At 41.9% G+C, this 230686-nt stretch carries 189 protein-coding genes, 1 tRNA gene and 1 CRISPR repeat array (2 of these 191 cut by a window edge); of the genes, 98 read left to right on the top strand and 92 right to left on the bottom strand.

Annotation, left to right across the window (positions count from 1 at the left end):
* Nucleotides 1-7, bottom strand: the beginning of a protein-coding gene (locus AB0756_RS15640; RefSeq protein WP_063779533.1) for a hypothetical protein. Its footprint begins 1169 nt before the window's first position; 7 of the gene's 1176 nt are visible here — the first part of the coding sequence; the start codon lies at nt 5-7; its stop codon lies beyond the left edge, outside the window.
* A 246-nt stretch (nt 8-253) separates the two neighbouring features.
* Between AB0756_RS15640 and AB0756_RS15635 the strand changes: the two genes are divergently transcribed.
* From AB0756_RS15635 to AB0756_RS15590, 10 genes are all read left to right on the top strand, one after another.
* Entirely contained in the window at nt 254-565 is a 312-nt protein-coding gene (locus tag AB0756_RS15635) for a helix-turn-helix domain-containing protein (RefSeq protein ID WP_082051777.1), read from the top strand.
* A 72-nt stretch (nt 566-637) separates the two neighbouring features.
* Nucleotides 638-835 (top strand): 50S ribosomal protein L35, encoded by a 198-nt coding sequence (gene rpmI, locus AB0756_RS15630; protein ID WP_038077166.1) that lies wholly within the window; start codon nt 638-640, stop codon nt 833-835.
* Between the two features lie 21 nt (nt 836-856).
* Entirely contained in the window at nt 857-1213 is a 357-nt protein-coding gene (rplT, locus tag AB0756_RS15625) for a 50S ribosomal protein L20 (RefSeq protein WP_038077164.1), read from the top strand.
* 12 nt (nt 1214-1225) lie between these two features.
* Nucleotides 1226-2077 (top strand): transporter substrate-binding domain-containing protein, encoded by an 852-nt coding sequence (locus AB0756_RS15620; protein ID WP_038077163.1) that lies wholly within the window; start codon nt 1226-1228, stop codon nt 2075-2077.
* A gap of 387 nt (nt 2078-2464) precedes the next feature.
* Entirely contained in the window at nt 2465-3631 is a 1167-nt protein-coding gene (locus AB0756_RS15615; RefSeq protein WP_038077161.1) for a prenyltransferase/squalene oxidase repeat-containing protein, read from the top strand.
* Between the two features lie 23 nt (nt 3632-3654).
* Entirely contained in the window at nt 3655-4482 is an 828-nt protein-coding gene (locus AB0756_RS15610) for a WecB/TagA/CpsF family glycosyltransferase (RefSeq protein WP_237266100.1), read from the top strand.
* Nucleotides 4483-4691: 209 nt separating this feature from the next.
* Nucleotides 4692-5216, top strand: coding sequence for a tetratricopeptide repeat protein (locus tag AB0756_RS15605; RefSeq protein ID WP_038077158.1), 525 nt, complete (start codon nt 4692-4694; stop codon nt 5214-5216).
* Between the two features lie 356 nt (nt 5217-5572).
* The gene (bchB, locus tag AB0756_RS15600; protein WP_038077156.1) at nt 5573-7099 is read left to right on the top strand and encodes a ferredoxin:protochlorophyllide reductase (ATP-dependent) subunit B; all 1527 of its coding nucleotides are present in this window, start codon (nt 5573-5575) and stop codon (nt 7097-7099) included.
* 340 nt (nt 7100-7439) lie between these two features.
* Complete coding sequence (locus tag AB0756_RS15595) at nt 7440-10610, top strand: plasmid replication protein, CyRepA1 family (protein ID WP_038077154.1); 3171 nt, start codon at nt 7440-7442, stop codon at nt 10608-10610.
* 423 nt (nt 10611-11033) lie between these two features.
* Nucleotides 11034-12050, top strand: coding sequence for a 2-hydroxyacid dehydrogenase (locus AB0756_RS15590; protein WP_038077152.1), 1017 nt, complete (start codon nt 11034-11036; stop codon nt 12048-12050).
* Between the two features lie 119 nt (nt 12051-12169).
* Here the strand turns inward: AB0756_RS15590 and AB0756_RS15585 are convergent, their stop codons facing one another.
* The 6 genes from AB0756_RS15585 to AB0756_RS15560 form a co-directional block, all read right to left on the bottom strand.
* Nucleotides 12170-12913, bottom strand: a complete 744-nt coding sequence (locus AB0756_RS15585; RefSeq protein WP_038077150.1) for a M50 family metallopeptidase — start codon at nt 12911-12913, stop codon at nt 12170-12172.
* 144 nt (nt 12914-13057) lie between these two features.
* Complete coding sequence (locus tag AB0756_RS15580; protein ID WP_038077148.1) at nt 13058-13363, bottom strand: FHA domain-containing protein; 306 nt, start codon at nt 13361-13363, stop codon at nt 13058-13060.
* A 34-nt stretch (nt 13364-13397) separates the two neighbouring features.
* Nucleotides 13398-14282 (bottom strand): FHA domain-containing protein, encoded by an 885-nt coding sequence (locus AB0756_RS15575; protein ID WP_038077144.1) that lies wholly within the window; start codon nt 14280-14282, stop codon nt 13398-13400.
* Nucleotides 14283-14471: 189 nt separating this feature from the next.
* Nucleotides 14472-15197, bottom strand: a complete 726-nt coding sequence (pgl, locus tag AB0756_RS15570; protein WP_038077142.1) for a 6-phosphogluconolactonase — start codon at nt 15195-15197, stop codon at nt 14472-14474.
* 134 nt (nt 15198-15331) lie between these two features.
* Nucleotides 15332-16081: a ribonuclease PH gene (rph, locus tag AB0756_RS15565; protein WP_038077140.1), complete on the bottom strand. Its 750-nt coding sequence runs from the start codon at nt 16079-16081 to the stop codon at nt 15332-15334.
* A 139-nt stretch (nt 16082-16220) separates the two neighbouring features.
* On the bottom strand, nt 16221-16778 hold the full coding sequence (locus AB0756_RS15560) for an adenylate kinase family protein (protein WP_038077209.1): 558 nt from the start codon (nt 16776-16778) through the stop codon (nt 16221-16223).
* Between the two features lie 485 nt (nt 16779-17263).
* On the opposite strand from AB0756_RS15560, the gene AB0756_RS15555 reads away from it, so the two are divergent.
* Together AB0756_RS15555 and dcd are read left to right on the top strand one after the other, a co-directional pair.
* A complete protein-coding gene (locus AB0756_RS15555; protein ID WP_038077135.1) occupies nt 17264-17800 on the top strand; it encodes a P-loop NTPase family protein in 537 nt (178 codons plus the stop codon).
* Between the two features lie 197 nt (nt 17801-17997).
* The gene (gene dcd, locus AB0756_RS15550) at nt 17998-18582 is read left to right on the top strand and encodes a dCTP deaminase (protein ID WP_038077132.1); all 585 of its coding nucleotides are present in this window, start codon (nt 17998-18000) and stop codon (nt 18580-18582) included.
* A 3-nt stretch (nt 18583-18585) separates the two neighbouring features.
* On the opposite strand, the gene AB0756_RS15545 is transcribed toward dcd, so the two are convergent.
* Nucleotides 18586-20106, bottom strand: coding sequence for a thymidylate synthase (locus AB0756_RS15545; protein WP_038077130.1), 1521 nt, complete (start codon nt 20104-20106; stop codon nt 18586-18588).
* A gap of 353 nt (nt 20107-20459) precedes the next feature.
* On the opposite strand from AB0756_RS15545, the gene AB0756_RS15540 reads away from it, so the two are divergent.
* The 3 genes from AB0756_RS15540 (at nt 20460) to AB0756_RS15530 (ending at nt 21937) form a co-directional block, all read left to right on the top strand.
* Nucleotides 20460-20675, top strand: a complete 216-nt coding sequence (locus tag AB0756_RS15540) for a chlorophyll a/b-binding protein (protein WP_038077127.1) — start codon at nt 20460-20462, stop codon at nt 20673-20675.
* A gap of 139 nt (nt 20676-20814) precedes the next feature.
* A complete protein-coding gene (locus tag AB0756_RS15535; protein ID WP_038077124.1) occupies nt 20815-21255 on the top strand; it encodes a YidH family protein in 441 nt (146 codons plus the stop codon).
* Between the two features lie 100 nt (nt 21256-21355).
* On the top strand, nt 21356-21937 hold the full coding sequence (locus tag AB0756_RS15530; protein WP_038077121.1) for a thioredoxin family protein: 582 nt from the start codon (nt 21356-21358) through the stop codon (nt 21935-21937).
* A 107-nt stretch (nt 21938-22044) separates the two neighbouring features.
* On the opposite strand, the gene AB0756_RS15525 is transcribed toward AB0756_RS15530, so the two are convergent.
* Complete coding sequence (locus AB0756_RS15525) at nt 22045-22554, bottom strand: hypothetical protein (RefSeq protein ID WP_038077118.1); 510 nt, start codon at nt 22552-22554, stop codon at nt 22045-22047.
* A gap of 116 nt (nt 22555-22670) precedes the next feature.
* Here AB0756_RS15525 and aroA point away from each other — a divergent pair, with 116 nt between their 5' ends.
* A complete protein-coding gene (aroA, locus tag AB0756_RS15520) occupies nt 22671-24023 on the top strand; it encodes a 3-phosphoshikimate 1-carboxyvinyltransferase (protein ID WP_038077115.1) in 1353 nt (450 codons plus the stop codon).
* Between the two features lie 76 nt (nt 24024-24099).
* Here aroA and AB0756_RS15515 read toward each other — a convergent pair whose 3' ends face one another.
* The 4 genes from AB0756_RS15515 to AB0756_RS15500 form a co-directional block, all read right to left on the bottom strand.
* The gene (locus AB0756_RS15515) at nt 24100-25074 is read right to left on the bottom strand and encodes a glutathione S-transferase family protein (protein ID WP_038077110.1); all 975 of its coding nucleotides are present in this window, start codon (nt 25072-25074) and stop codon (nt 24100-24102) included.
* Nucleotides 25075-25270: 196 nt separating this feature from the next.
* Nucleotides 25271-25564, bottom strand: a complete 294-nt coding sequence (gatC, locus tag AB0756_RS15510) for an Asp-tRNA(Asn)/Glu-tRNA(Gln) amidotransferase subunit GatC (protein WP_038077107.1) — start codon at nt 25562-25564, stop codon at nt 25271-25273.
* Between the two features lie 32 nt (nt 25565-25596).
* Nucleotides 25597-26118: a photosystem I assembly protein Ycf3 gene (locus tag AB0756_RS15505; protein ID WP_038077104.1), complete on the bottom strand. Its 522-nt coding sequence runs from the start codon at nt 26116-26118 to the stop codon at nt 25597-25599.
* A 122-nt stretch (nt 26119-26240) separates the two neighbouring features.
* Nucleotides 26241-26918 carry an SOS response-associated peptidase gene (locus AB0756_RS15500; RefSeq protein WP_038077101.1) on the bottom strand — a complete coding sequence of 226 codons (678 nt, stop codon included), beginning with the start codon at nt 26916-26918 and terminating at the stop codon, nt 26241-26243.
* 205 nt (nt 26919-27123) lie between these two features.
* On the opposite strand from AB0756_RS15500, the gene AB0756_RS15495 reads away from it, so the two are divergent.
* Nucleotides 27124-27762 carry a glutathione S-transferase family protein gene (locus AB0756_RS15495; RefSeq protein WP_038077097.1) on the top strand — a complete coding sequence of 213 codons (639 nt, stop codon included), beginning with the start codon at nt 27124-27126 and terminating at the stop codon, nt 27760-27762.
* Between the two features lie 150 nt (nt 27763-27912).
* Here AB0756_RS15495 and AB0756_RS15490 read toward each other — a convergent pair whose 3' ends face one another.
* From AB0756_RS15490 to AB0756_RS15475, 4 genes are all read right to left on the bottom strand, one after another.
* Nucleotides 27913-28140 (bottom strand): DUF167 domain-containing protein, encoded by a 228-nt coding sequence (locus AB0756_RS15490; RefSeq protein ID WP_038077094.1) that lies wholly within the window; start codon nt 28138-28140, stop codon nt 27913-27915.
* A gap of 133 nt (nt 28141-28273) precedes the next feature.
* The gene (locus AB0756_RS15485; RefSeq protein ID WP_202048750.1) at nt 28274-28690 is read right to left on the bottom strand and encodes a ribosomal maturation YjgA family protein; all 417 of its coding nucleotides are present in this window, start codon (nt 28688-28690) and stop codon (nt 28274-28276) included.
* A gap of 84 nt (nt 28691-28774) precedes the next feature.
* A complete protein-coding gene (locus AB0756_RS15480; RefSeq protein ID WP_038077090.1) occupies nt 28775-29320 on the bottom strand; it encodes a DUF2231 domain-containing protein in 546 nt (181 codons plus the stop codon).
* A gap of 104 nt (nt 29321-29424) precedes the next feature.
* Complete coding sequence (locus tag AB0756_RS15475; RefSeq protein WP_038077088.1) at nt 29425-30165, bottom strand: LmeA family phospholipid-binding protein; 741 nt, start codon at nt 30163-30165, stop codon at nt 29425-29427.
* Nucleotides 30166-30424: 259 nt separating this feature from the next.
* Here AB0756_RS15475 and AB0756_RS15470 point away from each other — a divergent pair, with 259 nt between their 5' ends.
* The 3 genes from AB0756_RS15470 to AB0756_RS15460 all read left to right on the top strand — a co-directional run bounded on the left by AB0756_RS15470 (nt 30425) and on the right by AB0756_RS15460 (nt 35125).
* The gene (locus tag AB0756_RS15470; protein ID WP_038077204.1) at nt 30425-31474 is read left to right on the top strand and encodes a hemerythrin domain-containing protein; all 1050 of its coding nucleotides are present in this window, start codon (nt 30425-30427) and stop codon (nt 31472-31474) included.
* 175 nt (nt 31475-31649) lie between these two features.
* The gene (locus AB0756_RS15465) at nt 31650-33812 is read left to right on the top strand and encodes a PAS domain-containing hybrid sensor histidine kinase/response regulator (protein WP_082051778.1); all 2163 of its coding nucleotides are present in this window, start codon (nt 31650-31652) and stop codon (nt 33810-33812) included.
* 5 nt (nt 33813-33817) lie between these two features.
* Nucleotides 33818-35125, top strand: coding sequence for a hybrid sensor histidine kinase/response regulator (locus AB0756_RS15460; protein ID WP_038077085.1), 1308 nt, complete (start codon nt 33818-33820; stop codon nt 35123-35125).
* A gap of 166 nt (nt 35126-35291) precedes the next feature.
* Here the strand turns inward: AB0756_RS15460 and AB0756_RS15455 are convergent, their stop codons facing one another.
* From AB0756_RS15455 to AB0756_RS15410, 10 genes are all read right to left on the bottom strand, one after another.
* The gene (locus tag AB0756_RS15455) at nt 35292-35573 is read right to left on the bottom strand and encodes a type II toxin-antitoxin system RelE/ParE family toxin (protein ID WP_038077198.1); all 282 of its coding nucleotides are present in this window, start codon (nt 35571-35573) and stop codon (nt 35292-35294) included.
* Complete coding sequence (locus AB0756_RS15450) at nt 35554-35781, bottom strand: hypothetical protein (RefSeq protein WP_038077082.1); 228 nt, start codon at nt 35779-35781, stop codon at nt 35554-35556. Before AB0756_RS15450 ends, AB0756_RS15455 begins: the two co-directional genes overlap by 20 nt.
* Before the next feature lie 488 nt (nt 35782-36269).
* Complete coding sequence (locus AB0756_RS15445) at nt 36270-37451, bottom strand: M20 family metallopeptidase (RefSeq protein WP_038077080.1); 1182 nt, start codon at nt 37449-37451, stop codon at nt 36270-36272.
* A 179-nt stretch (nt 37452-37630) separates the two neighbouring features.
* Nucleotides 37631-38194, bottom strand: coding sequence for a pentapeptide repeat-containing protein (locus AB0756_RS15440; protein ID WP_038077077.1), 564 nt, complete (start codon nt 38192-38194; stop codon nt 37631-37633).
* A 333-nt stretch (nt 38195-38527) separates the two neighbouring features.
* Entirely contained in the window at nt 38528-40285 is a 1758-nt protein-coding gene (locus tag AB0756_RS15435; protein ID WP_038077074.1) for a serine/threonine protein kinase, read from the bottom strand.
* 114 nt (nt 40286-40399) lie between these two features.
* Nucleotides 40400-41989, bottom strand: a complete 1590-nt coding sequence (locus AB0756_RS15430) for a peptide ligase PGM1-related protein (protein ID WP_038077069.1) — start codon at nt 41987-41989, stop codon at nt 40400-40402.
* 1140 nt (nt 41990-43129) lie between these two features.
* Complete coding sequence (locus tag AB0756_RS15425) at nt 43130-43468, bottom strand: DUF1493 family protein (RefSeq protein ID WP_038077066.1); 339 nt, start codon at nt 43466-43468, stop codon at nt 43130-43132.
* 76 nt (nt 43469-43544) lie between these two features.
* Nucleotides 43545-43973, bottom strand: coding sequence for an NUDIX hydrolase (locus tag AB0756_RS15420; RefSeq protein WP_038077196.1), 429 nt, complete (start codon nt 43971-43973; stop codon nt 43545-43547).
* An 8-nt stretch (nt 43974-43981) separates the two neighbouring features.
* A complete protein-coding gene (locus tag AB0756_RS15415) occupies nt 43982-44434 on the bottom strand; it encodes a DUF3531 family protein (protein WP_038077061.1) in 453 nt (150 codons plus the stop codon).
* Between the two features lie 275 nt (nt 44435-44709).
* Nucleotides 44710-45648 (bottom strand): Sll0314/Alr1548 family TPR repeat-containing protein, encoded by a 939-nt coding sequence (locus AB0756_RS15410; RefSeq protein WP_038077058.1) that lies wholly within the window; start codon nt 45646-45648, stop codon nt 44710-44712.
* A 378-nt stretch (nt 45649-46026) separates the two neighbouring features.
* On the opposite strand from AB0756_RS15410, the gene AB0756_RS15405 reads away from it, so the two are divergent.
* A complete protein-coding gene (locus AB0756_RS15405; protein ID WP_038077056.1) occupies nt 46027-46695 on the top strand; it encodes an ABC transporter ATP-binding protein in 669 nt (222 codons plus the stop codon).
* A gap of 47 nt (nt 46696-46742) precedes the next feature.
* Here the strand turns inward: AB0756_RS15405 and AB0756_RS15400 are convergent, their stop codons facing one another.
* Entirely contained in the window at nt 46743-46949 is a 207-nt protein-coding gene (locus AB0756_RS15400; RefSeq protein WP_050046187.1) for a hypothetical protein, read from the bottom strand.
* A 403-nt stretch (nt 46950-47352) separates the two neighbouring features.
* Between AB0756_RS15400 and AB0756_RS15395 the strand changes: the two genes are divergently transcribed.
* The 4 genes from AB0756_RS15395 to AB0756_RS15380 all read left to right on the top strand — a co-directional run bounded on the left by AB0756_RS15395 (nt 47353) and on the right by AB0756_RS15380 (nt 52350).
* Entirely contained in the window at nt 47353-48090 is a 738-nt protein-coding gene (locus AB0756_RS15395; RefSeq protein ID WP_038077053.1) for a phycocyanobilin:ferredoxin oxidoreductase, read from the top strand.
* A gap of 660 nt (nt 48091-48750) precedes the next feature.
* Nucleotides 48751-50175: an HlyD family efflux transporter periplasmic adaptor subunit gene (locus AB0756_RS15390; RefSeq protein WP_038077192.1), complete on the top strand. Its 1425-nt coding sequence runs from the start codon at nt 48751-48753 to the stop codon at nt 50173-50175.
* A 206-nt stretch (nt 50176-50381) separates the two neighbouring features.
* Entirely contained in the window at nt 50382-51545 is a 1164-nt protein-coding gene (devC, locus tag AB0756_RS15385) for an ABC transporter permease DevC (RefSeq protein WP_038114274.1), read from the top strand.
* A 97-nt stretch (nt 51546-51642) separates the two neighbouring features.
* Entirely contained in the window at nt 51643-52350 is a 708-nt protein-coding gene (locus AB0756_RS15380) for a DevA family ABC transporter ATP-binding protein (protein WP_038080863.1), read from the top strand.
* A 51-nt stretch (nt 52351-52401) separates the two neighbouring features.
* Here the strand turns inward: AB0756_RS15380 and AB0756_RS15375 are convergent, their stop codons facing one another.
* Nucleotides 52402-53295 (bottom strand): hypothetical protein, encoded by an 894-nt coding sequence (locus tag AB0756_RS15375; protein WP_038080861.1) that lies wholly within the window; start codon nt 53293-53295, stop codon nt 52402-52404.
* Nucleotides 53296-53399: 104 nt separating this feature from the next.
* On the opposite strand from AB0756_RS15375, the gene AB0756_RS15370 reads away from it, so the two are divergent.
* The gene (locus AB0756_RS15370) at nt 53400-54185 is read left to right on the top strand and encodes an HAD family hydrolase (RefSeq protein WP_038080889.1); all 786 of its coding nucleotides are present in this window, start codon (nt 53400-53402) and stop codon (nt 54183-54185) included.
* 183 nt (nt 54186-54368) lie between these two features.
* Here AB0756_RS15370 and AB0756_RS15365 read toward each other — a convergent pair whose 3' ends face one another.
* Nucleotides 54369-55700, bottom strand: coding sequence for a hemolysin family protein (locus tag AB0756_RS15365; RefSeq protein ID WP_038080858.1), 1332 nt, complete (start codon nt 55698-55700; stop codon nt 54369-54371).
* Nucleotides 55701-56050: 350 nt separating this feature from the next.
* On the opposite strand from AB0756_RS15365, the gene mfd reads away from it, so the two are divergent.
* The 3 genes from mfd (at nt 56051) to AB0756_RS15350 (ending at nt 60068) form a co-directional block, all read left to right on the top strand.
* Nucleotides 56051-59599, top strand: coding sequence for a transcription-repair coupling factor (mfd, locus tag AB0756_RS15360; protein ID WP_038080856.1), 3549 nt, complete (start codon nt 56051-56053; stop codon nt 59597-59599).
* A 74-nt stretch (nt 59600-59673) separates the two neighbouring features.
* Nucleotides 59674-59850, top strand: coding sequence for an element excision factor XisH family protein (locus AB0756_RS15355; RefSeq protein WP_237266101.1), 177 nt, complete (start codon nt 59674-59676; stop codon nt 59848-59850).
* A complete protein-coding gene (locus tag AB0756_RS15350; RefSeq protein ID WP_082051779.1) occupies nt 59838-60068 on the top strand; it encodes an element excision factor XisI family protein in 231 nt (76 codons plus the stop codon). Before AB0756_RS15355 ends, AB0756_RS15350 begins: the two co-directional genes overlap by 13 nt.
* Here the strand turns inward: AB0756_RS15350 and AB0756_RS15345 are convergent.
* Nucleotides 60063-61169, bottom strand: coding sequence for an SUMF1/EgtB/PvdO family nonheme iron enzyme (locus AB0756_RS15345; protein WP_038080853.1), 1107 nt, complete (start codon nt 61167-61169; stop codon nt 60063-60065). The two genes, AB0756_RS15350 and AB0756_RS15345, sit on opposite strands and share 6 nt — an antisense overlap.
* A 515-nt stretch (nt 61170-61684) precedes the next feature.
* Here AB0756_RS15345 and AB0756_RS15340 point away from each other — a divergent pair.
* The gene (locus tag AB0756_RS15340; protein WP_038080851.1) at nt 61685-62188 is read left to right on the top strand and encodes a DUF4365 domain-containing protein; all 504 of its coding nucleotides are present in this window, start codon (nt 61685-61687) and stop codon (nt 62186-62188) included.
* Nucleotides 62185-62715, top strand: a complete 531-nt coding sequence (locus AB0756_RS15335) for a hypothetical protein (protein ID WP_038080849.1) — start codon at nt 62185-62187, stop codon at nt 62713-62715. Before AB0756_RS15340 ends, AB0756_RS15335 begins: the two co-directional genes overlap by 4 nt.
* A gap of 274 nt (nt 62716-62989) precedes the next feature.
* Here the strand turns inward: AB0756_RS15335 and AB0756_RS15330 are convergent, their stop codons facing one another.
* The 6 genes from AB0756_RS15330 to AB0756_RS15305 are packed head-to-tail and all read right to left on the bottom strand — an operon-like array spanning nt 62990 to nt 69863.
* On the bottom strand, nt 62990-64981 hold the full coding sequence (locus AB0756_RS15330; RefSeq protein ID WP_038080848.1) for a hybrid sensor histidine kinase/response regulator: 1992 nt from the start codon (nt 64979-64981) through the stop codon (nt 62990-62992).
* Nucleotides 64974-67124: an ATP-binding protein gene (locus AB0756_RS15325; RefSeq protein WP_038080847.1), complete on the bottom strand. Its 2151-nt coding sequence runs from the start codon at nt 67122-67124 to the stop codon at nt 64974-64976. Before AB0756_RS15325 ends, AB0756_RS15330 begins: the two co-directional genes overlap by 8 nt.
* Nucleotides 67121-68125 carry an ATP-binding SpoIIE family protein phosphatase gene (locus AB0756_RS15320; protein WP_038080846.1) on the bottom strand — a complete coding sequence of 335 codons (1005 nt, stop codon included), beginning with the start codon at nt 68123-68125 and terminating at the stop codon, nt 67121-67123. The genes AB0756_RS15325 and AB0756_RS15320 overlap by 4 nt, the downstream gene beginning before the upstream one ends.
* A gap of 1 nt (nt 68126) precedes the next feature.
* The gene (locus AB0756_RS15315) at nt 68127-68525 is read right to left on the bottom strand and encodes an anti-sigma regulatory factor (protein ID WP_038080845.1); all 399 of its coding nucleotides are present in this window, start codon (nt 68523-68525) and stop codon (nt 68127-68129) included.
* Nucleotides 68512-68925, bottom strand: a complete 414-nt coding sequence (locus tag AB0756_RS15310) for an STAS domain-containing protein (RefSeq protein ID WP_038080843.1) — start codon at nt 68923-68925, stop codon at nt 68512-68514. The genes AB0756_RS15315 and AB0756_RS15310 overlap by 14 nt, the downstream gene beginning before the upstream one ends.
* Nucleotides 68926-68942: 17 nt before the next feature.
* Nucleotides 68943-69863, bottom strand: a complete 921-nt coding sequence (locus AB0756_RS15305; RefSeq protein WP_408035299.1) for an STAS domain-containing protein — start codon at nt 69861-69863, stop codon at nt 68943-68945.
* Between the two features lie 695 nt (nt 69864-70558).
* Between AB0756_RS15305 and AB0756_RS15300 the strand changes: the two genes are divergently transcribed.
* The 3 genes from AB0756_RS15300 (at nt 70559) to AB0756_RS15290 (ending at nt 73590) form a co-directional block, all read left to right on the top strand.
* Entirely contained in the window at nt 70559-71461 is a 903-nt protein-coding gene (locus AB0756_RS15300) for a Tll0287-like domain-containing protein (RefSeq protein ID WP_038080841.1), read from the top strand.
* Nucleotides 71462-71818: 357 nt separating this feature from the next.
* Nucleotides 71819-72358: a hypothetical protein gene (locus tag AB0756_RS15295; RefSeq protein WP_038080839.1), complete on the top strand. Its 540-nt coding sequence runs from the start codon at nt 71819-71821 to the stop codon at nt 72356-72358.
* Between the two features lie 632 nt (nt 72359-72990).
* Nucleotides 72991-73590, top strand: a complete 600-nt coding sequence (locus tag AB0756_RS15290; RefSeq protein WP_050046188.1) for a hypothetical protein — start codon at nt 72991-72993, stop codon at nt 73588-73590.
* A gap of 63 nt (nt 73591-73653) precedes the next feature.
* On the opposite strand, the gene AB0756_RS15285 is transcribed toward AB0756_RS15290, so the two are convergent.
* The gene (locus AB0756_RS15285) at nt 73654-74601 is read right to left on the bottom strand and encodes a diguanylate cyclase (protein ID WP_038080838.1); all 948 of its coding nucleotides are present in this window, start codon (nt 74599-74601) and stop codon (nt 73654-73656) included.
* 180 nt (nt 74602-74781) lie between these two features.
* Between AB0756_RS15285 and AB0756_RS40025 the strand changes: the two genes are divergently transcribed.
* The gene (locus AB0756_RS40025) at nt 74782-74919 is read left to right on the top strand and encodes a DUF7219 family protein (RefSeq protein ID WP_456320638.1); all 138 of its coding nucleotides are present in this window, start codon (nt 74782-74784) and stop codon (nt 74917-74919) included.
* Between the two features lie 731 nt (nt 74920-75650).
* On the opposite strand, the gene AB0756_RS15280 is transcribed toward AB0756_RS40025, so the two are convergent.
* Both AB0756_RS15280 and AB0756_RS15275 read right to left on the bottom strand, forming a co-directional pair.
* Complete coding sequence (locus AB0756_RS15280; protein ID WP_038080836.1) at nt 75651-82280, bottom strand: cadherin domain-containing protein; 6630 nt, start codon at nt 82278-82280, stop codon at nt 75651-75653.
* A gap of 719 nt (nt 82281-82999) precedes the next feature.
* The gene (locus tag AB0756_RS15275; RefSeq protein ID WP_272900283.1) at nt 83000-83131 is read right to left on the bottom strand and encodes a hypothetical protein; all 132 of its coding nucleotides are present in this window, start codon (nt 83129-83131) and stop codon (nt 83000-83002) included.
* Nucleotides 83132-83916: 785 nt separating this feature from the next.
* Here AB0756_RS15275 and AB0756_RS15270 point away from each other — a divergent pair.
* The gene (locus tag AB0756_RS15270; RefSeq protein ID WP_038080834.1) at nt 83917-84276 is read left to right on the top strand and encodes a Mo-dependent nitrogenase C-terminal domain-containing protein; all 360 of its coding nucleotides are present in this window, start codon (nt 83917-83919) and stop codon (nt 84274-84276) included.
* Between the two features lie 159 nt (nt 84277-84435).
* Here the strand turns inward: AB0756_RS15270 and AB0756_RS15265 are convergent, their stop codons facing one another.
* The 6 genes from AB0756_RS15265 to AB0756_RS15240 form a co-directional block, all read right to left on the bottom strand.
* A complete protein-coding gene (locus AB0756_RS15265; RefSeq protein ID WP_408019884.1) occupies nt 84436-85623 on the bottom strand; it encodes a proton extrusion protein PcxA in 1188 nt (395 codons plus the stop codon).
* 258 nt (nt 85624-85881) lie between these two features.
* On the bottom strand, nt 85882-86556 hold the full coding sequence (locus AB0756_RS15260; RefSeq protein WP_038080831.1) for a carbonic anhydrase: 675 nt from the start codon (nt 86554-86556) through the stop codon (nt 85882-85884).
* Nucleotides 86557-86631: 75 nt separating this feature from the next.
* Nucleotides 86632-87255: a P-II family nitrogen regulator gene (locus AB0756_RS15255; protein ID WP_202048751.1), complete on the bottom strand. Its 624-nt coding sequence runs from the start codon at nt 87253-87255 to the stop codon at nt 86632-86634.
* A gap of 110 nt (nt 87256-87365) precedes the next feature.
* Nucleotides 87366-88346 carry a sodium-dependent bicarbonate transport family permease gene (locus tag AB0756_RS15250; protein ID WP_038080829.1) on the bottom strand — a complete coding sequence of 327 codons (981 nt, stop codon included), beginning with the start codon at nt 88344-88346 and terminating at the stop codon, nt 87366-87368.
* Between the two features lie 117 nt (nt 88347-88463).
* Nucleotides 88464-89852 carry a sensor histidine kinase gene (locus AB0756_RS15245; RefSeq protein ID WP_038080828.1) on the bottom strand — a complete coding sequence of 463 codons (1389 nt, stop codon included), beginning with the start codon at nt 89850-89852 and terminating at the stop codon, nt 88464-88466.
* Between the two features lie 5 nt (nt 89853-89857).
* A complete protein-coding gene (locus AB0756_RS15240; RefSeq protein ID WP_038080827.1) occupies nt 89858-90538 on the bottom strand; it encodes a response regulator in 681 nt (226 codons plus the stop codon).
* Nucleotides 90539-90765: 227 nt separating this feature from the next.
* Here AB0756_RS15240 and AB0756_RS15235 point away from each other — a divergent pair, with 227 nt between their 5' ends.
* Together AB0756_RS15235 and AB0756_RS15230 are read left to right on the top strand one after the other, a co-directional pair.
* Nucleotides 90766-91038 (top strand): cupin domain-containing protein, encoded by a 273-nt coding sequence (locus tag AB0756_RS15235; protein WP_038080826.1) that lies wholly within the window; start codon nt 90766-90768, stop codon nt 91036-91038.
* Between the two features lie 5 nt (nt 91039-91043).
* Nucleotides 91044-91787: a creatininase family protein gene (locus AB0756_RS15230; protein ID WP_038080825.1), complete on the top strand. Its 744-nt coding sequence runs from the start codon at nt 91044-91046 to the stop codon at nt 91785-91787.
* Between the two features lie 104 nt (nt 91788-91891).
* Here AB0756_RS15230 and AB0756_RS15225 read toward each other — a convergent pair whose 3' ends face one another.
* From AB0756_RS15225 to AB0756_RS15205, 6 genes are all read right to left on the bottom strand, one after another.
* Entirely contained in the window at nt 91892-94288 is a 2397-nt protein-coding gene (locus tag AB0756_RS15225; RefSeq protein WP_038080824.1) for an EF-hand domain-containing protein, read from the bottom strand.
* Between the two features lie 368 nt (nt 94289-94656).
* The gene (locus tag AB0756_RS15220; RefSeq protein WP_038080822.1) at nt 94657-95670 is read right to left on the bottom strand and encodes a histone deacetylase family protein; all 1014 of its coding nucleotides are present in this window, start codon (nt 95668-95670) and stop codon (nt 94657-94659) included.
* 103 nt (nt 95671-95773) lie between these two features.
* Nucleotides 95774-96811, bottom strand: a complete 1038-nt coding sequence (locus tag AB0756_RS40020; RefSeq protein ID WP_336604413.1) for a leucine-rich repeat domain-containing protein — start codon at nt 96809-96811, stop codon at nt 95774-95776.
* A 9-nt stretch (nt 96812-96820) separates the two neighbouring features.
* A complete protein-coding gene (locus tag AB0756_RS40015) occupies nt 96821-97804 on the bottom strand; it encodes a leucine-rich repeat domain-containing protein (RefSeq protein WP_050046192.1) in 984 nt (327 codons plus the stop codon).
* Between the two features lie 417 nt (nt 97805-98221).
* On the bottom strand, nt 98222-99613 hold the full coding sequence (locus AB0756_RS15210) for a malic enzyme-like NAD(P)-binding protein (RefSeq protein ID WP_038080820.1): 1392 nt from the start codon (nt 99611-99613) through the stop codon (nt 98222-98224).
* A gap of 173 nt (nt 99614-99786) precedes the next feature.
* Complete coding sequence (locus AB0756_RS15205) at nt 99787-100050, bottom strand: DUF5615 family PIN-like protein (RefSeq protein ID WP_050046193.1); 264 nt, start codon at nt 100048-100050, stop codon at nt 99787-99789.
* A gap of 466 nt (nt 100051-100516) precedes the next feature.
* Here AB0756_RS15205 and AB0756_RS15200 point away from each other — a divergent pair, with 466 nt between their 5' ends.
* A complete protein-coding gene (locus AB0756_RS15200; RefSeq protein WP_038080818.1) occupies nt 100517-102103 on the top strand; it encodes an alkaline phosphatase D family protein in 1587 nt (528 codons plus the stop codon).
* A 31-nt stretch (nt 102104-102134) separates the two neighbouring features.
* On the opposite strand, the gene AB0756_RS15195 is transcribed toward AB0756_RS15200, so the two are convergent.
* Together AB0756_RS15195 and AB0756_RS15190 are read right to left on the bottom strand one after the other, a co-directional pair.
* On the bottom strand, nt 102135-102698 hold the full coding sequence (locus AB0756_RS15195; RefSeq protein ID WP_038080816.1) for a Uma2 family endonuclease: 564 nt from the start codon (nt 102696-102698) through the stop codon (nt 102135-102137).
* Between the two features lie 144 nt (nt 102699-102842).
* Nucleotides 102843-104426, bottom strand: coding sequence for an alkaline phosphatase D family protein (locus AB0756_RS15190; protein WP_038080814.1), 1584 nt, complete (start codon nt 104424-104426; stop codon nt 102843-102845).
* Nucleotides 104427-104749: 323 nt separating this feature from the next.
* Here AB0756_RS15190 and AB0756_RS15185 point away from each other — a divergent pair, with 323 nt between their 5' ends.
* Nucleotides 104750-105001, top strand: a complete 252-nt coding sequence (locus AB0756_RS15185) for a hypothetical protein (protein ID WP_237266104.1) — start codon at nt 104750-104752, stop codon at nt 104999-105001.
* 295 nt (nt 105002-105296) lie between these two features.
* Here AB0756_RS15185 and AB0756_RS15180 read toward each other — a convergent pair whose 3' ends face one another.
* The 4 genes from AB0756_RS15180 to AB0756_RS15165 form a co-directional block, all read right to left on the bottom strand.
* Nucleotides 105297-106871 (bottom strand): mechanosensitive ion channel family protein, encoded by a 1575-nt coding sequence (locus tag AB0756_RS15180; RefSeq protein WP_038080809.1) that lies wholly within the window; start codon nt 106869-106871, stop codon nt 105297-105299.
* Nucleotides 106872-107265: 394 nt separating this feature from the next.
* Nucleotides 107266-108309, bottom strand: coding sequence for an aldo/keto reductase (locus tag AB0756_RS15175; RefSeq protein WP_038080806.1), 1044 nt, complete (start codon nt 108307-108309; stop codon nt 107266-107268).
* 181 nt (nt 108310-108490) lie between these two features.
* Nucleotides 108491-110389, bottom strand: coding sequence for a serine/threonine-protein kinase (locus AB0756_RS15170; protein ID WP_038080803.1), 1899 nt, complete (start codon nt 110387-110389; stop codon nt 108491-108493).
* 85 nt (nt 110390-110474) lie between these two features.
* On the bottom strand, nt 110475-112043 hold the full coding sequence (locus AB0756_RS15165; RefSeq protein ID WP_038080799.1) for a serine/threonine-protein kinase: 1569 nt from the start codon (nt 112041-112043) through the stop codon (nt 110475-110477).
* A 230-nt stretch (nt 112044-112273) separates the two neighbouring features.
* Between AB0756_RS15165 and AB0756_RS15160 the strand changes: the two genes are divergently transcribed.
* The 3 genes from AB0756_RS15160 to AB0756_RS15150 all read left to right on the top strand — a co-directional run bounded on the left by AB0756_RS15160 (nt 112274) and on the right by AB0756_RS15150 (nt 117120).
* Complete coding sequence (locus tag AB0756_RS15160) at nt 112274-113476, top strand: alpha/beta hydrolase (RefSeq protein WP_038080797.1); 1203 nt, start codon at nt 112274-112276, stop codon at nt 113474-113476.
* Between the two features lie 260 nt (nt 113477-113736).
* Nucleotides 113737-116037 (top strand): SF1B family DNA helicase RecD2, encoded by a 2301-nt coding sequence (gene recD2, locus AB0756_RS15155; protein WP_038080795.1) that lies wholly within the window; start codon nt 113737-113739, stop codon nt 116035-116037.
* A gap of 297 nt (nt 116038-116334) precedes the next feature.
* A complete protein-coding gene (locus AB0756_RS15150; RefSeq protein WP_038080793.1) occupies nt 116335-117120 on the top strand; it encodes an SAM hydrolase/SAM-dependent halogenase family protein in 786 nt (261 codons plus the stop codon).
* 222 nt (nt 117121-117342) lie between these two features.
* On the opposite strand, the gene AB0756_RS15145 is transcribed toward AB0756_RS15150, so the two are convergent.
* From AB0756_RS15145 to AB0756_RS15120, 6 genes are all read right to left on the bottom strand, one after another.
* Nucleotides 117343-123333 carry a trifunctional serine/threonine-protein kinase/ATP-binding protein/sensor histidine kinase gene (locus AB0756_RS15145; RefSeq protein ID WP_408019889.1) on the bottom strand — a complete coding sequence of 1997 codons (5991 nt, stop codon included), beginning with the start codon at nt 123331-123333 and terminating at the stop codon, nt 117343-117345.
* 47 nt (nt 123334-123380) lie between these two features.
* Nucleotides 123381-123590, bottom strand: a complete 210-nt coding sequence (locus AB0756_RS15140) for a hypothetical protein (protein WP_137986441.1) — start codon at nt 123588-123590, stop codon at nt 123381-123383.
* A 62-nt stretch (nt 123591-123652) separates the two neighbouring features.
* Complete coding sequence (locus tag AB0756_RS15135; RefSeq protein WP_038080881.1) at nt 123653-124195, bottom strand: HPP family protein; 543 nt, start codon at nt 124193-124195, stop codon at nt 123653-123655.
* A 914-nt stretch (nt 124196-125109) separates the two neighbouring features.
* Entirely contained in the window at nt 125110-125655 is a 546-nt protein-coding gene (locus tag AB0756_RS15130; RefSeq protein ID WP_038080789.1) for a pentapeptide repeat-containing protein, read from the bottom strand.
* A gap of 222 nt (nt 125656-125877) precedes the next feature.
* Nucleotides 125878-128160, bottom strand: coding sequence for a WD40 repeat domain-containing protein (locus tag AB0756_RS15125; RefSeq protein ID WP_038080788.1), 2283 nt, complete (start codon nt 128158-128160; stop codon nt 125878-125880).
* 30 nt (nt 128161-128190) lie between these two features.
* The gene (locus tag AB0756_RS15120; protein WP_038080787.1) at nt 128191-130383 is read right to left on the bottom strand and encodes a variant leucine-rich repeat-containing protein; all 2193 of its coding nucleotides are present in this window, start codon (nt 130381-130383) and stop codon (nt 128191-128193) included.
* 448 nt (nt 130384-130831) lie between these two features.
* Here AB0756_RS15120 and AB0756_RS15115 point away from each other — a divergent pair, with 448 nt between their 5' ends.
* Nucleotides 130832-131569, top strand: coding sequence for a histidine phosphatase family protein (locus AB0756_RS15115; protein WP_050046198.1), 738 nt, complete (start codon nt 130832-130834; stop codon nt 131567-131569).
* A gap of 132 nt (nt 131570-131701) precedes the next feature.
* Here AB0756_RS15115 and AB0756_RS15110 read toward each other — a convergent pair whose 3' ends face one another.
* Nucleotides 131702-133525, bottom strand: a complete 1824-nt coding sequence (locus tag AB0756_RS15110; protein ID WP_038080784.1) for a protein kinase domain-containing protein — start codon at nt 133523-133525, stop codon at nt 131702-131704.
* Between the two features lie 116 nt (nt 133526-133641).
* Here AB0756_RS15110 and AB0756_RS15105 point away from each other — a divergent pair, with 116 nt between their 5' ends.
* Both AB0756_RS15105 and AB0756_RS15100 read left to right on the top strand, forming a co-directional pair.
* Entirely contained in the window at nt 133642-134094 is a 453-nt protein-coding gene (locus tag AB0756_RS15105; RefSeq protein WP_038080783.1) for a nitrate reductase associated protein, read from the top strand.
* Nucleotides 134095-134183: 89 nt separating this feature from the next.
* Nucleotides 134184-134393, top strand: a complete 210-nt coding sequence (locus AB0756_RS15100) for a TOBE domain-containing protein (RefSeq protein ID WP_038080782.1) — start codon at nt 134184-134186, stop codon at nt 134391-134393.
* A gap of 325 nt (nt 134394-134718) precedes the next feature.
* On the opposite strand, the gene AB0756_RS15095 is transcribed toward AB0756_RS15100, so the two are convergent.
* The 5 genes from AB0756_RS15095 to AB0756_RS15075 all read right to left on the bottom strand — a co-directional run bounded on the left by AB0756_RS15095 (nt 134719) and on the right by AB0756_RS15075 (nt 138477).
* Nucleotides 134719-135330, bottom strand: a complete 612-nt coding sequence (locus tag AB0756_RS15095) for a pyridoxamine 5'-phosphate oxidase family protein (RefSeq protein WP_038080779.1) — start codon at nt 135328-135330, stop codon at nt 134719-134721.
* 166 nt (nt 135331-135496) lie between these two features.
* Complete coding sequence (locus AB0756_RS15090; RefSeq protein WP_038080777.1) at nt 135497-137431, bottom strand: M48 family metallopeptidase; 1935 nt, start codon at nt 137429-137431, stop codon at nt 135497-135499.
* Nucleotides 137432-137437: 6 nt separating this feature from the next.
* The gene (locus tag AB0756_RS15085) at nt 137438-138076 is read right to left on the bottom strand and encodes a LemA family protein (protein WP_237266105.1); all 639 of its coding nucleotides are present in this window, start codon (nt 138074-138076) and stop codon (nt 137438-137440) included.
* A 100-nt stretch (nt 138077-138176) separates the two neighbouring features.
* A complete protein-coding gene (locus tag AB0756_RS15080) occupies nt 138177-138386 on the bottom strand; it encodes a DUF433 domain-containing protein (protein WP_237266106.1) in 210 nt (69 codons plus the stop codon).
* Complete coding sequence (locus AB0756_RS15075; RefSeq protein ID WP_408019882.1) at nt 138307-138477, bottom strand: DUF433 domain-containing protein; 171 nt, start codon at nt 138475-138477, stop codon at nt 138307-138309. Before AB0756_RS15075 ends, AB0756_RS15080 begins: the two co-directional genes overlap by 80 nt.
* Nucleotides 138478-138662: 185 nt before the next feature.
* Between AB0756_RS15075 and AB0756_RS15070 the strand changes: the two genes are divergently transcribed.
* The 4 genes from AB0756_RS15070 to AB0756_RS15055 are packed head-to-tail and all read left to right on the top strand — an operon-like array spanning nt 138663 to nt 141540.
* A complete protein-coding gene (locus AB0756_RS15070; protein WP_038080776.1) occupies nt 138663-138926 on the top strand; it encodes a UPF0175 family protein in 264 nt (87 codons plus the stop codon).
* A complete protein-coding gene (locus tag AB0756_RS15065) occupies nt 138926-139318 on the top strand; it encodes a DUF3368 domain-containing protein (RefSeq protein WP_202048753.1) in 393 nt (130 codons plus the stop codon). Before AB0756_RS15070 ends, AB0756_RS15065 begins: the two co-directional genes overlap by 1 nt.
* A gap of 33 nt (nt 139319-139351) precedes the next feature.
* Nucleotides 139352-140704 (top strand): AAA family ATPase, encoded by a 1353-nt coding sequence (locus AB0756_RS15060; RefSeq protein ID WP_038080775.1) that lies wholly within the window; start codon nt 139352-139354, stop codon nt 140702-140704.
* Complete coding sequence (locus tag AB0756_RS15055; RefSeq protein WP_063779535.1) at nt 140701-141540, top strand: HNH endonuclease family protein; 840 nt, start codon at nt 140701-140703, stop codon at nt 141538-141540. The genes AB0756_RS15060 and AB0756_RS15055 overlap by 4 nt, the downstream gene beginning before the upstream one ends.
* Before the next feature lie 109 nt (nt 141541-141649).
* On the opposite strand, the gene AB0756_RS15050 is transcribed toward AB0756_RS15055, so the two are convergent.
* Entirely contained in the window at nt 141650-142918 is a 1269-nt protein-coding gene (locus tag AB0756_RS15050) for a hypothetical protein (RefSeq protein ID WP_038080774.1), read from the bottom strand.
* An 85-nt stretch (nt 142919-143003) separates the two neighbouring features.
* Between AB0756_RS15050 and AB0756_RS15045 the strand changes: the two genes are divergently transcribed.
* Complete coding sequence (locus tag AB0756_RS15045; protein ID WP_038080773.1) at nt 143004-144044, top strand: hypothetical protein; 1041 nt, start codon at nt 143004-143006, stop codon at nt 144042-144044.
* A gap of 175 nt (nt 144045-144219) precedes the next feature.
* Here the strand turns inward: AB0756_RS15045 and AB0756_RS15040 are convergent, their stop codons facing one another.
* The gene (locus AB0756_RS15040) at nt 144220-144687 is read right to left on the bottom strand and encodes a hypothetical protein (RefSeq protein WP_038080771.1); all 468 of its coding nucleotides are present in this window, start codon (nt 144685-144687) and stop codon (nt 144220-144222) included.
* Nucleotides 144688-144983: 296 nt separating this feature from the next.
* On the opposite strand from AB0756_RS15040, the gene AB0756_RS15035 reads away from it, so the two are divergent.
* The 5 genes from AB0756_RS15035 to AB0756_RS15015 all read left to right on the top strand — a co-directional run bounded on the left by AB0756_RS15035 (nt 144984) and on the right by AB0756_RS15015 (nt 150983).
* Entirely contained in the window at nt 144984-146201 is a 1218-nt protein-coding gene (locus tag AB0756_RS15035; RefSeq protein ID WP_038080769.1) for a zinc-dependent alcohol dehydrogenase, read from the top strand.
* Nucleotides 146202-146343: 142 nt separating this feature from the next.
* Complete coding sequence (locus AB0756_RS15030) at nt 146344-148107, top strand: thiamine pyrophosphate-dependent enzyme (protein WP_038080767.1); 1764 nt, start codon at nt 146344-146346, stop codon at nt 148105-148107.
* A gap of 398 nt (nt 148108-148505) precedes the next feature.
* A complete protein-coding gene (locus tag AB0756_RS15025) occupies nt 148506-149717 on the top strand; it encodes an RNA-guided endonuclease InsQ/TnpB family protein (RefSeq protein WP_038080764.1) in 1212 nt (403 codons plus the stop codon).
* Nucleotides 149718-150321: 604 nt separating this feature from the next.
* Complete coding sequence (locus AB0756_RS15020) at nt 150322-150570, top strand: DUF2281 domain-containing protein (RefSeq protein ID WP_050046200.1); 249 nt, start codon at nt 150322-150324, stop codon at nt 150568-150570.
* A complete protein-coding gene (locus AB0756_RS15015; RefSeq protein ID WP_038076274.1) occupies nt 150570-150983 on the top strand; it encodes a PIN domain-containing protein in 414 nt (137 codons plus the stop codon). The genes AB0756_RS15020 and AB0756_RS15015 overlap by 1 nt, the downstream gene beginning before the upstream one ends.
* Nucleotides 150984-151300: 317 nt before the next feature.
* Here the strand turns inward: AB0756_RS15015 and AB0756_RS15010 are convergent.
* The 4 genes from AB0756_RS15010 to yidD form a co-directional block, all read right to left on the bottom strand.
* A tRNA-Cys gene (locus AB0756_RS15010) sits at nt 151301-151372 on the bottom strand.
* A 295-nt stretch (nt 151373-151667) separates the two neighbouring features.
* Entirely contained in the window at nt 151668-152081 is a 414-nt protein-coding gene (locus AB0756_RS15005; protein WP_038076273.1) for a hypothetical protein, read from the bottom strand.
* Between the two features lie 52 nt (nt 152082-152133).
* Nucleotides 152134-153150, bottom strand: coding sequence for a sulfate/molybdate ABC transporter ATP-binding protein (locus AB0756_RS15000; RefSeq protein WP_038076272.1), 1017 nt, complete (start codon nt 153148-153150; stop codon nt 152134-152136).
* 111 nt (nt 153151-153261) lie between these two features.
* Nucleotides 153262-153756 (bottom strand): membrane protein insertion efficiency factor YidD, encoded by a 495-nt coding sequence (yidD, locus tag AB0756_RS14995; protein WP_038076271.1) that lies wholly within the window; start codon nt 153754-153756, stop codon nt 153262-153264.
* Nucleotides 153757-153911: 155 nt separating this feature from the next.
* Here yidD and chlP point away from each other — a divergent pair, with 155 nt between their 5' ends.
* Nucleotides 153912-155168, top strand: a complete 1257-nt coding sequence (gene chlP / locus AB0756_RS14990) for a geranylgeranyl reductase (protein ID WP_082051782.1) — start codon at nt 153912-153914, stop codon at nt 155166-155168.
* 378 nt (nt 155169-155546) lie between these two features.
* Nucleotides 155547-156302: a choice-of-anchor K domain-containing protein gene (locus tag AB0756_RS14985; protein ID WP_038076270.1), complete on the top strand. Its 756-nt coding sequence runs from the start codon at nt 155547-155549 to the stop codon at nt 156300-156302.
* A 218-nt stretch (nt 156303-156520) separates the two neighbouring features.
* Here the strand turns inward: AB0756_RS14985 and AB0756_RS14980 are convergent, their stop codons facing one another.
* A complete protein-coding gene (locus tag AB0756_RS14980; protein WP_038076269.1) occupies nt 156521-157267 on the bottom strand; it encodes a response regulator transcription factor in 747 nt (248 codons plus the stop codon).
* A gap of 157 nt (nt 157268-157424) precedes the next feature.
* Here AB0756_RS14980 and AB0756_RS14975 point away from each other — a divergent pair, with 157 nt between their 5' ends.
* Nucleotides 157425-158504, top strand: a complete 1080-nt coding sequence (locus AB0756_RS14975) for a YheT family hydrolase (RefSeq protein ID WP_038076268.1) — start codon at nt 157425-157427, stop codon at nt 158502-158504.
* A gap of 3 nt (nt 158505-158507) precedes the next feature.
* Here the strand turns inward: AB0756_RS14975 and AB0756_RS14970 are convergent, their stop codons facing one another.
* The 3 genes from AB0756_RS14970 to AB0756_RS14960 are packed head-to-tail and all read right to left on the bottom strand — an operon-like array spanning nt 158508 to nt 159580.
* Nucleotides 158508-158780 (bottom strand): hypothetical protein, encoded by a 273-nt coding sequence (locus AB0756_RS14970; protein ID WP_137986442.1) that lies wholly within the window; start codon nt 158778-158780, stop codon nt 158508-158510.
* Nucleotides 158777-159055 carry a pentapeptide repeat-containing protein gene (locus AB0756_RS14965; protein WP_038076266.1) on the bottom strand — a complete coding sequence of 93 codons (279 nt, stop codon included), beginning with the start codon at nt 159053-159055 and terminating at the stop codon, nt 158777-158779. The genes AB0756_RS14970 and AB0756_RS14965 overlap by 4 nt, the downstream gene beginning before the upstream one ends.
* A gap of 6 nt (nt 159056-159061) precedes the next feature.
* Nucleotides 159062-159580, bottom strand: coding sequence for an alpha-ketoglutarate-dependent dioxygenase AlkB (locus AB0756_RS14960; protein ID WP_038076265.1), 519 nt, complete (start codon nt 159578-159580; stop codon nt 159062-159064).
* Between the two features lie 1976 nt (nt 159581-161556).
* Here AB0756_RS14960 and AB0756_RS14955 point away from each other — a divergent pair.
* Both AB0756_RS14955 and AB0756_RS14950 read left to right on the top strand, forming a co-directional pair.
* Nucleotides 161557-162279 (top strand): hypothetical protein, encoded by a 723-nt coding sequence (locus AB0756_RS14955; RefSeq protein WP_038076264.1) that lies wholly within the window; start codon nt 161557-161559, stop codon nt 162277-162279.
* Between the two features lie 110 nt (nt 162280-162389).
* Complete coding sequence (locus AB0756_RS14950) at nt 162390-163148, top strand: hypothetical protein (protein ID WP_038076263.1); 759 nt, start codon at nt 162390-162392, stop codon at nt 163146-163148.
* A 221-nt stretch (nt 163149-163369) separates the two neighbouring features.
* On the opposite strand, the gene AB0756_RS14945 is transcribed toward AB0756_RS14950, so the two are convergent.
* Nucleotides 163370-164317, bottom strand: a complete 948-nt coding sequence (locus AB0756_RS14945; RefSeq protein ID WP_038076276.1) for an NAD-dependent epimerase/dehydratase family protein — start codon at nt 164315-164317, stop codon at nt 163370-163372.
* A gap of 713 nt (nt 164318-165030) precedes the next feature.
* On the opposite strand from AB0756_RS14945, the gene purD reads away from it, so the two are divergent.
* The 3 genes from purD to AB0756_RS14930 all read left to right on the top strand — a co-directional run bounded on the left by purD (nt 165031) and on the right by AB0756_RS14930 (nt 170759).
* Nucleotides 165031-166305 (top strand): phosphoribosylamine--glycine ligase, encoded by a 1275-nt coding sequence (gene purD / locus AB0756_RS14940; RefSeq protein WP_038076261.1) that lies wholly within the window; start codon nt 165031-165033, stop codon nt 166303-166305.
* A gap of 472 nt (nt 166306-166777) precedes the next feature.
* Entirely contained in the window at nt 166778-168709 is a 1932-nt protein-coding gene (gene nblS, locus AB0756_RS14935) for a two-component system sensor histidine kinase NblS (RefSeq protein WP_038083039.1), read from the top strand.
* A gap of 208 nt (nt 168710-168917) precedes the next feature.
* Complete coding sequence (locus tag AB0756_RS14930; RefSeq protein WP_038083038.1) at nt 168918-170759, top strand: NAD(P)H-quinone oxidoreductase subunit F; 1842 nt, start codon at nt 168918-168920, stop codon at nt 170757-170759.
* Nucleotides 170760-170762: 3 nt separating this feature from the next.
* Here AB0756_RS14930 and AB0756_RS14925 read toward each other — a convergent pair whose 3' ends face one another.
* Entirely contained in the window at nt 170763-170888 is a 126-nt protein-coding gene (locus tag AB0756_RS14925) for a hypothetical protein (RefSeq protein ID WP_272900284.1), read from the bottom strand.
* 58 nt (nt 170889-170946) lie between these two features.
* On the opposite strand from AB0756_RS14925, the gene AB0756_RS14920 reads away from it, so the two are divergent.
* The 3 genes from AB0756_RS14920 to AB0756_RS14910 all read left to right on the top strand — a co-directional run bounded on the left by AB0756_RS14920 (nt 170947) and on the right by AB0756_RS14910 (nt 174870).
* The gene (locus tag AB0756_RS14920; RefSeq protein ID WP_038083037.1) at nt 170947-172443 is read left to right on the top strand and encodes an NADH-quinone oxidoreductase subunit M; all 1497 of its coding nucleotides are present in this window, start codon (nt 170947-170949) and stop codon (nt 172441-172443) included.
* Nucleotides 172444-172739: 296 nt separating this feature from the next.
* Complete coding sequence (locus AB0756_RS14915) at nt 172740-173870, top strand: CO2 hydration protein (RefSeq protein ID WP_038083041.1); 1131 nt, start codon at nt 172740-172742, stop codon at nt 173868-173870.
* A 304-nt stretch (nt 173871-174174) separates the two neighbouring features.
* Entirely contained in the window at nt 174175-174870 is a 696-nt protein-coding gene (locus tag AB0756_RS14910; RefSeq protein ID WP_336604415.1) for an RpnC/YadD family protein, read from the top strand.
* A 67-nt stretch (nt 174871-174937) separates the two neighbouring features.
* Here AB0756_RS14910 and AB0756_RS14905 read toward each other — a convergent pair whose 3' ends face one another.
* A complete protein-coding gene (locus AB0756_RS14905) occupies nt 174938-177619 on the bottom strand; it encodes a two-partner secretion domain-containing protein (RefSeq protein ID WP_082051783.1) in 2682 nt (893 codons plus the stop codon).
* Nucleotides 177620-177709: 90 nt separating this feature from the next.
* Nucleotides 177710-178330: a hypothetical protein gene (locus AB0756_RS14900; RefSeq protein ID WP_038083035.1), complete on the bottom strand. Its 621-nt coding sequence runs from the start codon at nt 178328-178330 to the stop codon at nt 177710-177712.
* Between the two features lie 392 nt (nt 178331-178722).
* Between AB0756_RS14900 and bchI the strand changes: the two genes are divergently transcribed.
* The 17 genes from bchI to AB0756_RS14815 all read left to right on the top strand — a co-directional run bounded on the left by bchI (nt 178723) and on the right by AB0756_RS14815 (nt 201936).
* Nucleotides 178723-179838 (top strand): magnesium chelatase ATPase subunit I, encoded by a 1116-nt coding sequence (gene bchI, locus AB0756_RS14895; RefSeq protein ID WP_038083034.1) that lies wholly within the window; start codon nt 178723-178725, stop codon nt 179836-179838.
* Nucleotides 179839-179915: 77 nt separating this feature from the next.
* Nucleotides 179916-180212 carry a hypothetical protein gene (locus AB0756_RS14890; RefSeq protein ID WP_050046203.1) on the top strand — a complete coding sequence of 99 codons (297 nt, stop codon included), beginning with the start codon at nt 179916-179918 and terminating at the stop codon, nt 180210-180212.
* A 245-nt stretch (nt 180213-180457) separates the two neighbouring features.
* Entirely contained in the window at nt 180458-181069 is a 612-nt protein-coding gene (locus tag AB0756_RS14885) for a Uma2 family endonuclease (RefSeq protein WP_038083032.1), read from the top strand.
* Nucleotides 181070-181363: 294 nt separating this feature from the next.
* A CRISPR array of direct repeats spans nt 181364-183565; the repeat unit is 37 nt; unit sequence GTGGCAATTTATACGAATCCCTATCAGGGATTGAAAC.
* A 219-nt stretch (nt 183566-183784) separates the two neighbouring features.
* Nucleotides 183785-184246 carry a cupin domain-containing protein gene (locus tag AB0756_RS14880; RefSeq protein ID WP_038090246.1) on the top strand — a complete coding sequence of 154 codons (462 nt, stop codon included), beginning with the start codon at nt 183785-183787 and terminating at the stop codon, nt 184244-184246.
* Nucleotides 184247-184831: 585 nt separating this feature from the next.
* Nucleotides 184832-185248, top strand: coding sequence for a globin family protein (locus tag AB0756_RS14875; RefSeq protein ID WP_038090244.1), 417 nt, complete (start codon nt 184832-184834; stop codon nt 185246-185248).
* A gap of 362 nt (nt 185249-185610) precedes the next feature.
* A complete protein-coding gene (locus AB0756_RS14870; protein ID WP_038090242.1) occupies nt 185611-185856 on the top strand; it encodes a metallophosphoesterase in 246 nt (81 codons plus the stop codon).
* A gap of 322 nt (nt 185857-186178) precedes the next feature.
* On the top strand, nt 186179-188179 hold the full coding sequence (locus AB0756_RS14865; RefSeq protein WP_038090240.1) for a histidine phosphatase family protein: 2001 nt from the start codon (nt 186179-186181) through the stop codon (nt 188177-188179).
* 57 nt (nt 188180-188236) lie between these two features.
* A complete protein-coding gene (locus AB0756_RS14860; RefSeq protein ID WP_038090237.1) occupies nt 188237-190039 on the top strand; it encodes a globin domain-containing protein in 1803 nt (600 codons plus the stop codon).
* A 419-nt stretch (nt 190040-190458) separates the two neighbouring features.
* Entirely contained in the window at nt 190459-191646 is a 1188-nt protein-coding gene (locus AB0756_RS14855; protein ID WP_063779536.1) for a glycosyltransferase, read from the top strand.
* A gap of 204 nt (nt 191647-191850) precedes the next feature.
* Entirely contained in the window at nt 191851-192060 is a 210-nt protein-coding gene (locus AB0756_RS14850; protein ID WP_050046206.1) for a hypothetical protein, read from the top strand.
* Nucleotides 192041-192523, top strand: coding sequence for a chemotaxis protein CheW (locus AB0756_RS14845; protein ID WP_038090234.1), 483 nt, complete (start codon nt 192041-192043; stop codon nt 192521-192523). The genes AB0756_RS14850 and AB0756_RS14845 overlap by 20 nt, the downstream gene beginning before the upstream one ends.
* The gene (locus AB0756_RS14840) at nt 192504-193784 is read left to right on the top strand and encodes a CheR family methyltransferase (RefSeq protein WP_038090233.1); all 1281 of its coding nucleotides are present in this window, start codon (nt 192504-192506) and stop codon (nt 193782-193784) included. Before AB0756_RS14845 ends, AB0756_RS14840 begins: the two co-directional genes overlap by 20 nt.
* Nucleotides 193785-193984: 200 nt before the next feature.
* A complete protein-coding gene (locus AB0756_RS14835) occupies nt 193985-195742 on the top strand; it encodes a HAMP domain-containing methyl-accepting chemotaxis protein (RefSeq protein ID WP_038090230.1) in 1758 nt (585 codons plus the stop codon).
* An 8-nt stretch (nt 195743-195750) separates the two neighbouring features.
* Entirely contained in the window at nt 195751-196422 is a 672-nt protein-coding gene (locus tag AB0756_RS14830; protein ID WP_038090228.1) for a chemotaxis protein CheW, read from the top strand.
* 54 nt (nt 196423-196476) lie between these two features.
* Complete coding sequence (locus AB0756_RS14825) at nt 196477-199353, top strand: hybrid sensor histidine kinase/response regulator (protein WP_038090227.1); 2877 nt, start codon at nt 196477-196479, stop codon at nt 199351-199353.
* 4 nt (nt 199354-199357) lie between these two features.
* Nucleotides 199358-200392 carry a chemotaxis response regulator protein-glutamate methylesterase gene (gene cheB / locus AB0756_RS14820; protein ID WP_038090226.1) on the top strand — a complete coding sequence of 345 codons (1035 nt, stop codon included), beginning with the start codon at nt 199358-199360 and terminating at the stop codon, nt 200390-200392.
* 32 nt (nt 200393-200424) lie between these two features.
* On the top strand, nt 200425-201936 hold the full coding sequence (locus AB0756_RS14815; protein ID WP_038090221.1) for a response regulator: 1512 nt from the start codon (nt 200425-200427) through the stop codon (nt 201934-201936).
* A 47-nt stretch (nt 201937-201983) separates the two neighbouring features.
* Here the strand turns inward: AB0756_RS14815 and AB0756_RS14810 are convergent, their stop codons facing one another.
* Complete coding sequence (locus AB0756_RS14810) at nt 201984-202193, bottom strand: RNA-binding S4 domain-containing protein (protein WP_038090214.1); 210 nt, start codon at nt 202191-202193, stop codon at nt 201984-201986.
* Nucleotides 202194-202313: 120 nt separating this feature from the next.
* Nucleotides 202314-203735 (bottom strand): hypothetical protein, encoded by a 1422-nt coding sequence (locus AB0756_RS14805; RefSeq protein WP_202048755.1) that lies wholly within the window; start codon nt 203733-203735, stop codon nt 202314-202316.
* A 346-nt stretch (nt 203736-204081) separates the two neighbouring features.
* Between AB0756_RS14805 and psb34 the strand changes: the two genes are divergently transcribed.
* From psb34 to vapC, 7 genes are all read left to right on the top strand, one after another.
* Nucleotides 204082-204252, top strand: a complete 171-nt coding sequence (gene psb34 / locus AB0756_RS14800) for a photosystem II assembly protein Psb34 (protein ID WP_038090212.1) — start codon at nt 204082-204084, stop codon at nt 204250-204252.
* A 313-nt stretch (nt 204253-204565) separates the two neighbouring features.
* Nucleotides 204566-204922, top strand: a complete 357-nt coding sequence (locus tag AB0756_RS14795) for a beta/gamma crystallin-related protein (RefSeq protein WP_038090211.1) — start codon at nt 204566-204568, stop codon at nt 204920-204922.
* Nucleotides 204923-205676: 754 nt separating this feature from the next.
* Nucleotides 205677-205907, top strand: coding sequence for a hypothetical protein (locus AB0756_RS14790; RefSeq protein WP_167844884.1), 231 nt, complete (start codon nt 205677-205679; stop codon nt 205905-205907).
* A 34-nt stretch (nt 205908-205941) separates the two neighbouring features.
* Nucleotides 205942-207180, top strand: a complete 1239-nt coding sequence (locus tag AB0756_RS14785; RefSeq protein ID WP_050045131.1) for an RNA-guided endonuclease InsQ/TnpB family protein — start codon at nt 205942-205944, stop codon at nt 207178-207180.
* 39 nt (nt 207181-207219) lie between these two features.
* Nucleotides 207220-207597 carry a hypothetical protein gene (locus tag AB0756_RS14780; protein WP_050046207.1) on the top strand — a complete coding sequence of 126 codons (378 nt, stop codon included), beginning with the start codon at nt 207220-207222 and terminating at the stop codon, nt 207595-207597.
* Nucleotides 207598-207930: 333 nt separating this feature from the next.
* Nucleotides 207931-208182 carry a hypothetical protein gene (locus AB0756_RS14775; RefSeq protein WP_038090165.1) on the top strand — a complete coding sequence of 84 codons (252 nt, stop codon included), beginning with the start codon at nt 207931-207933 and terminating at the stop codon, nt 208180-208182.
* Nucleotides 208183-208593, top strand: coding sequence for a type II toxin-antitoxin system tRNA(fMet)-specific endonuclease VapC (vapC, locus tag AB0756_RS14770; RefSeq protein ID WP_038090137.1), 411 nt, complete (start codon nt 208183-208185; stop codon nt 208591-208593).
* 250 nt (nt 208594-208843) lie between these two features.
* Here the strand turns inward: vapC and AB0756_RS14765 are convergent, their stop codons facing one another.
* Entirely contained in the window at nt 208844-209017 is a 174-nt protein-coding gene (locus AB0756_RS14765) for a hypothetical protein (protein ID WP_153021510.1), read from the bottom strand.
* 178 nt (nt 209018-209195) lie between these two features.
* Here AB0756_RS14765 and AB0756_RS14760 point away from each other — a divergent pair, with 178 nt between their 5' ends.
* Complete coding sequence (locus AB0756_RS14760) at nt 209196-209678, top strand: cupin domain-containing protein (protein ID WP_038090131.1); 483 nt, start codon at nt 209196-209198, stop codon at nt 209676-209678.
* A gap of 114 nt (nt 209679-209792) precedes the next feature.
* A complete protein-coding gene (locus AB0756_RS14755; protein ID WP_237266108.1) occupies nt 209793-210824 on the top strand; it encodes a diacylglycerol/lipid kinase family protein in 1032 nt (343 codons plus the stop codon).
* Between the two features lie 102 nt (nt 210825-210926).
* Here AB0756_RS14755 and AB0756_RS14750 read toward each other — a convergent pair whose 3' ends face one another.
* From AB0756_RS14750 to AB0756_RS14740, 3 genes are all read right to left on the bottom strand, one after another.
* Nucleotides 210927-212570, bottom strand: coding sequence for a peroxidase family protein (locus AB0756_RS14750; RefSeq protein WP_050046210.1), 1644 nt, complete (start codon nt 212568-212570; stop codon nt 210927-210929).
* Nucleotides 212571-213054: 484 nt separating this feature from the next.
* Nucleotides 213055-214401, bottom strand: coding sequence for a pyridoxal phosphate-dependent decarboxylase family protein (locus AB0756_RS14745; RefSeq protein ID WP_038090124.1), 1347 nt, complete (start codon nt 214399-214401; stop codon nt 213055-213057).
* A 70-nt stretch (nt 214402-214471) separates the two neighbouring features.
* Nucleotides 214472-215671 carry an FAD-dependent monooxygenase gene (locus tag AB0756_RS14740; protein ID WP_038090121.1) on the bottom strand — a complete coding sequence of 400 codons (1200 nt, stop codon included), beginning with the start codon at nt 215669-215671 and terminating at the stop codon, nt 214472-214474.
* 121 nt (nt 215672-215792) lie between these two features.
* Here AB0756_RS14740 and bla point away from each other — a divergent pair, with 121 nt between their 5' ends.
* On the top strand, nt 215793-216830 hold the full coding sequence (gene bla / locus AB0756_RS14735) for a class A beta-lactamase (protein ID WP_038090118.1): 1038 nt from the start codon (nt 215793-215795) through the stop codon (nt 216828-216830).
* 209 nt (nt 216831-217039) lie between these two features.
* Here the strand turns inward: bla and AB0756_RS14730 are convergent, their stop codons facing one another.
* Nucleotides 217040-217954 (bottom strand): mannose-binding lectin, encoded by a 915-nt coding sequence (locus AB0756_RS14730; protein WP_082051784.1) that lies wholly within the window; start codon nt 217952-217954, stop codon nt 217040-217042.
* A gap of 753 nt (nt 217955-218707) precedes the next feature.
* Here AB0756_RS14730 and AB0756_RS14725 point away from each other — a divergent pair.
* From AB0756_RS14725 to AB0756_RS14710, 4 genes are all read left to right on the top strand, one after another.
* Nucleotides 218708-220516 (top strand): diguanylate cyclase domain-containing protein, encoded by a 1809-nt coding sequence (locus AB0756_RS14725; RefSeq protein WP_038090116.1) that lies wholly within the window; start codon nt 218708-218710, stop codon nt 220514-220516.
* A gap of 273 nt (nt 220517-220789) precedes the next feature.
* Nucleotides 220790-226249 (top strand): ATP-binding sensor histidine kinase, encoded by a 5460-nt coding sequence (locus AB0756_RS14720; protein ID WP_038090157.1) that lies wholly within the window; start codon nt 220790-220792, stop codon nt 226247-226249.
* A 498-nt stretch (nt 226250-226747) separates the two neighbouring features.
* Nucleotides 226748-226996 (top strand): peptidoglycan-binding domain-containing protein, encoded by a 249-nt coding sequence (locus tag AB0756_RS14715; protein WP_050046211.1) that lies wholly within the window; start codon nt 226748-226750, stop codon nt 226994-226996.
* Between the two features lie 330 nt (nt 226997-227326).
* Nucleotides 227327-229621, top strand: coding sequence for a tetratricopeptide repeat protein (locus AB0756_RS14710; RefSeq protein ID WP_063779538.1), 2295 nt, complete (start codon nt 227327-227329; stop codon nt 229619-229621).
* A gap of 128 nt (nt 229622-229749) precedes the next feature.
* On the opposite strand, the gene AB0756_RS14705 is transcribed toward AB0756_RS14710, so the two are convergent.
* Nucleotides 229750-230686, bottom strand: the 3' portion of a protein-coding gene (locus tag AB0756_RS14705; RefSeq protein ID WP_038090112.1) for an AAA-like domain-containing protein. Its footprint extends 482 nt past the window's final position; only the last 937 of its 1419 coding nucleotides appear in the window; its start codon lies off the right edge, out of view; the stop codon is at nt 229750-229752.

Raw genomic sequence — 230686 nt, 5'->3', positions numbered from 1 at the left:
GTGGCATAATAGGTATTAATTGAATTAATTTAAAGATGTAAAAGGCGATCCCACCTTGACTTAGGTCAGAGGGATCGTCTTTTTTACTGTTTATTAGTATATAGCTTATACGCTACGTAAATTTACATTTAAATATAAAATTTTCTTATCAGCTATGGAAAATGGAAAATAAATAGTCAAAACGCAGCCTGACTATAAACTAAGATTTGGAGGAAACTATGTAAAGTAGATAAAAAAGGAAGATTCTCAAAAAATGATTCGTTGGCGGCTTAGGATGCTAATGGCAGAGAAAAAAATCAGCAACAAAGAACTTGCCGAGCTTTCCGGCGTTCATCCCACTTCCATTTCAAAGCTAAAAAACGTGGATGAGATCGAGCAGATTAGCGGTAGGGTTCTCAACAACTTGTGTAATGGCTTAACAAAGGCTTATCGTGGCAGAAGAGAAAACCGAATTATTACTCCTACCGATTTACTTGAATACACCTACGATGGCGATGATTGTTATCCAACCGGATCTGAGGTCAAACCGTTGGGGCAAAAAGCTAGCCCCATACCCAATAGCTAATCCCCACTCTCCTATTCCCTAACCTCTATTCATAGTTTATAATTGGGGATTGTGTCGAATTAACGCCAATCCATGCCCAAACTAAAAACGCGTAAAGCTGCGGCGAAAAGGTTTCGCGCCACTGGTAGTGGTAAAATCATGCGCCGTAAAGCTTTTAAAAATCACCTCTTAGAGCACAAAAGTTCTAATAAAAAGCGCCAACTGTCCAAAATGGCAGTTGTCAACGAGCGCGATGAAGAAAATGTACGCGGAATGCTTCCTTATTTGTAATTAATTGGTGGAATTGAAAAGATGACAAGGGTAAAACGCGGTAACGTTGCTCGCAAACGCCGCAAAAAAATTCTCAAACTTGCTAAAGGTTTTCGCGGTTCTCACTCAACTCTGTTTAGAACGGCCAATCAGCGAGTCATGAAGGCGCTTCGGAATGCCTATCGCGATCGCAAAAAGCGCAAACGCGATTTCCGTCGCCTGTGGATTACTCGCATTAACGCAGCAGCACGGTTGCATGGTTTGAGCTACAGCCAGTTAATGGGCAATCTCAAAAAAGCGGACGTGCAACTCAATCGCAAAATGTTGGCGCAATTAGCAGTTCTCGATCCGGCTAGCTTCAGCAAAGTTGCTGAATTGGCAACTCAAGCAAAAGGATAAAGGGAGCAGGTGATGGGTAACGGATGTAACAGATGGAAGACTATCGATCGGTTATATCCTCTGTTATCTGCTGCCATTTTTGTGCTTCTAGCTTTCTGCTTTGTTTTTGCAGATGCAAGATTGTCCGCATCTGCTGCCCAATTATCAGAGATTCAACGAAGAGGCTACATCAAGATTGCTGTCAAAGATAACTTGCGTCCATTGGCATTTAGAGATGCAAGCGGTCAACTGCAAGGTTTGGAAATTGATTTAGCAAAAGCATTGACAGTAGACTTACTAGGTAAAGAAGATTTGGTTCGCCTGCAGCCCGTAATAAATCAAGATCGTTTGTCAGCAGTCTTGGAAGATAAAGTTGACATTGGCATTGCTAGAGTCACAGCAACGTCTTCACGTGCTCGTTTGGTGAGTTTTAGCGTTCCTTACTACTTTGATGGATCTGTCCTGCTGACAAAAGATAATACGGTGCAGCAGTTAAGCCATCTAACAAAACGGAAAATAGCTGTTCTCGATCGCTCAAGCACAATTGCCGCAGTACGGTACTATTTGCCGAGTGCTGAGTTAGTCGGAGTAGATTCTTATCAAGCAGCAATTGCTCTATTGGAAAAAGATGCAGTTGCTGCTTTTGCTGCAGATGGAAGTGTTCTAAGTGGTTTCGTTCAACAGTACCCACAGTATCGAATCTTACTAACGAAACTGTCTACAGAGCCACTGTCTGTAGTGATGCCCAAAGGTTTGCAGTATGATGAATTGCGAAGACGGGTGAATGTAGCGATCGCTCGCTACATAGATTCTGGTTGGCTCTCTGAACGTCTAAAGTACTGGGGCTTACCAAATCAATTTACTGATTTCAAACAAAATTTCTAAAAGAGATTGAACGCTGGACACCAAACTCAAGAAATTTGATAGCAAACCGAAGCCCCTACCCTATTTTGAACAACTCTTCTCCAAGCCCCTAAAATATCAAGTTTCACTATCACTACTTAAAGAATTCAAGGGTTTTTCGTGAAAAAGACGTAAAGATAGTAGACAGAAGATCTCTAATATCAGTACTTTTACAGAAGCACCAAAAATTCAAAAAGTTCCAGTCAATAGCCTAATAAAGTAAATGGCTAGGGTTAGGATTTTCTATACAAGCAGAAAATGCTTGACAGATTGCCTAAAAGCAGCTACCAAACTACACATTCAGGTACGTACAAGGGTGTTTTCTATCTGGTGCGTAGTAGCTAAAGCAGTATTGCCTCACAAAATGATATGCAAGGCGAAAAAAAGGTAGAGACATTTGGCAATTCCAAGCAACCAGGAACGCTGGTAAGACTTTGGGATTTTTCCAATATATCAATCAACGATCTCTTTAGAGAACGCAAAACGGTATTTGAGCCTCGAAAGCATTTAGACGCGGCTATTCAATGGCTCAAACGTGCTCAAGATTGCAGCCCCGATGACGGAATTAGTTGGGGTTACTCCCTTAAAGGAGGATGGAGGCTTTCTTACCGCGAAACTACGGGATACATTGCTGACACATTTTTTGATTTGGCTTATGAAATTCAAGATGATGACGCTTGGAATCGAGCTGTCAGTGCATGCAAATGGTTAGTCAGAATACAGAACGATGATGGTTCAATTTCTGACCCTCGCTACGGTTCAAAAGGTATTGTCTTTGATACAGGTCAAGTCCTGCAAGGTCTGCTTCGAGCTTATGAAGAGACGCAAGATTTGTATTTTTTACAAGCAGCTGAAGCTGCTGGTAATTGGCTTGTGAAAGTAGCTGATGAAACAGGACGATGGACTCAAAACACTCATTTGAATGTTCCTCACGTCTATAACACTCGTGTTGCTTGGCCTTTGTTAAAACTACACGTTATAAGTCCCCACCCAGATAGAGAGAGAGTTGCTAGAGCTAACTTGGATTGGGCTGTTAGCCAGCAACAAGCTGGTTGGTTTGACCAATGTGCTTTTCAACCAGGTGTTCCTCCTTTCACTCACAACATCGCATACGCCAATCGCGGTCTTTTAGAAGCAGGTTATTTGCTTAACGAGCCAAAGTATATAGACGCTGCGATCGCAGGAGCCAGAGCAGTGTTAAAGCACGTTCGTGCGAATGGATTTATTCCCGGACAAATAGACCTTCAGGGAAAGCCTCACGGAAATTACTGCTGCTTAACCGGTAACTGTCAAATGGCAATTATTTGGCTCAAGCTTTTCCAACAAACAGGACAACAAGAATACTATCAAGCAGCATTCAACAGTTTGCAATACGTCATGTCCTGCCAAGATATTCAAACCTCCAACCCAAACATTCGAGGGGGGATTAAAGGTTCCGAGCCAATTTGGGGGACATACACTCGCTTATCCTATCCAAACTGGGCAGCGAAGTTTTTCGTAGATGCATTGCTTTTATTAATTACCCTCAAGCAATAAAGGACAGATGTGAGGATACAGTCATGGAAACCATGAAATTTTTCAATAGCAACCCTAAGAGCTTGCCGATTAAGCATTTCCAAGAAGAGGATCGGGCCAAACAAAGAGTGCAAATTTTAAATAGCAGTTTTGACCCCGTGACAATCCAAGAAACAGTTAACTGGGCAATTCGTTTCATCCAAGAGGAAAAAAGAGGATATATTTGCACCGTTAATGTAGCCATCCTCATGATGATGGAAAACAATAAACGATTGGCAAAAATTATTAATAAGGCTGTTTTAATTGTGGCAGACGGTCAGCCAATTATCTGGACTTCACGATGGCTGTCTGCGCCCTTACCAAGTCGTGTTGCAGGAATTGACTTGATTTATGAACTCGCAGCCGTGGCGGAACAACGACAACTGGGTATTTACTTGCTAGGAGGAACAACAGATGTGATTGCAGACGCCGCCGCAAAACTACAGTCCAAGCATCCACGACTCAAAATTAGTTTTGATAACGGTTACTTCAGTTCACAACAGGCTGCCGGTCGGGCTGAAGCTATTCGTCAAAGTGGCGCGAGCATTCTTTTTGTAGGTATGGGAGTCCCCCGACAAGAATACTTTCTTGAAGAGCATTGGGAAAATTTGGGCGTAAACCTAGCGATTGGGGTAGGTGGTAGCTTTGATGTCATTGCAGGTAGAAAAAAACGTGCTCCTCTGTGGGTGCAGGAAGTGGGGCTCGAATGGCTTTACCGCCTGCTTCAAGAACCCAGAAGATTGTGGAGACGCTATTTATTTACCAATTTACAGTTTATCTACACCCTCCTACAGGCTTTTATCCATAAAAGCCAGAAGAAGCAAGCTGCCTAAAAACAGCAGAAATACTCAAAAGCTTATAACTTTTATGGGAGACATGGGTTGATTGAATAACTGCTGGTAAAATACTCTTCTTTGAAAAGATTCCCTATGACTCGGTAAACTTGACAAGTCATGTCTGGTGATTCGATCTGCGGCATAGAAGCTACAATTGTTATCTGAGCCATTAGTCATGTTTTAAGAAAAGGTTTGTATTTTTGGCAATGGATAACAATCTAGCAATTATTTATCTCTCCGTTTTAGTAGGTCTGCTGGCATTTACAGTTGTCATCATTTTTCGCCAAATCTTTAAAACTCGCAAGCGTGAAGGTTCTCTCTCTCGCCTGCGAAAGAAGCTAGCCCAAGAAAAGGGTACGGCTCAGGAATATTACGAATTAGCAAGTATCTATTCGGAAAAAAAGGTCTTTTCTCAGGCGATCGCCTTGTTTCAAAAAGCACTCAAAGCTGCTGAGGAAGAAGGCGAAGAAAATATTGCTTATATTTACAACGGGTTAGGTTATGCCTACTTTGCCCAAGAACAGTATGACTTAGCGATTCGGCAGTACAAGGAAGCCCTGAGAGTTAAACCTGACTATGTGACAGCGTTTAACAATTTAGGTCATTCATACGAACGTAAAAAATTAAACTCCCAAGCACTGGAAGCTTACGAAAACGCACTAAAAATTAATCCCAACAATGCGACAGCAAAACGCCGTGCTGATTCTTTGCGCCGTTTGGTAGCTGCATAGGAAGATCTGGGGTTGGGAGTTAGGAATTTTTCGTTACGGAGGCTGAGCCTGGAAATGCAGAGTGTGAGGCTCCGCCTCCAGAAAAAACAATTAAGAAATTTCCCCAAACATTACAATTTATTTCACTTAAACAACCTTTTGTTGTTTAAGTTAGAAGCTGAATTACAGTCAGGAACGAAGTTTGAGCGATCGCAAATCCCCAAAACCCTTGTACTTCCCACTTCATCAACAAGGTCAAATTTTGAGAGAATCAAAAGCACTTTCAAAAAGCAACAAACGGATAAAATGGGGCATTGGGCACGATCTTTTTGTCTCCCTTGTCTCCTCTTCCCTAACTCCAAAGGAGAACATCACTCATGAAATTGGCTTACTGGATGTATGCAGGTCCCGCTCACATAGGCACTTTGCGAATCGCCAGTTCCTTCAAAAACGTTCATGCCATTATGCACGCTCCACTGGGCGATGATTACTTCAACGTCATGCGCTCCATGCTCGAACGGGAGAGGAATTTTACCCCGGTGACAGCCAGTATCGTAGACCGTAACGTTTTGGCACGCGGTTCACAAGAAAAAGTGGTGGACAACATCACCCGTAAAGATGCAGAAGAACACCCAGACTTGATCGTGTTGACTCCTACCTGTACTTCTAGCATTTTACAAGAAGATTTACAAAACTTTGTAGAGCGGGCAACGCTGGAAACAAAATCTGACGTGTTGCTAGCAGATGTCAATCACTATCGGGTTAACGAAATCCAGGCTGCCGATCGCACCCTACACCAAATCGTTCAATTCTATATTGAGAAAGCTCGCAAGAAGGGCGAACTCCCACAAGGGAAAACGGAAAAACCCTCTGTCAACATTATTGGTATTTCTACTCTTGGTTTCCACAACCAACATGACTCCACCGAACTGAAGCGGCTGATGGCTGACTTGGGAATTGAGGTGAATGTTGTGATACCAGATGGAGCTTCCGTTCACGAGTTGAAAAATTTGCCTCGCGCCTGGTTTAACCTCGTAGTGTACCGGGAACTAGGTATTCTGGCAGCTCGTTACCTAGAAGAAGAATTTGGGATGCCCTATGTAGATATCACGCCTATGGGGGTTGTAGAAACGGCTCGTTGCATCCGCAAGATTCAACAGGTGATTAACGCTCAAGGTGCCGGTGTTGATTACGAAGAGTATATCAACAACCAAACCCTGTATGTGTCTCAAGCAGCATGGTTCTCTCGTTCTATTGACTGTCAGAACTTAACTGGGAAAAAGGCTGTGGTATTCGGTGACAATACTCATGCAGCAGCCATAACCAAGATTTTGGCACGGGAAATGGGCATTCATGTCGTTTGGGCTGGAACATACTGCAAGTACGATGCTGATTGGTTCCGCGAACAAGTTAGCGAGTACTGTGATGAAGTGATTATTACAGATGACCATACAGAGATAGGAAATGCGATCGCTCGTGTTGAACCCTCTGCAATTTTCGGTACTCAAATGGAGCGCCACGTTGGTAAGCGATTGGATATTCCCTGCGGTGTTATTGCTGCACCCATCCACATCCAGAACTTCCCCATTGGCTACAAACCCTTTGTAGGTTACGAGGGGACAAATCAAATTGCAGATTTGGTATACAATTCCTTCACTTTAGGAATGGAAGACCACTTGTTAGAAATCTTTGGTGGACACGATACCAAAGAAGTTATTACAAAGGGTATTTCTGCTGATTCTGACTTAGCTTGGACTAAGGAAGCTCAGGCAGAATTAAACAAAGTCCCTGGTTTTGTACGCGGGAAAGTGAAGCGCAATACAGAAAAATTTGCTCGCGAACGCAATTTCAATCAAATTACTGTGGAAGTTATGTACGCTGCTAAGGAAGCTGTTGGGGCATAAGTTCCAGTCTCGTTCCCAGGCTTTACCTGGGAATTCCATTAATGTTTTTATTTGCTAGAGAAAGGCAGAGGGTAGCTACTCTCTAAGCGTTCAAGCTATTGTTTCGGTGAACTATGCGGTTTTTACTGAGTTGTATTTTTTTTATAGATACGAATATTACGATACAGACTTATTAGTTTACTTATACAGAAGACAAAAGAAACCTCTCCCTCGTTAACCGATGTATTTTAGACTGCCCTGAGTACAAAAGTGTCACTCAACCTTTACATTTCCTACCTATAAAAATCAGAAGATGCGTGTTAAGGTTTTTAATTCATCGTCCTATGTTACTACCTGACCAATGTACTCGCACGACTTACACAACCAACACCTTGAAGAATTAGTCAATGGTAGTGGTATAAACTTAGACATTAGTAAACTCAATTTTAAATCTCTTCAAGGCAATACTGCTTATCAATATTTGTTAATTTCCGAACATTTACCCCGCACGAACACCGGGATGGTTAGGAGTAGCTGGTTGCAACGTTACGAACACATTGCAGACGGCGGTTGGTGGTGTTCGGGTCTCGATCCATTGAATCATTGGAAGGCTATGGAGTGGGGATGCTTTAAGCCAAACCAACCCCGCATGAATGAAAATTGCAAGTCTATCAAGTACGAGCATCCCCCGAGTACTCCAACACGAGTCTTTTGTCTGCGAGTCCCACTTTGTGTTTGGCAGCAAGTTTCTCAGCGTTACAACGTGGCTATGCCCGAGCGTATCAACCTCAATCCTAATGGTGAAGCAGAAGGTTTTTGGTCTTGGGTGATGGAACGCAATGTACCCGTGATTATTTGTGAAGGGGTCAAGAAAGCAGCAGCACTGTTAACTCAAGGATATGCAGCAATAGGCATTCCCGGAATTACAAACGGTTATCGCGTTGTTAGAGATGAATTTGGAAAAGTCGTCAGTCGCCAACTTATTCCGGATCTAGGCGCATTCACCATCACCAAGCGGACATTTTATATTTGCTTTGATTTTGAAACTCAACCAAAGAAAATCGTAACTGTAAACAACGCTATTTCTCAATTAGGATTTTTATTTCAAAAAAGAAATTGTCCCGTTCAAGTCGTTGAACTTCCTGGAATGGAGAAAGGCGTAGATGACTTGATCGTTGCTAAAGGTGCAAGTGCTTTTGAATCCATTTATCGCAACAGCATTGATTTAGAAGTCTACCTTGCTCATACCAAACCTCATACTGAATTGACTATTCCAGCTGCACTCACTATCAACCGTCCTTATTTGGGAGAAATACCTTTTCCCACTTCTGGGTTAGTTGGAGTGAAATCAGCAAAAGGAACGGGGAAAACCACAGCACTCCAATCTGTTGTAAATCGAGCAAAAAGTCAAAATCAACCTGTTTTATTAATGACTCATAGGATTCAACTCGGACGATTTTTATGTGAAAAAATTGGTATTCCGTGGGGATTGGGGAAAGGAGACAAGGGAGACAAGGGGGACAAGGGAGACAAGGTGGACAAGGGGGACAAGATAGAGCTATTTTCTGTTATGTCTTCATCTCATATCTCTTCATCTCACCAGTCCCTCATTCCCAACCGCCAATCTCTCGGTCTGTGTATCGATTCCATTTGGAGACTGAATCCTGAAGAATGGCAAGGTGCAATCTTTATTTTGGATGAAGTCGAACAGTCATTATGGCATCTACTCAATAGCAGTACTTGTAAGGATAAACGAGTCAAAATTTTAAAAATATTTCAGGAATTAATTTCAACTGTATTAAAAACAGGGGGTTTGGTTATAGCGCAAGACGCTGACTTATCAGACGTTTCTTTAGAATATTTACAGGGATTGGCAGGAATTAAGGTAGTTCCTTGGATTGCAATTAATCAATGGAAACCACATCAAGGTTGGGATACCACTTTTTATGATTCTCCCAATCCAACTCCTTTGATTCATCAACTAGAATTAGATTTAATGACAGGATACAAATGTTATGTAACAACTGATAGTCGTTCCGGGCGTTATAGTTGTGAAACCATTGAACGTTACTTGAGAGAGCGTTTGGCGAGATTGCAGCATAAATTTCCCAATACTCTCGTTGTTAGCAGCCATACAACTAACACACCCGGTCATGCAGCTGTTGATTTTGTAGCATCTATCAATCAAAAAGTTGCTGCGTATGACACCATTTTTGTCACTCCTAGTTTGGGTACGGGAATTAGTATTGACGTGCGGCATTTTGATAGAGTTTATGGTATTTTTCAAGGAGTGGTTCCTGATTTTGATGCACGACAAGCATTAGCAAGAGTCCGCGATAATATACCCCGTTTTATTTGGTGTGCTAAGCGAGGAATTGGGTTGATTGGAAGTGGTAGCACAAATTATCGATCGCTTTCCTGTTGGTATCAGGACAATCAAAAAGAAAACTTAGCTTTGCTAAGTCCATTACATAAAATTGATGTAGATTTACCTTTAGTTTACGATCCCATTCATCTACGTACTTGGTCAAAGTTAGCAGCAAGAGTGAATGCGTCTATCACCTTTTACCGCCAATCCATGAAGGAAGGCTTGATTGCGGATGGACACCCGGTTTCCATGCGAAGTAATGATACGCAAAAGAATATTATTAGAGATTTACGTTTTGCCTTTTTAGCAACCGATCGCAACGATATAACAACTCGGAAAAGATTAATTTTAGAAATTGTAAAAGTACAGAAGGATTGGTCGCAAAGTCGGAAGAATACACAAGAAATCGACCGGAAAATTAGAGAAATCAAGCGACAAAACCAATTGACATTGGCAACGGCTGTAGCTAATGCACAAGATATTAATGACTTAGCATACGCACAACTTCTGACCAAACACTCTTTAACGAATGAGGAACGTCACAAAATTAGCAAGTATGTTCTCAAACAAAAGTACGGGATTGAAGTGACTCCAGAATTGAAGCTAAGGGACGATAAAGGATATTACTGTCAATTACTTTCTCACTACTACCTCACCCATGAAAGCAATTACTTTCATCTGAAAGACAAGCAAGAGTTCCATCAGCAGTTATCTTGGGGTGATGGTAAAGTTTTTTTACCAGATTTAAAAACTTACACTCTTAAAATAGAAGCATTAAGAGCTTTAGGAATGCTGAAATTTTTGGAACCAGAAAGAAAATTTACTGAAAATGATGCAGATTTAATATTGCTCAAAAATATTTCACTTCAATGTAGCAAACACATTCGCAGAACGCTGGGAATTAATATTGAGACGGGTACAAAGAGTGTTTCAGCCGTAAGAATACTGGAGAGGTTATTGAATTTATTGGGCTTAAAGCTTAAGCGAATTGATATTGAGGCGTATCAAATTAATAGAGAAACGCTTTATGATGAGCGGCAAAAAATATTTGCTGTCTGGCATCAGCGAGATGAGTTGATGTTGTTAAATATCAGTGGTGTAAAAGAGGAAAAAACTCATACGTTTTTGAATGAAAAGTTGGAGCTTATAAAATTGTCTTTTTGAACCGCAGAGAACGCAGAGGACACAGAGAAGACAATGAGTTTGTAGTAGTGTTGGGAGCATCCCAAAGAGCGCAAATTGCCCTCAGAATAAATTCTGGAGCTATACAAACAAAGCCAGCCTACGCAGGCTTTAAATAAAGTCTGCACGGGCGGACTCGATCTGTCTGTATAGGCGTGATTTCAATCATAAGCGTGTTTTTTCCAAATCGGGATGCTCCTGTATTGTTATTGGTAAAACTTATTAGTTTTATATAGCAATCCTACTTGAGTTACAAACACCTCTCCCTTGTCTCCCTTATCTCCCTTGTCTCCCTCGTTCAGATCTCAAATAGAATTGCTAGATTTCTCTAGTATTTGTGAGCCTTCTAAGCAATTGAGTTATCATATACGGAAAAGCAACGCAGCATAAAGCTTGAAGTTTTTTATGAAAGTAGCAGTCTTCAGTACAAAAGCTTACGATCGCCAGTTTTTAGAAGCTGCAAATGAGCAAAATAAACACGAACTGGTTTTCTTTGAACCGCGTCTCGATCGAGATACAGCAATCTTAGCAGCTGGATTTCCTGCGGTTTGCGTATTTGTACACGATCGCGCTGACGCCCCAACTTTAGAACTTCTTGCTTCACAAGGAACTCGCCTGATTGCACTCCGTTGTGCGGGTTTTAATAACGTGGACTTGAAAGCCGCCGCCGAGTTGGGTATGACTGTTGTGCGTGTTCCTGCCTACTCGCCCTATGCAGTAGCAGAACACACTGTTGGATTGATATTAAGCCTCAATCGTAAGATTCATCGCGCTTATAGCCGTGTTAGGGAAGGAAATTTCTCAATTGAAGGGCTTTTGGGATTTGACCTAAACGGGCGTACTGTGGGAATTATTGGGACTGGGAAAATAGGTCAAATTGTGGGACAAATCATGAAAGGGTTTGGCTGTCACCTTCAGGCTTATGACGTTTATCGCAATCCAGAAGTTGAAAACTTAGGAGCTAAATATGTAGAACTATCAGAGTTATTTGCTAATTCCGATATTATTACCTTGCACTGTCCTTTGACACCTCAGACCCATCATTTGATTGATACTCAATCGATACAACAGATGAAGCCGGGGATCATGCTGATCAACACGAGCCGGGGAGCTTTGATTGATACGACAGCAGCGATCGAAGGATTGAAGTCTGGTAAAATTAAGTATCTTGGTATTGATGTTTACGAGCAGGAATCAGACTTATTTTTTGAGGATTTGTCTGATGAAATTATTCACGATGACGTTTTTCAGCGTTTAATAACCTTTCCAAACGTCCTGATTACCGGGCATCAAGCTTTCTTTACAGAAGAAGCAGTCCGTAATATCTCGGAGACCACCATTGCTAATATAACTGATTTTGAACAAGGTCGTCCCTGTCAAAATGAAATAGCTGCTCAACAAAAAGTTGCAACCAAGGTTTAGAGGGCAGTTTTTTACCCTTCCTAGAGCGTGTTTTCAAACGGCTCGTTTAGCCTCTTAATGTTCTAGATCCCCCGATAAATTGGGGGACTTTTGCTTGTAGGTTGGGGTAGCTGACTTGCTTAGCTTGAACGATAAGCCAAACGAAGACTTTGTACCAAAATAACCAGAGATGCGATCGCCATCAAACCGCCCCAAAACCAATAGGGTAAAAGCAACTGCTGCTGTATTTGTGCTGAATCAGAAAGCAAACCGGGACCAGCAGAAGCACTTAATAAATAATTGAGTTGGTGGTACGTACTTACACACGCTTGTACGCCAAGAAATTGAATGACAAATCCTTGTACCCAATGAGGAGCTTTTAGGGCAATACCAAGGATAATTAAACCTAAAAGGGGAATTGCTACAATTCCAAACAGCGATCGCACCCATATAACTGTTGAGAGGAGCAAGAAACCCCCTAAAATCTTTAAACTGAGATTTGCAGTTTTAAAACTGCGGGAAGCAAGAATTAGGGCTGCACCTGCGATTGGAGGTCCCATCGGTCCTGCGGCTGCAACCAAAGCGCGACCAATTGGTCCTAAGTATAACGCACCACTATGATATGCGACACCAGAGCCATCAGGAAAAACCTTTAACTGCTGAAAATTGCCTCCCAAAAGAAGCGCCACGATCCCGTGAGCCATTTCATGGAACCAAGTTGCCAGGATAGAAAATGGGTATAAAATGTAATCTCCTCCGGGAACCTGCCACAGCACAATAGTGGCTGCAGCAGCTGCAATTAACCAAGTAAATCCCATGCGGTCAATTGCTTGTGGGGCTTCTCGGGCTAGCAGGGGTTCAAAATCTTTCCCAAAGTTGCTCATGGGTTCGTCTTCCTAATCGTATGACCAAATTCATGCATTTGGTCGCAGTTGCACATCCATCCTAACTGTTGTTTGTGCTCGACCGCACTACCACAATTCATAATTCATAATTCATAAATTTTATGACAAATTACGAATCATGAATTACGAATTATTAAGGCGGATTTGGATTTGAGGACCGGAACGAGCAAGGCGAAAGATGACTCCATCGCTAACCGCTACTTGGTCGATGCGTTCTCCATCCACATAAGTTCCATTTGCACCTACGCTGACAATTTCCCAGCCCTTATTTACCCGTCTTACCTCAACGTGATGGCGGGAAACCACGGCACTGTAGAGAACAACATGATTATCCGTCGCCCGTCCGATGCGGATGATGGGTTCATCTTCAAAAGTCCAACTTTGAGCCGGGAGAGATTGCAATGAATGTAACAGGATGAGTTTAATCACGCAAGCACACGTGTCATATCAGAAATAGAATTGGCTAAGAGATTTGGAACAGGAATGTCACTAAATCTCCCTTACCTAAACTTATACGATCGCCAGGTCGCAAGCGGTGGCGGTTTCCGGGTAACAGGGGTAAGTTATTAACGTAAGTGCCGTTGGAACTGCCGACATCTTCTATATAATAAGCATCTCCCTCAATCCGAATATCAGCATGAATTCGCGAGACAATCTCAGAATTGGGAAATCCCGATACATCTATATCCGGTGGAATGCGATCGTTCGGCTTGCCTATGTGTACAACAGAGAGATTCAGCGGTAACTCAACATCTCTATCGCTTTGGACGTGGATGAGGCGTGCGGTCACTTGCTGTAATTGAGTCCTTGAAGCAGGTGGTACCGCAGCTGGAGCAGGAGGTGGCGGTACGGGTGCCGGTGCCACTGGTGGAGGTGGTGCTGGTTGCGCTGCGGAAGTCACTGGCTCGGGTTCTGGTGCTGCTACTGGCTCTGGAGTAACAGGAGGCGGTGGTGCAGCAACGGTTGGTGGCTCGCTGCTTTGGGATTCCGTAAATTCTGGGGCTACTGAAACCGCTGTTGGTGGTAACGGTGAGGAGTTAGGGGCATTATTGTTAGCAGAACCATTTACAGTCACCGGCTGTGGCTGTACTAGCGGATCGGGTACAACCAACGGGGGTGGTTCTGAAATGTCAGGAGCGACGGTAACTGCAACGGCGGTAGGAGCAGTGGCAGCAGGGGCAGCAGCAGCTCGCAGGTTATAGCCACATTGACCGCAGAAAGACGCGTCTGCCTGCACGGTTGCCCCACAGCTAGGACAGTTAGTGGTAGCTGGTAAAGGGGTGTAGCAAGCTTCACACTGGACAGCGCCGTCTGGGTTTGGGTGATTGCAATTTGGGCAGACGATCATGGAGTTAAGCCTTTAGTTGAAGTTCAATCGTAAAATATAGTGCCGACAAGCAGAGGGGCTACTCTAGCTTCCGATTTTAACAAGTGCCTTCTTAAAGTATGAAGTGTGGACTCTAAAGATGAAGTATGAAGTATAAAGTATGAAATTTTATCCTTCATCCTTCATTCTTTATCCCTCATCCTTTATACTTCATCCTTTGTTAAGGTCACTACCTGCGGCTGTATCTAACAACCACAAAAGTTCTCCTTGAGGTTGAATTAGGCGAGATGGGTAGGCAAAGTCATCTGCAGTGGGTGCAAAGACTTGAGCCAGGGCTGGTTTTTTATTAGCACCAGTAGCTAAAAACATAACGCAACGAGCAGCGTTAATGAAGGGGTAAGTAAAGGTGAGACGTTGGTTATCGTCTTTGTTACCTACGGTAATCAGCTTGTCCTTTACTTTTAATGCTGCCGTATGGGGAAACAAAGAAGCAGTGTGTGCATCATCTCCCATTCCCAATAAAACCACATCCAAAGAAGGAAACTCTCCGGGTGAAGAGTGAAAGAATTCTTGCAGATGCTTTTCGTACTTGGCTGCTGCCACTGCGGGATCGGCTTCATCTGTTGGCATGGGGTGAATGTTAGCTGCCGGAATCTCGACGCGATCTAACCAAGCACGACGTGCCATGAGTTGATTGCTATCTGGATGATCGGGCGGAACGTAACGTTCATCTCCCCAAAACACGTGAATTTTATCCCAAGGCAGGTTTCGTGACGCAATTGCCTCATACAGTGGTTTGGGTGTACTACCTCCCGCCAGGGCAATAGTAAACCGTCCCTGCTCTGCAATGGCAGTTTCTATCTTGGATATTATCAATTCTAGCGCTTGCGAAACTAGGGCAGCTCGATCTGTTAGAACTTCAACTTTTTTGCTCATCGCTCTCTCATAAAACTAGCGACTTCCAGCATTACAATAGCGAAATTCTGACAATTTCCCTTTCTCCCTTTTGAAACTTTTAACATCATGGGCTTGGGGATTGGGTGTTGGGGGGATAAGGGAGAGGTGCTTCCCTAACTTGTAGCTCCTCGATAGATGTCCTTCCAATCAGCGATCGCTTCCTGTTGCAAAATTAACAATTGTTGAATTCCTTTTTCGGCAAAATTTAGAAGTTCCCCAAGTTGCTGGCGACTGAAACTGCCCTCTTCAGCAGTTCCTTGGATTTCAATAATTCCCAAGTTTTGATTCATCACTACGTTAAAATCGACTCCAGCCGCAACATCTTCTGTATAATCTAAATCCAAAAATGGTTCTTCTTCTAGCAATCCTACTGACACTGCTGCTACCTGTCCGATTAAAGGCGATCGCTCTATAACTCCCTGCTGCAATAACTTGGAAATTGCATTTGCTAGAGCCACAAATCCCCCCGTGACAGCTGTTGTTCTCGTGCCTGCATCTGCCTGCAATACATCTGCATCCACTGTTAGCGTTCGTTCTCCTAGGGCTTCTAAATCCAAGGCAGCTCGCAAGCTACGTCCAATCAATCTTTGGATTTCTTGTGTCCTTCCAGACAATTTCATAAATTCCCGTTCTTGTCGCTGATGGGTTGCTGATGGTAGCATTCGATACTCAGCAGTTAACCAACCTTTACCTGTGCCTTCTAGAAATCTCGGAACTCCTTTAGTAACGCTGACTGTACACAGTACGTGAGTTTCCCCAAATTTTGTCAGCACGGAGCCGGATGCATAACGGGTAAAACCTTGCTGGAAGCTAATAGGACGTAGTTGGTGGGGTTGCCGACCGTCTGGACGCTGCCAAGCCATTGGGATTGCCTCGAAATTTTTATATACAATACAGCCTACTAAAATTTCAACGTCATGCTTTAAGTATTTTTAAAGATAATTAGTACAATTTTGCATTGCCAAACTCTTGCACTTGAAGAGTGACCGCATACCCCAATTTTTACGAGGGCTTACACAAAAGCGAAACAATGCTGTGCTGTACCATTTCTGGTAACTGGTCGCCGTTAATGGTTAACAATCGACGGCGGCGATCGTAGTATTCTAAGATAGGAACGGTGCGATCGTAGAACAACTCCACACGGCGCTGTACAATTTCTGGTAAATCATCGGGAAGAGAACGTTCTACCGAACGAGTTACCATGACTGCCTGCGACACTTGGAGATAAATCGCCCAGTCTAATTTTTGCCCCAAACCTTCTAGTAAAAAATCCAGTTCTTCTGCTTGAAAAGCTGTACGGGGGTAACCTTCCAATACCCAACCACAGTCTACATCATGTTTTGTCAGTTGCTTGCTTATAAATTCAATCATTATTTCATCTGGAACAAGCTCCCCCATGTCAACATAGGGCTGAGCGAAACGACCTAAATCTGTTAGGTTGGCGATCGCAGAGCGTAAAATCTCACCTACAGAGACTAAAGGAACCTCAAAATATTTACTCAGCCTGTGTGCTTGAGTACTTTTTCCCGATCCCGAGCCTCCTAGTATAACTAATCTCACAACTGTTAGCTCCTTTTCCATGTCATATTTGTAACGTTTATTACTTAAAGCCTCCCAAGAGACAGCAAATAGCAGTAGATCTTTAGAAATTCAACGATTTTTCAAAAAATTACAAATACAGTCTACTAAGTTCACTTGTTTTTCTAGTTATAAGTTTTATTTTTTACCGCTTTAACCTAAAAAAAGCCAAGGAGTTCAATATTTATCGATTCTAAGGCATTTATTTTCCTTATCTTGACCGAGAGTAAGAGGGAGCAGGTGGGAGTGCAGGGGAAGCTTTGGCTAATTTTCCCACAGTCTTAGAATATGCAAATTATATGGGCAGCAGCTTACTCTTGACTAAACCCCAAACCTAGTGGTTGACTAAGAATGCAACTAGCTAGAAACATTGCGTACTGTAGAAAATGGCTAAATTATATAGGTAGACTTGCAAAAAACGAATTCAGTAAAAATATTTATTTTTTGTAAATTATTACACAAAATTTATGATTGCTCAGCTAGAAACTTCCAGTGAAAATTCAACTCTTGACTTGCCGTATTCCATGAAAGGGTTAGTACAAGTTTTTACAAGTCCTCACCGTAGCTTTTTTACCAGTGTTATGGCTCAATCACTGAGGATAGCAGGTCAGGGTACACCCGTGCTAGTTGTACAATTTCTTAAGGGTGGCATTCATCAGGGACACGATCGCCCAATGCGGTTGGGACAAAAATTAGATTGGATACGTTGCGATTTACCTCGATGCATTGATACACCACAGGTGGACGAAACCGAAGCGCAATCTTTACAAAAGTTATGGCAATACACGCAAAAAGTTATCTTCGAGGATAAGTATTCTCTCGTTGTCTTGGATGAACTTAGCCTAGCCATTCACTTTGGCTTAATTCCTGAAACAGAAGTTTTGGCATTTTTGGCAAATCGTCCGTCACACATTGATATTATTTTTACGGGCCCAGAAATGCCCCAGTCTATTCTAGATATAGCAGATCAGATTTCAGAAATTCGTCGCAGCCATCAGCCTTAGTAAGAAGTAGCTTGGAACCGCACCAATGACGCAAATCGACCTGGATGAGGAGAAATTACTGTTTTTAATCGTGAACCTTTGACACGTTGTATGCAAGGTACAAGCTAAGTGGCGATCGCCAATGCGAACACAAACAAGAAGGCGTTCGCGTTAAGCTATCCTAGTATTTCAGTTTATTTAGTTACAAGATTGGAACAATGATTAAGAATGATAAATGGATTATTGAGCAAGCAGAAAAGGGAATGATTGTTCCTTTTGAAAAGTCTTTGATTCGACAACTTGAGAATCGAAAAGTCATAAGTTTTGGTCTTAGTTCTTATGGTTATGACTTATCCTTAAGTGAATTGGATTTTCGCGTGTTTCGCCACATTCCGGGTACAATTGTAGACCCCAAACGCTTCAATCCTAAAAATTTAGAAACAGCTGTTCTTCAGGAAGATGAAGATGGTTCAAAGTACTTTGTCATACCAGCCAACGCCTACGGACTTGGAGTGAGTCGTGAAAAAGTCTCAATGCCTAAAAATGTGACAGCAATTTGCGTAGGCAAATCTACCCTTGCGAGATGCGGGATAATTGCTAACATAACTCCTATTGAAGCTGGTTGGGAAGGATACATTACTCTAGAATTCAGTAATGCTTCTAGTGCAGACTGTCGCATTTATGCAAATGAAGGGGTTGTTCAGCTACTCTTCTTTGAAGGAGATCCTTGTGCTACTTCATACGCAGATCGTAATGGGAAATACCAAAATCAACAAGCTATGGTTACTCTTGCTAAAATCTGATGTTCAGTTAATAGTAACAAATTTCTTTAACGGTCGGTCTTGCTCGTATATCAACTCTCCTGTACTTGACAAAGCAAGCTCTGCTTTCTGCAACTCTCTTCCCAAATACATGGCGTGTTCGACTTGCAAGGCAGGACAATCTGCTGCGATCCAGGTTAAAATTTGTTTGGCAGATTTTCCCGAATAACAATTAACAACTTCTCCCGAACCGGGCGTCATGTGTTCGACAACAATTTCCTCATTTTGTACTACAATCGTAAAACTACCTGAGGGATCGCTATAGTCACGTTGTTGGCAAATTTTAGGGTAGTAAGTTTTTATAACTTTTTCAGCGTTCTCAAAACAATCATCATATATGTGAGCGCTTTGACTAACAGTAACAAGCGGACCCAGTTTCAAATTATATGCCGCACTTTTATTAATTTTATCTCTAATGTGCATTTGCAATGCTCTCAAACCCATAGCATTTGCACACCATGCTGAGAACATATCATTACTGCGGAAAGTTGCTGTGAGAGATAGCTCGCTATCAACGACTCTCACCCAAATATGGTTAAGACAAGGTGGGCTATCATTGGCATCATTCCCCACATCCCACAAAGACATCACGACTCTTGCTGAATTGATATCCTTGACAAGTTTGTCAATACACAACTGAATTTGATCCCGCCCAAAATGAGAACGCAATCTCTGCCCGTAAGTATATTTAACACCTTCATGTTGGGGAGCATCATCTAAAATTTGAGAAACATATTCTTGCAGAAAGCTTCGGTCAATTGGTAAATAATTGGGTTCTGGAAAATAAAAATTTTCTGGTTCTGAGGTAACAATTGCCATCAGATCGATCAATTCTTGCCATTGTCCATCATATGCAGTTGGTCGAAGAGTCCCCGTTGTCTTAATGAGATGAATAATTTTTACCCATGTTTCAGCAATGGTTTTTCCCTCAATTCTATGTCCGTACCGTTCCCCTGGTAAAATCGCAGACTCAACACCAGACAGATCAAATTCTAAAGGCGATCCCCAAGGTTCCATGGCTCCTTGTTGAGCATAGGACTTCACAGAAGATACCGCTTCAGCAATGGATTTGGCTTCACGATACTCCACTGACTGTCGCAGGTTCTGTAATGCGATCGCATCAACCTCAATATCGATGTATCCAGAATACGAAGACTTCACAACCCAGCACTGTCGCCCAGTATCACTGACACCTTTTTCAAAACCATTGCGGAAGAAGTCTAGCAAGCATTCACACGCACCTGCATTCTTGTCTTCCTTCGTCGCATTCAATATCACCAAGTAACGAACGTGGGGGTTAAGAAGCAAATTGCGAATCAGTAAGTTCAGTCCTCGTGTAGGAGAGTACAACTGTCCAATAACTGCATACTCTTCTGGTAGCAAGTGCTTTTGCACTGTACTCTTTACCGTCCATCCTGTCACGATCACTGTTTGTCCCTGCCCGTAAATTAACTGATTGGGCTTGTACAGTGCTTTATATTTAAACTGAAATGCGCTTACGGTCATAGCGCTGCCAAATCCCCGACTTCTTTAAGTAACTTAATGTGTTTCCAGATCCCGACTTTTAAGAAATCGGGGAGCTAGAACTATACACAGACTCTTAATACTACACCAAAAGCTTCTTCCAATTTTGTTGGCTGACAATGAGCCTCCTGTCTTAAATCGGCTCAACGAGCCGGAGGCTGGTAACGAGAAATGACTGCTCGCCAAATCTGTACATTTTTTCATCATGACCTTCGCATAACCAGGTTAAAAGCTTCACAGCCAGTACCCACAACAAAACTTATAGCGCTTTACATTCCTTAACTTATTTGTTACATTTATTTACATAAAGCAATTATTTCATTCAGGACATTTTTATGCAGTATAGAGGTGCCATAGTTGACGAAGCAGGTAAAATGAACAATTTTGCCATCGAGCCTAAAGTCTACGTAGACGAGCAAGGCGATCGCACTGGTTTTACTCCTTACGCCGAACTTACCAACGGTCGTTTGGCGATGATTGGCTTTGTGTCTCTAATAGCGTTAGAAGTGTTTACAGGTCATGGAATCTTTGGTTTACTACAAAACCTGTAAAAATAATTTTTACTTCTGGTAGCAAAGAGACGTGAGCCCATCGCGTCTTTTTGTTTTAAAAGCTGTCCGAAGGAAAGAGTGTTCAAAGGTACAAAATGCGGTATGTTCTTTTGGGTCAGAGAGAACACAACTGCTAACTATGAATAAAACGCCCAATATAGATCGTCAAAGGGAGCACCAAGCTAATGAACGCACATTTCTAGCTTGGCTACGCACTTCAATAGCGCTGATAGGCTTTGGTTTTGCTCTGGCTCGCTTTGGTTTGTTTTTACGCCAGCTGAACTTTACTCTGACTCAACAAGAACCCGTACCGCATCCAGTGTTTAACTCAGAGAATTTGGGCATAACTTTAGTCATCTTTGGTATTGTGACTATTGCCTTAGCAGCATGGCAGTACAATCAAGTTTTCCAGCAGATCGAACAGGGAAATTATCAACCCAAACGCTTCACTGTTTGGCTAATGACCGGATTTGTTATATTTTTTGGATTCCTGAGTTTACCAATGCTCCTCGTTCGAGAGAGATTGTTTACCCATCCTTCAAAACTTCCCATACAGCCCCAGTCACGCAATTGGCGTTAACGCCAACTCCCATACGGACGTAATGCTTGACGCCCCTACCAACTACCAACCATTTTTTCCTACAATGATAATTGTTAACTAATAACTGATTCGGTGAATCATGGCTTTAACTGCTTCAACGATGTTACCGCTAGGTACTCAAGCACCGGATTTTGAGTTACCGGATGTCAGAACTGGGGAAACAATTTCGCTTTCTAGCTTCACGGGGAAGAAAGCGCTATTGATTATGTTTATCTGTCAGCATTGCCCGTTTGTAAAGCATGTAAAACAAGAACTGGCACAATTGGGTAAAGATTATCTCAGTAAAGATTTGGCAATTGTTGCTATCAGTGCTAACGATGCTAAAAACTACCCAGATGATTCACCTGAGTCATTAAAGAAAATGGCTGTAGAGCTAGATTTTAACTTTCCCCTTTGTTACGACGACAGCCAAGAAACAGCAAAAGCGTACACCGCCGCTTGCACTCCCGATTTCTTCTTATTTGATGCCGATCGCAGGTTAGCTTATAGGGGACAATTAGATGATAGCCGTCCGAGTAATGGGAAACCCGTAACAGGTGCAGATTTACGTGCTGCTATAGAAGCTGTATTAGCAGAGCGATCGCTCTTAAGCGAGCAAAAGCCAAGTGTCGGTTGCAATATCAAATGGAAACCTGGTAACGCACCAAGTTATTTTGGCTAATAGCTAATAGCTAATAGCTAATTGTAGAAATTTCCAGTCTGACCTTAGCTATTAACCGTTAGCCATCAGCCATTAACCATTAGCCATTAACCATTAGCCATTAGCCATCAATGTTTAATATCTAATTGAAGGATGTAATTTCCCAATTGCACATCTCCCGTCCACAATTCGTATTCCACTCGCAAATGCTTGGGAAAAGGATGTCCGTCCAATTTTAAATTGCGAGTAAAGTTCCGCAGACGTATAGGTTCGTTTTGTTGTATGGGTTCGCTAGGTAACCAGTAACGAGTAATTCCATAAACCCCTTGTTCCCAAAAATGACGGTAACTGAGCTGATTGTTACCTTGCATGGTCATAATGACTCGGTAAGGGGAGATCTCCAACCAAAGGACTCTGGGGCTATTGGGGATAGCGCTGCTTGGTTCTTCCAATAAATTCTTTTGTTCGTTATGGGGTCTTTCTGTTTTACAATTCTTTACAGGTGGTGTCGTTAAAAGTAAGTGGAATCGATCGCAATCTTTCTGATAAAGAGTTGCAGCAGTTTCAACAACAGACCAAACTGGTAGATCTGTAGAAACCAGTGATAAGCACACGGGCTTGCGATGGTGAGTAAGCATGGGAGCGAAAAGGGTTAAAAGCCAATAAACGTTTCAGAAATTAACAAATATCGGTAGCTCTGACGGTACTGAGAAAGCGATAGGATACTAGCGCAGTCACACGTCAATTCATCCTAATGTCAGCTTCTGTTATAACTGTAGAAATCGGGGACAATACTTCTCAAAACTTAATCATTAAACGACCAACGACTGGATTATCTTTACAAGGTCGTATCCGAGTTCCTGGGGACAAATCCATTTCCCACAGAGCTTTAATGTTGGGTGCTCTAGCATCTGGGGAAACCACAATTAAAGGTTTGCTTTTGGGGGAAGATCCTTGCAGCACAGCGAGTTGTTTCCAAGCCATGGGCGCAGAAATTTCCGAATTAAATACGGAACTCGTGAAGGTGAAAGGTATTGGTTTGGGAAACTTACAAGAACCCATTGATGTCCTCAATGCGGGAAACTCTGGAACAACAATCCGTCTCATGCTGGGGCTTCTCGCATCTCATCCAGGACGTTTCTTTACTGTCACGGGAGATAATTCACTGCGATCGCGTCCCATGTCTCGTGTTGTTAAACCTTTACAAGAAATGGGAGCACAAATTTGGGGGCGGAAGGGAAATTCCCTAGCTCCTCTGGCTGTTCAAGGAACAGCTCTCAAGCCCATCCACTTTAATTCTCCCATTGCTTCAGCACAAGTCAAATCCTGCATTCTGCTTGCAGGTTTATTAACAGAGGGAAAAACAACAGTTACCGAACCAGCCCTTTCCCGCGATCACAGCGAGCGAATGTTAAAGGCTTTTGGAGCAGAATTAACTGTAGACCCGGAAACCAACAGCGTCACTGTCACCGGACCATCTCAACTTCACGGACAAACAGTGATTGTACCGGGAGATATCAGTTCTGCTGCTTTTTGGTTGGTCGCAGGAGCGATCGTACCAAATTCGGAATTGACCATTGAAAATGTTGGCGTTAATCCCACCCGTACTGGCATTTTAGAAGCGTTGGAAATGATGGGTGCTGATATCCAGCAAGTGCAGGAGCGCACGGTAGCAGGAGAACCAGTAGCAGATTTACGGGTACGTTCCAGTCGTTTGAAGAGTTGCACCATTGCAGGCGACATAATACCCAGGTTGATTGATGAGATTCCTATTTTGGCAGTTGCAGCAGCTTTTGCAGAAGGAACAACAGTGATTCGAGATGCTGAAGAATTGCGAGTCAAGGAAAGCGATCGCATTGCTGTGATGGCTCATCAACTTAATAAAATGGGAGCAAAAGTGACAGAGTTACCCGATGGGATGGAAATTACTGGAGGTACTCCTCTTTCAGGTGCTGAAGTCGATAGTTATACCGATCACCGAATTGCAATGAGTTTGGCGATCGCAGCCCTCAATGCTTCTGGAGCCACTCACATCCAGCGTGCGGAAGCGGCTGCTGTTTCTTACCCAGAATTTGTTGCTACCTTACAACAAGTTTGTCGCAGCTAAATGGGTTTGTAGTTGTACTTCTTTTTGGTCTTTCTCGTTCCCAGGCTTCGCCTGGAAACGAGAGTGTCTGAACCAGTCACCGACGCTCGGTCAGTGTTAGGCGATCGTGAGGAGCATCAAAATCAATAATCGGTCCTTTGGGAACAATCCGAGTGGGATTGACTTTGGGATGACTTTTGTAATAGTGCCGTTTAATATGGTCGAGATTACAAGTTTCTTTAACTCCTGGCTGTTGATAGAGATCTTTAAGATAATTCCAGAGATTGTGAAACTCAGTAATCCGGCGTAAATTGCACTTAAAATGCACGTAGTAAACTGCGTCAAAGCGAAACAGAGTTGTAAACAGACACCAATCTGCTTCAGTGATTTGATCTCCACACAAATAGCGTTGTTTTCCTAAAAGTTTCTCCCAACGATCGAGAGCTGCAAATAATTCAGTCACTGCTTCATCATAGGCTGACTGAGTTGTAGCGAATCCAGCCCGGTACACGCCATTATTGATAGGTTGGTAAATGGCATCAATGGTCTCATCTACAGATTTCTGCAAGTCTTTTGGATAAAAATTGACATCGTGCTTGGCAAAAGCATCAAACTCGGTGTCCAACATCCGTATAATTTCTCGGGATTCATTATTGACTATTGTGCCATTTTGTGCATCCCATAAAACGGGAACCGTGACTCGTCCGGTATAATTGGGGTCGGCTTTGAGATAAAGTTGCCATAAATACTGAGTGCTGTTAATTGTATCGGGAATGCATCCCGGTTCATCAGAAAATTCCCAACCGTTGTCCCGCATTTCTGGTGCAACTACCGAAAGACCAATGACATCTTGCAGTCCTTTCAATTCGCGGAGAATGGCAGTGCGGTTTGCCCAAGGACAAGCCCAAGAGATGTACAAATGGTAGCGTCCCGGTTCAGCTTTGAACCCACTAGAACCGTCAGCTGTAATTTTGTTGCGAAAGGTTGTTGAGGGACGGATAAATTTTCCTTGTGAGTCCTCTTGCTCCCGTTGCGATACCCACTGACCATCTTTCAGGATTCCCAAGCTCATTGTTTTAGTTCTTAGTTGTTGGTGATTAGTGGTTAGTGTGTAGCACAGGCGTCTCGCCTGTTATTGTTGGTGGTTGCCGATCTTCTGGTATTAGTTATAGCTGATTGCTAGTAACTAAATTTACCTCTGAGGGTAGAACCTAATAATTATTGACACCATTAAAGGTTAATACTATCTACCACTAACCACTAACCACTTACTCTTCAGGATTGAGTATTTTGGGAACCTTGAAAAACTCACCTTCTTGCTCGGGTGCGCTCTGAAGAATGGCTTCGCGATCGCTGTAGGGTTGCAGCCGATCGGGTCGTGTTACATTACTGACATCAATAGCCCGTGTTGTGGGTGGTACATCAGTCACATCTAATGCATTCAGTTGCTGCACGTAGTCAAGAATATCTCCGAGCTGTGTGGTGAATTTCTCTTCCTCTTCTGGTGTTAACTCTAACCGAGCTAAAAGAGCGACTTTGCGGACTTGTTCGCGGTCAATCATGATTTATCTGGTCACTGGTCACTGGTCACTGACTAAAAGAATACGTCAATTTGAGAGCGTCCGGTTGTCTTCAGCCAGTTTTGGGCTTCAATGTAGTTATTGGGAGCTAAGCGGATTGCTCTAATCCAATAATCTGCAGCTTGGTCAAACAGCGATTCTCCAAGGTCTTCGTTTCCTGCTTCTTTTGCCTTTTCTCCTTGATAGTGGTAAATAACGGCAATGTTATTTAAGGCTTGGGGTAGGCGGGGATTGCATTCTAAAGCTTGATGATACAATTCCAATGCTTTGTCGTGCTCGCCATTGCTGGCGTGAATTAATCCCATGTTGTAGAGAATGTAGCTGCGATCGTTGGTATCTTCTTCCAATTCGAGAGCTTCTTGATAGTTTTCTAGAGCTTCAGCGTATTCTCCTTCTGACTGCGCCGACATTCCATCTCGGTAGTAAACAAAGGCTTCTTTAGCTCTCTTATTAGCTGGCAGAATCTTAAGGATTAGATCTGCCATAACTGTAAAGGTTTTGTCAATGAAATTGTCGTTCTTCTGAGTTCTTGGCATATTGAGTTTGTTATGATGTCGGTGCCAATATAATTGCGGTTTGCAAGGTGCCTGGTAGGCAGTTGAGTACTCAGTACTCACCACTAACCAACTGCTCAATAGCTAATCTAACTGATTTGCAGCTACATTTTCGCGCTTAATGCTTGAATACAATCTGGGCTATCGTGCTTGGGATTGTTTACTGCAGTGCTTACAGGATAGGCAGTCATTGCTTCAGATGGGTAGGGTTGCATTAGTTGTTGTACCATCTCTGGCGTTTGCACCTGCGGAGCCAACCACAAATCGTAATCTTTCCGAGCGAGAATCACTGGCATGCGATCGTGTACTGGTTCGAGTAATTCGTTTGCCTTTGTTGTCAAAATTGTACAGGATGATACGGTTTGGTCTGCGGGCGATTGCCATTCCTCCCACAATCCTGCAAACCCAAAAGCTTCCCCATTTTGTAGGCGAAAATAGAACGGCTGTTTTTTCCCGTCACGTTGCTGCCATTCGTAAAAACCGTCTGCCACTATTAAACAACGTCGCCGTTTAAACGCCGAACGGAAAGCAGGTTTCTCTGCTACTGTTTCTGCTCTTGCATTAATCAGTTTTGCTCCCATTCCTGGCTCTTTTGCCCATGAAGGAATCAAACCCCATCGTAACTGCTGTAATTTACGCTTTTCACTGGTTTGGTCGTACAAGACTGCCCATACCATTTGCGTAGGTGCAATGTTATATTTCGGCTCCAAGTCAGAAATTTCCACATGGAAGCTTTGTGCTAAAGCTGTTGCTGACTGGCTCAAAGTAAATCTTCCACACATACTTTTTCCTTAACTAATGATTAATATTAAACATCTAAAGTCCGGCATTAAATATTACTTTTATTTTTTATTTTTGAGAGAATTCTTTTTTCTACTAAAATGTTTTCTTGTCTATATATTTTATCATATTTATTTGTCTTTTCCGAAGATATGCTGTATTTTTACAACATGACCTGTCAACCAATTCATCCCAATTTTTTTTGGCATGGAAACCCTGCGTTTGTATGATTTTTTACCCTCAGGCAATGGCTACAAGATACGTCTTTTATTGACACAAATTGGCATCCCATTTGAGAGGGTAGAGGTTAATATTACCAATGGTGAAACCCGAACAGCAGAATTTTTAAGTAAAAATCCAAACGGTAAAATTCCTGTTTTGGAAATTCAACCAGGGAAATACTTAACAGAATCAAATGCCATTCTGGTGTATCTTAGTGAAGGAACGGAGTTCTTACCCTACGATCCCTATTCACGAGCAAAAGTACTACAGTGGTTGTTTTTTGAGCAGTACAGCCACGAACCTTACATTGCTACACCAAGATTTTGGATTTCCATACTAGGTAAAGCTGAAGAGTACACTACAGCTATAGAGCAAAAACGCGAACAAGGTTACGCAGCTCTTAAAGTCATGGAAAACCATTTATCAAATCACCATTTTTTTGTAGGAGACCGATACACAATTGCTGATATTGGTTTATTTGCTTACACTCATGTAGCTGAGGAAGGAGGATTTAACCTATCGCCCTTTCCTAAAATACAAGCTTGGATAGAACGAGTGAAAGCACAACCAGGACATATCAGTATCACGGAAGAAATTAAAACATTTCAAACTGTCGAGTTGTGAGTTATTACTCAATACACACAAGATACATTACCTACGCAGAGACACGCAGATAGAACAAGCTATTCCCGCATTCATCTGCGTTCATCTGTTGCTCCAAGCTCCTATTTTTTTAATATGAAGAGCAAAGGGTGAGTGCTTCGCGATCGCCGCTCACTGATGAGTATCAATTTCAACTAACTTTTGCCGTGACGATAAACCCAACTTAATCCTAATACAGGATTTTGGCACGTCAAATTTTGCTGCGAGCAATCGAATTAACTCTTCATTCGCCTTACCATCTACAGGTGGAGATTTTAGATGCACTGTAAGACTTCCATCAGCTTCTTCTTCTATTTTGGCAACTTTTGAATTGGGTTTAACTTTGACTTTTTTTTGCATCATGTTATAAAGACAGCTATGGACGCCTACGAATGAAGATGTTGGGGTAAATAGCCACGTCCATTATAAGTCGTATAAAACCGCCCCGCTGTCTTGATAGCTAGTGGGGTGCTTCTGCCTTATAAATCAAGTATCAAACATTACCTTTTACCTTGCTGCCTTTATATGGTAATTTTTGCAACCACAACCACCCCAAAACACAGCCCAACAAGTAATGGGGAAAATCCCACCAAGTAAAAGTCGTACCAAGCAACCACTGACCTATCAAGGTAGCGCGGAATTGCTCTAATAGAGGTGGATGCCATAATTGTAAAAATTCCAGCATACAAGTGATAAGAAAAACCCATAAGGGAATTTGCCAGATAGCTGCTTGACCTTTAAAAAATATAAATGCAAATAAGCACCAAAAAATTTCGTAAAAAACAGCAGATCCATAATTGTTTAACCATCCATCGCCAGGACCGACATAATACTTAAAGAAAAAACCCATCGCGGTAACGATGAGCAAAGATAAGAGGATGTGAAAGTTTGGTGTTTGTCTGGACAGCATTGTTTTAGAATTGGGGCTGGGGAAAAGAAGTTAAACTACATTTATACACCATTCTCCAGCCAAGAAACCCGTAAAGAGATCGCCCTACGGGTAATTTGGGTTACCATTGCCAATGACTGAAATTTTATGGCGATAAATTAATTCGCCACCATACCAACCAGAGACACCAAGAAGAGTAGCAACAAGAACTGAAATAACAAGTCCCCAAGGCAATACAGCCGATATAGGGTTATTCCAACGGACTGCAAGATTAATAACAGTCAGTAAAAGAGCTGCAATATTGAGAAACATATGCGCCCAACCTGCAGTACGCTTGCGGACTCTAGGTATTCTGAGAAAATCCAAAATACCAGTCAAAGCTGCTACAAGACCCCCTACTAATCCACCAACAATTAACCAAAAAGAAGCTTTTGCCCAAAAAACATCTCCAGTGAACCAGAAGACTGCATCAGTTAACAGTGCTCCTACAAGGAAAGCGATCGGGAATTGAACGAGAATTGGGTGAATGGGGTGTCCTACCACTGAAACCGTACTCGGGATACCAGTGTCTCTAAATTCTCTGTTATCACTTTCTAGAAAAGCAGGAATATTTGGATAGGGTGTTGTGTTTCTTTCTTGAGTTTCCGTCATTTCTCTTCCTTGACTATTGTATAAAATGAACTGGGGTTTGGGGAATAGAAACAAATCTCCCACAAGAAGGCAAGTTTGTTTCTAGTTCCAGGCTTCTTTATCGACTAGCCTGTAGGAATTTGCTCCACAAAAGCTTCTGCTTGGATAATGAGTTTGCCTTGTTCAGCTTCTAGTTGTTTAATTCGGAGGGTCATTCCTTCTAAATCGAAATTACTCAAATTTAAAATTTTACTAGTTGCATTTACCAAAGCTTTTGTGAGTTCGGGAGATACTTCTTGAGTCTCGGCATATTCCACATTTTCCAAACTCACTGTTTGCCCGTTTCCGCTAACTTTAGGTACTGCGGAAAAGGCTACTTTGTGATTTTCATTAGTTTCTTTTAAAATCACGTTAGCGCTTAACGTAACTTTGTTATTACCGGGTAACCGAAAATCAACTTGTTGAGTAACAATTGTTCTAGATTGCCCGTTGATATGAATTTTTTGCTCTTGCAATTGAGAGCGAACATAGTCAGAGTTAAAGGCACGGTTAATATCTTCTTGAGTTAAAACAACCCTGGCAGTTCCTTTTGCTGGTTTGGTAAGTTCTATCTTTCCAAAAGCAGCACTTAGGGGATTGATAGCTACGCTACCCGTATGCATTTCCATTTCCTGCATGCGAAGGTCTTTTTGCATAACCAAACCTTCGCCTTCAATAGTCACTGAATCCACTTCACCCTGAATGAGTTTGAAGGGATCGGTTTGAATATTTACATCCAAATTTTCTACTTCATCTAATTGGCTGGATAGACCTATTTCTGCGGCTTTGTTTAGTGCATGCTCGCCAAGTCCCGGATTATCGGGCATTGTGTTTTTATCTCCTATTTGATCTTCCTTGCGCCAATCTAGAAAATTGGCGCAGACAATTAATCTATCTTGTGGGGTAATCGAAAGAACTCTCTTATCTATCAAATAGCTGAGATTTCCTTTAATTGAGGTGAATTTTCTTTTTTCTACCCGAAGTTTTGTGAGCTATCGGTCAAAAGAAAGATGGAATGTAATTGATAATTGTGCAACTTTTGAAATTGAAATCACTACAAAAAATTTTCCAGAGGGGAACCAGAAAATGGTTGCAACTTTAGATGATACCAAGCGTTCTGCCCTTGCTATTAAACTGGCAGATATGAAGGCAATTCAAAAGCTGATCGTTGAAAACGAGCAAAAGTTGCTCAGCCAAATTAGCGATTCCGAAGTTGCCGATCGCTTCCGGAAGATGCTTGATGATGATAACAAGAACATAGGCGTTCTGGAAACTGTAATCGGTCAGTATGGCATTCAAGCCGAACCAGAAAACACAGTTACACAAATGATTGACAAGGTTCGTCAATTGCAGCAAGGATCTGAATTGAGCTTGTATGAAAAAGTGTTCCAGCACGAATTGCTGAAGCACCAGCAAGTGATGACTGGTTTGACCATTCACAAAGCAGCACAAAAAGTTGGTGCTGACGTATTGTTGGCTATTGGACCTTTAAACACTGTTAACTTTGAGAACCGCGCTCATCAAGAGCAACTCAAGGGTGTTCTAGAGATTCTGGGTGTTCGCGAACTCACCGGTCAAGACGCCGATCAAGGTATCTGGGGACGCGTTCAAGACGCTATGGCTGCATTAAGCGGTGTATTTGGTAGCGCAGTTACCCAAACCTCTGATAAGAACGATTTGAACGTTCAGGATGTTATCCGTCTGGATCACAACAAGGTTAACACCCTGTTCACCGAACTTTTAGCTAGCAACAATCCTCAAAAGATCCAAGAGTACTTCGGTCAGATCTTCAAGGATCTCACTGCTCACGCTGAAGCTGAAGAGCAAGTTGTCTATCCTGCAGTGCGTCCCTTCTACGGTCAGAACGACACTCAAGAACTGTACGACGAGCAAGCTGAAATGAAGCGGTTGTTAAAAGAAATTCAATCTATCAACCCTTCTAACATGGAGCAGTTCAAAGATAGAATTAAAAACTTGATGGATATTGTTGGCGACCACATTCGTCAAGAAGAAAGCACAATGTTTGCTGCTATCCGCAACAACTTAAGCTCCGATCAAAGCGAGCAATTGGCAACTCAATTCAAAGCAGCTAAGGTTGAAATTCAGAAGAAGCTTGGCGTAGTTGGCGCTAGATAGTCTAGAGATTTAGAGACGCAAAGCTTCGCGTCTCTAGATCGGTTTCAGGTGAAAGATGATAACTCCCACACCAAGTGTTGGGAGTTTTTGTTTGTTGATGAGATCTGTTATTTTTCTATGCTTTTAGGGAATACTTAATTTAAGATACTCAACGCTGGAAAGCCCTACATAACAAATGTCAGTCACGCCTTTATATGAACGTGCAACCTACTTACCGCAAGCAATTGAATATGCTCCTGTTGGGATAGTGCTGTTCGATCGCGAAATGCGCTATTTAATGGTGAATTCAAAATGGCTCGAGGACTATAACTTGACCGATGACATTATCGGGCGCTCTCACTACGAGATCTTTCCGGATCAGCCTGAAGAATGGAAGCAAATTCACCAACAATGTTTGACAGGTGCGATCGCACAAAGTGATGAAGACGCCTATCTAAGACAAGATGGATCGCTTCTGTGGATGCGCTGGTCACTTCGCCCTTGGTACACCACGAGTGGTGAAATTGGCGGCTCGATCATGTACAACGAAAACATGACTCAGCGCAAACAAGCAGAGATAGCGCTTCAACATAGCGAAGAACGATTTCGCTTGTTGATTGAAGCAACATCTCAAATTATCTGGGATACTAACGGAAAGGGCGAGTTTGTCACAGAACAACCTCAATGGCATGCCTTTACCGGACAATCTTTTGATGAATTTCAAGGATGGGGCTGGTTGAATGCGATTCATCCTGAAGATAGAGCATATACTGCTGAAATGTGGTTAAATGCACTTGATAAGAAGATATATTACGAAATTGAGCATCGTTTGTGCCGTTATGATGGCGAGTATCGCTACATGAGTGTACGAGGTGTTCCCATATTGAACGCAGATGGAAGCCTTCGAGAATGGATTGGAATACATAGCGATATCACCGCTCGCAAAGAAGCTGAACTAGCGCTTGCTAAAGCGAAAGAAGCCGCAGAAGCAGCAAGTTATGCAAAAAGTGAATTTCTTGCTAACATGAGCCACGAGTTGCGAACTCCATTGAATGGCATACTGGGGTATGCTCAAATCCTGCAACGTTCAAAACACTTGACTGAAGAAGAGCGATCGCAAATTAATGTGATTTACCAGTGTGGTTCGCATTTGCTCACTCTAATCAATGATATTCTCGATTTATCAAAGATTGAAGCTCAAAAATTAGAACTTCTACCTACTGACTTCCACTTGCCTGCATTTCTGCAAGGTGTAGCGGAAATGTGCCGCATCCGCGCCGAACTCAAAGGCATTGAGTTTCACTACCACTTGACATCAGACCTACCAATTGGTATCCAAGCTGATGAAAAACGCTTGCGACAAGTGCTGATTAACCTTCTTAGCAATGCTATCAAATTTACCGATACAGGCAGCGTTATTTTCACGAGCGGCTATGTTTCAGAAAGCACAATTCGCTTTGAAGTTTGCGATACTGGTATCGGTATCGCCCAAGAACAACTCCAAGCCATTTTTCAGCCCTTTGAGCAGGTGGGAGACCGACAACGACAGACGGAAGGTACGGGGCTTGGATTGGCAATTAGCCAAAAAATCGTGGAATTAATGGGGAGTTCCATTCAAGTTCGGAGCGAGCTGGGTGTTGGCAGTATTTTTTGGTTTGATGTCAACTTACCTGTTGCTGATGAGTGGGCGAAAACATCCCAAACAGACGCTCGCGGACAGATTAATGGTATAAAATATTGCCAACCTAAAATTCTGATTGTTGATGACAAATGGGCAAATCGCTCTGTTATTGTCAATTTACTCAGTCCGATTGGTTTTGATGTCCTTGAAGCAAGTGATGGGGAAGAGGGCTGGCAAAAAGTGGAGGAATTTCAGCCAGATTTAGTCATCACCGATTTGCTGATGCCAAAACTGGAAGGGTTTGGTCTCATTGAGCGTATTCGCCAGTCTGAAGCATTTAAGGACATCATTATTATTGTGTCATCTGCAAGTGTCTTTGAAAGCGATCGCCAGCGCAGTTTAGAAGCAGGAGGAAATGATTTTCTTCCCAAGCCAGTAGAGGCTATTGAGTTGCTCGAGAAATTGAAACAACATCTCCATTTGGAGTGGATTTATGAAGAGCCAGAAACTGCAAGCAATCAAGAGCAAGATCGTGGGAGTCTAGTTGCTCCACCTACAGCACAAATGGAAATTTTGTACGAATTAGTGATGAAAGGCAACTTTAAGGGAATTATTAAACAAGCAGCCCTACTCGAACAAATGGATGAGAAATACATTCCCTTTGCGAAAAGACTGCATCAATTAGCAAAAGAGTTTAAAGACCAAGAAATTCTAGAACTCATTCAATTGTATAAGTAAGTGATATGAATCTTGCAGCCGAGCAAAATCCGACAGTTCTCATTGTTGATGACAACCCTGCTAATTTAAGTGTTTTATCCGATGCTCTCGACCAAGCGGGTTTAGAAGTTTGGGTTGCAAAATCCGGAAAAGTAGCTTTAGAACGAGTGAAATATGCTCTACCCAATTTAATTTTATTAGATGTGATGATGCCAGAAATGGATGGATTTGAAACTTGCCGTCAATTAAAAGCATCTCCACAAACCAAAGATATTCCTATCATTTTTATGACAGCACTTTCCGAGACTGCTAGTAAAGTTGAAGGTTTTCAAGTTGGTGCTGTAGACTATATCACGAAACCTTTTCAGCAAGAAGAAGTTTTATCTCGAGTTAAATTACACTTAAAACTACACGACTTAGCTGAAAAACTAGAACTAAAAAATGCTTTGTTAGAGCAAAAAGTGGCAGAAGTTACCCAAGCTTACGATGAATTGGAAAAAATGCAAATTAAACTGATTCAAAATGAGAAATTGAGCAGTTTAGGACAAATGATTGCGGGAATTTCTCATGAGATTAACAACCCCATGAATTTTATTTACGGTAATATTATTTATGCAGGTGAGTACACCCAAGATATACTCAATCTTCTGCATCTTTACCAAGAAGATTACCCACAGCCAACTTCTCGCATTCAAGCAATCATAGAAACAATCGATATCGATTTTGTTCAAAACGATCTCTTAAAGCTGTTTGATTCGATTGCGTCAGGCGCACAACGCATTCAATCGATTGTTAAATCAATGCGTAACTTCTCCCGGATAGATGAAGCCAATTTAAAAGCAGTGAATATCCATGAGGGACTTGACAGTGCGATCGCTCTTTTAAATTATCGCTTAAAGGCTACACACAAGCGTCCCAGTATTGAAGTTGTTAAAAAGTATGGAGAATTACCACTTGTTGAATGTTGGGCGGGACAACTCAATCAAGTCTTTATGAATATTCTTAACAATGCCATTGATGCATTAGAGGAGCACAACCAATATCGTTCATTTGAGGAGATCGAGCAGCAACCAAGCCGCATTGAAATTCACACAACGTTGAATGGAGATGATAAAGTAGCTATTCATATTACAGATAACGGTTTGGGAATCGATGAAGAAACAAAAGCAAAATTGTTCGATCCTTTCTTTACGACAAAATCTGTTGGAAGAAGTGGATTGGGATTATCTATCAGTCGTGAAATTGTTGTGAAAAAACACGCTGGCAATCTCTACTGTCAATCTACCTTAGGACAAGGTACAGAATTCATAGTACAGATTCCAATTAAACAGTAATTTTTCTTATTCAAGTAATTAGTGATAATAAACGGCTCCTAAAGCTGTAAGAGTAGCTTTCTGGGATGCGCTCAAGCCCAAGATAGCAGTGATATTCATATCTTCATAAGGACGAGGCGATCGCAGCATATGACCAATCTCAAAGCTTCAGCCTCTATCTAACTTTTTAATAAACTTCATCATGACTACCAATATCAATCAATAAAATCACCATTTCTAACAAATTGTCATCTTCAGAGAATTTAAAGATAATTCTACAATCGTAAGCAACAGAACAAGACCACAATCCCTCTAAATCTCCTATTAACTTATGAGACTTTAAAGATGGTGTAAATGGATCGTCTGCCAAAAGCCTTAATACCGTAACAATTTGATTCTTTAATTGGGGATTTTTCTTTGTAATCTTCCTAAAAGACCGCTTAAATCCATTACTCCAGACAACTTCCATCATCATCTCCTAGTAAATCAGCGATCAAATCATCAACGCTTCCCCTCTTGGCTGTCCCATCCTTAAAAGCCTGCATTACTTCCTGGGCGTTGGTCAAAATTTCAACCCGCCGTTTCTCAATTCGTTGTTGTCGAAGAAACTGAAATAAATACTCTCGTTCTTCTACGGGCAAACTTTCAATAGAATTAATAATTTCTTGTAAAGTCATTAAAAAAGCTCCCAATCAAGTAAACTCTGCCTTTGCTAATTCTATTTTAATCTCTAACTCTAAAACTTCAGCTTCTTATATCCTATTTTTGTAAAATATGGTAATAGATTACACTATTTAAGTGTAAATGATTTTGTCGCGATTGGGATCGCAGTTTTAAACAACACAAAACAACAGCACAAATCATTGTCATTGTTACAGTTTCTTGCAATACGATCGCACTCCAGAGCATTGCAAATAGGGGAATGAAATAAGCCACTGTTAAAGCTTTTGTCTAGCCAATATTTTGAATTAATCTGAAGTGTCTAATCGCAAGTCTCTATTGACAATCGCCCGAGCGATCGCAATAATCGATGTTGCTCCAGTTTAGTAAAATAAATCCCCAGGCTTCAAACTGGGGTCGCTTGACTTTATTAAGAATAAGCGTGGGAAAAACTAACGTAAATTCGCTAGTTTGGTAAGATTCAACTTCTAACACTGGTCAGCGATTAAACTTCTTGCCAGTATTTATATGCAGAATATGCCAAGGTAACGACTCCAGTAATAATGGCAGATTCATCAACATCAAAAAGGGGATGGTGCAATGGGTAATTTAGAATTCTATCTTTGAAGCCAACACCCAATCGAAACATGGAACCAGGAGCGTGTTCTAAATAGACAGAAAAATCTTCAGCACCAAGGGATGATTCGGGAAGTACTTGGACGCGATCGCTACCCCAAGCTTCTTCAGCAGCTGATTGCAGAAGTTGCGTCAAAAAGTAATCGTTTTGTACTCCCGGTACGCCTTGACGGTAATTTACTTGATATTTTGCGCCGTAAGAATGACAAACACTCTTTACGATTTTTTCAATCCACTCTGGAAGATTGGCGCGGGTTTCGGGATGCAGAGAACGCACGGTTCCCAGTAACTGTACTTTATCAGAAATGATATTTGGCGCTCTACCACCCTCAATCTTTCCAATCGTGACAACTACAGGACGTAAGGGATTTTGTGTCCGGCTGATGGCTTGTTGCAGGGAGGTTATCACTTGTGAAGCGATCCAAATAGCATCAACCGCCTCATGAGGTCGAGCACCATGTCCTGATTCCCCAATAATGATAATTTCTAAATCATCCGCTGCTGCAGTGAGTGCGCCATACCGGACACCAATAGAACCTGCAGGTATGGATGGAAAAACATGAACGCTCAGTATACCCGAAACATCTTTCATGGCTCCATCAGCTACCATCCAGTTAGCCCCTTGAGCAATTTCCTCAGCGGATTGAAATAAGAACCTGACTTTACCAGGTAATTCCTCAGCTATCTGAGACAGTACCATTGCGGTTCCCAAACCAACAGTTGTATGAACATCATGACCGCAGGCGTGCATGATACCCGGAGTGCGAGAAGCGTAATCTAAAGCAGTTTGTTCGCAAATTGGCAAAGCATCCATATCAGCACGTATTGCCAATAATCGCTCTGAATTGCCAGTTCCTCTGAGTTCTCCAACAACACCAGTTTTGCCAACGCCTTCTTTGACGGAAAGACCACTCGAAGATAAAACTCCAGCAACAAAGGCAGCTGTTTGTGACTCCTGAGCGCTCAGTTCTGGATGAGCATGGATGTGACGGCGAATTTCAATTAAACGAGGTGCGAGTGTGCTCGCTAAATCCTTGATGCGAGTAAGCATTTGTCAGCCAGTTTACACTTTTTCTTTATAATAGGATTGATGGCAGCAAACAATGTGTTCCTTAAGACAGTAACTAACTCTGATTTTAAAGCACTAATTATATCCCCGACTTCTTTGAAAGTCGGGAATACGAACAACTTCACACCCTATAGTTGGTATGGTAAACTACGATTCTGCAATTACTCAGTGTAGCAGGTTGTACCAGTAGCGCGTTCCAATTTAAAAGCGTTACAGTCTTTAGGGCTTTCGCGCTGTAATGACCATCCATAAGGTTTGTCAGAAGTGACATTACCTGTGGGCATAGTTGTTAAGCGGAAGTGTGCTCCTCTAAAATTCGTGAACTGTGTTTTCGCGTCTTTAAGATTAGCAGCTTCTAAATTAGCACTCATAAAACCCACGTAGCTGAGATTAGCATTTTCTAGAGAAGCTGATTTAAGATTCGCACCGATTAATGAAGCACCCGTAAGATTGGCAGAACTTAACACAGCACCTTGCAAATTAGCACCTGTTAAATCCGCATTTGCAAGATTGACTCCGGTTAAATTAGCACCTTGTAGGTTAGCGTCTCTCAAACTGGCTCTACTGAGATTGAATTGAGTGAGATCTGCATTAGTGAGATCGCAACGCGGACAGGTATTTGTTGCCTTTAACTGTTCCACATCTTGCGGATTTTGAGCCAAGGCTTGTGCTGCTAAGCCAAAACAAGTTAACAACGCAGTCGTAACAGCTATTTTTACGTTCATAGTTTCTTTCAAATAAATCCTTTGTTGAAGAATTTGGCGTACTGCTATACTTACATATAGAAGTTATTATGCATATGTTAAGAGTAAAGGAACAGTAAAGAAAACGTGAATATACCGTAAAATCTTGTGAACAGGCTACTCAAAAATAAGTCCGCAGAATAGAATGATGACATCAGCGAAATATACAGAAACTCTATAGCCTACGAATTATGATTCCCCCCAGCCTGGTATAAGAAATGGCTGGGGGGAAAATTTTTTGGGAATGTCGGATTTTGGATTCGGGTAATAGTTCTTCCCCCTTGTCTCCCTTATCTCCCTTGTCCCCCTCGTTCCTCACTTCCATCCCAAAAAGCGCAACCCAGGAACAATTAAGTAATGGCTGATTCCCAACCAGAAACTTAGCACAACACCCATAAAACTAAAAAAGATAACTGGTAGCAATATCTCCGTTAGACTGGGCGAGTTAAAGAAGTTAAAAATATTTGTGGGGAACCCTAACATCACTAAGAATGCGAAGACGATCGCAGTACCAAACGCAGCAATAAAAGCGTACACGATGTGATGGCTGCGAAGCCCCAAACCCAAACTCAGCAGGGAAACAGTGCCTAAAACTAATCCCACTAATCCCTCTGGTATGCTTTGAGGAGTCATCAGTTGTAGAATTAACCAACCAAAACCGTAGCTAATAACGCTCATAACCGACGCTACGACAAATCTTCGTCGCTGACCAAACCCACCGGCGATGGTTAATCCCCATGCAGTTCCCAATCCAGCACCTATAAATAAAAGAATCTCCGAGCCAAAAATTATTTGAGAAATTCCCGTTGCTTCAAATAACCGTTCGGATAAAAATTGGGCTAAGTAGTCGTCTAGAGTAATTTGAGATGCTAAGAGAAATCCTGCGATCGCACCCAAGCTAGCACCAACTCCAGTTAAAATCATTGTCCACAGTGTATCCAGACAGGCTAGTATAACCGAAACAATCGTTTTAACTAGAAAAAAAGTCGTTTTGCCTGCAGCTTGAGTAGAACGACTGAGGGCTTTTCCCAGAGAATCCTCAACTTGAGACAGCAAACTTCCTGCTTGACCCAAGCCTTGGTGAACAGATTTTCCAATTTGAGACAAAACACTAGGTTGGGGTAATTGGGAAATCTTTGACAGTCGCTTTTTCACAATTGCCGCATTTGCCGGACGCGATCGCACATCCTCCTGAATCATATCATCCAGCAAATCTGCAAGTTGCGGGCTAACATTAACTCCACTGCGCCAAAACAGTTCTCCCGTTGCTGGATTTGCCAATTCTGTAAGAGATTTACCTGTCAGCATCTCAATCATGGTTCGACCAAGGGCATAAAAATCTGCAGGTGCGCCAACAACACCCCCAGCAATTTGCTCTGGAGGACTGTAGCCTGTAGAATACAGTCTAGTAGAAGAAGACTGATTGCGAAATAGATTGTAACTTACCTGTTTGGCTCCACCAAAATCAATCAGCACCAATCGATCTGCCTTAGTTCCCCCTTTATTGTGGGAAGACCTCAGCATTAAATTAGAAGGCTTAATATCGCGATGAATAATCTTGCGGCTGTGCAACTCCTGTAAAATGTCCACAGCTTGAGCCAGCCAATTTAACACCAAATCCTGCGGACACCCATGAGAATGCTGCTGAAACAATTCCTCCAGCGTTTGACCGGAAATTTTTTCCATTACCAAACAATGGAGTCGGCTCGGTTTTGATTGCGGAGAAGTTGTCTGCAAAGTCTCGATATGGAAAAAACCATCAGCCTCAACTTTTGGCACACCGGGATGTCTCAACCGGGCTAAAACTGCTGCTTCTTGAGAGAACAATTCTAGCGCCTTTGGTGAAGATTCTATCAAAACCTTCAACACCTTTTCTGTTTGAGTTTTGCAGTCCCAAACAGTATAAATCTGGGCAAAGCCACCAGAGCCCAAAGGCTGTAAAGGAATATAGCGGTCTAACAGCTGTAGCGGTGCGCCACAGCTATTGCAGAACTTGTTTCCCCAAAGCTGGGGATAAGGGCGAGGACATTCAGGGTTAATGCAATGAATTGCATTTTGATTTAGGTGGGACACAAGCGCTTAAAGACACAGCCTGACACGATTGTACACAATTAGCGCTTGGTTGGTTGTTAGTGTTAATAGCTATTAGCCATTAGCCATTAGCCGTTAGCCATTAGCCATTAGCTATTACCAAAAAGCTATCTCTGGTAAATTCAGGAAACTATCCCAGTTCTGACGCCCACTTTCTTCGTCTAAGACTTTGGCAACTTTGTTATAAATGTCTTCCGCCTGTTGCGGTGAATCTCCAATACTTGTTAACCCTAATTTTCCAAACTGCGAAAGACATCCCATCAAATGAAAAACCGTTCCTGTTTCGGTTCCCGTGTCAAAATGCAATCTGTGATGGGCGACAATATCCATTAGATCGTTTGGCATTAGACCCTGATAGCGATCTTTCTGTAGGTTGTCTGTCGCAACGTAGTATTTGGGACGCCCTTGCTGACTGTAAAACAATCCAGTTGAAAGATCGTACCGTCCGTTGGTTAGCAATTTTAAAGTCATAAACGGATGGGTTGTACCGCCTTTCCGCAGGTTAATTTCGATCGCTTGCATATCCCATTTTCCATCACCTCGGTCAATGGCAATAAAATCTACCCCAAATCTTTCCAACGCTCCTTTTTCTGCCAAACTTTTACCAATTTTTAACCCTATCTGCTGCAATTGCAGTCTGTAAGCTTCATCTGCGGGAAACCGACAGCCTAAGTATATTTGTCCGTCCGAGCCTCCTAAAATTTGATCGTGGGTTGAAAGAATTTCTACGTCTCCACTGGGAGTAATGCGTCCCTGGACGCTGGGAGAACGCTTGATTTCACCTTCCACAAAAGCTTCTACTATGGCTCCCAATTCAGGGATTCTTCCTGAAAAATTCTCCCAGGTTTCATTTTTCGCTTGAAAGCGCAGGGTCTCAAAGCTTTTTCCTAAGGCTTCGACTCGTTGAGCATAGTTCGCATCGGGGGGCGCTAAATGTTGAATAGGTCTTAAATCTAAAAGCGCATTTCCTTCCCCTGAAAATCCTTCATTTAACTTAACGACCATCCGTTTTAATGTCGGTTGGCGTTCCCACAAATCGGCTGCAGCTTCTGCTAAATCTGTCGAATTCCAAACTCTCTGACTTCCATCGGGATGGGGAATTTCACATTCTGCAAAAATTTGCCGACTACCACTTTTTGTTCCCCAAATTTGTAAATCCGGTGCAGCTGCGTAAAGCGGTACACCTAATTTTAGTGACAGATCTGCTTCGATTTCTGTCGCGTTGTAGCATACCATAAATGCTTTATCATGTCTTAAAGCTTGACGTATTCTTTCTATCAAACGGGGGCGATCTAGAATTTTTTGAGTTAAAGGTTTGACAGAAGCATCGTAAGTGGAAAGTAATAGCAAGCGATTGCGAGCATGAGAAAAGGGAATTCCGGGCAATAATTGCAAATAATAGTCAATAACGCTTGGATGCAGTGGTAGGGATGTGACGTAGATTAACCGAGTGCGAGGATTCCGCAAACGAATTAGCGAGAATAACAATCTTTCTTCATAATGTTCGCAACCATCAATTTTTCTCAATTCTCGTTGATCGATGCTAATAGAAGGAACGATCAAAATATCTGCATCACTGCTATCAAATAACTCTACCGTTTGCCAGCGATCGCGTAAAGTTTGTTGAAGGTCTCGAAATCGATCGGGTTGTTCTAAATACGAAGAAATACGATTGATTGTTTGCATAGTAGTAATTTGACTTGGTTCCATCCAAGCATTGCTAATTCTGGTATATCCTACAGAACCAATAGATGCGGAGACTGTGTACACTTCTTCATTCTTACGCTTTTTCCTCTCATGATTTATACTATCTAAAGAAGCAAGATTTAACACTCATATCTCAGCCGAAATGAAGAGTAGCGATCGTGACAGAGATAGGAAAGTACCAATAACAACTAACAAATAATAACTGATAACTAACAACACACCCTATGTATAAATTGAATTATGTCTTAAGATTGAGAATTTTTGAGTTTATTTACATCTAAAGTACAATTCACAACAAAGATACAATTGTTTATGTTGAAACACATGAGAGATATAAATCTTTCGGCGCGGAAGAGTGGTGTAGTTATATTCCATTGTCAGGCGAGGAAACTGTATCGTGTGTGAGGGTGATTCAGGTCGTCGTCACCTGCGATTGATATATCAATTTGTAGGGCAGACGAAAACAAAGAGGAAACGTTTAAGCTGGCAAATGGCAATAAGGCACAAACACAAGAAATAAACCTTGGATCGACAATTCCATCCAAGGTTTATTTTTTGTGTCGCTGTTATCCTGGCGTTCTGCTCTAATTTATTTGATAATTTCCATAAAATCTATACTGCTTGTGACGACTTACTTATCAATGCTGCTATAGCAATCCTAAATCATTCATGAAAAATTTTTAGTACTGTAGATGGCATCCGCTTGCGGAATTGAAACATCATTTATTCTACGCTAAAATAACTTGTCCCAATCGCTTCATAATTTGCAATACCTCTCCCAACTCATGACGGCGAGGAAATAATGAAAAAGCCTGTATAATTCCTCTTCACGCTCGGTTTTCACTAGCTGTAAAGCTATGTTCACACAAATTGCATTTACCCCCCTTGGAAAGGCTGCAGTGTACACACAAGTCTTCTAAAGTGCATTAAAAGCGGTTTCGATCCCCCCTAACCCCCCTTAAAAAAGGGGGGAACTTCATTCCAATTCTCCCTTTTCACGATGTTTCATCTCTTTTCTAGAGATCTGTACACCACCGTAGCAATGGATTGGGGGGAGATCGGATTTTTAGTTCCCTCTCCAATCCATCGAGGAGGGTTAGGGTGGGGTAAAACTAATCTTCAAATACTTCTACTAGAGAGTGAAGGTTCAAACCAAACTCCATGCTCAATAACTAACATCAAATGACTGACAGTAATTGTTTTCAGAATGCCATGGCGTAAGCGATAGTACCAATTAAAAAGTAGGGAAAATAAATGTGGTTCTTCATGGAAGTAGCGATAAAAAACAAAGCCATGCCAATCTATCTTCCAGTTTTCAGTAATTTTAGAAAAAAGTACATGAACATCATCACCATCTATTTTCAGGTCTTCTCTCAGTCGTGCATGAAGAGTAATATCTTGTCGCCGCACACCAATTTCATTAGAAAGAATGACTGCTAGTTGGTTAAACGTGTCCATTAATAATATGAATAGTTTGGTTTTTTCTGCAAACTTATTTCTACCTTCATACTTCTGCCCTTTGCCCTCTATCTTTTTACAAATAATTTATAAATTGCTCTGGGACTAACTGTAATTCTCCAGACTTAAAGCGGTTAATCTCTACCCACAACGCAATCTTTTGACGATCGCCTTCATTAAATTCTAGCTGCTCAAGCTTATAGAACTTGAGGTCAACAAAGTCACATTTGTAAAGCTGAATGATTTCGTGACCGTGCTGACCGTTGTATGTAAAAATATTTTCTAAACAGCCCAAGTATTGAATATTTGTTAATTCTGCTTGAATTTCTTCTTGAAATTCCCGTTGGAGGGCTACCAAACTTGTTTCGCCAAAGTCAACACCTCCGCCCATAGCACGATAAAAAGTTTGTTGCTCCTTTTGGTCATAGCCTTGAGACATGAAGATGCGTTCTCCATTTTGAATCAGTCCCAAAGCTAAAATGCGAATTTCCCCTGGTTTATGTATTGCCATGGCTAATTATCGAAAACAAACGAGTTAAGATTGTCACTATTTTCAACGGGCCAGTCTTCATTTTCTCCGCCAATGTACAATTGCTCAATGGTGACATATTCGGCACTGAGTTGCTTGAGAGCATTGATGAGAATATCAAGAGCGATCGCATCTGCTGTTCCCAAATCAAACCAGCAACGCGCCCATGTTCCTTCATATTCCACCTCACCCATGTTATGCATCAGCGCTAGCATGCTTTTGTCATAACCTTCTGAGTCATAATCCATATAACTGAGATTTACCCCAGTTTCTTGTACTTGGAGATTTTCAGCATTAAATCCCCCCAGCTTACCCAAGTAAAACCAGGAATCAAAAACTTCTTCTATATACTGTCTTTCTTGTCTTGATGGGACTGTGCTAAATTTGAGCCAAATCCATACATTAAAAGGGTCAATTTCTCGAAACTGTATTTCCATGGCTACTTTGTCTTCAAAAGATTTACACCTAATTGTAGAAGATTCTTAGCTGAATCAATTACATAAATACAGAAGGCTCCGCCTCCGAGTAAAGCATTCTAGGGCGGAGCCACCGAAACAAGGCGGGTAAAGCAGGAAGACGCTACCAACAGGACAAGCAAAAGCCAATTCCCTGGCGGGGAGCCACTAGAGGCGAGGTGAGGAGCTTGTATGATTTACCAACAACTTCTGCAGAAGTTGTTGGCGCTCTGACAGTCGCAAGCAAGATTGCGTGTTTATCTACTAGCTGAAGCGATTTCTTTTACAGCCTTACCTCGTTCGCGTTCAATTTGTTTAACCACGCTTGCTGGGAGAAACCCTTTCTTACTCAAGGCTTTGTCAAAGTGATCGACAGCTTCCTGAATGAGTTTTGTATTTTTATCTTTCTTACCCTGTTCTCTAAGAATTTGAGCTTTGAGATAATACAGTTCTGGATTGTCTGAGGTCACCTTTAGCGCACGGTTAGTATAATCTAGGGCTTGGGAGTACTGTTTCATATCTCGATAAGCAAGAGCAATTCCGCGATCGACTAAATACTGAGGCGCAGCATTTTTTTCAAATTTTTCGATCGCTTGTTCTGGATTGGAAAAAGGCAAGTTCACCGCTAGCATTAAATCCATATAGCCTTTAACCAAATTTAATTCAGGATCGGTTGCAGAAACAGCTTCCGCTAAATCTAAAAACTTATAAACTTCTCGCAATCGGCTCAGGGCTTTAGGCGCACCACTGAGTGTCCCTTCACGCTGTAGAATCACAGCCCCTTCTAAAAAATGCCCGACAGCACTATATAAATTGCCACGTAGAGGGTCGCTAGAAACAAGTTTTTGTGCGACTTCTAAAGTTTTTTTGCTGTACGTCTCTAGAGCATTCCAATCTTGATTCGTATATGCTAAAGATGCTTTCATCGCATAAGCTAAAGGTTCATCGGCTTCTTTTGTAAGTGCTTCTTGCACTTGATTTTCAGCTGCTTGATAATTCCCCTGCTCGAAAATTGCTTTAAAAGCTGCTTCAGTTTTGTCACCAATGTTGCGAGGTTCTTTAGCCCGAAATGGATCTGCAGCTAAAGAGGAATTGATACAGATATTCAGTATGAGAGTAGCTGCAAAAGCGACTTTAGCTAAGCGAGAAAGTTGAGTCGTCACAATTTTTGGCAGCACGGGCAATTGTTCAGTCATGGTTATCCTCAGGGAAATTGCTATTGTATATGTTTTCTTTGTTACTTATAATATAAAAATGACTTGTTCTAGGCCGTGTCTGTTGTTGTCAAAAGTTTCTATACTGGTTGACTTCGGCAATTTTTTCGAGTTCCCATAATTGTTGTAACTATTTTTTCCAAAAGAATTTGCGAAAATGGAAATAATTAGCCAAAACAGCCGTCGGCGCATCTCTCACAGGGAGAGACTTGTAACTTCAATCGGGAAGCAAGAGAGCTTTTGCTGCTAGAGGTCACAGTTCGCGAGGCAGATAATGCGCTATAAATTTTCCAGGGAACAAGTGTTCTTTACCGTGTAATCAATAAGTAAGTTGCTGACTCTCTCTATTATTCTTAACAAATGCTCTATCTCAGAAGTATAATTTATCATCCAACTGCCTGCCCAACTGCAATCCTTAAATCAATTAATCTGGAATTAGCACCCCAACAACTTGGTCTTATCATTGGACCAAGCGGGTCTGGTAAAACTACGTTACTTGAAATTTTGTCTGGACTTGCTGAACCTACCTCAGGATCTATCTTTTGGCGAGAACAAGAACTGCTTGCAGAACAGATGCAACAGTTGGCTGGTTTAGTTTTTCAGTTTCCCGAACGACATTTTTGTGGCGGTACTATTTTAGAAGAATTGCGCTTGGGACATCCAGAGTTGGGAACAGAGCGAGTTAAGCAAGCACTGACTGAAGTAGGATTGGAGCATTTGTCTTTAAGTACATCGCCCCATGCTTTAAGTGGAGGTCAGCAACGGCGTTTGGCTCTAGCCGTACAACTGATTCGTCAGCCCCATTTACTGTTGCTTGATGAACCTACCGCAGGATTGGATTGGTCCATGCGGCGACAATTGGTCAGTTTGCTGGCAAAGTTGAAAAAGGATTGGACTCTACTGATTGTGACTCATGATGCGGGTGATTTGTTAGCGATCGCAGACTGTTGCTGGACTCTCAAGCATGGTGAACTGCAATCAGCCGACCCGATGACACTGGTGTCGAAGGAGAGGTTGGTGGTTAGTTAGTGGTTAGTTGTTAGTAGAGGCGCAAGGCTCTGCGCTTTCTACAACAACTAACAAAATTGGTTGCTATTGAGCACTGCTTCTCCATGGTCTGGAATCCAAGCTAACCACTCATCTTGTGAAATCTGACACAAAAGCAAAGCTTCATGAAAACTGTAAGGACTGGGTAGTTCTGTCAATGTTACCCAGTTATTGGACTCAAGAGAGCATGAAGGATAAAGGATAAAGGATGAAGGTATAAGTTCTTGAGGATTCATACTCTGTCTGCTGTCTGGGGAAGTTATAAGCAAGTTTTTACTTGAGAGTTCATACTTCATACTTCATCCTTGGCTGCGTTCAAGCCTTATCTCATGGGCTAATCAAAAATTATTTCTGTAACTAAGACTACAAAATAAACAAGAATTTTGGAAAGAAAATGTTTTATAACTTTACGCTTTGCCAACACATCCTTCACGGGTGCTTGTAAAGGTACAGGGCGAGCATCCCAGATAAATCGGTAGTTTTAGAACACTGTAAGGTTGTGCTTATCCCGAATTCGTTACCCCCTAAAAGTGTTGAGTTGTGTTGCGAGTCAGTTCTTTTGCGTCTTAATGGGCGCTAGGCTGAAAAATAGGTAGGTCAACACAATTAATCCCTGGTAGGGATGGGTATAAATTAAACATGACAACAACTTCTTTCCCATCACTGCGCGAGCAACAGCATCCTTTAATTCGTCAATTAGCAGATTGTATCGAACAGACTTGGCAAAAATACCTTGATTTGTCGCCCTATGATTTGCCAGCGGAATTTGGTTATGTAGAAGGTCGGCTTGAAGGAGAAAAACTGACCATCGAAAATCGCTGCTATCAAACACCCCAGTTCCGAAAAATGCATTTAGAACTGGCAAAGGTGGGAAATATGCTAGATATTTTGCACTGTGTGATGTTTCCCCGCCCAGAATACAACATACCGATGTTTGGGTGCGATTTAGTGGGAGGAAGAGGTCAAATTAGTGCGGCGATCGCAGACCTTTCTCCAGTTGATGTGGAATATAGATTACCCCAATCCTATACTTCTGAACTTGGGGTATTGCCTAACCTCAACTTTTCACAACCCCGTGAATTACCGGAGTGGGGACATATATTTTCAGAATTTTGTCTCTTTGTTCGTCCTAATTCAACTGAAGAAGAAAGTATGTTTCTCACCCGCGTACAAGAGTTTTTAAACATTCATTGTACGCAAGCGCTGATATCTAAGCCAGTTTCACCAGAACACAGGTTAAACATTCTTAGCGGACAAAGAAATTACTGCACCCAACAACAACAAAATGACAAAACCCGCCGCGTACTGGAAAAAGCTTTTGGTGCAGATTGGGCAGAATGTTATATGACTACAGTTTTATTTGATATGCCTGATTAGTTAGTGGTTAGTTGTTAGTGGTTAGTTGTTACTAGCCATTAACTATTAGCTATTAGCTATTAGCCATTAGCTATCAGCCATTCTGTAGATTTCGTTACGTTTTCCAGCAACTTCTAAATGTAGAATTCAATTAACAAGAGAAGATGAAGCCATACAACTTATAGCTGTATGGCATTACCTTTATCAAGAAATAGTTTGTTTATGAACTTATTGATTAACTCAAGATTTGCCAATATTAATATTCAGGCAAATAATTTCTCGTATTGACTTGTATGTAGTGCATCTTAAAACCGTAATGATTTCAGTACCATAATAGCAATCCTAATTGGGTAGGTATTGCCCACCCTTCGTGAATGCCACAAATCAAATAGGATTGATATAGATAATACCAATTGGAAAAAAGAATGAGACAGATTGTTGGATGAAATTAAGTCCAAGCAAGGCTGTGTCAGTCTAAAATCCAAAATGGTGTAAGTTTTTGCTCGCAATAATATGCTTTATAGAAAAGAGATTTTTTTAAAGCATTAATCGTAGGTTGGGTTGGTAAAAAAACCCAACATACTCCCATATTTGTTAGGTTGCGCCACGATTAACCCAACCTACGCCCAAGCGTGCTTTTTATCCAAAGAGGGGAAAATGCAATCCAACGAACAACCACCTATATCCAGGTTCAATGAGAAATCAAATTTAAGGGAACAGCTCTTTTTTGAGGATGAAAAATCAAAAGTTTGGTGGTTAATTGCTGTCTCCTTACCAGTAGTGGTTTCCTTTGGTGCTCTTACTATAGCTAAAGTCGAGCAAATCAAACAAGCAAATACACCCGTACCGAGTGCGCCAGTTCCTACCAGTATTAATGCTGTGGGTCGTTTGGAACCGCGAGGGGAAGTGCTTAAATTATCTGCACCTGCGGGGGTTGAAGGTTCATCGCGGGTTGAGCAAGTGTATGTGAAAGAGGGAGAACGGGTTCAAAGAGGTCAAGTCATTGCTATTTTGGATAACTTCAGCAGTTCTCAAGCATCTGTGGAAGAAGCCAGAGCTAAACTGCAAGAAGCCCGTGCTAATTTAGCTAATGTCAAAGCTGGTTCGCCAAGAGACATTCAAGCGCAAAAAGCAGTTATTGGTCGTTTGCAAGCTCAGTTAGCTGGGGAAAAGGATGCTCAGCAAGCAACAATTGCTCGTATAACAGCACAGTTAAATGGGGAAAGAATTGCTTTGCAAGCAACAATTAATCGCATTCAAGCTGAAATAGAAGGGCAAAAAGATGCTTTAATAGCATCGGTTGCGCGTGTCAGAGCCGAACAACGTAACGCTCAAGTTGACGCCCAAAGATATGAAATGTTGTATAGAGAAGGTGCAATTTCCCAACAAGAACGAGACAAACGGCGGTTAAGTTTGGAAACTAGCAATTCTTCACTTGCTGAAATCAAGGCTAACCAGAAGAAAGCGATCGCAACTTTAAGACAGGAGCTTGCTGAAGCCAGAGCTAACCAGCTAAAAACCGTAGCAACTTTGCAACAGCAACTTATTGAAGCTAGAGTCACGCGGGACAAAACTGTAGCAACTTTGCAAAGACAAATTGATGAAGAAAGAGCGAGATTTAATAGAATTCAAGAAGTTCGTCCCATTGATGTACAGATAGCACAGGCGCAAGTTGGTAATGCGATCGCATCTCTAAGGAGAGCAGAAGCACAATTAGGTTTGAGCTACATTAAAGCACCAATTGCTGGAGAAATTCTCAAAATCCATACTAAAGCTGGAGAAAGCATGAGCCAATACGGTATTGCTGAAATGGGACGAACCGATCAAATGATTGTTGTTGCGGAAGTTCCAGAAGACAGTATTGGTAAAGTGCGTCTCGGTCAACAAGTTATGGTCACCAGTGATAATGGAGCTTTTGATGGAGAATTACAAGGAACAGTCTCCGAAATCGGTAGGAAAATTGGCAAAAAAGATGTGTTGAATACCGATCCCGCAGCTGATATTGATGCCAGAGTAGTAGAAGTAAAAATTACTCTCTCTCCACAAGATACCAAACGAGTTGCTAACCTCACCAACGCTAAAGTTGTTGTGGAAATAGGTATATAGCTAATGGCTAATGGTTAATGGCTAATGGTTAATGGCTAATGGCTAATGGTTAATGGCTAATGGCTAATGGCTAATGGCTAATGGCTAATGGTTAATGGCTAATGGCTAATGGCTAATGGTTAATGGCTAATGGCTAATGGTTAATGGCTAATGGCTAATGGCTAATGGCTGGTAATAACTAATAACTAACAACTAAAAACTAATCAATGAAACAATTACTTAACAAAATTCCTTTAGCTTGGTTGCAGCTAAAGCGGGAAAAAACGCGTCTTGCTGTGGCGCTTGCAGGAATTGCTTTTGCTGATATTCTTATGTTTATGCAGCTTGGCTTCCGGGATTCTTTGTACTACAGTAACGTTCGTCTCCACATGAGTTTGCAAGGAGATATTGTTTTAATTAACAATCAATCTAATGCTGTACTGTCATTAAAACCTTTTTCTCAACGGCGTCTCTATAAATCTTTAGATTTTCCGGCGGTTGAATCTGTTCATCCTATTTACTTGGATTATGCTCCTTGGAAAAATCCCGTGACGGGTCGATTCCGCAATCTTTTGATTCTTGGTATTAATCCTGAGTTTAATGTGCTGAATTTACCTGGAGTTGAGGAAAATATAGATAAAATTAAATTATCTGATGTTGTTTTGTACGATCGCTCTTCCCGACAAGAATATGGTCCAATTGTTGCTGAGTTTGAACAAAATAAAACTGTGACAGCAGAAGTGAGAAATCGGAAGATTAAGGTAGGTGGATTATTTACATTAGGTGCATCCTTTGGAGCAGATGGTAATTTAGTTACGAGCGATCTGAATTTTCTCCGTATCTTTCCCCATCGCAGTGCGGGATTGATTGATATAGGTTTGATTAAATTAAAGCCTGGTGCAGATGCAATTGCTGTTGCTCAAAATTTGAAGAATTATTTGCCCAAAGATATCAAGGTTTTTACCAAGCAGGAATTTGTTGATTTTGAGAGAAATTATTGGGCGAGTAGTACAGCAATTGGTTTCATTTTTTCTTTAGGAACGGTCATGGGGTTCATTGTTGGAACTGTGATTGTCTATCAAATTCTGTATACTGAAGTAACAGACCATTTATCTGAATATGCTACTCTAAAAGCAATTGGTTATACACAAAATTATTTATTATCTGTTATTTTACAAGAAGCTTTAATTTTAGCAATTTTAGGATATATGCCTGGAATAGCTGTCACTCTTTTCTTATATGACAGGGCTAGGGCTGCTACTCTTCTCCCAATTTTCATGAGTGGAGAAAGAGCAATTATGGTAATGATTTTGACGATTCTAATGTGTTTTATCTCTGGCGCGATCGCTGTTAGAAAATTAAGTTCTGCCGATCCAGCAGACATATTTTAAATTATGAATTATGAATTATGAATTATGAAAAAGTAAAAATTTATAATTCATAATTCATAATTCATAATTCACAGTCCTTTATTTTTGAAGAAATCTTATGTATTCAGGACCTGTAATTTCTATCAATAAGTTAAACCATTACTATGGAAGAGGCTCTTTAAAAAGACAAATTTTATTTGATATAAACCTAGAAATTTTTCCGGGTGAAATTGTTATTATGACTGGACCCTCGGGTTCGGGAAAAACAACATTGCTAAGTTTGATTGGGGGTTTGCGTTCTGTACAAGAAGGAAGTTTGAAATTTTTAGATGTAGAACTTTTTAGAGCGAGTCAAAACAAATTAGTCAATATTCGGCGTAAGATTGGCTATATTTTCCAAGCACATAATTTGCTAGAATTTCTAACTGCAAGGCAAAACGTGCAAATGGCTGTGGAGTTAAATCAGCACGTTTCTCCCCAAAACGCCATTACTAAATCAGAAGCAATGTTGAGAGCAGTCGGTTTGGGAGAACGGATTAATTACTATCCGGAACATCTTTCCGGAGGACAAAAACAAAGGATTGCGATCGCCCGCGCATTGGTCAACAATCCATCGCTGGTGCTAGCCGACGAACCGACAGCAGCATTGGATAAACAGTCAGGACGAGATGTCGTGGAGTTGATGCAGCGCCTAGCAAAAGATCAGGGAACGTCGATATTATTAGTGACCCACGACAACCGTATTTTAGACATAGCAGACCGTATTGTAGAAATGGAAGATGGTCTTTTAGCCCGCGATTCTCAAGGAAAAGTGAGGAATAATTGATCTAAAGACGTGCCAACACGCTGAAGTACAAATAATGCAAACGGGGTGTCTCTAAACCTTTTCACTTTTTGCCGATTTTTTCTTTCCTGGGGGACTGGGTGGATTTGGCTGACTGGGTAGATCTGGCTGTCCGGGCTGTTGTCCTGGAGTGCTACCATTGGGCTGACGGCTGGTTCGGAAAGACACATTCACACCTTCATTTGATTGTTCCAAAACTAGCATAGGTGTGGGTTTCGCTTTTTGATCCCAATGCATGTAAGCAATGCGTCCTTGAATGGTTGGTTGCCAAGTATCATTGTCCTCTGCTGGGCTGAGGAAATTTTCAACGCAGTCAATGATTTGGCTGATAGTCGCAGAAGTTGGTTGAGTGGGTAATTTCATCATCCGGATTTGGATGCGGAAGAGAACTCGCTTGACGATGTTTGGCGCATTACCAGTTTCATACTCTACGTCAAACATTTCATCCACTTGTCGTCCGTTACTGCTCGCTATACCTACAACACCCTGGTTCCCTTGTCCCGGACGGAGCGCTTGAGAAATTTTTTCTTTAACTTGGATTTTGATTTGATTGACGATCGCAAAATGGAATACTTCTTCCGACATCCGCATCCGCAGATAATCCAGGTTAAACTCCCGCGAGTTAATCAAATCGGGATTCGTTTCCATTTTACGAATAGTTTCTAAAGCAAGCTTAAACTTTTTGTCCAGTTCTCGAGTGCGGAACTGTTCAAACTTAATTTTTTTCTCCAGTTTTTTGATCTGGATTTTGCCGTATACAATCAAAGCAACAACAACCAACGCCAGTCCTACCGAAGCGATCCCCAAGATTGGGGTAAGTATTTGAATATCATTACTTTGAACTTCTTGAGAAGCTTTGGTTGGTACGGGCTTTGTTGTTACAGGTTTTGGCTTGGCGGATTGGGCAACACTCACTGGGGTGGACATGGTTCACAAACACAGAAATAGATTCCTTATGCATAGGATGCCCAAATCGTCTATCCTAAATTGCGGTGTTGTTAATGTTTTTTGTAGCTTTTTTTCTACCGCATATGCCAAGACTCCTCCCCCTAACCGATGCTTTATCCAATAAAGCTTTTACCAACATTCGCCTGGTGGCTACTGATATGGATGGTACCCTAACAAAGGGAGGAAAATTTACCAGTGCTTTGTTGCAAGGGTTGCAGGATTTAGCAGTTGCGGGCATTCAAGTTGTTATTGTTACTGGCAGAAGTGCGGGCTGGGTGAGTGGATTGGCTTACTACTTGCCAATTGTTGGTGCGATCGCAGAAAATGGTGGTTTGTTTTACCCAAACGGGAGCGATCGACCGTTGGCTTTAGTACCCACAGACGACCTCATCACCCACCGTCAACAACTGGCTGATGCTTTTGGGCAGTTAAAAACTCAACTCCCCCTCCTAAAAGAATCTACGGATAATCGCTTTCGGATAACTGACTGGACTTTTGATGTCAAAGGCTTAAGTACAAATGAACTGCAAACTTTAAGCCAACTTTGCCAGGGGATGGGTTGGGGATTTACCTACAGCAACGTGCAGTGCCATATCAAGCCAAAGCAGCAAGATAAAGCACCCGGATTGTTAAAAGTACTGCGAGAGTACTTTCCCAAGTACAGCCCGGAACAAGTTGTTACCGTTGGTGACAGCCCGAACGATGAAAGTTTATTTGACGAGCGTTATTTTCCTATCTCTGTCGGTGTGGCAAATGTGCTTGAGTATACAAATGAACTCAAGCATCAACCCACTTACATAACCTCTGCTACTGAGGGTGAAGGTTTTTGTGAATTAGTGTCTGGGTTGAAAATAGCGACTGGAAACTAGTAGTCTGTCCCATTAATTTTGATCGGCTCTCACCTCGATCCGGTGGCTTCGCCTGGGAATGCCTTACCGGAGGCTCCGCCTCCCGAATGCGAGGCGGAGCCTCGCCGACTACATTCTGTGGTAGAACCACCGGAACGAGAGAGGAAAAAGCGTTTTACCTAGCAAAATTAATGGGACAGACTACTAGTTAGTCCTGTTATTATTCTCCTCATTTGATTCATCTACTGGTGGCATTACTAGCACCTTGTCAACGCGATTTCCATCCATGTCTACAACCTCAAGCCGCATACCTTGCCATTCAAAATGATCGGCTGCTGTGGGAATGCGACCTAAATGGGACATCACAAAACCGCCTAAGGTTTGATAACTACCCCGATCTTCAGGGGGTAAATGCTCGATTTCAAAAAGATCGAAAAATTCTTCTACCGATAACATCCCATCCAACAGCCAAGAGCCATCCTCTCTTCGTACAATTTGCGGGTCTTCTTGATCGTCAATGGAAGGAACATCGCCAACAATTTCTATCATAACGTCGTTAAGAGTTACAAGTCCTTGAATTACACCATATTCATCAACTACAAGTGCCATGTGAGTCACTGTTTGCTTGAATAATTCCAAAACTTTTAAACCGCGAGTGCTTTCTGGCACATACGTTGGCTGTAGCAAACCTACTGTTAAATCTAACTGTTCGCCGCAAAAACTCCGGGCTAACAAGTCAGTGACTCGTATAATACCCAGTACATTGTCAAGCCCTCCCTGACAAACTGGATACCGCGAATAACCACTGTCAATAATTTTTTTACGGTTTTCTTGGGCGGTATCTTCCAAGTCCAACCAAATAATGTCCGGACGGGGGGTCATGAAGGAACTCGCAGGGCGATCGCCCAAACGAAATACCCGTTCGACCATATCTTGCTCTGCTTCCTCAAAGGTTCCTTCCTCGGTTCCTTGCTCGATGAGAACTCTAATTTCTTCTTCTGTCACTTGCGGTTCTGTGGATGGTCTAATACCCAAGATTCGCAGTACTGTTTCAGTAGAAAGACTGAGTAAAGAGACAATGGGTGCGCCAGATGTAGCTAACATCCGCATGGGGATAGATACAGCCGAGGCTATGGATTCCGGATTGTTTAAAGCTAGCCGTTTTGGGACTAGTTCTCCAAGAATCAGTGTTAAATAGGTAATAATTAGAATGGCTATGCCTTGAGCTAGCTGTCCCTTGTAATTGTCTGGAAAAGGTATAAGACTTAAAATAGGCAAAAGTCTTTTAGCGATGGTTTCTTCGCCAAAAGCACCAGACAGAATCGTGAGGAGTGTAATTCCAATCTGAACTGTTCCCAGGAATTGATTGGGAGAAGACGCCAGTTCTAAAGCAATCCGCGCTTTAGCATCACCTTGGTTAGCCAGTTGTTGCAAGCGTGCTTTTCGAGACGAGACGATCGCCAGTTCAGACATGACAAACAAACCATTGGCGAGAATTAGAAGAAGAATTAATAGAATTTCGATTGTTGGAGACATTTGAATAATGCCGATACCATCGGCTACCTCTGCTTAACCTTAACCTCTTAGTATCTAGTATCCAAGGAGATATCATGAAATACTCTAAATCCAGAAAAAGCAATTCATTGAGAACTATAGGTAAGTCATAAGTCAGTTAAAATAAGTCACGCCGAACCGTATATTCGCGATTGGTCAGTGGTTATTGTACTAGTTTTTTATTGCTTCTACATAAATATAAGCAAGATTGCGATCGCAATTGTCATGTCGCAAGGCGTACTACATTAATCTCTTCCATTGTTGGGACTTTTAAAATAGTGGAGGTAGGTGTATTGTACTAACCTACCTTGAAAAATCATATATTTAAACTTATGGCATTTTCTTCCATTGTGCGTGCTTTGGGGCGATCTTCGCTCACCACTGAACTTTTATCCAAGCTCAATCGGCAACAAGAATTGTTGTTAAGTGGCATTCCTCGCTTGCCTAAGGGCTTGGTAGCATCGGCATTAGCTCAAACTGAGGGACGGAATTTGTTCGTGGTTTGTGCGACTCTGGAGGAAGCCGGACGTTGGACAACACAACTTGAAGCAATGGGGTGGCAAACAGTACACTTTTACCCCACATCTGAAGCGTCCCCATACGAACCCTTCGATCCGGAAACGGAAATGACTTGGGGACAGATGCAGGTATTGGCGGATTTAGTCAGTAGCAATTCCCCATCGGGGATCGGGAATTCTTCGTCTCCAATATCCAATATCCAATCCCCGACCCCCAACATGGCAATTGTCGCCACTGTCGCAGCGCTACAACCGCATTTGCCACCAGCAGAAGCTTTTATTCCTTTCTGTATCACTCTCAAGCGGGGTATGGAATTTGACTTGGATGATTTCAGTGAAGAAATTACCAAGCTGGGGTATGAACGAGTACCAATGGTGGAAACAGAGGGTCAGTGGAGCCGACGGGGGGATATTGTTGACGTTTTTCCCGTATCTTCTGAATTACCAGTACGACTCGAATGGTTCGGGGATGAAATTGAGCAACTCCGAGAATTTGACCCAGCCACTCAACGCTCAACAACTCTTGACAAAATAGACCAGATCGTGCTTACCCCCACAAGCTTTGCTCCAATTGTGATGGAAGCACTCAAAGATAGTACTGAATTTCAAAGGCTGAGTGCTCAGTTAGAAGAGAATTCAGAATTTACCACTCAGGATTCAGAAATTTTGGAAGGTAGCCGTCGTTTTTTGGGCTTAGCTTTTGACAAACCCGCTTCCCTACTCGATTATTTGCCTGCAAATACTTTAATCACTATTGATGAACCAGAACAGTGTCACGCTCATAGCGATCGCTGGGTAGAAAATGCTGAAGAACAATGGGAAGGTCACGAGCAATCCTCAGCCTCGAGTCCCCCCATACCCAAAATCCATCGTTGGTTTGATGAATGTCTGGCTGACCTAGCAAGATTTCATAAATTATCCTTATCGGAATTGGTAGAAGAAGGGTCTGGAATTATCAATCTTGCCAGTCGCAGAGTACCAGTGACGCCACACCAATTTGCCAAAATTGCGGAGACACTGCGACAAGAACGCGAACGCAAGTTCTCCATTTGGCTGCTTTCCGCCCAGCCGTCGCGTTCGGTCTCCCTATTACAAGAACATGACTGTCCCGCACAGTTTATTCCCAATCCCCGCGACTACCAAGCCATTGAAAAGTTGCAGATCAATCACACACCAGTGGCGCTTAAGTATTCAGGATTGGCTGAACTAGAAGGTTTTATTCTTCCGACTTTTCGCATAGTTGTTATTACCGACCGCGAATTTTACGGTCAACACACTCTAGCGACTCCCAGTTATGTTCGCAAGCGGCGAAAAGCTGCTTCAAAACAAGTCGATCCCAACAAACTGCGTCCGGGAGATTTTGTTGTTCATAAAAACCACGGTGTTGGTAAATTCCTCAAATTAGAGAGTCTGACACTGAATGAGGAAACACGCGAGTATTTGGTAGTGCAGTATGCTGACGGTTTATTAAGAGTCGCAGCCGACCAAGTGGGTGTTTTATCACGGTTGCGTACAACAAACGATAAGCCACCAGAACTGAATAAAATGACTGGTAAGGCTTGGGAAAATACGAAGAACAAAGTCCGCAAAGCTATCAAAAAATTGGCAGTGGACTTGCTGAAATTGTATGCAGCGCGATCGCAGCAGACAGGATATGCCTATCCCTTAGATACACCTTGGCAGGAGGAAATGGAAGACTCTTTTCCCTACCAACCCACTACCGACCAGCTTAAAGCGACACAAGATGTCAAACGGGATATGGAAAGCGAACGACCAATGGATCGATTGGTCTGTGGGGATGTTGGTTTTGGAAAAACAGAAGTGGCAATTCGGGCAATTTTTAAAGCCGTGACCGCTGCAGGAAAACAAGTGGCACTGCTTGCACCCACTACCATCCTCACTCAACAGCACTACCATACCTTAAAAGAACGCTTTGCACCTTATCCTATTAACGTGGGTTTACTGAACCGTTTCCGCACGGCTGAAGAACGTCGCGATATTTTGAAACGATTGTCAACAGGTGAATTAGACGTGGTTGTTGGAACGCACCAACTTTTAGGAAAAGGGGTTGCTTTCCGCGATTTGGGACTGTTAGTAGTAGATGAAGAACAGCGCTTTGGGGTGAACCAAAAGGAGAAAATCAAATCACTCAAAACACAGGTTGACGTGTTAACCCTCTCTGCAACACCCATTCCCCGCACGCTGTATATGTCCCTATCGGGAATTCGGGAAATGAGCTTGATTACAACGCCTCCTCCATCCCGGCGACCGATTAAAACTCACCTTTCTCCCATGAACCCAGAAAGTGTTCGCAGTGCAATTCGCCAAGAACTCGATAGAGGCGGACAGGTGTTTTATGTGGTTCCACGAGTTGAGGGAATTGAGGAAACAGCAGGAAGTTTGCGCGAGATGATACCGGGCGCTAGAATTGCCATTGCCCACGGTCAAATGGACGAAAGTGAGTTGGAATCAACCATGCTTTCTTTTAGCAATGCTGAAGCGGATATTCTGGTTTGTACGACCATTATTGAATCGGGTTTGGATATCCCGCGAGTGAATACTATCTTGATTGAAGATGCTCATCGCTTTGGCTTATCACAGCTTTACCAATTACGGGGTCGTGTTGGTCGTGCGGGTATTCAAGCTCATGCATGGTTGTTTTATCCAAGACAGAGGACGTTATCGGATGCAGCCCGCCAGAGATTGCGGGCTATACAGGAATTTGCTCAATTGGGTTCTGGTTATCAACTAGCAATGCGCGATATGGAAATTCGCGGTGTAGGTAACTTGCTAGGTGCAGAACAATCGGGACAAATGGAAGCAATTGGTTTTGATTTGTATATGGAAATGCTAGAAGAAGCAATCCGTGAAATTAGAGGTCAAGAAATTCCTAAAGTTGACGATACCCAAATTGACCTTAATCTCACTGCGTTTATCCCTGCGGATTACATAACAGATTTAGACCAAAAGATGAGCGCCTACCGCGCTGTTGCATCGGCAAAAAATAAAGAAGAGTTGATGCAAATTGCTGCTGAATGGAGCGATCGATTTGGGGCAGTTCCCTCTCCAGCAACTCAGCTATTGCGAGTAGTCGAATTGAAACAGTTGGCCAAAAATTTAGGGTTTAGCCGCATTAAACCGGAGAACAAACAGCATATTGTTTTAGAAACACAAATGGAAGAACCGGGTTGGAATTTATTAGCTGAGAATTTGCCGGAACACTTGAGGACAAGGTTTGTATTTTCTCCTGGAAAAGTCACAGTGCGCGGATTGGCAGTTGTTAAAGCAGATCAACAATTGCAAATGTTGATAGATGCTTTGAATAAAATGCAAGGAGCAGTTCCAGAGGTGGCTGTTGTTTAAATTGACACTCCCACACCTAGAAAGTGTGGGATTCTTGAAGACTAAGCCAAGTCTCCAATATCCCATAAACTCAAGTGAAAGCTTTGAAAAAGCAGCTACTTGAGTGGACAGTTTATGTAGTAATTCCAGTCGATATTTACAACAGCTTTTTCTTGAGATTTGACTTTATTCGGGAAATGGTTGAGGAGTACGATTTGAAACTGATTGTTTTTCACCCTAGTACTAAGGAGATTATTTTATGGAGAAACTAAATTATTGCGACTTAGTTGAAAAAAGACTTAAACAATATGCAACTATTACGATGGGTGAAGGTACGGAAATTGAGTTCATTACCAAGCGCTCGAACGGGCATTATCTAGTTATGTTTATTGGTTGGCGGGATGAAGTTCAGGTGTATGGGAGTTTGATTCATATCGATACGCTTACGCCGATCCAATACAGTCAGACAGATCCCCCTACAAATTTATAAAGGAAGAACGACCCGAAAACCGTAGTAGAGGCTAGGGCAACCGCGCTGACACGCACCCCGATCCGCAGACCGACAGTTTAAAGCAAAGCTGCACCAGCAACCGCCACGAATTATTTTAGTATGATTACCGCTTTGACTGAACCAAGCACTACCATTTATTGGTGCGTCTGTATAATTCTCATGCCAGTCATCTTCACACCATTCCCACACATTCCCGTGCATATCGTACAAACCAAAAGCGTTAGGGGGAAAAGAACCTACATCTGTGGTTTGGGCTCGAAATTTTCCCTTCGGTGCAGCACTGTAGGGATAACCACTGTGGTAATTGACTAAATCTGGAGTAATAGTTTCACCAAAATAAAAAGGTGTATTTGTCCCCGCTCGACAAGCATACTCCCATTCAGCTTCTGTTGGCAATCTATAGTTTTTTCCTGTTCTTTGACTTAATTTTTGACAGAAAGTTACAGCATTATCCCAACTGACATTTTCAACGGGGCGATTATCGCCTTTAAAATTAGAAGGATTACTTTCCATAACCGCTTGATATTGTGCCTGTGTCAATTGATATTTTCCCATACAGAAACTAGTCACAGAAACTTGATGCGGGGGACTTTCATTCAAATACAGCACTTCCTGCTCCGGGGACCCCATCAGAAAACTTCCTCCAGGAATTGCAGCCATTTCTAAAGTCACACCATTGCCTAAATCTTCTAGAAAATATCTGGCTGTGCGTTGCTGACGCTGTATATTTTCCCCAAATTCGTTGAGGGTAACTATTTCAATAGGTTCTAGTTTAAACCCCAATCTATGAGGCTCTTGTAATACTTGCTTAATTCTAGGTTCTGTTCTAGAATTTAATATGAAATAAGCGGCATTTTGTACAGCCCAGGATTTATCTTTTAAAGCTGCAATAACTAAATCTAAACCAGGCTCTCCATAGTTCGTAGCTTGCTCAAGTGCAGCAATTTGCACCTTGGCATCTGAATTGCTTAGCTGCAATTTTATCCCTTCAATACCACCTAACACGGCTGCATTCTCAGGTAATGAACTATTACCACCAAACACAGCATCGTATTCTCGCGGTTGTTGTGGATTATTCACGAGCGTTTAATACGTAGGTTTAACTTATAATGTATTAAAAATAGCATAATTAGTTAATTTTTCTATCGATTATAGGCAACAGCCAAGGCGGTTTAAAGATTTGAGTCTTTGTAAGCTCTCAGCAGTCAACTATCAGCTTATGCCGCATTGGCGGTCAAGCCCTAAAATGCCGTAGAGCAATGCGATTTTGATGCGAATAATTAGTATTTACTTTCAATAGCATCACGGAATGATGCGGTTTCCCCTCAAAGTGGATGCGGCATAGCATTTTTGCGTACACTTCGCACGAGATCTGCACGTGCGGGCACTCTCGAAGAGTCAATAAAAAAAGTTTCAAGATTTCAAGTTTTTCCTTAACATACAAAAATTGTCTTTTGGTACAGTCCCGCCGTGAGCTACTGACAATTTTGCAATTATTTTTCTTCTACAGACATCAATATCTGCTTAACTTAGTGGTTGTTAATGTCAAATTATACTTTGGAATATTGTCTTTAATATTCCCCCGAGCACAGATAATGAGCCTCAACACTCAAAAAGAAGATTTCAGTTATGCTTATGTATATGCCGTTACAGCATCTGCTGGCTATTCCCTACAAGCAGCCACACGTAGATTGGATTTGAGCGGCATTGATGCCACGATTACCGTACCGGGAAAACTCAACTCCAAACGACTGCCGAGGTTTGACATACAAATTAAATCCACATCCCTTGATGTGGCTAAGGAAACATCTATCAAATACCCACTCAGCATCAAAAACTACGATGAACTCCGCGAAGTTGACCCCTTCGTACCGCAACTCTTAATCCTGGTTCTTATTCCAGACGATGTTAACGACTGGCTATCTCAGTCGGAAGAATCCCTATGCTTGAAACGGTGCGGTTACTGGCTATCGCTGCGCGGACAACCACCAGTTGATAACCTCTCAACCACCACCGTTGATATTAAGCGTCAAAATATATTTAGCACGAATGCACTTCGTATGATAATGAAACGCATTGCCGATGGAGAGAAACTATGATAGCTATCAACTCGGATGTTGAAAAATTCAAATATATCGACCCCCAACAAGTGGAGATTTATCTGCGATCGCATGGTTGGTATCAACAGCAACCTAGGGGTGATAAAGCCGACCTTTGGACTCTAAACGATTTTGAAATTCTACTTCCCCTCAAACCAGAAATTGTTGACTTTAAGAGACGGATGGCGGAAGTCTTAGAAACCCTTGCATTAGCAGAAAATCGCTCTCAAATTGAGATTTTTAGCTCACTCATTACCAATGCACCCAACATCACCATTCAAGGATTGGTCACGCACATTGAAACACCATTTGCTGACAAAATGATTGGAGAAATTACATTATTTGGCGTGGTTGTCGATAGACTGCGTCCAATCAAAACAGAATTAGCTGACCGCGATTATATAATAGCTATCAAGGCATATCAAGAGCGGTTACCAGTCCTTTGTACGGGCGATTTAATCAAAGAAAACGATATATTTCTTCTCAAAAATTCCCGCAATCTTCAACTGGATAATAGCTCTCAGTAAAATTCCTTCACCTCACCGCTTATATCAGCACGGTGGGGACGCGGAACATCTGGATCGACGGGGACAGCGATATCGCGCACAGACTCGCTCCTTTGAGATGGGGAACCGCACCATCGCACTCCAAACCCAAAAACCCAAGCTTATCACTTAAATATATAGTGTGTTTGAACTCACACATCTAGCAGCGCTTACGCGATCTGACGAAGGCAGTAGCGAAGCTATCGCATAACTAACAGCTTGGGTTATTATCTAATTGAGTCGCGTGTTGTTACTGCTATACCCTTACTAAAGTTAAAATAGTCTGTATTAGTACCTCTAGCTCAATTGGTTTGGAAATATGCTGTTGAAATCCGGCTGCTAGTGCAAGCTGTCGATCGATTTCTCCTGCATAAGCAGTGAGGGCGATCGCCGGAATTTCTCCACTCTGCTCGGGCGACTGCTTTCTAATCTGACGAACTAGTGTATAGCCATCCATATCGGGCATACCAATATCACTGATTAACAAATCAAATTTTGCTTGCCCCAAACTGCTCAGAGCATCATGTGCCGATTGGGCTTGAGTCACTTGCGCCCGGTACTGTTCTAGCAGAAAGGCAATGAACTCCCGCGAATCTCTATCATCATCGACAAGCAGCACTTGCAATCCATTCAGATTGAAGTCTGAGCGATTGTGAAACGCAGTCTCATCTTGATTCAGTTTTGCCGCAACTATCATGGGAAACTTGACTGTAAACGTTGCTCCTTGCCCAACTCCTGGGCTTGCTGCCTGAATGGTTCCTCCATGCAGTTCAACCAAATGACGCACGATCGCTAACCCTAACCCCAATCCTCCAAATCTTCGTGTCGTTGTCCCATCAGCTTGGCGGAAGTAGTCAAAGACATATGGAAGAAAGTCACTAGAGATACCCATACCAGTGTCGCTGACAGTGATTTGAGTATATTCTGTAGCATGAGTAGCTACTTCACTCATCTGCTCATCTTCATTTTTTATCCTTACCAACCGTACCTCTACTTGACCACCCTGGGGGGTAAATTTAATCGCGTTAGAAAGCAGGTTCCAAATAATTTGTTGCAGGCGACTAGAATCACCCAACACTTGCCCAACATTCGGTTCAAATATTGTTTTAATCTGAATGGATTTAGCTTCAGCCGCGAGCCGCACGGTTTCTAGGGCAGCTTTGATGATAAAAGTGAGACCGACTGGAACTTTATTCAGACTTAACTTGCCTTGGAGAATGCGCGACACATCAAGCAGATCTTCGATGAGTTGCGCTTGTAATTTAGCGTTGCGCTCGATAGTTGCGAGTGCATACTGAGTTTTGGCTACGTCCTGTTGGCTCGTTTGCAAAATTTTTGCCCATCCCAAAATAGGATTCAGAGGCGATCGCAATTCATGAGACAGCACTGCCAGAAACTCATCTTTGATTCGGTTGGCTTGTTGTGCTTGTTCAGTTTGTTGCTGCAAAGAGACCATTAGCCGATTGAGGCGATCGTTCTGCTCTTGCAGCAAGACTTCTACTTGTTTGCGCTTGGTGATATCTGATAGGATGACAACGGCACCTGTGAGAGTCCCCCGATCGTCAAATACCAGGTCGATGGTTTTGGAAAACCACCGACTTGTGGATTGAAATTCTAGAACTTGCCGTTGGCGAGTTTCTTTAGCACGGCGAAAGCAAATGCCATCATCAATTCCTAATTGTGTACTCATTAACTCATGGTGAACACAACCTACGATTTCGTGGGAGAGCTTGCCAAAAAGCTCCATCATCGCTCGGTTGCAGCGGCGAATTATACCTTCTGTGTCTACCAGACATACGCCGTCCTCGATCGAGTCAAAGGTGATTTGCCACTCTCTCGCTGAAGACAAAGCCGCTTCCTCCGCTCGGCGAATTCGCAGCAGCGAGCGCACCGTAGCCAGCAGTTCAATGGGTTCAACGGGTTGCACCAGATAAGCATCGGCACCACTGTCTAGGCCTTCTGCTTTATCCTGGCTTTGGACAAAAGTTGCAGAAAGGTGGAGCACGGGAATAAAAGCCGTTTCACTATTTGCCTTTATTTGGCGACAGACTTCAAAGCCTCCTAAATCCGGTAATTTGACATCCAAAATTACTAGAGCAGGTTGATGTTCAACAACTGCCTTTAATCCTGCTGCTCCAGTTGCTGCTTCCACAACGGTAAAGCCCGCATTTTGCAAAATCCGGTTCACAACATAACGATTGGCTTCGTTATCGTCAACATGGAGGATGAGAATCCGTGGCTCAGACATAATTTTGCTCGCAAGCATCTAAAACAAATCCGGCTTTAAGCAGCGTATCTTGAAGTTGGGCAATCGCTGCTGTTTGAGAACCTGTTTCTTTGGAAAGAATGGCGATGCTTTGTTTTGCTAATTGACTCTGCACTTCTGTATCGAGTTGTGCAGATGAGTGGATAATTACAGGAATCGACTGAGTGACGGAATTACTTTTAAGCTGCTTGAGGACATCAAACCCCCTTAACTCTGGCATCTCCAAGTCAAGTACGATCGCGCTTGGTTGCTCGCGTTGTGCCAAATTTAATCCTTCCCGTCCGTTCATGGCTTCTAAAATACTTAACTGTGTATTTACCAACAACTGTTTTACTAAGTACCGGTAGGCGGGGTCATCATCAATTAACAAGAGTTTTTGAGGCTTGTTCTGATTAATTAGCCTATTAAGTTTTTTTAATAGAGGCAATCTGTCTACTGGCTTAATTAGAAAACCGTCGGCTCCTAGAGCCAGTGCTTGCTTTTCATTATCAATGATGGTGATGACGATTATAGGAATGCTGCGAGTTGTTTCATCTCCTTTAAGTTCTCCTAAGAACGTCCAGCCATTTTGCCTTTCGAGCATAATATCTAGCATAATTGCCGCCGGTCGAACTTGTTGTAAGGCAAGCCTGGCTTGAGCTAAAGTGCGGGTGGCAATTAATTGATAGATTGACTCCTGAAGGTGCTTTTCATAAATAAATAGCGTTTCTGGATGATCTTCTACCGCCAGAATGGGCAGGCGATTTAGCTCAAGTGATGCGATCGGTTGCAGTAGGGTGGGAAATTCAGTTGCATGTGGGTAGACCATCGGAATCGATGCTGTAAATGTGGAACCTTCGCCCAGCTTACTTTCAACTGAAATACTGCCGCCGAGTAGCTCCGTTAGCTTGCGCGATAACGGCAATCCTAACCCGGTTCCCTTCACCTGCTTTTGCAGAGAAGACTCAATTTGGACAAAATCTTCAAAAATGCGCTCTCGATCGGCGGGCGCAATGCCGATGCCTGTATCGGACACGGAGAAGGTTACGGTACGATCCCTTTGCATAGCGCTTACACGCACTTCTCCCTTCTCGGTAAATTTAAGCGCATTCGAGACAAAGTTTCTCAGAATTTGCGCGACTTTGCCCTCATCACTGTATATCTGCCCAATGCCCTCAGGTTCCTCGATAATCAGCGCCACAGAGGAGCCTTGAATTAATAATGGACGCAGCATTCCTCGCAGCGTGGCAAACAAGTCGCTGACTTCAAAACGACTGGGACGCACTTCAATTTTTCCAGCTTCCACCTTTGCTAAATCCAGCAAGTCGTTGACCAGTTCTGATAATCCGTTCGCCGCCTTTTGGATGAATATCACCTGCTTTTCTTGCTCGGCGGTCAAATCGCCATCCATCCGTACCAGCAGCATCCGAGATAGGGACACAATAGAGTTGAGCGGTGTGCGAAACTCATGGCTCATGTTCGAGAGAAAGCGGGTTTTTAGATCGTTTGCCTTTTGCAAAGAGTCTGCCTTCTCATCCAGTTCTGCGTAGAGAGCAACCACACCGCGATTGGTATCTTCCAGTTCCCGGTTGAGTTGGGTTAGTTCTTCTTCGCGCTTGCGTAGCTCTGCCATTGCCCGCAGTAATTCCTGGTTTTGGCGCTGGATTTCTTCATAGGGATTCTGAGGCGATCGCTTAATTACGGTTTCTCGAATCTGCTGCAATTGCGAATCGGTGAGAGTAGGTGTGCTCTTCGACAACTTTTTACTCATAACCACTGTTGTTCCCTCTCCCGGCAGCGATTCGATCTCAAAGAAATCCATCAGCTTGCGACTGCCCGCAATACCTAACCCCAATCCTGTAACAGAGGTAAAGCGTCCTGCCAAAACATCTGCTAGATGAGCAATGCCCTCACCTCGATCCTGAATCCGAATTATAAACGCCTGAGGCTCTCCTGCCACAGAAAATTCAACTGTTCCACCCCCAGCATACTGAAAGGCGTTTCGGGCAATTTCTGAAACTGCCGTTGCCAATCGTGCTCGATCTTGAGTATCAAAACCCAGTTGCTCGGCGATCTCGCGAGTTCGTTGTCGAGCTTGGACAACATCCTGTTCGTATTGGATTTCCAGCGTGAAAACGATTGTCATCTGCCCATTCCTTTTGCCACTAACACCGTCACATCGTCCCGCTCTCGGTTAAAGTCTCGATATAGCACGCCTGCAATCAGGCTGGGATGTTTTTGACTCAAGCCGGGATAGCGATTGAGGTGCCACTTAGTATCTAATCCATCAGAATGCATAATTAAAAGCCCGTTGGCAGACCAAGGATAGCTAAACTCTTGAATCTTGCGGATTTCATGTCCTACTATACCGTTGTGAGACACCAGATGGTAGCGGTCAGTTAACGAGAAAATGCTGGCGGCGATGTTGCCAATTCCGGCAAAGCGGACAAACTGTTGTTCAAAGTCGATTTCGGCAATGGCGAGTGCCGCTCCTCGCGTACTTCGCAAGGCGGCGTGGGCAGCTTGGACGATCTCGCCAGGAGAGCGATACTGTTCTTGAAAAATTCTTACAGCTTTTGCAGCCGCAGTGGCAGCCGCAGGGCCATGCCCTAAGCCATCGGCTACTAGCAACAGGCTGCGGCAACCATCCACTTGATACGCCCAGGCATCCCCAGAAACGTCCTCTCCTCTTTTGGGCAAACAGATAACCCCAATTTCTAGGGTCTTTTCAGGCGGATGGGGTGTCGAATCTGACCAGAGGTGGGCGAGGAGCACCGTCCCTTCGTTGGGAATCGAGTAAATTTCAAATAAACCCGAGAGGCGACGAATTGCGCCCAGTCCATTGCCCAAAGTTCCGGCTGTGGAAAAGCCATCTTGCAAACACTCATCTATATCTACCATTCCCCGTCCTTTATCTAGCGACAAGACTTCAATACCGATGGCTGAATTGTGTTCGATTGATTTTAGCAGCAATATCCCACCCTGACCGTGCTGGATCAGATTCCTTGCAATTTCTGTCACCACAATGCCTACTCTGCCCTTTTCTGTTTCCTGAAAGCCGAGCCGAGTTGCTAAAGCGATCGCTACCCGCCGGGCTTCGCCGATCTGGCTAGATTCAGTAATCGAAATAGCGACAGATTCTTGCATTTTATTTCCATCGTACAATTGTTACGCGCGTTCCTTCTCCCACCACAGACTGAATCTCAAACTCGCTGGCAAGTCGTTTGGCACCGCCGAGTCCCATACCTAACCCGCTGCCCGTGGTGAACCCATCCTTCAGCGCCAGATCGATATCGGCAATTCCCGGTCCCCGATCTTCAAAGGTCAGCCTCAGTCCTCGTCGTCTTCCTTCCTGAAGCGTTTCTAACTTTACTGTGCCACCTCCCCCATATTCTAGGGTATTGCGGGCTAACTCACTTGCGGCAGTCACAAATTTAGTTTGGTCTACTAAGCTAAAGCCAATTTCCACGCTCATTTGGCGCACGGCTTGCCGAACTAAGACTATATCTGTAGAAGATTGAATTTCGATCGTTTCAGTCTTCTCCATCGTCATCTGCACTGCATTTGGTGGCAGTGAACTGATTTGTGGTTTCATTGACTGACGATCGCAACATTGCCATTCCCTTTTCTACGTTGAGGGCAGTCCGAATGCCAGTCAGCGATAGCCCCAATTCCACCAGGGTAATTGCCACAGCAGGCTGCATCCCAACAACCACTGTTTGAGCATCCAGCACTTGTGACATTCTAGCAATAGTACCTAAAATTTTCCCAATGAAGGAATCAACAATCTCTAATGCCGAAATATCGATCAAGACACCGCGAGCGCGAGTTTGAGCAATAAGGTTGGTCAAGTCATCCTGTAGGGTCATCGCCAAGCGATCGTGCATATCCACTTGGATCGTCACAAGCAGGAAATTGCCCATTTTGAGTATGGGAATGCGTTCCATGAGTTTCTCCTGTCCACCTATTTGGGTTGAGAGCGGGTGATGGTCACTCCCAAACGTTTTAGCGCCGTGAGAAAGGCATCGGCTAGGGTTGCTTTCGTAATGACATCAGTCAAATCAATGCCGAGATAAACAATTGTTTGAGCAATTTGAGGACGAATACCACTGATCATACAATCAGCTCCCATGAGCCGTGCGGCAGTAACGGTCTTAAGCAGATGTTGAGCGGTGAGGGTATCGACGGTGGGAACCCCGGTAATGTCAATAATCGCAACTTCTGACCCAGTTTCGACAATCTTCTGCAATAGAGATTCCATCATCATTTGAGTGCGGGCACTATCCAGGACACCGATAATGGGTAATGCCAAAATTCCCTCCCAGAGTTTAACCACTGGAGTAGACAACTCCATCAACTCTTCCTGCTGCCGCAAAATCACCTCTTCCCGCGTCTTTTGATACACTTCCATTGTCAGCAATCCCAGTTGATCCAGTAAGCTTGTGGCTAGCCAAATCTCTTCACCCAACTCAAGAGGGTCTTTCAATTGCTGACGCATTCGGTTGAAGAGGGGTTGCTTGAACGAAAAGACGAATGTAGCTGTTTCCGACGGTGTAAAGCCTTTTTGCGATCGCGATCGAGAAATGCTGGTCAGTATCTCCCGCACATCCTGCCATTCCTCTGCTTGAATATTAGTCAACTTTCCCTGCTGAACGGCAATCCGAAACAAGCTCAGGAATTCTCGGCACTCCTCCTTTAGCTCAGCTTCTTTAATCAAGCCTTTGCGAATGTTGACAGTAGCTAACTCCTGAGTCCACTCCGACAGCAGGTCTGCCTCGAAGATTTCCAGGATTTCTGGTATTTTACTTTCGCTCATCGTTAGTATAAAGGCAACGGCTTTCATTAGTCCAAAATCAGTGTATGCTGATTTTAGACCATTGGTCACAACTTTCAAATCAATGAAACCCGCTTGCGGGATTGAAACTAGTCATCATTAATCGCAAACCAACCACGGTCAAACTTTCAAATACATGAAACCCGCTTGCGGGATTGAAACACCAAGCGTATTTATTTTTCAATCACTTTATCGACTTTCAAACAAATGAAACCCGCTTGCGGGATTGAAACTCCGACAGATACATCTGCAAGGGCTCTCGAATTTTTGTACGTTGGACAAACCCAACAAATACCTGTAAATGTTGGGTTTCGTTCCTCAACCCAACCTACGTGGGCTTTGTTTGTATAGACGCGATTACGAACATCGCAAAGGTATTTTTTCCAACTTGGGATGCTCCCACCTGAATTTACCTGAATTTACCTGAATTCTCAATGTCCTGAATTTAACTCAACTATTTTCTTCAAGCATCCAACATACTATAAATAGCAAATAATTATACCGATGAAGATAAAACCAATCGAAAAAACTATCAATTTAAATATTATATTGAAAGACTCAAGCCGTCTAATCATTGGTCTAAAAGTCTCTTAATCGCGCTATGGAAAATGGAGAACGGTAAATTGGTTTGTCAATGGATGGCTGAGTGAAGTATTCATAAATTGAAATATTTAATTTTTTCTATAGCAATTCTGCCTTATAGATAAGACTAAATTTGTACCGTTATTTCCACTTAGCTCAAAAATATGTTAAAATACTTAAAATTAAGACAAAAATTTACAGTTTTGCTACTCTTAATTCTTGTAGTAGGTTTGAGTGTAAGTGGGCTGGCTCTTTCTACATTACTGAGGCAAAATGCAACAAATGAAATAGCCTCAAGAGCTTTAACACTCATTGATACAATGACTTCTATACGTGAGTACACACTGACCCAAATCTATCCAGAACTCTCTTTGAAACTGGAAGAAAAGTTTCTGCCCCAAGTGGTATCGGCATACTCAGCACGAGAAGTTTTTGAAATTCTCCGCAAAAAACCAGAGTATTTGGACTTCTTTTATAAAGAAGCAGCAACAAATCCTACAAATCTCCGGGATAAAGCTGATAGTTTTGAAGCCAATATTTTAGAACGTTTTAGAAAAGAAAAAGATTTAAAACAAGTAAGTGGATTTCGCTCACTTCCTGGTGGCGATATATTTTACATTTCCCGTCCGCTATCAATTAGCCAACAAGCTTGTCTTCAGTGTCACAGTACTCCTGAGGCTGCTCCGAAAACTATGATTGACCGTTTTGGAGAAGCTAATGGATTTGGTTGGCACTTAAATGAAATTGTAGCGGCTCAATTTGTATCTCTACCAGCCAGTAAGGTCATTGAAAAAGCTCATCAATCTTCTTTATTAATAGTAGGATTTGTCTGTGCTGTTTTTCTAGTCGTTATCTTTTTGGTGAATATCTTTTTGAACCAACAAGTTATTCTTCCTCTGAAGCGTATAACTCGTATTGCTGAAGAAGTGAGTACGGGACATTTGGAAGTTGACTTCGAGCAAGTTTCCTATGATGAAATTGGGAATCTTGTTAAAGCTTTTATAAGAATGAAATTAAGTTTAGAAATGGCAATGAAAAGAATTAGGCGTACTCATGGTTTCGAGTAACTTTCTTATGTGTCATCAAAAATACATGACTATGCACGGGGTAATACTACTAATACTTGGTTTTTAATGTAAAAAATATTTTTATTAGGTCATCAGCTTACTAAGGGTTTTGATGAGAACAAAGTCATGGAAAGAAAAATGCTGTTACCAAAGCCCGATCGATATGAAATAGACAGTATTTGGCAAAAATATATGGAGGAAGTAGAGTAATTTTCGATTTCAAGTTATAAGCGATCGCCTCGCATGATGTCGTTTTGTAAACATTAGTGACATTTTTTATTTAGAAAAATAAAATAGTATTGCTGACTCTGGAGAGGTAGCAAAAAATACTAATATTGCTTCCCTGGTTTAAATCTGATGAAATGTACTTTATTAATTCCTTTTGCTTTAGCTACCTTTCTTGTAAGCTGTAATAGTTCTTCATCAAAATCAGCAAGCAATCACCAGTATAAATACGTTGCTACAGATAAAAGTTATACTGCTGAATTTCCTGCTAAACCCACAGAACATCCTCGCTCTACTCAAACGCAATTAGGTAAAATCAATTATGTAATGGTTTCTTATCAGGATAACATTAACCATCGAATTTATAGTACCTTCAATATGAAATTTCCTGTTAATCCAAATCATTTTGATGTGGAACAAGGCTTAAAAAATGGTCTCGAAGCAGCAACAAAAATTAGTAATTCTACTATTACGAGTGAAAATAAAATTACCTATAAAAGTTATCCTGGCAGAGAAGTTACCATACATTTTAAAGGTAGTATTACTGGTAAAGCTAGATTGTTTATAGATCCTAAAGGACCGACCTTGTATCAAGCATTCGCGATCGCAAAAGATGGGAATGTCAATTCTCCAGAAATAGAAAATTTTCTAAATTCTTTAAATATTAAATAAAAGCTTTTCTATGTCCAAATACTGTTTAAGTCATGACCATGGTAACAAATAAGCGTGCAATTAACAGCTCAAATTTGGAAGCATCCAAGTAATGGATGACTTTCAAATCAATGAAACACGCTTGCGGGATTGAAACATAACCTGTCGTGTCGAGTAAATAAATTGTCCTATCTTTTCAAAGTAAAGGTATAAGATTCGTTGGTTTCCTCGCAATTGATAAACTTAGAAATTACTATTTTAAGAGTAGCAAGACCCGTTACAGACTTAATCAAATCCTGTACGTTCTTACGATTCAGAAAAATATTAATCTTTTGGTACTTTTGGTTGTTTGAAGTTAACATTATTCTAGGTTTGTAATAGTTATAATTCGATTGTATTCGATAAAAAGCCCTGTAATTGGTTGTTACATGGCTTTTTAGTCTCTATTCAAATTATTGACTATCTAACAACATACTCTAAACATCATATTAAATTCATTCAACTTTCAGGAGTTAAGCTGGTATGACTCTACTACGCACTGGTGTTTGAATTTTAATATTTTTTTTAGACTTGAAAAAATAAAAAAATATTTTTTGATGTAAAATTTTAACTTGAGAAGAATTTAATGACTTAATAAATTAACAATATAGGAAATGCAAAAGTCATCTGTCCGTGAACATTTGATAGCGGGAATTGCTTTTTGTTGTGGTGTCGTAGCAACAAGTATCATATCCGTTTCTCTACCACAAGCTGTCGCACAAAGAACATCAAGAGAAACATTAGTAGCTCAATCAGTAGTTAATGAAGAAAACGATTTGAAGTTTGAATCACGCGGTTGTCAAAGGACAAAACCCACACAAGTGAGTTGTGATGTTTTAATTACCAATATAGGTAAGGAACGTCAAACTCTGAGATTTGCTGTTAGCCCTAATTATGACCCAATTAGAACAAATGCTATCGATACTTCTGGTACTGTGTACACCGCCCAAACAATACAATCTGGCTCAGGTCTTACTGGGGGGTCTAAAGGTACGGAGTATTTTAATATCAACTTAGCTGTTAATATCCCCACAAAAGTCACATCCACCTTTGAAATTCCACAAGAAATTACTAATTTAGCTGCTTTAGATGTAGGTTATATGAATAACGGTGGTAGCTCTACAAAAACGGCTATTCCCAATATCGGTAAGATAGCGTCTAATTCAGCATCTACGAAAAATCCATGTCCACCCAGTTCCACCCGCACCCAATAAAGGTAACAACATTAATCAACTCACAAGAGCGATCGCTTTGATTGCTACTTATTTCACTAAATTTTAAGTATCTGCAACCACCTGGTTACGCCCAAAGTTTTTAGCTTGATAAAGTGCCTTATCAGCGCGTTGGATAATAACATTAACGGTTTCATCCTCTAATTTGTGTGTAGCCACTCCAATACTCACTGTTATGAATATCTGTTGTTCTTGCGTCAAAATACCCGTCGTTTCAACGTTCTCTCGTATACGCTCAGCCACCAGAACTGCTGCATCACTATCTGTTTCTGGCAGAAGTACCATAAATTCTTCACCACCTATTCTGCCAAAAAAATCTACACTTCGCAGACAATTCAAAACAGTTTGTGCCATGACGATAAGCACTTCATCTCCAATCATGTGACCATATGTATCGTTAATTTTCTTGAAATAGTCAATATCTATCATTATGACAGTAAAAGGATGATGATAGCGACGAGAGCGGTTGAATTCTTGCTCTACTAAAGTGAATAAATAACGACGGTTCCACACTCCAGTCAACGAATCGGTGTGAGCTAATCTTTCTAACTCTTGAATCAATTCCTTTTGCTGGTGCAGTAATTTTTTCAATTCCTCTCGCGCAGATTTCAACTCTATATGTGTCCGTACACGGGCAAGAAGTTCTAGACCTTCAAACGGTTTAGTGATGTAATCAACCGCTCCTTTTTCAAAGGCTTGTACTAGATGCTCTTGCTCATTACTAGCGGTGAGAAAAATAATTGGAATCTCAGCTAAATCTGGAGCGGTTTTGACTTTAGAGCATACTTCCAAGCCATTCATCTGTGGCATCATCAAGTCCAACAGAATTAAATCGGGCTTTACTACTTGAAGAAGCTTTAAAGCTTCGAGTCCGTTAGAGGCTAGGGTAACTTTGTAACCAACTTGCTCTAAGTGCGTTGCAATAAGTTGTAAATTGTCATAGAAGTCATCAACAACTAAAATTAAGTGATTTTTTGGCTTGAACAGTCTCATAAAAATTAGGCTAACAATTCATTTATAGAATCCTATCAACCAAGATTGATGATGGGTATATGATAATTTTCAAAAGACTATTTTAGTTGTAGGCTTTAAATATATTTAAGAAAATTGGGTTCCGATTGTATCTAAAGACTTAAATAGTCAGATTAAAAAACCTGTCAGAAGTAGTTTGACATTTCTTCTGAAAAAGTCTATCAGCAAATAAAAGCACTTTGGAAACAGTTAAAAAGGAGTAAAAAAGAACTTGTATTGGCAACGACCATCCAAATAAACCAGATTTGCCAGATTGAATCTAAAGTATTTCGTCATTGACTACTTGAGATAGCGAAATGTAGTACGCTACTATCTCCTGGTGTGCGTTTTTTATTAGCCTGATGTCGTCAAACTCTTAAATCTTCTATCAAAAGCTTTTATATTTCCAAATACTGTTTGACCAAGCGTGAGCGATCGCGGTAACAAATAAGCTACAATTGACAGCAGTTTTCATCTAAATAAACCATACCCTTTGTAAGGGAGCAAGCAAGACCGCTGATTTGGTACGCAAGACAATTACTAAAGTCTTCGAGGAACCGCGATGGCAACAAATAAGGATCTGTAATGCTAGAATGAAACCCGTTCACGGGATTGAAACATCGCCTACAAGAGAGAATCAGAAATGCACCCCGACTTTCAAATAAATGAAACCCGTTCACGGGATTGAAACGTCGATGGTTCCCAAGGAACGTACTCCTTGGATTTTATCTTTCAAATAAATGAAACCCGTTCACGGGTCTTGCCTCTTACTGGCTTGTGTTTAAGCTGAATTTTAGGAAACTGACAAATTTGTTTGACCTTACAGCGATACGATAGTTTCACCCGTTTGGTTTCCCGGATGACGGGGGCGAAGCAGCATCGACCATAATATATGAAATTTCCTATAAATTCAAGTCAGCACAATAGCACGAAATGTCACCTGTGCAATGACTCTTACTTTTAATAACAGAAAGCCGTTAGAAAACACAGTTTACATATACTTAATGATGGCAAACTAAGTTCCGGTATTCCTAAGTTAAGTTGATAAAATCATTGGCGCTGATTAAACTAGAGTTAACATTGCTTAAAGTGACCAAGACCTCATTTGTAGAAGTTATCCGAATGGAAGTACCATTACTGCTGTTAGTCACAGTCAAAGCCTCATAAGTTAATCCCAGGGATAAACCTAACTTGTCAATACCATCTTCAAAGCCATAGATAATATCAGTACCCCGACTCGGAGCGAGAACATAAGTATCTGCACCGCCTCCACCATAGAGATCGTCGTTACCTGCACCCCCATTGAGAACGTCATTACCCATACCACCGTGCAGGCTATCGCTACCACTACCACCTTTAAGGATATCGTTACCTTGTGCGCCCCCATAAAGAGAGACGCTACCCAGAGTGAATGCTGAAGCATCAATGGTGTTGTTACTGTCGCCACCAATCAGTGTTGCCGTTTCAATGTTTTTGAGGATATCAGTTCCACGACCAATGAGTTGTGTGTTCGTTAGAACAAAGTTAACATCAGCAACTTCTTGGATTCGATCGATACCATCACCACCGTCGAGAGTATCATTGCCCGTACCACCACATAAAAAGTCATTGCCAGCACCACCGTTAAGGACATCGTTACCATCGTTCACAGACAGATAGTCATTGCTTGCACCACCGTAGAGTTGGTCATCGCCGGCTCCACCGTTGAGGGTATCATTTCCGTCCTGCCCAAATAGGGAGTCATTGCGACTACCACCAGTTAGGGTATCGTTACCAGCACCACCATCAAGAGAGACTCTACCTAAAGTGAATGTCGCAGTATTTATGATATTGTCACTACTACCACCACTGAGTCTTACTTCTTCAATATTTATAAGTACGTCTGTACCAGCCCCAAAAAGTTGCGTGTTTGTGAGGGTAAAGTTAACATCTGCTGATTCGTTAACATAATCAAAGCCGTCACCACCGTCCAAGATATCATTACCCGCACCACCAAACAGAGAGTCATCGCTAGCGCCACCGTTGAGGATGTCATTTCCATCTTGCCCGTATAGATGGTCATAGTTTGCATCACCGTTCAGGGTATCATTACCAGCAGCACCGTAGAGGTAATCATATCCTTCATAGCCATAAATAACGTCATCACCTAGACTTCCGGTAATATTGTCGTTACCTGAGTTACCATATAGGATATTTACGGTGCCATTACGGATAACCGTAACGGTTTGCGTAGCACTGGCGGTCTTTTGAGTGAATGTCATGGCAACAGCATTTTCATAGTTGCTTTGTGGAGCCCTGAAAACGCCATTAGCTGGAGTGTAGCTGTAATAATCGCTCTGACCAAGATAGTTACCGCGATCGCTATCTATGGTGAGAGATGTAGTAGCAGCAGCAGTAACGAGCGAGGTATTTTCAGACACCAGATAATGGTAAGTGACATTGTTGTTGCTAGAATCGGTTCTGGGGGTAAACAAGTAGTTTAAGTTAATATTGCCAGTACGAGCTTGAAATCCATCTACGGCAATCTGATAAGTAGTTCCAGCTGTCGCTGCAAAGTTCACGCGACTGGCAACATTTCCGTTACCAATATCATCGTTAGCAATTATACGGGTCAGACCGTTGACGGTAACACCTGTGTACGCAGAAAGGAAAGTGTCAAAAGAACTACCAATAGTATCAAATACTACGTTACCAGAAGATGGTGCTGTCCAACTCCACCAAACAGAGTTGGTTGTTCCCGATTGCACTGGCTCGCCAAATTCGCCTGAGCTTCCCACATTACTGCCAGTACTGCTGCCCGAAGTTCCAGAAAGCACAATCCGGTTTTCAAAGTTGTCATTCCCGGTATTTTCGCTAACATCGTTGAGGTTAACGGTCACAGCTTGTGCGCTGCTTCTAATGGTGCCATCGCTGACAGTAACTTGTAATTGAAAACTGGGGCTGCTCTCAAAGTCGATATCGTTGCTGTCGTTGACTGTAATTTGTCCGGTGTTGGGATTGATGCTGAAAGCAGCTTGACCATCGCGATCGCGGTCTAAATTACCTGCTGTAATTATCCAGTTGGAGAAGGTGGTGCTATCTGGGTCAGTAGCAACGACAGTGCCCACAACCGTTCCCATAATAGCGTTTTCATTCACTCTAAAACTTTGATTGGCTGTAATAATTGGAGCATCGTTAACAGGATTAACGATAATTGATGCTGTATCAGTAGCAGTACTGAAGGCCGTGGTACCACCGTTAGTATTTGTGTTAGCAGTACCGCCGTTAGTGCCACTGGTTCGATCCCAAGCGCGGAAAGTTATAGCGTTAGTGATGGTGCCGTGATAGTTGGGGTTGGGTTGGAAATAAATACGGGTATTGGGATCTCCTGCTAAGAGCCGAGCGCTGCTGTCAGACACATTACCCAAGCTGTACCAGTTTGCTCCATTGTCAGTGCTGTAGTGCCAAGTACCATTAGTCGTGTTGGTATTGGTGAGGGCGATACCAGTTAATGCTTCACGATTTGCGTCAGTCACGTTTCTCCCCAAACTGACGATCGAGGAAACTAACGTTCCAACTGCTCCGGAAGGGGTGTTAGCATCTTCATTCACAGACCCTAGGGTGACGGTGGTGTCAGTTAGGGTGGGTGCTGCGTTAATACTGGGAGGGGTAGGGATAAAAGAATAGTTTAAAGTAATATTGCCTGTACTGCGTTGATATCCATCGACGCTGATATGGTAGGCTGTTCCGGCTGTCACGGCAAAGGTCACCCGACTGGCAGTACTTCCACTGATATCATCGTTAGCAGCAACAAGGGCCAAACTATTGATGGAATTCCCCCTGTAAACAGAAAGGTAAGTGTCAAAAGAACTACCAACAGTCTGGAATGTGACATTACCAGAGGATGGAGCAATCCAACTCCACCAAACAGAGTTAGTTGTCCCTGATTGGACTGGTTCTCCTAATTCACCTGTAGCTGCTAAATTGTTGCTAGTACTGGTACCCGAGTTGCCAGAAAGTACAATTCGGTTCTCAAAGCTGTCATTTGTCGTAGTTTCCGTGAGGTCGTTAAGATTAACCGTGACATTCGACACGTTGCTCGCAGCCACGCCATCGCTGACAGTGACTTGCAACTGAAAACTGGGGTTGCTCTCAAAGTCGAGTTCATCGCGATCGCTCACCGAAATTTGTCCGCTACTAGAGTTAATGCTGAAGGCTGTTTGACCATCACCATCGCGGTCTAAATTACCTCCTGTAATTTTCCAGTTAGAGAGGGTGGTGCTATCTGGGTCAGTAGCAACAACTGTGCCTGCGACTGTTCCTACAGGAGCATTTTCATTGACTCTGAAAGTTTGATTGGGCGCGATGACAGGGGCATCATTGATGGCAGTCACATTAACAATTTTAGTTACGGCAGTACTGGTACCGCCATCACCATCAGTTAAGACAAAACTTACGCTACGTGGAGTTGTGGAGGGATTGTCTGAAACATTGGCGAAGGTGATGTTGTTAATTAAAGCTTGTACGGCTGTTGCGGTAGCGTTATCATTAAAAGCGATCGTCAGAGGAATTGTGCCCGTACCACCACTAAAAGTACCAATTTCAATTGCATTGTAAAGAACAGTATTTCCGACAATCCTGATGAGATTCGATCCTGTTCCTTGATGGCGAATGGCTAGGCGATCGTCTGCAGTACCTCCAATACTGAAACTAACAGTTAGCGTACCTGTATCAAAATTTGGTGAGTCTGTGTCTGTGACAGTCGCGCGATCGGCAATGTTGATGGGAGAGATATTTTCTATGTATGAGGAGGGGATTGTTCCCAAGTTGATGTTAGGTGCTTGATTCTCAACTCTTAAGGTGACTGTCGCAATATTAGAATTAGCGATGCTATCAGTCGCACGGTAAGTAAAAGTATCAATGCCAGTAAAACCAGAGTTGGGAGTGTAATCAAAGGAACCATCACGGTTGAATATTAAGCGACCGTGTAAAGGACCGGAGACAAGAATTGCTTGTAATTGTTGGCTGTCTCGATCGGTGTCATTACTAAGTACACCACGAGGTAGATAATCGTTGTATGTAACCTGACCGTGTAAAACACCTATATCACCAGGGCTTTTTTGCTCAAAGGTGGCATCAAGAAGCTTTACAGTGTCATCAGCACCATAGAGAATTCGGTTGATAGTAAATTGCCCGGTCAGAGTATTGTTACCGCGCCCGTCTCCACTTATTGATAAACCGGGCTGATTGTTATCTTGGAATGGAAAACGGACTGCGTTTGTATACGTTGTTCCTGCTGTTAGTGGAGCGTTAAATGGAGCCGCAAATCCCAGATCCCAGGAATGACCACCGGGTCTCTGTTCGCTATAACTTATTCGTATAGCATTGTTGCTTGAGGGATTTGTTGGATAAGCACGCCTAGCTAAAAAATTCCCACCAGTACGAGTGAAGTTGTAGTAATTGCCTTGACCAACAAAAGTTCCGCCTGCTCGATCGTCTATGATTAAGGCTGTAACACTAGCAGCAGTGGAAAATGACGTGTTTGCTGCCAAAGTATAGGTGTCATTTGTTGCGACAGGTGCTCGATTGGTTGCTGTCACCGTAATTGTTGCAGTGTCTGTCGCAGTACTAAAGGCAGTCATCCCACCATTGGTTGTAGTGTCAGATGTTCTACCGTTGCTACCACTGGTTCTATCCCAAGCACGGAAAGCGATCGCATTGTTAATATTGCCGTTAAAGTTAGCGTTAGGCTGGAAGTAGATGCGCGTGTTTGCATCTGCGGCTAGTAAGCGAGCATTGCTGTTAGAAACTGCACCTAAAAGATTCCAGTTTGTACCGTTATTTGTGCTGTAGTACCAAGTGCCGTTAGTGGTACTGGCTGTGGTAATTGCGATCCCCGTAACTGCATTGCTATCGCGATCGCTAACGTTTGTTCCCAAATTTACCAGAGATGACACCAAAGTCCCAACTGTTCCAGAAGGAACGCCAGCGTTTTCATTAACTGAATTGAGGGTAACAAGAGTATCGCTAAGAGTTGGAGCCGTGTTATAGGTTTGGTTGGAACTTGTCCCTAAGTATCGTACTAGGGCAAAGTCACCGTAACTACCGCCTGCAACAACAATATTACCATCGGGTTGAATAACAACACTTTTACCTCCATCATCGCTCCAGTTACCACCAATGGGTGTGCTAACCCAACCACTACTACCAAAGCTATTATCTAAAGTGCCATTTACGTTGTAACGTGCTACCGCAAAGTTCTTCTGGTTACCATCCCAAGTGTATCCAGCAACAACAATTTTACCATCCGGTTGAATGGTAGCAGATTCTACACCAGCGCCATTCGTGCTACTGCCAATTCGTGTGAGAACTTTACCGCCACTACCAAAAGTGTTATCCAATGTGCCGTTGGCGTTGTATCGTGCTATGCCAAAACCAAAGTTAGCACTTCCTGCTACTACAATCTTGCCATCAGGCTGAATGGCAACACTATGACCGTAGTCATAGTTGTTATCAAAGTCTGTGACAACTTTACCCCCATTACCAAAATTAGTATCTAGACTGCCATTAGTGTTGTAACGTATAAGAGCAAAGTTAGCGTCATTGATATTAGAGCCTGTATTGCTGTTGAGGGTTGCGCCTGTGACTAGTATCTTGCCGTCTAATTGAATAGCAAGACTAGAAGACAAATCGTGGAAATTACCTAATGGTGTAATAACTTTGCCACCAGTACCAAAGCTGGTGTCCAGACTGCCATCAATGTTATAACGTGTTAGAGCAAAGTCATATTTACTACCATTGTGACTGGACCCCGTAACGACAATCTTACCGTCTGATTGAAGAGCGACACCCATACCCTCATCGTCTAGAGTTCTGACAAGAGTTTTGACTGTGCCACCATTACCAAAGCTGGTGTCTATAGTACCATTACTGTTGTAACGTGTTAGGGCAAAGCAGTCGTTGCTGCCATTTGAAGCGCTTCCAGCTACGACTATTTTACCATCTGACTGGATAACAACACTGCGACCGGAAATACCAGCACTGTTGGCGTTTGGAATGGCTTTACCACCGTTGCCAAAAGTCGTGTCCAACGTCCCATTGGAGTTATAGCGTGCTAAGACGAAGTACGCACCGTTGGTATAATCGTCAGTTCTTCCTGCCACAACAATCTTGCCATCTGGCTGAAGAGCAACGCTATAGCTGAAGTCATTGTGGCTGCCAAAGTCGGTGATAACCTTACCACCATAGCCAAAACTAAGATCTAAATCACCCGCCTTACTAGTAACAGTGTTAGGTGTGAAAGAATAATTTAAAGTAACATTACCCGTGCTACTTTGATATCCATCAACAGCAATATGGTAAGTTGTTCCCGCTGCCACTGCAAAGCTAACTCGACTTGCCGTAATTCCATTACCAATATCATCGTTTTGAGCAACACGAGTCAAATTATTGACTGTAGTACCTGTATAGACTGAAAGATAAGTATCAAAGTTACTAGAAAGCGTATCCAGTGAAATATTTCCAGAAGATGGAGCAATCCAGCTCCACCACACGGAGTTAGTCGTCCCTGATTGAATGGCCTCACCTGCTTCACTTGTAGCTCCTACGTTGTTACTAGTGCTACTGCCTGAAGTACCAGAAAGTAAAATGCGATTTGCAAATGTGTCGTTATTGCTGCTCATATAATGGAAAAATTGCGTGTAAAAATTGACCAGCTAATTCCTGTTTCTCTGGTCGAATTCCATGATGCGTAAAAACGCATTACAACGTGAGTTCTTGGGGTGAGGTCTGCTTTGAATTGGCCGAACTCACGTCAATTTAGAGTCATAACTATTGGAAATTTTAGTATCAAGACACGTGCTAAGTAAGTAAGTCAGCGTTAAAAAATCAAACTATGTAACGACATATAAAATCAACAAAGAGCCTATGAATACGTCGTTCTAAGGTTTTTACAAAACTCAACATACATTGGTTTTATCGCGCCGACTTACTTAGTAACTGTGGGAAGACAAAAATAGTTTTGTTTGGCAGCCTCCAATTTATAAAAAAAACTTTAGTTTTCCAAAATTATATTGACGGATTCCGATTCATTCTTGCCTGAAGGAAAACGCTGAAATCTTGTCACTATTTTTTGAAGATTGCTTTATAAAAAAGACGGCAACGTAGTTAACTCAAAGCTGTTATTGTGATTATAATTATCAGTATTCCCAGATTGCTTTGTAAAGTTTAGGTAAAAATTACCCTTGATTTTAAGAATCTGCCGAGAGGGTGTCAGAGGTACAGGTTGTTGTAAGGGTGTAAGTTTTGCGGAGCGACTTCGCCAACGTGTAGTATGCCGATGCTCTTAGATATGCCGTTCACCTCTACCTGTGTACTTCGTTTACCTGAAAGATGCTGTAAGTCAAATGGTTTTAGGTGTCGCACCGTATTGTATGCGATCGCGCAAATTTTCTGAGGTGGGAGCGCTGTCGCTGTTTGCATGGAAACTGGCATCAAAACGAATAAATTTACGTACTAAGACGGGTGAGGACACTTCACAGCCGCCTCAATAGGGGACTTGAGGGTTCCCCTCTGGGGATGAAGTTCCTCACGGTGCTGCTCTTGGTACTACAAGAGTTGGGTTGACTGATACCAAGTTGCGTTCATACATCGTACTTTCTCCCGTGTCTCCCGTGTCCCATCAATAAGTGGTATTTTTGAATGCGACTCCGTATGAAGCTGTGCAAGTTCAAGAATTATTAGCTGAGTGCGCCTTGAATCTTCTAGCACTAAAGGGAGTGAAGTCTCAATAGAAAAGAGAATTATTTATCCTTAACCCTCGCTCCTTCTGACTTTTTAGATATATCTACTTATCTAATTTATTTATACATTTACATTTTGTAACATAGCTTACAATTTTCCAATCAAGGAACAGCCTAAAATCGGTTGTCCTGATACTAAATCATGGTTAAATCTAGCTTAAGTATGAGCAAAATAACAATTTTGTTGAATAAGTTACAACTCAAGATACTGTTTGATTTAAGCAGAAGTCATTTACCTTTTAAGTATACAACCGTTGTATTGGATATGAGCATTTCGTAATCGAAAACACAATGCTTTAGATTCTTTTAAGAATTTTGTATTAAGCTGGACAGTTTTTCACATCCCAGTCAGTTTTAATAACATTGTTCGCGTTATTTGCTCGGTGAATATCGATGTAAATACGCCAGCAATATGGTGCCATGCTGCTAGTTGCAAGCATATATTTAAATCCTGCAATTGATAGTGTGGTTGATAACAAAGCAGAAAATAATCCCTAAATGGAGCCTGACGAAACCTATGCTTGAAACTAACAATCAAAACATCTACTTCCCTGCTTTTGTAAACCCTGATGTTGAAAACGAGCAAATTGTCAATCGCAACCATTTGGCTAAGACCAGACTGGATATATTGCAACCATTGCGTGGTTGGCTTGATTCATTAGATATTCAGAATCAAAAATTTGCAAGATTTATTGCTCAAACGATCCCCGCCCAATGTCCGTTTGAAAGAGACATAGTTTTGTTTGGTCGTAAAATTGCTCATATTCCCCCCCTGTGCAAACTCAATCCGCTTTATGACCAATTTGTTGGTCTGCGTTTCCGTGCTTTATGTTACTTGGCGGATGTGTGCGGTGAAGATATCCGCTCGTATTGTTAGAATGCATTCTCATACAACGGAAGTTAAACAAAGAGCTTGGCGATCGCCTAAACTACAAGAACAGGGGACATAGAAAAAGGCGAACACAATCAATGAGAAAGCGCTACGCATCTAAAGATTGTATTCACCTACAAGGCGAAACTCAACTTTTAAAATTCTTTACTCATTCATATTTTTGAGTGTTGCCACAGCTGAAGGTGATATCTGATTCAAATAGCGGAAAACCCAATACTTGAATATGGTATCCAAAATTACAGGGAATGTAGCAATGAAAAGGAAAATCGCGTTTCTATCTGCAGGAATACCTAAATGAGTTGCTATACTTTCCAGGATAACTTCCCATCCATGTGGTGAATGGAATCCCACAAAAATATCTGTGAATAAAATAATGATGAATGCTTTAGCGCTATCACTCAAACCATAGACAATCTCATTTAGAAGAGTTTTAACCGCTGCTACCCCTCTTTTATTTGTCAAGACAACGCCTGCAAAAGCAACTAAACCCAGTAAGTCTGCAAAAACGTTTGCAACGGCACTATTGCTTTTACGTTTGAACTCTTCAGCTATCTCCATTACCTTCACTGATACTTTTTCTTCAATAGCTTCGGAAGAAATTTGAGGAGAATGTTTTAGCAATCTCTCAAATTTTAATTCTTCTTCAAAAGACTGCAATTGTTTGAAAGCTTCTTCTTTCATTTCCCAATTTAGAAAAATGGATGTACTTTCACCACTGCGAAAATGCTCTACAGCAGGAAGTATTAAAAAATGCTTTGAAACTTCTTGAGTCAATAGAGGGATCAAAATTAATAATCCTAAAAAGTTGATAGCTAGCCTGGTTGTTTTACGGGATGCTTGAAAGGTCCTGACTACTTCTTCTTCAGAATTCCGACTTATATCATTTGTAATTTTCCGAATTGTTTTCCCAATCGATCTAGGAAGGATACCAGTTTTCTGGGTAACAGGTTCAATACCGCTCGAACTGAGTTGAGATGAACTTTTTAGGAGTGGTTGTGAATATTCTAACTTTGAGAGAATAGATTTTTGAGGAGAATCCTCAGATGCAGATCTAGATATTTCTACCTCCCGCTCGTTGTATCTTGTAAGAACCTCATCAATTAATTTTAGTTTTTCTAAAAAAGCATAATTAGAGTTTTTTAAAAAAAAGCGACTTATCTTAAATTCAGCAATTCTAATTTTAATGGTATTTAAATATTTTTCAACGTCTGTTTGAAAACAGTCCAAGACATTTTGGCTGTACTCTCCCCCTTGAGTAGATACTTTGTCACCTCCAAAATGTTCCAACTCAATATTTTTAATTTTTAAGGCAATTTGATAAGCCTGCTCCAACGCTCTTTCTGAAGTGTTAAAGAACCACTGATTGCTTTCATGAAGAAAATGATTTATTTTGTTAAGGAACTTATCTGACTTCGAGGGCGTGATGTAATTTTTCATGTCTCTGGTAGATATTTGATTTTATAAAAAAGTAGGTAGATAAAATTTTAATGAAGATACAAATAGAAAATAAAGTTAGAACAATGTTTGTATTAACTGTAGCTCTATTTATCTACCTAAAAATTTAAAAAAACATCTAACTTTTTTAGAAGCTTAGCCAGTTTGCAAACAAGCTAAAGGATCGGGAACGGGAAAAGCGTCGGAACAAAGAGGAACAAACTTACGATTATTGGCATCATAGGCAACTATTTGTCCTGTTTCTATTTCATAAACCCAAGCATGAAGAGATAACTTACCAGCGTGCAATTTAGAACGAATTACGGGATAAGTTTCTAAATTTTCAATCTGAGTCAGTACATTCTCTTCCACAGCTATTTTTAGAAGTGCTTCTCCATCATAATCCTTGTAATTTTCTCGTAAAAGACGACGAGTAGACTCTGCGTGTTGCTTTAACCAGCTGTAAACTAAAGGCATTTCATCGGATAAAGTATTTAACTGTAGGAGAGCTTTCATACTACCACAGTGAGAATGACCGCAAACAATAACGTGCTTAATATTTAAGGCGGAAACCGCATATTCTATCCCCGCACCTTCGCTATTATTATAACTTCCGTGTGTTGGAATGATATTACCCAAATTCCGGATGATAAAAAGCTCTCCTGGTTTTGTTTGAGTTAATAAATTTGGGTCGATGCGGGAGTCGGAACACGTTATGAAGAGAATTTCAGGAGTTTGTCCTTGAGACAACTGACGAAACATTTCCTGATGAATAGTGAAATAATTCGTCTGAAATTCGTTAAGTCCTTTGATAATTCGTTTAATTGGCATTGTGGAATTCATGTTCTTTTCATTTTACTTGTATTGTTTATTGAGTAGTAGCACCTTTGTAAGGTTAACCTAAAGTTAGTGATTGACCCATTTTGCATCAGTCACCAGACACATACCTCCTATTTTCTTTAAAATAGGAGTTATTTTTTGTACTAAGCTGTCCAATTGTTTCTCATTTGTACAGACTGTCATAATATAACTACTACTAAATAAACAGTCTATATCCGGACAAGATAAACCTCGATCGCCTTTACCTGAAGTGTCTTTAATAATTGTATAACCTGACACTGAGACAGTTTCTAAAATTTTTAGAGTTTCTTCAATGTAAGAGTTGTCCATGATAATTTCTACCTTTTTGACTTCTTGCATAACAGCGATCGCTAAATCTATATTTTGGGGAACTCGTTCTGATGAAACTGATTTAGTTTCAGTTACCAAACAGACACCGCCGATTCGTTTTAAGATAGGTAAAATGTCACTTACAAGGTAATTTAATTGCTTGTAATCTGTGCAAACAGTTGAAATATAACTATTGCTGAACTCTCGACCTAAATCGTTGTAGCAAACACCCCGTTCGCCTTTACCTGAAGTATTTTCTATCAATGTATATCCAGAAAGTCTAACTGAATCCAAGATATCTATGACTTCTCTAAGTTCTAAGGTGCTAACAATAATTTCTACTCGATTAACGAGTTGCATAGCTGGTACCAATTTTGGATTTTAGATGTTTGGTTGCTAAATTGTGTACTTGAACCATTTTAAACTACACAAACAAGACTATTAACAAGACTATTCATGCTAAATGGGAGTTATACACCAATCATTTTCAGAATCTGTAAGTAGAGGGGAATACCTACAATAATATTGAAGGGGAATGTTAAAGCAAGAGCCATAGAAACATAAAGGCTGGGATTGGCTTCAGGAACTGTTAATCTCATAGCTGCAGGAACAGCAATATAAGAAGCGCTAGCACATAAAACGGCAAATAAAAGCCCATTTCCTTCCCCCATTCCCAGAAGTTTTGAGATTAAAATTCCAAAAATGGCATTTGCAACGGGAATAAAGACGGAAAATGCTATCAAGAAAGAGCCTGTTTTGCTTAAGTCTTTAATTCTTCTGGCTGCGACTAATCCCATATCCAGTAAAAAGAACGTTAGCGCACCATAGAAAATCCCTTGAGTGAATGGTTGCAGCTTTTCCCAACCTTTTTCTCCTGTAAGGACTCCAACTATTAAACTACCCACAAGTAGAAAAACAGAGCCGTTTAAAAAAGCCTCTTGCAGTACTTTACCCCACGAGAATTCACCGTCAGCTTCACCTTCTGTCTTATTAGCAAAGACTCTAACAAGAACCAATCCGACAATAATAGCTGGAGACTCCATCAAGGCTAATGCTGCAACCATATGTCCCCCATATGCAATGTGCAATTTCTCCAGGAAAGAGCTAGCTGTAATAAAAGTGACTGCACTAATAGAACCGTAAGTAGCCGCGATCGCAGCTGCGTTATAGAAATCCAGCTTAAGTCTCAAGATAAAGAAGGTATATACTGGGACGATTGAAGCCATGACAATCGCAGCGACGAGAGTGGCTGCTATTTGTAAGTTAATCCCACTGTCTGCGAGTTCGTGTCCTCCCTTAAACCCAATTGCTAAAAGTAAATAAAGAGAAAATAATTTGGGTAAGGGTTGAGGAATTTCTAAGTCCGATTTCAAAAAAACAGCCAGCATTCCCATAAAAAAGAATAAAACTGGCGGATTTAAAATGTTAAATAGGATTAAACTGCCATCCATTGATTTTTTCTTTCCTAAGCATTACAAATCTTAATGAACTGATATACAAATTAGTTCATGTATCTTAAGAAAATAGTGAGAATGGCTTAAGAATGTTCTTAGGGTTACGTTTGCATTTTAAAATGGCAATTGTACGGTGAAAGTCGTTAGTCGCTCGGGCTGACTTGTGACATGAAGAGTACCGCGATGCAAGCGAACAATTTCATGGGCGATCGCCAGCCCCAATCCCGATCCACCCGTACTGCGGGAACGATCGCTCTCAGCACGATAGAAACGCTCAAACAAATGGGGTAAGTGTTCTGCTTCGATTCCCTTACCCGTATTAGTCACTGTCACTGTAGCCTGTCCCCTATCTTGAAATGCTCTTACCGTTACTTGACCTTCATAAGGAGTGTACTTAATGGCATTATCCAATAAATTTAAAAACAGGCTCGTTAAGTGGTCGGAGTTACCAGCAATGTGAAGTGAGGAGTTTATAGCAACACTTATTGTAATATTCTTAATTTCCGCTAAAGGCTGAATTTGTTCTATCAGGACTTCTAATAGGTCGCTCAAATCAATATTTGTCCAACTCAATTGGTATTCAGATTCGCTTTGATCCAAACGAGTCAGAAAAAGCAATCCATTAGCAAGCCGAATCAAGCGATCGACTTCCCGTTGTAATTCTCGCAAGGTACTCTCATATTCTTCAACAGTCCGCGATCGACTCAAAGTCACACCAAGTCGTCCTTTAATCACTGTTAGAGGCGTGCGTAACTCGTGGGATGCATCAGCGGTAAATCGTCTTTCATGCTCAAAAGCCGCTTGCAAGCGATCTAACATCTTATCTATGGTGATAGCTAATCGTCCGACTTCATCCATGGAACCTCGATAACCAATCCGTTGGGTAAAATCACCAGGACCGATGGCTTGTGCGGTGCGGATAATGCGATCGATAGGACGTAACGCCCGTTCAGCCAAAAATAATCCTCCAAATGCAGCCACTAAGAGAATTAAAGGACAACTAAAAACCATCAAAGTCAGCAGATGTTCTGATGCTTTAGAAATTGGTTCAAGAGATTGAGCAACTTGCAACCAACCAGATGTTGGGGATAAAGGTAATGGTTTAGTGTAAACTCGCCAAATTCTATTATGTTCGGTTACGTTAGTGTACCCTGCTTTTATATGCCTGGTTGATGGTACAACTTGATAGCTACCAATGCCATCCCATACGTCACCCTTAGGTGAAATTAACCGCACGGCAAAGCCAGCATTCGCTAGCTGATGGGTAATTGTTTCTGAGTGGTTTGTTATCTTAAAAGCAGGATGACCGCTCATTTCGATAACTTCAGCAAAGGTTTCAGAAGCAGCAACCTGCAAAGCTGTATCTAGTTGACCGAGTAAACTACTTTCTAATTGAATATATAGGTAAGTGCTAAAAAGTACCAGCGTACAGCCCAAAAGTACTATGTACCACGCTGTTAGACGTGTCCTAATCGTACTTTTACTAAATCGTAAAAAAAACATAAAAATTAACTAACGGAACAAGACTTCAGGCAATATCCTACTCCTCTGACTGTATGGAGTAATGGCTGGTCAAAACCTTTGTCTATTTTCCGTCTGAGATAACCGACATACACATCAACAACATTGGAATCGCTGTAGAAATCAAAATCCCAGACGTGTTCTCCTATTTGGGTTCGGGTCACTACGGAATTAGAGTTACGCAATAAATATTCTAAAAGTTTAAATTCTAAGGGGCTGAGTTCGATCGCTCGCCCCCCACGCTGAACTTCTCTTTTCACGACATCCATAGTTAAATCCCCTATCTGCAACATGGTATTAAATTGTAGTGGAGGGCGACGTTGTAAAGCCCGCAAACGTGCTAGGAGTTCTGAAAATGCAAAAGGTTTAACCAAGTAGTCATCCGCACCCCGATCTAATCCTTTAACCCGGTCTTCTACAGTATCCCGTGCAGTTAGCAGTAACACTGGCGTTTGAATTTTTTGGCTCCGGAATTCGCTCAGTAGCTTCAACCCATCAATATTAGGTAGCATGATGTCTAATATGATAATATCGTACTCCACAGAGGAGACATATTCCCGACCCTCTTCACCATCGGAAGCAACATCTACAGCGTACCCCGTTTCTCTGAGACCTTGACTGATGAATTCGGCAATACCTGGTTCATCTTCAACTAGCAAAATTCGCATATTTGTACAGTTTACATGAGTTAGATGTTTGTTGACTGGTCATAAAAATAACAAAATTTTAAGAGGTTTACCACAATATTTGCTGGACTTAGATAAGTTGACTCAGTGACCTTTGCTCTGGAAATAACTTGCCCTTGCAGTTGCATTATGCTGTAATTCAACAACACTAACTTTTTTAAAAAATATCGAAGAGTCTTTTTGAATATCATTCTTAGGAGAGATGAAATATGGACATCAAGATAGAACGTCAGCCGATCCAAGAACGCCTTAAAGAGTTAGATGTCTTTCAATGGCCAATTTGGACTAAGGAAGCCTCGAAGTTTCCATGGACTTACCAGGAGCAAGAAACTTGTTACTTTTTAGAAGGAGATGTGCTTGTGACTCCTGATGGCGGTCAACCAGTGCAAATGGGCAAAGGAGATTTAGTCACATTTCCGGCTGGAATGTCCTGCACCTGGGACATTAGAAGCGATGTCAAAAAACATTATTGTTTTGAGTAGAAAAAATGCTGTTACATTTGAGTACTTGGCAAGAAGTAGAAGTTTATCTCCAGCAGTCTCAAGGTATCATTTTACCTATAGGCTCTACGGAGCAACACGGGCCCACGGGATTGATTGGCACAGATGCAATTTGTGCAGACGCGATCGCTCGTGGCGTGGGAGAGGCGACTCATGCAATTGTTGGTCCAACAATAAATGTTGGTATGGCGTTGCATCATACAGGATTTCCCGGCACGATCAGTTTGCGTCCGAGTACGATGATTCAACTCGTGCGGGACTACACTACCTCTCTGGCAAAAGCTGGTTTTACCAAGTTTTATTTTATTAACGGGCATGGGGGTAACATTGCGACCCTCAAGGCAGCTTTTTCTGAAACATACGCCCACTTGGAAGATTTACAAATTCCCAATGCCCATAAAGTGCAATGTCAAATTGCTAACTGGTTTATGTGTAGTTCGGTTTACAAGCTAGCAAAAGAATTATACGGCGACCAAGAAGGTTCTCATGCAACACCCAGTGAAGTAGCCGTAACCCAGTATGTTTATCCAGAAGCAATCAAACAAGCGACTCTTTCTTCAGAAGTTGGTAGCGGACATAAAATTTATGGTGCAACTGACTTTCGCCAAAAATATCCAGATGGCAGGATGGGTTCAAATCCTGCCTTAGCAACACCCGAACACGGTCAGCAGTTCTATGAATTAGCCGTCAAAGAACTGAGTCAGGGGTATCTGGAGTTTTTGAACAATTGAATTACCTACACACTCCACTTAGACTACGTGCGAGGTTTCTGACGTTTCACCTGCTGAACTTTCATAAAACCTCCGCAATTGTGTGGGGTCGAAGATGGAGGTATTTAAATCACTTCTACAAATACGCCGCTGCGGGCATACTCCTCCTCTTCAGGCGTAAAGTAAGGAGTTCGATCGATAATTGTTGGGTCAAAGCGGTAGGTTTCCTGAAGAAATTGTCCGGCGATCGCAGCTGCTTCCAATTCTTTAATATAATCTTCAGCTAGGACGCAAGCTTCCTTGATGCCTGACTCATCGCCTTTCTCCAGTAGCTTTTGCAGCGTTGCTCTTACCCCAGCCAGCCGCGATGCTGGTTTGATAATCCCATAGAGGCGGTGTAATCGATCGACGGAGATGCTGAGATGTTTGAGTGCTTTGCTTCGTGCCAATTCGGAGTCGAGACTGGGCCAATAGCGGGTAGTATAAAAAGCTTTCTCATCCTTATGATACCACTCTTCGGAGCGAGCAATTGATGAGGAGACGGTGTTGTGTAGTTTCCAGAAAAATAAGCGCAAGGCGGGGCCATCTACAACTGTAGACAGTTTTGCCTCCATCGATACCTCAAAATTATTGAGTTGCGGGTCGCGCCCGAGTAATAGATATTCTACTGGGTACATATCGACTTCTTTGTTCTGTACCACATACATATTGAGGTGGTGGCGACAGTAAGGACAGGGGTACATCGTGGCAAATAGTTTAAAAAAGTCTTGGAATACTGCTACCAGCGTTTTTTGCTCTGCATCTGGCTTGGCACAGACAATTTCCGCTGTGGTGTGGAAGAAACGCCACACGGCAGGGCCAATGTAATAAGGAAAGCTGACCCGCATCTGGGAATCCTTAACATCACTTCTTGCCAAATAAACATCAATAAATGCTACATACTGGGATAGCGCCCCTGACTCGCGACCAAACTCTTGACGTTCACGCCGTTTTTGCACGCCATTGAGATAGTGATGTGTCAAACGCCATGCCTGCTTCACAGCTAGCTTTTGTTTGGGAGTACATTGAGAAAAGTTCTGTACTACATCCGCTCCATAGCGGTCAAATTCTCCAGATGCTTTGGTAGCTTCATACCATTGAGTTAAAGCCGCTTCATCAGGTACGGTGTTGCTTTGGATATCTGTAGCAGTGTTGACACTGAAGGCGGCTAGCAGTTTTGGCATGAAATCTTCATACCAGTAAGCCACTGGCATCATTGCACCGGATATTTCTTCTGACGCATCTGAGAGGATGACGCGGTGCCATTGCTGGAGGTAATCTTTGGGATCGCCTGCTGATTTGGGGGGTGGTGGAGCAAGTTCTGCATTTAGTTCCATCTGTCTGAGGCGGTTGAGTTCGTTGATGGCAAGGACACCTGTAGCAATATCGCGAAAGCTGAATTGCTTTTTCTTCACGGTAATTGCGAACTCGACTCCCGCAGCAAACTTCTCTCTGACGGAAATTGATTTACGGCGTGCTTCCTGCATCGCTTGCTCCTCAACCAGCATCTGGGGTGTTTTTGCGATGGTGTTCCAGTTTTTGATACGGTCTTGGAGTCGGGCGTATTCTGCTTCGATGGATTCAACAACTGCATCTAACAGGGGGTAACAAGCTTTTTCTACAACATCTAACCCTTTATACAATGCGATTGCTTTCTCCACAAACTGCACAAAGTCGTTAATTTTGTAGGGCAAGTTTCTCACGCGCAGGTGCGTTTCATGGTTGGCGGAGAAGCTTTCACGGAAGCTGCGGTAGGCGGCTCCTTGAATCAAGCGGAATAACCCAATTTGCATTTGCAGGCGAGAAGTGGCGCGTTCTTTTTGGTCTTGTGGGTGTTGGGCGAGCAGTTCTTTGAGTCGCGCTACTTCTTTGTCGTCGCTCTTGATTTGCTGTCCGGAAGATGTGATGGTTAATAAGGTAGGTGCTTGCGTAGTAGCCGCAGCTATATCTGAGGTGACGGTGGGTGGATTATTTGCAGGGTAACTCGTCAAAAAAATGGGTGAATCTTTATAGCCACTCGTAATTTCTGACTCTTGTGGAACCAGTTTCATGAACTCTTGAAAGTCAATTGAGGCATCGCCATCGCCATCGACCTCTTTAATCATCTCATCAAGTTCTTTATCCGTCAGCCCAAACTGACTCATGATGCTGTGTAGTTCGTTTGTTGTAATCTGACCGCTACCGTCTTCATCAAACACACTGAATGCTAGCTTAAGACGGCTTTTGCGATCGCCTTGCATTGACACCATCAGGGTTTTGAATTCCTCAAAATCAATACTACCTGATAAGTCTACGTCTACTTCTTTGATCATATCTCGCAAATCGGTGTCATTTGGACTTTGCCCCAGCGATCGCATGACTTGCCCTAATTCATTTGCTGAGATGGCACCGCTACCGTCAGCATCAAATACTTTGAATGCTTCCCACAGCTTTGTCACTTCTTCTTCAGTCATCACCTTTTTTTCTAGTTCTACAGTTGCCATCAATATCATTCCTCCCTTTTTTGAGTATGGTAAAAACATTAGAATGCTTTGAATCTCACGTCAAGCAAGTAACAGTTTTATTGGAATGTTGAGTTAACAACAAAAGCTATCGGAAATTAATAATAATTAAAAAGAATAAGGGACTCTAGAGAAAAAGATATAGGTTTATTGCAACGATTCATAAAAAATCGTCATATTGCTTTTACAAAAACTTACAAGGAGTTTAAAACTGATTATTTCCTCAAGATTGCGCCACTAAGTCTTTTCAGTTTGGAAGGCGGTTATGAATTAGACAGTCTTTCTCTATTTGTGTTTGAGACAGTCAAACAATGTTTAAAAAAATTTGTTGTATATGCCTAAAAAATTGTTTAACTGCTGGCTAAAATCTCTACATGGCTTAAGGCAGCCGATACAGTTACAGGTAATTTATACCCGCCTCCATGAGTAGATATGACTGGAATTAATGATTCTTTAGCTAACTCTAACACTTTTAAAGTTAATAATTTAAATTCTTGATTGGTCCAATCTGTAATTCCTTTTCCACAATCATCTTGATGTGAGTCATAGCCAGAAAATATTAAAATTAAATCAGGTGTCCAAGGTATCTGTAATAGTGCTTCTTGAAAAGCATTTAAACTTTCATGGCTTGTATAAAATTTTCCATCTATCCCCAATTTAGTTAAAACTTCCACTGCAAAGTTTTGTGGAATTAGAGGGATATTGCAGTGTCCGACTGCAAGTCCAACGGTAGTTGTACCTGCTTTTAAGTCAGAAGCTTTAGCCATATAAAGGTCAGTACCATTATGTATACTTATACAGTAAACATTTCGATCGTTAACAAAAATAGATTGCGTTCCATCACCATGATGAATATCCCAATCAACAATTAATATTTTTTGAAACCCCTGTATTTGAGCATATTTAGCTGCTGCTGCTAAAGGATTGAGTAAACAATACCCATGCCCCCAATCTGTATGTGCATGATGTCCTGGTAGACTAAAACAGTAAGCACGCTCTAATACTCCCTTTTTCATGCGATCTATTGCTTCGAGTAATCCTCCCAAGCTGTACAAATAACTAGGTAGACAATATTCTAATCCTTCACATTCACCACCATTTCTTGGCAATGAATTATCAATTTTATCATGTTGACTTAAAGCTTTAAAAACTAGATTTTTCAGATAAATATCTTTATGAACTTGCAGATAATCAGTTAACTGAGCTTTTCGTATTGGTAGTATTGGATAATTAGTTAATTGTTTGGCTAATTCAAGTCTGACTTGACTGTAGTATGGGAATGAATAACCTATCCAAGAAATCGTATGACTTGGTTTAGATGTGTAACAAGTATGTGGATGTAGGTAAACAGCAAATTTTGTCATAACTATTTTTTATAGTTTCATAGCAATATTTAATTCCCATATTCTCGCTTTTAAAGTTTCAAATTCATTCTATAAAAAATTAAAAGGCTGTATATGAATTTCTCTAAGTATCTTTTCTACGTAAAAAATCAGGTAAAATAGGGACTAGATTACCATGAAGCTCCAGTTCTTTCAGATTTGGTAATTGTGCAATTTCTTTTGGAAGTTTGCTCAGTTGATTGCTGTCCAGGTAGAGACATTCTAAATCAGTTAGTTGTCCAATTTCTTTTGGTAGACTGCTCAATTGATTGCTCTCCAAGTTGAGCGAAGACAAGTTAGTAAGTTGTCCAATTTCTTTTGGCAAACGTCTCAATTGATTGTTCCCCAAGTTAAGCAAATACAAGTTAGTGAGTTGTCCAATTTCTTTTGGCAGACTGCTCAATTGATTGTTGCTGAGGTCGAGCCAGTCCAAGTTAGTAAGTTTTCCAATTTCTTTTGGCAGACTGGTCAGTTGATTACTGTCTAGATCGAGCCATTTCAAGTTGATAAGTTGTCCAATTTCTTTTGGTAGACTGCTCAATTGATTGTTGCTGAGGTCGAGCCAGTCCAAGTTAGTAAGTTGTCCAATTTCTTTTGGCAGACTGGTCAGTTGATTACTGTCTAGATCGAGCCATTTCAAGTTAGTAAGTTGTCCAATTTCTTTTGGTAGACTGCTCAATTCATTGTCGATGAGATCAAGCGACCGCAAGTTGATAAGTTGTCCGATTTCTCCTGGCAGACTGCTCAATTGATTGTCGCTGAGGTTAAGCGTTTGCAAGTTGATGAGTTGTCCGATTTCTCCTGGCAGACTGCTCAATTGATTATTGCTCAAGTCGAGGGTGTACAAGTTAGTGAGTTGTCCAATTTGTTTTGGTAAACTACTCAGTTTATTCTTGCCCAAGTCGAGGGTTTGCAAGTTAGTGAGTTGTCCAATTTCTCCTGGCAGACTGCTCAATTGATTATTGCTCAAGTCGAGGATGTGCAAGTTAGTGAGTTGTCCAATTTCTCCTGGCAGACTGCTCAATTGATTATTGCTCAAGTCGAGGGTGTGCAAGTTGGAGAGTTGTATAATTTCTCTTGGCAAACTGCTAAATTGATTATTGTTCAAGTCGAGGATGTGCAAGTTGATAAGTTATCCAATTTCTCCTGGCAGACTACTCAGTTGATTACTCTGTAAAACAAGCGCTTGCAAGTTGATAAGTTCTCCAATTTCTCCTGGCAGACTGCTCAGCTGATTACAGCCCAAGTCGAGCCATTCCAAGTTGGTGAGTTGTGCAAATTCTCTTGGTATACTACTTAGTTGATTAACGCTCAACTTGAGCGATCGCAAGTTGGAGAGTTGTATAATTTCTCTTGGCAGACTGCTCAGTTGATTACTGCTCAAGTCGAGCAATTCCAAGTTAGTGAGTTGTGCAATTTCTCCTAGCAGACTACTCAGTTGATTACTCTGTAAAACAAGCGCTTGCAAGTTGGTAAGTTGTGCAATTTCTCCTGGCAGACTGCTCAGCTGATTACAGCCCAAGTCGAGCCATTCCAAGTTCGAGAGTTGTGCAATTTCTCCTGGCAAACTGCTCAATTGATTGCAGTGGAGACCGAGAGATCGCAGATTGGTAAGCTGTCCAATTTCCTTCGGCAAAGCGCTTAGTTGATTATTGTTTAGGTTGAGCGATCGCAGGTTGGTAAGTTGTCCGATTTCTCCTGGCAGACTACTCAGTTGATTACTCCATAGGTTAAGCTTTTGCAAGTTGGTGAGTTGTCTAATTTCTTCTGGCAGACTGCTCAGTTGATTATTACTTAGGTTGAGGATTTGCAAGCTGATGAGTTGTCCAATTTCTGGCGGTACGCTAGTTAAGCTATCATTGCCAATCACCTGAAGTTCTTCAAGATGATTGAGAAATCCAATTACAGGAGGTAAAGCACTTAGGTTGTTCCCAATAATACCGACAATATTGCCCTGTTCATCATATTTATACTTGCCAAGAATTAGCTTTTTAAGTTGAGTCAGTTTGCCAATTTCAGGGGGTAAAGCTGTCAATTCTTTGCCAGAGAGGTCTAGTTCTGTTATACCTTCTGATGCTGCTTGTTCAATTATACGTAATAATTCTTTATCGATCATCACCCAATACTGCCCGGTTAAAGAAAATAGAGAGGAAAAAGTGTCAACAAGTGTTGGCGTTTTGTCTACGCGAACAAACGGGAGAATTGAACTTACTTTTTCTCTTTCAGGCTCTCGTATAAATCTACCCAGTTTTACCTCAAAAACTCGAACTCTTCAAGCTGAATTTCCCACCCTATTTTCCCTTAACCGAGCAGTATTGGACCTCGCCGATTTCTGTGTGTTTCAATGTCCGAAAAGGCGTCTCAGATTGGCAAGAACGGTTAAGAGAGTATGTAGACACTCTCATTGCAGAAATCCCCAACAAGGGTAGTAATGGGTAAATATGGGTAGATATTAAGTTACAGCTACTTACCCTTGCTTTCATCCCCCAGTTCCGCAAGCTACACTAGGGGACTTCCCGCGAGGAGGGTTAGATTAACTTCTGGCAATACCTTCTTGACGTGCTGCACGTTGTACAGCTCCTGCAACAGCTGTCACGACACGTTCATCAAACACGGAAGGAATGATGTGCTCTTTGTCAAGGTCAGAAGGGTTTACTAAAGATGCGATCGCAGTTGCCGCTTCTAAGTACATATTAATAGTAATTGTTGCTGCCCTACAATCCAAAGCACCCCGGAAAACACCAGGAAAAGCCAAAACATTATTGATTTGATTTGGGTAGTCACTGCGACCTGTTGCCATAACAGCAACATCGTCTTTGACCAATTCTGGTTGAATTTCGGGAATTGGATTTGCCATTGCAAATACAATCGGATCTTTTGCCATAGAACGCACCATTTCTGGTGTTAGGACTCCCGGTACGCTAACGCCGATAAAGACATCAGCCCCTTGCAATGCACCAGCTAAAGTCCCTTGGGCTTTAACAGCAAATTCGCGCTTTTCTTCTGTAAGGTCTGTACGATTGACAGAAAGAATCCCTTTGGAATCGCACATCCAAATTTTTTCTGCTCCTGCTTTGCGGAGCAATCGAGCACAAGCGACTCCCGCTGCTCCTGCACCATTAATAACGATGCGAACGTCTGCGATAGATTTATGGACTAGCTTCAAGGCATTTAACAACGCAGCTAATGTGACGATAGCCGTACCGTGCTGGTCATCGTGAAAAACAGGAATATCTAGTTCCTGTCTCAGTCTGGCTTCAATTTCAAAACAACGAGGAGCGGCAATATCTTCTAAGTTCACTCCCCCAAAGACTGGTGCAATATTTTTAACAGCTTCGACAATTTTGTCAGTGTCTTGAGTCGCCAAGCAAATGGGAAAAGCATCAAGTCCTGCAAATTCCTTGAATAGCATGGCTTTGCCCTCCATAACTGGCAAAGCCGCCGCCGGACCGAGATTTCCCAATCCCAAGACTGCGCTACCATCAGTAACAATAGCTACAGTATTTTGTTTAATTGTTAAATTGTAAACTTCTTCAGGATTTTGAGCGATGGCATTGCATATGCGCCCTACTCCCGGCGTATAAGCCATTGCTAAATCGGAGACACTCTTAAGAGGTATTCTACTGGCAATGCTAATTTTTCCACCACGATGCAAATTAAAAGTGCGGTCATAGACATTCAAGACCTTTATATCTGGTAAGGCTTTAACCGCTTGTACAATTGTCTCTGCATGCTCGGTGCTAGCAGCATCGACGGTGATATCGCGAATCGAAACAGCTCTTGTCTGTTCTATAAGGTCAATTTGGCCAAAGTTACCACCACCAGTTGCGATCGCTTTGGTCACAGTCGCCAACATTCCAATGCGGTTGGGGATTTCTACCCGGATTGTCACGCTAAAACTAGAATTAGGAGTCAGGTCTGCCATTCTTTGTTGATTCTTTCTGGATGTGAGAGTGAGATGCTCACTATACGTTAAACCTTAAAACCAGATTTTTTACTGTCAGAAGTAAAAATTGAGTAACACTTCAGTATACATAGTAACAATTCAGTATACAAGATATTCCTATTCCGCCAGTAAAATCGCCTCACGAAAATCGCCTAACTAGCTGGACGTACCACACGGATTAGTTTTCCCTGTAAAGTTCCCTCTGCTGTTACAGCCTCATTTATCCGTGCTGCAAATTGTTCCCAGTTACGATTGTTAGTACAAACTACAATACCGAAGTGTTTGGAATTACGACGATGCAAACGGATAAAATCGTCTCTGTTGATAGTCAAAATCGAGCGTTCTTGGCTGATGGCAAATGCCAGCACGTCCTCATCAGGTATACCTTGCTCTGCATTCCCAGCATCCTGAACTATTTACAATCTTGTATGTGTCAGAAAATTAGTTATGTGCATTGATTTGAAGAGATTATGTTTTGTTGATTAATTTCAGCTTTTGAGCTTAGTGTCACTTAAAATATAAAGTTTTGTATCAGCATTCAACATTTCTGCTCTAGAACCGTCAAGACAGTAGTCAAAATCGAGGAGAAAAAACTAAGTTTTTTGTTCAGATGCTTCCAACAGCGCGTCTCTGTAAGAAACAGCTAACGTAAACCTTACTACTGGACATCCTTGAATTATTTTTCTCCTAATCCCTCATTAACTTAGCTTTAACCACAAATTGGCTGTTACTTGACAGGCTGTTAACGTTTACTTGATAAGGTTTTTACTTAACATATCTCGGGATAACTCAGGCTTAAGTGAGATTAACAACACTCTAGAAACTCCACGAAATCGCTCCTCTCAATGCCCCTGGGTTTCCCAAACTCTGAAGGAGGTATCCGTGCGCCGTTCAAATTTTGAGAATTATTTGTCAACAAAAATCAAAAGGAGAAACCTGTTAATTGGTGCTGGTGGGTTTTTAGGTTTTACAATTGCCAGCCAATGGTCACGTAGAGTACTAGCCCAGCCAAAGTTTTCTGCCTATCCTTTCACTCTTGGTGTTGCATCTGGAGATCCATTACCAAATGGAGTGGTTTTGTGGACGCGTTTAGCGCCCGATCCACTGAATGGTGGTGGTGTACCACAGGAAAATATTCTTGTACGGTGGCAATTAGCAGCCGATGCAAGTATGACAAAAGTGGTGCAGAAGGGCTTTGCTGTAGCAACTCCAGAACTAGGTCACTCCATACACGTTGACGTTCAAGGCTTAGAACCCGATAGGGTTTATTGGTATCAATTTAAGGTCGGAAATGAACTTAGCCCGATCGGACGTACTCGTACTGCACCCGCTTTAGGAACATCCATTAGTCAACTCAATTTTGCCTTTGCTTCTTGTCAGGAATACCAAAGCGGTTTTTACACAGCCTACAAATTCATGGCTGAAGAAGACTTAAACTTTGTTGTCCACTTGGGCGATTACCTTTACGAAGGTGGAATTAGCACCAGCCCCACAAGGGTGCGGGAGCACAATAGTCCGGAAATCATTACTTTGAAGGACTACCGCAACCGCTATGCCCTGTACAAGAGCGACCCAGATTTACAAGCATCTCATGCAGCTTTTCCTTGGATTGTGACTTGGGATGACCATGAGGTAGATAATAACTGGGCGGGTTTTATCCCAGAAGACCCAGATAGACAGTCGCCCGAACAATTTCGCCAGCGTCGTAGAGCCGCTTTCCAAGCATACTACGAGCATATGCCCTTACGCTTGAGATCGTTTCCAACGGGTGACGATCTCAAACTTTATCGGCGGTTTGCATTTGGCGATCTGGCTTATTTCCACGTGCTTGATACTCGTCAATATCGTTCAGATCAAGTCTGCTTGCAAACTTTTCCCTCTGCACCAGATTGCCCGGAGAGACTCGATTCTTCTCTCACTTTGACTGGTAAAGAACAAGAGGAATGGCTGTTTAAAGGATTGGAGCGATCGCCAGCCCAATGGAATGTTTTAGCTCAACAAATCTGGTTTGGACAAATTGACTATCAACCAGGAGCGGAAAAAGCATTCAATATGGATCAATGGGATGGTTATCCTGCTGCAAGGCAAAGAATTCTAGACTTTATAGAAAACCGTCGCCCATCCAATCCCGTGATTATCACAGGTGATTGGCACTCTTTCTGCGTTCAAGATATCAAGAAAAATTTTGACGATCCAAGTTCCGAAACCCTAGCTACTGAATTTGCTGGTACATCAATTAGTTCTCTTTGTTCTTGGGCTCCAAACGTCCAAGCAAACTTATCTGAAAACCCCCACGTCAAGTTTTTTAACGGTGATGTGCGAGGCTATATCAGCTGTCAAATTACACGCAATACTTGGCGGAGCGATTATCGAGCCGTTTCAACGACTGCTAACCGAGATGCTGCTACTATTAGCAACATTGCTTCGTTTATCGTTACTAGCGGACAACCGGGCGCTCAGAAGATTTAGTTCAATGGTTAAAGGTTGACCAATCTACTAACTAACTGCCCATCTTTAACCAACCGAAAACTTGTTCGGCAGTTAATTCAATTTCAATTTCTGGCAACACAGGTACAGAGCCTTTTCCCTGGATTAGCAATGGCTGTCGCTCTGGTAAAAACACTAAGATACTGAGGTCATCAGGATCGAGAAACCATCCAAGGCGACTGCCATACTCCAGACAGTGGAGAATGTTGCCAATCACTTTATTGGGTTTTTGTTCTGGCGAGAGAATCTCAATTGTCCAGTCTGGAGGGATTTCAAAGTTATCGGGAACTTCATTATCGATTGTAAATGAGATGCGTCTCCACTGAAATACAGCCACATCGGGTACGATTGAGCGATCTCCAAAGCTACACCGTAATTCAGGAAACCCATAGGCAATCTTTTTGTCTTCTGCAACTTGATTAATTACAGCACAAAGTTTGCATTGCAGGCGGCTGTGTCTCCCTTTCGGCATTGGCTTTTGAACAATCTCACCGTTGATGTACTCGCTTGCAGGATTGGTTTCTGGAAGCTTGAGAAATTCTTGTAGGCTGAGCGGTTTGGTAATTGTGTCACTCATGGCTCCAAAAATCCTGCATAACGAGCTGTTTCTTAGTCTAGCAAAGTATAGTAGGTTCAATCGCTGTTCTGCCAAACCTTTTCGACTAGCACAAGCGCGATACGGCTTTAGCTGTTAAGTGCGATTCGTTCACATATTTGCTACTTACTTTACAGTTCCCCCATTTGGAAGCTCAAAGGATGCAGCCGTGGTAATTGGTGCATTAGGATCGGGAACATTTGCTCCGGTAGGTGGAGACTGTGGTAGCAATCTATAATCACTTCTCCAACGTTCGTGAGTCAAGTCGCAACGAACATAACCGCGTTGCCGTCCGTTAAAATACTTTATCCAGGGGCTTTCGGGTAAAGCTGCTTCAATTCTGTCACTAGCGCTGAAACCGGAGGTAATAGAAGTACCCACAAACTCAGTCCCCACTACAGGAGAATTGGGGTTGTTAAAGTCTGCTAAAAGGTCACTAACCCAACTTGAGTGAGTGTCACCGCTGATAACAACTGGGTTAGAGGGTCTGCGTTGATTGAAGAAATCAAGGATGCGTTGACGCGCAGCTACATAACCATCCCAAGCATCAACGTTAAAAGCAGACTCTTCTCCCGCAGTCCAATCATGTTGGGTAAAGACTATTTGTTGGGCAAGAACGTTCCAACGAGCCTTGGAACGGTCAAGATTATTAAACAGCCATTTCTCCTGTTTGGCACCAGTCAAAGTAGCAGATGGGTCAAAAGCCTGTTCACAACGGGGTTTGATTCCGTCATCACAAGGCTGATCGGTACGATATTGACGGGTATCCAACACGTTAAATTCTATTAGGTCACCAAATGTGAGACGTCGATAAAGTTGCAGATCGATGCCTTCTGGTTTTGAGAAAGGACGCAGTGGCATATGTTCGTAATAGGCTTGGAAAGCAGCAGCACGACGAGCAAGAAATTGCTCTCGGGTCTGTAATTCTGGGTCTTGAGGAATTTCATCCGCCCAGTTGTTGTCTACTTCATGGTCGTCCCAAGTCACAACCCAAGGGAAAGCAGCATGAACGGCTTGTAAATCTTCGTCAGTTTTGTAAAGGGCATGGCGGTTGCGATATTCTTCAAGCGTAACGGGTTCCGGTCCGTTGTGCTGTCTGATACGAGCGGGATTTGCCGCTCCTTCGTATATGTAATCACCAAGATGCACAACGAGATCGAGTTCCTCTTTTGCCATATGCTTATATGCTGCATAGTAGCCATCTTCCCAATTCTGACAAGAAGCAAATGCAAAGCGGAACTGTTCGATTTTTTGTCCAACAACAGGAGCAGTACGAGTGCGTCCAATAGGGCTGATTTCGTTGCCTGCTTTAAACTGATACCAGTACCATCGCGCCGGTTGCAATCCCTCTACAACAACGTGTACTGAGTGTCCTAATTCGGGAATCGCATAGGTTGTTCCACTCCGCACAACCTTCGTCATTTTTTCATCAGTAGCAACTTGCCATTGTACGGGGACATTTTCTGATGGCATTCCACCTCCATTCAATGGATTGGGAGCCAATCGCGTCCAAATGACAACACTTCTGGGATAGGGCTCTCCTGATGCGACACCAAGACTGAATGGGTAGTTGGAGAATTGAGGTTGAGCATTAACTTTACTTGTCCACTGGGTTGTCAGCGCTAAACCTGTTAAGAATCCACCACCAATTAAAAGATTGCGACGCTTCAACGGGGTTGATAGCAATCGCTCGATGTGCAAATGCTCCATGACCAATATTGCCTCTTAAGTATTAGCAGGGCTTTTTTCTAAACCCTGAAATAAATTTCTTGTCACAATTGACTTTGTTCAGATACCCGACTTCTCAAAGAAGTTGGGTATCTGGTTAGTTCTGACTTTTTACAATACGCACCCAAAGATTAACAATTTAGAATCCAATGTATAGTTAAGGGACTGTTAAATATTGCTTAATATTATCTTGAATATTTGCGTTTATTTAGAATTAATATAAATAATGAGCTATAAATTTTATCAATATGAGTATACTAAAACATCTTTCTTTGGTAGTAATACTTACGCTCTCTTTTTCAATAATGCTTCCTGCCCATGCATCTTTTTGCCATAATGACAACGGGCATCAGATTTGTATTATTGATATCAAACGGAGTGCCAAAAATTATTGGGAATACAGGGCTGTTATGAGTGTTGATGGGGTGAAAAAACCTGTTGAGGTTTACAATTGTCGCGATCGCCTTAAAATTCAAAAAGACGGAACTGCTTTGCCTTTTACAAAAAACGATCCGGGAGAACTAATATGTAAGTTCTTCAGGAAAAAGTACAATTGATAAATCGCCTGTATCACTGGACTTACCGCCTATGCAGGCTAATTAGATGCATCTTTATGTGCGAACCACAAATTATTTCTTACTTCTCTTAACTGTCCTTGTGTTTTTGCTCTATTACTGAGAATATTTCAGCATAGTTTCACGCTGGAATTCCTAAAATTAGCTATTCTCGATCTTACTTCTAAGTAGAGAGGCGCAAAAAAACCGAATTATATAACGAAGCCTAAAAATCTCTTCCCTTCTGCCATCTTCCTTGTCATGACGACAATTTTGAAGACCGACCTACTTATGTATCTTAATTCTTAGAAAAACCGCAAATTTCAATTTCTTCTTGGCTAAAAGTATCTTTTAAGATCCTGCGAAGAACACGCTGAATATGAAGGTGTTTTCCTGGCTTAACTTTTGTCAGTGTCAGCAGCAATAGATTCTTTTCACCAAAGTGCTCTAGTCCGGCAACTCTTGTAGGTTCTAAAACATCCTGTTCATCCAGTTTTAACTGCTGCCCTATTTTGTCAACTACTCTATATACACGATCTAAATTAGAGTCATAGGAAACGCTAACTTCTACCCTTGCATATATATATTGCTTGGAGTAATTAATAATTGAGCCAATATCCCCATTCCGAATAATCTGCAATTGACCATCGGGATGACGGAGATGGGTGGTTCGCAATTCAATTGCCTCGACAATCCCTTCAACATTTCTCTCTTCTAGTTTTCCAGCTTCAACATAATCACCTACTAAGTAATAGTTTTCAAACAAAATTAAAAATCCACAAATGATATCATTAATTAGATTTTGTGCCCCCAGACCAACTGCTATACCCACAATTCCTGCACCTGCTAAAATAGGCGCTGGATCGATTCCCACAAGCTTAAGTATAGTTACTCCAGCAGTAAAATAGACAAAATATTTAGCAAAACTCCGTATTAAGGGAATTAACGTCAGTCGTTTCTGTTGCTGAGATTCATTAATATCTTGAATTTTAAGGTAGAATTCATCCAAAATAAAGTAAGCAACTTCAATTAAAACATTGCTCAGACAGTAAACTCCAATAATTTGCACAATTCTAGGGGTATAAGAACCAATCCAAGCTATAGGTTGTATTTCTGGAGTGACGAGATTGACGATGCCAACATACAAGACATATTCTAAACATTTTTTGAAGAGAGGTATGAGATGACGTAAACGCTCGTATAGACGTAGTAAGTTATTAGAATTAGAGTATTTCAGACGCAGGGCATCGAGAGTATCGACAATAGTAGAAACAGCTTTGATAATAAGTAGACCAACTGAAATGATAACGTATATTTTTAAAACGATATAAATATATTTAGAAATTACTTCTGGCAGATAGAGAAATTTAGCACATAAAATAGCGGTATATATCCATATAATATGAGTAACAATTTTCTTGAATACCTTAAAAAAAGCCTCAACACTCTCATCATTAGCTTTAATGCGATCGACTCTTTTAGCATAGTTACAAACTAAGTCTATACCACGATGTAAGGGTGGAATACTAAATTTAACTAATAGGAGCAAACTCACAGTTTTCAAACTTGCTGTCAAGAGATTTGTCCAAAATTGAGTAGGAAGACTGCGAATCAGATTAAGTTGAAATTCCTGAATGTTCCCACCTCGATAAATTACCATCCCGTTTATACCGATTAGCGCCAGACATAGCACTGCAGAAGCCAGAATTAAAATCTTACTGATACCCCGGCGCAGGAAGGTGATATTTGCAGTTCTTCCTTGAAGCCAAGAAACTGTGGCAATCTGCTTGAGGATTATGCCAATTAGCCAGTTAAGCAGCCAGCAAATAATTATTAAAGAAACGACTTCAACCAGGATAATTAGTATATTCATATTTTAATTACAAAGTCTTTCAAAAAAGATGGCTATATCTTTGGCTGATTTAAAAATTTAGATTTTGCTAACTCATAAACTTAATGAAACAGACTACTAGGTGAAATTTGAATATTCTCAGTATAACAGAGAGAATACAAGGACAGTTAAGGCATTTAAGCAAATTTTTGAGACAGTTAAGAAAAGTTTTCAAGGTAGAAAGCTATTATCATAACTATTAAAAAATCTTTGCAATACACTGATTATCTATAGATTTACAAAGATATGTATTTTCACTTTTTTTAAAGTGGCATCGGAAAGCTCACAAGGTGTATGCAGACACTTGTAGAGAGCAGCGCATGACGAGTAATACCAAATCCGCGTCTTGCACCCCCTTTATAATCTAGTCCTTATTTTACGCCCATTCCCGGAAAAAACTGCTATCCTGCCAAGCAGAAGCAGTACGTTGTTCGATCGCCTGTAATTCCCGAGATGAAAGTGACTGAAAAGCGCTAGCGACTCTTACATTTTGCTCCAGTAAGTTTATATCCTCTGCAGCAATAATACAACAGTGAACGCCCGGTTGAGAGAGAGCATATCCCATCGCTTGCTGCATTCCGTCCAAAATACCGGGTTTAAACAGACGACCGTAAGCAGGAACTTTCATCGCAATGATACCAGTGTTATTTTTTTGTGCCACGGGTAGCACACCTGTAATAAACGGGCTCGGAGTATGTTTGTCAGCAGCATTGATGGGGATAAGAGCAGTATCAAATGGATAGCGGCGAAGTGCTTGGGCGATAATTGCGGGGTTATTGTGTCCCGTAATACCAACAAAGCGCACTATTTTTTGCTCTTTTGCTTCCCGTGCTGCTCTAATTGCACCATGTTTGGAATTGAAAATAGCATCCAAATTCCAGTCAAAGGAAACAGAGTGAAACTGCCATAAGTCAAGATAATCAGTTTTTAAACGTTTGAGAGATTGCTCCAATTCTTGCCATGCGCGATCGCGATCTCTCGCATTGCTCTTACTTGCCAAAAATATTTCTTTGCGATGGGGTGGTAAAACTTTCCCCAAACGTTCTTCACTTGGTCCGTAATTAGACGCCGTATCAAAGTAACGAATTCCCAGTTCATATGCTCGTTCAATAATTGCTATGGAGTTAGCTTCTTCCTCTTCTTGGGGACGAGACAGAGGCGATGCAGATCCTCCCAAACCAAGGATGGGTACTGTTACACCTGTGCGACCCAAAACTCTTTGCGGCATTTTTTCTAAAGGCGCATGAGAGACCGAGGTAGATGCACCCTGAGAGTTCAGATCTGGCGTAGAAGTGGAATTTGCCGACGGTTCCACCGTGGAAGTGGTCAGTTGCTGACATGCTGAATTGCCCACAATTCCACCAGCAACAGCCACGCTAGTTTTCAGAAAATTGCGCCTAGTTGTCTTGGTGTTTATCATAGTGTCATCTATATTTTGGATTTTGGATTAACAAGGGTTTACTTAGACTTCATTTCATCCAACTACCAGTTGCATCCTTGTTTGAATTGCTGACACTATTTTCTATGTCACTTGTCAATCAAAAAATCTATCCTCCGATACTATCTTAAAAAGTTTAACAATTTGAATCTTAAATCCAAAATCATTTCCGCAAATCTGCATCCCAAACACCGATATAAATTTGGTCTTGATTGTTGCGTTCTATCACTCCTTTTATGCTGCCAAGATTAAAAGAATACCGATTCTTTTGACGATCGTAAACTTTTTGTAACCCTTGCTTAATTTCACTAGAAGCACTTCCTCCCAGCATTCCTTGTAATGTATTTTTCATTACATCCGGCTCAACAGCTTGAGCAAAAGCTACCTCTGTTTGGCGCAGAACTCCCGTTCTACGATCGAATAAATAGCCAAGGTCAATGCGGTTTGGTTCTAAGTTGTAAAGATAAGCACGAGTATTCCACAAACCCCTGGAACGCTTTCTAGGTTCTCCTAAAGTCGATCGCACGGAATCTTCAGGAGTACCAACAGGGAATGCAGGAACATTGCTACTGCTTGTGTTAGCAGTAGCAACTTTTTGCTTTTCTTCCTCTTGTTGTTGTTTTTCCTCTTTTGGAGGTTCCGGATCCGAAGGTTGTTCGGATGTGGGAGTTTCGGATCGCTCTTCTTGTTGTGGTGCGGATGCAACAGGTGCTTGAGATTCTTCTGCTTGTGGAGTTTGCTCTGGAGCTGGTTGAGATGTGGATGCTTCCTCTTGTTCTTGAGGTGCAGGATCTTCTGTAGGTTGAGAAGGTGTAGAATTTTCTACTGGCTGTGTCGGGGGATCGTTAACGACTGGGTTGGCTGCAACTGGTGCTGGAGGCGGGACAACAACTCTAGGACGCCTGTTAGATTCAGTTGGGGTAGCCACTGATGTTGGTGAAGGCGTTGGAGTTGTAATATTTGCTTCTGGAGCTTGTCTGGTGACAGGTGATGTTGCAACAGAATCTTCCGGCTCTGGTTGGCGGTTTATGCTGGCGATCGCCATCGCTCCAATCAAGCTACCTACAACCAAACTCCCTGCAATCCAGGCTGGTTTCTGCCAATTAGGAGAAGAGATCGTTGGATGTTTGATATGATTTGGATGGAGTTGGGTATTTTGGGCAGAAGCCGCAGCACCTGTAGATAAGGGAATTGTAGCTTGTCCCGTCACCGATTGTGGGGTAATGGTTGGCGGAACGGTTACAGATTGCAAGGCGTGTAACATTTTGCTAGCAGTTGTGTAGCGATCGCCTGCATTCTGCTTGATAGCGCGATCGATAATTTCTGCCAAACTTAAGGACACTCCAGGAGCGTACTGACGCCAAATAATTGCACCTGTTTGAGGATGGGTTTCCAATTCGTAAGGACGTTTTCCAGTCAGTAAATAGATCGCTGTTATTCCCAAACTGTATATGTCGGTAGCATAAACCGGGCGTCCAATAGCTTGTTCGCTAGACATATACCCCGGAGTCCCAATGATAATCGATTGCGTTAGGTTTCCAGAAGTCGTCGCGACGGAACGTATTGTTTCTTTAACCGCACCAAAATCGATGAGAACTGGTTTGCTATTTAAAGAGCGAAGAATAATATTTTCAGGTTTAATATCTCGGTGGATAATACCTTTACTGTGGACATAATCTAAAACAGATAGCAGACTCAATAAAATCGCTCTAACTTCTATTTCGCTCAACGCTCCCTTAGCGTTGACAACATCTGTCAAAGTGTCACCTTGAATCCACTCTTGAACCAAGTAAAACTGCCCTTGTTCTAAAAAATAGGCGTATAGCTTGGGAATTTGCTCGCTTCCTTCACCCAAAAATTCTAAGGTAGCTGCTTCTCGCTCAAACCGCTGTTGAATCATTTGGTAAGTTTTCGGGTCTTTTGTTACCGGTTTGAGTTGCTTGATTACGCAGCGACGGCGAGAAGGCATATGGACATCCTCAGCCAAAAAGGTGTCACCAAATCCTCCAGATCCCAGCACCTGGATAACTTGATACCGATTGTTCAGCAGCTTTGTTGTCATACTGAAATTAAAGCCCTCACCCAACTTAGACTAGGATAACGCACGCTGCCAATGTAGCTTAAACTGTTAAACAAGGCAAAACATTTTATCTTGCATCAGCTATAATCCATTTGCTGTTTTGAGCATCCCACAAAAGGAAAAACCGCACGGAACCGGGAACGGCTTTTCCCGTTTTCATAAAGTATCTTAATTGAGCGCTCACTGTTGCTGTTTCCGTACCTGCTTCCACTAAATTGACTTGTTCGAGTTCGACACTTTGAACTTGTCCCCCCCACCAATCAATGTAGGAAAGGTAGCCATTTGGGTGAAGCCGTTTGTTGTTTTGGTAAGTAGGAGACAGTTGATTCCATGAAGTTTGATACTCACCTCGATTAATTGTTGAGTAATAATTTTGAATTGCCTGTTCTGGTGATGGTTTATCAGCTGAAGGTGATGGTGGATCGCTAACTTGAGATGGTATTGTTTCAGGAACTTGCCTTTGTTGGGTTGCTACTGTTTCTTGAGGTTCCTCGGAAGGTTCTGCTGAGGGTTGAATGGATGATTGGGTTTGCTGTACCGATGGTTGTTGTACTTGTTGCAGAGATTTTTGCCAATTAAACACTACAAAAACAGCAGTCCCAATAGCAACAGTCACACCGATAGCAGCCAACAAACTACCGACAAAAGTGCCATCGAACCACCCAGATGGTCTGCTACTTTGAGAGGAAGGTTGTGAGGATTGCGCCGGACTCACAGAAACGGTTTGTTGGGGTGTAGGGTTAGGTGGTGTGGTGGGAACTTGCGGGTGGATGTAAGGAACAGTGGGTGCAACTCCCGGAACTGTGGGTGCAACTGGTACTGTTCCAGTCTGCAAAGCTTGTAGCATTTCTCTAGCGCTGGCAAAGCGATCGCGCGTACTAAATTGAATTGCCTTTTCCAGAACTGCTGCAAAACTCGGCGTCACACTCAAAGCATATTGTCTCCACAAAACAGCACCTGTGGCGGGATCGGTGCCTAACTCTTGAGGAGATTTGCCTGTCAGCAAATAAATAGCTGTCAGTCCCAAACTGTAGATATCGCTAGCGAACATGGGACGACCAACCGATTGCTCGCTGGGCATATATCCGGGCGTTCCAATCACAATTGATTTGGTGGAATTGCCAGAAGGTGTCATGACTGTTCCTACAGTTTCTTTAACGGCACCAAAATCAATTAAAATTGGTTGCCCATCCCGATGACGAATCAGAATATTTTCTGGCTTGATGTCGCGATGAACAATACCTTTATTGTGAACAAATTCCAGTACTGGCAAAATACTGGTTAAAATTTCTTTCACAGAACTCTCACTCAGCAGACCTTGTTGTTGCACCTTTGCTGTCAGTGTTTGTCCTTCAATATACTCTTGGACTAAGTAGAATTGACCGTCTTCTGAGAAGTAAGCGTACAAGCAGGGAATTTGGCTGCTACCATCTCCAAGGTCTTCTAGAATTGCTGCTTCGCGTTGGAATCGCTGCTGTACTAGCTCGTAGACTTGAGGATTATCCTGAATTGGCTTCAATTGTTTGATAACACAGCGGCGCTGTGAGGGCATTTGGGTATCTTCTGCCAAGAATGTTTCACCAAATCCTCCACTCCCCAAAGTGCGAAGAACTCGATAGCGATTGTTAAGCAGCATAACAGTGAACAGGGATCGGTGACCGATAATCGGTGGTCGAGAAAAGGGTATATTGTTTGATATTTTACTCGTTTTTTTGATATTTGATGTCTGTTTGAGTTTTAAAATATACGCAGTAGGGCGGGGATTGTCCACCAAAAGCCTTATATGGTAGGCAATGCTCGCACTACAGTACTTCAAACTTTTTATAAATCATTTATGATTCCTATATTGCCAGTCAATTCAGTGGAATGACTAAAATTAGCAAAGCCTTTTTATCAACGCTAGCACTTCTTTTGAGTGGTATCGGTCTTTTTTTAAGTGCTTGGATTTTCCTTCCTGCACCGACTATGCTTTTACTGACTTTAGCTGTAGGCGCACCAGAAGTCTGTCCTTGGTTATTCGTATTCAACGCGATCGCTTTTTTGCTTGCTTGGTTGTGGATTTACCAACCTCGCCTTAAGTCCCTAGCTTGTATTGTGAGTTTCCTGGGATTGCTGATTTGTGGATTGGAGTTGGCGACAATACCACACACTCAAACGCAGATGGGAGATGCGATCGCATTGGGTTTGGGGACAAATTATCTCGAAAAGGTTCCCGTAGAAATCGGGGCAAAAATGCGATCGCAGCCCTTTAATCTGACAGATTCCTTTGTGGGGATTCATCGCAATCGCACGCGTCATCAAACAGGTATCCGCTTTGCCAATTCCAATGGCGTCCCGCTCAGTATGGAAGTTTACCAACCTTTACAAGTGGGGAAATATCCAGCACTGGTTGTCATTTACGGTGGTGCGTGGCAAAGGGGTAGCCCAAGTGCAAATCCCGAATTCAATCAATACATGGCATCTCGTGGATATACGGTATTTGCAATTGATTACCGCCATGCACCCCAATACCGCTTTCCCGCCCAATTAGAAGATGTGCGTGCAGCCCTCAATTTTATCCGCACCCACGCAATAGAGTATGAAGCGGATGTAGAAAGGATGGTGTTGTTGGGGCGATCGTCTGGCGCACACTTGGCAATGCTAGCTGCTTATCAACCTGATGCACCGCCACTCCGCGCTGTTATTAACTATTACGGACCAGTGAACCTTGCTGAAGGATACAAAGATCCGCCTTCACCCGATCCTATTAATGTTCGTCGGGTTTTGGAAGCATTTTTAGGTGGTACGCCCCAAGAACTTCCCAAACAGTATGAGATTGCTTCACCAGTTCATTACGTAACACGCCCGTTACCGCCAACACTCTTAGTTTATGGCGATCGCGACCACATAGTGCAGGCAAAATTTGGACGGCGGATGTATCAACGCTTGCTGAAGTCCAACACTACGGCTGTGTACTTAGAAATTCCTCGGGCAGAACACGCTTTTGATGCGGTTTTCAATGGTGTGAGCAATCAATTGGCACTATACTATACTGAAAGATTTTTAGCGTGGGCATTTTTTAGCCAATAATTACAGAGATCTCAAAATGAGAACTTATGTACTATAAATGCTTTTACAAAGAATCTCTTGGAGGTTTGTTTTAGAGAGTACATTGACTATTTGCTATATTAAAAAACAGAGAATTTTTAAGTAAAGACATGACTAAATAATTTGTAATTCGTAATAAAAATGAGAATTACGAATTGAGTTCGCGATCGTGACTTAGCGTGTGGCTCGTCTATAGCGTGGGCGGAGCCCGTATTACGAATTACGAATTGGAGCAAAGCAACATGACTGCTTTTTCCCAGGTTAATCAACTCCCGATCTTGACTGAAGCAGAAATGCTGCAATACCTATCGAGTGGAATTTTTAGGGGAATAGGCAAAAAAACAGCTTTAAAACTCGTAGAACACTTTGGGAGTCATACCTTACTGATTTTAGACCGAGAACCCGAGAAACTTCATGAGGTTCCAGGGCTTAATAATTATAGGATTCAAAATATTATCCAAGCATGGTCTGAAAGCAAATCCGATCCCAACTTAGGGGTCGTAGCTAAACTTTTGGGAGTTGGAGCATCGCTTAACTTAACTTTAAAAATTTGCGAACATTACGGTCAGAAAACCGAGTCAGTCTTGAGAGAAAATCCATATCGGTTAATTGATGATATTGATGGGATTGGGTTCAAAACTGCTGACGAATTGGCATTATTGCTGGGAACACCAGAAACAAGTGAAAAGCGATATGAAAAAGGGCTCATACAAGCCTTAAAAGATGCGCTGCTTGAAGGTCACTGCTTTTTACCTGAATTTCAAATTATTAAGAAAGCTATATTTCTATTAAAACGTCCCACACACGAACCCGAACCTGAATCTCTAAAAAGAGTGTTAAACGGGCTAATTGAGAATAAGGTATTGGTACAAGGTATTATACCAAATAGCATTTATCTAAAAGCTGCTTATCGAGCCGAAGTCTCAGTAGCATTCCAAATTAAAGCTTTACTCAATCAGAAAAAAAACTCAACCGAACACTTAGAACAATGGCTGACAGAGGATCAAAATGAGGATCATCGTGAGTTATCGCGTTTAAGTCAAGAGCAAATTAATGCTTTATACATGGCAGAACGCAACCCTATTAGCATCCTTACGGGTGGTCCCGGTCGTGGGAAAACTCACGTTCTAAAAACGTTGGTAGATTGGCTTCGTTTTAAGAAAGCTTTGTTTGCGCTTGTTGCTCCTACAGGGAAAGCTGCCAATCGGATGCAAACTGCAACTGATGCGGAGGCACTGACAATCCACAGACTGTTACAGTGGCGGGGGAAGGAGCAATCTTTTCTGTACAACGAGCAAAATCTATTGAATATAGATTGGTTAATTGTTGATGAATTTTCAATGGTGGATTTATTCCTATTCAATTCTTTATTAAAAGCATTACCTCTCACCACAAAAATTCTGCTTGTTGGTGATTCCGACCAATTGCCTAGCGTTGGTGCTGGGATGGTATTAAGAGATTTGATAAATTCGGAATTAATTCCAACAACACGCCTGGAAACTATATTCCGACAGAAACATGAAAGTGCAATTATCTATGCAGCTAGCGATGTTAATCTAGGAAAGGTTCCGGCACTTCACAACTTTACTCGCGTATCCCAATGGATGGATATAGGGGACTGCGCGATTTTAAAAACAGAATCAGCACAAGAAACTGCCAGTACCATTGTGGAATTAGTCAAATCAATGGCAGCAGAAAACGTTAATTTAAAGCAACAAGTTATGGTACTTGCTCCTCAAAAAGAAGGTGCAGCTGGAGTTTATAATCTCAATAAACTTTTACAACCTGTTTTTAACCCTCAACAACCCAATCAACCCGAGGTAGTGGTTGGTTCTGTTACTTATAGAGTGGGCGATAGGATAATACAACTAAAAAATAGATACGACACATCGCCAGCCGTTATGAATGGTGAAAGTGGAGAAGTCATTGGCGTAGATCCAGAAAAAAAGATTGTTAAAGTTTTTTTTGATGGAGGTGCCCTTGTTGATTATTCTGCTGGTAAGTTTGAGGAGATAATCCATGCCTTTACCATAACCTGTCATAAAAGTCAGGGTAGTGAATTCCAATACGTGATTTTTCCGTTACTAAAATCAAACTATCTCATGCTGACTCGTCAGCTGCTATATACAACAATGACTCGCGCTCAAGGCACGTTCATTGCAGTTGGGCAAGAAGAAGCCTTGAGAATTGCTGTAACTACGGATAGACCAGCGCGACGGCTTACAGGATTAATTAATTTCCTAATATCTCCTTTTGAGGAGCTTAACCAAACTTTTTCTGAGATAAAAAGTAGCAAAAATACTGCAACTCGTGCAAATTTAATCACCATTGCTAGTAGATTACAAGAAATGGGACTTGAAGCAACTCAAGGGCAAATGACCGCTATAGGAACTCTCGTACTAAAACTGTATGAAGACAGATACGGGCATCGACCTTGCAAACAGCTAGAACAAGTGGGTAAATTTAAATTTAAAACTTATCACTATGAATTACACGCACTTGACTTAATTAACTCTGCTATCGATCTCGTTTTTAAGAATTGAAGGAGGCAGAGGGCAGAGGGCAGAAGGTAGGCAAACACTTTATGTCATCAGATATATGTAGCGAACGACAGTAGCGATTAACTTAAGCATTAGGAAAATGTGCTCTTGGATCTTGCAAAGTCTCAAAGGCTCACCAACCTGTTGTGCTGTCATCTTTAGGCAAAAGTCTAAACCCGGACATTAGGGCAACACGAGAGCGCGAAGTTGACAAGCGAATGAGGCATTCGGAAGATCTCGTCGAGCTAATTGTCTGAAAAATAGCAAAAGGGATAGTGTCAGTATGGGAGATAGGGCTTTATGCTAGTTCACATCATTGCTGATTACGGTTTTGGCGACCTCGCTTTTGCAGAAGTCGTGCAGCGCCTCAAACTCTATCTGCCGGATGCTGAACCGATACTTACACCCGTACCGGCTTTTGCCACCCTAGCGGCAGGATTTTGTATCGCCCAGTTGGGCTTGAATAAAGCTCCCGCCGGGACAATCATTTACCACAATGTTGCGCCTCGTGAAGATGATGAACAAGCGCGTGCAGGGAATGCGGGTGAACGTCTTGCTTACGCACGCCTGCCAACGGGTGTGCGGGTTATAGGCGTCAATGCTGGTTATGCCTTTTCATTCGTGCGAGATTTGGCAGTTGAGTTGCGATGGGCGGCGGTAGCAGCTTCTGGTTCGCAGTTTCGGTCTCGTGACCTGTTTCCAGAGGCAGCTGGGGCGATCGCGCTCGGTCAACCGGATGCTTTAGGTGAAGAGATTTCCTGTTTTGATATACCGGAGATACCGCTCAACTGTATTGCCTATATTGACGGCTATGGCAATTTGAAAACCACTATGAGACATGATACTACCAAGGGAAACTGCGGTCATAAGGTTCGTTTGCGAATTGGTGAGAGGGAACGGGAAGCGACAAAGAGCGATGGAACCTTTGCCGTAGAATCCGGACAGTTAGCTTTTGCCCCAGGTAGCAGTGGCTGGAGCGATGCAGGAGGCAAACATACACGTTGGATGGAAGTTTTCCTGCGTGGTGGTAATGCATGGGAATCATTTAATTGTCCATCAATCGGCACGCAAATACAAATCAGTTAAAAGATTTTCAGAGCAAGAAACCTTGATGAAGTTATCATTTCTCTGAAAAATAAAGCAAAGCTTAGCCCAGTTTTATTAATTCAAAGGCGAAATATCGGTGCTTTTCGTCTGTGTGAAGCTGGTCTTTCTGAAGGTATGCTAGCCGCGCCAGTAGAACATGACAAGGATAGATGTTCGTGAACTACCAGGTATGCCAGCGATTTTGCTTGAGCCGTTAAGGTCTTAATACTGAAGTGGAAGCTGTATCAAGAACTCAGTTCCCCAACCTAACTCAGATTGCACGTTTAAAGTGCCACCATGTTTTTCCACCACAATTTGTCGGGCGATCGCCAATCCCAATCCTGTACCTTTTCCTACACCTTTAGTCGTAAATAAATGGTCAAAAATTCTCGCTTTCACATCTTCGGTCATACCCTTACCATTATCGCGAATACAAATTTGAACTTGGTTCTCAACCATGGCTGTTTGAATTGTAATTTGTTGAGAATGAGCGGCTATTTCCAAAAAAGATTGAGTTTTTGCTATCTCATCAAACATATCGATTGCATTAGCTAGAATATTCATAAAGACCTGATTTAATTGTCCGGGAAAACACTCGATAAGTGGTAACTCACCGTAGTCTTGAATGACTTGAATAGCAGGGCGAAATTCATTAGCTTTGAGACGATATTTGAGGATCAGCAATGTGCTATCAATTCCGTCATGGAGATTAGCGCTTACCTTGTGTTCGGTATCGGCGCGGGAAAAGGTCCGCAAACTGGTGCTGATGCTTTTGATGCGATCGGTTGCTCCTTGCATTGAATCCAGTAACTTAGGTAAGTCCTCGCTAAGAAATTTCAGATCGATATCTTGGGCATGGTCTTGAATTGGTATGACTGGGCTGGGATAATGTTGCTGATAAAATGCCAAATGCTCAACTAAATCCCGCACATAATCTTTAGCATTGTTAATGCTGCCATTAAGGAAGCTGATAGGGTTGTTGATTTCGTGAGCAACGCCTGCTACTAAGTTGCCTAAAGATGCCATTTTTTCATTCTGAATAATTTGGAGTTGGGATTGTTCAAGTTGTTGAACGGCATATTCAAGCTGTTGTGCTTTGTGTCGGAGTTCTATCTCTGAGTGTCGCAAGGCTTGCTCGACTTGCTTGTGTCTAATTCCTGAGGCAATTTCATCAGCAACTAACTTCAGCATATCCAAAAGATCGTCTGCTAAAGCCTGACGTGCGAATAGGGCTAGCACTCCCATGAGCCGATCTTCACACAGCAGTGGATAACCAGCAAAAGCAATCATTCCTTCCTGCTTTGCCCATTCTTTATTTCCAACCCGTGGATCGTTCAACACGTCATTGGTCAAATGGGGACGAAGTTCTTGAGCAATCAGCCCAATTTTGAATGCTCCCACCGGAACGCGACTGTGGGGACCGTCAATATGAGTGTATTGTCCGGCGCTCGCTTGGAGTTCTAAAACATTTTCATCCGCGTTTAACGTCCAGATGCGTGCAAAAGCTGCATTCAAATGTTGAACAACTGCTTCCGTACAAGATTGTAGCATTTGTTTCAGACAGTTGCTACTGGTTAAGGCAGCATCCACATCTGCGCGAAAGCTTAATTTGCAGTTCTTTAATTGGAGCGCTTCCAGAGTTTGCGCTAATTGTTCTGTTTTTTCGCGTTCGTTGCTTTCCGATCGTTGCAGGTTCTGGTAGAGTTTGGCATTTTCCAGAGAAATCGCCGCTTGAGTACAGAGGAAGTTGAGAATTAGGATGCGATCGCTGGTAAACACTCCAGTAGTTGTACGGTTCTGCAAATATAGAATCCCAATTAACTGACCCTGATTGAGAATTGGCAAACCCAAAACACTCTTTGGTTGGTGCTGAATTAAATAATCATCAATAACAGGCAGATCGGTTTTGATCTCCTCAATTATCACCAGTTCTTGGGTGTTTTTGACGTACTGAATCAGTTTTACAGGGAAGTTTTTATGACCTTCTAGCGGTTCGTAACACAGTTCCACAGTACTTGGTGTAGTAACAGCTACAATTTGCCACTCAAAAGCTTGGTTGGGCATAATTAAGACACAGCCATCGCCCCCTGAGTGTTGCAAAAGAATCTGAGTGATTTGATGGATGAGTTCATCAAGTTGAATTGTACTCGAAAGGCTTTGAGACGCTTTGAGAATAGTGACGAAATCGAGAACGTTGTTGATGCTTGTACTGGAAGAGCGGCTGGTTTTCGTCGAGGTCATTGGTATATTGGAAATCGAAGCCAGCGTTTCCAGGGAATTTAAGTTCTGGACGGCGGGTTGGAGAATGGGACCCAGTAAGTTGGGGTAGCACTGTTCTAAATCATCCGTTTTAGCTTTAGCTCCCCAACGGGCGTAACAGTAATATGCTTCCTGCATGTAGCCGGAAGCCACCTTCTCTTTCCCCCAGTTCAAGTAAAACTTAGCAGCAAGTTCGTTAGCTAAGCCTTCTTCTTGGATATAACCGTTTTCCTTCGCAGCCGCAATGGCGCGATCGTAGTATTCTATTGCTTCGGGTTGATTGCCTAAAACTCGATTTTTTTCAGCTTCTACTAAATAAAATTGATGTAAAGCATTCATTGGGCAGTGGTTTGCCCATAGTTGCATTTTTTCTTGATTCTCTATAACGCGATTGAGAATCTGTGTTTGTATGTCTTGATTGACATTTAAAAAGATACCCAGTCGTGCCAGCGATGTGTAAAAATAACATTGTCGAAAAATAATTAGCCCCAGCCCACCAGCTAAATACTGTTCTGTTTGTATAACATATTCCTGTGCCAGATCGTACTTGCCAAACAGATAACTGAGTTGAAGTTTAGAAAAATAAAATTCTAGCAATGCAACCATATCATTGTTTGCCAGATTGATGGGAAGCATGACATCTTCATCGTAGGCTTCACCCTTTAAACAACATACATCATCAACATATCCTAATAAATTTAATATCCTTTGTCTCTGAATTTGATTGTAGTTAGCTAAACCTTGTTGCTTAATTTTCTGGAGAGCATTGGTATGGGTTTGCATTTCTTTTTCCAATGTACTCAGATCTTGACCGAGGAAATACAAATGAGCGCTATAGTAACGGATGGCAAGCCCTGCAAATTCCAAATCTCCTGTTTCTAAACCAAGGGAATAAGCCTCCCAGAGAGATGGTAATGTTTCTTTAATATGTTCTTTCCAATGCCTGACGAGACAATTGAATGTATGAATAGTTTTTGCAGTTACTTCTTTGGTATCAAATTGACTTAAAAGTTTGACAGATAATTGACCGAATCGATAACCAGATTCAATGTCTTTAACTAATGAACAAAGAATAATACCATAGACAACATATCCAAAAGCTGACTGAGGGGAATTCCCATATTGATAAGAGAGACTAACTTGCTTTAATGGTAAAAGAAGAAATAAGTTTGGATCGACTTGATACGCAAAGCTCGTAATATTGGATAAAATTCTCATGACTGCCAAATATGTTTTATCCGCCATATGCGGCAGTTCAATTAAATCTTCAATAAGCCGATCTGCAAGTAGAGAAATGGTATGACTGATTTCAGCCTGTACGTCAGAATTGCTAAAATTTTCTGGGAATTTAATTCCTAATAACTTTAACACTTCTTTTCCCAGACCAACTGCTTCTAGTGATTGATTTTGTGCGCCATAAGCTTGGATTTGAACTTCATACACTTTGACTCGATCCAAGGGATTTTGAACACAATCTAAAACTATTTGAATAAATTCTGCCATCAGTTCAAAGTTGCCAGCCAAATAAGCAGCTTCTGCTCCTAGGTTCTGCAATTCTAATGCCAACTGATACTGGCTCTGCCAACAGTCTGCTTTTAATAACTTAATCCCACAGGCTGCATATTCGGTTGCAGCAGTGTAAGCAGTGGAGACTCTCGCTTTAGAACCAGCAGATAAATTTAACCAAGCCAGTTCTTCTCGTTCGGTAATTTCCGTAATGAGTTGAACACCATAATTTAATTGGTTAACAATATCAAAGATTCTTTTATCTCGCTCTGTTGCAGTTAGATTTTTAAGTAAGAGTTGACCGATTTTCAGATGGGTTGCCTGTTTTTGGCTTTCGGAAATTAACGAGTAAGCTGCTTGTTGGACGCGATCGTGCAAGAATTTATAAGGAACAACAATCTCTTCACGGCGATCGCTGTCCTCAGAATCATGAAATTGGAAAAACTTGTAGGTTTCACTAATCGGGAGAATCAGCCCTTCCTGTAATGCTTTCCAAAGGTGGGCTGCGGTGTCAATGAGGGATTGTTCCGAAACGATCGCCAGAGTATTCAAATCAAATTGGTTACCAATACAAGCCGCCAATTTCAAAACCGCTTGAGTCTGTGTTGGTAGTTTCTGCAACTGCAATGCCATGAACTCCACTACATCATCTGTCAATGCCAACTGTCGCACCGCCGCCATGTCGCATTGCCAATAACCCAGCTCTGACTGGAACTGAATCCAACCATCCTCGTACAAAGCTTTGAGAAACTGCGTTGTAAAAAACGGATTTCCTTTAGTTTTTTGATACACCAATCTTGTCAGAGTTTGAGCTAATTCCTCGGTACAACTTAAGGTATCTGCCACTAACTGATTCACCGTTAATTCCCCCAAAGGTGACAGGGTAATGGTATTGACAATTGCTCGTGCTTTCTGAATCAGTTCCAGTGTTAGCATCAAGGGATGAGCCGGAAATACTTCATTGTCTCGATAGGCTCCCAAAATGAGTAAATATCCCGAACTGACATCACTCATCAATAATTGCAGCAAGTTTAGGGAAGCTGAATCTGCCCATTGCAAATCATCCAAGAAAATCACTAGGGGATGTTCTTTTGTGGTAAAAACCTGGATGAATTTTTGAAATAGTAAGTTAAAGCGATTTTGGGCTGCACTCCCGGAGAGTTCCGGGACAGGTGGTTGTTCGCCAACAATCCTTTCTAATTCAGGAATCATCTCCACAATCACCCGCCCGTTTTCGCCCACAGCAGCGAGAATTTTGGCTTTCCATGTTACCAATTGGACATCGCTTTCACTCAGCAATTGTCCCATCAAGTCACGAAAAGCTTGCACAAAGGCTGATAGGGGAATATTGCGATTAAACTGATCGAATTTGCCTTTGATGAAATATCCTTGCTGACGGGTAATTGGTTTGTGGACTTCATTGATTACCGCCGTTTTCCCAATCCCAGAAAATCCTGCTACCAGCATCATTTCTGAACGACCATTGCTGACACGCTCGAAAGCTTCCAGCAAGGTTGTAACTTCTGTTTCCCGCCCATACAGTTTTTCAGGAATGAGAAAACGATCGCACACATCCCTCTGGGCAATTTCAAAACTTTCAATTTTACCTGTTTCTTGGAGCTGATACAAACAATTTTCTAAGTCATGCCTCAAACCCAAAGCACTCTGATATCTATCTTCAGCATTTTTCGCTATCAATTTCATCACAATATTGGAAAGCACCTGTGGAACTTCTTTCCTGTTCCCCAATGGTGCAGGCATTTTAGCAATATGACAATACACCAATTGCGTGAGGTCGTCGGATATAAATGGTAATTCTCCTATTAATAATTCATAAAATGTCACCCCAAGAGAATAAAAATCGCTGCGGTAGTCTATCCCTCGATTCATTCTACCTGTTTGCTCGGGGGAAATATAAGCGAGAGTTCCTTCTAAAATATTAGGGCTTTTAATTTCTTGAGTTTCTTTGGGTAACAGAGAGGAGATACTAAAATCTATCAGTCTAACTTGTTTTGTTGGAGGATGAATTAGAATATTTGCGGGTTTAATGTCTTTATGAATGATGCGGTTTTGGTGTAAATCGTGTAGAATTTTGGTTAGTTGAATAGCGATCGCCAAAAATTCGACAAGTGAGAGTGTAATGGTTTTAACGTATTCTCGTAAAGAAATTTCCCCCCCATCTTCCATCACTAAAATATAACCATTTCGGTAAGTTTCTAATGATAAAGGACGAAGGATACCGGGAATGTTGAGATTTTTGCTAATGGTATACTGGTGGCGAAATTGGAGTAATTCGTTGAAGCTGGGATATTCAGATGTCAGAAGTTTAATGACGACTGGAAGTGTTTCTTGCTCTCTAATAGCTCGATAGACTCTAGTTCTGGAGCCTGCATAGAGTTGGGAGTAGATTTTATATCCGGGAATTACAGGAGCAGAGCGTGCAGTCATCATTTATACTAACCTCATGATAGAAGTTGGTTTTTGGCTTCATAAAGTTAGTATTCCCAAGAGCTTCTCAGTTTTTGCAAAACGGCAAAAAAGAAAAAAGGGAGAACATCATACAGAGCGATCGTTTGTATCTCCATCAATTGCCGGACTACCAGCAGAAAGCAGATAGATATGAGCTTTGCTAATGCAGTGACTGCTGCTTCCGTCTCTACCAACCTATTAAGAGAAAGTGCAATATTACCTTCAACCTTCAACAAAATACCGAGTTAACTTTAGTCAATCCTCGATTTTGGTTAGTTCACGAAGGTGGTGAGACCAGTTAGAACCAATACTTCGGATATGTTCGCTCGCGTGCGAGATTGTTGAATACCACAGCACAGAGTATCAAAATGATGGAACCTTCTAACGCAGGAGTTAAAAGAAATTGCCAGGGTGCTTTCGTCATCATCACAACTAATGCAACTGCGCCCGAAGGAGGGTGTAAAGTTGCAGTCAGTTGCATCATACCAATGGCTGTAGCTACTGCCATTCCCATTGCCCAAGGTTCTGAACCAAAAAGATGTAGAATAGTCAAGCTAACTAATGCCGCTACAAAATTACCACCAATGACATTCCGGGGTTGGGCTAAAGGACTGTCAGGAATACCAAAGATTAATACGCTAGTAGCACCAAAGGGAGCCATCAGCAAAGGAGAATTAGTTGTTACAGAAAGGTAAGCCGTTGCTGCTATTCCAATAAAACTACCGCACCAACTCCAAAATATATGTATGTGGTGAGGTCTATCTAAGCAAGATGAACGTCTAGTTCCACGTATTTTCAAGCAATAATTTTTCCATTTTTCCCGAACATTTTGATAATTCAACCTCGTTAGATAGCTTGAATAAAACCGCCTTTTGGGTAAATAACTTTTCATAGTTTTCCAGAGCAACTGCAACCAACAACACAACAACCAACAACACAAAAAGATTAAGTGTATTTCTTGCCTTAGCTAATCTTTGTGGATCGATAAGTTACAAGATTCCCCAACTCTGTCAATAGAGGGAACTTTTAATCAGAGTTATTGGCTAAAATCCAGATTCCGATGGACAGACCCTTCAACCACAAACCAGCATTTTTATCAAAAAAATTCAAATTCATGAATTAAAAAAGTTGAGTAGCAAGATAATGTCATGGAACTATGACATATGAGTTCTAGAATATCGTTTGAACTCGAACAAGGAAATATAAAATTCATATAAATAAGTAATATTACTTATAAGTTTGATTTATATTAACAGGAAACAAACCAAACTTTGGTATTATCTGGCAACACTCTGCATAGTTCACAGGATGTTTACAAACAAATAGCTGATAGATGTAGTATCAATACTGCTCGGGTTTTGGTTTGTTAGCAAAATTGTCAAAATGCTGACAATTCTTTGCCTCACTGCAACAATCACAGCTTGAGTGTGGTGACATTTGTAGCTTATCGTTAGACATCGTTCATTTCCAAGCGCGATCGCTCAACTGCTGCTTTGCAACATCGTCAAACATAACCGTGGATGTCATTAAGGGGAGGGTCTTTATTGGTTCTTGGGGTGCCATTATCACCATCCCATCGGCTGTTTTACTCCCTTCCCGCTCGAAGATTTCTTAATTAAATGAACCGCAGAGGCGCAGAGGACACAGAGGAAAGAGGAGAAGAAGATCGGTAGTCTTATGGCGGAAAGGGAGTAGGTATTGAATGGGCTGATAGTTTCTTTAACTCTGAAAGCAACTTAGCTATAACGCTGTAGCTTATGTCGCCAGACTGCTATCACCGCCTTCAATAATAGTTCCTTGTAAATTCGTATCTTTTAAATTAGCCCCGGTGAGATTGGCTCTTTCTAATGCAGCTTGACGGAGGTTCGCTTGGTGCAAGTCCGCAGTACCCAAATCTGCTCCGCTCAAATCTGCGGCTTCTAGATTGGCTCCACTTAAATCGGCTTGAATGAGATCGGCTTGACTGAGATTTGCCTGTTCGAGATCGGCAGCTTTGAGATCTGCTCGATCTAAAATGGCTCCATCTAAAATGGCTCCTTCCAATATTGCATTGTCAAGAATCGCATCGCTCAAATCGGCTCCGCTTAGATTGGCTTGGCTTAAGTTTGCACCATTCAGTGTTGCTCCACTCAAGTCAGCCCGACTGAGGTTTGCCCTCTGCAAGTTGGTTCCATCCAACTTTGCCTCACGTAAAACAGCACCACTGAGATCGATTTCTTCCATCACTGTATCCCTAAGGTCAACAATGCTAAAGTCTCGCTCTCCTGCGGCGTAGCGCTGCTTGAGTTCTTCTACATTCATTTTCTGTACTCCACCCTCGATATAAGGGGTTGAGCCATTCTGACTCGAACTAGCCCAACAACGTTCTTTATCCTAAGTCAACGAATGCATTCAAACCCCTCTCTAGAGATACACCTTAGATCTGGCGTTACCCATGTTGTGGGCGATCGCTCCTAGTGGTTTGACTTTGGAAGAATTTCCTTTTAAGAAAGTGGTGCAGCGATCGTCGTTGGAAAATGCCTGTCATTGCGACGAACATCGCAATTGCCACACAAAGATGCTGCTTTTGTTACTACTGCCTAACAGTTTTCCGTCGGGGCTAAATTTTAAATTGATGGCTTCTTCTTGAGAACTTTTGAAACTGTGGATTTCTTCCATTGTCTCCAAGTCCCAGAGCCTGATAGTACCGTATCGAGTGACACTCGCTAAAATTGGCTCTAGGGGACTGAAGGCTAGAGCCTGAATGGTAGAATACTCTTGCAAAGTTTTTATTTCACAATTTGTTTGCACATTCCACAGCTTAATTGTATGGTCATTACCTCCACTGGCTAGAATTCGATCGTCTGGGCTAAAGACAATTTGCTTTATCCAGCTAGAGTGAGGTGTAAAACTACAAATCAGTGTGTTTGTTTTCACATCCCACAGGGCAATTTTCTCCCGCTCCACAGCCGCTAGGATACTTCCATTAGAATTGAGTGCCAGTGGAAAGCCATAGCCGCTATCTAAATTTACAACACCATTATCTTCGCCCGTCTGTAAATTCCACAATTGCACTGGTTGCTTGTAATAGCATCTTGCCAGTACTTTTCCATCTGCACTTAGGGTAACATAAGAGTCATTAGACCATTCTCCACCGCGATACCGCTTCTTTCCGTCTTTATTATCGGGTGCAGCCTCTCTATCTGCATAAGTACCATAGAAATCGCTGCCGACCAACACTGGATTGGATTGATGATTCCGCTGGGTAAAAGCAAGAGTAGGGTAGTTCGTGCGTTGGGATCGCAAGCAACTATATGTTTCCTTCCCCTCTGTCACTTGCCACAGCTTAAAATCTTCAGCGCTTTTGCTAGCTAGGAGCTGACTGTCAGGACTAAAAGCCAGAGATTGCACTGCTGCTTTGTGTCCGGTAAGAAGGCAAATTTGTTTACCAGTTTGTCTGTCGAGCAGTTCAATCTGACCGTCTACATCCGGCGCACTTCGGGCGGTCAATCGCCCATCTGGGCTATGTGCTTGAGTTAAGATACCGCTAGAATAACCCCTTAATGTCCTTGTCTCATGACCGACGTCAAAGACCTCAAAAGGTTCTCCTGTACCATTTATAGCTATACCTTTGGAATCGCCATGATATACAAAAGAAGTAATATTAACAGAATGGTTTTTAAGATTTTGAATCAACTCCCCCGTTAAGGGATTCCATAGTTTTAACTCATTCACATAAAAACTTTCGTAGAGATGTTGTCCATCTGCACTAAAAACGACTGAGACAACTGGTTCTAATTGAAAATCTATTTGGTTAATTTGCTTGCCAGTGTTGGTATTCATCAAGATAATTTTTTCCTTCCAGTCAGTATATGCGAGCATCTCACTATCAGGACTGAAAGCAAAAGATGAGTTCCATACCTTTAGTTCTAAATGTAGAGAGTGTGCAATAACTTTATCCAGTTCGCCCAAAATTGCAAATTCTAAATTCGCGTCCTTTGCCTCAGCAATTTCTGCCTCTCGCAGGTCAGCTTGTGTTAAAATTGCCCCTTCCAGTTTAGCCCCAGACAAATCTGCTTTCTGCAAGTTAGCATTTGTCAGGTTTGCTGCTTGTAATTGGCTTCTACGCAAGTAAGTATGCTGCAAGCTAGCTTGTTGCAGTTGAGTTTTTCGCAGCCTAGCTTCCTCCAGATTAGCCCGATCTAAAACACATTGTTCCAAATTAGCTGCTGTTAATTCGGCACGCACTAATGTCGCTTTTTGAAGGTTGGCTTGCACGAGTTGGACGCGAGGCATATAAGCATAACTTAGATTAGCTCTTACCAAAACTGCACCTTTCAAATTAGCTGCATCCAGTTTTACCTCTTTGAGATTTGCCTCACTTAGATTCGCTGCACTCAAATCTGCACCTTGGAAATCAACTCTTGCGAGATTGGCTCCTCTCAAGTCTTGTTCGCTCAGATTTGCCCAACTGAGATTGGCTCGATACAGATCGACCTGCTTGATGAGGGCCTGTCGTAGGTCACTATCATTAAGACGAGCGCATCTTAAGTTAGTTTGTGTGAGGTTTGCGCCACGCAAGTCAGCACTTATCAAATTGGCTTCGCTTAGATTAGTTTGGGAAAGATTTGCTCCTTTGAGGTTGGCTTTTTCTAGATTAATTCCCGCTAAATCAGCTTGGCTCAAATCGGTATTTTCTAAGTTCACCTGAGTGAAATCACGTTCTCCAAGTTGATAGGCTGCTAGCAATCCCCGAGCACCCCCAATTTCTCGAAACGATTTTAAAGTATCTGTGTTGCTACTATGCACCTGTTTTTCTGGAAGCATAACGATAACTCTTTGAGTGTGAAGATAAAATTAATAGTGTTGCAATCTATCTTTTGCTACTGCTCGAACTAGCTGGTTGCTATCTTGTGCCAGTTGTATGAGAATTTGTTGAGTCGCTTGTGCATTTTGAGCGACAGCTAGCCTTTCCAGCCAGGAGATAGAAACGCTTTTTTCTTGTAGTAATTCCTGTGAAATCTGGGGTTGCTTTAAAGCAATAAAGCTCACTAAGGGAAACTGGGACCGAGCATAACAATCGAGCACCACAGCAAGGCGATCGGGATGGCGAGAGAAGAAATCAGGATGCAGTTTCAAATAATCTGTTGCATATTCCCCGCAAAGAATACGCTCTACAGCCTCTTTTGGCAAACTGGGATTCACCATCACTTTTTTACGCACTTCGGCTGATTTACTACTCGCCAGTTCTTCTAAAATTTCAGGTGAGAGGTGAGTTTTTTGTGCGATATGCAGCAAAACTGCGGTGTTCCGATCTTTGCTTAATTGTTCTAAAATTCCGATCGGTGTATTCGGGTTTTGGGCTACTGCTTCACGAACTTTTGTTTCTGGCGATCGAGCTAGATTTTCCAAGCAGCTGACAGGGGTGTTGGGGTTTTGGGCTACTGCTTCACAGACCTTCACTTCATTTGATTCAGCAAATTGTATAAGAAAATCAGCGGGCAAATCAAAGCGTCGAGCGAGAAAAAGACGAGCCGCCTCTCCTCCCTCCCGTGCTAATCGCTGCAAAATGGTTTCCAAAGAACTGGTACTTTCTTCTGCTAGGATATCTAAAATACTCTCCTCTTCAGAGCACTGATATTGTTGATTGGCTATTTGAGACGCAATCTTGCGACTTACCCATGCATCTCTAGCTAATTGCTTAAACAGAAGACTTATTGGTGCCTTGCGGTTGGCAACATCCCAACGAACTTCCCAAGAGTCATGCTGAGCTAACTGTTCTAAAATACTGACTGGTACATTTGGATTACTGGCAACTGCCCAAAGAACTTCCTGAGATTCATCGTGAGCCAACTGTTCTAAAATACTGATTGGTGTATTGGGATTTCGAGCCACAGCTTCACGCAGTTCTCTGTGAAGGCTTTTGGAGAATTCTAAGAGCAGTTCGAGTGGTGTATTTGGGTGTTCGCACAGAGCCCTGGAATCTTTTTGTGTTAAACTTTCTAAGAGCTGACGGGAAATTTCAGGATTCTTCCTAACTGCTTCGAGAGCACATTCTCGTTGTTTTTCTCCTATTACCCCAGCTGCCGCATTAGCAACATGCCTATCTGTATCGTTTGCCAGTTCTTTCACCACACTTAAGGGTGTATTGGGATTTTGAGCGACTTTAATACGAACTGTTTGGTCTTTGTCTTTGCTCAACTTCTCCAGAATATCGCTAGGTGTACTGAGATGTTGAGCGATGGAGCTTCGAGTTGCTCTGCATTCTTCGCTTGCCAATTTTCGTAGAGTCTCTGCGGGAGTATTGGGATTTTGGGCTACTGTATACTGCGTAGAACTTTGATTGGCTAAAAGGTTGAGAATACTGGGAAATGTTGCTGGAGAACAAGCAAGCTTTGCAGATAAAAAATTCTGATAGTGTGGCTCTTTTATCCAACGTTCAACAATGAATTCTGGAATCGGGCAAATCTGAGCTAGAACCGCAAGAGAGCCAGTACCCGCTTTGTCAGCAGAAGGGATAATTCCTTGAATCACCTCTTTGATTCTTTCGTCGTATTTCTCCGTTAATTCTCCAGCCAGATTAACGTGTAAACGAGCAGATTCTACAACTTGAGAATGTCGGCTTTGGGTTAACCGATTTAATACTGCTTTGGGAGTTTGGACGTTTTTAACTAACGCCAGTTGAACTTCCAAATCCGCTTGCTCTGCTGCTTGTTCCAAAAAATATACTGGAACATTTTCTTGCTTCAAAATACTTCGCAAGGTAGCTAAGGGAATTTCTTCGACTAGATTGGGATTTTCTAAGAGCAGTAATAGAAACACGGGGTTATTTAGCAATTCCGATGGAAATTCTGCTCCCAATTTCAAAAGTATATCAGGTGGGGTATTGGGATTCCCTGCTACTGCTTGACGGGTTTTTTGGTCGCTAGATCGCGCCAGTGCTCGCAACAAATCGGGGTCAGTATTAGGGTCTGCTGCTACTAATTGTGCCTGTTTTACGTTTTTTGTCAGAGCAGTGATAGATTGCTCGAGTGCAGTTATATCATCCATCTAAGCGCTAGATTGTAAAGTTAATAGTAATTTCTTGAGAGGATGTTTGTACAGTTTCCCGTTGTATCAAGATCCCCCCTCGCCCCCCTTAAAAAGGGGGGAAAGTACTCTTAAAGCCACCTTTTTTAAGAAAATTTTAGGAGGATGTGAAGTTTTGAATACCTCAGCTACTACTTTTAAAACTTCCTCTAAATGTTTGTAGTAATTACGGTACCGATGCTTTGTCCGGGACAATTGTTATCACATTATATTGGGGCTTTCTTACAGTGTCATCCTCTTTTCTACTAAATAATAATGACTGGATTTTAGACCAAAACAGTCTCAACTCCAGTAAGAGGCCCGTGCGTATATACCCTTAGATCAACTTTTAACGGTTTCTTAACAAGCATTTAGCGCTCCTGCTGTAGTCTTATTGCTGTTTTCAGAATTAAGAGAGAGCAAATTTCAAGTGAAGATTAACAGGCGTACAATTATCACAGCGATCGCAGCAGCACCAGCATTTGCAGGTCTTTCTACTCTTGTAGAAAAAGTTAAAGCTCAGGAAACGGGAAAGTTTGAGGTTTGGTTCATCAGGCATGGGGAAAGTGAAGTCAATGTCCTATCTGAGAGATCGGAACTGCCTTCAGAATTACCGCCTGATGAAGGATTTACCTATCCTCTCACTATCAAAGGGATTCAGCAGGTGAAAACTCTGGCTTCGTCAATTGAAGATATTGATGTCTCCGCAATTTTCACATCAACTCGCTTGCGAACCGTTCAAACTGCAGATGCAATCTCTTTTGTGAAAAATCTTCCCATACAACTTGCACCTCAAATTGTTGAAGTCAATTTTGGCACGGCTGCACTCAATTCATCTGATTTCTCACAAATCTTTCAATTACTCACGGATTGGTTGGTTAATAAAGAATACGATAAAAAAGCAGCAGATGGAGAAAGTTACAACGATTTGCGATCGCGCTTCGTCCCCTTTGTTACAGATACCATCGAGCAGTATTCAAATATTCCCAAAGTTTTGATTTTTGTAGCTCACGGTGCTATTTTATCTACCATGTTACCTCTGATATTTAAGAACGTATCGGGACAATTTGCGCTTGCCAATGTATTACCAAATACAGGAATTGTAAAAGGTGAACTGCTTCACGGGCATCTTATCTGTACGGATTGGAATGGATCTCAACCCTTCTAATACTATTTCTGTAAAAGATGCATCTAATTAGCCTGCGTAGGCAGGCTTTGTTTGTATAGTCCCACATTTCTAATGTGAGGGAATTTTAAGCGCAACCTCATATAGAATTGGTAAATTCGTCAACAGTCACGATCATCGAAAATATCTCCGATTGTAACGATCCTGATATTTATTGATATAATCTACATTCCACCTTTCTACATTCGATAATAATTCATTAGGAAAATTATCTGGCGAGTATTTTGGGCGATACCACGGCTTTCCATCAAAATACTTTTGTAAACCAGCAGTCTGAAAACGGCGACCGTGACGTGCAAAAATGGTATTTCTCATAATATCTAGCTCAAAACCATCTTTCCCATCTAAATCTGTATCGGTGACTTCTCTTTCAGAAAGCCAGAAATAATCATTTTTGGTTGTATTTGTATCTCGAAATGTATCTGAAGATGATGTGGAAATTTCTTGAAAATATAGCCGTTCTGGTGGTGCATTCGGATCTTTACTGGCAAACGCACAATAAGCATTGGAGTTAGCTTGTCCGTAGGTTCTTAACAAATCGATACAATTGTTGCGATCGCTAAATTGAGCTACATAAACTTCAAATAACTCCTTACCTGACAAATTTGGATATTCTGGAATCCGAAACATTCCAGCTTGAGAATAACCAACAGCCTGTAAAGCTTTCACTTGCATCAAAGCAGTTTGTGAATTTGGATAGGCAGAATCGGCAAGAAAATAAAACGCATGAGGAAAATTAGCTTTGTTTGCATTTTGTTTTGTAGGTATTGGTGTTTTTTGTGGTGAAGAAGTTGAGCCGGAACTCGCATTGTCCGTCACTTGAGATTTGGGAGAGAGAGAAATATTAGGAGTTGCTTGAGAAGGCGTTCCTAATGAAGTGCTTGGCTGTTCTACAGATGGAGGAGTTCTTGTTAATGCAAGACCAATAATAACAGAAGCTCCTATCACAGCCGCCGCTGCAATGATGCTAAGAGCAAGTCCTCCCCTCTGTCGGTTATTATAAAGAGAAGTTTCACGGGAAGAAACTCCTGAGTTGAAAAGAAGAGTTTCTTGAGATTTTGTTGGTAATGGAGGAGTGAAAGATGGTGGTTGTGTTAAAGGAGTCGTAGGAAGAATTGATAAACTTCCAGTCTGCAATGCTTGCAGCATTTCCCTCGCGCTGGAAAATCGGTCTCGTGGATGGTAAGCGATCGCTCGATTGAGTAGGGCTGCCGTTGTTGCGCTAACATTTATGACATGAGATTGCCAAACAAGTTCTCCAGTACTTGGGTGTGTTTCTAACTCTTGTGGTGATTTCCCTGTTAAAAGATAAATAGCTGTCAGCCCCAAGCTGTAAAGATCGCTAGCATAAATTGGTCTGCCCATTGCTTGTTCGCTGGGCATATACCCTGGTGTCCCAATGATAATCGAGCTGGTTGGGTTACCTTGGGAATTCAGCGCAGTTCCCATTGTTTCTCGTACCGCGCCAAAATCAATGAGTACGGGTTTGCCATCTCGGTGACGTAAAATAATGTTATCTGGTTTGATATCGCGATGAACGATTTTCTTTGAGTGTACGTACTCCAGAACAGGTAATAAACTAGCTAAAATCCCCGCAACAGTGTTTTCACTCAATATCCCGTGTTGTCTGAGCTTAGCTGTGAGGGTATCACCTTCAACATATTCTTGCACTAAGTAAAAGCGATCGTCCAACTGAAAATAAGCATACAGAGTTGGAATTTGGTCACTGTTTCCACCCAACTCTTCCAAAATCGCTGCTTCTCTGTGAAACCGCTCTTGCACGAGTTGGTAAATTTGAGGATTATCATGAATGGGTTTTAGTTGTTTAATCACACAACGTCGGAGTGAGGGCATTTGAGTATCTTCCGCTAGGGAAGTTTCTCCAAATCCTCCACTTCCCAATGTGCGAAGAATTCGATAGCGGTTATTCAGCAGCATTTGCGTCTTTAACAGGGATCGGTGATTGGCGATCGATAGCTTACCTATGTCTATACTATCTATCACCTTCTTGGAATTGGTATACTGACCAGCAATCCCCAATCCAAAATCCTCATATGACTCATTTCTTTGAATTTGAAGCTGATTTTGTTGACTCACTGCGCTGTATTCCCATGCAGGTGCGCTTGAAGTTGGATACGTGTGGTATCAAGCTGAAACTCAATCAATGGAACCAATTCAGTCAAGAAGAACGTCAAACCCTTGTAGAACGACCCTGCAATACAGAAGAAACTATCCAAGAGTACCGAGAATTTTTACGCCAATTAGTTCAAAATCATACTGGCGAGTTAGCAACTGATTTGCCCGTGGAAGAAAACCCACCCTGGATGGACGACCAAAATATACCTGAGAGTGTTAAGAATAAAGCACGGGAGTTTGATATCGCAATGACCCCACATCAATGGGAAAATTTACTCCCCGTACAGCGATTTGCACTGATTAAACTCAGTCGTTCCAGTCATGAAAATAAAAATTTTTTACCTGCCCTTAAAGAATTTCACGTTATCTAAAATTGTTAAAATAATATAAAAACTTAAGTACCCAAGATAGAATTTGTTAGGATGATCCAGTTAAATTGATACAGGGAACATCAACCAAAATGCAAGTCAGTGCTCGTAATTCACTTAAAGCAACAGTAAAAAAAGTTGTAGAAGGAGCCGTTAATACCGAAGTAACCTTGGAAATTGCTCCGGGTGTTGAAGTTATTTCAATTATCACTAAATCTTCAGCCGAGAAGCTTCAACTGACAGAAGGAAAACAAGCATACGCCATCATTAAATCATCAGATGTCATGGTTGCTATTGATTAAGAGTTTTCCTTAATCTCGTGTCACAGGTTGTGGAACTCTGACTTGAAAGAGTGAAAATTGAAGATAGCTTCATTGTATGAGGTCGCTTATGCGATCGCTCTTTTCGGGAAGAGATCCCTAGATGAAGCAGTCAATTTTCCTGTGAGAGTTCTACAGCCGCCCAATCGCAATCCTTATAGATACCATTACGCTTTGTTAGCTAAACATAGCAGTCATAAATACGTTACAAACACCACTTCCTTGTCTTCCTTGTCCCCTTGTCTCCCTTATCTCCCCCCTCTCCCTTGTCCCCCTCATTCAGATCTACAACAGGATTGCTGCACCACTATAGCGGTTGGGAAGCACGATCGCTCAACTGTTGTTCTAACTCCGCAATTCGGGCTTGCAACGGAGCCATCATTGCTTCGACTTCGGTTTCCGAATAGCGAATCGGAATATGTTGGGGACAGTTCTCACTAATGGCTTCCACATGAAAGAGAATTGAGCGTTCCACTTTGGCAGGATAACCCGGTATTTGGAGTTTTTCAGTCCATTGTGAATCCCCTTCAACGTACTGCGCTCTGCCCCAAATTTTGATACGTCTGCGGTGGCGATAATCCATCAAAAACAAAAACGCTTTATCATTGCCTGAGAGATTGCCCACCGTAATGTATTGCACATTTCCTGAAAAATCAGCAAAGCCCAACGTCTTCTCGTCCAGTACTTTCAGAAAACCGGGAGGACCTCCTCGAAACTGGATGTAGGGATACCCGTTAGAACCCACGGTTCCCAAATAAAACCCATTTAATTGAGCAATAAATTCCTCAACTTTGGAAGTAATAGTATCGTTTGCAGGACCGTTAGCAATATATTTTTCGTAAGACTGCCGCGAGCCACGTTGTGTTTGCGCGGCTTGGACTTCAGGGGTAAAGGCAATTTCTCCAAACTTACGTGGCATAATATCCTCCTAAGCTGTAACGAGTTCTATGATGCTAACTATACGTTTGAATTTTGGAACCTAAAATTACTATACCGAACGAACGGTACAGTGTCAATAAGTCAAACTATTTTATCAAAATGCCGCAATACCCCATCCGTCACGCAGTAGGAATTGAGCCACACCCTCAACTTAATGGTTGTTTCTCAACACTGGATTTTCCCTTTTTAGAAACCTTACGGGGAATTAAAAATGGAGGCATGGGACAATCCAAAGTAATGACGATCGCCCGCAATAAATCAGCTTCTTGGGGAGTGACTTGATTATCAACCATCACGGTATGAGCGCAAGCATCAACCACTGCTTGCTTTAGTTTGGGACTGGCAAGGCGCAGGCGATCGAGGCTTTTCTTCATTCCAGCAAAGTTACAAGCGATCGGTACTTCTGGTTGTTCTTGTTGCCCTGGTTTAGGAAGTCTAAAAACCCCACTGCGAAATGCGTAGGTGGCAGCATCAGGTTGAGAGTGTCCGACTTTTGCTAGTGCAGAAAGCACGAGGATACAATCTGACCAAACCTCTTGTATGTTGTCAAATTGCTCGACTTTGGATGAAGACTCTGGATGGATGCAAGGTTCAAGACGGTGCCACAGCACTAACTGCAACACAAATTCCCACAGTGACAAATCTCCACCCAATTTAATCAAACCCTTAATACATTTGCAGATTTGCTGGCACTCCTTAGGAGACGATTGACGCAGTGCGGGTACTGCTAAATCCAAAAGAGGTAAGCGCATCCCGGAATCTAAAGAGGCTATTTGCTCAACAAACAATAGCGTTTCTTCTACTAACTCCGCAGGTTGTACTTCTTTCAACCAGTCAAGTTGGCGATCGCGCACTTGCGCATTTGAATGATTTAATCCCAGTGCGTACACAATAGCTATTGCACTTTGTTGCTTTTGCACGCCCAATCGCAGGGACTCTGGTAAATCTGCTAGTATCTTTTGAGCATAAGTAAAATGCTCTGGAGCAACTCTTCCCACTTGGTTAACAACCTGTTCTGGGGAAACAGAAGCACTCACGCTAGAACCCGTGCTAGAAGGGCTGCTACCAGCAAAGCCCATTGCTGATTCGTGAGAATGAGAAGGTTTGCGAGCATAAGTTCCAGATGGTTTGTAGTTCAAGCCACGGATGCGATGGATACGCTCGGAAAGAGGTGGATGAGTTGCTAACAGACTTTCCCAAAAAGAGATCTCAAGCGCATTGCCAAAAAACATATGACTTGCGGCTTCAGCTGCGGGAGAATAAAGCCCCGACCCCCTTCTTTCTAGCTTTTCAAGCGCCCCTGCAATACCGTCAGCGTTACGGGTAAATTGGACGGCTGAAGCATCAGCAAGAAATTCTCGTTGTCGGGAAACGGCTGCTTTAATCAAGCGTCCGCAGAACAATCCCACACCTCCTATTAACATCAATCCCAAACCAAATGCCCACAAACCTTTGTTCTCGCTACGGTAGCTGCTGCGAAAACGCAGAATAAAGACTCCTGTTAGGTAAAGGAATAAAATGCCGTGGAGCAATCCTACCAAACGCAAATTCAGACGCATATCCCCATTGAGAATATGGCTGAACTCATGACCAATCACACCTTGCAACTCATCCCGGTTGAGTTGTTCCAGACAACCACGGGTGACTCCGATCGCAGCATCGTTAGGAGTAAACCCAGCAGCAAAAGCATTGATGCTCAATTCTGAGTCAAGGACATACACGAAGGGGACTGGAATGCCAGAAGCGATCGCCATTTCTTCTACAATATTCAACAGCTGCTGCTCGCTGGGATTTGCCATATCCGATATCAGCAATCTTCCACCCAACTCTGTTGCGATCGCGCCTCCACCGTCGCTGAGACAAGCTATTTTATAAAAACTAGCTAGAGCGATGACAGCCGTTGTAACACCTGCAACAATCAGAAATAATTGTGGATGCCACCAAATTCTGGGAGCCATGCGGAGAAAAAACAGCGTGACAATGTAAACTGCTCCAACAATTGCCACTATTGATAAAACAAACAACGCGATTAACTGTTGAGTGTTTTGGCGTGCTCGATCCTGATTTTCAAAAAAATTCATAGACTATTAAAAAGACACGCGTGGCGCTGTTCTTATTTCTGGTGTGGCTTCTTGCAACAATGCTGCTGCAACAAAGTTAAAATTACCTGCCACAATGTTGCTAGGGAATGCTTCTAGTTTGGTGTTGTAAAGCGTTACCGAATCATTGTAAGATTGACGCGCAAAAGCGATACGATTTTCGGTTGAAGACAGTTCCTCCATCACCCGGCTCATGGTTTGATCTGCTTTCAACTCTGGATAAGATTCCGAAATGATTTGAATGCGACCCAATGCACCAGCCAAGGCAGCTTCAGCATTTTCCAGTTGCTGCATTGCTTGAGGATCGCCCGGATTTTGCGAAGCTCGACTACTTGCGGAGATAGCAGAATTCCGAGCAGCAATGACAGCTTCTAAAGTTTCCCGCTCGTGCTTGATGTAACCTTTAGCCGTTTCAACCAAATTCGGAATCAGGTCGTAACGACGCTTTAACTGGATATCAATTTGAGCGAAAGCGTTTTTGTAGCGATTCCGAAGTTTTACCAGGTCATTATAGCTGCTGACAATGATAACAGCTAAAGTGGCAATCAATACACCCAAAAAAATGACAATTCCCATAATAGTTTTCAAGTATAAGTTTAAGTTATATACAGCAAAAGTTACCTGCATATGACTATTGAGTTTAATGGCACTCTGCAAGGTTTGTCATCTGTATAATTTATTACGTATTTTTGCGAGTAAAATTATGTAGAAATCAGCAAGCTTGCTGCTACTTATCTAAAGTATTCGTGTAGCTAATGATTGCCCGATCTAGTTGTTCGCGGTGTTGTTCGTAGTATACCCATGCAGTGGTTAAATCATCAGTGGTTAGGGCAGGATAGTTCCGTAATAACTCTTTATCATCTGCTCCTTGTTGACCGAAAAGCGATCGGTGTCCACACAGGAATCCGTGTACTACGAATGCATGGCTGCCCACCACATACGTCAAATGTTACTTGAATTGGCTTGCTACTCAATCGCTCTTGCAAAAAGATACGCTCTTCTGAGCTAAGAGATTCGATTATCTGCACTATTGAATCTCATCGGTTAATACCTACTCACAATGCTGCATTTAAAGTAACGTCTTTTATCTCAGTTGAAACCCAATACCCGAATTCGTCTGATTTGAAGAAAGTAATCTACCTTTTGCCTTCTCAACAAGCAAGATAACACCATTAAAATAGAATAAGACTACTATCATAACTGAAAATACTCTATGCAAATTACGATTGAAATTCCTGATGAAATTGCCAAGAGGTTAGACCAAGCATGGGGTGGTCTTTCTCATAGACTGTTAGAAGTAATTGTTGCAGATGCTTACCGTTGCGGGGAAATGAGTACATCTGAAGTTCGACAAATACTCCAGTTAAAGTCTCGTTTAGAAACCCATGCCTTCTTGAAACGGATGGGTGTTTATCTAAATTATGACGAGACTGAATTAGAAAGAGATATTCAAACTCTTAAAGAGTTTAGAGCATAATGATTATTGTCTCTGATACTTCCCCAATTTGTTACTTGCTGCTAATCGATCGTATTGACATATTGCAAGAACTTTACCGTGTCATTATAATTCCCCAAGGTGTAGCTGATGAGCTAAATGCTCCTGAGTCACCCCTTGTTGTTCGGAATTGGATTGCTAAACCTCCCGATTGGCTACAAATTCAGACAGTACAAGTAGGTAAATTCTTAGGATTGGAAAAACTCGATCCTGGTGAGCGAGAAGCAATTTTATTAGCAGAGCAAATCAAAGCTGAATTGGTCATTTTAGATGATAAAGCAGCAAGACACATAGCTATAGAAAGAGGTTTAAAAATTATTGGATTGTTGGGTATTTTGAAAGATGCTGCTCCGCAATCCTCACAAATCAAATAGGATCGCTATAGTTGAGATTAAAGGACAACGAAAATGTGGGTAGAAAGCATAACGCTCTCGAACATTAAGTGCTTTCGAGAAGAAAAAATATTCTTTACTCATAAGCAAGCCACGGGTCAGAGAGCAAAACCTTATTCTTGGATTACTTTACTGGGTGAGAATGGAGTAGGAAAAAGTACGTTGCTGCAAGCACTTGCACTACTGTTAGCGGGTCCCGAAGCAGCGAAAGAACTTCTTCCTCGTCCTACTGGTTGGGTTCGCAACCCCTCTATTCCGGGAAAATTAAGTGCTGTTTTACACAAAGAAGAAACTGATGCAGGTAGTTTCGGGGAAGATAAAAGGAGGCATACATTTGCCTATTCTTACTTTGTAACAGGTGGAGTACCTGTCCAAGTAGGAAAAGAAAAGGAAACATACACTGAACCAGCACTCATTGAAGAACCCTCGAAAATCTTGAGTTGGTTGCGAACAAATGCTTTTGCTTCAGACAGTAAAGGGTGGTTTTCTGTCGGTTATGGAGCTTTTCGTCGATTAACTCGAGTGAGTCAAGTCTTGATACCTAGTTTAGAACCAGCAAAACGTTCTAGCAATTTCATTACTCAGTTTGATGAAGATAGTGCTTTAAGTTCTTTTGAAAGATGGATGGTCTATTTAGAATTTCGTATTGCTAAAAATCCAGAGGATGCTAAAGCGCGACGAATGCGAGAAGTAGGGGAAAAAGTTATTGAAAGTCTTCTTCCTGGAGATGCTCAAATCGCTGAAGTCACCATTGATGGTCTGATTCAATTCACAGTTAATGGTCAAAAGGTTTCAACTATTAATTTGTCTGATGGTTATCGTAGCGTCATAGCCCTAGCAGGAGATTTAATCTGGCGATTGCTTCAAGCTTTTCCAGATTTGGAAGATCCAACCCAAGCATCTGGTGTAGTTTTAATAGATGAGTTAGATATTCACTTACACCCATCATGGCAAAGACAAATTGCTGGTTGGTTGCGGCAGGTTTTTCCCTATCTTCAATTTATTGTTGCCACCCATAGTCCTTTAGTAGCCGCAGGAGGAGGAGACGATGCTTTAACTTTGCGCTTAGAATTGGTAAACGGTGAAATTGAGGTTAAACAAGTTCAAAATGTATCAGCTTACGATTCTGACTCTATTTTAAGAAGCTCTGCTTTTGGTTTAGAATCTACTTACTCCCCGGAAACTCAAGCGAAAATGAATCGTTATTACGAACTTAGGGATAAAAGAGACAACCTTTTAGAACAAGAATCTAAGGAGTACGAACATTTAAGGCAATTTATGAAAGCAGCACAACCTGTTGGCGGTCTTCCCGAACCAGGGAGTTTAGAAGCTCGAACTAGAGCTTTCTTGGAGGCAAATTTGCCTTGATACCCGTATCTAGACCAAAACAACCACCAACAGTTTTAAAACGAAATGCTGCGAAATGGTTAGCAAATTTGCAGGCAGCTATAGCTCATTTACAGACTGTTAAAGCTAATCCTACTGCTACAAGAGAAGAAATAGCTAAAGCTGAAAAAAATATTGAAAAGGCGAAGAATAAGTATAGACATAAGGAAATTAAAGACTTGTTGGAGCAAATGTTTTATGGGAAATGCGCTTACTGTGAAAGTAAAGTGACCACTACAGGATATGGGGATATCGAACACTTTTGCCCAAAAGTTAACCCAAGATGCATTCATTTGACGTTTGAGTGGAGTAATCTTTTACTTTCCTGTGAGAAATGTAATGATGCCAGTCACAAAGGTACACAATTTCCTCTGGATTCAAATGGCAAATCTATGTTAATAAATCCAACTGATAGTGTTACAGATATTAATAAACATCTTCATTTTTCTTGGGATAATGTAGATGGCGCAATAGTCATCGGTCTTGATACACGAGGAAAAGTGGTTGAGCAAGTTTTCGATCTAAACTCTATTCGTGGTACTAGAAAAGAACTCATAAAGCATCGAACTAAATACGTCCAACAAATACTAAGTATACTAACAATTGCTTTGCAAACTGGTAACTCTCAAGCAATAGCATTGCTTTTAGAGCATTGCCAGCCAAGCGCTGAATACAGTGCTTTTGCTCGTATTCACGTTCTCCCCATTCTTGCTCATCATTTTCAAGAACCAGATGCGATCGCACTTCTAAAAGAATTCAGCAAGCAAAGCTCAGAGTATGCAGCATTTGTTCGTGTTGACGAATTGCCTAGTATATGAAGACAGAAGTTTGGAGGCAGATAGCACAAAAGCTTTTATGTCTTGCAATTCTTATAAATTAGAGAAAAACAGCGCAATGACATAAAGTACTAAATTTAGTTACTAGAATTTATTGTTTTTTTGCTTTAAAGTACCAGTAAAGGTTAGCAACAGTTAAGTCCGGTAATTCTTGCCAATTAGAAGGAGCAAAACCTTTGTATTTAGTTGCTAACGCTTGTTGAGTTATATAAGTTTCGTACTCCTTCCGTGAATTAGGTAGAATCATAAATTTTAGTTGATCCCGTAGAGATAAATAATGTGATTTTTGCTTTAACCGATCGTAAAGTGAGATTTCTTCAGGTTCAGCTATCTGTATTGTGTTTTGATTATCTTCGTAAACCTCATCAAATTGATTATTTGACTTTGCTATCAATTGCCTTTCATCTGGAGATAAACTTTGTATCCAATCAACATGATGTTGCCAAGATTCTAATAAGATTAAATCACGATCGCAAATTTGAGCGATTTCCGGAAATAGAAAATCTAGTTCTTCTTCAGATTCACATTGCTCTACAACAGAGAGGCTATCTTGACGGATTTTCTCCTGAAGTTGGATGAGGCGATCGCTTACAGCAGTAGGCTGGTTCTGCAACTGATATGTTAAGATAATAGTCTGATCGATAGCCCAAGAACATTCAACTCTACGAAGATATCCAGCTGCACGCGTTTCAGATAACAAGTGCTGATTTCGATATTGTTCTAAAGCATCTGTTAATAAATGCCGTGCGGTTGCTAAATCAGTATTTCGGATACTCGCCTCTGTCTTTAAAGCAGTTTTAATTAAATTAAGTGCTGCCTGAAATTTCCCATATGCCTGAATCATAACTAAACGATGTTGCTCAAACTTAATATCTTGAGCAACTCTATCAATATGATTGATGATTTCTTTACCCCGATCGTCTAAAGCTTTTTTTAAATCAATAAATCCATGTTTAACTTCCAATTTCAATTGCTTTATATCTTCTCTTAATCTCAATATTTGGTGCAAGTTTACTGCTGACAGTGCCAATCCTGCTACAGCTCCTACACCAATCAAAGCTGTAGTTGCTTGCAAAACACTAATATTAGTGTTGATGGTAGTCAAGCTTGACTGAATTAAATCCAGTTTTTCATAAGTTTTTTGAAAACCTCTATGAACTTGAATCATCTGTGCGCTATCCATGATCAACTGTGGAAGAGCTAAAAATGGCTCAGTTATTACACCAACAGCATGACCAACAATATGACCTGTGTTTGCATCTCTAACCATACTCAGTGGAATCCCTGAGGATGATACAACTTGTTTAAGAGTACCATTAGCAAGACCAATCATATGTTCTGGGCGAAATACAAAAAACATAGTACTTAATTTGATTAGTATTTGAAAAATTATTGATTTCAATTGTATTAATTAAGAGCTACGAAAAGCATCGGAGATTACACGGATGAATGAATATTTAATGAGCTTTCAAAGGATTACTCAATCTATAGAGCCAGTTTTGAAGAATGAACAAAACTCACCAGAAACTAAGCAATCTGTAGCTCAGTTGAAACAATCTTTTACCCCCTGTTTTAAAGAAATTCAGCAATCAGCTACTCGACTCAAAACTTTGATGAAAGTATGTTTTGATGATTTGGCTCATACTGAGGACGTTTGGGATAGCAAGCAAAGAGTAGCTGAAATATCTACTTATGAAATATGGGGAAAAATAGGAGATGTAAGTGGGTGTAATATTAGAGTACGTCATTTAAGCAGACAATATAAATCTGAAGTGATTAACCAAGTTAAGAATGATTGGTACAAACGAGAATTGCTGATTAAAGACAAACATTTTTATGATAATAAGCAGAAATTCAAAAATGCGTTAAGTGTTTTTGAAAAGGATAGCTTTATTATAAGGTTACGTTGTGAATTACAAGCTCAGATAAAAGTATTACAAAGCGTTATTATCGATAGTATCAACTTACTCGTCGGGAGCGAACTTGAAACTCACATCCCATTTCTTCAAAGATGTATTGGACAATTAGATAAACAACAGGCAAAAGAACTGGTTACTCAGTTTAACTCAATTGCTTCAACAATAGCTAATCTAGTCGAAAGAGCATTTAGCGAACGCTTTTATATTCTCCCCGTAAATGTTAAATCTTTGGTTGATGCTTTGGACAATACCGCCGATACTTTAGCCAAGCAGGGTGTTTTAGGTATTAGTTGGGAGCAGTTTGATAAATGCTCGAAGGAAGTTTTGACAAAATTGGAAACAATTGTTACTACTATTTTTGATGAGTTTGTCAAATTAGTTGAACAAGCAGTTGAGCAAGGACTAACATTTTACAGTGATTTCCTCGATCGACAAGTCAGGTATCGTCAAGAAACAATAGAACAACGTGAAGCGGAAAAAGCTTGGATTGACGAGCAGTATCGGGAATTGATGCGAGTGCAGGATGGAATTGACGCAATTTTATTGGGTAGCACAAACTATACGTAGCAAGTGGGGTAATGGGTAGCATCAGAGGTGTTTTCTGGCATTTGGGGAAATGATGAAGTTGCAGACAAGTATTTCCGTAATTGTGAAATAAAAAGCCTGGTAATAGAAACCAGGCTACAAACTTTGAGTTCTAGCATAATAAGTACTTTTTCTTCCTCTAGTTTGTACAATTGCATTAAATTAAAACATATTTTTCTTCTTCCAAAAGTTGTGCTGACAAATATACTATCCGAACATTACTTTTACCTTTTACCATTATCATAGAGTAAGGATTATCGGAAAGATCGGAAATTAAACATACACACTTACAGATATCGCAAAAACTTTCCACTACTTCATTAATAGAAAATTTTGTTAAAGAATCATCTTTAATATAAATTGAAATCAATTGTTTAAAATCTCCATCAATATCTTGGACTTGGCATAATATCCGAATGCAATCTGAAATTGGATCGAAGGGCATTTCTTCTAATACAAAAACTTCAGACTGACTTAATCCATATATATGGGAGATAGCTGCACTTATTTCAGTAATCTCTAAGTAACGATTTACCAAGATGTCCTGACAATTCATTGTCCTAATCTCCAACGTTTTTTCCGGATGGAAATGTAGGTTTTCCATCACTTCTGTCCCAAAAAACATCGCCAACACCCTTGACAAATTTTATCTTGTTATCGAATGAAACAGCCCTGGGGGCTAGGGGGATCGAGTCTTATCTGAACCGTATTGACGCTTGTGTTTAATTTTACATCTCAGCTTTACACGAATTCTTTCAATGGGTAGACCAGCTTGATGATTTTCATGCTTCATAAGTTAGAGGGAAAGACAACTTAAGATTTCTAGGATGAAATCGCTAGTTGTTCCGATAAAGCAGCCAGTAACAACAGCAGAATTTTTTAGCTTGGCAACAGCTGCCACATTCCTACGGAGCACAATTTATGAAAGCAGTGGTTTTTCACGGTATTGGCGATATTCGTCTGGACGACGTACCCGAACCCAAAATTCAAGAACCAACCGACGCGATCATCCAGGTAACTGCTAGCGCAATTTGTGGTACCGATTTGCACATGATTCGGGGAACATTTCCGGGAATGAAACCAGGAACGATTCTGGGACACGAAGCTGTGGGTGTGGTGCAAGAAATTGGTTCCAATGTGCGAAATTTGAAGGTAGGAGACCGCGTTGTGGTTCCTTCCACCATTGCTTGTGGTTACTGCTCTTATTGTCGGTCTGGCTATCACTCCCAGTGTGACAATGCCAATCCCAACGGACCTCAAGCGGGAACAGCCTTCTTTGGCGGTCCCCAAGTCAGTGGTCCTTTCAACGGATTGCAAGCAGAGTATGCCCGCATTCCTTATGCCAACGTGGGGCTGGTGAAACTGCCCAAAGAAGTGGATGACGACCAGGCAATTTTAATATCAGATATTTTTCCGACCGCTTATTTTGGGGCAGAACTAGCAGAAATTGAACCGGGGGATACAGTTGCTATCTTTGGTTGCGGTCCGGTGGGTCAGTTTGCCATCGCCAGTGCTCAATTATTAGGTGCCGGACGGATTTTTGCCGTGGATACGATTCCCTCACGTTTGGAAATGGCGCGTTCCCAAGGAGCCGAGGTAATTGACTTCAACAAAGAAGACCCGATTGAGGTTATCCAAAGTTTAACAGGTGGAATTGGCGTAGACCGGGCGATCGATGCAGTCGGCGTGGATGCTGTAGCTCCTAACAGTGGTCCGGCGGCTTCAAAAGCACAGCAACAATCACAGCAATTCCAGCAAGAAGTTCAACAAATTGCCCCGCAAACCAACCCACAAAATGGTAACTGGCATCCAGGTAATGCACCCTCACAAGTGTTGGAATGGGCAGTACAGGCATTGGCAAAGGCAGGAACGCTTTCAATTATTGGTGTGTATCCGCTAACACACAAGTTTTTCCCCATCGGTATGGCGATGAATAGAAACCTGACTATCAAGATGGGCAACTGCAACCACCGCAAATACATTCCAACACTAGTGGATCTGGTGCGGGGTGGGGCGATAGATCCGGCTCAAATCTTAACCCAGGTGCAACCCCTAACCTCTGTAATTGATGCCTACAAAGCTTTCGATAGGCGGCAAGCAGGCTGGGTCAAAGTGGAGTTGGTACCAGGAGTGGAGTAGATAGTCTTCAAAGGATGGGCGTTATATTCACGGGACAACTTTGTGCGTTGATGGTGGATTGATGCAAAACATGGGTTAGGGTGCCTGAGGAGGTTACTTTGATGACCAACGTATTTGAACAAACTGGCAAATGAGGTAATTTATGACAACCACCGCAGCCGATGTCCTCATTAATGTACTTCATGACTGGGGCGTTGAAGTCATCTTTGGTTTACCGGGTGATGGCATCAATGGCATTATGGAAGCACTACGCAATCGTCAAGAGCAGATTCGTTTTATTCAGGTGCGTCATGAGGAAGCTGCAGCGTTCATGGCTTGTGCCTATGCTAAATATACAGGTAAACTGGGCGTTTGTCTTGCAACTTCTGGTCCCGGTGGCATCCATCTCCTGAATGGTTTGTATGACGCGAAGCTAGATGGTCAACCTGTTTTAGCAATCACGGGACATCACTATCACGACCTCATCAACACACACTCCCAACAAGATGTGGACTTGGATAAGGTTTTCATGGATGTTGCCGTATACAATGCCCGTGTTATGGGTCCGACACACGTTGAAAATGTCGCCAATTTAGCTTGCCGTGCTGCCCTCAATTATCGGAGTGTGGCTCACATCAATTTCCCGTTGGATTTCCAATCCCAAAGTGTTGAGAAAAAAGGTTCAATGCGTAACCTGCCCCATCACGTATCGAATGTAAAAGCCCGCAGTGTTTTATTACCTAGCAATGAAGATTTACAGCGAGCAGCAGATGTTTTAAACGCAGGTAAAAAGATAGCAATTCTGGCAGGACGTGGGGCATTGGAAGCTACAGATGAACTGGAGCAAATAGCCGAGAAGCTGGGAGCGCCAATTATCAAAGCTCTGCTTGGTAAGGCAGCGGTTCCTGATGACAGTCCCTACACAACAGGGACAATAGGTGTACTTGGTACAAAGCCATCTCAAGAAGCGTTGGAGACCTGCGATACTCTGTTGATTGTCGGTAGCACCTTCCCCTATATTGAGTACTACCCCAAACCCGGACAGGCGAGAGGCGTGCAGATTGACATCGATCCATTTCGGATTGGCTTACGCTATCCTGTAGAGGTCGGTTTGGTGGGGGATAGCTCTGTTGCTTTGCAAAAACTGTTGCCACTGCTGAAACGCAATGAAGACCGGGGCTTTCTAGAACAGGCGCAGTCTGGTATGAATGAGTGGCGGCAAACAATGCGGGAACGCGGCACCAAGCAGGATAAACCGATGAAGCCACAAGTGGTGGCGTATGAGTTGGGTCAACGGTTATCCGATACGGCCATTGTGTCTGCTGATTCAGGCACCAACACAACTTGGTGGGCACGTCAAATTCCAGTCAAGCGGGGACAGATGCATTCTGTATCGGGCACTCTCGCTTCGATGGGGTGTGGATTACCTTATGCGATCGCTGCTGCCATTGCTTATCCCAATCAGGAATCTATCGCCTTTGTTGGCGATGGTGGTTTCTCAATGCTCATGGCAGAGTTTGTTACTTGCGTTAAATATCAACTTCCCGTCAAGGTAGTGATTGTCAAGAATGGCACATTGGGGCAAATTAAGTGGGAGCAGATGATGCACCTGGGCAATCCCGAATTTGGTTGCGAACTTCAGCCGATTGACTTTGCTGCTTTTGCGAAAGCTTGTGGTGGAACTGGTTTTACCATAGATAACCCAGCCCACTGCGGTGCAATCCTTGACTCTGCACTTGCTACATCGGGTCCAGTTATTGTTGAAGCAGTCGTCGATCCACTAGAACCACAAGTTCCACCACTTGTCAAGTCAGAAGAAGTTGCCATGCTGTCTCAAGCACTGAAACGAGGTGAACCCAATCGTGAGGAACTTGCTGCTAATATCGTCAGTGTCTCAAACATAGAGCAGGTACGAGAATTGATTTAACATCTTTCCCGTGCTACCCAATACTACTTGTTTGAAAGGCGGCACCCAGATTTGAACTGGGGAATGGAGGTTTTGCAGACCGTAACAAGATTTTAAAACCCTTTATTTACAAGACATTCCATTTACAAATTGAATATCGTAACTAAATTTGTGACTAAATAAAAAAATGGGTGTAGGGGAGCCAGTTCTGCAGAGGAGCCCAGCCAAAAAGTTTTTTGAATTTAGGTGTACTAACATAATATTACACTGTGCGAATGCTGGATTTAGCTCTCAGTTCTTAAAGTTGGATTATTTGAGTTAAAACTCTTATTTTACCAAGAGAATGGGTCTAAAGCCTCGCCCTTCTAGGGCGACTTTATTTGTGTTATAATATTTTGCGTAGAAGTTTTCCACGGAAAATGATTGTTTTAGAATTCAAAGCCAAAGGGAAAACGACTCAATATACTGCCATTGATGAGGCGATTAGGACGGCTCAATTTGTTCGCAATAAGAGTATCCGTTTTTGGATGGATAATCGAGGCGTGGGACAAAAACAAATGTATCGCCTTAGTAAGTCATTGAGAAGCGAATTCCCGTTTGTAAAAGCTTTGAATTCTAGTGCTTGCCAAGCTTCTATTGAACGGGCTTATAGTTCTATTGCTCGTTTTTACGACAACTGCAAAAAGTCTGTTCCGGGTAAAAAGGGATATCCAAAGTTCAAGAAAAATTCTCGCTCAGTGGAGTATAAAACCTCTGGGTGGTCACTTTCCGAGACTAGGAAACAAATAACCTTCACCGACAAAAAAGGTATTGGTACGCTCAAGCTGAAAGGAACATGGGATTTAAACTTCTACCAATTAGAACAGGTAAAACGAGTTAGATTAGTTCGTCGTGCTGATGGGTATTATGTTCAATTTCTGATTAGTGTAGACAACAAATTAGAAACACAACCCACAGGGAAAACCATTGGTTTGGATGTAGGACTTAAAGAATTCTATACCGACAGCAATGGACATAGTGAACCTAACCCAAGGTTTTATCGCACAGGAGAGAAACGTCTAAAATTTAGACAAAAGCGCGTTTCTCGTAAAAAGAAAGGCTCTGCCAACCGTAAGAAAGCTATTAATAAATTAGGGCGAGTACACCTCAAAATAAGTAGGCAACGTGAAGAACACGCCAAGAGACTGGCGCGTTGCGTAATCCAATCTCACGACTTGGTATCCTATGAAGATTTGAGGATTAAAAATTTAGTGAAAAATCACTGTCTCGCTAAATCTATTAATGATGCTGGTTGGTATAAATTCAGAAAATGGTTGGAGTATTTTGGGGTGAAGTTTGGCAGGATAACTGTTGCGGTTAACCCCGCCTACACTTCTCAAGAATGCTTCAGTTGTGGCGCAATAGTCAAAAAATCTCTATCTACAAGAACCCATGTTTGCGAATGCGGCTTTGTAATAGATAGAGACTCGAATGCCGCTATCAATATTCTGAAATTAGCCTTGAGTACCGTAGGGCATACGGGAACTTGGATCTACTATCCGAACGCTTCAGGAGATTCGACCTCTACTCATACTGGAGAAATCCTGTATCAGCAAGTTGGGTCTGTGATTGAAGAATCTTCGCCCTTATAGGGCGGAGAGTGTCAAACAGGGTTTCAGCACAAAGATGAATGCTCAAGACGAAGATTAGGCGTTCCTATAGGGGCGACTTCCGCATCGCTAACCCAAAAACGATTTTTCTCTCATGGTTTTTGATTTAATTTTCATCCTATGGGTAGATTGACAAATTGGTGAAAGATTTAAGTTGTGACGAATGGTTACCGATCGCCTGAATTGTGTTACCTAGCAACCTTATCCGTAGCGCTTACCATAGTCAGGTGGAGATACCAGGGTGAATACAAGCATTGCTTAATAGCTTAATATATACTTAAATCTATGTGATAAAGCGAGCAACTTTTTAGAGGGGGGTAGGGTGTGGGGTTTTGCTCACCCACGACTTAACTCATGGGATTGGAATAACGATGCAGTGTTTCTCTCGCGGCGCGTCTCGAAACACAAATTTTTTTCTTGATGTGCTGCCACCCCTCAAGGATTCCTCCTCCAATGCTCCCTACACCCTACCACGCCAAGTGACTGCAGTTACTTTAAGCCTAGGAACCCCTCCATCGAACTGGCTCCCCAACGCCCAACACCCTAGTTTTGGTAGAAAAACAACAAGCTGAGGAAATTATGTTCTATGAATACAGCACAAAAAATTTATGAACTTGTGAAGGCGATGCCAGAAGAGCAGGCTAATGAGGTGCTTGATTTTGTAGAGTTTATCAGACACAAAGCCACTCTCAAGCTTGGGTCAGAGCAATTATCAAAGATTCCTAAAGGAACGTTAACAGGATTACGAGGAATTGCTAAACGGGCTGGTTCGACACCAACTGATACAGAAGTCCAGGAAGAGTATACAGATTATTTGATACAGAAATATCAGTAATGAAAGTTTTAATCGACACTAATATTGTCCTGGATCTGCTGCTAGAACGAGAGCCATTTATAGAGGATGCTATAGCGTTATTTGAAATGGTTGAAATGAGCCGAATTCAAGGATATATTGCCGCAACAACAGTGACAAATGTTTTTTATATTGTCAAAAAGGCTCAAGGTCGAGATACAGCACTCTCGTCAGTTTCGCTTATATTAACAGGTTTGGAGCTTTGTTGCGTTGATCGCATAACGATTGAACAGGCTTTAATCAGTAATTTGAAGGATTTTGAAGATGGCGTTCAGTTTGCCTGTGCAACTCTCAATCAACTAGATGCGATTGTGACTCGTGATATTTCAGATTTTTTTGGGGTGAGCTTACCCGTACTATCTATTAAACAAATCCTTTCACAAGTGTTTCATTGAAGCAATACTAGAAGGAAGTATCTCAAGAGCCTGCTCTGGGGGGGTTAACCAGTAGCGATTCTGGTGAGGTTTAAGTTCTGCTTGTTCTAATAATCTTCCAACATGGCGAACAGATATGCTTTTAATGATGCCTTGTTTGATGATTTCATCTGCCAGTTCTCTTGGTGTCCAATGACTTATTGGTCGTCCGTAGTCTTCTCTTGTGTCCTAGAGTGTCATTTTCTGGAAGTTGTTGGCAAGTCTTGTCAAGTGAAGACAATAGGGAGAAAGCCTCTAGAACTGGGTTCTAGAGGTTTTTCGAGTTATTTTTACTGAAAAGGCGGCACCCAGATTTGAACTGGGGAATGGAGGTTTTGCAGACCTCTGCCTTACCACTTGGCTATGCCGCCATAATTTACTTCTACTTTTGTAGCTTTACTTGTTTTGTCTAAATTTAAGTTTAGATATTAACTTATATTTAAAACTACTTTTCTAGTCTAGCATATGCTTTTCTTTTAGCCAACCCCAAAAATTCAAACTTGACAGCTTAACAGCCCCCTTATCATGGGGCAGAAACTACCCTGGTTTTTATTGCTACTTCTCTGTTACTGTTTGGTACGGGATGGAGTACTTAAACTAACCATTAAAAAGCAAATCAAAGCTTGTGATGTAAGGTTTATCCCTTTTTAACTCCTATTTTCTTTTCTAACTTAACCTCTTGTTTGCTTTCTTATTTACCCATTCTGTCACTTTTTTGTAGAAAGCATCCTCCAGGAATAGCGCTTCTTTGAGGTTAGTGACGGACCTTTCTTGACTAAATAGAAGTGCGGGTGGATGTGGTAATGGATGTGGGTAGGAACTATCGTGTTCTTCTTTTCCAAAATATGCGTCAAAGCAAAGGACTGCTTTTTCTTCGTGTAAAGTGAGAGTGGCGCAAGTGCTCAAGGTTTCACCAAGCCACTCCGTCATACCCCACTCCCTCTGCCATTGATATGTTATTCCCGGTTCCGTAGACTCTACGATCGCGAGCGTTGCTTCTCGACTTCTAGCGTACTCAATTAACAAAATGAGAGACTGTGCTGATATCATTTTTAACTGCGTCTTAAGTGCAATCAGCATAGTAGCATTAGCTAGCTAAGAGTCAACAGTCAACTATTAACAGCACGCAATTTTAAATTGAATAATACAGTGGGAAAGACTTTGCGTCCTTTGGTTTGACATAAACTTTTTGTTGTGGCTCTAACTTTAACTCGTCATAGCGTTCCCGTGTTAAATGGGCTGTCACTACCTGACCGTCATCTAAAGTCAACTCTGCTTGCACTTCCCAACCCAAATGTATCAACCGAGTCACCCTAGCAGGAGCTGTAGCACCATTGGGGCTGGTTTCCACAATGACATCTTGCGGACGCAAAAACACTTCTGGATGGGTAGCATCAAATCCATTACTCTGGAAAATCCCAGATGTACTCGGTAATACGTTTACAGGTCCGATAAAACTCATCACAAACGCTGTTGCTGGATGGTCGTATATTTCTGCTGGTGTCCCTATCTGTTCTACTCGCCCTTTATTCATAACCACGACTTCATCTGAGACTTCCATCGCTTCTTCTTGGTCGTGGGTTACAAAAACAGTAGTTACATGCACTTCATCATGCAAGCGGCGCAACCAAGCTCGCAAGTCCTTCCGAACTTTTGCATCAAGTGCGCCAAAGGGTTCATCTAAAAGTAAAACCTCTGGTTCTACTGCTAGCGCCCTCGCTAGTGCTACCCTTTGGCGTTGACCCCCGGATAGTTGTGAGGGATAACGGTTCCCCAGCCCACTCAGCTGCACTAAATCTAATAATTCTTCAACCCGTTCTTTGATTTTTGCTTTTGTTGCTTTACGAATTTCTAAACCAAAGGCAATGTTTTGCCTAACTGTCATGTGCTTAAATAAAGCGTAATGCTGGAATACAAACCCTATCTTCCGTTGTTGTACGCTTTGGTATGTAGCATCTTTACCCGTCAGCAAAATTTTACCGCTGTCTGGCAATTCCAAACCCGCAATTAAACGCAGCAGTGTGGACTTACCCGAACCTGATGGTCCAAGCAGTGCTACCAGAGAACCACTCTTAACTTCCAGACTGACTCGATCTACTGCTTTAAAATTGCCAAACTCTTTAGATACGTTCTCAACAACTATGCCCACTGTGACTGCACCTCGGAAACCAATCTACGGGTTTTTGATTAAGATTAGCGTATATCGGAGTATACCATAATTCAGCAGCAAGCAGTAACAAGCGAGCTGCAATCGCACCACTCAACTCCCACAGCTACCACAATCTAAGGAGCCGCAATCTGCAGCACCGCAATCTAAGGAGCCACAGTCTGCACCACTGCAATCCAAACCACTACAATCAATTGTTGCTAAATCGGCAAACCCTTCGATACAATCACAACCTCCATCACAATCGCTGCTCGTGCAGTCCGATTGGCCGGCTTTATCTTTAGTACAATTGTTTTTCCTACGCTTTTTACCTGGTGTTTCTTCTGTCGATTCCTCACCATCAATTTGCGCCCGCAAAATTCCATTGGCTTGGGAACAGGCTTGAAATCGGATTCGAGATTTGGCGATCGCATCGCGCAAACCTTCTTGAGTAATGACTCGTTTGACGTACTGCGAACAAGATTCTCCACCATACAGAATTCGATGAGCACAACTAAATCCTTTGTAAGGAGAAATATGTTTTTGATACTGAGTAATTGCTGCAACACTAATTTTTCTGCTGATTGAGCCGAACACTGAGACCTGCATAAATTGGGTAATAAACCATAGATGTTTCCTAATTCACTATTCCCAATCCCCAAACCCCAATTCCCAATTCACAATTTGGAGAAATATTAAGGAATGTTGCATTTGTTTCAGAGATTGAGAGGAAAGCGCAAAATCAATCAAAAGACCGTGATACCATGCTTTCGGTAAATGAAAAGATTGGGAGAAGACCTTTGACACTACGGGTTGCTGTTGTTGGGTCAGGTCCAGCAGGTTCATCAGCTGCAGAAACATTAGCGAAAGCTGGAATTGAAACCTACCTATTTGAACGCAAGCTGGATAATGCCAAGCCTTGTGGCGGTGCAATTCCCCTATGTATGGTGAGTGAATTCGACCTGCCCCAAAATATTATTGACCGTCGCGTGCGGAAAATGAAGATGATATCGCCTTCCAATCGTGAGGTGGATATCAATCTGGAAAAAGAAGAAGAATATATTGGAATGTGTCGTCGCGAAGTGCTAGATGGTTATCTACGCGATCGCGCCGCCAAACTGGGCGCAAATTTAATTAATGCCACCGTTCATAAACTCGATATTCCAGCAAACAGTACCGATCCCTATACCATCCATTACGTAGAACACACAGAAGGTAGTGTTCAAGGAATTGCCAAAACCCTAAAAGTCGATGTGATTGTTGGGGCTGATGGTGCTAACTCCCGCATTGCCAAAGAAATGGATGCAGGAGACTACAATTACGCGATCGCTTTCCAAGAGCGCATTCGCCTTCCTCAAGATCGCATGATCTACTACGAGGATCTCGCCGAGATGTACGTTGGTGATGATGTGTCTCCTGACTTTTATGCTTGGGTGTTCCCCAAATACGACCACGTGGCTGTAGGTACTGGTACAATGCACGTGAATAAAGCGAGTATCAAGCAACTACAAGCTGGAATTCGCGCTCGTGCTGCCAGAAAACTCGCAGGTGGCAAAATTATTAAGGTGGAAGCACACCCCATTCCCGAACATCCCCGCCCCCGTCGGGTTGTAGGAAGAATTGCTTTAGTAGGTGATGCTGCAGGCTATGTGACTAAATCTTCTGGAGAAGGCATTTACTTTGCAGCTAAGTCGGGACGGATGTGCGCTGAAACAATTGTCGAAATGTCCAACGCCGGTAGTCGCATTCCTACAGAAGCTGACCTAAAAGTCTATATAAAACGTTGGGATAGGAAGTACGGGCTAACTTACAAGGTCTTAGATCTCCTACAGACCGTATTTTACCGTTCTGATGCCACACGTGAAGCTTTTGTGGAAATGTGTGACGATATCGATGTCCAAAGGCTAACCTTTGACAGCTATCTGTACAAGACAGTTGTACCAGCTAATCCTTTCACTCAGCTAAAAATTACTGCTAAGACCATTGGTAGTTTACTTCGCGGTAATGCTCTAGCTCCTTAACAAAGCAATGGGGAACAAGCAAGAGGCAATAGGGAACAATTTTGCCAGTTCTCTATTGTCTCTTGGTTTATTAAGGTTATGTAAAGTATATTTTATTTCTCACAGAATATATCATTTTATTTTTTTTAATAGCAAAAAAATATACTCGTTACACCTAGTGAGCTAATAATAGATACAACAGAATAAAAACCTCTTAAAAAGCTGATACAACAAGTAATATTTACCCGTTAGAGAAAATAATTTTGCTAAGACTTGGCAAAGTTAATATAAAGATTTTGTGAAAAATATATAAATTTCTTGTCACTTTTTCCGTAAATTTACTAAGGTGGACGGGATGCTTACTTGAAACCAGCTCCTAGGTAGGAGTAAGGCTTAACCATGAAACTCAGTTCAGTACTTACTACTGCTGTGTCTACTTTGACTGTGGGTGTTGTCACAGTCCTTGGTTTCTCCAGTCAGGCTCTAGGTCTAACTTTTTTCGGTGACTCAAGAGCAACTTGGGGAGAACCCATTATTTATCCAGGGAGCGTAAATACCAATCCACGCTACACAGGTGTGGGAACCAATACTTTTACATGGGGGGATGGTCAACCAAAGGACCCAATCTACGGCACACCTGCAAATGAACTGACCCTGAAGGGCAATTCATTTCAAGCACAGGAAAACTCTGTGTTTAAGATAGGTGATTTAACCTACTTTAATGGCACAGTTCCGCAAGGCACTAATGTGGACTCTGTATCATTAAGTCTCAACCTATCTTTCTCCGAACCATTCCAATTCTCTGAGGTCTTCCAATACGAGTTGGAGTTAGAAAACACAACTAATGAGGGCGATCGAGAGAAAGACGCGGATTCTGTCGTTGTTAAAAACACTTTTAGCGATCGCAGTTTCAGTTTTGGAGGGAATGACTACCTTTTGGAACTCATTGGCTTTAGCCAAGATGGTGGTAACACCACCGTGAAAAAGTTTCGCGTCTATGAAGATGACGAAATTACAGCAGGTATTTACGCCCGTATTACTCGGATTACACCACCGAAGACAGTCCCCGAACCTGCGAGCCTTGCTGGTTTATCAGTACTAAGCATCTACCTTTTATCCCGCAAGAATAAAATCTTAAGGAATAAAAACAAATAACTTCAGGGGATAGTTAGTAGTTTTGTAATAAAAGTTACCAATCTACTAAGATTTTTTAGTAGAGACGCGCTATAGCACGTCTCTACACAGACGAAATATCAAGTTTTACTGGAATACTTGGTGCTCTCATACAGAAACCGCGCCCTCGCTTGTTACGTTCAAAACGCAATAGGTGAAGACGCTGGTTGCTTGGTTACTGGTTAGGTAATCGCTGAAGATCAATCAACACCGGATGCCGTGGAAGCACTTTCTGTTGATTGGGGGGCGCTTGGTAGTTCCAAGCAGTAACCTGCGCCATACACGGTTTTGATATAACGGGGATGACGGGGATCTGGTTCTAACTTAGTTCTCAGGTGACGGATATGTACGCGAATGGTTTCAATATCATCATCCGGGTCATAACCCCAAACTTCTCTAAGAATTTCGCTGGGGGAAACTGTCTGACCGTGGCGTTGAAGGAGACAGTGCAGTAGCTCAAACTCTAGGTGAGTTAATTTGACCGTTTGACCAAACCAAATCGCCTCAAAACGCTCTGGAACTAAGGTTAGAGGTCCGTAATTCAAAATTTCACTGTGCTTGGCGGCTTGAGGAATCCGGTCAGTACGCCGCAATAACGCTCGCACCCGTGCCAGCATTTCTTCGACTTCAAAGGGCTTGGTCAGGTAATCATCTGCGCCAGCATTAAAACCTTCCACCTTATCCTGTGTTTGGCTCAAAGCCGTCAGCATCAGCACGGGAATTTCAGCAGTGCGCTCATCCCGACGCAGGCGCTGGCAAACAGTAAATCCATCTACCCTTGGCAACATGAGATCCAGCATGATCAAGTCTGGTTGTAGCTGGAGAGCTAGTGCTTGACCTTTGATGCCGTCCTCGGCTTGGCTAACGTCGTAACCAGCCATCTCTAGGTTGACGGCTACGAGTTCTGAAATTGCAGGGTCGTCGTCTATGACAAGAATCCTCGGCATTATTAAAAAATTATTACTACTTATTAAGGATAAATAAGAACCTTTGGTAGATACAAAGATTGCTTTCCTGATTATAAAAAATAATTTAAATCTAACATAAAGATTAAAATTAAAGGATTGTAAAACCAAAACTAAACTATACTATATTGGCTATATCATGTGTTATCCCTCTTACAGTCCCTCATGGTTTTTGCAAAACGGTTTGGTGATGACTGTCTATACCGCTTTGCGGGGTCAGCGTTATTGGGAAGGCACGATCCAAGACCCGGAGCCGCTTTATCAAGAAGTCATTTTTACTGGGGCCCAAGAAGTACCAATTTTCGGTAAAATAGCCATTCCCAAAAATCCTCGTGGCACGATTGTTGGTACTTATGGCATTACAGGCGATTTGGACAATCAATGGTATCTCAAGATTTTAGGGCGTAAAGCATATGCTCAAGGGTATGCTGTGGTGTTGTTTGATTGGCGTGCTCATGGCAAAACAGCAGAATTGTCTCCAACGCTAACGAGTGATGGATTGTACGAAGGAGAAGATTTTACCCGCATTGCTGCCACCGCCAAACAGATGGGATGTCCCGGACAATTTTGGTTTACCGGGTACTCTTTAGGCGGGCAGTTGGCTCTGTGGGCTGTGAAAGCCTCTGTGGAACTTACCAAAGAAAATCGGAATTTGGGGCTGCAAGAGAGCGATATTGGTGGTGCAGCCGTCATTTGTCCGAGTTTGGACTCAAGGCGATCGCTCGCTTATCTGGTCAAACATCCTTTGGGGAGATATCTCGAGCAAGCGATCGCACGGGGATTAGAAAAACTTGCCTGGAAGATTCATGAAGCTCATCCTGGAACTCTTGACCCTGAGGCGATTAAGCGGGCTAACAGCATATGGGGCTTTGATGAGGAGCTAGTCATTCAGCGACTGGGCTTTCCCACAGTGGAAGCTTATTACGATGCTAGCAGTGCTCTGCCAATCCTACCACATCTTACCAAACCCACGCTAATCATTTACGCTGAAGACGATCCCTTCTTTGAACCTGCGATAATACCCGAATTACAAGCAATTTGCAAGAGTAACAAGGCATTGGAGTTGCTACTAACCCGTTATGGCGGTCATGTAGGTTACATCAGTAGCAAAGATTGCCAGAGTCAGGCAGGCGATCCAGATCCTTGGTGGGCATGGAATCGAACTTTACAGTGGTTAAATAAGAAAAACTGTCCTCAGCTAGCAGAAAATTTTTCTTGACGCTCAATAGTCTAAACTGAATGGCTCCACATGAATTAACCCCGCCCATGCTGAGAAGGTGACGAGCGCCTGTATAGTCGAGGCAGTGCGTTGCGGTGAATCCTGCCCTGGAGGCGGGTTTCCCGCGCCCTGGGGACTGGTGAACCCGAAGGGGGGTTCCCCCCGTTGTAGCACCTGCCGTGCGATTTCAATCGCAAACGTGTTTTTGCCAAATTGGGATGCTTCCATAACGTAGGGGATATGCTTGACAATTGCGTTTGCTAAACGTATTCTCACCGTACCCCATCAAATTTAGTATCGCTGGTGATATTCCAATCTTGAATATATGCTCCACTGAGAGTAGCACCTGTAAAATTGGTTCCGTCTAACTGCGCTTGTACCAGTTTTGCCTCAGATAAGTCAGTATCTTGCAAGTTAGCTAAGCTTAAGTCTGTGCCAATAAAACTAGCATCTGCTAAATTAGCTCCTTGTAAGTTAATCTCTCGCAAGTTTTGGCGGTCAAATTTTTCATCCTGTCTCTTCTGGAGACATCCCCGCGAGTTATCCCGCATTCAAAACTACTTCAACAACCGAAACGTTAGACTTATGCGTCCAAGTGCTTCTGGTTGTTTAAGAATTCCGTGTTTCCAGTATCGCTGCGTTTCTTGAGGCATAAAAATTAAAGAACCACTTTTGAGTAAGTAGTTATGTTCATTGCTTTTGTCTTGTTTATTTTGAAATGTAATTATTCTTTCAGCCCCTAAAGAAATAATTGAAATACCAGTAGCCTCAATAAGTTCATCAAGTGAGTCAGAATGAAATCCCATTACTGAGTCACCGTTTGGGTAATAATTTGCCAAACAGTTATTAGGACGAAAACCAAAACGTTTTTCAAGCCTATCAATAACAGGAACTAATTCATCTAGCATTTGGCATGATTCATAACTGATGTTAGAGTAATTATATGGTGAGCCAAAACTAGCTGTTTTTCTTACATATATACGTTCATCCCATCTAATCTTAGATACAAGAGTATCAAATAACAAATGACTGTTAGGCAAAAATAATTCGCTAATGAGTAATTCGGGTTTATTCATTATTTACTGACAGAATAAAAAATTTATTAAAGTTGATATTTTTTACTATAAAACTGGTTATTAACTTGTAGTAACTTGCAAAGCAAAACTTTGTTTACATAGCATCAAGCTTCCAATATAATGCTTTTATAATGCTTTAACCTGAAAATTGGCATAGACATAATTTTATTCTAATCTTTTAAATCATTAACATTATGTAATATTTGACGCATTGTTGTGTTCATATCGAATCGGAGAGCGAGTCCGAGCATTAAGATTATTACGTTCGGTAACCTTGCTGAATATTGTTAATGTGGGCTTGAGGTTTACAGTCTAACCTCCTTTTCGTATCATCAATAATACTTCCAGCGGTGTTTGGGAAGCGAAAAAGCCTAAAAGCCCTGAAGAAAGGTAAACAAGCAGGTACGATTTGTACGGGCAATACCCACCCTACTACCGCATCCACCTGAAACTGTTTGGTTGAGGCTGCAGAGGGGCAGGGGGGAAAGAATCACAGACTCATTAACCGATTAATTTCTACCCAATAAATTAACCTAGTGGTTCACCACATTGAATTTGAGGGTTGATTGAAAAACCGCAGAGGCGCAGAGGGCGCAGAGGAAGAGAAAAAGAGGATGAGCTTGAACATCGTTTTACCCATTAAAACTTATGTGGTGAACTACTAGTGGTCTATCGCATTAATTTTGATAAGCTGCCACCTAGTTCCCAGGCTGAGCCTGGGAATGCTGTCTTTGGAGGCTCCGCCTCCCGAAAGCGAGGCTCTGCCTCGCTGTATGCATTCCCAGGTAGAACCGCCGGATCGAGATAAAAACGTTTCACTCCTCAAAACTTTTGCGATAGACCACTAGATGCGCTACTACCTACAGTTCAAACATCAAATAGGAGTGCTATATATAACAGAACATTAAATTCAGTAGACAATATTATACTCTATAGAATTTAATGGGTATTGCAATAATTTAAACTAGTTTTAAGTTATTGCAGGAAAGGTTAAGCTTTCAGCAAAAGTAAAGATGTTATGTCTTTGCGAACAAAAATCTCGTTCAAGACTATAGCATTAACATCCTAGAAGAAATACCTAGGAGTCTCATTTAAATTTTGCAAAGACAAGCTAGTGACAATGTTGCCAACTAAGCTTTTGTTTTTACTAAATCCGGCAAAATTTAGGTGGAGTCCGATAAGTTTTTCAAGAACTAAGAGAAAAATACCATAGAAATTATGACAAAACGTTCTGCCAGACAAGTAGGGGATAGGAAAGATCCTTGAAACACTTAAGATTGAAGTAGCCTAAAATCTTCGGGGGGGTATAAACTGAGATGTTCGTCGGGGTCGTAAACTCTTCATGCTTTCGGAAGAAGGTATTGGAAGGGGAGGAAGGCTTTCAGCCGTTGCCCAGTCATATAATTTACTTTGAGATATTATGAGATTCAGGCACGGACTCTTTCGCTTAAGAACACTTAAATTCTGCGGAATTCCTCGATAAAGTCTATTTTCAATTCACTTTGTTGTGGCGTGGCGGCGTCGTCATTCTTTATGGTAATCCTTATTAGGGGAGCGACTACCTTAAAAAGTCGTAAGTGCGGAGAATCAATCTGTCAGTCATTTCTATGGTGACATAGAGACGATCGGTGAGTTTAGCTGAAGTCTTTATTGAAGATTTCAGGGAGGTTTTAGTAACTCAGAGAGCCACTTTCAAAGAGAGATGTTTTGTCGGATGTTAGTTATTTTTACTAGTTTTCGTACAATTTGGAGAAAAGAAAGCAGGCAATTGAGTCAAGATAAGTCCTCTGGATCTTCAAGTTTTTAAGCGATTTGGTAAGAATCTCTAGGGAGCATCTTGGTGGCAAAGTCTCCTCGGTTTAGACTGTTAAGCCTTGCAGTCCTGTAGTAGTAATACGACGGAGTATCTTATATCCGGATATAAAGCAATACCTTTCCTTTTCATTGATGATTAATTATTAAGAATAAAATTAAGTATGGTTCAAAGTACATTTACCAAACAAAAACGGGAACTGGCTAAAGCTATCTTATGGATTGAAAAAATTAGAGCGCAAGAAGTACGGGTTCGCAATTACAACGCTCAAGACGAACTTCAGAATGAAATAAGAGAGACTTATGTAGACTATTCTCCTGAAGAGATTAGTCTTCATGTTTTAGAAATTGTTAGGGATGTCGTCAGCCAGCACGGTTCCCGTCAAAAGGCAAATTCTAGTAATACAGGAAATTTTGAATGGTATGGAATTTCTATAGAACTTACCGTACCGCAATTACGCGCCCTGCAAAGCGCTCATGCGGTTCTTAAGGAATTAGTCCGCAAACTTCCCCGACGGAATCCCAAACTTATTTACAATACCACCATCGATGGTCGTCCTGCCCTTGCTCATCCAAAACAAAAACATGAAGAAGTAGAAACTCGATACGTTCCTTATGAAGAAGATTCAAGTACTAGAGTGCGAACTTACGAAGAACGCTATAAAGTTATTACCCACTATACTCAAAAAGTAGAAGTTGATTACGGTGTTGAGATTAAACTTCTCAATGAATTAGGTGAAATGATAGATGATTTGGGAACCGCTATTCAAGTAGCTATTGATGAAGCAAATACTAAAGGGAGAGAAAACGATCCGGTCGTTGATGATGTTATTAACAGAATCAGCCAAATAATTATGGCTAAGTTACCATCAACTGAAGAGAGCTGATGGCTAATGGCTAATGGCTAATGGCTAATGGCTAATGGCTAATGGCTAATGGCTAATAGCTAATGGCTAATGGCTAATGGCTATTCGCAAAAGATTATTTGGAATGGCTTATGTCTGAGTTGATTCAATTATCGCTAGCAGGTAAGGGTCGTTTGGTTATTCTAACCCCTCAAACTGTTCGTACCGCTTTTTTTCAATTGACTGAAGTTAACTCAAAATATACAGGTCGTCACAAATTTCCGCTCAACCGTCCTCTTCAGCGATCGCTTAAATTATGGAAATTTAAAAATAAAAAGGAGGGAACTGTCTTGAGAAAAGCTTCTCTTCCATCTTGGGCGGAAAACATTGGGTGGCGGAAAACTGAAGCGACTTTACTTGATGCTTTATATCGAGCCGATCTAGATCGAGATCGGCTCTCACATTTACATAAGAAAGATATTGAGTATATTGAAAGGGAAATCAATAAACAAATAATTTGGAATAATCTTGCTTTAGTCCGGGAGGAAGGGCGATTATTAGAAGGTTATGGACTTTGTGAAAAGGTTGGACAAAATCGAGAAAAAGTTAAATATATTCGACGCTATGGGATGATTTTTATCCTAGAGCCAATGATGCGTCAAGCTGTTCTGGAAACACAGAATTTAGATTTATTTATTCAGGATGATAATTTTGACTTTCATCTCACTCGCTATCGTGGAGTACTTTTATCTTCTTCACGCTCGCGCATTCAGTTGTTGTTCCAACATCGCTTAGATTTTTCCATAACTTGGACTTGTACCCTCGATCGCTTTCAGCCCCGTCAAATTTTCCGAATCAAAAGAATTTATCCCTGTGATGGCTTTCGTATTTTAACAGTGACCGATGACTAGTGATGCCAATTCTCTATAACAATGAGCTTAATCTAATTTGATGAACTTTTGTGGAGTATTGCAGACATTCGCTCCTCAGCAAAGGTCACTTGTTGCAAGTTGTTAGTAACGATGTCTTACTGGTTAACAAAGAGCAGTTGGAACCTTCATGCAGTCATTCCCAGCTAGAAGCTGGGAACGATCGCAAAAATTGGATATTTTTGCAATCGTTTGAGGAATCCCTAATAGAGTGACTTCACCCAATGCCATTCCTGAGCCAAGCCTTCAGCTAGAGAAACTTGAGGCTGATAACCCAGTATTCTCCGCGCTTTAGAGACATCTGCAGCCGTGTGACGGGCGTCTCCCATAGCTTTTTCTACGTGGTTTCTCTTAATAGGTTTTCCAACAATTTTTTCCATCGTATCTAAAACTTCGGTTAGTACAACTCGACTACCACCGCCAATGTTAAAGATTTCTCCCACGGCTTCAGGTACAGTCGCTGCAGCTAAATTGGCTGCTATGGCATCACTCACAAAGGTAAAGTCTCGTGTTTGATAACCATCTCCATAGATAGGAATAGCCTCATCCGATAACACAGATTTAAAAAACTTGTGAAACGCCATATCCGGACGCTGTCTCGGACCGTAAACTGTGAAATAACGCAACGCTACGTAAGGGACACCAAAATTTTTGTGATACAGTCTGCATAATTGCTCGGCTGCAAGTTTGGTAATACCGTAAGGCGAAACTGGTTTGGGGCACATTTCTTCATGAGTTGGAAGAGTCTCAGCATCGCCGTAGATGCTCGAAGTTGAAGCAAATACTAGCCTTTTCAACTGTTTTGCATCTTTTGCCGCTTCCAACAGAATTTGTGTAGCACTGATATTTCGTTCTGTATAGAGACGAAATCCTTGACCCCAACTTGCCCGAACTCCCGCTTGTGCTGCCTGATGGTAAACTACGTCAACGTCTTTTAAGAGTGTTAACCAGTCTAAGGCGCGAATATCTCCTTCAATTAATTCAAATTTAGGATGATTGTGCAAGTGTGCGATATTCTTACGTTTTAATGCAGGATCGTAGTAATCATTAAATTCGTCTATTCCAATGACTTCTTCACCTTGCTTCAACAGAGCTTCTACAAGGTTGGAACCTATAAATCCTGCAACTCCAGTAACTATACTTTTAACCATGTTTTGTACTTTTTCAATACCTGAATCTATTTCAACTTCCACGTTAATCTCTCTGGTAGTTGAACCGCCATCAATTCACAATTATTTTTTACTATTCCACAAATAAAATCATGAAGTTCTCAAGAGATTACATTCATTTTCACTTTTAACTGTCTTCAGAAGAATTCAGGATATTTAATATCTTAATATCAACAGTGAATTTACTTATTTTTTGAGTAAATTTAAATGGAAAACAACATAGCTCGGTAAAATAACTGAAATTCAATTTGAGTTAAACAGTGACTGAAGTAGGTCGGTAAGAAAAGCTATAAGTATGTAAAAAAATGTAAACCTTGTTCTGTTTGGAGTTGGGGGGTCTAGCCTGGATCTCGCCTAAAGGCGAACGAGCTTAGCGCAATTATTAACCAAAAAGATTGTTTGCCTCAACTTAACTTATATCCTTTAAGAAAAGAAGGGGCTTGCACAAGCATCAAAATTGGTGAAAAATTGTACGGCAAGTTGTCATTACAGTAACCAGTGACCAGTGACCCTCTGGGTTCGCCAGTTGCCTGCAAAGAGAAATCCTCCTATGGCACGAAAGTGCCATGCACAAGGGAACGCACTGGTCTCACCAGTGACCAGTATTGAGAGATAACTGGTAATTCATGATTCACTGACAATCGGTAACTGATAACTGATAACTGGTAACCGATCCCAAGCTTAAGAGGACATCAGTGAAAGTTTTAGTTGTAGGTAATGGAGGGCGGGAACACGCTCTTGCCTGGAAATTGTTACAATCAAAGCAAATCGAGCAGGTTGTGTGCGTGCCGGGAAATGGCGGTACGGCAAGTATGGAACGCTGCCAAAACTTGTCTTTGTCTGTAGATGATTTTGAGGGAATCAGTCAAGTTGCCCAAAGAGAGGGTATTTCTTTAATTGTCGTTGGACCTGAAGTTCCGTTAGCAAAGGGAATCACAGATAACCTTCAAGCCAAAGGTTTTCTGGTTTTTGGTCCAAGCAAGGCAGGAGCGCAAATTGAAGCAAGCAAGGCTTGGGCAAAAGCACTGATGCAAGAAGCCAGTATTCCCACAGCGCGAGCTGCGGTATTTACAGAGGGAGAAGCAGCCAAATCTTACGTCAAGGCTCAGGGAGTACCAATTGTTGTCAAAGCCGATGGATTGGCAGCTGGTAAAGGTGTCATTGTTGCCGAAACATTGGAACAAGCACATAAAGCAATTGATGCCATATTCGGAGGACAGTTTGGCAGTGCGGGAAAATTTGTCGTCATTGAAGAGTATTTAACCGGGCAAGAAGTTTCTGTGTTGGCATTGACTGATGGGGTTTCAATTCGCCCGTTGCTACCGGCTCAAGACCACAAGCGCATTGGAGAGGGGGATACCGGAGAAAATACTGGTGGGATGGGTGTTTACGCACCAGCCCCCATTGTGACACCTGAGTTGATGGCAAGCGTTCAGACAGAAGTTTTAGAGAAAGCGATCGCAATTTTACGAGCCAAGGGCATTGATTACCGGGGGGTATTATATGCTGGGTTGATGATTGGCGAGCAAGGAGAATTTAAGGTGTTGGAATTTAACTGTCGTTTTGGCGATCCAGAAACACAAGTGATACTACCACTCTTAGAAACACCTCTAGAAGAATTAATTCTTGCCTGCGTACAACAGCGCTTGAGTGAAATGCCACCCATTACTTGGAAACAAGGAGCATGTGCTACAGTAGTTGCGGCTTCTGGCGGTTATCCAGGAACCTATGAAAAAGGAAAAGCCATCACTGGCATCGATCGCGCAGAAGCATCAGGAACAATTGTATTTCACGCTGGCACTCAGCTCAACCACGGACAGTTAGTAACAGATGGCGGTAGAGTGTTAAATGTTACTGGAATCGGGGAAGATTTTGATGCAGCGCTCGATCGAGCCTACGCTGGGATACAGCAGATTCACTTTGAGGGAATGTATTATCGACGAGATATTGGGTATCGGGTAAGGAAATAGGGGGTAGGGAGACAAGGGAGACAAGGGAGACAAGGAAGACAAGGAAGACAAGAGAGTATTTTCTACCCCCTCTCCCCCCTCTCCCGCATCTCCCCCCCTCCCCCTCTACCTTGTCCTCAATCCCTTCCTTATTTGTCAAAGAAACTGTTAATTTTGAGTTGTTAGGTTTATTTTCATTTGTAAATAAGTATGAAAACAGGAATGATGCCCTCCCAAACCGATTGAACTCACAGAAGCTGGCCTTGCATATAATAATTTGCATATTCTCAGGCTTTGAGAAAATCAGTCAAAATCCTTTCCCACTATCCTCTCTCCCCTCAGTCAACATGAGAAAATTAAATGCCTCACAGCTTAATTAGGCAGATCCGATGACAAAAATTTTACCGTCAAGCAAGCACAACACACTTCCCTGACCCCTGACTCCTAATTTCTAACCCCTAACCTGACCTCTTTTTAATACGCTGAATTTAAGATGCTGGCTATTTTAAAAACAATCAAAGAAGCAATTGTCAATTGGTGGTCGGAGTTCACCCTCCAGACAAAGCTTTTAGCGGCTGCTACATTAGTCGTGTCTTTGGTAATGAGTGGTTTGACCTTCTGGGCGATCAATACGATTCAGCTAGATGCACGTCTAAACGACACGCGCTTTGGTCGGGATCTAGGGCTGTTATTGGCTGCCAACGTTGCCCCACTGATTGCCGATCGCAATCTTACAGAAGTGTCACAGTTCTCTCAACGCTTTTACAGCAGCACTTCTAGTGTACGTTACATGCTCTACGCCGATGAAGAGGGGAAAATTTATTTTGGCATTCCCTTTTGGGAACCAGAAGTGGAAACTTCCCTTGCTATCAAACGGCGAATACAGCTACCCGATGATTATGCTGCTGACGCTGATAAACCAATGGTGCGGCAACACAGATCTCCTGACGGGGAAGTTACCGATGTGTTTGTTCCTTTGACGGTAGATGGCAAATACTTAGGCGTGTTGGCGATTGGCATTAACCCCAACCCGGCTGCAGTTATCTCTACAAACTTCACTCGCGATGTCACCATTGCCGTATTTATCTCGATTTGGGTGATGGTGATTTTAGGAGGAGTGATTAATGCTTTAACCATTACCAAGCCCATCAAAGAATTACTCGTAGGGGTCAAACAAATTGCCGCAGGAAATTTTAAGCAGCAAATAGACTTACCACTAGGAGGTGAACTCGGAGAGTTAATTCTCAATTTTAATGAGATGGCAAAACGCTTGGAGCATTACGAGGAACAAAACATTGAAGAACTGACAGCAGAGAAAGCCAAACTCGAAACATTGGTTTCTACAATTGCCGATGGTGCTGTGCTGATTGATAACAATATGCAAGTCATTTTAGTTAACCCAACAGCAAGGCGAATTTTTAACTGGGAAGGTATTGAAGTTGTCGGAGAAAATGTTTTGCGTTACTTACCGCCCTCGGTAGAAATGGAAGTAAAGCGTCCTTTATATGAAATGGCACTTGGTGAATGCGAGAGTGCAGAATTTCGCCTTCTACTGAACCAAACCACGCCAAGAACAATCCGCATTCTTTTAACAACAGTTGTTAACCAGCAACGAGAAAGTATTAAAGGTATTGCAATTACAGTACAAGATATCACTCGTGAAGTAGAATTGAACGAAGCAAAAAGCCAATTTATTAGCAACGTCTCCCACGAATTAAGAACTCCACTATTTAATATAAAATCTTTTATTGAAACATTACACGAATACGGCGAAGACTTAAGCGCGGTAGAACGTCGGGAGTTTTTAGAAACTGTCAATCATGAAACAGACAGGTTGACTCGCTTAGTCAATGATGTTTTGGATTTATCAAAACTTGAATCAGGTCGCAGGTATCATTTAGATGGTGTCGATTTATCACAAGCAATTGAACAAACGCTGCGGACTTATCAATTGAATGCCAAAGATAAAGGCATTGAACTGATTCAGGAAGTTTCTCCGAAGCTGCCATTAGTTGTGGGTAACTACGATCTGTTGCTGCAAGTGCTAGCAAATCTTCTGGGTAACGCACTCAAATTTACGCAAGCAGGTGGAAAAGTCGCAATGCGTGCCTACCAACTCGAACCAAGAACAAATTCAAGCGATCGCCAGACATCTCAAGTTAGAGTAGAAATTTCCGATACTGGCATTGGCATTGCCCCAGAAGATCAAGAAGCTATTTTTGACCGCTTCTTCCGAGTCGAAAATCGAGTGCATACCCTAGAAGGAACTGGTTTGGGTTTATCAATTGTCAGAAACATAATGGAAAAGCATCACAGCAAAGTTTATTTGGTGAGTGAAGTTGGAGTTGGCACTACTTTTTGGTTTGACTTAGCAGTATATGAAGAAGAAGCATCTCAAGTTGGGAAGTTGTCAACCGTAGCTTGAACTTTTACTGCATAATAGAATGCAATCAAAAAATTTATACCGCTGGATATTCTTAAATCAGAACCCAAATAGTTATGAGTTAACAATTGCTAAAGCAAAGAATGTCAACGATGAACTGACGAAAAAACAGTAAAGTGTGCAGTGTGAAGTAAGAAGTGAAAGGTTTTCATAATTTCACCCTCGCTCTTTCATTCTTCACGAGACATTCATGACAGAACTTCTGATTCAAACGACCTGGCTCATACCGTTCTACGGCTTGCTAGGAGCAATCCTCACCCTGCCATGGTCAACAGGCATTATCCGGCGCACTGGTCCCCGCCTTGCTGCCTACTTCAATCTCATCACGACCTTCAGTGCTTACATTCACGGTTTATTCGTTTTTAGCGCCTTTTGGAACAAACCACCCCAAGAGTTATTCATCCACTGGTTTAAAGTCGCGGATTTAGATCTATCATTTGCCCTAGAAATCTCATCCGTTAGCGTTGGGGCGATAGAACTAGTGACAGGTTTAAGCCTTTTAGCACAGTTATTTGCCCTAGGGTACTTGGAAAAGGACTATGGGCTGGCTCGTTTCTTTGCCCTGATGGGATTTTTTGAAGGAGCAATGAGTGGTTTAGCGCTTTCCAATTCCTTGCTACTATCCTATGGTTGGTTAGAACTGCTCACTCTATCAACATACCTACTCGTAGGGTTTTGGTACGCCCAACCCTTAGTTATGACAGCCGCCCGTGACGCGTTTTTAACCAAACGAGTGGGAGACATTTTGCTATTGATGGGAGTTGTGGCGCTTTCAACTCACGCAGGTAGCACAAACTTTCCCAATTTATATCAATGGGCGCAAACAACACATTTACCATCACAAACACTCGCACTGTTATGTTTGGCACTTATTGCAGGACCGACGGGAAAATGTGCTCAATTCCCCCTCCATTTGTGGTTGGATGAAGCGATGGAAGCCCCCAATCCGGCATCAGTTTTGCGGAACTCCCTGGTAGTTTCCTGTGGTGCCTATGTGTTAGTCAAACTTCAACCAATTTTAGCAATTTCACCGATTGCCCTCACAACTTTAGTTGCAATTGGTACAATTACCGCTGTTGGTTCCTCTCTTGTTGCTATTTCTCAAATCGATATCAAACGCGCTCTTTCTCATTCCACAAGCGCTTATATGGGGCTAGTTTTTATTGCAGTGGGAACGGGAGCAACAAACTTTGCCCTGATGATAATATTAACTCACGCGATCGCCAAGGCTTTGTTATTTATGAGTATTGGTTGTGCGATCGCAACAACTAACACTCAAGACCTTACAGAAATGGGAGGGCTTGGAAAAACCATGCCCATCACAGCTGGTGCTTTCATAATAGGTACAACTGGACTCATTGGATTATTTCCACTGAGTGATTTTGAGGCTTTCTCACAAGGAATTGAGCCATGGCAGTTCAATGCTCCTTGGTTAGTAAGTATCTTGCTTCTTGTAAATGCTTTAACGGCATTTAACCTCACTCGCGTGTTTCGTTTAGTTTTCTTAGGTTCATCTCAAGCCAAAACCCGTCGTGCGCCCGAAGTAGGATGGCAAATGGCATTACCAATGGTTATTTTGGCAGTAACTACCCTATCCGTTCCCTTCATGCTGCAAAGTCTCGCTCTGATACCATCATGGAAAGCTATGAACATCTCAGCAAGTTTGCTGCCACTTCTATCTAGCGTTTTGGGTTGTGGGATTGGAACACTCATTGAACTGCGACGAGTCTGGTTAAGACCGATACAAAAAACCATGAAATTCTTACATGAGATGCTAGCTTATGATTTTTATATCAGCGAGTTTTACCGTATCAGTGTTGTTTTTGTGGTAACACAGTTATCCAAATTTACAGCTTGGTTCGATCGCTTCATTCTAGATGGCTCGGTAAACTTATTGGGATTAGTTACAGTTTTGAGCGGTCAAAGTTTGAAATACAGTATCTCTGGAAAATCTCAAATTTACGTTCTCACAATTTTATTGGGGCTTAGCTTTTTCACTATTTTTATGACATTTTTAAGGGCTAATGGCTAATGGCTAATGGCTAATGGCTAATGGCTGATAGCTAATGGCTAATGGCTGATGGCTAATGGCTGATAGCTGATGGCTAATAATGGCTGATGGCTGATAGCTGATGGCTTTTGAACAATTAGCAATTAGCAATTAGCAATTAGCTAATGACTATCTCCACTCAACAAACCACTACAAGTTTCTAACCCCTATGCTCAGTTCCTTGATTTGGATACCAGTACTGAGTGCTGCTGTCATCGCATTTTTTCCTAAAGTGACATCTCAAATTGCACGATGGATTGCATTTGGAAGTTCTTTGGTAATGTTAGCTTTGTCACTCTTTTTAGGCAGCCAGTTTCAATTATTAAATCCCACTTGGCAATTTCAAGAATATATTCCTTGGCTGGAAACATTGGGCATTCATTACCATTTAGGAATTGATGGTTTATCTCTACCTTTGCTCATCCTTAATGGATTGCTTACAAGCATTGCTATTTACACGACTCATCCTCTCACTCATAGAACCCGGTTTTTCTATACGCTGATCTTGCTTTTAAATGCTGGGGTGTCAGGTGCTTTCTTATCTCAAAATTTGCTGTTGTTCTTTCTATTTTACGAAATAGAGTTGATTCCTTTGTATTTGCTGATTGCTATTTGGGGAGGCGATCGCCGGGAATATGCAGCCACAAAGTTTTTGATTTACACTGCAATTTCTGGCATTCTCATACTTGTAGCTTTTTTGGCATTAGTTGGGATGAGTGGTGCTACCAGCTTTGATTACAATCCCTCAGTTTCAAGTGCTCTACCTTTGGCGACTCAAATCCCCCTTTTAGTGACAATTTTGCTGGGATTTGCTATAAAAACACCTCTTGTTCCCTTCCATACATGGTTACCAGACGCTCATGTTGAAGCATCAACACCCGTTTCCATACTGTTGGCGGGAATTCTTCTTAAGTTAGGGGCTTACGGTTTTTTACGTTTTGGCTTGGGCTTATTTCCTGAAGCATGGTCAGTTCTTTCACCTTGGCTTGCTACCTGGGCGGTTGCGAGCGTTCTTTATGGAGTGATTGTTGCGATCGCACAAACAGATATGAAAAAGATGATTGCCTATAGTTCTATCGGACACATGGGTTATGTCTTGCTTGCTGCGGCGGCTGCAACTCCCATAAGTTTAATGGGTGCCATTGTTCAAATGATTAGTCACGGGTTAATCTCTAGTTTGCTCTTCCTCTTAGTAGGTATTGTTTACGATAAGACCTGTACCCGCAATCTGAATATCCTTAAAGGGTTGTTCAACCCAGAACAAGGCTTACCCGTCATTGGAACCCTTATGGTGATAGCAGTTATGGCAAGTGCAGGTATCCCCGGTATGGCAGGTTTTGTTGCTGAGTTTTTGTGTTTCCGAGGGAGTTTTTCTGTCTTTCCCATACAAACGCTTCTTTGTACGATGGGTACGGGATTAACCGCTGTATACTTTACAACGCTCGTTAACCGCGCTTTCTTTGGTCGCCTTCCTGAGGCAATGGCTGAACTACCTCCTGTAAAATGGTCAGAACGAATTCCTGCAGCCATATTAGCAGCAATTATCATCCTATTTGGAATTCAACCAGGTTGGCTCATGAGTAAAAGCGAAGCAACCACATCTGCAATGAAACTTACCAGTTCTGAATTATTAGTTATCAACCAACCTTCTGTCGATCGCTTCTAAATCAATACGGTTCAGATAAGACTCGATCCCCCTAGCTTCCCGCTTGATTGGGGGAAGAAAGCCCTGCTTTCGAGCGGGCGGTTGGGGGGAACTTCAAGGATGAGATATTGTTACCTGAACCGTATTGGCTTATCACTGATTGCCGAGCGACAGACACTAGTACAACATGGCATAAATAAGGCGACCATTAGTAATAAACAAAAAGCTGAAAATAACAGCTTTTGTGCCTTCTGCTGACCTGTACTAGTCACCTTTCCCCAGCTACTCTTGATTACTTTTTTGGTAGAAACACAATGATGGTTACTCTTAAAAAACTCAACCAGTCTTCCCATCCCCTCAAAGAATATATTCACCGTTTGGAAGCCGGAGAAAGCCTCTTATCTGATTCTCTACAAAATCTGCAAGAAGTTGTTGGAATTTTACACAGTTATGCATTTGTTTTAGATGCCTATTCCAAAAATCTTCTTCACATTGCTAACAATGCGTTCTTAGAACCATTTCCTCTTTTGAAACACATGAATGGTGAAGCCACGCCTAACAATTTACTCCGCTATGCTTGGGACGATCGCTTAAATTTTGAATATGCAGAATATTGCGCTAAAACTATGTTTTGGCATGGTGGGGGTAGTTTGGATACCTACTTAAATTCATTGGAATTTGAGCAAGCCGCCCAAGAAGCAATACTGGCTAAATTTGAAAGCAATTTGTTATTCAAAAGCTTTCATTATTTATTTCGTAATTTTTTTCCAGAACAAATTAGACAATTAGCATATTATAGTGCTTTAGGTCAATTCTGGAGAGTCATGAGCGATCTCTTTAGTGAGTTATCGCAGCTTTATAACCGTCAGGAAATCTCTTCCATTTCTCAAGTGACAGACTATATTCAGTCCGGTCTAACTGTAGCAGTCAAATCACCCATCACCTATAGTGTTAGTATTCGTGGAAAACTTTACAAAATTATTCCAAAAACAGCCGGGTTAAAATTTTTGCAAGATGTAGCCGTACCTTATGTGGAAACCATTTTCTTTCGAGGAACTCCCTTTTTTGGTACAACTTCCTACAATGCTCAAGCACGGCAAATACCTCAAGATCTATCTGAGTTTGCTTATGGCGTACTTTATGCCGATCCTCTCATAACGGGTGGTGCGGGAATTCCTCCTACTTTACTCATGCAAGATTTGCGCCATTTTCTACCTGAGTACTTACACGAAGTATATATGCGATCGCCCCGAAAAGAAGACAATCTCCGCGTACAAATTTGCCGCAGTTTCCAGAAATCCATGTTTTGCGTCGCGACAGCCGCTATCAAAGGGCTATCACCTTATCCCTTGGATACTAAAGAACCTTATCAACAACAAAGCAATCGTAAATATTTGGAAAGTTGGATGGATCGCTTCGTTGCTTCTCGTTTGCTGAATGTCCAGTAATACCAAGCTTCGCGCATTTTTGAGAAAAATGCGCTCCTTCCACTACCCTTAGTAACACGGGAAGCTGGTATCCCCGAAGTATGAGTATCAATTCATTAATTTCTTGATACTCATGCGTCATTCATGTCGGGGACGAATCGACATTTAAGCTATTATTTTGGTTGCCCAATTTTATTGTTACCTACATGAGCGACCCCCAAACTGAATTCGACTCGCCCTGGAAGGACATCCTACATTAGCTGATAAACTAGTCAAGATTTATCGTACTAGTGGTGAAGAAGCTTGGATACTCATCCATGTGGAGGTGCAGGCTCAAGAAGAAAGCAACTTTACCCAAAGGATGTTTATTTACAACTATCGCATTTATGACAGGTACAAGCGCCCGGTTGTATCACTGGCAGTTTTGGGAGATGAGCGTAGCACTTGGCGACCAACCCAATTTGGTTACCAATTATTTGGGTGTAGGATGGATTTCCAGTTCCCAATTGTAAAGTTGGTAGACTATGAACAAAGGTGGTCGGAGCTATTCGCCAGTCGCAACCCGTTTGCCACAGTCGTGATGGCGCACCTCAAGGCAATTGAGACGCGCAGTGACCGTAATGCACGGCTTCAGTCGAAGCTAGCACTGACCAAACGACTGTACGAGTTGGGTTTTGAGAGGGAGGATATCATTAATTTATTCCAGTTTATTGACTGGATGATGAGTTTACCATCTGAGTTAGAACAGGAATTTTGGCAAGAAATACGCACTTTTGAGGAGTCTAGACGTATGCCGTACATCACTTCGGTTGAGCGAATTGGTATTGAAAAAGGTAAGCAGTCCGTACTTATAAAGGCTATATCTTTGGGGGTAAAACTCAAATTTGGTGAGTCGGGTCAAAATCTATTACCTGAAATTGAATCTATCTCTGATGTAAGTTTGTTAGAGACAATCTTAGAAGCGATAGACACAGCTTGTACTGTTAAGGAGTTACGGCAAGTTTATCAACCAGGGGCGTGAGTAATACGAGGTAGCTGCAACTCACTTTTCCACTCCATAAAATACACATTGAGATCCCCTAGCCTTATTAAGGGGGGCTAGGGCGTGTTTTCAAACATTGAAGAGAGCGCAAAGAACTCTGAGGAGAGACATGAGGCGCATGAGCCACAAGAACTACTTCACCGTTAGCGCTTTTTACCCATCTGGTTGCTTCGACAATTGCTCCTGAATTTATAGAAGTTTGTTTTATACGAGTGGATGAAGAACGAGCGTGAGTGTCAGGTTGAGGAGTTACCCAATCTACTTGCAAAGCATCAGCTATTAAGGGCTGGTAGGGACTGGTTGGGATACCACCACGTTCTGTAACAATGAGCGAATTTGCTGTTTGGATATTACCAGCATTGCAGCTAGTATCAATTTGTTGGGTTGCATCAGCTAAATTTGCGGGTAGTTCAACTAACCCACTACTGGGATCGGTATCGGGTCTGTTGATTTGTACAACACCATCTGTACCGAATCTAGAACTGGCGGTAATATCAGTGTCTGGAGCGAGAAATAGCCCTTGAGCCTTAAGATTAATATTCCCACCCCTTCCAGTGAAGGCATTAGCTGTGATATCGCTGTTGGCTGAGGAAATCAAGATAATGGTATCTATATTAATATTTCCGCCATTACCGCCCGCGTTATCGCTCCCTGCGGTAGCAGTTATGTTGCTATTGTTACGCAGTGAGATGCTTCTGGCTCTGAGAGTGATATTTCCACCTTCACCGAATTTTGTTTCTGTTGAAATAGTTCCCTGGCGATCGAGACGAATGGACGCAGCGGTAACATCTATATTGCCAGCTTGGCTTCCACCCTCGCTGCTGACACTGATTTGACCTCTATCTTGGAGAAAGATCTCTCCAGCTTTGATGGTTAAATTTCCCCCCTCTGCTAGCCCTGCAGTTTTAGCAGAGATAATTGCTCCTTCTCGAACAATCAACTTTGGCGTGTTGATATTGATATCTCCTGCTGTACCGAAATTAGCTGTTCCTACAAGCAACCCGCTTTGTCTTGTAGGAGAAGATCCTACAAGTTCAATCAATTTGGAAGCATTAATTGATAAGGTTCCGCCTTTACCTTCACCATCCCCAAATGTAGATGCTGAGACTTGTCCCCCATTCCCGACAATCAGTGTTCCTGTCTGTATAATTAATTCGCCAGCATCTCCCTTACTGTTTTGCGAAACTGCGTACAATCCACTAGAGTAGTTACCTGCATTGGAAAAACCCGAGATGTTTACCGATTGGGCATCAACAAACAGTTTTCCACCTTGCCCGCCAAGACTAGATGCAGAAATTTGTGCTCCACCTTGAAGCGTGAGCGTGTTCGTTTTAATGGATAAATCTCCCGCCTTTCCACCGTTTGAGGTGCTAGTAAAGAATCCACTGGGATTGGCATTAGCAGCCGTACCAAAAAGTTCTATTGACTTGGCATTTACAAAGAGTTTCCCCCCTTGACCACCACTGCTAGATGCTGACACTTGTGCTCCATCTTTCACAACAAAATTGTCTGTTTGGATAGTTATATCTCCAGCATCTCCTCCATTTAAAGCATTCGTAAATAAACCACTCGGTTTGCCGTACTCATTAGTTCCAAATAGGTTTACAGATTCGGTGGCAGTTACGAAAAGATTTGCTGCCTTTCCAGAGCTTGAAATTCCCGTACTAATTTGCGAGCCATTACCCACAGTCAAACGACCTGTTTGAATTGTCAAATTGCCAGATAATCCAGTTCCCAAAGCTTCAGTGGAAAGTTGACTATTTTCCAAAACATCTAGTGATTCCGAAGCATTTACTGTTAATGTTCCTGCTGTATTTGTCCCTGTAGCGATCGCAAATATTTGAGAATCGCGAACTGAAATACGTTTACCCTGTAGCTGAATATTAGGTTCCAAACCACTATCACCTACAACCGTGTTTTGAGGCAAAGACACATCTAGCAATGCTTGTTGTGAGAGTGATATGTTAGCTCGGGGAACACTCTCAGGAACGCTCAAACGCAGTTGATTGTCTGCGGTTTGAAGGTTAACAACTCCATTACCTGAAACCGCTACCAGACTGAGTTGACCGTTTGGTGCTTTGAGTTTCCCCCCGATTAACTCTACATCACCACCCACCAATAATAAACTTTGATTGCGCTTAACTTCTAAACCTACCAAAGAGCGATTGATAATTGATTGGGCTGATATTTGATTAAAGAGCAGTGCTGAAGGGTTAATAGTTAAAGTTGCATTCGGGCGTTCTGGGGTAGAAGCGCTGAACAAACCTTTATCGCTAAACTGAATGGCATTGGCTGTTGTTGCCATAAACGAGCCACCTATGTCTATGCTGGCATTGGGTCCAAAGCTAATGCCATTGGGATTGATCAAAAACAAGTTGGCTTTACCAGAAACGGACAGTTTACCTAAGATGTTTGAGCGATCGCTACCTGTTACCCGAGTGATAATGTTTTTTATACCATTAGGGCTGACAAAAGACGCAGTTCGTCCTGCATCGACGTTAAATTTTTGGAAACTATGAAACAAGTTATTGCCACGAGTTGCGCCGCCGCCAATTATATCAAGTGGTATGCCGGAAAGAGAGCCAACTCTTGAAGATTCACTTCCCATAGTTGTATCAGGTACAATACTTTGAGCAACTGCACGTTTAACCGTACTTATTCCCAGCAATGCAACCAATGCCAAACACGTTTTCAGACTTATTCTGCTTGATAAAAGTATGGTAGTCATTACACATTCCAACCCAAAAGCGTATCTGCGATCCAGATGGTTAGATACCCGGCTCCTTGAAGAAGTCGGGGAGCTTGCAGTAGCAGAATATTAGAAACTACCACTGAAATCCAGAATTGGTGAATTTGTATCAAAAATTCCTGTATTTAAGTGATTTATTGTAGAAAAGTTCGGTGTATTACCTGAGAAGGAATCGTGCAAGGAATGTATGCCTCCCAGTTTTAAATTATCATTCAATTTGTAACTACCCACAACAACACGTGGAACTAAAGTTGTCAAACCTAAGACGGATTTATATTCTATGAAGATAGGAGGGTTGACAGGATTGGTGGCACTATGGAAGGGAACTTGAGTAGTCCCACCAGAACTGGAATCTGTCACTGTATCGGCTATATAAATATCATCTCCTTGCTCAAAATTTTCAATGATATCAATACCTTCAAAACTAGTTACCTGAATTTTGTTAGGTCCTATATCTTGCATTCGGGCATTGGGGTCTTGAAAGAAATAGTAATCAACTCCAACACTGCCTTTTAATGTATCGTTCCCCAAACCACCAAAAAGCAAATCAATATCGTCGCCATCACCACCGCCTAGAGTGTCATCTCCTTGTTTACCGAAGATTTGGTCGTTCAGTTCAGATCCAAATAAAATATCGTTGGCTCCATCGGAACCTTCAATGGTATTAAATTCAATATATAAAACTGTCATTGTAAATATCTCCTGTTGTCAGCTCAGTAATGTGGTTACGGTAGATACACAAAATTCTTCGTCCCACAACTACAGCGATTTAGAGGAAGATGCTGCATTGCATAAATTTTTTGTCCCAACTTATACTTCAGGCAATTTTCTGATTTTTCTGCAACAAATTAAATAACTTTATAAAAGTTTGTAAATCATCCAGTTTATTTCCGATCCGCTTTAGCTGACTTTTGCCTTTTATCTGTTACTAATGGTTGCTTTATTGACACCGTTCTGTACTAGTATAGGGAGCGAGGACCGAGCACACAGGATTTTTTATCCTCTTTGTCCCCAATCTCCAGTACCCTACCTATGGCACAATAAAAGACGGTAATAAGAAATATATAGATAAGGTAACAAGCGTGAGTCCAACTGCTCAAGCCACCGCAAGTGCGCGTCGTGTGGTATTTCCATTTACAGCAATTGTGGGTCAGGAAGAAATGAAACTGGCTCTGCTGTTGAACGTGATTGACCCAAAAATTGGTGGTGTGATGATTATGGGCGATCGCGGTACGGGGAAATCCACAACTATCCGGGCGCTGGCTGACTTGCTACCAGAAATCCCTGTCGTCGCCAATGACCCATTCAACAGCCATCCCAGCGATCCCGATTTGATGAGCGATGAAATCCGCCTACAGCTAGAGCAAGGAGCGGAGATTCCTACAGTTCAGAAAAAGGTGATCATGGTAGATCTCCCATTGGGAGCTACAGAAGACCGCGTTTGCGGTACCATTGACATCGAAAAAGCTTTATCAGAAGGTGTTAAAGCCTTTGAACCGGGATTGTTGGCAAAAGCCAATCGAGGTATTCTCTACGTAGATGAAGTGAACTTGCTAGATGACCATCTCGTAGACGTGCTTCTTGACTCTGCAGCAAGTGGCTGGAACACGGTAGAAAGGGAAGGTATCTCCATTCGTCACCCAGCTCGTTTCGTGCTAGTAGGTTCTGGGAACCCAGAAGAAGGGGAACTGCGTCCTCAACTCCTCGATCGCTTTGGCATGCATGCTGAGATTCACACAGTGAAAGAACCAGCTTTACGCGTGCAAATTGTGGAACAACGGGCAGAATTTGACCAAAATCCTCCGGCTTTTTTGGAAAAGTACAAATCTCAGCAGGAAGAACTACAGCAAAAAATCGTCAATGCCCAACAGCTTTTACCAAGTGTTACAATTGATTACGATTTACGAGTGAAAATCTCTGAAGTTTGTTCTGAACTGGATGTCGATGGCTTGCGGGGTGATATTGTCACCAACCGCGCAGCTAAAGCAATAACCGCGTTTGAAGGGCGCAACGAAGTCACAGTTGATGATATTCGTCGCATCATTACTTTGTGTTTGCGTCACAGGTTGCGGAAAGACCCCTTGGAGTCTATTGATTCTGGTTACAAAGTAGAAAAAGCTTTTGGTCGGGTTTTTGGTGTAGAAATACCTGAAGATACAGCACAAACAAACGGTACGGGACAAAAGGTGAGAAGTTAGCGATCGGTCATTGGTCATTTCATCAGTGACCGGTGACCATCCAGATTAATCAGTAACCGCTAACCAGTGACTTAATTATGAGATTTTGGCGCTTTTGGTTTAATTCATTTATTTTATCGAGCCAGTACAACCCTCCGCGCTTTGTGGAGATGGTAATGGTTTTAGTGGCGCTTGTATTGCTCATGATTTGGCAAATTACATTCGAGTCGCCATACATGATACTTGGTTGGAGTTTGGTAGTTGGAGCATCATTTTCTATATTGGTACGAGAAGCCATTGCTCCAACTCCAGAAACGCGCATCAATCAATTAGCAGCATTTTTGTTTTTGATAATTAGTGGCTTTGGGTTTTTGTATGTTTTTCAAACTGTTTGAACCCGAAGTCCGAACTAGTATTGCGCCACATGAATTCTGAAGTCAATAACCATAATATAGCAATCCTAAATCATTTGTAGAAAATTTAGATTGCTAATGGCTAATGGCTAATGGCTAATAGCTAATGGTTAATAAGCAATTAGCTATTAGCCGTCTTCGGTATTATCCCATTTTGTGCAGTTCTGAACCTGAGTGTTCCCTAACAACTATTAAAATTAAGAGATTCCTTTCAAAAGGATATTAGTATGACCCAAGCCCTACCCAAATTAGTCACTTTTGAAGAATTTTTGAGATGGAAACCTGAAGTAGGACGATACGAACTGCACAATGGATTGGTTATCGAGACGCAACCAACGGGACCGCATGAACGAATCAAAGGTTTTTTAGCTTCCGAATTAACCGTTGAGTACAAACGGTTGAAATTGCCTTACTTCATACCGAATCAGGCGCTAGTAAAACCGCCAGGAAGCGAATCAGGGTATTTGCCCGATATTTTGATAATAAATGATGAAAATTTAGCAGCAGAACCATTGTGGGAAAAAGAATCGACAGTTTCCCAGGGTGCATCAGTTCCTCTAGTTATTGAAGTTGTTAGTACTAACTGGCGTGATGATTATTTGAAAAAGTTCGCTGATTATGAAGAAATGGGTATTCCCGAGTACTGGATTGCGGACTACGCTGCTTTGGGTGGCAAACTTTTCATTGGCAATCCAAAGCAACCCACTCTCTCCATTTACGAATTGATAGAAGGCGAATATCAGCGAGTGACCCAGTTTCGTGGAGACGATCGCATTATCTCTCCAACTTTTCCCGAATTAAATCTAACTGTGCGGCAAGTTTTTCAGGCAAGGACTTAACCCTTGCACTGCACTACGTTTTATAGTTTGGTAAAATACCATTATTGTAGTACTTATGTTCCAAAAAACGCGGATGGGTAGGTGTTTAAAAACGCTTAACTCAAAAAAGACCTTCTATGCCTGAGTACATCAGGGTTACAGCCGAATTTTTCTTCCCACCCATCCGCGCTCCCTACTAGGTATAGGTTTCAGCCATTTTCTCTTGACACTACCAGTCTCAATCGTGTTACGATAAACCCATTCGCGCCAGAGAACCTTGAAAACTAAATAGAGAAACCCTTTCAAAACCCGGCAGTGGCAATTTATACGAATCCCTATCAGGGATTGAAACAATAGCGCTAAAGCAGGCGCACATCTAACAGGCAAGTGGCAATTTATACGAATCCCTATCAGGGATTGAAACAATTGCTTCAATCAAGTAAATCCATCCCGGTTCAGTGGCAATTTATACGAATCCCTATCAGGGATTGAAACAATTGTAGTGCTCGACCTAGCCGAACCCGGATACGGTAAGTGGCAATTTATACGAATCCCTATCAGGGATTGAAACGATTTACTTGGTGGGGAGTAATGATGAAGTTCTTACCGGGTGGCAATTTATACGAATCCCTATCAGGGATTGAAACGAGCGGGTTGCTAAGGCTGAGGAAGCACGATTCAAGTGGCAATTTATACGAATCCCTATCAGGGATTGAAACGGACTGTGCATTATTTAAAACCCCCATTGCTGGGGTGGCAATTTATACGAATCCCTATCAGGGATTGAAACGTATTGAGAGCCAGCTTTATAGGGGTTTATAGCTTATGTGGCAATTTATACGAATCCCTATCAGGGATTGAAACTCAAATTATCTATAGCTTTCATAACTGCGATCGGTGGCAATTTATACGAATCCCTATCAGGGATTGAAACATTTTAATCAATCACGGTAAAGAACCTTTTGAAGTGAGTGGCAATTTATACGAATCCCTATCAGGGATTGAAACGTATTGGACCCCAAGAACCTTCATCACCATATTTTGCGTGGCAATTTATACGAATCCCTATCAGGGATTGAAACGTTTCACTTATGCCTGGAAACATCTCATCTATTCGTGGCAATTTATACGAATCCCTATCAGGGATTGAAACCACCTCGGCATAGCCTTCGTAAGTGAAAAACCGACAGCCGTGGCAATTTATACGAATCCCTATCAGGGATTGAAACTGCCTTGGGTGGTGCCTTTGGAATTTCAGAGTAGGGCGTGGCAATTTATACGAATCCCTATCAGGGATTGAAACGTAGTTTTTGAACTTCACAGTTGACCAATGGTTGGTCGTGGCAATTTATACGAATCCCTATCAGGGATTGAAACGAAAAGCTCAGATCGAAGGTAGGGGGCTATATTCGTGGCAATTTATACGAATCCCTATCAGGGATTGAAACGGTTGGCTGTGACGTGCCAACCTTTTTTTAATGTGGCAATTTATACGAATCCCTATCAGGGATTGAAACTTTACCACAGCAACCACAACCACAGCCCGAAGAGGTGGCAATTTATACGAATCCCTATCAGGGATTGAAACAAAAGTGGCGCAACATATGAAGAGAAAATGGCTTTGTGGCAATTTATACGAATCCCTATCAGGGATTGAAACTCCACACGGCTTGCGGTAATTCAATGTGCAAGTGCGTGGCAATTTATACGAATCCCTATCAGGGATTGAAACAATTGATCAAGGTGCGCTTGATAACGGATTTTCGTGGCAATTTATACGAATCCCTATCAGGGATTGAAACTTAGTTATGCAAAACCTTCACGCTATTGCTTCAGTGGCAATTTATACGAATCCCTATCAGGGATTGAAACGCCTAATGCCCAATACCAGTTATCAGAGCAAGTGTGGCAATTTATACGAATCCCTATCAGGGATTGAAACAATATTAATCATGGGCACAACACCCGTATTAAGTGGCAATTTATACGAATCCCTATCAGGGATTGAAACAGCTTTACAAGGTCACTTTTATCTAGTCTGTGAGAAGTGGCAATTTATACGAATCCCTATCAGGGATTGAAACATATCGTAGCCGTAATGTTGGTTGATGCCGAACCGTGGCAATTTATACGAATCCCTATCAGGGATTGAAACGTTCTTCTTCCTCAGGGTAATCTAAAAGGCATGGGTGGCAATTTATACGAATCCCTATCAGGGATTGAAACAGATAAATCACTTGATAGAAACACTAAGATGAAATGTGGCAATTTATACGAATCCCTATCAGGGATTGAAACAAAGTGGAGAAAGCCCTGGAACATTACCCAATGTCGCGTGGCAATTTATACGAATCCCTATCAGGGATTGAAACAAGATTGATGCCAATATTCAAATTGTTTTTGCATTGATGTGGCAATTTATACGAATCCCTATTAGGGATTGAAACAATTTTCAAAAACAAAACTACCAGATAAATAATGTGACAATTTATACGAATTTTTATTAAGTATTGAAACATCGAAGTAGCGACCAACGCCCCATGCCTCTGAGGTTGCAATTTATACAAAAGATTATTAGGATTGAAACATTGCGATCGCAATTTCCTTGGGTAGGTAGTAAGCCATGCGATAATTAACAGATCCAAGAATCTGGGCACTGAGCAACAATAGCAGAGACTCCTATACCTAACGATCCATGCGATAATTAACAGATTGATTTCCCAATATTCAGTCAACATGATTATTGACCCAACAAACGTACCAAAGGAAACGGGTTCGCGCTACCCACAACAGTTTCAAGAGGTTGTCGCCGGACGGATACGACAGCGATTGGGTAATTTTGCTGGCTTGAAAAATTTTGGTGTGAATTTAGTGACTCTAGAACCAGGAAGCACTTCTGCACTACGGCATTGGCATTCTCACCAAGATGAATTTATTTACGTATTAGATGGCGAAATCATTTTGGTGACAGATGCAGGCGAACAAAGGCTAACTCCAGGAATGGCTGCCGGGTTTCCCGCTGGTGACGGCAACGGACATCATTTGCTCAATCGTTCCAGTAAAGTAGCGATGTATTTAGAGGTGGGAGATCGGACTCCAAATGATGCAGTCACTTATCCAGATGACGATTTGCTAGCACAAGTTAGTCCTGATGGTAAATCCTGGATTTTTACTCATAAGGATGGCACTCCTTATTAATTTTTCTTCCACTTCTACTCAAGTGTGATTTTGAGGAAAAATTAATTCCTAGTTTCTACTCCCTCGTTTCTCAAAAAGCAAAGTTTTATCACTCTAGTCCTAGCTTTTGCCATTTATGTAATACTTCTCGCACCGTTTGTGCGCTCCAATTAAAGTAAGCCGCTATCCTCTCTACTTACCAACCATGTGCGCTTAATCTAATGGCTTCTACTCTGTCTTTCACGTTCTACAGTACATTTGCCATTCTCAAGTGAAAAAGAGTTCTATCTTGCTCTCTAGTCAGAAATACCCTTAAACGGCTCTACCCATCTCTCTGTTACTTATAAACACATTATAGCGTTTCCTAAGCAACTGAGGTACACCCAAATCTTGTTAAACAAGGTTATTAGCTTTGAAAATGTACTTCACCAGATTGGGAAACGTTGTATATATTTACTTATCTTTACATAGTTTATTTTTTTCACCTCGTTCTACTTAATTCATTAAAAAAGTTGAAGTAGGAAAAGTGGGTTGATTTTAAAAAAGAATAGCTTTGTTTTTAAAACCTGATAAGGTTTGATATGTTATGTCCAAATCACAGGAAAAATGTCTTTAAATGTTGAACTATTAGAACAAAGTTTCGCTCAAATAAAACCTCGCGCTGAGGACTTTGTAGCTAGTTTCTATGAAAACCTGTTTGCATCTCACCCAGAAGCAAAGCCGTTATTTGCCAATACTAATATGGTAGAGCAACGGCAACATTTGTTAGCTGCTCTAGTCTTGGTAGTACAAAATCTCCGGAAACCAGAGGTTTTAGAAGAAGCTTTAAAAAAGCTAGGAGCCAAACATATCAGCTATGGAACTGCTCCCGAACATTACCCTCTAGTTGGACAAGCACTGCTAACAACTTTTGAGCAGTATCTTCAGCAAGATTGGACTTCTGAAGTGGAGCAAGCTTGGACAGATGCTTTTGGAGCAATTACCGCTTTGATGCTAAAAGGTGCAGAGGAAGTATATCCTTAATTTTAAGGAGACTTATCGACCTTTTGAAGACAAATTTTGACTGAACAGCCGATTTGAGATGCTCAATGCTTTGCTCATAAGTCATTTTGTAGCTTGTGGGTAAAGCCTATTTAATAGCCAACGCAAGTTTCAGTAGAGAACAGCAGATGCAGACGAATTACAAATACTCGCCTTAGCAAACTTATAAGGAAAATGTTTTCAACACCTTTATAGTAGGTATACAGTTGCCATACCTTATCAAGTATCTCAAACCCAATTAATCGGAAAAGTAGGAAAGGTCGGTTGATTCTCTAAACAAGTAGCTTTATTTTAAAAATCTGATAATGTTTGATATATTATATTCAAATCATAAGCAAACATATATGTCCCTGCTTTCTGGATATATCAATCAGGTGCGCCGGGAAGAGAAAAACGTGCTGTTTATTATTTCTGGTGATATGCTCCAAGTTTCAACAATTGATACAGAATACCAAGAAATTTCTAACATAGAAATTATGAATTACTTGGCTCCTGATGTGGTGACCTTGGGAAATCACAAATTAGGTTATGGGTTACCTCACTTACTGTTTCTGGAGAAGATGGCAAATTTCCCAATAGTAAATGAGTAAATGCCAATTTATACATTAAAAAGTAGAACTCGATCGCTTTCACGAAACTGATGGTACTCAAGGACGATTTACAACTAGTATGTCACTTGCAGATAGACGCGATCGCCGAGATGAAAGAACCAATCCGCCTAACTTAGAAGCTTGTTTAGATGTAGACACCGAAAGATTTATACAGCTATTCGATCGACTTGTCTGACGAAGTTTATAATGCTTTTTCTTAAAATCTCCGTGATTAATATCACACTACTTTGATAAACAATATGAATAATTTTCAAAAGGAGAATTTATCTTGAATATAATTTCTAATTCGGAAAATCTGTCCATGACATCTAGCCAAGTAGTAGAAAATAATCATCAAACAGGAAAAGTGTATTTTATCCGGCATGGTGAAAGTACCAGCAACGAACGCAATATTTTTGCAGGGGTGTTAGATGTAGATTTGACTACATTTGGGAGATTGCAAGCCCGTCAAGCAGGTTTCGATCTCAAGAAAAAAGAAGTGAAGTTTGATGCTGTATATGTCTCTCACATGAGACGCGCACGACAAACTTGTGAAATTGCACTTGCTGAAAGTCAGGCTTTGAAAGTCCCCGATACTCCTATTCAAATCGACCATCGAATTAGTGAGAAGTCTTTTGGGATTTTTGCGGGACGTAACCTGAATTTATTGCGTCTAGCTTTGGGCTACGAAGGCTTCGAGGAAATGTTGCATTCACATAATGAAGCACCTCCAGCTGGCGAAAAGATCGCACAAGTTTACGATCGCGCTGCTAGTTTCTACGAGGAACGAGTTGTACCGCACTTAGAACGCGGTGAAAATGTTCTGGTAGTATGTCACCAATATGTATTGGAGCCTTTAGCACTTTATTTAAGCAATTTGCCACCAACAGCTTATAAACATCTGAAACTTCCTAATGGTAAAGCTCTCAGTCGAGATGAGCTAGTCAAGTTTCGCAACAAAGAATCCAGTGGTGCTGCTTCTTTACGCAAACAGATCAACGATCTGTCAATTATGTGGGCAATTTTGCTCTATGCTGCTGCTTTCTTATTAGGATGTTTGCTTAGGGCGTTAAGTGCTTCTGAAGGGGGAATTCCATCAGTACTATTTCGAGCTATCATCGTTGCTTGTCTTGCGGCTTCAACCTTTTATACATACTTAGACATTGACTTTGCAGCCAGTAAACGCAAAGTTACGGCAACTGTGAAATATATAGTCTATGGGTGGATGTTAGTTAGATGGACAGTGGGGCTATTTTTAATATTTTCTGGAATCTTGTATCAAAGCCCTGGCGATTTATATAAAGTTATGTGGGTGCTTTTTTTGATGGTGCCACCCGCCCTTACTTCCCCAGTTTTATCGATACTTTGGGGCGGTAATCTTTATCCCTCAGCTATTTTATCCAGGACTTTATCAATCATTACTCCAGTAGCACTGATTGTGACATTTGGTTTGGCAAAACAATTACCAATTAACTCTTCCAGCCTAATATTTTTTGTTATTATTCTCATTGTTGGTTTGGCAATACCAGGAGCTATAGCTCAGTTTTGGCGTGACAAATCTCCAGTTGAATCAAACCACCATAGCAAGAACTGGAAATTTATCGGCGTGCTAGCTGTTGCATTCATGGCTTTTGCAACCGGGTTTCAGTTTACTGTGCCAACATTCACTTCTGACTTATTTTCTGCAACAGATGTCAACAGTTCTCTAGCTTGTTTACAGCAACTAGCCGTAGCAACATTAGTCTTTCTCTTAATACGCATCTTTGCTGTATTAACTTCAGTATTAACGAAAGGTAAGCTCAATAAGGCAGAATCTCAAGATGCTTATATTCTGCTTGTTAATCCCAACTTTTTCCTTTGGGCTGCTCTTTTTATCGGAGTTAGTACAACTGCGAATCCCGCAGCAGTAAAATATGCAATTTTTTGGGCAGCACTAGGTTTTTTCTGCATACCACTCATCGAGCAGATATTGTTTATGAATTCATTTGGGAATGAATTATTGCGAGAAACACTGCGTTCTTCGAGATTGGCAACAGCAGAAATCCAAAAGCTGTTCCTGGAATTGGATACAGATGGAAGTAAAGCACTCAATAGAGACGAGATTATGGAGCTTTTAGGTCGAATAGAAGATATGACAACAGGAGAACGTAGCTCCCAAGAAATCAGGAAATACATCACAGATTATCTTTTCGCCACTCTTGATGCCGATAAAAATGGAACTGTCGATTTGCAAGAATTAGAAGAGTATTTATCAACATATGGGTTAGTTGCTAATCTGAACATCGTTCCTGGTATTGCATCCGCAGTTGCATCAAGGGTTTAATAGAAGGCTTAAAATAATTGCATACTATCAGTACAAAGTAACCTTAAGGAAATAAATATGTCTTTAAATGTTGAAATTTTAGAGCAAAGTTTTGAAAAAGTTAAACCACACGCTGATGAATTTGTAGCCAGTTTCTACAATAATCTTTTTCAAGCACACCCAGAGGTAAAGCCGTTATTTGCCAATACTGATATGGCAAATCAACAAAAAAAGCTGTTAAGTTCTCTGGTTCTAGTGGTAGAAAATCTCCGCAGTCCTGAAGCTTTAGGTTCAGTTCTCAATTCACTAGGAAGTAGACATATTAGCTATGGAGCTATTCCCAATTATTATGGGCTAGTGGGAGAAGCTTTGCTACTGACATTTGAACAGTATCTGGCTGAAGATTGGACTCCTGAAGTTAAACAAGCTTGGTTAGATGCCTTTACAGCTATTACTGCGTTGATGCTAAATACACCAACAGGAGTTAAATCTGAGATAGCAGCAAATTCAGAACATCAAGCACTTAAAAAACCAGTTGAGCAAAAACTAGGGGGAATTCCACAGGTAAAACCAGCCGACCAAATCTTAACAGAAATACCAGAAGAACCTTTAGAGTTACCTGTAGAAATATTAGTAAACAGTTTTGAAAAAGTTAAACCCCAAGCCGATGAATTTGCAGCCAGCTTCTACAAAAATCTTTTTCAAGCACATCCAGAAGTGAAACCACTGTTTACTAAAACAGATATGAAAACTCAAGAGAAAAAACTGTTAAATTCTCTGGTTTTGGTGGTAGAAAATCTCCGCAATCCCGAAGCTTTAGGGACAGTTCTCAAAGCTTTAGGAGCTAGACATACTGGCTATGGTACCATTCCCAAATATTATAAACCAGTGGGGGAAGCTTTACTGTTGACTTTTGAGCAGTATCTCCAACAAAATTGGACTCCTGAAGTCAAAAAAGCTTGGCTAGACGCTTATAGAGTAATTACTGCGTTGATGTTAAAAGGTGCGGGGGAAGAATCTGCACCTAAAGTTGTAGAACAACCTACAAATGTAGCAAAACCTGTCCCATCCGAACAACCTGCAACTTGGCAATTTCATACCAAAAGATCGGAACTGTCATTCAGCAAATTCAAGCAAATTCCTCATAAACTGATGGATGCTTTCTGGATAGCACCAACATGGTTAATCGCTATAGTTTCAGCAGTTCTTTTTGCAGTAGTTGTTGTAATTGTTGATGATAATTCTGTGTTGGGAGAGGTTTTGGGTGCGGCTGACACTGTCAGTTTGGTGGTGGCGCTAGTTCTATTCATTAAAGAAACTCCAGATCGCCGCAAACAATTTCACTACCAAGCTTGGGGTACAGTTGATGCAGCACATGGGGTGAAAGTTAGCTATGCCAGAATTTTAGCACTTCAAGATTTGAATGAAGATGGTGTTTCCCTCAGAGGACTAGATGCTCCTGGTGCGGAGTTAGTAGATATTAATCTCTCCCATGCTAATTTGAGTAATGCTAATTTAATGACAAGTGATTTGACTAATGCCAATCTCCACTCTGCCAATTTAGATAATGCTAATCTCTGTGAGGCTAAACTTAGTGGTGCTAATCTAAGTCATGCAAAACTCGGTTTTACTCGCTTGAGTCGAGCTAATCTCAATAGTGCCAAGCTGAATGATGCTAATTTAATTTGTGCAGATTTGAGTCATGCCAACCTAAGTGGTGCTAATTTGAAAAATGCAAGTTTGAGTGGTGCTAATTTGCAAGGAGCTTACTTAGGTAGTGCCAATCTCAAAAATGCTAAAGTGAGCGAAGCTGAACTCAGTGGTGCTTTTCTAGAAGGTGCAATTATGCCTGATGGTTCAAAATATCGCTCTCAAAATTAAGCCCAGTACAGTTAGCGCTTACGCTATCGCTACAACCTACATTCCGCACCTGAGTATACAAGGTTGTTGAGACCGTGGTAAGTAGCTTTGTAGAGATTGTACGAATACAAATTCCACACCTTAATTACTGAAATAAGTATAAAAAATTGCCAGGAATGATAGAGATTCAAAAAGCAGTAACGGCTTTCGACTAACTGCGCGATCGCGTTAAAGAAAATCGCAGTTTTTTTGAAGCAGCTACTGCATCACTTTTAAAACGAGTGCAAATATTGCTGGAAAGAGGAGTTCCCAACAGATGGAATGGCGTGCGGGTATTTACCGATAATGAAAACGAATATACTTATCTTATTGTAATTTTATGCAACAATATAAACTGTGTGTGCCAAGCTTAAATGTCAAATATACTACCAGGAAAAATAATGAGACAACTGACAGCACCGATATACTTCTACTGCGACCCAAGAGAAGGCGTTCCAGAGGGCAATAAGTTACAGCATTGTTTGGTTTGTCTGGCAGAAGGCTTTAGAGAATTAGGTATACCTTTTTTTTCTAATGTAAATTATTGGCAGGAGTCCCCAGAACAAAGATATCTGATTCGTCACAATCCAGACATTACCCCAAATGATTGTTCTGTAGTTATACTCTCAAATAATTGGTACACTGTTAATCTTCCTTTACCAAGAAATTTGTTTCATCCCAGTCGAAAGTATTTAACTGTTTATATAGATACAGAAGATGGCGATCGCACTTATATCGACCGACCCGAATTTAAGCAGTTTGACTTCATTTTGAGAAATCACTTTAACAAACATTTCCATTATGGCGATAATTTTTACCCTTGGCCTTTCGGACTCACTTATCGGATATTGCGAGAGTTAGAGCAAGTCCCTAACTTTCAAGATAGAAATAAACACCTACTCATCAATTACAGACATTGGCAAACCAATACCCATTCTGTCAGGCAAATGACTGGTAGCCAGGTGATTCCGCATCTTGCAAAAATATTGCCCATTTACAACTATATTGATAGTGAAAAGCCTGTAGATGATTATAACTATCATCATTGGAAACAATCAGGCGGACGCCATTACCCAAGTTACTACGAGCGCCTGAAAAATTCAGCTGCATGTGCAGCCTTTGGAGGTTTTTTTATACCCACTTGGTTTAAGCACCCTGGGAGTTTCGCCAGTCGGATTGGAAAGCGTGTTTTTACTGAGTTGAAATTAAAGTCCAACACAGCCGTACAATGGGATAGCTGGCGATTTTGGGAATCATTAGCAGCAGGATGCGTAACTCTTCACATAGATTTTGAGAAATACGGTTTTGCTCTCCCTACAATGCCAAAGAACTGGCAACATTACATCGGGATAGACTTAGATAATGTACAAGAAGCTGTAGATAGAATAGCAGCACAACCGGAAATTCTTGAAGAAATCGGCACGGCGGGGAGACGTTGGGCATTAGAACACTATAGCCCTGTCCCGATGGCGATCGCCTTTCTCAAAACAATTGGGTATCACGATCTGCAATGTGCAAGTACATCCAACAACGGACAAGGCTCTTTGAAATCGAGCCGTACTACTAGTGGTCTGTCAACCCAGAATTGACAGGTGGTTGTTGGGTGCTTGGTGCAGCTTTGCTGCACCAAGGCTTATGACAGTTGCGTAAGTCCTGTAAACTTAACAAAATTTTAAACTAGCAGTTGCGATCTTGCACCTTGGTAGGGGAACAATATGGCAGGCAACAGCTTGTGACTTTCAAAGCTGGCTGTCACCAGACAAGTCCTCTATAAAGCTGAAGGAGTTTTGGCGTTGACTAGATATGAACCACTCAGTATAGATTGTTTGCGATCGCAACAACATTTAGATGGAAGCATCGCTAAGTTTCCCTGTTCGTTTGCAGAAGCAGTTGCTCCGATCGAAACGTTGGTATTCCAGGAATTTAACCGCCAAATTATTAAAAATCAGCTTTACTATCACGCAAGAGAGCATATAAATACTGATGTTATTATTACTTTTTAATGTAGGAACTCATTCATATGCTATTGAAAGTTCTCATGTGGTTGAAGTGATCCCTAGAGTTGCTTATAGGGAAGTGCATCACGTACCAAAATATGTCGCTGGTTTATTTAATTATCGAGGAACCATTGTACCTGTTATTGATTTGTGCCACTTGATTCGAGGAACACCAAGTCAAACACATTTAAGTACCCGTGTGATTGTTGTTAGTTATCCTGGTAAAAATAACCTATTGCAGTACATTGGTTTGATGGCAGAACGAGTTGTCAAAACTCTGAACAAGTCAAAAACGGAGTTTGTTTCCTCAGGGTTGCTAGCACATGAAGTTCCATATTTGGGGGAAATGATTATGGACGAAAAAGGAATGATTCAGCATATTCATCTAGCTCGTTTATTTACGAATTTACAACAAATCAATTTGTTAGAACCAAAAGAGGGAAAAACAAATGACGTTAACAGCTATTGAAACCCTTTTGAGTCAAAGAATTGGAATAGATGCTAGTATAATAGGCTCTCGCAAAATTTCTAAAGTAGTGGATAAGCGCCTTTCTGCTTGCGGGCTATCTAATATAGAAACTTATCTCAAGCTTCTACAAACCTCTCCACAGGAATTTGAAGAACTCGTGGAACAAATCGTTGTTCCAGAAACCTGGTTTTTTCGCGATCGCAAATCCTTTGATTTTCTCATCAATTTTGTTCGCTCTGAATGGTTACCCAAATTCTGTCATACCAAACTTCGTGTTTTGAGTGTACCCTGCTCGAGTGGTGAAGAACCTTACTCAATCGCTATTGCTTTGATGGAAGCGGGATTACGCACAGATCGGTTTAGCATTGATGCTATTGATATTAGCAAACATGCGATCGCCAAAGCACAGCAAGCAATTTATAGCAAAAATTCATTCCGTGGTGAAGAATTTGTTGAACGCAATCGCTATTTTCAACAAACAGCCGAGGGCTTTGAAGTTCTACCATCTATTCGCAGTCAAGTCACTTTTCGACAGAGCAATATTTTGAGTGCATTTTCTGTTATTCAAGCCAAGTATAATGTCATCTTTTGCCGCAATTTATTAATTTATCTTAAACCATCTACCTGCACTCAAGTCCTCAATCTTGTCGAACGACTGTTACTCCCTAACGGGTTGCTTTTTGTTGGCTCTTCGGAAACTGGAAAAATCAAGAGCGATCGCTTTACACCCATTCGCCAGTCTTTTACCTTTGCCTACTGTAAGGTTGAGAGTAGCCAATTGCCAATACAAAAAATAGAATTAAAAAAAGACAAACACATACAACTTAATAAGTTCAATCAAAAGCCAATCCGACACTTGTCTTCTTGTCTCAAGAAAACACCCACCGCTTCTACCATTAGTTACACTAAAACACAATCCACTATTCATCAACCGAATATTACGCAACCTCATGAAAATCTTCACATAGCTAAAAAATTAGCTGATGAAGGACAAGTGGAAGTAGCAATTCATTATTGCAAACAGTATCTCGAGAGCGAGCAAACTAGTGCGGAAGCTCATGTTTTATTGGGTACACTATACCAGGCAAAAACTGAGTACAATCAGGCGGAACGGTGTTTCCAAAAAGCTCTTTATCTCAATCCAAACTGTTATGAAGCATTGATGCAGCTTGCTCTCCTAAAAGAATATCGCGGAGATCTAGTGAGTGCATCAATTCTTCAGCAACGAATCCAAAAGTTAAGGATAGGGATTAAGGAGTAGGGATTAGGAGCTAGAGGGTAAGTCACAGTCATTCCTTGTCATACCATTTTGGATTGAAAAAGTTGTACTTAGATTGAATTTTACCAAATAGTCCGTCTCACTCTTTTCCAATTGGTATCAACACCTTTTCTCTGACTTTTACTTCCCTACCACCTATCTCATACCCCCTAAACGTTATCTTCTACCCTCAACCTCCTAATATGTTAAGCAATACATTTAAAAATCAATCCTTGCAAGGTCGAATCATGACCTCCTTCATTTTGATGGGTATATTAATTCTCATTGTAGCTGTGGTAGGCTTGTTTGCCACATTTCGTCTGAGTAGCAATATTAATACATTAAGTAATAACAGTTTACCCAGTATAGTTGGATTGTGGAAAGTCAATGAAGGTCAAACGCAAATAGAATCCTCAGAAAGAGCTTTATTAATTCCAGGACAAACATTACAAGAACGGCAAACTGAATTGGAAAGAATCAAAAATGCTTGGAAACAAATTAATGAGGGCTTTAAGCAATACGAAGAGACACCTCGAAGTGAAGAAGAAGATAGAAACTATAAGAAATTGTTAGACAACTGGGATAAATGGAAAAACAACCATGAGGAATTTCTCAGAATTGAACGACAGTTTGAAAGTATGGAAATTCTCAATCCTTATGCTAAAGAAATGGAACTTTGGCGTCAAGGAAAAGGAACTTCACCAGAAATGACAGAAATTCAAAAAGCAGTGACGGCTTTCGACCAAATGCGCGAGCGCGTAAAAGGAAATCGCAATTCTTTTGAAGCAGCCACTACATCACTTTTAGAATCAATCAGAATTAATGAGGACACGGCTTCAAAAGCTGATAAATCGTCTGAAGATGATATCAGCCAATCACGATTCGCAACCATTATTGCCATATTGATTGGACCTGCGATCGCTATCTTCTTTGGCAAATATTTCAGCAATATCATTGCCAAACCTTTGGGAGCTAAGATTGCAGGAGTTGTGGATGTTGCTCAAAGAATATCAGGTGGCGATCTCACCACACAAATTCAACTTTCCGAACAAGAAGACGAGATTGGCAAGCTGCAAAGAGCTTTTCACACCATGAGTAAAGACTTGAACGCTCTGATTCGTCGCGTTCAACAATCAGGGGTACAAATTACAACCTCTACAACTCAAATTGCTGCTTCTGGAAAAGAATTGGAGGCTACAGTTGCAGAACAACTCGCATCAACCAAAGAAGTCACAACAACAGCTCGTGAAATTGCTGTCACCTCTAAAGGACTTGTGAAAACAATGGAGCAAGTTGCAGATATGGCTCAAGCCACTGCGATCGCAGCGAGTGATAGCCAAGATGAACTTGCAGAGATGGAAAGCGTGATGCGACAGCTTGCAGAAGCAACCACCTCCATTACTTCAAAGCTGGGCATCATGAATAAAAAAGCTGGTAACATTAATAACGTTGTCGTTACCATCACCAAAGTTGCCGACCAGACCAGCATTCTATCTTTGAATGCAGCCATTGAAGCAGAAAAAGCAGGAGAATACGGAGCAGGCTTTGCTGTCGTAGCACGAGAAATCCGACGCCTTGCCAATCAAACTGCAGTCGCCACTTTAGAAATCGAGCAGATTGTCAAAGATATGCAATCAGCTGTAGCTGGTGGAGTGATGGAAATGGATAAATTCAACAATTCTGTCAGCAGTAGTGTTGACCGGATTGGCAAGATTAGCAACCAGATTGGTGCAGTCATTCATCAAGTGCAGAGTTTACCTCCCCAGTTTGAACAAGTCAGTCAAAGCGTAGAAGAACAATCTTTTGGGGCGCACCAAATTAGCGAAGCCATGGCGCAATTGACAGAAGCATCCCATCAAACAGTAGATGCTTTACGCGAAACCAATAGCGCCTTAGAGCAATTAGATGATGCCGCCCAAGCATTACGAGGAGAAATTTCTCGCTTTAAAGTACAAAGTTAGGGGTCTGTATGTTAAATGATTGCTGGAATCAAATTGGAGTCATGGGCGATCGCTCCTGTAGCGAATTAAAAACCGTAATTCACTGCCATGACTGTCCTGTTTACGCCGCCGTAGGCGATAGTTTGCTAGAACGAGATCCCCCACTCAACTACATGGATGAGTGGATGAATATTCTCTCAGAAACACCCGTTGATGAAGAAACCGAAAGCAATGAAGCGATTATCAGGACAGAGGAAGCCATTTCCATCGTCATCTTTCGACTTGCTCGGGAGCGATTGGCTTTTCCAGTGGTCATTTTGCAAGAAGTGACTCATCCATGCGTGATTCAACCTCTACCCCACCGGAGCAACGAGTTATTTTTAGGATTGGTGAACATTCGTGGGGAAACATTACTTTGTGCTTCTCTCAGTTACCTGCTGAATCTGCAAACAACAGAAGAAACTTCTCACGATATCAAACGAATGATCGTAGCAGGACAAGGGAACGACAAATGGGTTTTTCCAGTTGATGAAGTTCATGGAATTTACCGCTTTCACTCTCAGGAGTTACGGGATGCTCCCGTTGTGATTACTAAAGCTACTCAAGGTTATACCAAAGGAATCATTCATTGGCAGGGAGAAAAAGTGAATTATCTGGACTCTGAATTGTTGTTTTACACTCTCAATCACAAAATTTTGTAGCGGTGAGGGATTAGGAGGTAGGGAATAATTATTAACTAACAATTAATTCGATCTATGAATGAATACTCCGTAATGGATCTGTTTCGTCAAGAGATTCAAGCTCAGGTGACAATCTTTCGGGAAACTCTTGAGATACTAAGAACGCAGCCCTTTTCCATGACAGAACTCGAACAAGCAACTCAAGCAGCTCATTCAGTATGGGGAACTGCTCGACTTGTAGAGTTGGAGGTTGCTTCTGACTTGGCGCAAGTTATGAAGCAGTGTTTTATGGCTGCTCAAGATAAAACTGTAACGCTTGGTGAAGAGCAGATCGAGCTTTTACTTCATGCTAGCGATTTACTTTTGAGTATGAGCAAAGCAGCAGATGGAGATTTCAAGCAATGGCTCTCAGATTATTCTTGGGATTTAGCCACGACTCAAAAGGCAATTTCAATCTTACCGACTGTAAATGTACTACAATTAGAGGACATTCATGCTGTAAATGTACTGAAAATTGAAATAAAGACAGCACAATTAGATACAACGGATTCTGTAAATGCATTGCCTAGCGAGACTCCCGTACCGCCATCAGATGCAACTCATTCTGTAACGACCCTAACAGGCGATGATGATGGTTCAATGATGGATCTGTTTCGTTTGGAAGCAGAAGCGCAAATTACTGTCATGAATGAAGGGCTGTTAGCCCTAGAAAGCAATCCTCACTCAGCACAAGTATTGGAAACATTAATGCGAGCCGCTCACTCAATTAAAGGGTCTGCTCGAATCGTTGCACTTGATGCGGTGGTTAACTTGGCTCATGTTATGGAAGATTGCTTTGTAGCAGCGCAAAATAAAACCATAACTTTAGATTCCGACCGAGTTGATGTACTGCTCCAAGCAGTAGATTTATTGCAAGGCATCAGCGAGGTGAGCAATGCAGATTTACATCAATGGCTGGCTAACAATGAAGCAGCTTTTGAACGGATGCGAGTCTCTGTAGAGACTATTTTAAATCCCAAAGCGGCACCTTTACTTATCCAAGAGAACACTTCTAACGCTCCCGTTCCTGTTTCATCTCTACTGGGAACTGAATTAAATCCCGATTCAGCGCTTGTTGTGGTGAACCAATCTCCACCACCTGCTCAAGTAATGGTTCAGGAGCGTTCGGAATTGACTGCTCCTTCTAGTTCTGCATCCGAACAGATTGCTGTTCAAGATAGAGTGGTGCGGGTCAGTGCTGAAAATTTGAACCGGATTATGGGTTTGGCGGGGGAGTCATTGATTGAAGCGAACTGGTTGCAACCTCATGCAGATTCTATGATGTCTCTCAAATGGCGTCTTGTCGAACTTTCTAGAACTTTAGAACATTTGCAAGATGCTCTTGACAGAGGAGCATATCAACAAGATGGGAAGGAATACTTGGAGGAGGCGCGACAACGGGAGCAAGAATGTCTTGATTTTTTGAGCGATCGCCTCAACGAATTGGAGCTTTATGCTCAACGAACTGCTAATCTCTCGGATCGTCTTTATCGGGAAGTTATTACTTCCCACATGCGCCCCTTTGCTGATGGCGTACAGAGTTTTCCACGCATGATTCGCGACTTAGCACGCAAGCTGAACAAGCAGGTAAATTTAGAAATTGTTGGTAAAGCAACATCGGTGGATCGCGACATTCTTAAAAAACTGGAAGCACCTCTGACTCACATTCTCAGGAATGCTGTGGATCACGGAATTGAACTTCCAGAGGAACGTGCTGCTACAGGAAAACCAAGTGCAGGTACAATCCGTTTGGAAGCTTTCCATCGAGGAGGTATGTTAGCAATTACTATTGCTGACGATGGTCAAGGTATAGATCCAGAGCAGTTGCGCCAGAAAGTTATTAATAAAAACCTGACAACGGCTGAGATAGCAACTCAACTCTCAATTAGCGAACTGATGGAGTTCCTGTTTTTACCAGGATTTTCCACAGCAAAACAGGTGACTGAAATTTCCGGGCGTGGTGTTGGGTTAGATATTGCCAAGAGTATGGCGCAAGAAGTCGGTGGAACGGTGCGTGCTGTTTCTCAAAAAGGATTGGGAACAAGTTTCCACTTTCAATTACCTTTGACACTCTCTGTTGTTCGCACGCTACTAGTTGAAATTTCTGGAAGACCTTATGCCATTCCCTTAGCTAGAATTGGTCACATTATCACAGTGGAACGTTCAGATGTTTCTGATGTCGAGAATAAACAATATTTCACGATGAATCAGAAAAATATTGGTTTGATTGCTGCTCATCAGATTCTAGAACTCAGCGAACCCTCACCCACGTCCGGACCACTTTCGGTGGTTGTGGTTAGCGATCGCGATGATACCTATGGATTGGTCGTCGATAAATTTCTCGGCGAACACGATTTGGTTGTCAGACCTCTAGATCCCCGCTTGGGGAAAGTTCCCGATATCAGTGCAACATCCTTACTCAGCGATGGGTCACCAGTTCTGATTGTGGATGTCTCGGACATAGTGCGCTCGATGGATGCCATTCTGAATGCAGGACAACTGACCAAAGTTGGTGTTGTCACAGCAGAAGAAATGGCAAACAAGCGTAAGAAAATTTTAGTCGTTGATGATTCTATTACGGTAAGAGAAATGGAGCGCAAGTTGTTGGAGAACCGGGGTTATCAAGTGGATGTTGCTGTTAATGGTATGGAAGGATGGAGCGCTGTTCGCACCAACCATTACGACTTGGTCATCAGCGATATTGATATGCCACGAATGAATGGAATTGAACTCGTTCGGCAAATCAAGAATCATCCCCGCCTGCACTCTCTACCTACCATCGTTATGTCCTACCGAGACCGGGAGGAAGACCGCCTTCAAGGCTTAGAAGCAGGTGCAAATTACTACTTGACAAAAAGTAGTTTTCATGATGATACGCTGATAAATGCTGTTGTCGATTTAATAGGTCGTTAATATTATGAGAATTGCCATCGTTAACGACTTAGCCATTGCTGTAGCGGCGCTCCAAAGAGTCTTGTTAAAAGTTCCCGATTATCAAGTTATCTGGGTTGCTCGTGATGGAGCCGAAGCAGTTGCCAAATGCAAACAAGATACACCAGATCTAATCTTAATGGATCTGGTGATGCCTGTGATGGATGGGGTAGAAGCAACTCGTCAGATCGTGCAAAACTTTTCTTGTGCGGTTCTGATTGTGACGGTGAGTGCAGAGCAAAATGTTGCCAAAGTCTACGAAGCAATGGGTTATGGCGCACTTGATGCTGTTGATACTCCAGTCTTAGGTCAAGAAAGCGCTCAGACAGCAAACCAGTTATTAACGAAAATTTCCAGAATCCGCAAACTGCTGAAAGTCTCTCCCACAAATACAAAGCCATCTGTTCGATCTCCTCAGTTAGAGCGGCGTAACAATCTCGTGTCTGGAACCTCTTTAATTGCTATTGGTTCTTCAACAGGCGGACCGAAAGCACTCGCCTCGATTTTGTCAAAGTTACCCGCCAATTTTCCTGCAGCGATCGCCATTGTTCAGCACGTTGATGCCGATTTTTCAGCAGGATTTGTGGAGTGGTTAAACCAACAAACAGCATTGCCGGTGAGATTAGCCATTGCAGGCGATCGTTTGCAAGCGGGGACAGTTCTCGTTGCTGGTACAAACGACCACCTGTATTTAAAGCCGGACTTAACCCTCAGTTACATCAAAGAACCGATAAATTATCCTTACCGTCCATCTGTTGATGTCTTTTTCAAAAGTCTCGCCCAACACTGGACGCGTCAGGGAATTGCTGTGCTGTTAACGGGAATGGGAAGAGACGGTGCTCTTGGCTTAAGTGCCTTGAAAACTCAAGGTTGGCATACTATTGCCCAAGACAAAGCAAGTTGTGTGGTGTATGGAATGCCCAAAGCGGCGGTTGAGTTAGATGCAGCTGTAGAAATTTTATCCCCTGATGCCATCGGCTCTGCACTCACTTCTAGCCCTTATTTAAAATCCAAAATCTAAAACCTCCAATCTCCCCATCTCTCAATCCCCCAATGGACGAGCAAATCACTGTATTACTTATTGACGACCAATCCATCATCGGTGAAGCCATTTCTCGAATGCTCGCTCCCGAAAAGGATATTGTGTTTCATTACTGTAGCGATCCGACCCAAGCAATTAAAGTCGCCAAAGATTCCCAACCAACTGTTATTCTGCAAGATTTGGTTATGCCACAAATGCAAGGGCTGCTGTTGGTAAAATTTCTGCGTTCCAAAGATGCACCCACTTGCAATATTCCTCTCATTGTGCTGTCTAGTAAAGAAGAACCTGTTATCAAAGCCAAAGCATTTGAACTTGGGGCAAATGATTATTTAGTCAAACTACCCGATCGCATGGAGTTAATTGCTCGCATTCGCTATCACTCAAAAGCTTACATTAACTTTCTCAAGCGATTGGAAGCGGAAGCCCTCTTCAAAGCTGAAATTCTCCGTCAAGCAGCATATATAGAGCAGGTTGATAAGGTAACATCTGCAGCGAGTGATGTAGAACGAGATGCTTTTCAACCAGAGGCTCTTGCAGAAGTTACCAAACGCAGCGATGAACTCGGACAGCTAGCAAGAGTCTTTACCAACATGGTGAAAACCGTCAAAACACGGGAAAAAGAGCTAACAAGTGCCAACGCTCAGTTAGAGTCTTTGTTAAAAGCTTACGGGCGGTTTGTACCTCACGAATATTTGCGGTTTTTACGCAAACAAACGATTACGGATGTGCAACTGGGCGACCACGTCAGCAAAATAATGGCGGTTATGTTCAGCGACATTCGCTCCTTCACAACCATTTCTGAGACTATGACACCCCAGGACAATTTTAATTTTGTCAATGCTTATTGCAAGCGTGTCAGCCCTGAAATTCGCTCTCACTACGGTCTTATTGTTAAATTTTTAGGTGATGGGATGATGGCTGTGTTTCCTGAAGGGGCTGATGATGCGGTGGCATCTGGAGTTGCCAAACTCAAACGGGTTCAAGAATATAATAAAGAACGTGCGGTGAAAGGTTATTTTCCCCTCCATATAGGCATAGGGATTCATGTCGGGCATGTGATGTTAGGTATGGTGGGTGAAGAAAACCGGATGCAGGGGGATGCTTTGTCCGACACTGTTAACCTGACAGCTCGCTTGGAAGGGCTGACGAAATTTTATGGTGTGTCAATGCTGATCTCCGAGCAAGTGCTGCGTCATCTTAGTAGCCCAGAAAAGTATCAGATTCGGTTTTTGGATCGGGTAATTGTCAAGGGACGGACGGAAGCGATCGCCGTTTATGAAGTCCTCGATGCAGAAATTGAAGAAGTTCAAATCCGAAAACTGCAAACACAATCAGAGTTTGAGCGAGGTTTGGAATCCTACAAGAACGGTGAGTTAGAACTAGCAAAAACGTATTTTGAAAAAGTACTTGCTATCCATCCTTTAGATAAGACAGCGATGCTTTATTTAGAACGGGTGCAAACATTGCAGGAAAGAGGAGTTCCTAACAACTGGAATGGCGTGTGGACATTTACTGAGAAATGAAAACCAAGATAATACTTACCTGAGTGCGATCGCTCAATGTATCCCGTTTAAAAATTGTTGAAATTTACTGTAAGCGTCTGCCCTCCCACCATCACTTCATCACCCGGTACTAATTTCCGTCTTCGCCTGGTTTCAACTGAACCATTGACTTTGACATCGCCTCCCTGAATCATCAGTTTTGCTTGCCCACCAGTCGGAGTGACACCCATCAACTTCAAAAACTTGTCTAATTCAATTGTACTGTTGCTTGTGTCCATAAGCCGTGGGAGAAGTAATATCCAAGCATTTTTACCGGGACAGAAGTTTTAGGGGCAGGGCTCGAACCTGCGTCCAGTCGGTCCAGAGCCAACCGCTCTACCACTGAGCTACCCTGTTGTCTATTCTACTTTATTGCTCCGATCCTGCAATCTTTCATGATGTTTTTGTAACGTACTGCGATGTATCTCATCTCCTATTGGGATATCGCGCTTAATTGTTTTGCCAGAGAAGAACCCTGAATTACGCAAGACTTCAGCCAACATGGGATTAGCGACCGAAACTCCATGCACCAGTTCCGGTGTTGCTTTAAATGCAACTGGTTTGCCAGAAGGACGTGGGACAGTCCATCCCTTCTTTACTGGATCGACATTATGTTTTCGACAAGTTGATTCAACCAGATTGAGGTTGCACGATTGCTGACCAGATAGAATTTCCCAAGGTAGCGGGAGTTCATTCCAAATGAATGTGTCGGGATCGAGTCCGGAACCGACACTGTAGTGCCATGCAACAACATCGGCTGCCATAAGGCTCAGCACTTTACCGAAACAGATGGTTTGAAGAATCTCTTCTGCCCCCATTGCATAAAGTAGTGCCATCCAGTTATCCCTGGCTGTGTTCCAAGCACTTGCTGTATTATTCCAAGTGCTAGAATCATTGCCGCGACGGACAACCATAGTGGAACGGTTGATGTTAGAGCGCTCCCATACATCTAGGAGTAATCTGGCAATCTCCTCAAGAATTCCATACCATCGCCCCAACAGTTCTCCTTTTTGGGCATCGCTCAGATAAGCCAGAACCTCTTGTGTAGGATAGACATGAGCGATCGCCCACCAGTTTGTATTTGCACTGTTTCGGCAACGCTTGAAAAGCACATCAGCAATCTCATCGTATGGACGCTGCTGACCATAAATTGTAAACTCACTCCGCAAGTTGCAGCGGGCAGTGTAGTAGGCAATGAAACATGCAGTGTCGCGATCGGTCGAAAAGTCTCCCCATGGCAGGCTATGAGCCAGTCCAGACTTTCCAACTTTTGTAAACATGAGCTTCTTCAACTCGTAAATCAGCTTATGCAGCTTAGCTTCCATTCGAGCCAGGTGACGAAAAAGTTTGTTGTAGCGCCGCTTTGAGATATCCATCCCGCACTCATGCCGTTCGTTACGATTTAAGCGATCTGCTTTGAAATCATTGCTACCAAAAGACTTATGAATCTCCTGGCTGATATGACGAATAAACTGTTCAACAGCATCGGGATGGTCACAGGCTTCAGTGTCTAATGGATAGGCAGTTGTAAATAACTCCATCGCTTTGTTCACCTGACGTTGCAAACCAATAGGCTTAGCAAAATCTTGCAACATTGAGGTATAGCCGAAGAAGTGTTGCCGCAGAGAACCTTTAGCTGCCTTTTGTAAAGAGGACTGCTCGGCTTGGTTTAATTGATTCTGTAGTAACTCAAGAATGTTATCAGCAACATCTTCTGGGCGTCTGCGCTGATTGAGGGAACGATAAAGCCATTGCATTCGAGCGTCATTTGTTATATTCACTTCGTTTACCAGCCCAACAGACGAAGCCTAGCCTACCATTATAACATTATTGCCACTTCAGCGATTTACCAGACTCGTTTCGACCTCAGAAAAAATCAGGCTAAGCAGTCACTGGGTGCGAGCATCGGTCATTTGCGCTTATAGAACCCATCCTTTACAAAGCTTGCTGGAAGTGCGAGCTTGCGTTGCGATCGATGATAGCCTTTGCAGCCGCATCGCATGAGCACAACATACAAATTAGCTTTTCTTATGAATACTATTTATATTGATAAGTCAAGCACTCTTGATATTTTGTAACAATATCGTTATATTTATTTACATAAGTTAATAAATAAGGAAACGAGCTATGTACACCACTGTTAACGAAGATGGCATCCTCAACAACTATCCAACCGAAACAAAAATGCAGTTTGCTGAATACCCTGCAATTTGGGAACAGCGTCAATATCTTATCCAAGGCGTGTTTGCTACATTACTTGTCGCTACTCTCGTTCTGGTTGCTTTTACTGCTAGTTAAGACGAGTAGATTTGCTTCAAACTTCAATCGACAATTGGTTTTCATGTTCTCCCTAGCGATCGAGGCTGGGGTTTTTCCATTGAAAGAGCGTTATCTCAAAGTAACTGCAAGTGTAAGTGCAATATGGCTGTACTCATAGCAGGCAGTTGGCTTATCTCACTGTGGATAGAGGTGACATACTAAAATAAACCAGATTTGACACTCCTCAATTTCACTCAACAATTCAATTAGGCTTTCAAGCATACTATGAATAGAAAGCAATATTAAAGCTTTTCAATCACAACTAATTTAATCACAAATTCGGAGAAAAAAGATGAAAGACAATCAACACGAACAATTGTTTCAGGAACTTGGCAATGAGGTGGCTGCTATCTGTACTGGAGGTGCAGCATATTTATACAAGGATGATGGATATAGAGGGGGGATGCTAACATTTACTGAAGGTACTGACGACCTTCATTGGTATGGTTTCAACGACGAAACCTCATCTATTCAGATTACAGGGACTACTCCTTGGATATTTTATGAAGACACATACAACAGAGGTAAAGCTGTAGTACTCAACCCTGGTTCCTATAACAAATACCAATTAGCACAAATGGGAATCAAAAATGACTCGATTAGTTCTCTCATTCGAGCCGATCTCGATCCGACCCGAATACTCGTTTAGTTCTAAGAGGCGGATAATTCCTCCCAGAGTTCCTCTGTTGTAAGATTTGGGGTACTAGTAGTATCAGAACAGAAAACCAGGTTAAGCTTAAAAGTCTTATTGCATAAAGATTTTATTGAGAGTTGTAGTAGCTCAATGCATGAAATCGCATTCGTCACCTCTTAACGAAAAAATCAAGGGTTTCAGCGCATGAAACGTAAATGTAGTATTTATGTAGTACTAATACCTGGTTTTCTGTTCCAATGATACTTGTACCCCCATTCTCATGCGTCGAGGGCGGTAGATTATAAGAATGTTTTTGAGGTGCAAAACCAATTGGGGCATAACAAAACAGATGCCACGAAACTATACGTCCGCACGAAAAAAGACGCGGGCACTGGTACGGTGTTACCGAGGTTCCGATCTAACAAAAACAAAAAAACACTCCTCGCCAATAATTTAGGGGTCACGCCGACAAGGGTGACCGTCGCTTCCTAGTTGTTGTAAGTTGACATAAACATTACTAATTATTCTAATTTTCCGAAATCATTCGATTAGGCATGGTAGTTATTATGAGAATAAACGACTATAAATAACTTCTATAACTAGCTACGGGGACATACCCAACTTTAAAGCCCAGTCGCAATTGACCGGGCTTTTGGCATAGAAAAGTAGTTGTATAATCCCAAGTAAAGAAGCTAAGAAAGATGAATGCGAATCCTTATCTTCAAGCTGTGGTGGAAGCCCCATACTACGAGGATAAACCATTATTTCCGTGGGCTATTGCGGACTACAAGTCGTTCGAGTTTATTCGATTGTCTGGCAAGATGACGGACCGGGAGGTCGGTTTGGTCTTCGCTCAACTAATCCAGTACAACGATTTAGAATGCGAGGGGAACGCGAACAATGTGTTACACCGAGTCATTCAAGCTACAAGTTTGGTTTTACCAAAAAACTGGGTTTAAAGCCCCGTCCTTCAAGGACGGCTTTACATTATTTTATCTAGCAATATAGCAGATAAAATATGTTATAATCAGGACATGATAGTAAGAGAAGCCAAGCTAAAAAACGGAACCAAAGAGCAATACTTAGCCCTTGATGAGGCTATCAGAACAACGCAGTTTATTAGAAATAAAGCTGTACGGTTTTGGATGGACAATAAAGGAGTTAGTAAAGCTATTTTGTACAACTTATGCAAAGATTTGGCAGCAGAGTTTCCTTTCGCAAAGAAGTTAAACTCTGCTGCTAGACAAGCTAGTGCTGAACGGGCTTGGGCTGCTATCTCTACGTTTTATTCACGATGCAAAAAAGGTTCGGGGAAGAAAGGCTATCCAAAATTCAAAAAACATTGCCGCTCGGTAGAGTACAAAGTTTCGGGATGGAAGTTATCAAGTGATTGTAAATCAATCACCTTCACTGACGGCTTTGAGGCTGGAACTTTTTCTATATTTTGCAACAATGAAACTCAAGAAGACTTGCACAGATTAAAGATTAATCGGGTGCGAGTAATTAGAAAAGCAGACGGTTATTATGCTCAGTTTTGCTTTGATGCTGACCGCAAGGAAACAGGAAAATATACGGGTAACGTTGTTGGGTTAGATTTGGGGTTAAAGTTTTTCACCAAAGATCAACACGATAATGCCGTGATATATCCACAATTCTTGCGTTCGTCAGAAAAGCGATTAAAGAAAGCCCAACGCCGTCTGAGTAAGAAATTCGTCAAGGGTGCTAAACCCCAATCAAAAAACTATCACAGACAAAGGAAAAGACTGGGTAAAATCCATCTAAAAATTCAGAGGCAGCGTCAAGACTGGGCAATTAAGCAAGCTCGGTGCGTAGTCCACTCTAACGATGTGGTTGTCTATGAAGATTTAAAGATTGCCAATATGGTAAAAAATCATCAATTGGCTAAGTCCATTTCTGATGCTGGTTGGTATCAATTCACTCAATGGCTAGACTATTATGGCAAGATTTGGGACAAAGCAGTTGTGGCGGTGTCACCTAACTACACATCACAAGATTGTTCTAATTGCGGTCATAGAGTGAAAAAATCTCTCAGTACCAGAACGCATTCCTGTCCTAAGTGCAAAATTGAACTATGCCGAGATACCAATGCGGCTCTGAACATTTTGCAAAAAGGAATGAAGATACTCGGTACTGAGTGGCAACTAAACGGTACTTCTGGGCAAGAAGAATCCGCCTCTTGCGAGGGAAAGCATGGGGAGAAGACCGCCTCTACTATTGAAGGGAAACTCGATATAGCAAGTGGACTTCTGTGAACCATGAACTAGAATCACCGTGGCTTCAGCCCGGTGAGTATGTCAACGGGAGGTCTCCAGGTTAGGACTGCTACCGATAAAGTAATTAACCCAAGTTGCTGTTGTGGACTAGAAACGTGGCGAGACTGGTTGAGGTTTGTGAAGAAAGGTCAATCGCCTTGGCTTGGACACGATCCAAGTCCGTGGGTCGAAAAGGTAGGAGGTTTGGTTCGCGTGTGGTCAGATAAGGGAGCGAAGGCATTTCACATAGACTTTGAGCAATCCAAGTTTGAAGCGGAACTAAGCAAGGTGCAGCAAGACTTGAATGCACTCTTAGAACGGAGCGAGGACTGGGCTAGTAGAGAGGGGTGTTCAGAACCCAGCAAGTTATCCGGCAAGTTCGACGAATGTTTCAATATTTCACGTTGGCAGCGATAGCGAACGAGCAGGTGATAACCTCTTAACTGTACCTTCGCTCCGTACCAAAAGGTTGCATCCGTCCGCCAGGGCTTCTAAATCTTCCCGGCTGGGTCTGACAGCTGTATCTATGACCACGTGTTCAAAGTTGCGGCTGTGTATACTCGCTTGCAATAAATCCACCACTTTAATGGGTTAAGGTTAGATTGCTTGTATGTTGGTTCTTGCTGAGTCATCACTTACATCTTAATGATACTGCACTTTTGGGGATGGCGAAAGTGTTATGCACCATGAAGGGCGGATAGCAAACATTGGCTTCATAATATTATGTAGTATTTCATGGAGAAAAAGACCATGCAAAGTAGAAAATTACGCTCTAATGTGGGTAAAGATGGAATCTTGCATCTTGATATCCCGATTGGTGTAACAGACAAAGAAATAGAAGTTATGGTGATTTATCAGCCAGTAGAACTATCAACACAGGCAGAAACACCAGAAGAGTTGGGATGGCCTGTTGGTTTTTTTGAGCAGACGGCAGGTTCGTTACAGGATGACCCAATAGTAAGATATCCTCAAGGCGAATATGAACAACGGGAGTCACTCTAAGTGATTTATCTGTTAGATACGAATGCTTGCATTGTTTATCTAAATCGCCCTATGTCTGGTGTACGGCAAAGATTACAATCGGTATCACCACAGGATGTGGCAGTGTGTTCAGTTGTGAAAGCTGAACTATTTTATGGTGCGATGAGAAGTAACAATCCCGTACTTACACTTGCTAAACAAGAAGCTTTTTTAAATAATTTTGTCTCCTTGCCTTTTGATGATTTAGCCGCAACAATCTTCAGTAGAATTCGTGCGGAACTGACCAGCTTGGGGACTCCCATTGGTCCGTATGATTTGCAAATTGCTGCTATTGCCTTAGGGCATCAATTAACCCTGGTAACACATAATACTCGAGAGTTTGTCCGAGTGAAAGGGTTACAGATTGAAGATTGGGAAGAAGAGAGTCAATAGCAGTTACCCGCGAGTGACAGTATTTTTTGGCGTGAGTTGCTACGACATTTCCAGTCTAGGGTTTTGGGATAGCAATACCAGTGTCTGTGGCTATCGCCACTTCTAGACGTTGAGCCGAGATCCGACCAAAAACCGACAAGATGGGCTAAAAAGTCTTATCCTGTCTGGGTTGAAAAATTTGCTACATTGAATTCAAAAAGCTGTTATTTACAACGCAAAATCAAGCCTTTTGAGGCCATATTGCAGGAAATTACAAACATCTCGGCTCGATACCGAGTGGGTTCGTTCCGCATGGAGCAAAAGTGCCAGCTTGGGAGTGCTCGAGGCTGGGGTTTTTCCATCGATAGATTCCTGACAAGCGATCGCCTTTGGCGCAAGCTGTACCCAGCTTATCGCGTGGAGCACAAGCTGAAAGAGCGCTCATCGCCAATCCATGCCGAAAGCCCAATTGTGAGAGTGCATAAACAGACTTGGCTGAAACCTATAGAATATTAAAATCGTAAGAGCACCACTTTTTTACCTGATGCTCCACATATATTTTTCGCCATGCCTGTTGAGGAAATTAATATTTATTAAATTACCCCTAACAAAAAACTTTTACTATGAGAAAACTGTCTCTGATTCTCTCCTTAGCTATCCTAGCTTTTGACAGTGTAGTTGTTAACAGCCAAGAAACCTCCTCACCCAATACTTACACTCAATCTGTCACTCGTGAAGTTTTAGCTGATGGCTATCCGACTCAAGATAAAAAGCAAATTCTTGAGCTTGTACGCTATACAATTGCGCCCAGAACAAAACTCCCTACTCATACTCATCCAGGAATGCAGATTGAACGAGTAGAGGCGGGAACTTTAACTTATACTGTAGTTCAAGGAGAAGCTAGAGTAACGAAAGCTAACGGCACAAAATTGCTTCTTCAAAAAGGGAAAACGATACAGCTAACAGTAGGAGATTCTTTGGTTGAACCTGCCGGAATGGTTCATTATGGAGAAAATCAAACAAACAAATCAGTGATTCTGTTGTCTGCTTCTCTATTTAATGCCAATCAACCAAAAGCTATTTTAAGCAATCCTGAAAACAGATGAATTTTAACTTATGTACTTCAAGGTGCTATCAAAGTTTATTTTCTCTGAAAATTCCGGCTGCATCAGCTAGAATCATTGATACAGGTCATCTCACAGAACCCTGGAGTTGGGCAAATGAAACACGCACGTCTAATTATGAATCCAGTGTCTGGAACTGATGAGCCTAATCCCCTGAAATTACCAGATATGCTGGCAGCACTAGAAGCAGAAGGTATTCGGGCGGATCTAGCATTTACCAAACCCGATGAATCTCCGGCGGTCATTGCCCAACGAGTTGTTGAAGAAGGTTACTATGATATGGTCATCGTAGGGGGCGGTGATGGTACGGTCAGCGAAGTCGCAAAAGGATTGCTTCATGCCCCAATTCCACTGGGAATTTTACCTATAGGTACTTATAATAATATTGCTCGAACCCTGAATTTACCAATGGATTTTCTCCAAGCCTGTCAAGTTTTGGGTCGGGGACAAATTAAGAGCATTGATGTTGGACAAGCTAATGACGAGCACTTCTTTTTAGAAGCCGCTGGGGTAGGGCTTGATGCAACTCTATTTCCGATTGGCGAAGAAATCAAGGGTGGAAGATGGGGACGAATGCTTCAAGCTTTTCGCTTAGCCATGGGTTATCAACCGCAAGCTATGAACATTGAGTTAGATCGTCCCATTGGTCAAGCCAGAACTCATCCAGCGCCAACCCCAAGATTTTTAAGACGAAAAATAGCAAGTCGCAACGAATTTCAAATTAAAGCTTTGTTAGTTGTAATTGCAAATACACCTTATTATGGTGCTGCATTTATGGTTGCACCAAATGCGATCGTAGATGATGGTTTGCTCACAGTCACAATTTACCGTCAATTTAGCAAGTGGGAATTGGTTCGTCATTTTTGGTCGATCAGTCGCGGACAGTATCACTACAACCCCAAAATTGAGACTTACCAAGTTGCATCGGTTCGTGTCTCCTCAAATTCCAAATTACCCGTTCATCTTGATGGGCATCAAATTGGTGAAGTTCCGGTAAGGTTGAAAGTACTCAAGCAAGCATTGAAAGTCTTTCTTCCAGATGATGACACGCCAACCTATCAATCTGAAGATGATGCCAATCCACCTGTTGCGCTTCCAGTGGAGTCACAAAAACAAGTGGATGAGTAGATTTTAGATTTCTTCTAGAAAAACAGAAGGGTGGAATTTCATTTTCCCACCCTTCTATTATTAATTATTGCTCGCGATCGCTCGCTGGCTGCTGGTTACCGATCAAACCATCACTCCTGCAAACTTTAGAAGATCGGCGATCTGGCGAATTTCTTTACCATTTGGTAGTTTGACACCTTGGGATGGGTCCCAATCTTGACTCAGAAAAGAGTTATTATCGTTTCTCATCAGACCAATGAAGGTTTCCGCGACAATGCGGCTACCAACTTCACCTAAAGAGTCGCCATTGGCACGAATTTCAGACTCTTTGAGAATGTAATACCATGCTGGAGTCTTTTCTAAGAAAGGTGCGAGGGCTTGATTCATTTGTGGTGAATTCCGGCGTTGAAGTTCTTCAGATGTCAATCTTTTCACACCCAATTTATCAGCTAGACTTTGCCCGGTAGGAATACTGAGGAAGTATCCGCGCAGTAAGTTCCGCTTGGCAAGATGTTTGAGAAGGTCATTGATCGCTTGAGTCTTAGCTGGATCGATTTCATTTTGCATATCTGACAAAAACTTTGTCAAACGCGTATCAATTCTGCGTGCTGAATTTCTACCTCTTATAGAAGCCCTACCTTTGTCAGCAAAGCGGTTCCATTCAATAATCCAGTTAAAGGGTAGAGTAGGATTACCTCCCAAACCTCCTTTTCCTGTAAACAGGAAGAGCAAATCAAATGTTGAATTAGCAACTCGTGATGGAGTGTCTCTGTCTGTAAAATTACGATTGTGGTCATACGCACCACGTATCAAACTATGACCAAATCGATAAGCTGCGACAGAGAATTCAAGGGGCATAAAGAGTTCTCCATTGCGTAGCTTGTAGAATTTCAGTCCACCCGTGAGGATGCTGTCTACTGTCCCCTTGACTGTGAGTGTTTTGAGAAAATCATTAATGACAAGCCATTGGTAATGCCAGCGAACTAACTGCTGCGCTCGGTTAAAAAGAGTTCGATTATCTTTAGCATTTTCAGGTTCGTTAGCTCGTACCCAATCTACAACTGCATTGTGGAACCGTAGAAAGGCAACATGGAACTGTGCCACAATCAGATTCTCATCGTTGCGACTGTCACCAATGATAGCTCTCTTGTTCTCATCGCGTGGCAGATCGCGCATCAAATCGCCTTCTGGCGGAATTTTAACTCCAGGTATACTTGGATCGTCAGTTGCTTGACCCACTTTGAGTTTGACTGGGTCCTTTTCTTGATAAAAATTCTTTGCTTCTGTTGGCTTTTGAGAAGGATCTAGGGTTGGTCCATCACCATAAACACTGTCAAGATCGAATGTCGGTCGGCGCAAATTTTTGAGTTTTTCAATAACAGTACTGGGTGGTAAAGGTTTGAAATCCTCGTTGGTAATGTCAGTTTTTAGATCTTGGGCCGTGCGGTCTGTGTTGGCAGTGATGTCATGGTCAATAAATTGTCCCCAGTAGGTAAAGACTGGAGGTATGGTTGAGCTAATTGGTGCTTGTGGTGGTAGCGGAGCGCTGAAGTCTGTACTGTCAATCATTGCATCGCCCAACGCTTTGAGCTTTGCAATTGTATCTTTGGTATTTGTAGCTGGCAGTAGGCTGTTTGGATCTTTAGCAAGTTCTGGAAAAAGGTAATCAAAATCGGTTTCTACGTCGATCGCCCGCGTCCCAGTTCCTTCAACTTCTTTTTCCTTAATATAACCACCGTGACTAAATTGAAATGGAATGCTTTGCATTATCTTCTCCTCGTTTATGTTTTCTTCTTTAGATGGTTTTGCAGATCGAAGTCGTTAATATTGTTTGAGATTCCCAAACACCCTTGTTTTTGTATAGTTGTCAGTGAAATCAACTTATGCGCTGTTAGCACTCACACTTGGTTGACTGCCTTTTTCTAAGGTGTCAGACAAAACCCTTTTCTGGTATCACCTTCAAGGGTACTTTTAACAATCTGTAATTTTGGTGAGTGCTTGGCGATCGCCCCTGTACAAAAGGTAATGATGATACAGTTTGATTGAATCCGAAAAAAAGCTCTGTAAAATTTAATATTTGGCGGGTACGGAAGTTAGAGTTTAGGAAATGAGGAAGATTTTTATCCTTAAGTGGGAGCGCTCATCGCCTGTGAAGGACTGACTTTGGGATTCTACAATCTAATGTTTTGGCTCTTGTATTATATGACTTTTTTGTCCTCGGTCAGTCCTAGCACAAGTTGCTTTTTTAATACTATTTCTTAGCAATACGCAATATTGCCGCTACACTGCGCTCCACATCAGCATCAGTGGTTGCCCAGGATGATACGCTAATTCGCATGGCTGTGTGTCCCTGCCAAACAGTACTCCCACACCAACAAGTACCATCTGCTTGAATCTCTGCAATGGCACGAAGAGTCGTTTCTGCATCTCCAAAAGATACCAAAACTTGATTCAAAACTACATCATTAAGAATTTGATATCCAGCTGCTTGAATTTCTCTTGCAAAATGTCTCGCATGATGGCAAGTCCGTTCAACAAGATCGGCAACTCCAGAACGACCGAGCGATCGCAGTGCTGCCCAAACTTCAACTCCACGGGCGCGTCTGGAAAATTCTGGTGTGTAGTCAGAGGGATTGCGGCGATCGCTTACAGTTGGTAAATACGAAGCACTAACCGCCATTGCGGCTCTTAACATATCTGCATTGCGAACAAATGCCACCCCGCTATCATAAGGAACATTCAACCACTTGTGAGCATCGGTTGCCCAAGAGTCTGCTTGTTCCACACCAGCTGTCAGATGAGCTAGAGAGGGAGATGCAGCTGCCCAAAGCCCAAACGCACCATCAACGTGTACCCACACTCCCGATTTGCGGGTACGTTCGCAAATCTCCCCTACGGGATCGCATGCACCCGTGTTGACGTTTCCAACTTGGGTACAAACGATCGCGGGACTCGTGACGGATGGGATTGCTTCCGGACGCATCCGCCCTTGAGAGTCTGCGGGTACCTTGACCACTCGATTGCGACCCAATCCCAACAATCCCAATGCTTTGAGCAAACTCGGATGCACTTCTTCGCCAACGACAACTGTAATGGGTGGTGCGCCAAACAACCCATCCGCTTCTACATTCCAACCTACCTGTTCGAGGACAGCGTGACGAGCAGCAGCGAGCGCTGTAAAGTTGGCAACAGTTGCTCCCGTAACGAATGCTCCACCACACTCAGGAGGTAAGTGTAATAAATCCAGAAGCCAGTATAGAGCAACCTGTTCCAAAAAGGCAGTTGCAGGTGTAATGTGAGCTAGCCCGGAATTTTGGTCCCAAGCTCCGGCTAACCAGTTGGCTGCTAGCGTTACGGGGAAAGAACCTCCTGTCACAAAGCCAAAAAAACGAGAACCCGCCATTGCCATCGTTCCAGGGGAACCAAGTTCATCAAGTAACTGTAAAATGAGTTCTGGATCGGCAGAATCTTCAGGTAGTGGCTCATCAAACTGAATCAGCTTAGCGATCGCGTCTGCTGATGGAGCAACTTTACGGTTTTCTAAGGATTCAAGATAACGAATTGCAAGGTTAGAAGTTGTTTCCAAAAGTTTCCGCATTGTTGAAGTTTATATTAAAGTGGCAAAATTATTCTTACCGAGCGCGGACATAAATTTCGATGTCATTCCCTCAAACAGTTAATTTTACCTGCTCGATGCCTTGACGCAACTCGCGCTGTCGCTTGAGCCAAGACTGTCGAACACCGTTGCGAATAACAGGAGCAAATTGACTCGCCCCCCATCTTAAGAATGCACTTTTCCCCAGTCGTTCTGCAAGAGATGCTTCCTCACTTTGAAGTTGCTGTGCTCTTATAATCTCCGATTCTCGCTCGGCTTGAATCTGTGGCAGTGCGGCATCAATTGCTTCATCTCCGGCTTTTGAAAGCAACAGGGGAACGAGATGATTTGCTGTAACGATCGCATCTCGTAATGCCATATTGATTCCTTGGGCGCGGATAGGTGACATGGGATGAGCAGCATCTCCTAAAAGGACTAATCCCGGTACATACCAGCGCGGACAGCGCCCAACCACAACAGATAGCAACACGGGTCGCTCAATGGTGTGAGCATTTTGCTGGAAATGCTCTGCCAACCATGGGGGTGATGCGGAAGCAAGCTTGACAGACCAATCGATGTGTTTCCAGTCTTGAGAGTCACCTTCGTGAAGCGCCCAGCCTACTTGAAGATTGCCTTCTGAGGAACGGAACAACCCAAATGCGTTTTTGTCCCGAACAATTGAATAAAAGATGTTTTTGGTTTCAAAGCGCGGGCTATCTGCCAATTTAAACCATAGAATGTTAAAGCTTTGAGATTGTTGCTCTAGCTCCAATTTGGCGCAACTGCGAACGGTGGAATTCCGACCATCTGCTCCAATGACTAAATCGGCAAAAAACGAGCGATCGTCACTCAGTTTTACACCCGAAACTCGTTTGTCGCTCCAATGTAAATCCCTGACGGTTGAACCCCGGACAAATTCAAAATGGGGGTAGGTGCTGGCAAGATTAATTAATGTTTCAAGGAAAGCAGGCTGTGAAACAAGGGTACAAGGCTTACTACCAGGTTCTAGTGGTTCATTCACTCGAAATAGGGTGCGGTTGTTGATGGAGAATTCCCAACCATCTAAGGGGCGATGGGGAATGGACTCCAGTACGGATAGTAACTCCATTTGTTCTAAGGCATCAAGTCCACTAGGCATCAGTCCTTCACCGCGAAAGGCTCTTTGGAAGTTACGGGATGCTTCAATGAGCTTGACTGCAATGCCTCGTTTTACTAAAAGGAGTGCAAGTGTTGCACCAGTAGGTCCTGCGCCAACAATGACAACTTGATTCATCCAGATTACTCCACTCCGCGCTATCTTAATTTTACAGTAGTTTTCAATTCAGCATTTTTGAATTTGCTTTAACACTGAATTATTTTTGAGATTATATTTAGCCAATCGACCAATTAAGAAAATGTTTATAAAGTCTGTTTCAGTTTTTGTACATCGTTTTTTACTTTCTTTAGCAGTAATGCTGCTAGTGTCCGTGTTGTTACCACTTCAAGCGCGGGAATCTTTTGTCACTACAGCACAGATGAATACGACATTGTTAAATACTATTGATGTCTCAGCCGCTCAAGGTAATGTTGGGATTGGGGTTTTAGACCTAAACACTGGTAAAAGTTGGTTTCGTAATGGCAAGCAGCGCTTTCCCATGCAAAGTGTTTACAAAGTGCCGATCGCAATTGCTGTTTTAAAGCGAGTGGATGAGGGTAAGCTTGGGCTCAACCAATCCGTGACTGTGACCCGTCAGGATTTTGCACCAGGATGGAGTCCAATGGCTCAAGAGTTTAAAGGTAACAGCCAAAAATTTACGGTTCAAGACCTTCTCGAACGTTCTGTTGGAATAAGTGACAATACGGCTGCTGACGTTTTGGTGCGATTGGTGGGTGGAACCGGACAAGTTAACGCGATTTTAAGTAGGCTGAAAATTCGTGATGTCCGTGTAGATAGATTAGAGAGGCAATTACAGTCTGATTGTGTGGGGCTGACCAAGTTTCGCCCGGAATTGGCTGATGAAAAAAAATGGTCTGAAGCTGTACAAAAAATTCCAGATAGTGTTAAGAAATCGGCAATAGAAAAATATCTTACAGATCCGCGAGACACTGCCACTCCTGAAGGGATAATTGATCTTTTGGTTAAGTTACAATCCAATCAGTTATTATCTAAAAAATCGACTGCTTTATTACTTAAAATAATGACTGATTCTCCAACAGGTGCAAAGCGTCTGAAAGCAGGGCTACCTAATAACTGGTCTATTGCACACAAAACTGGTAGCGGTCCTGATGTTTTGGGAATTGGAACTGCGACCAATGATGTTGGTGTCATCAGTTCGTCAAATGGAAAACGAGTGGCGATCGCTGTATTTATAGCTGGTTCTAAAGCCCCTGTAGAAGCTCGGGAAAAAGTGATGTCTGACGTTGCTTCAGCAGTTGTAAAAGCAGTGGAGTAAGCAGCACAAAGCTCATATCAGTTTAGTATTCCGTGTTTCAACCTAAGGTGGTGTACAGACCTTTAGAAAAGAGATGAAACATCGTGAAAAGGAAGAATTAGAATTAAGTTCTCCCCTTTTTTAAGGGGGGTTAGGGGGGATCGAAACCGTAAGAATGCACTTTAGAAGACTTGCGTACACCACCGTAGGTATTTCAACTCGGGTATATGTTAAGAATATCGCAAAACTCCATTATCATTAGAAATTCCCCGAATCGCAATTGATGTATAGTTATACGTGCCATCCATTCTGCGACAATATGCTGTTAAGATATCTCCAGCAATAGTTATGTTCTCACAGGACTCTTGATAACTACTATTGGTTGTAGGGTCGCTATCATAGCGCAAAACTCCATTATCGTTGCAGATTCCCCGAATCAAAATTGATGTATGGTTATATGTACCATCCATTCTGCGACAATATGCTGTTAAGATATCTCCAGCAACGCTCATATTTTCACAGGACTCTTGATAACTGCTAGGAGCAAGCTGTACGGGTTTATCTTTAGTTTTTGTTTTAAGAACTGGAATTTGCCCGGAAGAAGTATGTTCTAGTTGAACCGCAACCTTACCTTCCTCAAAAGCCCTTTGAAACACATCAAGATTATCTGAAGTGGCGTAGCCCAATCCATCGTAAAAACCAATTGCAAATGCGATCGCAGCTTTGTCCCCAATCGGCTGATTCATTCCAATCGCATAATTAATGTATTCACCAATTGCAGTCGCTGGCTTGACAGAATGACAGGCGTTAAGTAACACGCATTCTACATAATTTGCGTGCAATTGAAACAATGATGCCAGTCCTTCTGCGGGGACTGGCTTATTTTCTTCCGCATCGTCTTCTAACAGCAAGCTACCATCTTCTAGCCCGTGTCCGCAAAAGTGAACAATTTGGGGCTTTTCCTCTGCAAGAGCACGGCGAATATCCTGAGGGCGGACAGCAGTTCTGAGCGTAACCTTAAATAAATTCCGTTTTGTAGCGCGGCGAATAGCTTCTTCAATTGAGCGAATTTCTCGATCCAAACGCAATCCATGAGGAATTGCAGCCAGAATTAGGATTGTTTTCACACCCGTGCTGTCACTCATAAGTTGTGTATGAAGCAGGTATTAAGGTTGACGCTTTGATAAAATCAATTTACAGCTTTATTATAGATGAGTCAATTCAGCTATCTTCGATTCTTAAACCTATAAAATGCAGCAAGTAGCCGCTCACATTGGCTTCTTTGTGAAGCAGTTTGAGCAGCTACCCAAAGTTTAGGTGGAGTGGCTGGTGTTGCAATCGCCGCTCAAATATATCTTCAAGCAGATAGCCCGTTCTTTTCTTCGCATTACCCATTGAATTTAAACTCCAAATCCGAGGGATGTACGAACCAGGTGGGAATCATCAGTAATTATCCCTGTTTTCGTATATAAACACACAGATAATTAACATATTTTCTAAAACTAGAGTGATAAAGTACTAAATACCTACTCCTGAGATAAATATGACTCAACAGTTTTCTCCTGACAAAGTCAATTTTATTGATTTAAGTCTAATTAATAATAATAACCACACCCTACTTCAAGAAATGGAACGATCGCATTTAGAGCCATGAATACTTTGTGTATGACTGCAATCTTTTTCTCTGTTTTTGACCATCAAGATTCAGTAATTCAGTACTACTCCTGTTGTAAGAGTGACTCTTAATTGTCACTTTTAATTACACCCTTCTACCAGAAGGATTGGTTGCAGAGTTAGAGTTAGAGAAAACTTTGACAAAATGCATTCAAGCTAAGAAAAATTAGTTGCTACAGCATTGTAGCTGTTTACATTCATAAGTAATTATAATAATCTTTACCATGTTAAAACAAGCTTTATCTGCTATTAAGAAAGTCTCCGCTCGTCTACTCTGTCAGCTTTTAGGACAGCCTAGTATTAGTCATTTAGAAACTCAACTGCAAACTCAACAGGTTCAAATTCAGCAGTTAGAAGAGCAAGAAAGAGCACTTTACCGAGTTATTAGTAAAATCCGAGCTTCTCTGGAGTTAGAAACAATCTTTCGTACAGCCACTAAAGAAACTTGCAAGTTACTCCGCATCGAGCGAATTGCCGTATACCGTTTCCATGAAAACTGGGGTGGAGAATTTGTCAGCGACTTTGAGTTTGCAGAGCCTGGATGGGATGATGTAGAAACATTAGGAAAAAATACGATTTGGAACGATTCTTATTTACAAGAATATCAAGGAGGACGGTATCGTAATAATGAAACCCTAGCTGTTTCAGATATTTACTCAACAGGCTTTTCTCAATGCCATTTAGAAATTTTAGAACAGTTTCATATTCGAGCTTATGCAACAGCACCAATTTTTGTTGGAAAAAAACTGTGGGGAATACTTGCTGCTTATCAGCACTCACAGCCACATGAATGGAAAAAATTAGAAATTCAGTTTCTCTCTCAAATTGCAACACAGTTAGGGTTTGCAGTGAAACAAGCAGAATTTTTAGCTCAAGCAGAACAAAAAGCAGCAGAACTGCATAAAGCAAATCAGCAGCAGGAGATTTTGTTTAATTTAGTTGCTGAAATTCGTGAATCTCTTAATCTAGACACCTTGTTTAAAACGACTGTACGAGAAATTCGTAAAGCTCTCCGTAGCGATCGCGTCGGGATTTTTCAATTCGATCTTGAATCGAACTATACCTCTGGTGCATTTGTTTCCGAGAATGTTTTGCCTGACTACGATTCTACGCTCGCTACAAAGGTGAAGGATCATTGTTTTGGTGAAAAATATGCCGATGCTTATCACCAAGGGCGCATACAGGTATTATCAGATGTTTATAAATCCGGGCTAAAAGATTGTCACCTTCGCGTGTTAGAGCAATTTCAAATCAAGGCACAAATTATTGTACCCCTTATGAAGGGTAAAACTTTATGGGGATTACTATGCGTTCATCAATGCCGTTCTCCGCGAGAGTGGACCACATCGGAAATTCAATTTATCCGACAGTTAGCAGCTCAGTTTAATGTGGCTCTAGAACATTCAGAATTATTAGAGCAATCTCGCTCTCAAGCTCGTCAACTTGAGAGGGCAAATCAAGCTTTAGAACTTGCAAATTCTCAGTTAGAAAAACTGAGTAAGTTAGATGCTTTAACTAAAATAGCAAATCGTCGTTGTTTTGATGAATTTTTAGAGCAAGAATGGAACCGACTCACAGGAACTGAGAACTATTTATCTTTAATTCTATTTGATATTGATTATTTTAAGGATTATAATGATTGTTACGGACACCTAGTTGGAGATGAATGCTTAATACAAGTTGCTCGTGCAGCAAAATCTGTATTAAAGCGTCCTACAGATCTACTTGCTCGTTATGGTGGTGAAGAATTTATTGTGGTTTTGCCAAATACCAACAAATCAGGTGCTATTAAAGTCACTCAGTTGATTCAAAGATCTATTCAAAAATTAAATATTCCACATACGAGAAAAAATGATTGTCAATCTATTGTGACCGTCAGTTTAGGTGTTGCAATTCAAAGACCAACATCTCAAAGTTCCGCTCAAAGCTTGATTGATGCAGCCGATAAAGCTTTGTACAAAGCTAAAGAAGAAGGACGCAATCGGTGGGTTTGTGCTACAAAAGTTTATCCCCAACAATACAGACAACTTTAACAATTTCTTCAAGGAAACCCTACGCGAATAACGGGGGGCTTAAGGGGAATGGCACTAAGAAATAGTAGAAGCCTAGCGACACGGGGACTTGGAGACGCGGGGACGCGGAGAGACTCAATTAAGGAGGGGAAAAGGAGAAATAAGGAGCTTACCGCAGATGTTATAACTTTGTAAAGCACAGAGTTCGACGTTTCTATTCAATGAGTTAGAAACGGCTAAGATTTGGGAAACATACTGTAAATGAAGCAGTTTTATTGTCTCAAGGTGACTGAAATGACTACAGCAGTTGAGCCACTGACCAAGATTCTGGGTTATAGAATTAGCGAGCGACTGTATGCAGGCTCTAGAACCCTAGTTTATCGCGCAATCCGCGAGGTCGATCGATTGCCAGTAGTCATCAAGATACTCAAGCAGGAGTATCCTACATTCAATGAATTGCTGCAATTCCGCAATCAGTACACCATTGCCAAAAATCTTGACTTCGGGGGTATTGTTCGTCTTTACAGCTTAGAACCTTACCACAACAGCTATGTATTGGTGATGGAGGACTTTGGTGGTATCTCGTTACGAGAGTGGATACACAAAGAAATCAACAGCAACTGCGCTTGCGAAGGGAGTGCTCTGCGCTATCACCCTTTGGGTAGCTCCCTTTATAAGTATCCCTTGAAAGTGTTTTTGGACATTGCGATCGCCCTAGCAACAATTCTTGATGCACTTTACCGCCACCGGATCGTCCACAAAGACATTAAGCCTGCCAATATTTTAATTAACCCAGAAACCCAGCAGGTAAAGTTAATTGACTTCAGCCTTGCTTCCCTACTTTCTAAAGAAACCCAAGAAATTTACAGTCCTAATGTTTTGGAAGGTACTCTCGCCTATTTGTCACCAGAACAAACCGGACGGATGAACCGAGGAATTGATTACCGTAGTGATTTCTACTCTTTAGGTATTACTTTCTTTGAACTTCTTACCGGACAATTGCCTTTCCAATCTAACGATTTGATGGAAGTCGTTCACTGTCACATCGCCAAACAACCTCCTAGTGTTGACAGCTTGAATCCTCATATTCCCCCGGTGCTATCTCATATCATCAGCAAACTGATGGCAAAAAATGCTGAAGACCGCTATCAGAGCGCTTTAGGGTTGAAACACGATCTAGAGATATGTCTGAACCAACTGCTAACCACCGGGCAGATCGATCGGTTTGAAATTGGACAACGAGATGTGTGCGATCGCTTCATCATCTCAGAAAAGCTCTACGGTCGTTATAACGAAGTAGCAAGTTTACTAGCAGCTTTTGACCGAGTTTCTCAAGCAGGTAGCGAACTCATGCTAGTGGCAGGTTTTTCCGGTATCGGCAAAACTGCTGTAGTTAACGAAATCCACAAACCAATTGTGCGGCAACGGGGTTACTTTATTAAAGGTAAATTTGACCAGTTTCAACGCAACATTCCCCTATCTGCTTTTTTACAAGCATTTCGCGATCTCATCGGGCAATTACTCACTGAAACTGATACACAATTAGCTCGATGGAAGAACAAAATTCTCTCAGCTTTGGGAGAAAACGCTCAAGTCATTATTGAAATGCTCCCAGAACTCGAGCGCATAATTGGTCAACAACCTTCTGTTCCCGAACTCTCAGGTAGTGCTGCTCAAAACCGCTTCAACATCCTATTTCAAAAATTTATCCAAGTGTTTGCTACAAAAGATCATCCTCTGACGATCTTTATCGATGACTTGCAGTGGGCAGATTCTGCTTCCCTCAAGTTTATGCAACTGTTAGTGAGTGAAATAGAGAGCCGCTACCTCTTATTAATTGGGGCTTACCGAGATAACGAAGTCTCTGCAACGCATCCACTGATGCTGACACTTCAAGAAATTGAGAAATTAAAGGTTAAAGTCAATACTGTTACTCTTGCTCCTCTAGATCGATCCTCAGTGAATCAGTTAGTTGCTGATACATTCAGTTGTTCGCTGGATCTCGCCTTACCATTAACAGAGTTAATATTTAGCAAAACGCTGGGAAATCCATTCTTCACGACTCAGTTTCTCAAAGCACTCTATGAAGATCGATTGATTGCATTCAATTTTCATGGTGGTTACTGGGAGTGTGACATTGCACAGGTTCGCTCCCTTACCCTAAACGATGATATTGTAGAATTTATGGTAGTTCAAATCCAGAAGTTACCCCAAGCCACTCAAGAAGTGTTGCAGTTAGCCGCTTGTATTGGTAACTCTTTTGATTTAGAAACGCTAGCCATCGTTTATGAAAAATCCCAAACTCAAACTGCCAACCATCTGTGGAGGGCTTTGAAAGATGGGTTGATTTTACCGCAGAATGATGTTTATAAGTTTTTTCAACAAGAAATATTTTTGAGCGATCGCGAGCCATTGGTAAACGGTCAACTAGGAAAAATAACCACCAGCTATAAATTTCTGCACGATCGCGTCCAGCAAGCCGCTTATTCTTTGATCCCTCAAAATCAAAAGCAAACGACTCACCTTAAAATTGGGCGACGGTTGTTAGAAAACACATCACCAGCAGACCAGCATGAGAAAATTTTTAATATTATCAACCATCTCAACCTGGGTGTTGAAGCGATCGAGCTTCCTCACGAACGAGAGCAATTAGCAAATCTTAATTTGGTAGCGGGTCTTCAGGCAAAATCTGCAACAGCATATGAAGCGGCACTGAGATATTTGAGTACAGGTATAATGTTCCTAGAACCCCATAGCTGGCAAAATCAGTATGATTTAACACTGAATTTGTACTTAGCAGCAGCAGAAGCAGAATACCTGAATACGAACTACGAGCAAGCAGATCGGCAAATAGAAACGCTTCTGGAAAATGTCAGGGATACATTACAAAAAGCGAGAGTTTACGAAATCAAAATTCAATCTTTAATTTCTCAGTCTCAGATGCAGTCAGCGCTAGATATAGCGTTAGAGGTCTTGCAGATGTTAGGTATCAGTTTAGAGAACGAGGCGATCGCCATCTCAGAGATTGAAGCATTAATCGACCTACCAGAAATGACTGACTTGGATAAACTAGCAGCACAGGGAATTTTGATGACCGTTGCTCCTGCGGTTTTCCTTGCGAATCCCCAAATGTATCCACTCATTGTCTTTACAATGGTCAATTTGTGCATTAGATATGGCAATTCTAGCTTTGCAGCTTATGCATATGTCATCTATGGATTATTTCTCTGTGGTGGAGGGGATATTGAGTCTGGCTATAAGTTTGGTCAGCTCGCGATCGAGTTGTTAGACCGCTTTGATAGCAGGAAGCTTAAATCTAAAGTTTACTTGATGTTTCACAGCAATATTCGCCAATGGAAAGAACACTTTCAAGCTAGCTTGATACCTTTGCAGGAAGCATTTCATATTGGTTTGGAAACTGGAGATTTAGAATTTGCTTGCTACAGTGCTATGACATATTGTGATTTTTCTTTTCACACTGACTCAGAGCTAGAAACAGTACTCTACAAGCAGACTCAGTATCTAGAAATTACGCAAAATTTAAAACAAGAGTATCAACAAATTCACATTCAAATAAGCAGGCAATTTCTATTAAATTTAAGCGATCGCGCAATAGATAAGTTACGTTTGGTTGGTGATAGTTGTAATGAAACCGAAATGTTACCAATCTGGACTAAATATGAGGTAGGCTTCATCTTATTTATTGTATATTTATACAAACTCATTCTTACCTATTTCTTTGAAGCTTATGGTGATGCAGTGGAAAATCTGCGACTAGCAGAACCATACCAAAACGGTGCTAGAACCACAATTCATATTGCGGAGTATAATCTGTATTCATCTCTAGCGCTCTTGGCGCATTATCTGGATGTATCAGCGTCCGAACAGCAGCAGTATCTCCAACAGGTCGCTGAAAACCAAGCACAGATGCACCTGTGGTTAACTTACGCCCCAATGAACTATCAACATATGTGGTGTTTGGTCGAAGCAGAAAGAAACCGGGTGCTGGGTAACAGAGCCGTCGCCATCGAAATGTATGACCAAGCTATAGAGAGGGCGAAACAGCAGGGCTACATTCAGCAAGAAGCGATCGCAAACGAACTCGCTGCCAAGTTTTATCTTCACTGGGGCAAACAGCAAATCGCACAAAACTACATGATTGAATCCTATTACTGCTATACTCGTTGGGGAGCTAAAGCTAAAGTTGCCGATTTAGAAACTTGTTATCCCCAACTTTTAGCCCCTATCCTCGAACAAATGCCTTTCGCTTTCTCTACTAGTGAAACCATCGTTGTACCCGGTCGGATAAGTTCTCACAATTCTGCCTCTTCAGGTAATAATACTGCCTCAGTTGCTTTAGATTTAGCAGTGATTCTCAAGGCTTATCAAACCCTTTCTAGTGAAATTGAATTAGAAAAACTTGTCTCTACCTTGCTGCACGTCGCCCTGGAAAATGCAGGAGCTGATAAGTGTGTGTTGCTGCTGTCTGAGAACGGTCATTTGTTAGTACAAGCGATCGCCAATATAGAGAATTCCTCAACACTACTCCACCCACAACCGATAGAAGAATGTTTAGAAGTACCGTTGAGTCCAATCAATACTGTTAAACGCAGTTTACAACCATTAGTAATTTTAGATGCAACTGTACATCCTAGATTTACTCATGACCCATACATTCAGCAGCACCAGCCCAGGAGTATTTTGTGCAGCCCTATTTTGCATCAAGGAAAATTGTTGGGTATTTTGTATCTAGAAAACAATCATTCTATTGGAGCGTTTACCGACGATCGCGTTGATATCCTCAATCTCCTTTGCACTCAAGCAGCAATTTCTTTGGAAAATGCTCGTTTGTATCAAAAATCACTGCACTACGGTCAACAGTTAGAGCGATCGCTGCAAGAGATGCAGCAGATGCAGCTGCAATTGGTACAGAGTGAAAAAATGTCAGCTTTGGGAAATTTAGTGGCTGGTGTTGCTCATGAAATCAACAATCCTGTCGGTTTCATTTCTGGGAACATCGAACCAGCTAAAGATTATGTTCGAGATTTGTTGGATTTAATCACTCTTTACCAAGAAAAGCTTCCCAATCCTGACACAGAAATTGAAGATAAAATTGAAGAGATCGACTTGGAATACATACGTGAGGATTTACCCCAGTTGCTCGAGTCCATGAGCTTGGGAGCTAATCGCATTCGCAGTATTAGCACCAGTTTGCGAACCTTCTCTAGAACCGATAAAGATTGCAAAGCACCCTTCAACATTCATGATGGTATTGACAGCACAGTTTTAATTCTCAGACACCGTTTGAAAGCTAACGAATGCCGTCCCGCAATTGAGGTGATTAAAAATTATGGTGAAATCCCTCTAGTAGACTGCTTTGCCGGACAACTCAACCAAGTCTTTATGAATTTGTTAGCAAATGCCATTGACGCCCTAGAAGAATCTAATTTAGGGAAGAGTATGACAGAGATCGCCGCCAAACCCAATCGCATTACAATAAAAACCCATGTAGCTGAATCAGGTCAGCATATTGTGATTCGGATTGCTGATAACGGAGTGGGAATGTCCCAGGAAGTGAAGCAGAAGGTATTTGACCATTTGTTCACCACGAAAGCCGTTGGTAAAGGAACAGGATTGGGATTGGCGATCGCACGTCAAATTGTAGTAGAAGCTCATGGAGGCACAATTGACGTAGATGTTATTCCGCAAGAGAAGACAGAGTTTGTAGTCACGCTGCCGATTGTTGAGGCATAAATATCACCTCCGAATAAAGATTTATCCTTAAGGCAGCAGAAGCGGCGAATCTTTGAGTTTTTGGACAGAGAGATTAGTGCCTTCCCGCTCGAAGATTTCTTAATTAAATGAACCGCAGAGGCGCAGAGGACACAGAGGAAAGAGGAGAAGAAGATCGGTAGTCTTATGGCGGAAAGGGAGTAATAATAGATTGCAGAAAATAAACTTTTATTTATTCTTATAGAAGAATAAGTACTCTACCTCTGTAAAGAGGAAAGCAAAATTTTATGCCAACAAATACAAACAATGTTTCCTGCTAGATGTGCTGTTTCACATTGTATTAAATTGCTAGCTTCTTAAGACCAGGTCAGCCTATTTTCTAATATTATTTGCAAATCTTATTACCTCGATCTATCAAAAGTAGGAAGTTTACAGATGTAAGAGTTATCACAATGAAAGTTAACATTTTTTTTTGAAGTGTTTCTCTATAAAGACTTGAACAAATTTTAGGAGAGAGTCATGCAAAACGATAAAGATTTTACTTCCTATAAAACCGGAATAACTTTGCAAAAGGGAGATTCTGGTACTGCTGTAACTCAATTGAAAGAGCTATTGAATGCTCAGGGTTCTACTTTGCCTACAGATGATACTTTTGACTCAGCAACTCTTTCAGCAGTCATTTCATTTCAGCAGAAGCATGGATTACCTGTAAATGGAGTTATTGATTCCCAAACTTGGACAGTTCTCCAAAAGGTTACACACTCATAAAAACAGAGTTTTAGAATGACTTCACAAAACATCAACCCCAGGCAAAAAATATTTACCTAGGGTTGGAGCACGTTTTTTCACAGTTTAAAATATTCTTGGATAAAGAATATACAGTTAAGGATGGAAGGATTTTTTGCTGTTTATATTTGAAAATCAGGTAGAAACGATCGCTCGATCGTCTGGCGGGCGATCGCCCTTATTGCAAAAGCGCTCAACTTGAGTCAAATTTGCTCGACATCTTCAAGGGCTTCCTTCCCTATTTCTACCGATAGTGAATATTTTAACTCAATCTTTGGGAATACTGAGTATAGTTTAACCTATCAGGTTGCTATGCAATACGTGCTCTACTCGATCGCTTTCTATGTTTTGCTGATTGTTCTTACGTACTTCATCACCTTTTTACAACTTTGTAAGTCAAGGCTCCAATACCCAAAGTACCAGCTTGAAAAAGCTAACACAGTACCCACTTACCGCAAAGAGCTATTTCAAGCTTCAATTAAAGAATTAGAGGAATTTGGGTTTCAACCATGCAGTTATTTGCTAGTTCAACCAATGGTGAGGCTCGATCCCCCTACAACTTACGAGCTTTTACTTTATCACAAAGCATATAAAACCTACGCTATAGTTAGCGTTCGCCGTCCAGCGGAAACTGTCAATCTCTTTGATATTGAGTTTTTTACCTTTTTTCGAGATGAAAGCTTACTTTTAACTATGAATGGTAAGGGGTATAACGTTCTTGGCGACACGCCTAATGTCATTATTCAAGATGCATATACAACTCAAACTTCCATTCAATGGCAAACTCATGAAAACAAATTAAATCAGTTGGCTGCTAAGACACAACCTTGGGGTATAGCACCTAACACTTTTACTAAGGCTCTTGAAAAATACATCAAAAACTACGTTGATTGTTTGCTCAAGAAAAAAGAAATTCTACCAATTGATGGCTCGAATCTATTTAGATTGCATTGGCTTGTTGCTTTAAAAATAACCAAGAAAACCGTACAGGGTGCTAACAAAGCATCAAGTTTAGTTGCACAACGCAAACAACAAGCTAAAACAAACAGCATTCTTCAAGTCGAAATCCCTGTGGAACTTGAAGTGGAGCAATTTCAATGGATGGAGTCACAGCAGAAAGGACTTTTAGGAGGGAAATTACGCACTTGGTTGCTATTGGGAAGTCTGGTTTTGTTTATTGTGAGTTACACGAAATTGTTTGCCACTCAAAGCTTAATTATTTTTATAGGAGTTCTGTTTTTTCATGAAGGCGGACACTTGTTAGCCATGAAATTTTTTGGCTATCAAGATGCATCTATGTTATTTCTACCTTTTTTGGGTGCAGTCGCCACCGCCCGTAAAGATGATGCTACACTTGCTCAAAAATTTTGGATTTCCCTAGCAGGTCCGTTACCGGGATTAATTTTGGGTGTAGGATTGGCGATCGCTTCTCGCAACGGTGGTTACCCGAGTTGGGTCATAGAAACTGCTTGGATGTCGATCGGTTTGAATCTATTTAATTTACTTCCTATCTACCCTTTAGATGGAGGTCAAATTGCTAATTTATTACTATTTTGTCGATTTCCTTATACCGATGTCCTCTTTAAGATTTTTGGTACAGTCGTTTTGGGGCTATTAGCAATATCTCAACCGGGATTTTTATTATTAGTTCTAGTCGTTTTGGTTAGCATCCCATCTAACTTTAGGACTGCAAAAGTAAATGCTCAGTTGCAACAAGAACTGAAGCAACAAAAACCGACAAGCCAAGAAAATCTGTTGCATTCTATTTTCAAAAAGTTAAAGCACTTAGGTTATGGAAATTTGTCTTTTGGTACGAGATACACACTGGCAAAAAATTTACTTGAGCGTCACTATGAAGCGCATACTAAGGGGAGAACAGTATTCTTTCTGTCCCTTGTTTATTGCAGTAGCTTACTTGCGGGTATTGCTGGGAGTTTGAGTGCAATTACACCCAATTGGTTGATGGCAACAGCTTCTTTATTTGAAGCACCTGAAACAATTAGAAAACGTGCTGTTGAGGTCAGAAAACAAGAAATTGAGAGTGCAACTACAGCGTTGCGTTTAAATCCCAAGAACACCCATGCTTATATCAGGCGAGCGCAAGCACGGCTCACTTTGCGGGATTATAAAGGAGCTGTTGCAGATTATAACTCGGTTGTGCAGCTAAATCCCAACAATATTCCCCACCGTCTAACTCGGGCTAACTTTCATTTAACTTTGCAAAATTACAAAAGTGCAATTCAGGATTATGATTGGGTACTCAGTTTAAATCCTAACGATAGCCGAACCTACCGCAGAAGAGCGCAAGCACGTAATTTATCTGGAGATTATAAAGGTGCGGTTACCGATTACAGTACAGTTATCAAATTAAATCCCGAAAACTTTTTGTCTTATCTCGAACGGGGACAGATTTACCTACAGTTAAAAGATTATAAGGCGGCGCTCGCCGATGCAAACTCTGCTCTCAAAATTGATTCAAAACAACCCGAAGCTTATGAGCTTCGCAGCCAAGCACGCCGTTATTTGGGAGATCGGCAAGGTGCGATCGCAGATGAACAAATGGCACAGAAGCTTTATCAAGCGTCGGAGGGAGAAGAAGCAATTTAAATGATTTGCTAAAAATTCAAGATACAGCAGCAAGGATTTCCCTCTCGTAAGCTGTTTCTTATCTAATGTGCATATTAAGAGGCGCAGAGGACGAGAAGTACTTCTACCTTCTTGCATTAACTACGTCTCTATTGGTTGCTAAAATACTGTCGATAAAGCTCACAACTAGGCATAACCAAATTGCCGTGCAGCTTGACTAACCCCATGCTATGTAGCTTAAACGCACTTAACTGCTCTATCTCTACAGGTGTTGATGATGCGATCGCCTGCTCATATGCGGTTGCTAATTGAGGATGCTCTTGTAAGCTTCGTAAATGTCGGTGCAGGTGATTGCAATAAATACCAGCATTTGTTGCTGCTGTTTGCATTAATTGCTTCAAAGTTAAGTCTTTTCGTGCTAGATGATACAGAGCTTGTTGCACGAGATATGGATGTCCTGCGACAAGCTGCATAAGTTCTGATAATTCATCTTCAGATAAATGAAGCCCATAGCGTTGGGATAAATCCAAGACATGCAGAGGTGTAAATGCCTGTAACTCTATTGCCAAACCTACATTAAACGGAGACTTATTAATATCCAAAGGAATATAAACTTCAGTGGAATGGACAATCACCAGACGAAGATTTTGCCACAGAGGATTGCCACTATCCCCATAAGCCGCTTCTTCATACCACGAGCGCAGCAGCGTAAAGAAATCATCAACAATTTCTGGGTGTAAAAACACTTCATCAACTTGATCTAATGCCAATACCAAAACACCATTAATCTCTGGCAACAAACAGTCTTCAAAATAAGCGGTACAGTTACTTTTACTGCCAAAAGTTTCACTCCAGTAATCCTCTACCCGATGTGGTAACTGCAACTTCCGAGTCACAGAAGCACAGAACCAACGTAAAAATTTATCTAAGTCATTGAAAATACAACGTTCTGCTCGCTGCAAGCTAAGAGCTACCGTCCGTACTGTATTACCTGGAGCGGAACATTGTTGTTTAGCATGAGCTAAAATTCTGACCATTAAAGAAGTCTTACCCATTTGACTTGGTGCTTTAATGCGAATGAGTGCT

Source organism: Tolypothrix campylonemoides VB511288_2 (assembly GCF_045999855.1).
In the GTDB taxonomy this organism is placed as follows: Bacteria; Cyanobacteriota; Cyanobacteriia; order Cyanobacteriales; family Nostocaceae; genus Scytonema; species Scytonema bouteillei_A.
Note: the sequence above shows the minus strand (reverse complement) of the source record. Positions and strands in the feature narration are given on the sequence as shown.

Coding starts and splice junctions, on each gene's coding strand:
- AB0756_RS15635 (WP_082051777.1), top strand. CDS start 254: ATGATTCGTTGGCGGCTTAGGATGCTAATGGCAGAGAAAAAAATCAGC.
- rpmI (WP_038077166.1), top strand. CDS start 638: ATGCCCAAACTAAAAACGCGTAAAGCTGCGGCGAAAAGGTTTCGCGCC.
- rplT (WP_038077164.1), top strand. CDS start 857: ATGACAAGGGTAAAACGCGGTAACGTTGCTCGCAAACGCCGCAAAAAA.
- AB0756_RS15620 (WP_038077163.1), top strand. CDS start 1,226: ATGGGTAACGGATGTAACAGATGGAAGACTATCGATCGGTTATATCCT.
- AB0756_RS15615 (WP_038077161.1), top strand. CDS start 2,465: ATGCAAGGCGAAAAAAAGGTAGAGACATTTGGCAATTCCAAGCAACCA.
- AB0756_RS15610 (WP_237266100.1), top strand. CDS start 3,655: ATGGAAACCATGAAATTTTTCAATAGCAACCCTAAGAGCTTGCCGATT.
- AB0756_RS15605 (WP_038077158.1), top strand. CDS start 4,692: ATGGATAACAATCTAGCAATTATTTATCTCTCCGTTTTAGTAGGTCTG.
- bchB (WP_038077156.1), top strand. CDS start 5,573: ATGAAATTGGCTTACTGGATGTATGCAGGTCCCGCTCACATAGGCACT.
- AB0756_RS15595 (WP_038077154.1), top strand. CDS start 7,440: ATGTACTCGCACGACTTACACAACCAACACCTTGAAGAATTAGTCAAT.
- AB0756_RS15590 (WP_038077152.1), top strand. CDS start 11,034: ATGAAAGTAGCAGTCTTCAGTACAAAAGCTTACGATCGCCAGTTTTTA.
- AB0756_RS15585 (WP_038077150.1), bottom strand. CDS start 12,913: ATGAGCAACTTTGGGAAAGATTTTGAACCCCTGCTAGCCCGAGAAGCC.
- AB0756_RS15575 (WP_038077144.1), bottom strand. CDS start 14,282: ATGATCGTCTGCCCAAATTGCAATCACCCAAACCCAGACGGCGCTGTC.
- pgl (WP_038077142.1), bottom strand. CDS start 15,197: ATGAGCAAAAAAGTTGAAGTTCTAACAGATCGAGCTGCCCTAGTTTCG.
- rph (WP_038077140.1), bottom strand. CDS start 16,081: ATGGCTTGGCAGCGTCCAGACGGTCGGCAACCCCACCAACTACGTCCT.
- AB0756_RS15555 (WP_038077135.1), top strand. CDS start 17,264: ATGATTGCTCAGCTAGAAACTTCCAGTGAAAATTCAACTCTTGACTTG.
- dcd (WP_038077132.1), top strand. CDS start 17,998: ATGATTAAGAATGATAAATGGATTATTGAGCAAGCAGAAAAGGGAATG.
- AB0756_RS15545 (WP_038077130.1), bottom strand. CDS start 20,106: ATGACCGTAAGCGCATTTCAGTTTAAATATAAAGCACTGTACAAGCCC.
- AB0756_RS15540 (WP_038077127.1), top strand. CDS start 20,460: ATGCAGTATAGAGGTGCCATAGTTGACGAAGCAGGTAAAATGAACAAT.
- AB0756_RS15535 (WP_038077124.1), top strand. CDS start 20,815: ATGAATAAAACGCCCAATATAGATCGTCAAAGGGAGCACCAAGCTAAT.
- AB0756_RS15530 (WP_038077121.1), top strand. CDS start 21,356: ATGGCTTTAACTGCTTCAACGATGTTACCGCTAGGTACTCAAGCACCG.
- AB0756_RS15525 (WP_038077118.1), bottom strand. CDS start 22,554: ATGCTTACTCACCATCGCAAGCCCGTGTGCTTATCACTGGTTTCTACA.
- aroA (WP_038077115.1), top strand. CDS start 22,671: ATGTCAGCTTCTGTTATAACTGTAGAAATCGGGGACAATACTTCTCAA.
- AB0756_RS15515 (WP_038077110.1), bottom strand. CDS start 25,074: ATGAGCTTGGGAATCCTGAAAGATGGTCAGTGGGTATCGCAACGGGAG.
- gatC (WP_038077107.1), bottom strand. CDS start 25,564: ATGATTGACCGCGAACAAGTCCGCAAAGTCGCTCTTTTAGCTCGGTTA.
- AB0756_RS15505 (WP_038077104.1), bottom strand. CDS start 26,118: ATGCCAAGAACTCAGAAGAACGACAATTTCATTGACAAAACCTTTACA.
- AB0756_RS15500 (WP_038077101.1), bottom strand. CDS start 26,918: ATGTGTGGAAGATTTACTTTGAGCCAGTCAGCAACAGCTTTAGCACAA.
- AB0756_RS15495 (WP_038077097.1), top strand. CDS start 27,124: ATGGAAACCCTGCGTTTGTATGATTTTTTACCCTCAGGCAATGGCTAC.
- AB0756_RS15490 (WP_038077094.1), bottom strand. CDS start 28,140: ATGCAAAAAAAAGTCAAAGTTAAACCCAATTCAAAAGTTGCCAAAATA.
- AB0756_RS15485 (WP_202048750.1), bottom strand. CDS start 28,690: ATGCTGTCCAGACAAACACCAAACTTTCACATCCTCTTATCTTTGCTC.
- AB0756_RS15480 (WP_038077090.1), bottom strand. CDS start 29,320: ATGACGGAAACTCAAGAAAGAAACACAACACCCTATCCAAATATTCCT.
- AB0756_RS15475 (WP_038077088.1), bottom strand. CDS start 30,165: ATGCCCGATAATCCGGGACTTGGCGAGCATGCACTAAACAAAGCCGCA.
- AB0756_RS15470 (WP_038077204.1), top strand. CDS start 30,425: ATGGTTGCAACTTTAGATGATACCAAGCGTTCTGCCCTTGCTATTAAA.
- AB0756_RS15465 (WP_082051778.1), top strand. CDS start 31,650: ATGTCAGTCACGCCTTTATATGAACGTGCAACCTACTTACCGCAAGCA.
- AB0756_RS15460 (WP_038077085.1), top strand. CDS start 33,818: ATGAATCTTGCAGCCGAGCAAAATCCGACAGTTCTCATTGTTGATGAC.
- AB0756_RS15455 (WP_038077198.1), bottom strand. CDS start 35,573: ATGGAAGTTGTCTGGAGTAATGGATTTAAGCGGTCTTTTAGGAAGATT.
- AB0756_RS15450 (WP_038077082.1), bottom strand. CDS start 35,781: ATGACTTTACAAGAAATTATTAATTCTATTGAAAGTTTGCCCGTAGAA.
- AB0756_RS15445 (WP_038077080.1), bottom strand. CDS start 37,451: ATGCTTACTCGCATCAAGGATTTAGCGAGCACACTCGCACCTCGTTTA.
- AB0756_RS15440 (WP_038077077.1), bottom strand. CDS start 38,194: ATGAACGTAAAAATAGCTGTTACGACTGCGTTGTTAACTTGTTTTGGC.
- AB0756_RS15430 (WP_038077069.1), bottom strand. CDS start 41,989: ATGCAAACAATCAATCGTATTTCTTCGTATTTAGAACAACCCGATCGA.
- AB0756_RS15425 (WP_038077066.1), bottom strand. CDS start 43,468: ATGGACACGTTTAACCAACTAGCAGTCATTCTTTCTAATGAAATTGGT.
- AB0756_RS15415 (WP_038077061.1), bottom strand. CDS start 44,434: ATGGAAATACAGTTTCGAGAAATTGACCCTTTTAATGTATGGATTTGG.
- AB0756_RS15410 (WP_038077058.1), bottom strand. CDS start 45,648: ATGACTGAACAATTGCCCGTGCTGCCAAAAATTGTGACGACTCAACTT.
- AB0756_RS15405 (WP_038077056.1), top strand. CDS start 46,027: ATGCTCTATCTCAGAAGTATAATTTATCATCCAACTGCCTGCCCAACT.
- AB0756_RS15400 (WP_050046187.1), bottom strand. CDS start 46,949: ATGAATCCTCAAGAACTTATACCTTCATCCTTTATCCTTTATCCTTCA.
- AB0756_RS15395 (WP_038077053.1), top strand. CDS start 47,353: ATGACAACAACTTCTTTCCCATCACTGCGCGAGCAACAGCATCCTTTA.
- devC (WP_038114274.1), top strand. CDS start 50,382: ATGAAACAATTACTTAACAAAATTCCTTTAGCTTGGTTGCAGCTAAAG.
- AB0756_RS15380 (WP_038080863.1), top strand. CDS start 51,643: ATGTATTCAGGACCTGTAATTTCTATCAATAAGTTAAACCATTACTAT.
- AB0756_RS15375 (WP_038080861.1), bottom strand. CDS start 53,295: ATGTCCACCCCAGTGAGTGTTGCCCAATCCGCCAAGCCAAAACCTGTA.
- AB0756_RS15370 (WP_038080889.1), top strand. CDS start 53,400: ATGCCAAGACTCCTCCCCCTAACCGATGCTTTATCCAATAAAGCTTTT.
- AB0756_RS15365 (WP_038080858.1), bottom strand. CDS start 55,700: ATGTCTCCAACAATCGAAATTCTATTAATTCTTCTTCTAATTCTCGCC.
- mfd (WP_038080856.1), top strand. CDS start 56,051: ATGGCATTTTCTTCCATTGTGCGTGCTTTGGGGCGATCTTCGCTCACC.
- AB0756_RS15350 (WP_082051779.1), top strand. CDS start 59,838: ATGGAGAAACTAAATTATTGCGACTTAGTTGAAAAAAGACTTAAACAA.
- AB0756_RS15340 (WP_038080851.1), top strand. CDS start 61,685: ATGAGCCTCAACACTCAAAAAGAAGATTTCAGTTATGCTTATGTATAT.
- AB0756_RS15335 (WP_038080849.1), top strand. CDS start 62,185: ATGATAGCTATCAACTCGGATGTTGAAAAATTCAAATATATCGACCCC.
- AB0756_RS15330 (WP_038080848.1), bottom strand. CDS start 64,981: ATGTCTGAGCCACGGATTCTCATCCTCCATGTTGACGATAACGAAGCC.
- AB0756_RS15325 (WP_038080847.1), bottom strand. CDS start 67,124: ATGACAATCGTTTTCACGCTGGAAATCCAATACGAACAGGATGTTGTC.
- AB0756_RS15320 (WP_038080846.1), bottom strand. CDS start 68,125: ATGCAAGAATCTGTCGCTATTTCGATTACTGAATCTAGCCAGATCGGC.
- AB0756_RS15315 (WP_038080845.1), bottom strand. CDS start 68,525: ATGGAGAAGACTGAAACGATCGAAATTCAATCTTCTACAGATATAGTC.
- AB0756_RS15310 (WP_038080843.1), bottom strand. CDS start 68,925: ATGGAACGCATTCCCATACTCAAAATGGGCAATTTCCTGCTTGTGACG.
- AB0756_RS15300 (WP_038080841.1), top strand. CDS start 70,559: ATGTTAAAATACTTAAAATTAAGACAAAAATTTACAGTTTTGCTACTC.
- AB0756_RS15295 (WP_038080839.1), top strand. CDS start 71,819: ATGAAATGTACTTTATTAATTCCTTTTGCTTTAGCTACCTTTCTTGTA.
- AB0756_RS15290 (WP_050046188.1), top strand. CDS start 72,991: ATGCAAAAGTCATCTGTCCGTGAACATTTGATAGCGGGAATTGCTTTT.
- AB0756_RS15285 (WP_038080838.1), bottom strand. CDS start 74,601: ATGAGACTGTTCAAGCCAAAAAATCACTTAATTTTAGTTGTTGATGAC.
- AB0756_RS15280 (WP_038080836.1), bottom strand. CDS start 82,280: ATGAGCAGCAATAACGACACATTTGCAAATCGCATTTTACTTTCTGGT.
- AB0756_RS15270 (WP_038080834.1), top strand. CDS start 83,917: ATGCTTGAAACTAACAATCAAAACATCTACTTCCCTGCTTTTGTAAAC.
- AB0756_RS15260 (WP_038080831.1), bottom strand. CDS start 86,556: ATGCCAATTAAACGAATTATCAAAGGACTTAACGAATTTCAGACGAAT.
- AB0756_RS15255 (WP_202048751.1), bottom strand. CDS start 87,255: ATGCAACTCGTTAATCGAGTAGAAATTATTGTTAGCACCTTAGAACTT.
- AB0756_RS15250 (WP_038080829.1), bottom strand. CDS start 88,346: ATGGATGGCAGTTTAATCCTATTTAACATTTTAAATCCGCCAGTTTTA.
- AB0756_RS15245 (WP_038080828.1), bottom strand. CDS start 89,852: ATGTTTTTTTTACGATTTAGTAAAAGTACGATTAGGACACGTCTAACA.
- AB0756_RS15240 (WP_038080827.1), bottom strand. CDS start 90,538: ATGCGAATTTTGCTAGTTGAAGATGAACCAGGTATTGCCGAATTCATC.
- AB0756_RS15235 (WP_038080826.1), top strand. CDS start 90,766: ATGGACATCAAGATAGAACGTCAGCCGATCCAAGAACGCCTTAAAGAG.
- AB0756_RS15230 (WP_038080825.1), top strand. CDS start 91,044: ATGCTGTTACATTTGAGTACTTGGCAAGAAGTAGAAGTTTATCTCCAG.
- AB0756_RS15225 (WP_038080824.1), bottom strand. CDS start 94,288: ATGGCAACTGTAGAACTAGAAAAAAAGGTGATGACTGAAGAAGAAGTG.
- AB0756_RS15220 (WP_038080822.1), bottom strand. CDS start 95,670: ATGACAAAATTTGCTGTTTACCTACATCCACATACTTGTTACACATCT.
- AB0756_RS40015 (WP_050046192.1), bottom strand. CDS start 97,804: ATGATCGATAAAGAATTATTACGTATAATTGAACAAGCAGCATCAGAA.
- AB0756_RS15210 (WP_038080820.1), bottom strand. CDS start 99,613: ATGGCAGACCTGACTCCTAATTCTAGTTTTAGCGTGACAATCCGGGTA.
- AB0756_RS15195 (WP_038080816.1), bottom strand. CDS start 102,698: ATGAGTGACACAATTACCAAACCGCTCAGCCTACAAGAATTTCTCAAG.
- AB0756_RS15190 (WP_038080814.1), bottom strand. CDS start 104,426: ATGGAGCATTTGCACATCGAGCGATTGCTATCAACCCCGTTGAAGCGT.
- AB0756_RS15185 (WP_237266104.1), top strand. CDS start 104,750: ATGCTTCCTGCCCATGCATCTTTTTGCCATAATGACAACGGGCATCAG.
- AB0756_RS15180 (WP_038080809.1), bottom strand. CDS start 106,871: ATGAATATACTAATTATCCTGGTTGAAGTCGTTTCTTTAATAATTATT.
- AB0756_RS15175 (WP_038080806.1), bottom strand. CDS start 108,309: ATGATAAACACCAAGACAACTAGGCGCAATTTTCTGAAAACTAGCGTG.
- AB0756_RS15170 (WP_038080803.1), bottom strand. CDS start 110,389: ATGACAACAAAGCTGCTGAACAATCGGTATCAAGTTATCCAGGTGCTG.
- AB0756_RS15165 (WP_038080799.1), bottom strand. CDS start 112,043: ATGCTGCTTAACAATCGCTATCGAGTTCTTCGCACTTTGGGGAGTGGA.
- AB0756_RS15160 (WP_038080797.1), top strand. CDS start 112,274: ATGACTAAAATTAGCAAAGCCTTTTTATCAACGCTAGCACTTCTTTTG.
- recD2 (WP_038080795.1), top strand. CDS start 113,737: ATGACTGCTTTTTCCCAGGTTAATCAACTCCCGATCTTGACTGAAGCA.
- AB0756_RS15150 (WP_038080793.1), top strand. CDS start 116,335: ATGCTAGTTCACATCATTGCTGATTACGGTTTTGGCGACCTCGCTTTT.
- AB0756_RS15145 (WP_408019889.1), bottom strand. CDS start 123,333: ATGACTGCACGCTCTGCTCCTGTAATTCCCGGATATAAAATCTACTCC.
- AB0756_RS15130 (WP_038080789.1), bottom strand. CDS start 125,655: ATGAATGTAGAAGAACTCAAGCAGCGCTACGCCGCAGGAGAGCGAGAC.
- AB0756_RS15125 (WP_038080788.1), bottom strand. CDS start 128,160: ATGCTTCCAGAAAAACAGGTGCATAGTAGCAACACAGATACTTTAAAA.
- AB0756_RS15120 (WP_038080787.1), bottom strand. CDS start 130,383: ATGGATGATATAACTGCACTCGAGCAATCTATCACTGCTCTGACAAAA.
- AB0756_RS15110 (WP_038080784.1), bottom strand. CDS start 133,525: ATGCTGCTGAATAACCGCTATCGAATTCTTCGCACATTGGGAAGTGGA.
- AB0756_RS15105 (WP_038080783.1), top strand. CDS start 133,642: ATGACTCATTTCTTTGAATTTGAAGCTGATTTTGTTGACTCACTGCGC.
- AB0756_RS15100 (WP_038080782.1), top strand. CDS start 134,184: ATGCAAGTCAGTGCTCGTAATTCACTTAAAGCAACAGTAAAAAAAGTT.
- AB0756_RS15095 (WP_038080779.1), bottom strand. CDS start 135,330: ATGCCACGTAAGTTTGGAGAAATTGCCTTTACCCCTGAAGTCCAAGCC.
- AB0756_RS15090 (WP_038080777.1), bottom strand. CDS start 137,431: ATGAATTTTTTTGAAAATCAGGATCGAGCACGCCAAAACACTCAACAG.
- AB0756_RS15085 (WP_237266105.1), bottom strand. CDS start 138,076: ATGCAGGTAACTTTTGCTGTATATAACTTAAACTTATACTTGAAAACT.
- AB0756_RS15070 (WP_038080776.1), top strand. CDS start 138,663: ATGCAAATTACGATTGAAATTCCTGATGAAATTGCCAAGAGGTTAGAC.
- AB0756_RS15065 (WP_202048753.1), top strand. CDS start 138,926: ATGATTATTGTCTCTGATACTTCCCCAATTTGTTACTTGCTGCTAATC.
- AB0756_RS15060 (WP_038080775.1), top strand. CDS start 139,352: ATGTGGGTAGAAAGCATAACGCTCTCGAACATTAAGTGCTTTCGAGAA.
- AB0756_RS15050 (WP_038080774.1), bottom strand. CDS start 142,918: ATGTTTTTTGTATTTCGCCCAGAACATATGATTGGTCTTGCTAATGGT.
- AB0756_RS15045 (WP_038080773.1), top strand. CDS start 143,004: ATGAATGAATATTTAATGAGCTTTCAAAGGATTACTCAATCTATAGAG.
- AB0756_RS15040 (WP_038080771.1), bottom strand. CDS start 144,687: ATGTTTTTTGGGACAGAAGTGATGGAAAACCTACATTTCCATCCGGAA.
- AB0756_RS15035 (WP_038080769.1), top strand. CDS start 144,984: ATGAAAGCAGTGGTTTTTCACGGTATTGGCGATATTCGTCTGGACGAC.
- AB0756_RS15030 (WP_038080767.1), top strand. CDS start 146,344: ATGACAACCACCGCAGCCGATGTCCTCATTAATGTACTTCATGACTGG.
- AB0756_RS15025 (WP_038080764.1), top strand. CDS start 148,506: ATGATTGTTTTAGAATTCAAAGCCAAAGGGAAAACGACTCAATATACT.
- AB0756_RS15020 (WP_050046200.1), top strand. CDS start 150,322: ATGAATACAGCACAAAAAATTTATGAACTTGTGAAGGCGATGCCAGAA.
- AB0756_RS15015 (WP_038076274.1), top strand. CDS start 150,570: ATGAAAGTTTTAATCGACACTAATATTGTCCTGGATCTGCTGCTAGAA.
- AB0756_RS15005 (WP_038076273.1), bottom strand. CDS start 152,081: ATGCTGATTGCACTTAAGACGCAGTTAAAAATGATATCAGCACAGTCT.
- yidD (WP_038076271.1), bottom strand. CDS start 153,756: ATGCAGGTCTCAGTGTTCGGCTCAATCAGCAGAAAAATTAGTGTTGCA.
- chlP (WP_082051782.1), top strand. CDS start 153,912: ATGCTTTCGGTAAATGAAAAGATTGGGAGAAGACCTTTGACACTACGG.
- AB0756_RS14985 (WP_038076270.1), top strand. CDS start 155,547: ATGAAACTCAGTTCAGTACTTACTACTGCTGTGTCTACTTTGACTGTG.
- AB0756_RS14980 (WP_038076269.1), bottom strand. CDS start 157,267: ATGCCGAGGATTCTTGTCATAGACGACGACCCTGCAATTTCAGAACTC.
- AB0756_RS14975 (WP_038076268.1), top strand. CDS start 157,425: ATGTGTTATCCCTCTTACAGTCCCTCATGGTTTTTGCAAAACGGTTTG.
- AB0756_RS14965 (WP_038076266.1), bottom strand. CDS start 159,055: ATGCGGGATAACTCGCGGGGATGTCTCCAGAAGAGACAGGATGAAAAA.
- AB0756_RS14960 (WP_038076265.1), bottom strand. CDS start 159,580: ATGAATAAACCCGAATTACTCATTAGCGAATTATTTTTGCCTAACAGT.
- AB0756_RS14955 (WP_038076264.1), top strand. CDS start 161,557: ATGGTTCAAAGTACATTTACCAAACAAAAACGGGAACTGGCTAAAGCT.
- AB0756_RS14950 (WP_038076263.1), top strand. CDS start 162,390: ATGTCTGAGTTGATTCAATTATCGCTAGCAGGTAAGGGTCGTTTGGTT.
- AB0756_RS14945 (WP_038076276.1), bottom strand. CDS start 164,317: ATGGTTAAAAGTATAGTTACTGGAGTTGCAGGATTTATAGGTTCCAAC.
- nblS (WP_038083039.1), top strand. CDS start 166,778: ATGCTGGCTATTTTAAAAACAATCAAAGAAGCAATTGTCAATTGGTGG.
- AB0756_RS14930 (WP_038083038.1), top strand. CDS start 168,918: ATGACAGAACTTCTGATTCAAACGACCTGGCTCATACCGTTCTACGGC.
- AB0756_RS14920 (WP_038083037.1), top strand. CDS start 170,947: ATGCTCAGTTCCTTGATTTGGATACCAGTACTGAGTGCTGCTGTCATC.
- AB0756_RS14915 (WP_038083041.1), top strand. CDS start 172,740: ATGGTTACTCTTAAAAAACTCAACCAGTCTTCCCATCCCCTCAAAGAA.
- AB0756_RS14905 (WP_082051783.1), bottom strand. CDS start 177,619: ATGACTACCATACTTTTATCAAGCAGAATAAGTCTGAAAACGTGTTTG.
- AB0756_RS14900 (WP_038083035.1), bottom strand. CDS start 178,330: ATGACAGTTTTATATATTGAATTTAATACCATTGAAGGTTCCGATGGA.
- AB0756_RS14890 (WP_050046203.1), top strand. CDS start 179,916: ATGAGATTTTGGCGCTTTTGGTTTAATTCATTTATTTTATCGAGCCAG.
- AB0756_RS14885 (WP_038083032.1), top strand. CDS start 180,458: ATGACCCAAGCCCTACCCAAATTAGTCACTTTTGAAGAATTTTTGAGA.
- AB0756_RS14880 (WP_038090246.1), top strand. CDS start 183,785: ATGATTATTGACCCAACAAACGTACCAAAGGAAACGGGTTCGCGCTAC.
- AB0756_RS14875 (WP_038090244.1), top strand. CDS start 184,832: ATGTCTTTAAATGTTGAACTATTAGAACAAAGTTTCGCTCAAATAAAA.
- AB0756_RS14870 (WP_038090242.1), top strand. CDS start 185,611: ATGTCCCTGCTTTCTGGATATATCAATCAGGTGCGCCGGGAAGAGAAA.
- AB0756_RS14865 (WP_038090240.1), top strand. CDS start 186,179: ATGACATCTAGCCAAGTAGTAGAAAATAATCATCAAACAGGAAAAGTG.
- AB0756_RS14860 (WP_038090237.1), top strand. CDS start 188,237: ATGTCTTTAAATGTTGAAATTTTAGAGCAAAGTTTTGAAAAAGTTAAA.
- AB0756_RS14855 (WP_063779536.1), top strand. CDS start 190,459: ATGAGACAACTGACAGCACCGATATACTTCTACTGCGACCCAAGAGAA.
- AB0756_RS14845 (WP_038090234.1), top strand. CDS start 192,041: ATGTTATTATTACTTTTTAATGTAGGAACTCATTCATATGCTATTGAA.
- AB0756_RS14840 (WP_038090233.1), top strand. CDS start 192,504: ATGACGTTAACAGCTATTGAAACCCTTTTGAGTCAAAGAATTGGAATA.
- AB0756_RS14835 (WP_038090230.1), top strand. CDS start 193,985: ATGTTAAGCAATACATTTAAAAATCAATCCTTGCAAGGTCGAATCATG.
- AB0756_RS14830 (WP_038090228.1), top strand. CDS start 195,751: ATGTTAAATGATTGCTGGAATCAAATTGGAGTCATGGGCGATCGCTCC.
- AB0756_RS14825 (WP_038090227.1), top strand. CDS start 196,477: ATGAATGAATACTCCGTAATGGATCTGTTTCGTCAAGAGATTCAAGCT.
- cheB (WP_038090226.1), top strand. CDS start 199,358: ATGAGAATTGCCATCGTTAACGACTTAGCCATTGCTGTAGCGGCGCTC.
- AB0756_RS14815 (WP_038090221.1), top strand. CDS start 200,425: ATGGACGAGCAAATCACTGTATTACTTATTGACGACCAATCCATCATC.
- AB0756_RS14810 (WP_038090214.1), bottom strand. CDS start 202,193: ATGGACACAAGCAACAGTACAATTGAATTAGACAAGTTTTTGAAGTTG.
- psb34 (WP_038090212.1), top strand. CDS start 204,082: ATGTACACCACTGTTAACGAAGATGGCATCCTCAACAACTATCCAACC.
- AB0756_RS14795 (WP_038090211.1), top strand. CDS start 204,566: ATGAAAGACAATCAACACGAACAATTGTTTCAGGAACTTGGCAATGAG.
- AB0756_RS14785 (WP_050045131.1), top strand. CDS start 205,942: ATGATAGTAAGAGAAGCCAAGCTAAAAAACGGAACCAAAGAGCAATAC.
- AB0756_RS14780 (WP_050046207.1), top strand. CDS start 207,220: ATGTCAACGGGAGGTCTCCAGGTTAGGACTGCTACCGATAAAGTAATT.
- AB0756_RS14775 (WP_038090165.1), top strand. CDS start 207,931: ATGCAAAGTAGAAAATTACGCTCTAATGTGGGTAAAGATGGAATCTTG.
- AB0756_RS14765 (WP_153021510.1), bottom strand. CDS start 209,017: ATGAGCGCTCTTTCAGCTTGTGCTCCACGCGATAAGCTGGGTACAGCT.
- AB0756_RS14760 (WP_038090131.1), top strand. CDS start 209,196: ATGAGAAAACTGTCTCTGATTCTCTCCTTAGCTATCCTAGCTTTTGAC.
- AB0756_RS14755 (WP_237266108.1), top strand. CDS start 209,793: ATGAAACACGCACGTCTAATTATGAATCCAGTGTCTGGAACTGATGAG.
- AB0756_RS14750 (WP_050046210.1), bottom strand. CDS start 212,570: ATGCAAAGCATTCCATTTCAATTTAGTCACGGTGGTTATATTAAGGAA.
- AB0756_RS14745 (WP_038090124.1), bottom strand. CDS start 214,401: ATGCGGAAACTTTTGGAAACAACTTCTAACCTTGCAATTCGTTATCTT.
- AB0756_RS14740 (WP_038090121.1), bottom strand. CDS start 215,671: ATGAATCAAGTTGTCATTGTTGGCGCAGGACCTACTGGTGCAACACTT.
- bla (WP_038090118.1), top strand. CDS start 215,793: ATGTTTATAAAGTCTGTTTCAGTTTTTGTACATCGTTTTTTACTTTCT.
- AB0756_RS14730 (WP_082051784.1), bottom strand. CDS start 217,954: ATGAGTGACAGCACGGGTGTGAAAACAATCCTAATTCTGGCTGCAATT.
- AB0756_RS14725 (WP_038090116.1), top strand. CDS start 218,708: ATGTTAAAACAAGCTTTATCTGCTATTAAGAAAGTCTCCGCTCGTCTA.
- AB0756_RS14720 (WP_038090157.1), top strand. CDS start 220,790: ATGACTACAGCAGTTGAGCCACTGACCAAGATTCTGGGTTATAGAATT.
- AB0756_RS14715 (WP_050046211.1), top strand. CDS start 226,748: ATGCAAAACGATAAAGATTTTACTTCCTATAAAACCGGAATAACTTTG.
- AB0756_RS14710 (WP_063779538.1), top strand. CDS start 227,327: ATGCAATACGTGCTCTACTCGATCGCTTTCTATGTTTTGCTGATTGTT.